Origin of the sequence: Streptomyces sp. NPDC020379 (assembly GCF_044387105.1) — a bacterium.
Taxonomy (GTDB): Bacteria; Actinomycetota; Actinomycetes; order Streptomycetales; family Streptomycetaceae; genus Streptomyces.
In genome coordinates this window covers 112,517-303,195 of sequence record NZ_JBIRVR010000002.1, presented here as the reverse complement: position 1 = coordinate 303,195, position 190,679 = coordinate 112,517, and the positions used below count along the sequence as shown (strand labels likewise).

Here is a 190,679-nt window from a genome sequence, read left to right as displayed (position 1 = left end):
CGCCGTGTCCGGTGCCGCCGTTGTTGATCCAGGCGTTGACGACGCCGTTGTCCTGGAGGACGAGGTAGTCGGCTTTGCCGTCGCCGTTGATGTCGACTCGGTAATCGCCAAGAAGAGGTTTGGACTTGATGTCCACGTGTTGCCGGACCCAGCCGTCGGCGGCCGCACGCTCGAGGCCGCCGTAGAAGGCGTCCGCCATCTTGACGTAACCGCTGTCCTTGGGATGCAGATCGTCGGAGAGGTCTCGTGTGGTGACCGCACCCATGTCCACGTATCCCACGTGGAAGCCCTTGCTCCGCCGATCTGCCACCAATTGCGGCACCACGGAGTTGAATTGCTCGATGCGTCTCTGGGTACCGGCGTCCGACGAGGGGACCAGCGAAGAGACCAGCACCGTCATGTCGGGAGCGGCCTTCGTGATCTTGTCTATGAGCTCGCCGAGCCGGTGAGGAGCCGTGTCCACCTGGTAGTTGTCGTGCATGTCGTTGGTGCCTATGTGCAGCAGCACCACATTCGGCTTCGCTGCCGACAGCCATTTGCCGATGTTGTCGGACAGCCCACCGATCTTCCAGCCCCAGTGACCTTCGTGATCGGGGTCGGGCAGCTTGCCGTTCCGTTGAGTACCCACGAAATCGAGATTGTCCGTGTGGGGGACCAACCGGTTCCATAGTTCGGCACGGTAGCCGGACCCATTCGAGCTACCGGCGCCATGGGTGATCGAGTCGCCCAGGGGCATCACCGCGAGCCGCGGCACCTTCCAGTTCTTGGCTACGACTGCCGGTGCGACCACAGGAGCCGGCTGCTGACCGCTACTCGCGGATTCCTGGTCCCCGCGGGCGGACGCGGACTGCGCGCCGTCGGAGAGGACACCGACAGCCAACATTCCGGCCGTCACGGCCAAGGTCAGTGTGCGGGTCACGAGTCCCGTCGACGTACGTGATCGCGTCGCCTGCCACAGCACGCGCCGCCTGCCGGAGCGCCATGCAGCGCTCCGGGCATGAGGACTTCTCTTCAAGACAATGGCTTTCTGTCACAGATTTTCTGAGGCAGCCCCATGGGCCACCGACGCTTCGGCATCACGGACCGGCGGGGCACGCCGCGATCCGATCGCGACGAGCCCCGCACCTTTGCTGCCGATCAGGGCTGCTTGAGGAGGTCCTTCTCGCCATGGGTACCGGCCGCGTCCACGGCGGGGTACAGGCTGAGATTGCCGTCGGACCACCGGACGAGCACGTCGTTGGGCCGAGCGTTGGCAGCGAAGGCACCGGCCGTCACCGACAGGGTGTTCTGCCAGGCGGACTTCTCACCGCGGATCTGGATCTCGTCGCGGAACGCCTTGGCCGGGTCGGAGTTGACCCCGGGGAAGACGCTGGCCGAGCCGTTGACCCAGCGGATCAGAAGATCGGCGGTCCCCTTGCCGGTGAACTCTCCGGAGCTGATCTGCTCGATGTAGGTCCCGGCCTGCATCGCCTTCTGGAGCTGCTTCTCCTGCTTGAGCCCGTTGGTGCCGAGGTCGGAGAAGAGCGAGATGGAGCCGTCGACCCAGACGACGAGCAGGTCGTCGCGCAGGGAGTTGGCGGTGTACCTGCCGACCGTGATCAGCTTGGCGTACTTCACCCAGGTGTCGTTGGCGGGCCTGAGCTGTTCTTCCTTGCTGAACCCGCTCAGGCCGACGTGGGAGAACCACGTCACCTCTCCGTTGCGCCAGCGGACGACCAGGCCGTCGGTACCACTGCCGGTGAAGTTGCCGCCCGCGATGGAGACGGCGTACTGCCAGCCGCCTCCGCCGACCTTGTACTCGGCGGAGAAGGGGTAATCCGGGTCGTTGCGGTCGGCGCCCTGGAAGATGCTGGCCGAGCCGTCCTTCCAGGTCACAAACAGATCCATGTGCCGGCTTCCGCCGGGAGAGCCGCCGGTGAAGTAGCCCGGGACGACGTGCTGTGCGTCCTTCCACGCCTTCCCGCGGAGGAGGTCGCGAGAGCTGGTCTGCTGAATCCAGCCGGCGATGTCGTCGACGCGGGTGTCGATGGCTCCGGTACGGGTTTCCTTCTCGTCGGCGCCGAAGCAACCGCCCTGCCAGGAGCGGCTGTTGATGCCGACCAGCTCAAAGCGACCGTTCATGTTCCGGAAAGCGGGGCCGCCGGTGTCGCCCTGGCAGACCGCCGCGCCGTCGGACTTGCCGACGAGACCGACCGTGGCGTCCTTCACGGCGCCCACGGTGAACTTCGCGTAGTGCAGACGGTCAGGAACCCATTCGTCCTTGGTGCGCCCGTATCCCGTGACCCACAGGTCCTCGCCGTTGACCGGGGCGTTGAAACCGAGGCTCGCGGGAGCGACACCGGCGACCGGCGCGGCCAGCTTGGCCATCACCAGGTCACGGTCGTCGCGGGGGACGAGCTCCACGACGTCCGCCACGCTGCCGGTCTCCCGGGTCAGGTCGGAGCGACCGATGGTGGCCGTGGTCTTCAGCTTGGGCGCGCCGGCCGGGACCTTGAGGCTCTGAGCGGGGTTGTCGGCGAAGCAACTCGCGGCGGTGACCAGCCACTGCGGCGCCACGAGCGCGGCCGAGCAACTGCGCTGGCCGTCGATCTGGCTGCCGATGTCGAGCTTGGCCGTGAAGGCGAACGAGTCGTTGACGCTCTGACCCACGACGGCATGCGCGGGGGCGGCCGTCAGTGTGCTCGCCGTAACGGCAGTTAAGAGCAGTCCTGTGAGCCACGCTGTGCGTGGACGTCTGCCAGACATGTGGTTATTCCTTGATGGTGAGGCATGGCTCGGCCACTGGATGGGCCGAGCGGAAGAAGTGGAAGCGGTAATTCGGATTCGGTACGGCGGCACGCGGTCATCGTGGGTTTCCACCACGCCCGATGAGGTGCCGCAGGCGGTATCCGCCCGTCATCCGGTGACGCGGAGCTCCAGCAGGACAGCCTGCTTGCGAGTGTCGCCTGCTTCGCCGAACGCCGTGTAGTCGTTCTTGGGCGCGCTGACGGTCGACTCCTTGCCGTCCAGGGTGACCTTGGCCTCGACGGGGTGGTCCTCGGTCACGATGGCGTAGGCATCGGCAAGCTCAAGGGAGAGGTAGCCCTGCTTGCCCTTGACCGCGAAGCAGAACTCCTTCTGGCCGGTGCGGGATCTGACCTTGATGTCATGGGTGGCCGCACAGTCGGTGAGTGAGATGTGCCCATCGCCCTTGAACAGCTTGATGCCTCGCTCATTGAGGATCTTCGCAGCCTCGGGGTACTCGAACTTCTCGACGCCGAACGGCATCTCATCGTCGCCGGCCGCGACGGCGACCTTTGCTGGCGCGCTCTGCGGAGCGGTCGTCTGAGCCACTGACGAGGTGGTGAACCCTGCAAGCAGAGCGATCGTCGCGACAGTGGTGGTAACTAGGGCTTTTCGGGCGCGAGGTATTGCCACGTTCGCCTTCCGGCTCAAGAGGGTGGGGCTGGCGTGACGCCCCAGGATGTCCGCCAGTAAAGCATATGTATGATGCTCGCAAACACACCCTCAGTTAGAGCCGTGTCACGGGTGGTTACGGCATTTCGGGGCGATGGGTGCAGCACGTCACGCTCTGGAATCACGCCTGCTCTCGGCACTGCCGACCGTGTGTAGTCGCACCACCTGATCCCGGAGTGCGGCTTGCCGCGGTCCGGGCCGAGTAGAGAGATGGCCTGAATGAGACGGCGATTGCGTTCCGTTGGTGGAGCGCTGCAGAACCCCAGAAGCAGACAGAGGAGAGCAGGGCGGTTATTCGGGTTGCGCGGGGTATGCGCGACGTTGCTCCCTGCGACGCTCGTTGTCGGCCTCCTTGGCGGCTCCCCGGCAGCTGCGGCCGACGGTCCGGACGACTCGCAATGGCGGAGCCAGTGGGATCGCGGGCTGGTGGTCAACCTATGGACAACCGGTGGCCCTGGCATTCAAGAGGGCGGCCGAGGAGGCGCTGCTGGGCTCGGACGAGGACATCAAGAAGTTCCTCGCCGCCAGGGACGAGATCCAGAACGACGATGACGCCATCGATGTCAGCCGCGTCTTCAACGTGGGCGGGCTGGCGGTCCGACAGGCAGCCAGAAAGGCCCTGGAAGGTACTCCGGAGGACCTTCGCACGTTCTTGAAGGATGGCTGGAAGGCTCCGCTCGAGGACGACCAGCGTGTCGAAGCCTCCCGTGTCATCTACTACGGGGGGTACGGGGTCAAAGAGGCGGGCAAGGCGGCCCTGAACGGCACCCCGGCCGATGTCGCCAAGTTCCTTGATGTCGGCCAGTACGAAGAGCGTGAGACGGACAACAACGTCCTCGCCTCGCAGATCATCAATGCGGGCGGCCCGAATGTGAAGGCAGCGGGCAAGCTCGCGCTCAAGGGCACCCCAGACGATGTGGTGGAGTTCCTTGAAGTCGGTCAGTTCACTGCCCGCAATCGCGACCAGGAACACGCCTCCATCGCGGAGCTCACCAAGCAGGCCGAGCAAGCGGGCTTGCAGGCCGAGCAGGCGACAGAAAATTCTCAGAAGGCGTCCGCTCGCGCGGTGACGGCCTCGCAACTGGCCAAGGAGTCCGCGCAGAAGGCGGCCAAGGAAACCCAGGCGGCCAAGGACGACTCCAAGAGGGCCGCTGTCAAGGCCCAGCAGGCAGCGGATGCGGCACGGTCCGCTGCCAGTGCGGCCCAAGAAGCAATCGGCGCTGCAGACGCCGCCGAGCGCTCCGCTCGCGTTGCAGCTCTCGCTGCTGCCCAGACCGCGAGCGCCGCCGATGCCGCCGCCGAGGCTGCGACTCAGGCATATAACGCCGCCATTGCCGCAGGTAAGGACGCGGGCAAGGCGGAGGACGCCAAGAACTTCGCGAAGCAGGCGCGCGAGGCGGCTGGGCTCGCGAAGAAGTCTGCAGCAGCTGCGGATCAGGCACGCAAGGCGTCATCGGCCGCTGGGGACGCAGCAAGGGCGGCGCAGAGCGCCGGCGTCAATGCCAATGCCGCAGCCGATGCTGCTGACGAGGCGAACCAGTACGCCGACGCTGCTGGTGTCCACTCGGGCGAGGCGCAGGCGGCTGCTGCGGAAACCCGTCGTCACGCACGGGAGGCCAACCGCGCTGCGGACGCTGCGGAGTCGCTGGCCCGCAAGTCGGCCGACGCCGCTGGGGAGGCCCGGGACGCGGCCAACTCGGCTGCCGACCACGCCAACAAAGCTGCAGACGCTGCCGAGGAAGCAGCCAAGCACGCGGGCGAGGCCAAGGATGCGGCCGCAGAGTCCGCCAAACAGGCCGAAGCGGCCAGGCAGGCCGCCGAAGCGGCGAGCAAGGCAGTAGCCACCGCCAAGAAGGTGTTCGCGATCGCCCGGGATGTCGAGGCGGAAGACCTCGCCACCCGTACCGCGGCCGCAATCGAACGCGCCAAATCCGCGAAGGCACGAGCGGAGAAGTTCACATCCGAGGCTGCGGCCCAAGTGGTGGAGGCCAGGAAGCTGGACGACACTTCCAAGGTTCTCACCGCGGAAGCAGCCAAGCCCGGTGTCGATGTCAAGGCGACCGCAGCCAAGGGCCGTGACCTTGCCCTGCGGGCCCTGAAAACGCGTGGCCCTTTCGGCCAAGCGGCCGCCGCCCGGGCCCTGTCCGGTGCTGACAGCGACGTCATGGAGTACCTGCGCAGCGGCTGGGAGCAGGCAAGCCAGGACGAGATCCGCCAACAGGTCGTCGACCTGTCGGTCCAGAGCCCCTACGCATCTGTCCGTACCGCAGCCCAGGAGGCGCTCAGGGGCAGTGACCAGCAGATCAGGGACTTCTACGCCACCGGCCAGTACACGGCCGGGGTTACGGACTACAGCGTCCGCGTCTCCCAGATCAACAACGCCGGCGGGCCAGGTGTGAAGACGGCGTCCAAGGCCGCTCTCGCCAGCAAGGACCCCAAAGACCTGGTCGCCTTCATCACCAACGGTCAGTACCAAGCACAGAATGACGACGAACTGGTCCTGGCCTCCAGGCTCGTCAATGACGGCGGCCCGGAAGTAAAAGCTGCTGCCAAGGTGGCCCTGTCCGGCCCTGCAGACCAGTTGCACAGCTTCATCCAGGTTGGCCAGTACATGGCTGACCGGAAGGACCAACTCGCCGCCACCCATATTGCCCAGCTCCAGCTCCTGATCGCCCAAGGCTCCCAGATCGAGGCGAAGGCACAGGAGAATCGCTGGACCGCGGCCAGGGCCGCAGCCGTCGCCCAGGGCGCCTCCGCCGAGGCCCAGAAGGCAGCAAACGAGGCCCAGAAATCAGCGGACCAGGCCAAGGGATACGCCGCCGATGCCGCCGAGTCCGCCCGCCAGGCTGAGTCTTCCGCAGCCAGGGCAGCGAAATCCGCCACCACGGCACGCAACGCCGCCGACGCAGCCGACCGTGACGCTGACGATGCCACGGCTTCTGCAGCCCAGGCGGAATTCTCCGCTACTTATGCCCGGCAATCGGCCAGTGAGGCAGCTGCGTCCGCAGACGACGCTCGCGCCTCTGCTCGGGACGCAGGTAGGAGCTCCGACGAAGCGAAATCCCTTGCATCCCAGGCATGGAAGGACGTGCTGAAGAAGCGTCAGGCCGAGCAGGCAGAAGCGCAGCGCCTGGCCGAACAGCAGCGTAAGGAGAAGGAGAGGAAGGACAAAGAGAAGAGGAAGTGCCACACGACTCCTGACCGTCCCGGGAACGAGTTGAGCGGCATGGCATGCATGCGCGGACCGGGCGAATGGACCATGGACACCGACCCGCCCGACCTTTCCGTGCTGAAGCTCGCTGCCTTCGTATGGGGAGTGGACGATGTGGCGGCGGACTGCATAAAGGATCCCTCGGCAGGCAAATGTGCCGTGTCCATCTTCCTGGCTCTGCCCACCGACAGGCTCGCGGGATGGACCGAGAAGGGAGTCGAAGGCGCGATCAGGATGTCGTGGGTAGGGAAAAGAGCCGAGAAGTGCCTTAAGTGCTTTCTCGCCGGCACCAAGGTGCTCATGGCAGACAACTCGACAAAGAATATCGAGTCCGTCAGGGTCGGCGATCTGGTGACTGCCACGGATCCCGTCAGCGGCGAGACGGGTCAGCGCAAGGTGACCGATCTCATCGTCACCGAGCATGACAAGCTCTTCAACGAGCTGACCATAGCGACTCCGCAAGGCGCGGAGAGGCTCACGGCCACTCATGAGCACCCCTTCTGGTCTCCGTCGGAGCGAGATTGGGTCGAGGCTGCCAAGCTTCGTCCCGGAATGACCCTCAGGACTGTCGACGGAAGCGCCGTCAAAATCGAAGGCAACCGACCCTTCGCGAAGACCGCCAGGACCCACAACCTGACCGTTGACGGTCTGCACACGTACTATGTGCTGGCAGGCACCACGCCGGTCTTGGTCCACAACAGTAATTGCGGGCCAGACCTCGGTGGCAACTGGACGCCTCGCACGAAGTCGGCAATTAACGGCGTCGCTGACTGTGATCAGTGTGCTCTCGATATTCAGAAAATGCTCGGGGGCGGTGACATCTACCAAGTCGCTGGTCGATTCCATGGCGCCCGACCATACGTGTACCGTGGTGTCGAGACCAACTGGCCTCAGCATTATGTTGTCATCAAGGATGGAAGGGCATTTGACGCCTGGACCGGCAGAGGCGGGGAATCAATCGAGGACTATATGAAGAACTTTGCAGACCCGAAGATTCCTGGCGACGATGCAAATGAGATCCTTAAGCTGACTCCAGGGACTCTGACGCCAAATCCAGATAGCGGTGGCCTCACCTGGAGGCCCAACTCATGACGGCCGAGATGCTGCCAGTCGAACTGCTTCTGAGAAACCTCAAGCTCAGGCCGTCGATGTTCTTTCTGGACGGCTCGTTCGCGCAATATGTTGCATTCCTTTCAGGGTGCGACGTTAACTCAGAGGTTACGGAGGGCCCTCTTCTTGACGGGTTCGCCGAGTGGATCGCAGCAGATATGAGAAGCGGCGACAACTTGACTTGGCCGGTTCTCGTTCTCCGATCCATCTGGCCGGACTGGAGTGGTTCTGTATCGGACTGGAGTGATCTGGATGCGATTTTCGAGAAGCGTGCGGTTCGAGCTCTCTTCGATCTGCTAGCCACCTTCAAGGGAGTCGACCCAGCTGTTCTCGATCCCGCGGACGATGGAGCGCCGTGACGGCCTAGTTTTTCTCGACGGTGTTATCGCTCAAACTTGTCGATAGGAGCCGTCGGCCAAACGGGATCCCAAGCCAGAAGCCCCACTGACGACCCTTCAGTGGGGCTTCGTGGAACACGCGCTGATCCGCGCTCGCGAATTCTCCGCCTGCATAGCGTGGTTGGATTTCCTCAGCATCAACGCCCCGGTGGTACGGGCATACCGCCGCCTGGGCTTCACGCTGTGCGGGCTGGGGGCGCTGTTTATGAGCTGGCGCATTTGTTGGTGAGGGCCCCGTCGCCGGGCGGGTCGAACCGAAGGTTCCAGGAGGAGCAGCAACGATGGATCGCGTGATCGACATTCCGGAACGGCGGGTCGGTGAAGGGTTGCGTTTCGTCTGGGACGACGGTTTTGAGATCGAGGTGAGGGCCGACGAGGCGGAGGTCGTCATCAAGGCCAACCAGGCCGGATTGACCTCCCTGGCACGTCACTTGGTGACTCTTGCCCAGGAAGGTGTAGGCGTGGGTTCCCATGTTCACCTGACGTCGGGCCAAGAGATCGAGTCCGACCTTGACCTTGTTCTTGAGCGGATGGGGGGAGGATCTCATCTGCGAGTCTCGGCAAGGGGCATGAACCCTACGCAATGGCCTTGACGCCAGTGAGGAAATCCGCCCACGCGGTCGGGGTGAAGGTCAGGGCCTGGCCGTGAGCGTCCTTGCTGAGCGCTCCAGCGCTGCGCCAAGCGGCTGGAGCGTCAGGCTCGCGGCCCCTTGTCCTTGGTGTGGGCTATGTACTGGCCGGTCTTGATGAACGCCGCGCGGTCCTCGGGCGTGCCCTCCAGTGCGGCAATGCCCGCAGCTCTGACGTGAGGGCCTCCCGTGTCCATGATTTGGGCGATGAGGACAGAGTTGTCGGAGTCCCGGGCTGTGTACTGGCCGGTCTTGAGGAAGGCGACGCGGTCGTCGGGCGTGCCCATCAGTGCGGCAAGACCCATCTCCCTGACCTTGCGTCCGCCTTGGTCCATGATTTGCGCGATGAGGACAGAGTTGTCGGAGTCCCGGGCTGTGTACTGGCCGGTCTTGAGGAACGTGACGCGGTCGTCGGGCGTGCCCTTCAGCGCGGCAAGACCCATCTCCCTGACCTTGCGTCCGCCCTCGTCGATGATCCGAGAGATGAGGATTTTGTTGTCCTTGTCCTGCGCTTCGTACTGCCCCTTCTCCAGGAAGGCGCGCATCGCCGCCGGGCCGCCGGCGATGGCTGCATTGCCGTCGTCGCTCACGACGGAACCCGGCTCCGCGGCACTGATGATGCGCAGGATCTCGAGGCGGTCGTTCTCGGCCTGCTGGTCCTTGTCCGCAGGCTTCTCGGTCGGACGCTGGACGGGAGAGCTGTGGGCGGACCGGGCCGGCGCGGCGGAATCCGCGAACGCCGGTGAGGCGAGCAGGACGGTCGGAGCGATAGCGGCGGCGGCGATCAGCGCGGGCATTCTGGACAGTTTCAAGGCAACAGTCACCCTTCGTGGTGCAGATGTCGTTTACGTCGGTTGACTGTATGAGTCCTACGTACCGTGATCCACGGGTTTGATCCGGACAACTGACGTGTTCTCGTGGGCCGGACCCGAGGAGGCGATGCCGAGTCGGCGATCGCTGTCAGTCCCGGGACGGGCAGCAGCCGAGTTCCCCCTCGGCCAGAGCCAATTCCTCCCGCGCCCTCTCCCGTACAGCCGCGCTCGCCGACCTCTGGTGTTCCAGAAAGGCCGCCACAAACCCCGCCCTCCGCGTCGGCGGATACTTCTTCTCCGTCAGGAACGGGAGGTCGTTCGCGACCATGCTTCGCGCCACCAGCAGGGGAGTGTCGCTGTGCAGCGGGCGGAACGCGGGATTGCGCAGGCCCGGGCCCGGGTGGCCGGGGAAGAATTCGCCCAGCATCATGCCGTCCGCGACGAACGACGGCTTGAGGCGTTCGTGGACGCGGACCACCGTGTCCGCCGGCACGCCGGGCAGTACCAGGATGATCGTCTTGTCGATGACGTGCGGGCCGCCGCGCGGTTCCATCGCCTGCCAGTGCGCCTTGAGCGCGGCCGTGGCCGCCAGCAGGGACGGTTCATCGGTCGCGGGCGGCACGGCGAGGGCGAAGCGGAGCAGGTCCAGCCGCAGAGCCAGCGGGACGAAAGGGCAGACGGCTCCGCGGCGGCCGAGGTCCGGATGCGGGCGGGCGACGTGGCCGGAGACCCAGTCGGCCACGGGCCGGAGCCGGTCGTGGGCGGCCGCCTCCCGTTGGTCGTACAGCCGTAGGAGTGCCGGAGCGACGTACGCGTATCGGTGGCTCATGATGCGGTTCCCCCGTTGTGTCGTGGTGCCTCTGAAGACAGAAACGGGCCGGAGTGGAGGCGCGGTTGAGTAGGAGGGCGAAAGTCGCACGGCCGTGCCGGTGGCGCACCCCTATTCGTGACCACGGTGGCTACGTCACCAGCGCGGACCCGAACTCGACGAGCAGTAAGGCGGAGGCCGCCAGCAGCAGTACCCCGGAGCCGCCGAGCAGCAGCCGGTAGCCGCGGGTGCCGATCCGGTGGCGGGCGCGGGCCACGATCAGGGCGAGCGCCGCCTTGCTGCCGACGAGCAGGGCGTAGAAGCCGAGGAGGAAGCCGCCCGCGCCCGGCGGGCTGTCCCGCCAGGCCGCCACCAGCAGCGGCGCCCCGGTCGTCAGCCAGAACACCCAGGGGTGCGGGCTCAGCAGATTGACCAGCACCCCCTGCCACAGCGTCCGCCGCCCCTCGGCGCGGGCCGCGGTGGCCTCGCGCGCGGCCGGGACCTCCGCGGTGCGGGACTCGCGCAGCGTCGAGGCGCCCAGCCAGGCCAGGAACAGGCCGCCGACCACGCCGCCGGCGGAGATCGCCCGCTCCGGCAGCATCGCCAGCACGGTCACCGAAAGGATGATCACCGGCAGGTCGGTGATCAGCGGCACCGCCGCCACCCGCAGGCCCACACCCAGCCCGCCGCGCAGCGTCCCGGACAGCACCAGGGCGAGCAGCGGGCCCGGGCTGATGCCCGCGCTGAAGCCCAGCGCCACCCCCAGAGCCAGCTCTTCCATGACCACGCCTTCCTTCGGCAAACGGCCGGGCAGGGCAGGAGCACGTGTGAAATCCACGCGGAGCACATGCGAAATCCGCGCATATTCACTGACATCTACGTTGTCCCTGTATCGCACAAGACGCGAGTCGTCGGCGCGGAGTTGACGGCGCGGTCACCCGTAGCGGTAAAGCGGTCACCCGCACCGGTGACGGGGGAGACCGGGTTCGGTCCATGTCAGGACAACCTGACCTCCGAACTTCCCGTCATCCGGTCCCCCGGCTACGCTCCCTTCGTGGCGACCCATCGATCCCTCCAGTTCAGCCTGGACCGCAGCAGCCCCGTACCGCTCTACTACCAGCTGTCGCAGCAGCTCGAAGCGGCCATCGAGCAGGGCGCGCTCGCCCCCGGCAGCCTCCTGGGCAACGAGATCGACCTCGCCGGCAGGCTGGGCCTCTCCCGGCCCACCGTCCGGCAGGCCATCCAGTCGCTGGTGGACAAGGGTCTGCTCGTACGGCGCAGGGGCGTCGGTACGCAGGTGCTGCACAGCCAGGTCAAGCGCCCGCTGGAGCTCAGCAGCCTCTACGACGACCTGGAGGCCGCCGGGCAGCAGCCCGCCACGCGCGTGCTGCGCCATCTGGTCGAGCCGGCCACGGCGCGGGTCGCCGCGGCCCTCGGGGTCGCGGAGGGCGCCGAGGTCGTCCTCATCGAGCGGCTGCGCCTCGCGCACGGCGAGCCCATGGCCCACCTGCGCAATCACCTGCCCGTGGGCCTGCTCGACCTCGACGGCGAGAAGCTGGCCGAAACCGGCCTCTACCGCCTGATCCGCGCGGCCGGCATCACCCTGCACAGCGCCCGGCAGACGGTCGGTGCCCGCGCGGCCACCGCCGAGGAGGGGGAGCGGCTCGCCGAGCCGGAAGGCGCGCCGCTGCTGACGATGGAACGGACGACGTACGACGACACCGGGCGCCCGGTGGAATTCGGCTCGCACATCTACCGGGCGTCGCGCTACTCCTTCGACTTCCAGCTGCTGGTTCGCCCCTGAGGGCGATGAACGGGTCAGTCCGTCAGAATGTTCGGACAAAGCATTGACGGGGTGTGGCGTCCGCCACTAGAACTCACCCACGGGCGGCAGCCCCGCACGGTCCCGCCGAAACCCCGGCGGACGGCGGTGACGGATGGTGACGGATACTTGGGCGGTTGGGCCCGCAGGACGGGGTCCGGCCGCACCGTGAAAGACAGTGAGAAGGGCATCTCCTCGTGGCAAGGGTTCGGACAGGCGTACGCGCGGTGAGCGCCGTGCTGGCAGCGGTGCTCGGCGCCACCTTGGCGGGGTGCAGCAGTACGGGTGGAAAGCGCGCCGAGGAGCGGGCCGCGAAGGCGTCCCAGGGGAAGGCCAATGTCTCCACGCCCCGCTGGACCTTCGCGATGGTCACCCACTCGGGCGATGGCGACACCTTCTGGGACATCGTCCAGAGCGGCGCCAAGCAGGCGGCCGCCAAGGACAACATCAACTTCCTCTACGCCCACGACGTCGAGGGGAACAAGCAGGCCCAGGACGTGCAGGCCATGATCGACCAGAAGGTCGACGGCCTGATCGTCACCCTCGCCAAGCCCGATGCCATGAAGGACGTCGTCGCCAAGGCGGTGAAGGCCGGCATCCCGGTGATCACCGTGAACTCGGGCTCCGAGCAGTCCAAGGACTTCGGCGCGCTCACGCACGTGGGCCAGGACGAGACCATCGCGGGCGAGGCCGTCGGTGACGAGCTCAACAAACGCGGCAAGAAGAAGGCGGTCTGCGTCCTGCACGAGCAGGGCAACGTCGGCCACGAGCAGCGCTGCGCGGGTGTGAAGAAGTCCTTCAAGGGCGAGGTGCAGAACCTCTACGTCGAGGGCACGAACATGCCCAACGTGCAGTCCTCGATCGAGGCCAAGCTCCAGTCCGACAAGGACATCGACACCGTCGTCACGCTCGGCGCGCCCTTCGCCCCCACCGCGGTCAAGGCCGCCCAGCAGGCCGGCAGCAAGGCCGAGGTCGACACCTTCGACCTCAACCCCCAGGTCGCCAAGGACCTGCAGAGCGGCGCGCTCGGCTTCGCCGTCGACCAGGACCCGTACCTCCAGGGCTACGAGGCCGTGGACCTGCTCTGGCTCTACAAGTACAACCGCGACATGCTCGGCGGCGGCCGCCCCGTCCTCACCGGCCCGCAGATCATCACCAAGGACGACGCCAAGGCCCTGGCCGAGTTCGCGAAGCGGGGCACCCGATGAGTACAGCCACCACCGAGCGGGCCGACGAACGGCTGGTGCGCCAGAGCTACCTGCGCCGCATGATGGGACGCCCCGAGCTCGGCTCGGTCGTCGGCGCGGCCGCCGTCTTCCTCTTCTTCTCGTTCGTCGCGGACAGCTTCCTCCAGCCGTCCAGCCTCTCCACCGTGCTCTACGCGTCCTCGACGATCGGGATCATGGCGGTGCCGGTGGCGCTGCTGATGATCGGCGGCGAGTTCGACCTGTCGACCGGTGTGATGGTGACCAGCTCCGCGCTGATCTCCTCGATGTTCAGCTATCAGATGACGGCCAACGTCTGGGTCGGCGTCGGGGTGTCCCTGCTGGCCACCCTGGCCATCGGCTTCTTCAACGGCTTCATGCTGACCCGCACCAAGCTGCCCAGCTTCATCATCACGCTCGGCACCTTCCTGATGCTCACGGGCCTCAATCTGGGCTTCACCAAGCTCATCAGCGGCACCGTCTCCACCAAGACCATCGGTGACATGGAGGGCTTCGAGTCCGCCCGCGAGGTCTTCGCCTCCCACCTGACGATCGGTGGCGTCGACCTCCAGGTCACCATCCTGTGGTGGCTCGGCCTGGTGGCCCTGGCCACCTGGGTGCTGCTGCGCACCCGCGTCGGCAACTGGATCTTCGCGGTCGGCGGCGGCTCCGACGCGGCCCGCGCGGTCGGCGTCCCCGTCAACAAGACCAAGATCGGCCTGTATATGGGCGTCGCCTTCTGCGCCTGGATCTCCGGCCAGCACCTGCTGATGTCGTACGACGTGGTGCAGTCCGGCGAGGGCGTCGGCAACGAGTTCCTGTACATCATCGCGGCCGTCATCGGCGGCTGCCTGATGACCGGCGGCTACGGCTCGGCCATCGGGTCCGCGGTCGGCGCGTTCATCTTCGGCATGACCAGCAAGGGCATCGTCTACGCCCAGTGGAACCCGGACTGGTTCAAGTTCTTCCTGGGCGCCATGCTGCTGCTGGCGACGCTGCTGAACGCGTGGGTCCGTAAGCGTGCGGAGGCGAAATAAGTGACCGCTCTGGTCGAGCTGACGGACGTCAGCAAGTTCTACGGGAACATCCGCGCCCTCGAAGGGGTCTCCCTGGAGGTCCACGCGGGCGAGATCACCTGTGTCCTCGGTGACAACGGCGCGGGCAAGTCCACCCTCATCAAGATCATCGCCGGGCTGCACCAGCACGACGCGGGCACCTTCGCCATCGACGGCGAGGAGACCCGCCTGGGCTCGCCCCGCGAGGCCCTGGACCGCGGCATCGCGACGGTCTACCAGGACCTCGCCGTCGTCCCGCTGATGCCGGTCTGGCGGAACTTCTTCCTCGGCTCCGAGCCGACGAAGGGCGTCGGCCCCCTCAAGCGGCTCGATGTCGCGAAGATGCGCGAGACCACCCGGGCGGAGCTGCTGCGCATGGGCATCGACCTGCGCGATGTCGACCAGCCCATCGGCACGCTCTCCGGCGGCGAGCGGCAGTGCGTCGCCATCGCGCGGGCGGTCTACTTCGGGGCGAAGGTCCTGGTCCTGGACGAGCCGACCGCCGCGCTCGGCGTCAAGCAGTCGGGCGTCGTGCTGAAGTACGTGGCCGCGGCCCGTGACGCCGGTCTCGGCGTGGTGCTCATCACGCACAACCCGCACCACGCGTATCTGGTCGGTGACCGGTTCGTCCTGCTCAAGCGCGGGGCGATGGCCGGCAGCCACGCGAAGTCGGAGATCGCCCTGGACGAGCTGACCCGCCAGATGGCGGGCGGCAGCGAGCTCGACGAGCTCAGCCACGAGCTGGAGAGGGCCGCCTCGGGAGAGAAGTGAGCCCGGGCCGCCGCCGTCGCGAGGCAGCGGCGGGGGCGGGGCCGGGGGAGCACCCCACGATGCGGTGCCGGGCCGCTCCGTGAGGCACAATCGCACCGACCGTATCCGTGAGGCCCCGCCTCCAGACCAGCGCAGGGACATCGACTCGTGCGAGCACGCCCCCGTACCGCCAGGCCCCACGCAGTGGAGGCACGATGAGCATGTACCGCGAGCTCCACAGAGGTGCGGCCAGAGCGACCGTGCTCCGCACGGTGGGCACCCGCGAGCGCCGTTCGCACCTGACCGCCCCGCGCGTCCCCACCGTCGGCATCGACATCGGCGGCACCAAGGTGATGGCGGGCGTCGTCGACGCCGACGGCACCATCCTGGAGAAGATCCGCACCGAGACGCCGGACAAGTCCAAGAGCCCCAAGGTCGTCGAGGACACCATCACCGAGCTGGTCCTGGACCTCTCCGACCGGCACGACGTGCACGCGGTGGGCATCGGCGCGGCCGGCTGGGTCGACGCCGACCGCAACCGCGTGCTCTTCGCCCCGCACCTGTCCTGGCGCAACGAGCCGCTGCGCGACCGCCTCGCCGGCCGCCTCGCCGTCCCCGTCATGGTCGACAACGACGCCAACACCGCCGCCTGGGCGGAGTGGCGCTTCGGCGCGGGCCGGGGCGAGGACCACCTGGTGATGATCACCCTCGGTACCGGCATCGGCGGCGCCATCCTGGAGGACGGCCAGGTCAAGCGCGGCAAGTACGGGGTCGCCGGCGAGTTCGGGCACATGCAGGTCGTGCCCGGCGGCCACCGCTGCCCGTGCGGCAACCGCGGCTGCTGGGAGCAGTACAGCTCCGGCAACGCCCTCGTCCGCGAGGCCCGTGAGCTGGCGGCCGCCGAGTCCCCGGTCGCGTACGGCATCATCGACCGCGTCGGCGGCAACATCCACGAGATCACCGGACCGCTCATCACCGAGCTGGCCCGCTCCGGCGACGCCATGTGCGTCGAGCTGCTCCAGGACATCGGCCAGTGGCTGGGCGTGGGCATCGCCAACCTCGCCGCCGCCCTCGACCCGTCCTGCTTCGTCATCGGCGGTGGCGTCAGCGCCGCCGACGACCTGCTCATCGGCCCCGCCCGGGACGCTTTCCGCCGCCACCTGACCGGCCGCGGCTACCGCCCCGAGGCGCGCATCGTCAAGGCGCAGCTGGGCCCCGAGGCCGGCATGGTCGGCGCCGCGGACCTGGCCCGGCTCGTCGCCCGCCGCTTCCGCCGCGCCAACCGGCGCCGCGTCGAGCGCTACGAGCGCTACGCGCAGGCGGGCCGCGGGTGACGGCCACCATGGAACTCCCCGAGCGCACCGCGCAGCAGCCGGAGCCGGGCGGCGGCCGCCCCCGGCGCCGCTGGCTCAAGGCCGTGATCGTCTTCCTGCTGATCACGATCCCCGCGGGCTACCTCTACATCTCCGCGATGCAGAGCCGCGGCGGCAGCGACTCGAAGAAGGAACAGGCCGCGGCGACCGGCCTGGAGGAGGGCTGGCCGTCCCAGCTCCAGCGCCGCATCTACGAGGTGACGGTGCCGTCGTACGCCGAGAACGTGGCCAGCTACGAGACCAACTCGTGGAAGTCCAGCTCGCTGTTCCTCCAGTTCACCACCACCCGCGCGAAGTTCGCGAAGTGGCTGACGGACGTCGGCACGAGCGCCTCCGCGCTCAAGGACGGCGACGTCACCATCGACGACGACCAGGCGGCGCAGGTCGGCTGGAAGTTCGGCTCGGGCCACCGCTGGGCGGGCACGGTCCGGGAACAGGACAAGCCCAAGCCGACGCTCGCCATCACGGCGAACCTGGACAACCCGGACTACCCGCAGGTCTTCGTCATCTCGACGACCACCCCTTGATCCCCGTGTGACGGCTCGTGAGGCGACGGCCCCCGCCGGAAGACGATCGCGGCCCGGCGACCTTAAAGAGTGGATTGTTCCCAGGTAATATCCAGCCCATGCGCACGCTGGGGGATGACGTGCCGAGCACCCGACGGGAAGACGGGGCCGGTCCGCCGTACGGCATGTGTGTCTGAAGGCGTCAATGGGGTGGGGCGGAAGATGGTCACGGGGGACGCCGGGCTGCGGTTCGCGCTGCTCGGCCGGCTGCGCGCGTGGCGCGGTGACAGGGAGCTGGAGCTCGGCTCCCCGCAGCAGCAGGCGTTCCTCGCGGTGCTGTTGCTCCGCCAGGAGCGGGCCGCCTCGGTGGCCGACGTCGTGGAGGCCCTGTGGGGCGGGAACCCGCCGCCCCGCGCCGTGGGGACCTTGCGGACGTACGCCTCGCGGCTGCGCAAGCTGCTGGAGCCGGAGCGGGCCGCGGGCGGGTCCCCCCGGGTCCTGGTGTCCGTCCCCGACGGCTACGCGCTGCACGTGCCGCGCGAGGCCGTGGACCTCGCCCGGTTCGAGGACCTCATCGCGTCGGCGGGCCGGGCCCGGGCGGCCGGACAGCTCGCGGAGGCCCGCGCCCGGCTGCGCCTCGCGCTGGAGCCCTGGCAGGACGACCCTCTGCGGGGCGTCCCCGGCGCGGCCATGGACGCGCACCGGGCCCGGCTCGCCGACCAGCGCCTGACGGCCCTCGAAGCCCGTCTGGAGCTCGACCTGGAGCTGGACGGCCCGCAGCCGGTCCTCGCGGAGCTCGCCGGCCTGGCCGCACGCCATCCCCTGCGCGAACGGCTGCGCGCCCTCCAGATGCGGGCGCTGCACTGTGCCGGCCGGTCCGCCGAGGCGCTCGCCGTCTACGACGACGCCCGCCTGCTGCTGAGCGAGGAGCTCGGGCTCGAACCCGGTCGTGACCTCGCCGAGGCACGGGACCGGCTCACGGCGCCGGACGCCACCGGGCTCCCGGACCCGGCCACGCCACCGCTGCCCGCCCAGCTCCCGGGCGACCTCGCGGACTTCACCGGCCGCGCCACGCTCGTGACGGACCTGTGCGCGCTGCTGACGTCCGACCGCCCCGGGGCCGCCGCCGTGGTGGCGGTCTCCGGAGCCGGCGGGGTGGGCAAGAGCGCCCTCGCCGTGCACGTCGCGCACCGGGTGCGGGAGTCCTACCCGCACGGACAGCTCTACACGGACCTCCAGGGCGTCGGCGGCCACCCGGCCGACCCGGCCACCGTACTGGGCTCGTTCCTGCGGGCGCTGGGCGTGGACGACGCCGCGATACCCGAGGGCCTGGCGGAACGCTCCGCGCTCTTCCGCGCCCGGCTGGACGGGCGCCGCGTGCTCATCCTCCTCGACAACGCGCACGGCCCCGAGCAGGTGCGGGCCTTTCTGCCCGGGCCGCCCTCGTGCGCCGTCCTGGTCACCAGCCGTGCCAAGCCCGCGGGACCGGCGTCCGCGCGCCTGGTCGACCTCGACGTCATGACCCCGGGCGAGGCACTCGAACTCCTGGGCAAGGTCATGGGCCGGGACCGCGTCGCCGCCGAGGCGGACGCCGCCGCCCGGCTGGTGTCGGCCTGCGGCCACCTGCCGCTGGCCGTACGGATCGTGGCCGCCCGGCTGGCCACGCGCCCCGCGTGGCCGCTCGGCGCCCTGCACGGCCGGCTCGCCGACGAGCGGCACCGCCTGGCGGAACTGCGCGTCGCCGACCTGACCGTCGAGGCCGCCTTCGCGCTCGGCCACGACCAGCTCCTGCCGGCCCAGCAGCGTGCCTTCCGGCTGCTCGCCCTGCCCGACGGCCCGCACGTCTCGTCCGCCGCCGCGGCCGCTGTCCTCGGCCTGCCGGAGCCGGAGGCCGAGGCGCTGTGCGAGTCCCTGGTCGACGTCAGCCTGCTGGAGTCCCCCACCCCCGGCCGCTACCGCTACCACGACCTGCTGCGCCTCTACGCGCGTGGACGCGCGAGCGCGGAGGAGTCCCCGGAGGGACGGGCCGCCGCCCTGCGCCGCCTGCTGGAGTTCCTGGTGTCCACGGTGCGGGCCTCGTACCCCGGCGCCCTCGAAAGGGCCGAACGCCTGGGGATGACCGCGACGGTGCCCGGACTGTCGTTCGCCACGGCCGAGGACGCCGGCGCCTGGCTGGCCGAGGAGGCGCCATGCCTGTTCGCGGCGGTGCGCCAGGCGGCCAAGGCCCCCGACGGCGCCCTCGGCCCGGCGGCCGACCTGCTGCTCATGACGGAGGAGCTGCTGGAACGCGGGCGCCCCGGGCCGGAGTTCGAGCAGGCGGCCGAGGAAGTGGTCGCCGCGGCGCTCCGCCTGGGTGACCGGCGCAGCGCGGGCCGCGCCTACCTGGCCCTCGGCCACGGCCACTACTACGCGGCCCGCCTCCGCGAACTGGTCGTGGTCTACCGCCAGGCGGTGGCGGCGAGCCGCGCGGCCGGCGACGCGCTCGTCATGGCCGACGCCCTGGTACTGCTGGCCCGCTGCTTGTACCACCTGCGCCACCACGACGGGACCCACGCCCTCCTCACCGAGGCATTGGCGGTCTTCCGGGCGCACGCCGACCGGCTCGGCGAGGCGAACGCCCTCGGCGCGCGCTGCCGGGTGCGCCAGGCGGCGGGCGAGACGGCCCCGGCGGTCGCGGACGCGGAAGAGGCCCTGGTGCTCCATCAAGGTCTGGGCAACGGCCGCCGGGTGGGGTTCGCCCTGTACGAACTGGGCGTCGTCCTCGGCGCCGCCGGACGGACCGCCGAGTCCGCCGCACGCCTCACCGAGGCGCTGGCCTTCTTCGGCGACCGCCGCAACCGGCTGTGGGAAGGGCTCACGCTCTCCCGGCTCGCGGAGAACCGGCTCGCCACCGGCCGCGCCGAGGAGGCCGTCCAGCTGGCCCGGACCGCGGCCGCGACGCTGGAGGAGGTCAGGAACGACCGCGGCCGCGCCCACGCCCTGGCCGTGCTCGGCTCCGCGCTCGGCCGTATCGGGGACCACGACGGCGCCCGCGCGCACCGGCGCGCCGCGCACGAGATCTGCGCCCGCCTGGGCATGCCGGAGGCCGACGACCTCCTCGCCCTGCTCGGCGACGGGCCCGGGCGCCGGGACGGGTGCGAACCGGCACCGGTCCCCTGACGAGAGCGGCCTGCTCTCCTCACCTGCTGAACTCATCACGGCGGAACCGGTGTCACGGCCGATCCGCCCTTCTGTGACCTCTCGTCAAAAGGCCCTCACGCCAAGCGGTCCTCACGTCATTCGGAGACCTCCCATGCCCCCCGCTGTCTCTCCCGGCCACTCCTCCGGCGGTGAATCCGGGCGAACCGCCGCCTGCCGGTTCACCGTTCTCGGTCCCCTCCGCGTGCACGACGGGTCGGCCGAGGTGCCCGTCGGCGCGCCCCGGCTCCAGGCGATGCTCGCGGTCCTGCTGCTGCGGGCGCGCACCCCCGTCTCCGCCCGGGAACTGATCGCCGCGGTCTGGGGCGACGAGGCCCCGCCCGGAGCGCTGGGGTCGTTGCGCACCCACGTGTTCACCCTGCGCCGGCTGCTGGAGCCCGGCCGCGTACCCCGCGCCACCGCGCGCACGCTGCTGACGACGGGCGACGGCTACACCCTGCGCGTCGCCCCGGAGGACGTCGACCTGACGGTCTTCGAGCTCCGTACGGCCGAGGCGGGGCGGGCCCGGGCCGCCGGCCGGCCCGAACGGGCACGGTCGCTGCTCGTCTCCGCGCTGGACCTGTGGCGCGGCAGGCCGCTCGCCGGTGTGCCCGGCCCGTACGCCGAGGCCCAGCGCGCCCGGCTGGAGGAGCTGCGCCTGTCGGCCGTCGAAGCCCGCTGGGAGGCCGAGATCGCGCTGGGCGGGCACGACAACGCGCTCGGTCCGCTGCGCGCGCTGGCCGCCGAACACCCGTGGCGCGAGCGGATCCACGAGCTGCTGATGACAGCGCTGCACCACGCCGGACGGCAGGCGGACGCACTCGACGTCCACGCGCACATCCGCCGCGCGCTCGCCGAGGAGCTGGGCGCCCGCCCGGGACCCGGCCTGGACCGGCTCCAGCAGAAGATCCTCACCGCCGGACCCGGGCGGCAGACGGGCGACGCGACCGGGCTCCGGGCTCCGGACCGATCCGGCGGACCGGCCCAACTGCCCCAGGACACCGCCGACTTCACGGGCCGGAACGACGAGGCCGACCGGCTGTGCACCGCGCTGGAGAGCGGCAGGATCGTCGCCCTCAGCGCCATCAGCGGGATGGGCGGCATCGGCAAGACCGCCCTCGCCATCCACGTGGCCCACCGGATGCGCCACCGCTTCCCGGACGGGCAGCTCTACGCGGACCTGAGGGGAACCGACCCCCGGCCCGCGGAGCCCATGGAGGTGCTGGGCCGCTTCCTGCGCGTCCTCGGCGTCCGCGCCGGTCACCTTCCGGTACTGCCCGGGGAGCGGGCCGCTCTCTACCGCTCCCTGCTCGCCACCCGGCAGGTGCTCGTGCTGCTGGACAACGCCCGCGACCTGGCCCAGGTGCGCGACCTGCTGCCCGGCGCGCCCGGCAGCGCGGTGCTGCTCACCAGCCGTTCCCGGCTCGCCGGCCTCACCGGGGCCACTCTGGTGGACCTGCGGCCCATGGCACCCGCGGAGGCCCTGGAGCTGCTGACCCGGATCGTCGGCGGACGGCGCGTGTCCGCTGAGCCGGAGGCCGCCGCCGAGGTGCTCGACGCCTGCGGCCACCTGCCGCTCGCCCTCCGCATCGTGGCCTCCCGGCTGGTCGCCCGGCCGGACCACACGCTCGCGGAGACCGCCGCGCTGCTGGCGGACGAGCGGCGCCGCCTCGGCGCGTTCAGGGCGGAGGACGCCGCCGTGGAGACGACCTTCCGGCTCGGCATGGAACTGCTGGACGCCGAGCACGTGCGCGCCTTCCGGCTGCTGGCCCTGCCCGAGGTGCCCGAACTGGGCGTGTCCGCCGCCGCGGCGCTGCTCGCCCGACCGGAGCGGGAGGCGGAGGAGCTGTGCGAGTCGCTGGTCGACCTCAGCCTGCTGGAGTCGGTCGCCCCCGGCCGCTACCGCTACCACGACCTGCTCCGGCTCTTCGCCCGTCAGACCGCGGTCGCCGAAGTGCCCGACCACGAGCGGACCGCCGCGCTCACCCGCCTGCTGGAGTTCTGCCTCGCCACCGCCCTCGACGCCCACCGGGCCTGGCTCCCCGACGACGTGTTCCCCGGGAACGCGGCCCCGCCGCGCTCAGAGGCCCCGGTCTTCGCCGGCCCGCAGGAGGCCGCCGCCTGGCTGCGCGACGAGCAGACGTCGCTCCTGGGACTCATCGAGCAGGCGGCGGGCGACCCCTCTCTGTCGCTGACCGTCTGCGCGGACCTGCTGCTCGCCGCGGACCCGCTCGGCCGCCTCGGCGAGCAGCCCTACGGCATCGAGCGCGCCGCCCGGATCCTGACCGGGGCCGCGCGCGCCGCCGGCCACCGCACCGCGGAAGCACGCGCCCTGTACATGCTGGGCAGTTCCGTGCAGCACCGCTTCGCCATGCGGCTCGGCGCCCCCGCCCTGGACCGTGCCGTCGAGCTGTGCCGGGCGGCCGGGGACCGGACGCTGCTCGCCCACGTCCTGATCACACGGGGCGGAGGCGCGCTGGCCCTGCGCGACTTCACCGCCGCGCACGCCATGCTGACCGAGGCGCTGACCCACGGCAGGGCCCTGGCCAGCCGCGGCATCGAGGCGTACGCGCTCGGCTTCCTCGGCCTGGCCCTGCTGGCCACCGGCCGGGCCGAGGAGGGGCTGGCGCACTGCCGCGAGGCCGTCGCCGTCACCCGGGCGACCGGGGACGTCGCGGGCCGGGCCAACGCGCTGCACAATCTCGCCCAGGTCTGCCTGCGGACCGGGCGGACGTCCGAGACCTTCGACAGCCTGCACGAGAGCCTGCGCCTGTGGCGTGAGACGGGCTCCCGCTACCGCGAGGGCCTCCTGCTCGGCGCGCTCGCCGAGGCCCACAACCTCTCGGGACGGCCCGTGGAGGCCGCCGAACACGCCGCGCGGGCACGGGACATCGCCGAGGCACGCGGCGACGCGGGCATCCTCGCCCGCGCCCTCGCGCAGCTCGGCCACGCCCACCGGGCCCAGGGCGACGCCGACCGGGCCCGGGACCACTACCGCCGTGCGGAGAGCGTCTTCCGCGAGCTCGGCCTGCCGGACGCGGACGACATCGCGCGCCACCTCCGAGAGCTCTGACCCGCGGCGGCCGACGAAAAGGGCCGTGTCCCCCGGCTGGGGGAACCGGGGGACACGGCGCCCCGGCGGGACGGGGGAAGTCATCCCGCCGAGGGGCTTCAGCGCTTGGGGATCTCGTCCCACAGCTGCTGAGCGGTCCTGCCCGTGCGGGCGCGCCACCACTGGTCGTCGCCGTCGTACGAGCCGTCGTGCCCGGCCACGTTCAGCTTGCGGACGATGTCGCCGTCGTAGTGCGTGGCCACGTGGTCGAGGAAGTACGCCGTCGTCTTGTAGGCGTCGGTGTACTTGTCGGAGGACCGGACGAAGGGGAGCCCGCCGTTCTCGAAGTGGTAGTTGCGCACCCAGTCGGCCACGCCCTCCACGAAGTGCCCGGGCACGATGCGGTTCTGCTGGATGATGTGAACCTGCTCATGGATGAGGAAGCCCGCGTCACCGGGGTTGCGGCGCACGTAGTCGGGGTTGACGCTCACCATGCCGCCAAAGGCGTAGGCGACGCCGGTGTTGGACCGGTCGAGCACGATCCGGTACTCGGCGGGCGCCGCGTAGGCGTCGCCTATGATCAGCGCGACCGTCTTGGGGAACCAGGTCTCCAGCACCGGCTTCTGCGCCTCGAGCCAGCCGGCCAGGTCGGGGGCCTGCCCGGCGTCCAGCGTGATCCGCACGCCCTGGCCGCCCGGCTGCTGCGGCTGCGGCCGGGAGCCGACGGGCAGCAGCTCCCACCGCTGGCCGGGGTCGCCCCAGCTCGGGCTCCGCAGCGCCAGCGCGACGCCCTCGCCGACGGCCGTCAGATAGCGGTCGCCCTCGTTCCCGCGCACCGTCTTGATCCGGTACCAGCCGCTGCCCGCGTCCTCGAACAGCCAGCGCTGGTTGGCGTCACCGTGCTCGGTGAACAGGTGGGTGACCCCGGCGCTGAAGTTGTAGTCGAGGACCATGGCCTGGCCGGGGCCGTGGGTGCCGTGGGTCAGCCCCGTCTCCAGCAGCCACGAGCCGTTGTCCTTGGCCCAGAAGACCCAGCTCTGGGCCTGCGATCCGTTGGGCTTCCAGCCCTGGATCCGGTTGCCCGCCGTCGTCCGGCTGGAATTGACGTCGACGGTCAGGCCGTTGGCGGACCGGAGGGTGAACGACTGGCCGTTCTGCGGGGCGACAGACATGCTGCGGCACCTTTCGTAGCGGTGGGGAAGAGACAGGGGGTTCAGCCGGCGACGCGGAAGCCGTGCTCCGCGCCCAGCTTTTCGAGGCTGGTGCGGCCCGGGACGCCGTCGGCGTCGTCGCCCTCGTAGCCGCAGTGGCTCTGCCACTCGGCATAGGCGTCCTGGGTCCTGGTGCCGAAGGAGCCGTCGACCCAGTCGGCGGACAGCAGGCCCTCGGCCTGGAGGGCCCGCTCCACGACGAGCACATCGTCGCGGTGGGTGGTCGCGCCCTGCGGAGCGTCCGGGTCGCTCCCGGCCGCGGCCACGACGTTCGCCAGGCTGATCTCGGTGGCTCCGGTCGCGGACGAGGTACGGGGCTCGTCGTCCGCGGCGGACGGGGCGTCGCCCGAGCCCGCGGCGAGAATCGCCGAGCGGTCGACGGCACCCGGGTCCCAGTGGTCGTTGCCGGGGACGTTGGCGTGCCCGTAGTGGCCGCCCTCGGAGTGCCAGGTGTCGCTGTCCCGGCTGGTGGAGTCGGAGCCGTCGGCGGCGAGGTCGCCCGCCGGCCAGGCGTCCGGGACGCCCCAGGAGCGGGCGGCGCCGAGCAGCGCGGCGAAGTTCGGCCCCGGCTGCCAGTAGTCGGTGAAGGGCTCGCTCGCCCGGGCCAGCACCTCGACCTGGATGCAGACCCTGCCGGTGCGATTGGTGCGGTCGTCGCCGTCGTTGCGCAGAGCGCGGGCGCTCTCGTCCAGCGGACCGAACTGGCCGATGCGGTCGGTCGTGGGGTCGTAGAGCACGTGCGGCTCGGCGCCGATCTCGATCAGGTAGTCGCCGGTGGAGTCGAACTCCGCGTCACCGGCGCCGCTCTCGGTGGTGTGCCAGACGATGCGGGGCGGCTCGTCGGGGGTGTCCATGTCGCCGCCGATGTCGCCGCTGCCCAGGCGTTCGGCACCGGGTATCCAGGTGATGCCCATGGGGGATGTCCTCTCGGGTGTCCGTCTCGGTGCCGTCAGTTCGCGAAGGTCTGCGTCCAGCGGCCGCCGCTGCCGGGGGCGAAGGCCGCCCCGAAGCGCCGGAAGTCACGCCCGAGGATGTTGTTGCGGTGCCCCTCGCTGCGCATCCACATGTCCATGGTTCCGCGCACGTCGGAGCCGGTGGCGGCGTTCTCGGCCCCGGACGAGCTCTGGACGCCCGCGTCCCTGAAACGCCGCGAGAAGTCGCTTCCGTCCGAACCGACGTGGCCCAGGAAGTTGTTGCGTGCCATGTCGTCGGACTGGCGCTGGGCCGCCGCGCACAGCGCGCCGTCGAGGACCAGGCCCGGCAGACCGGCCTTCGCCCGCTCCTGGTTGACCAGGTTCAGCATCTGCTCGACGGCGGAGCCGCCACCGCCGGGCTGGGGCTGGGGCTGCGGCTGGGGCTGCCGGCCGGGCTGCCCGCCCTGGCCGGAGGAGGAGACGCCCTCCAGCCGCCACCGCTGGGCGTCGCTGCCCGGGGCGGACCTCCACACGCCCAGGAAGCTGCCACCGCCGTCGGCGGTCAGATAGGCGTCGCCGCCTTCCGTGCGCAGGCTCTTGAGGCGCACGTAGCCGTCACCGGCGTCCTCCAGCCGCCACAGCTGGTTGGCCTGCCCGTGCTCATGGACCAGGTGGGCCCGGAAGTTGGTGAAGTCGTAGTCGAGGACCATGGCCTGGCCGGGGCCGTGGGTGCCGTGGGTCAGCCCCGTCTCCAGCAGCCACGAGCCGTTGTCCTTGGCCCAGAAGACCCAACTCTGCGCCTTGGAGCCGTTGGGCGACCAGCCCTGGATCTTCGTGCCCGGTGCCGTGTTGCTGTGGTCGACGTCGGCGACCACACCGGTCGCCGAGCGAAGGACGTACATCTGGCCGTTCTGCGGGGACATTTCTCTCTGCCAACCGTTCTGGAGCGCTGCGCATTCTTCGGCGCAGCGTTATGTGAATTGCTCTGGGAGCAGCCGAACATTTTCGACGTCCACCATGCTGGCGCGTTTTGATACAGGGTGGGTCAACGCGAGATCAATGCGCATCAACGCGCTGATCAACGCCTCCCGGAAAGGAGTTCAACGGGAGTCCGGCAGAGCATGTCCGGTCTTGATGTGGCATGGTGATCGACAGCTCGCGTCCCACGTCGGAGGCGGTGCACGCCCATGTCGTGCCCTCTGTGCGCTATCGCGCGAGTTTCCATTCCACTGCGGTCACCGTCGCCGCGGGAATGTTCATGCTCGAAATTCAGGAGGAGTAAACATGTCCGGAGCCAGGGAATTCATCAGCGTCGCCCGGGAGGAGATCGGATACCGGGAGGGCTTTTCCGACGGGCACTGGGACAACGACAACAAGTTCGGCCGCTGGTACGGCATGAACGAAGAGGCGTGGTGCGGCATGTTCGTGAGCTGGGCCGCGGACCGCAGCGGGAACGGCGACATCGTGCCGCGCTACGCGTGGTGCCCGGCGGGCGTGGAGTGGTTCCAGGACCGCGGCCGCTGGAGCGCCTACCCGGCCGTCGGCAGCGTGGTCTTCTTCGGCCCCGGCGGCGGCTCGCACACGGGCATCTGCATCGCGTACACGGACGACGAGATCACCACCATCGAGGGCAACACCAACGACTCGGGTTCGGCCGAGGGCGACGGCGTCTACCTCAAGACCCGGCCGCGCAAGTCCTCCTACGTCTACGGGTACGGCATCCCGGACTTCCCGGAGGGCGCCGTCGTGGCCGACCCCGACTGGCGGGGGCGCCCCGGCGTCGTCCACTTCGGCGAGCAGGCCGACGAGTCCGACATCCCGGCCGGCGGCGACACCTCCTCCCGGCCCGCCGACCGGGAGGAGGACAAGGAGGAAGGCCGTGACGGAGGGACGCCGGAGCGCGGTGACTCCTCCCGCCAGGTCGTGATCGACGGTCTGGCGTACGGCCCCGGGAGCAGTGGCGAGCACATCACCCGCCTGGGAGAGGCGCTGGTACGGGCCGGCTGCGGCGCCTACAAGGAGGGTCCCGGCCCCGAATGGACGGAGGCCGACACCGAGTCGATGCGCCGGTACCAGGAGAAGATCGGCGACACGGGCGCCGACGCGGACGGCATCCCGGGCCCCCGGCAACTGGCGCGGCTGACGGCGGAGTACGGCCGGGCCCGCACCGTCACGGTGCGGGAAGGCGACACGCTCTCGTCCATCGCGGCGGCGAACGACGTCCCGCTGTCCGAACTGACGGCGGCGAACACGCAGATCGCGGACCCCGACACGATCACCCCGGGAGAAGCGGTCACGCTTCCGTAGCCGTCGGCCGCCCGGGGGCGGAGCGGTGCCCCCGGGCGATCCCGCCGGGCCGGGTTCCCGGCCAGGGCCCCATCGGCGCGGCGGCGGCCGCGAGGATGCGATCGGGCCGGACCGGCAGGTCCCGGTGACGCATGCCGGTCGCGTGCCGGACGGCGCCCGGCGCCCGCTGTCGCGGACCCCACCGCGCCGATCTCGCCGATGCCCCTTGATGCCGACCTGGTCGCTCGGGTCCACGTCGTCCAGCCAGTCCACCTCGATGGCGGGCACGTCCGCGTGGGTGGCGTGGGCGGCGATGCGGTAGCCCGCGCAGTTGGCGTTGCCACGAGCCGCCGACGCCGAACCGTCCTGGCCGCGGTACCCGGCCGTCACTACCGTGTCCGCCCGTCACAGGGGCAGCCGTGAGAGGACGAACGGGACCCGCCGGCCGACTGGGGGGGCGTCGTAGCGGCTTACGCCACCGGGTCGATTCGCTCGACACACGCGGCCGCGCAAGCAGATGTCCAGGACACAAGCAAGGCGCAGGCAGGTGTCCGCAACACGAGATCCATCGCCAGGGCAAACGCAGCTTGAACCGGAGTCCCGGCCGCCGAGGTGACCGGAGATCATCCGGTCACCTCCCGCGAGGACCGAACGGTTCGGGTCACTGGGTGGTGCTGCTGTCCCAGTTCGCCCGCGGGGTGGCGAAGTCCGTGCCACGGCCGGTGAAGGACCACAGCGCGGTGCGGTTGCGGCCGTTGGCCGCGTTCCCGTAGTCGTACATCACCGCGAGGTCGGCCCTGCCGTCCCCGTTGAAATCCCCGGCCACCGGCTCGCTCACGGTCCAGTTCCAGCTTTTCACCGGGTCGGTGGAGCTGTCCCATGCCAGGCGGGGCGTCCCGAATCCGGTGCCGGTGCTGGTGAAGGTCCAGAGCCCGGTGCGGTTGCCGGAGCCGGTCCTGCCGTAGTCGTACAGGACCGCGATGTCGGTCCTGCCGTCGCCGTCGAAGTCCCCGGCGACCGGCTTGGCGGCGGACCAGCTCCAACGCTCCGATCCGCTGTCCCATGCCTGCTTGGGACTGGCGAACCCGGTGCCGGTGCTGATGAAGGTCCATAGAGCGGTGCGGTTGCCGTAGTCGTAGAGGACGCCGATATCAGCCTTGCCGTCGCCGTTGAAGTCACCTGCGACGGGCTTGCCGGCGTTCCAGTTCCAGCTTTTCATCGGGTCGGTGGAGCTGTCCCATGCCAGGCGGGGCGTCCCGAATCCGGTGCCGGTGCTGGTGAAGGTCCAGAGCCCGGTGCGGTTGCCGGAGCCGGTCCTGCCGTAGTCGTACAGGACGCCGATGTCCGCTCTGCCGTCGCCGTTGAAGTCGCCCGCGACGAGCTTGCTCGTGGACCAGTTCCAGCTGGGAACGGACGTGTCGTCGCGGCTGTCCCACACCTTGCGGGGTGCCTCGAAGCCGTTCGGTGTCCCTTTGAAGGTCCACAGCGCGGTGCGGTTGCGGTCGCCGTCCTTGCCGTAGTTGTAGAGGACGCCGAGGTCGGTCCTGCCGTCGCCGTCGAAGTCCCCGGAGGTCAGCGCGCTCGCGGACCAGTTCCAGCTGTCGGCACCGCTGTCCCAGACCTCGCGCGGCGCGCCGAATCCGGCCTCCGCTCCGGTACCGGAACCGTTGGAGATCCACAGGCTGGAGCGGTTGTGACCGTCCGAGGTCTTCCCCTGCCCGTAGAGCACCGCGAGGTCGGCCTTGCCGTCGCCGTCGAAGTCCCCGGACGTGCTCAGGTGCCGCGGCGGCTTGAGGTAGCCGATGATCGGCGCATGGTCCGAATACCCGTTGGGGGGACCGCTGTCGGGCGCGTTCTCGGTGGTGTCCATCCGGGTCCGGTCGACTTCGCAGGATGTGAACTGGCTCGCCGACTCTCCCCACGAGGCGAAGATGTGGTCACGCTTGCGCCATACGTGTCCGCCCTTTTCGTCCCAGGAGTGATGGGTGGGCTCGTTGACCGTGTCACCGGCGCCGTAGGAGCGGCGGTCGCACTCGTCGAATTCGTCCGAGATCGGCTTGAGCTCGGCGGTGTCCGGGAACATGTTGAAGTCGCCACCGAGCACCAGCTGATAGCGGTCCGGCCAGATCTCGTTCTTCACGTTCCGGATCTGCCCCGGCCTGCGCGGGTCGGCAGGGTCGGACAGGATGTGGGTGGTGCAGATCCTGGTCGACCGGCCCTCGACACGTACACAGAGGATGGGCAGGGTCTGCTGGTCGCCGCCCCCGGGCACGGTGTTCGTCGCGGTGGTCTCGGTGATGCGCCCCTTCACCGCGATCCCCACGCCCAACGTGCCGCTGAGCCCGCCCCGGCAGTTCGTGGTCCCGTCCGGTCGGGCTCCCGGGGCGTGCGCGATCGACCAACCGCTGCCCAGGGCCGTGCGCAGCCGCTCCATATGGCTGCCGGGCGCCTCGCCGCACACCTCCTGGAGCATGACGGCATTGGCATCGCGCTCCGCGGCCACCTGCGCGATCTGGTCGACCTTTGCCTGGGGATCGTTGCGGTAGGGGCAGTAGCCGTCCTGACCGCGCAGCCCGCCGGCCTCCCCGCAGATGTTCCAGGAGACGACACGCAGTTCCGGCTCGGCGAGCAGCGCCGGCGGACTTTGATCCCGTACGGCGGCTGCGGACTCCGCAGAACGCCCCTGCCCCGGCCCGGCCGCCTGCGCCGCCGAATGCACCGGAACGATCAGGGCGCACACGCCTGTTATGGAAGTGAGCAGCGTTCTCAGTCGGTATTTCATCCTTCCTCTTCTCTTCTGTACGACATGAATGGCTCAGCCGACCTTGTTCATGCTCCAGTTCCAGCTCTTGACGGGGTCGGTCCGGCTGTCCCACGCGAGCTTGGGGCCGGTGAATCCGTTGCCGGCGCTGGTGAAGGTCCACAGTCCGGTGCGGTTGCCGGAGTCGGTCTGGCCGTAGTCGTAGAGGACGCCGATGTCCGTTTTGCCGTCGCCGTTGAAGTCCCCGGCGACCGGTTTGCTGGCGGTCCAGTTCCAGCTTTTCACCGCGCTGTCGTCCTGGCTGTCCCACATCTTTGTCGGTGCCTTGAGGCCGGCGCCGTTGCCCGCGAACGTGAACAGTTCGGTGCGGTTGTGGTCGCCGTTCCTGCCGAGGTCGTACAGCACCCCGATGTCGGCTTTGCCGTCGCCGTTGAAGTCGCCGCCGACCACCTTGGCAGCCGACCATCTCCAGCTCTCCGACCGGCTGTCCCAGGTCTGGTCGGGGCTGTTGAATCCGCTGCCTGTACTGGTGAAGGTCCATAGGGCGGTGCGGTTGCCGGAGGTGGTTTTGCCGTTGTCGTAGAGGACGCCGATGTCCGTTTTGCCGTCGCCGTTGAAGTCCCCGGAGACGGGCTTGCCGGCGGTCCAGTTCCAGCTTTTCACCGGGTCGGTGGAGCTGTCCCATGCAAGGCGGGGCTTACCGAATCCGTTGCCGGTGCTGGTGAAGGTCCACAGTCCGGTGCGGTTGCCGGAGTCGGTCTTGCCGTAGTCGTAGAGGACACCGATGTCGGTCTTGCCGTCGCCGTTGAAGTCCCCGGCGACCGGTTTGCTGGCGGTCCAGTTCCAGCTTTTCACCGGGTCGGTGGAGCTGTCCCACACCTGTTTCGGGCTGTTGAATCCGTTGCCGGTGCTGGTGAAGGTCCACAGTCCGGTGCGGTTGCCGGAGCCGGTCTGGCCGTAGTCGTACAGGACGCCGACGTCCGTTTTGCCGTCGCCGTTGAAGTCGCCGCCCACTACCTTGCCGACGTCCCAGTTCCAGCTCTTCACGGGGTCGTCGTTGCTGTCCCACACCTTGACCGGGTTGTCGAACCCGTTCGTGGCGCCGGTGAAGGTGAACAGTTTGGTGCGGTTGCGGCCGTCCTCGGTCGCGCCCATGTTGTAAAGGACGCCGATGTCGGCCTTCCCGTCGCCGTTGAAGTCGCCGGAGACGGGTTTGCTGGCGGCCCAACTCCAGCTGCCCGAGACCGTGCTGCTGTCCCACACCAGCTTGGGGCTGGTGAAGGCGGCGCCGGTGCTGGTGAAGGTCCACAGGCCGGTACGGTTGCGGTCGCCGTCCCTGCCGTAGTCGTACAACACCCCGATGTCGGTCTTGCCGTCGCCGTCGAAGTCGCCGGAGACGGGCTTGCTGGCGTTCCAGTTCCAGCTTTTGACGGGGTCGTCGTTGCTGTCCCAGACCTTGACCGGGGCGGCGAATCCGCTGCCGGTGCTGGTGAACACGTACAGCTTGGTGCGGTTTCGGCCGTCCTCGGTCGCGCCCATGTCGTAAAGGACGGCCAGGTCGGCCCTGCCGTCGCCATTGAAATCGCCGGCCGTCAGCTTGGCTGCTGACCAACTCCAGCTGTCCGCCGCCGCGGTGCTGTCCCAGACCTTCTTCGGGCTGCCGAAGCCGCCACCGGTCCCGGCGAACGTCCACAGCGCGGACCGGCTGACGCCGCCCTCCATGCCGTAGTCGTACAGCACGGCCACGTCGTCCCGGCCGTCACCGTCGAAGTCGCCCTTGATGCGCGGTGAACCGTCTTCTCCGCCGGGTGTGGGCAGGGTCGAGGCCGGGGCGACATCGACGTAGTCGCGGTCGATGGCGAGGGTGACACCGCCGTAGGTGTCGTTCACCTGGCCGCGGTACTGGTGGATGCGCCGCCCATTGGGCCAGTAGCCGGGGCCCGGAAGCCCCATCGACGCGTCCGACACATCGGCCTTCAGGTTCCAGTTCGCCGACCACAGCACGTCGGGCGACGCGTGGTCGGCGTCGTTGGCCACCGAGGCGAGGTCCGGGACGCCGCTCTTTTCACCCGCGTACACACCGGAGCGGTAGCCACGTTCGTGGAGGCGGCTGGTCCACCCCGACACGTAGTCGATGACCCGGGCCCGGTACGAACGGTTGTCGTAGTGTTCCATGTCGCTGTAGATGACCGTCCCGGGGCCCAGGCCCAGGTCCGCCGCCTTGGCCACGGCGGCGTCCGCGGACTCGCGGCCCTGCGCGTCCGCGGTGGCCGGAGAGATGTCGCCGGCCTGGAGGTCCACGAAGAGAGGCAGCAAGTGCCAGCCGTCGACGGTCTGCTGACGCACCCAGTCGCTGGTGAGCTGCGGTTGCGGACAGCCCCGCTTGCGACCGCCGATGTAGATGCCGACGGCCCCGTAGGGCGACGAGGCCTTCCATGCCTTCATCGCGGCGGACGAAGGGGCGGTGCAGGACTCGAAGCCCAGCCCTGTGTACCCCTTGTCGGCCGTGACGGCGGCAACCGGTGGAGACACGAGGCCCCTGCCCGCCTTGCCGGGCAGGGGGGTCGGCTTGGCTGTCGCGTCCAGGCGGGCCGAGCCGAGGACGGCGGCGACCGTCGTACTGGATGTGCCGTAGGAGGCCGTGACCATGACTCCGGCGCCTTCGACGGCGACCTTCGTCTCATGGTCGTACGTCGCCGGCAGTTCGTGCGGCGTCGGGGCCCCGGTAGGGATGCGCAGTGCATGGGAGACGTCCTGGCCGCCTGCTCCGGTGATCGGCTCCAATATCAGGGCGTCCGTCTTGTCCGCGACCAAATGGGAGGGGCAGGACTGTTCGGTGCCGGGGTGGCCCAAGTACACCGTGTGACGGTCGAGCCGCACGCACGTGTCCGGGCCTTTTTCCAGGTCCACGACCGGCCACCCGGAGGGTACGTCGAGGGTGAGGCCACGGTAGGTGATCGGAGTGGTGCCGAGCTGTCCGGCGCCCGAGGGCGCGGCCTGGACCGCGGCTGTGCCGGAGGCGGCGAGGGCCATCAGGGCGGCAGCGGCAGCGAAGGCCACGCCGTTCGTTCTTCGCATTCGTATGGTTCGCATGTGCGGTGGCTCTCCCGAACAGTGAGGTGAGGAGGGGCGAAGCCGGTCAGCCGAGCTTGCTCGCGCTCCAGTTCCAGCTCTTGACAGGGTCCGTACTGCTGTCCCAGGCGAGCTGGAGGCTTTCGCTGCCGTTGCCGTTGGTGGTGAAGGTCCACAGTCCGGTGCGGTTGCCAGAGTCGGTCTTGCCGTAGTCGTAGAGGACGCCGACGTCGGTCTTGCCATCGCCGTTGAAGTCACCTGCGACGGGCTTGCTGGCGGACGCGTTCCAGCTCTTCACAGGGTCGTCGTTGCTGTCCCACACCTTGACCGGGCTGTTGAACCCGTTCGTGGTGCCGGTGAAGGTGAACAGTTTGGTGCGGTTGCGGCCGTCCTCGGTGCGGCCCATGTCGTAGAGGACGCCGATGTCGGTCTTGCCGTCGCCGTTGAAGTCGCCGGAGACGGGCTTGCCGGCGTCCCAGTTCCAGCTCTTCACTGGATCGTTGTTGCTGTCCCACACCTGCTTGGGGTTGTTGAACCCGTTGCCATTGCCGTTGAACGTCCAGAGTCCGGTGCGGTTGCCGGAGTCGGTCTTGCCGTAGTCGTACAGCACCCCGATGTCGGTCTTGCCGTCGCCGTTGAAGTCGCCGGAGACGGGCTTGCTGGCGTCCCAGTTCCAGCTCTTCACTGGATCGTTGTTGCTGTCCCACACTTGCTTGGGGCTGTTGAATCCACTGCCGGTGCTGGTGAACGTCCAGAGCCCCGTCCGGTTGTGGTCGTCGTCCTTGCCGTAGTCGTACAGCACCCCGATGTCGGCCTTGCCGTCCCCGTTGAAGTCGCCGACTGTCAATTTGCTGGCGTTCCAGTTCCAGCTTTTGACGGGGTCGTCGTTGCTGTCCCAGACCTTGACCGGGGCGGCGAATCCGCTGCCGGTGCTGGTGAATACGTACAGCTTGGTGCGGTTGCGGCCGTCCTCGGTCGCGCCCATGTTGTAGAGGACGCCGATGTCGGCTTTGCCGTCGCCGTTGAAGTCGCCGACCGTCAACTTGCTGGAGGCCCAGTTCCAGCTCTCCGCCGTCCCGCTGTCCCACACCTGCTTGGGGCTGTTGAAACCGCTGCCGTTGCTGTTGAACGTCCACAGGGCTGAGCGACTGCGGTCGTCCTTCTTGCCGTAGTCGTAGAGCACCGCCAAGTCGTCGCGGCCGTCGCCGTCGAAGTCGCCCTTGACCCGGGCGTTGTCCTCGGCGGGCCCTGCGGCCGGGTCGTCGTCCACGATTGTGTTGAGGCGGATCGGGCGGTACTGCTCGGACTTGGAGAAGTAGGCGTACGGGATCACACGGTGGTGCAGACCGCTGAAGCTGAACTCGTAACCCCAGTAGGAGGACTGGGAGGAATCGGCCCACTTTTCGAACAGGACGACGTGCCCGTCGTTGCCGGGAGACTTGTTGTTGAGCGCGTCGCCGGGCTTCAGCTCGTCCTTGGAGATTTCGTGGGCGATGCCCCCGGGAATGAACGAATCGGTGGTCTCGCCCGGGCCGGGCAGCCCCCAGGCCATGGAGACGAAACCGGAGCAGTCCGTGCGCCAGCCCTGATAGCTGCCGCTCCCGCTGTAGTGGAGGCCCTTGCCGAACCAGCTGGCGGCGCGTCTGAGGGTCTCGCTGCGGGTGATGGGTTTGGCCGCGAGGCTCGACGGGATCAGGCCCTGGCGCTGGAGCTCCGAGGTGGGAGTGCCCTGTCCCGGACTCGGGCGGTCGTCCTGTGTACCGGAAGCGGCGGCCGCGCGGGAGTCGGCGACGGCCGTCGGAATATTGGTGCCGACTACCGTGAGTGCAAGTGCAGTTGTCATCAGAGCAGCGACGGATGACGCACGGCCTATTCGAGAGATCTTCATGTGTGCTTTCTTCGGCCTTCTGTTTTCGGGCAGCCTTCGGCGTAGCGAGGTGCGTGGGTGGTGTACGCGGCGTCGCAGGGCGTCGTCAGTCGACCGCTCGAATGCGGGGGCCGCGTGGGAGGTGTGGCAAGAGGTGTTCGTGAACGGTGGGACGGACGGCTAGATCAGCGGCGGAAGGCTGATTCCTGTCGACGTGGTCCTCCACTCCAGGGTCCGCACATGCGTAGCCATCCCATGGCCTCCTTCGGCATCGTCGGGCAACGGCTTCAACTGCCGTCACTGCCCTGACGCTTCATATGCCGAAGATGTGACGGGTTTGCGGAAAAACTTTTCGGTGAAGAGAAGGTGGACGCTGCCCCCGCCGGCACGCCAATCGCGCCGTAGTCCAAGCACGCCGAGCAAGGCACCCGCGCCGGGAACGGTGCGGATGCCTTGCTGATGATGCAGGCGAGGAGGAGTGAGTGTCCGGGCCCGCGCTTCGACGGTGGTTCACAGCAGTTCGGGCTCCGGACCCGTTTCGTCCAGCTGGTGTCCTCCCGTTTCACTACGGCCCGCACTCCGGTGCGGGCCCAGGTGAAGCCGGTCGGCAGGGTCGGGGAGAACCCGGACTCGTCGAGGCAGTAGAGGTCTTCCGGGCCTGCTTCGGCTCTCAGCCGCAGTGCCCCAGGCTCTCCAGCGGTTCCCGCACGGCGGACTGGAGGCCGGGTCGGCCTTGTGCCGGAGGCTGTCGAGGGTGCCCTACCGAGCCGCTTGCAGCCAGGAGGAGACGGGTGATTCCGCCCGGCCGATCGCGCAGGGGCGGCACACCGCGTATTCGACCTCGAACGCGACTTCGTTCCCCGCGTAGGCGACTCGGATACGTCGGCCTGTCCGTTCGTACGCCCCGGCAGGCCGGTCCAGCCCGGGCCTCCGTGGGGTGGCGGTTGGAACGAAGCGATAGATCTCGGGATATTCCCATCGGCGGAGTCGGTCGCGCCATGTCGGTTTCTCGGGCCAGGCGTGGACCCCATGGACGTGGTCGGCGAGTTCTGTCACAGTGCGGATCGCGGCTTCTGGTCCCGCTTCGGTCATAGCTGTTCCAGGCCGAGCCGGTCGAGACGGGAGCGTACTGCGGTGGGCTGTCGTCCGAATTCGGTGGCCGGCACGTCGTAGTCGCGCTGCCCTGCTCGGTACACGGAGCGGAGTCCCTCGATGCGGCTCCAGGCTTTGGCGAAGTGCGAGTAGCAGGCGCGGAGTTGATCCGGATTCTGGCGCCGGATGGTGCTGGGGACGTGGGCGACCTCGATGGATTTGACGTGCCCATGGGGAAGCGTACGCGCTCCGTGTCGCCGAGCCACAGGACCAAGTGGTCGTTATCGAATGTGATCCGGTCGGCTGGGACGGTCGTTGCGCGGCGTCGGCGGTCATCGTCGTCCGGGTCGGATATGAACTCGGTGAAGCTGATGCGGAGCGTCACGCGACTGGCAGGTTCCTCCATGGCTTCGGCCCGCCGCAATGGTCCCCTCGGGAACAGCCTGGTGCTTCGCTGCGATCGGCCCCGTGCCGGGGGCCAGGAGCTGCGAGGTGGCGTTGGGGTGTCAGGTCTCCCGGTGCTCGCTCAGAACAGTGCCAGGCCCTCGCCGCTGGTGTCCGCGATGACGGGCCGGGACTGGGCAGGGAGGCCGTCCAAGCGGTCAGGACCGGCCGCAGCGGCCACGGCAGGGGCCGTCTCGGACAACCAGACGCGAAACCGCTCGGCGGCTTCGCGGTAGGGGACTTGTGCCAGGACACGGTGCTCGCCGGAGGGACAGAAGTCGACGGCGACCGTGAGTAGGCAGGAACGGGGCGCCTGTTGACTGCCTGTCCAGGACACGCGCAGGACACCGCAGGGTTTGCGCCCGCGGGAGGCCGGGTGGGTCGGGCGCAGCGACCGGCAGGCTATGTGGGCGGTCCATGCGGCGAGGTGGGGCAGGGGCAGGGTGGTGCGTGCGCGGCAGCCGGGGCAGCGGTGCCAGTGGCGGAGCCAGTCGTCGGTGTCGGTGTCGAAGAGGCGTGTGTAGCGGTTCGCCACGCGGATGTCGTTGCTGTACAGGTGGTCGGGGCGCTCTTGTGTGTTGCAGGACTGGCAGACGGGGGCGCGGGCGTAGTCGTGTTCGTGGCAGTGGTCGAGGACGGTGGCGGGCGCGGTGCGGCAGACGGCGCATGCCCACCCGGCCACTCTGCGGGAGGTGCCGGGCTTCCTGCTGAGCACCGAGTACAGCTGGCCTTCCAGCTCTTTGTCGTACGGGCGCAGTGAGGTGGTGGTGCCCTCGGGTCTCGTCGCCTGCCGGGGGTGGGAGGGCGGCTCGGTGACGGCTGCGCTTGCGTGGCGGGTCCGCGCGGCTTGTACCCACTGCGTTTCGGTGTGCTCGGCCGCGTCCAGCAGCCTGACCACGGCGCGCGGCAGCCACCACGTGCGCTGCGTCGCGTCGCGGGTCTGCTCCACGAGCATCTGTCGCCAGTCGATCCCCGCCAGGTGGTACGGCCGGCTGTCTTCGCGTTGTTCCGCCTGCTCGGGGCCGCCCGGCTTCTGCAGTTCCCGCGTGATGCGCCGGCGCCAGCGCAGTGGCGTTTCGTCGTGGCCCTCCTGCCTCGGCGCCCCACGAAACGGACCGATGCGGACCAGGTCCTGCCGGTCCATCACCACTGCGTTCAGCTCCGCGGCCGCCCGGCGCACCTCAACCTCGCGAACAAGCCACTGACCGCCACTCGCCCTCACCGTCGCCACCACGCGGCCGCCGAGCAGGACGTGCCCCGCCCGGGCGTGGGCAGGAGAGCAGGTGAATGCCCCAGAAGCCGTCGGCACAGCACTGTCGGCCGTCAGACCGACCCACAGAGCGTCCGCGGCACCCAGGGTGATCAGGCCGTCCGTGCGACCGGGCATGACATGCTCTGGCATACCGACAGGCTAGCGGCCTGCAACAGGGCAATGGGTCTCCAAGTACCCTCGGTCAGCCGGGCCGCTGCCCTTGCCACATCCGCCGCCCCCGGACGCATCCACGTTCAGATCCCCGAAATGCCTCTGTGGACAGCTCTACTTGTGGACCGTCCGGGCCGCCACCTGCCACCGCGCCGGCTGGGGCGAGCCCGGCAAGACCTCCGCCATCGGCCATTGCCTGCTGCGAGGTCGGCCACGCCCACCGGCTCTGCTGCTCCGATGGCCTCGGCCGCGGCCTTGACCGCGGCCGCCACCCCCAAATGCCCGCCCCGCGTACGAGACCACCTCACCGGTCGCTGTGCCGAGCTTGCCGAAGACATCTGGGTCGTCCCGTGTCCGGTCTACGCCGACCATCTCTTCGTGATCGCACCCGCCGACGCCCCGTCGCCGGCAGTGGCCATCACCGCGCTTGGGGGCGACTGTCCGGTGGGCGCCAGCGAGGACCTCCCACTGAGTGACACGGCCACTGGATACGCGCAGGCGTTCCATGCCCTTGCCGCGGCCCGCGATCAGCCCGGTCGGCACGCATGGTTCGCATCCCGGCCGTGCCTGGCGCCGGCCATCGGGCCGGAGGCGGCAGCGTGGGCCAGGACCGTGCCGGCACCCCTGCGCGTCTACTCGGCCAGACGCTCCCAGGGTCCCGACGGCGGAGAATTCGTGGCCACCGCGGCGGCGCACTCACTCGACGAGTCCCTGACACGCCCGGCCGTGGTGGCATGGGCCCGACGGCGGCTCCAACCGGTCCTGGCGGGCGCTCCTCGAACGACCTCGGCCGGACGCTGACCGCCCATCTGCGCGGTGACGCCCCGCCGGGCCCGACCGCCGTCGCGCTCTCGCTGTCCGTCAGCGCCATCCGCAAGCGACCGGCGCGCATCGAGGTACCGCTGGACGCTCGCTGACGCGCCCTCCCGGCGTGCGCCATGACCTGTGGCCGGCGCCGCGCGCCCTGAAACGCGGGGAAGCGCGGCCCGGAATTTCTCCGGACCGCGTTACCGCGATGCGCTTTTGATGGGGAGTCATATGTTGTGCGCCACGCGAACCCGAGGGGCCGGAAGAGAGCGAGGGGACGCACTCTCTTCCGGCAAAAGGCGCTCGCGTCCGGAACAGCCGGATCTCAGCTGAAGATCCAATTGATCACCTGGGTGAAGGCGTTCACCGCGAAGTCGAACAGATCCATCCGTATTCACCCCCTTTCTCCATCGACGGAACTTTTTCCCGCTAAGACGGGATATTCGGGCTCTTCGGGGCAGACAGTGCAATCGCCCCGAAGGGCCATGGCGTCCTAACCCTGGAACCACTGGAGGGCGTAGCTGATCAGGTTGGTCGCGATGTCGAAGAACGTGGAGAGCATCTCGGAACTCCTGCTTTCTCGTGATCACCGGGTGTCCGGTGGGTGATTCGGTCGAGATGATCGTCCCTGGCCCGCCCGATGTGGGACATCCGCATAAGTCCGCAAGATTTCTGCGGGTCAGCCGCAGGATATTGAAGTTTTGACCTTCTGTGCGGGAATTCCGTCGGTTGACAAGAATGGCCACTACACCGGAAGGTGAATGCATTCACTGGGGGGCGGCAAAGCAGTCGTGTTTTCCGCGTGCCCGAAAGGCCGTGCAGAAGGTGGGGGTCCCGTGCGAGTGGTCCTGGCTGAGGATCATCCGACCGTACGAGCTGGAACCCGGGCGTTCCTGGAGCCCGAGGGCTTCGTCGTGGTCGGGGAGGCCGCCTGCGAACGCGAGGCGCTGGAGATCGTTTCCGAGCGGCAGCCCGATGTGCTGATGCTGGACATGAAGCTGGAGTCGGGGCTGGCGCTCAAGGCAATTCCCCAACTCCTCGCGGCGGCACCGGGAATGGGAATTCTCGTGCAGAGCTGCTACGAGGACCGCGCCATTATCTGCGGGGCGCTGGCCGCGGGTGCCGCGGGCTATCTGCTGAAGAGCAGTCCCGTGTCCGAGCTGGTCCTGGCGGTACGGACAGTGGCGACCGGAGGGCGGTACGTCCAGCCCTCGCTCGGTGCCGGGCTGGCTCGTGCCCAGGGCCGGGAGCCGGAACTGCCTCTGCGGGAGCGGCAGGTCCTGGGCCTGCTGGCCGAGGGGTACACCAACCGTGAGGTGGCCGCACGGCTGACGGTCAGCATCCGCACGGTGGAGAGCGTCAGGGCCGCACTGCGCGCCCGGCTGGGCCTGGCCACCAGGGCCGACCTCGTCGCGTACGCCCGGCAGCACAGCTCCGCCGATGCGTAGCGGAAGAGCCCGGCCGGCCGCGGCACACCAACCGCTCGCCCTGGGTGTTCTCGGCGGTATCTGTGTGTCCGTGACCCTGTTCGGTGTCGTGGTGTACACGGCCAACCTCATCACCCACGACCGGCTGCCGCCCCGGACTCTCTCGACCGCGGCCGTCGCCCTGGCCACCGGCGTCCTCGCGCTGCTGGCCTGCGGGATGCGGCGCGCCCGCCGGGTGCTGATCCTGCTCTGCTGCGGATTCACGGTCCTGAGCGTGGACCGGGTGGCGCATTCCACGCCGGCGGACTACGCGGCCATGGCGTTCCTGCTGGCGGCGGCGGCGTGCGCCGTCCCGGCCTGGCCCGAGATGAAGGTGATCCTCAGCCGGGGAAGCGCCAGGACGACGGCGGAGCGGAACGAACACCACGCGGGCCTGCTCGCGGGCGAGCTGCACGACGAAGTCCTCCAACTGCTGGCGCTGACCCGGCGGCGGCTCGACGCGGCCCAGGCGCTGGAGGACCCCCGCGCGCTGCGCGCGGCCATGGAGGACGCTTCCCGCACTCTCGACGAGCAGGGTCGCACACTGCGCCGCATCATCGCCGCCGTGAGCCCGGCGGCCGTCCGGGGGGTGGGGCTCGCCGAATCGGTGGCCGCCCTCGCCGAACAGGTCGCCGCCGAGAACGGGCTCGTGGTGGACATGGACCTCCAGGGCGACCGGCCCCACGCGCCTGCCAGGGAGAATGGCGTGAACCTGGCCGTCTACCGGATCGCTCAGGAAGCACTCGCCAACGTGGTCAAACATGCCGATGCCCGTCATATCGGCATCACCCTCATATGCCGCAACGACGGCATCAGCCTCACGGTCACCGACGACGGACGCGGCCTCGGACCGAACGCACCGAGACCCACCGAGGGGTACGGCATGCAGGGCATGCGCTGGCGCTGCGAGGCTTACGGCGGCACTTTCAGCGTCAGAACCGTCGGCGCCGGCGGCACGGTCGTCCGGGCCGTGTTCCCCCTGCGCCACTGCGGGAGAACCCGGGCGTTCTGACCGGCCGCGCCGACCCGGGCCCGCCCCGGCCCGCACGGGCCGGGGCGGGTTCCGTCAGGCCGAGCGGCGTCGGCGGCGCAGGTGGAGGACCGCCGCGCCCGACACCGCCAGGGCTGCCGCGCCGGAGGCGGCCGGGACCCAGGACCGGGAAGGGGCGGGGGCGGCCTGCGCCTCGGCGGCGGTGGCCTTGTCCTCGGCTCCCGCGGCCTGGTCCTTGCCCGGGTCCTCGGGGAGGGTGTAGCCGCCCGCGAGGCCCTTGCGGTCGTAGTCCGAGCCGGGCAGCTTGTCGCCGTAGCGCTTGGCGACGAGTTGCTGGTATGCCGCGAGCGAGATGCCGGGCTTGCCCTGGAGAGCCGTCCGGGCTTCCTTGTTGAGCGGCTCGACGGAGCCGTCGCCGGTCAGCCGGTACCAGGCGTGGAGCTGCGGTTCCATGAAGGTCTGCGCCCGGTCCGTGCCGCGTTCGGCGACGCTGATGTCCGTGTCGCCGTCGCGGATGCCGGCCAGTTCCCAGTCACCGCCGCCCTGCCCCGGGGCGAGCAGGACCGCGGCCTGGCGGCCGTTGGCGGCCGAGACGCGGGAGGCGAGGTAGGACAGCCGCAGGGCCCCGCCGGCGGTGGCCTTCGTCCTGCCGGTGACGAACTCGGGTGAGAGCTCGTAGAAGGGGACCGGCTTCTTGAGGTCGAAGCCGGACGCGTCGGCAGGTGCCTGCGCGGGGTTGCGCGCGGCGCCGGCCAGGCCGCCGTCCGCGCCGTCGTCCTGGGCGCCGCGCTCGGCGGCGGCCGTCAGGAAGCGGGCGACGGTGTCGTGGACGCGGCTGGAGCGCAGTACCTTCTGCGCGGCGGCGACGTCGGTCTCGGCAGGGGCGGCGGGTCCGTCGGCGGCCTGCGCGGGAACGATTCCGCAGAGGGCGGCGACGGCGGTGGCCGCACACAGGGTGGCGGTGCATCTGGTCGTACGGTGCATGGTGGTCGTCTCCTCTAGCCCTGTATGCCGATGCGCGTGTGGGTCCACCGGAAGGAGTTGTTGTTGGAGTAGGTGGAGTAGTTCCACCATGTGTAGGTCTTCGTGGTGGGCCAGGGGTCGCCGACCGCGATCATGTTGGTGTTGCTGTCGTAGCCGTAGACGACGTTCATGTGGCCGCCGCCGGAGTTCCAGCCGAAGCGGACGGCGAACGGGCGCCCGTTCGCGATCTCGTTCCGGCTCTCGCCGAAGGAAGCGTTGCGGTACAGGTCGCTGCCGCTGCTGCGGAAGCCCATGTTGCGCAGGGCGTTGGCCATGTCGCCGAGGGTGGCGGGCTGGTTGTTGCAGCTCAGCCGGTTGTTCTGGGCGGCCAGGCGGCAGAAGTCGGCCTGGCTGTAGCGGTTGTAGCCCCAATAGTTGGCTATGGTCAGGCCGCTGGCGTCCCAGCACCACTGGGACTGGACCTGCTTCTGCATGGAGATGTCGAGGGCCTTGCGGCCGGCGGTGTTGCCGTTGGGATTGCCGGTGGGCTTGTCCGTGGGCCTGTCGGTGGGCGGGGTGGAGCCGCACACCGGCAGCCTCCCGGTGTTCTCCCGGATGAACGCGTCGGCGAGGTAGTACTTGCCGGACCAGATCCAGCGGGAGTTGTTCTCGACGACGTCGCCGGTGGTACGGCAGGTCATCGTGATCCGGTCGCCGGTCCACGACTTCCCGGTGATGCTCGCCGAAAGCGACGGCTGGGACCGCTGGTTGACGGTGCTGAAGTTGCCCCGCCCGCCGTAGACCGTGCCGGTGACGCTGGCCTGGGCCTGGGGGGAGAGGGTCAGCAGGAGTCCGCCGGACACGGCGGCGACGGCCGTCGTGGCGAGAAGTGCCTTTTTACGCCTCGGCGAAGGGGCGGCGTGGGTGTGTGTCGATGTACGGGTTGCTCTACGGAATATGTGCATGAAGGGCCTATTTTGCTGATCAGTACTGGATGGTGTGGTGGTAGAGGATGTTGCGGGCCTTCGCTCCGCTGTCCAGGCCGTACGCGGGCCGGTCGGTGAGGAAGTACTCACGGAAGGTGGACTGGCGCTCGCGGGACATCATGGTGTTGCTCTTCGTCCAGCCGCCGTCGACCTGGGACCACAGGTCGACCAGCGCGGTGGCGACCCGGGCCTCGGTGGTGTCGCCCCGGTCCATGCCGCGTGTGGTGCGGTCGTTGGCGAGGTTCATGGAGCTGCCGTTGCCCCACGTCATGGTGGTGTCCTTGAAGGTGTGGAACGCCACGGCGTCGGCGTAGCCCTCGGTCCAGCCGCAGGTGGCGGAGGAGGTGCGGTTGACGTAGTGGGGCGAGCAGTTGGTGACGTTCGGCCACCATCCGTTGTAGAGCTTGCCCATGAGGGAGTGGCCGGCCTCGTGGACGGTGGTGTGGCCGGAGTCGGGGTCGCTGTCCGCGAGGTGGACCTTGTCGTCGCGGTTCGTCCAGTACGTACCGTCCTGGGAGCCCGGGTACCACTGGACGGTGATCGGGGAGCAGCGGCCGTCCCGCTGGTTGCTCGTCCAGCACGTGGTGGTCGAACCCCGGTCCCACCAGAGCTTGTTGAGGGTGTCGAAGGCGTGCCAGGCGCGGCTCTGGCCGCTGTTGGCGTAGACGGTGCCCAGGCTCTTGTCGCCCGATACGTTGCTCAGGGCGTTCGAGGTGGTCGAGTAGCGGCGGTTGTATCCGTCGACGACCGACCACATGCCGCCGGCCTGGGTCTGGAACTCCGCCCAGACCTGGGAGGTGACGGAGGTGCTCGGTGTGTAGCAGAGCTTGAACGTGCCGTCTCCGTTGCCGGTCAGGCCCGTGGCGAGCTTCTGTGCGCCGCCGCCCGCGATGGTCCTGCCCCAGAGGGTGACATTGGCGTTGCTGACGGGCAGGTCCCGGTCGGCCTTGCGGTTCCAGCTGCCGCCCTCGGAGGACTGGAAGCGGTTGCGCAGAGTGCCGCTGACGCAGACCGGGGCGTAGGGCTTACCGGGGGCGGCGGCCTGTGGGGGAGTGCTCGGCGCGGCCGGGGCGGCGGCGCCCGGGCGTGCCGGGCGGTCGTGCGCTGTGGGTCCGTCGGCCGGGGTCGCGTCGGCCTCGGTGACGGACATGCCCTTGGCGGTGGAGCCCTTGGCCTTGCCGATGGTCAGTTCCACCGAGGCGTGACCGGCGCGGCGTGGGTCGGGGCGGTCGATGTCGCTGATGTCCGCCTGGATCTGGGCGGGGCCCGTGGCGACGGCCTTTACCTCGAGCTTGAGGGTGCGGGTACCCGGGGTGAGGGTCAGGGTCCGGCTGGTGTGCTGGCCGAAGAGGTCCGTCGTGGGAGTGGCGAGGTCGGGATTCTGTCCGACGAGCCGGAGGGCGGGTGGTAGCTGGAGGGAGAGGCCGGCCCGCCTGACGCCGGTCTGCGCCGTGACAGCCACAGTGAGGGTGGTCCGCTCGCCGACGGCGGGGAGGCGTTCGAGGGAGGCGGTGACGCCGAGACAGCTCAGCGGCGCTTCGGAATTCTTGTCCGCAGGGCGGACGGTGCAGTTTTCTGCCGGGGTGGGGGCGACCGCGTAGGCCGACGGTACGGCGACGGTGGCGATACAGGCGACCGTGCCGCCCGCCGCGACCAGCGCCGCGGGTCTGGGTATTCGTATTCGGAACATGGGCATGCCTTTCTGCGGCGTGCGCGACGGGTTCCGGTGCACGCCGATATGAACCGTGTGGGGAGCGTTGCCGCGATCGTCAATCACTGGTGAACGGCAGTGACTTGACCGGCAACTTGCCGAGACTTTACGTCATATGGGTTGCGCATGTCATGTTCGGTGTTGCGGGAAACCCGCAATGAATAAAGGGTGTTGGGGTGCACCGGACACCCACCCGGCAACGGGGTCCCGTCTCCTCGGCGTTGCCGGGTGGGCTGGGCGTCGGTGTGTCAGTGACGCCGGGGCTTGCTGCCGCCGGACTGGTCCTTGTCGCCCGGTTTCGCGTCGCCCGGTTTCGCGTCGTCCTGCGGAGTGCGCGGCTGGGGGATCTGTATGGCTCCCTTGCCGTGCGCGAGTTGCACCTCGCGCTGCACCTTGGGCATCGGCAGGCGCATCGCGAGTGCCTGTACGCCGCCGATGTTCAGATACGGCATGACCCACCCCTCCAGGTCGACTCCCGCGAACAGCTTCCAGTCGGCGTCGGCCGCGGCCCTGCCCTCGGTCGACCCGCGGACTCCGCCCTTGACCTCGGTGCGTACGTACGGCGCGGCGACGTCGCCCTTGACGCCCACGCTGCCGTAGAGGCCGAGGTTCGCCTCGGTGCCGAACCGGACCTTCGCGCCGACCGCGGCCGAGGCGCTCGCCTTCAGCGTCGCGGGGGTGAAGTTCGCCTTGGCCTCCGGCTGCCAGCCCTCCTTGAGGCTGAACGCGGATCCGAGGGCGAAGTCGCCCTTCACCGGGTCCTGCTGGATGTCCAGGCTCGCCTTGCCGTCGGCGTCGATCAGGACGTAGCAGGTGAGGTCGATATTGACGGTGACCGGAAGTTCACCGATGTAGAAGGTCGGGTTGGCGTGCAGGACGACGAACGGCACCCGCACCGGCTTGCCGTTGGCCGTGGGGGCCGTCCGCCCCTTGAACTGGAATCCCGAGGACCAGTCGCCGCTCAGCCGCAGGCCGGCCCCCGACGGGCCGTCACCGGAACCACGGCCGTAGTACTTGAAATCGACCTCGGGAGCGAGCTGGACGAAGCCCTTGAAGTTCGCCTTGGTGGGGCTTTCCACCCCTTGCCCCTTGGCGTCCTTCTCCGTGTCGAGGGTGGTGTCGACGTCGACGCGCAGACTGCCGAAGGGCAGTTTGAGGCCGTCAGGTCCGGCGTGGACGCTGCCGCGCTTGGAATAGGAGAACTTCACTCCCGGGACGAGTGAATCGGCCCTGAAGGCGGACGGGTCGACGGGCAGCTTGTTCTCGACCTTGGAGTCGCCCAGCACCGTGGAGAGATCGACCGGGGCGGTACGGACCTCGGTGCCCTTCGGGGTGTTCCCCTCCACCTTCGTGACCTTGGCCAGAACGCCCTGGGGCGCGCCGGGCACGGGCTTGCTGGCGACGATGTCGCCCACGGCGACGGGCTTCTTCGCGGCGGGCGTCGCCGACGGGTCCGGCTTGCCGGACGACGTGCTCGGGGAGGGCTGCGCGACGGTCTGGGAGATGACGGCGCGCCCGCTCTTCGGGTCGATGGAGTCGACCTTCACCGCGGCCTTCTGCTCCTTGATGCCGCCGCCCGCCGGAATGGTCACCGCGCTGGGATCGGTGCCCCCGGGAGTGTGTTCCCGGAGGCTGTAGGGGGTGCCGCTCTCGCTGCCGCTCTCCGCCTCGCCCAAGGTCTTGGCGGAGTCGACCCCGTAGGGCGTGCAGCCGACGAGGGCGAGTGAGAGGGAGGTGAGCAGCACTGGTGCCAGTACCGCTGTTCTGCGGAGGTTGCGCATGGTGGATCCTTGTGAAGTGGTGTGAAGGGGCTGTTTTCCCGCAAGGGATGGCGGGGGCATGTCACCTTCAGGGCATGGGTGGAACCTCCCGTTCGGCAGGAGCCGCGGGCCGGGGGCGGTCACTTCGCCCCCGCCGTCAGGGCTTCGAGGCGCACGGCCGCGGCCGTGGCGCCTCCCGCGGCGCGGAACGACGCGCGCACCCTCCCGGCCGCCTCGCGGCGGCCGGGATCGCGGAGGACGGTGTCCAGCGCCGTGCCCAGCACGTCGGCGGTCGCCCGGTTGAACCGGACCCGTACGCCCGCCCCGGCGTCCGTCACCTGGGCGGCGACGGCGGGCTGGTCGTCCCGGATGGGTGCGACGACCAGGAGGAGTCCGTGCCACAGAGCCTCGCACACGGTGTTGTGACCGCCGTGGCAGATCACCGCGTCGCACCGCTCCAGCAGGGCGAGTTGGGGAACGTGCGGCCGGCCCTGGTCATGGGCCCCTGGGCGATGGGCAGTACGGTGCCCATCGCCCGGCTCATCGGGGAGCCGCGGAGCAGCGTGTGCGCGACGGCGTCGTCGCGCACGGCTTCCCGGACGGCGGCGGTGACGCCGCGGACGGCCGTGCCCACGTCGCCCCAGTGCCGCGCGAACGAGGAGGCCAGAAAGCCGTCCTGGCCCACGGGGAGCAGCCGGGTCCGCGGATCCTCCGCGCCCGGCAGCCGGGCGACCTCGCCGGGCTCGCCCGGCAGGGGCGGCGCGTCCGGTCCCCGGCGGCGCAGCACTCGGTGACCGGCGGCCACCACGGTCTCCGAGCCGTCCATGGTCCGGACGGCGGCCGCCATCTCCTCCGGGACACCGGATTCGTCGAGCAGCGCCGGCTGGGTGTCCAGGACGACCCCTGCGGCACCGCCGACGACGGCGGCCGCGGCGGTGTGCGGCCCGATGCCTCCGCAGGCCCAGACCGGCAGGCCGAGCTCCGGGTCCGCCACCAGCTGCTGGAGGAGGACGAAGGTGCTCAGCTCGCCGACCCGTCCGCCGACCTCGTTGCCCCGGGCGACGAGACCGTGCGCCCCGGCGCGCGCGGCCGCCAGGGCCTCCTCGTAGTCGGTGACCTCGACCAGGACGCGGGGGCCGCTGAAGCCGGCGGGAGTCAACTCGGCGTCCACGCAGAGCAGTACGGTGTGCACGCCCCCGTCGGCCGCCAAGTCGTCCGGCCCGAGCGCGCATCCCGCCCCGACGCGTACCCCGAAGGGGCCCGGTACCCATTGCCGCACCAGTCGGAGGGCCTCACGGGCCGCGCGGCGCCGGCCCCTTCCGGGATCGAGCACGCCCAGACCGCCCGCCCGGCAGACCGCCGCCACCAGACGCGAGTCGGGTTCACCGAAAGGGCTGATGCCGAGGACTGTTTCTGTGGACACGGGAACTCCGGGAGGCAAGAAGGTCGTTCGGAAGCACCGGCGGACGCCGCGACCGGTGCGGGAGAGATGAGAGACGTGCGACGAGCGAAGGCCGTCGCGGAAGGTCGTCGAAAAGGTGGCCCGACTTTCCCGGTGGGCCTGGCTGGATCATTGCACGGCGGGGCGCGAAGGGAATACCCCGTTCAGCATTGCCGCGGGAATGGTGTGCGTCACACAGGTACCGGTTTCGGGTAGCCCGCAAGGGAATTGCGGTAAACCCGCAACGGGTGTGGAATTACCGCAGAAATAGTCCGTACCAATTGCGATGACGGGCTCAACTCCGCTGTGAAACCGTATAGTTGACGGTTAGTGAGGCCGGGGTCGAATTGTGCCGGGAAATTTTTCCCCGCTCCGGGGTTGCCATTTCGATTCCGTGTGCAAGGATTCCTGCTGCCCGGTTCGAAAAGGGCCGGACGGAGAATGGAGTCCCGTGAAATCAATGACACTCGGAGCAGCCGCCGGGGTGGTCGCCTCGCTGGCGGTGTCGGCCGCGCTGGTGCCGGCGTCCCCCGCGGGGGCGGAGGCCCGGCCCGGGAGTGCGGACAGGGCGACGGCCGAATCCTTCAGCCGTATCGCAGGTGTCGTGCTCACCGACCGGACGGCGGCGATCGTCGACGGCAAGGTGCGGGGTCACACCACCCCGCCGCCCGCGAAGGAGGCGCATCTTTCGTCCGCGACGGCGCGTTCGGAGAAGTCCGTCACGGCCTCGCTGCGCGAGCGCAAGAGCAAGCTCAAGGCCCTGGGCGAGGCGTACTCCGCCGGTGACACCCGGGTCGCGGTGGACCGGGCCGGCGTCGACGGCAAGAAGGCCACGATGCGGGTGACCGAGACCACGCGGCTGACCTACAAGAAGATCCGCGGTGACGAGCCGAAGGACACCGGTTTCCAGGCTCACCACGAGCTGAGCTTCACCGCCGGGAAGGGCGGGGCGTGGGAGCTGACCGGCATCAAGCCTCTGGACGAGATGCCGCAGATCAACGCACCCGCGCCGAGCGCCGCTCCCCAGCCGAAGGCGGGTGCGCCCGAGGCGCCGGGCGTGAACGACATGCCGAACGCGCCCGAGGCGAGTCTCTGGCTGTTCCCCAAACGGCTGCCGAAGGACACGAGCACCGGCCTCGACTACAAGGCGATGGCCGACTACGCCGAGAAGTACTGGAAGAACTACAACCCGGCCTACCGTTCGCACCCGCTGGGGACCGGCGGCGACTGCACGAACTTCGTCAGCCAGGCGCTGAAGGCGGGCGGCTGGAAGAACGCCCCCGGAAAGGCCGGTGACTACACGAAGTGGTGGTACGGGTCCGGCACGGAATCGGATTCCTGGACCGGCGTCAACGAGTGGTCCTGGTTCGCGCAGAACTCGAAGCGGGTGAAGCCGCTGAAGTACGCCTACCAGATGGAGGTCGGGGACGTCCTCCAGGCGGACTTCGACCGTGACGGGTCCAAGGACCACACCATGCTGGTGACCTACCGCGACAAGCTCGGCACTCCCTATCTGACGTACCACTCCTTCGACACCTATCGGCGGTCGTTGCTGAGCCTCCAGGTGATGCTGCCGTTCACTAAGTGGTACGCCTACCGCACCTGATGCGTACGGCACGCCGCGCGGTGGTCCTGGTGACCGGGACCGCTCTCACGCTCGGGCTGCTGTCGGGCTGCGGAGCCGGTGGGGACGGGGCCGGGAGGAGGGCCGCTTCCTCTCCCTCCTCCCGCCCCTCGTCCGCCTCGCCGGCCCCCACCCCGTCCGCTTCGGAGTCGGTGAAGCCGGCGGAGAAGTGGGACGGAAAGGTACGGGTCCTGGGCGACGGTTCGACGTCCTCCACCGGCCCGCAGCCGCACCAGCCCAAGCCGGAGAAGCTCAAACCGGGTGAGAGGCCGCCGCAGTTCGTGGTGTTCTCCTGGGACGGCGCACTCCAGGGCGACGACGAGCAGTTCTCGCACTTCCGCGAGGTCGCCAGGGAGAACAACGCGCAGATGACGTTCTTCCTCACCGGAACCTATCTGCTGCCCAAGTCCAAGGCGTCGAAATACCGGCCGCCGCAGCACAAACGCGGTGAGATGGCCATCTCGTACGCCACCGACCAGCACATCAGGGACACCCTGGAACAGCTGCGCGCCGCCTGGCTGGAGGGCAACGAGATAGGCACGCACTTCAACGGGCACTTCTGCGGTGCCAAGGGCGGCGGCGACTGGAGCGTCGCCGAGTGGAAGAGCGAGATCGAGCAGTCCTATTCCTTCGTCGAGAACTGGAAGACCAACACCGGCTACACAGACCTGCCCCCACTGCCCTTCGACTACCGCAACACTCTGGCCGGCGGCCGGGCCCCCTGCCTGGAGGGCCAGGAGAACCTGCTCAAGGCCGCCAAGTCGTTCGGCTGGCGCTACGACGCCAGCTCCCCCGGCGACTTCCAGCTCTGGCCGTCGAAAAATGACGGCATCTGGAACTTCCCGCTGCAGCTCGTTCCCTATCCCGGGACCGAGCGGCAAGTCCTCTCCATGGACTTCAACTTCCTCTACAACCAGTCCGGTGACAACACCAAGGGCGATCCGGCGAAGTACGCGGAGTGGCGCAAGCTGACGCGTGACGGCTATCTGAACGGCTTCGAGCGGGTCTACAACGGCAGCCGGGCGCCGATGTTCATAGGCAACCACTTCGAGGACTGGAACGGCGGCATCTATATGAAGGCCGTCGAGGACGTCGTGAAGTCGGTCTGCAAGCGCGACGGCGTGCGCTGCGTGACCTTCAAACAGCTCGCCGACTGGCTGGACGCACAGGACCCCGAAGTCCTGGCGAAAATGCGCCAGTTGGACCCGGCGCAGTCCCCGGACTGGAAGTCCCTGGTCAAGTAACTCCCCCTTTCCTGCCCACCCCGCCCTGTGAGGTGTCTCCCCATGTCCCCGCGCAAGAGATCCGTCCCCGCCTCCGCCCTCGCCTGCGTCGCCTCGACGCTGGCCCTGGCCGTCACGGCGGTCGCCGCCTCCCCCTCCGCCTCCGCCGCCCCGGCCGACGCGAAGACCGCGACGGCCGGCAAGGCCGTCACCAGCGGCTGGAACAACTGGTCCTGCAAGCCGTCCGCCGCCCACCCCAACCCGGTCGTCCTCCTCCACGGCACCTGGGCCAACCAGCTGGACACCTGGTTCCTCACGGCCCCGTCGCTGGTCAAGGAGGGCTACTGTGTGTACTCACTCGACTACGGTAAGTTGCCCTATGTGCCGACGCTCAACGGTCAGGGGCCGCTCGTCAAGTCGGCCGGGGAAGTGTCCGCCTTCGTGGACAAGGTCCTCAAGTCCACGGGGACGAGGAAGGTGGACATCGTCGGTCACTCCCAGGGCGGCGGCCCCCTGCCCCGTTACTACATGGAGTTCATGAACGGCGCCTCCAAGGTCGACAAGCTCATCGGCATCGCCCCCGACAACCACGGCGCGACCGCCTCCGGCCTGGGCACGCTCGCGCGCAAGGTCCCCGGCGTGAGCAAGGTGCTGGACCTCACCGTCCCCGGCCTGCAGGACCAGATCGTCGGCTCCGAGTTCATGAAGAAGCTGAACTCCAAACCGGACACCGTGCCGGGCGTGAAGTACACGGTCATCTCGACCAAGTACGACGAGATCGCCACGCCCTACAAGTCGCAGCAGCTCTCGGGCCCGAACGTGCGCAACGTCGTGGTCCAGGACCTGTGCAGGCTCGACTTCTCCGAGCACATCGCGCTGGGCCTCATCGACCGCATCGCCTTCCACGAGGTGAAGAACGCGCTCGATCCCGCGCACGCGACCCCCACCACCTGCAAGTCCGCCATCAGCTGACCCTTCGTCGGCACAAGCCCGTTGCCCCACCTCCCCCACTTGCGAGGTAGCTCCATGTCCGTACGTAACAGATCGCTCCGCATGCTCGCCGGGACCGTTTCGGCGCTGGCGCTGGTCCTGTCCTTCGGCTCCACCTCCGCCTCCGCGGCCCCGGCCGACGGCGTGGCGGGGAAGACCGTCACCAGCGGCTGGAACGACTGGTCCTGCAAGCCGTCCGCCGAACACCCGCGTCCCGTGGTTCTCGTACACGGCACCACCGAGAACTCCTGGGACAACTGGTTCGTGCTCGCCCCCTACCTGGTCAAGCGGGGCTACTGCGTCTACTCCCTCGACTACGGCCAGCTGCCCGGCGTGCCGTTCTTCAACGGCCTGGGGCCGATCGAGAAGTCGGCCGAGCAACTGTCCGCCTTCGTGGACAAGGTCCAGCAGTCGGCCGGGGCGCGGAAGGTCGATCTCGTCGGTCACTCGCAGGGCGGAGGCGCCCTGCCGCGTTACTACCTCCAGTTCCTGGGCGGTGCGGCCAAGGTCGACCAGCTCGTGGGCATCGCCCCCTCCCAGCACGGGACGACGGCCTCCGGGCTGAACCGTCTCGTCGACGGCGTCCCCGGTCTGCGCAAGCTCGTCGGCAAGGCGGTTCCCGCGGCGGAACAGCAGCTGGCCGGGTCCGAGTTCATGAAGAAGCTCAACGCCAACGGCGACACCGTGCCCGGTGTGAAGTACACGGGCATCGTGACCAAGTACGACGAGGTGGTCACGCCGTACAAGACCCAGTTCTTCTCGGGCCCGAACACCCGCAATGTGGTGGTCCAGGACCTCTGCAAGCTGGACGTCTCCATGCACCTCGGCGTCGGCACGATCGACAAGATCGCCTTCCATGAGGTGGCCAACGCGCTCGACCCGGCGCACGCGACCCCCACCACCTGCGCCTCCGCCCTCAGCTGATACCCCCCGTACCGGCCCGGCCGTCTCCCCTTGGGCGGCCGGGCCCCTTCCCCTGTTGCCGGACGGAACAGTGATCACTCGCAAACAGCTCGCGACCGCACTGCGGCGGTTCCGCCCCGTCTATCCCCGCCCGGGCCGGACCGGGTTCAGGCACTGGGTACCGTCGTGGCGCCAGACGCTGGGGCTGTTCGGCCTCGTCGCCACCGTCGTGGCCGGAGTGCTGACGATCATGTTCATGCGCACCGCGATACCCGCCGGCCTCAACGCCTTCGCCACCCAGCAGGACAACGTCTACTACTGGGCCGACGGCAGCGAGATGGCCCGCACCGGCGAGGTCGACCGGCAGGACACACCGCTGGCCAAGGTTCCCGAGAAGGTCCGCTGGGCGGCGCTGGCCGCGGAGAACGAGACGTTCTACTCCGACAGCGGGGTCTCGGTCAGCGGCATGGTCCGCGCGGTCTCCAGGATGGTCGCCGGGGCCGACACCCAGGGCGGCTCGACCATCACCCAGCAGTACGTGAAGAACGCCTACCTCAACCAGCGGCAGACCTTCTCCCGCAAGCTCACCGAGATGTTCATCGCGATCAAGCTCGACAACAGGATGAGCAAGGACGAGATCCTTGAGCAGTACCTCAACACCAGCTGGTACGGCCGCGGCGCCTACGGTATCCAGCGGGCCGCCCACGCCTACTACGGCAAGGACGTCTCGCAGCTGAACGCGAGCGAGGGCGCCTTCCTGGCATCCCTGCTCAAGGGGGCCGCGCTCTACGACCCGGCCTCTGGCGCCGGGAACCACAAGCGCGCGGTGGAGCGCTGGAGCTGGGTCCTGGACCGGATGGTGGCCACCGGAAAACTCTCCCAGCAGGAGCGCGCGCAGTACACACGCTTCCCCGAGCCGATCGCCCCGCCCAAGGTCACCGGTCTGGCCGGCCAGACCGGCTACCTCGTCGAGACCGCCCGTGCCTATCTGCTGGCCCACTCCCACGTCTCCGAGCGGGAATTCGCGCTCGGCGGCTACCAGATCCGCACCACATTCGAGAAGAAGCGCATGGCAGCGCTCACCCGGGCGGTCGAGCGGGCACGGGACGGTCTGGCCCCGGACCGGCGCGCGGCCGACCGCGACGTACGCGTCGGGGCCGCTTCGGTGGCCACCGACGGGCGCGTCGTCGCCCTGTACGGCGGGTCGGACTACCTCGAGCAGGGGTTCAACGACGCCAATTCGTCCGTCGTGCCGGCGGGCAGCGCCTTCACCCCCTTCGTCTACGCGGCGGCCTTGCGTGACGGGGTGCAGCGCGAGCGCGGCAAGCCCCGCACAGGCGTGACTCCGGCCACGCTGTACGACGGCGACGACAAAGTGTCCCTCCAGACTCCGGAGGGCCCCTACTGGGACCGGTCGGGGAAGATCGTCAGGGCGGTCAACGACGGCGAGAGGTCCTGGGGGAAGATCTCGCTCAAGGACGCGGTCGCACAGTCGGTCAACACCCCGATGATGCAGCTGGGCATGGACGTGGGGCTGGACCGCGTCGGCGAGGTGGGCGTCCAGGCGGGTCTGCTGGAGAGCAGCCTCGGGGGGAAACCGCCGTCGTTCCCGCTCGGCACCGCCACGCCCAGCGCCATCCGCATGGCCGACGCCTACGCCACGTTCGCCGCCAAGGGCCGGCACGCTGAGCCGTACTCGGTCGCCGGGCTCCGGCGCAACGGCGACGACGTGCCCGTGGCGAGGCCGGAGTCCGAACAGGCCCTGCCGCCGCACGTGGCGGGCGCCGTGGACGACGCGCTGCGCGAAGCGGTCCGCGACGGCACGGCGAAGCCGGCGCAGGCCGCCGGGCCCGGCACGGCCGGCAAGACCGGCACCGCGCAGGACAACAAGTCCGCCTGGTATGTCGGTTACCGTGGTTCCCTGTCGACCGCGGTCTCGCTCGCCCGCATCGACCCCAGGACCCAGGAACTGCTCCCGCTGGACGGAATCGGCGGAACACCCGAGGGCACGGTGGGCAGCTCGCTGCCGATCAAGCTGTGGACGCGCTACATGACCGCCATGCAGGAGCCCTGACGGCAGTGGGTCGCTCCCCGCACAGCACGCCGGTATCCAGGTTGGCTGCGGTGAGGAAGTCCTGCGTCCGGGCGAGCGCCCGCGCGACCTGTTCCTGGCCCATCCAGCCGGTCGCCTGGGCTGGTGGCACGTTCACCCCCCTACGTCCCGTTGGCCCACTGTGCTGCGGCAGCCCGGCGTCACCTGGTAGAAGACCGCGTCATTCGGCACGAGGATGCCGCTGTCCTTAACCTCCCCCATTGCTTTTCGGGCCACGGCCTCGTAGGTCCGCATGCTGGGCGTTCCGGTGTTCGTCCCCACCTGCCAGCAGGGGGAGAGATCGTCCGGTCCACCATCGTTCTTTCCACCCTTCCCACCCTGGGCGCCGGGAATTATGTGACCGAAGTGCCTTGGTCTCACAGTGTCGGCTGTTGGCCGGGGATGGTGTGTTGTCGGTACCGGGCTGGCGGGGTGTGTCCCGATAGGCGAACTCTTCCGTACCTGCGCACGGTTCGCCGGCGTGAGTGGTCACGGGGAGGGCGGCGAGGAATCGGTGCCGCAGGCCACTCGGATCACGCTGGGCCTGCCGGCCCAGCGGATCGACCAGCTCTCGTGTTCACCCGACTGCGGGTCGACCCGCGCACCCAGGATGACTACGAGGCCGGATCAAGGAGGGCAAGGCCCGTCGCAAAATCGTCCGTTGCCTCGGGCGCTATGTGGCCCTGGAGGTCTTCCACCTGGTCAGACAGCTATAGTCAGGGCCCCGCTCATAGGGGCTGTCGTGACAGATGAGAGGGTCTGGCGGGTGAGTGAGACACCGGTGAACACCCTGCAATACCGCTCTGACGGGCCAGAAGACGCTCCGGTCCTGGTCCTGGGGCCCGCGCTGGGTACCACATGGCACATGTGGGACCGGCAGATACCGGAGCTGACCCGCCACTGGCGGGTCCTCCGCTTCGACCTGCCGGGTCACGGCGGTGCGCCCGCCGAGCCCGCGCCGGTCGTCGGCGACCTCACCGACCGGCTTCTCGCCACGCTCGACGGCCTCGGCGTCGACCGCTTCGGTTACGCGGGCTGCTCCATCGGCGGCGCGACGGGCGCCGATCTCGCCCTGCGGCACCCGCACCGGCTCGCCGCGCTGGCCCTGATCGCCACCTCCGCCCGCTCGGGCACCGCCGACTCCTGGCGGCAGCGCGGCGACACCGTGCGCAACAGCGGCATGGACCCCATCGCCCGGTCGGCCCCGGAGAGCTGGTTCACCCCGAGCTTCGCGGCCGCCCAGCCCGCCATCGTGGACTGGGCCGTGCAGATGGTCAGCACCACCGACCCCCGCTGCTACGTCGCCGCGTGCGACGCGCTGGCCGCCTTCGACGTCCGCGCCGAGCTCGGCCGGATCGGCGTGCCCGCGCTGGTGCTCGTCGGCGCGGAGGACCAGGTGACGCCGCCCGCCGACGCCCGGGTGCTCGTCGCGGGCATCCACGACGCGCGGCTCGCGGTCGTGCCCGGCGCCTCGCACCTCGCGCCGGTGGAGCAGCCCGCGGCCGTCACGGATCTGCTGGTCCGGCACTTCACCACGGCCTGGCAGCTGTCCACCCAGCAGAACCTGTCGCCGGTCGCCGCACCGATGCCGCAGGCGGCGGCTCCGGCCCCCGCTCCGGGCCCGGCGTTCGGCCACGCTCCGGGCCGGACGGCCGGCCAGGACCACGCGCCGTTCCCGGCCGCGGGCCCCGCCCCGGCGCAGAGTGAGACGCCCGGCCAGGCTCCGGCCCAGGGCCTGAACCCGGACACGGTCCGCGTCCCCGGCAAGGCCCCGGCTCACGACCTGAACCCGGACACCGTACGGATCGCCCCCCAGGCTCCCGCCCCGGCCCAGGACCTCAACCCCGACACCGTGCGGATCGCCCCCCAGCCACCCGCGCCCGCCCCGGCCCCCGCGCCGAATCAGGCGGCCCCGGCGCACGGTCCGGCCGGCGCTCCCGGGCAGCTGCCGGGGCCTGCCTCCGGATACGGGTTCCCGCCCGCCGCGCCGGGCGGGATGTTCCCGTCCCCGGCCCAGCAGCCCCCCGCTCCTCAGCAGCCCTTCGCCCAGCAGACCGCGCCCGCCGGTTTCGGACCGCCGCCCACCCTGGACGCGGAACCGGCGCCGGCCGCCCCGGACCCGTACGAGCGCGGCGCGCTCATCCGGCGGGAGGTCCTCGGCGACGCCCACGCGGACGCCGCCGAAGCGGCCGGGGACGAGCTCACCGGTGACTACGAGGACTTCGTCACCCGCTACGCCTGGGGCGGGGTCTGGGACCGCCCGGGGCTCGACCGCCGGTCCCGGGCCCTGATCACCCTGACCGCCCTCACCGCGGGCGGCCACCTCGACGACCTCGCCCTGCACACGCGCGCCGCGCTGCGCTGCGGCCTCACCCCGGACGAGATCAAGGAAACGCTTCTGCACACCGCCGTCTACTGCGGCCTGCCCGCCGCCCACGCCGCCTTCCAGGTCGCCCGGCGCGTCGTCGCGGAGGGGTCGGCCCCGCAGGCGTAGCCCCGCGTAGCACTATGGGGATCATGAAGCTGACCAAGAAGAGCCACGCGTGCGTCCGTCTGGAGAAGGACGGCCGCACGCTCGTCATCGATCCCGGCGCCTTCAGCGAGGAGGACGCGGCCGTCGGCGCGGACGCGATCCTCGTCACCCACGAGCACATCGACCACTTCAACGAGGACCGGCTGCGGGCCGCCCTGGACGCCAACCCGGCCGCCGAGCTGTGGACCCTCCGCAGCGTCGCCGAACAGGTCTCGGCGGCCTTCCCCGGCCGGGTGCACACCGTCGGCGAGGGGGACACCTTCACCGCGGCCGGGTTCGAGGTGGAGGTGCACGGGCAGCTGCACGCGGTGATCCACCCGGACATTCCCCGGATCACCAACGTCGGCTATCTCGTGGACGGTTCGGTCTTCCACCCCGGGGACGCGCTGACCGTGCCCGGCCGGCCCGTCGACACCCTGATGGTCCCGGTCATGGCCCCGTGGAACAAGGTCTCCGAGGTCATCGACTACCTCCGGGAGGTCAGCCCGCGACGCGCCGTCGACATCCACGACGCGCTGCTCACCGACCTGGCCCGGCCCGTCTACGACCGGATGCTGGGCCCGGACGGGCCGGGCGGCGCGAACCACACCCGCCTGGCGCCCGGCGAGGCCCTCACCCTCTGACGCTCTCCGGTGTTGTCACACCCGGCGGTTAGGGTTGTCCCATGCGCATCGCCACCTGGAACGTGAACTCGATCACCGCCCGTCTCCCGAGGCTGCTGGCCTGGCTGGAGAGCAGCGGCACGGACGTGCTGTGCATACAGGAGACGAAGTGCGGGGAGGACGCCTTCCCGTTCGACGCGCTCCGCGAGCTGGGATACGAGGCGGCGGTCAACGCCACCGGCCGGTGGAACGGCGTCGCCCTGCTCTCCCGGGTGGGCCTGGAGGACGTGGTCCCCGGCCTGCCGGGCGGCCCCGACTACGACGGCGCGCAGGAGCCCCGGGCGATCTCCGCGACCTGCGGGGGCGCCCGCCTCTGGTCGGTCTACGTGCCCAACGGCCGCGAGGTCGGCCACGACCACTACGCCTACAAGCTGCGCTGGCTGGAGGCCCTGCGCGACGCCGTCGCCGCGGACGCCGAGGGGGAGCGGCCGTTCGCGGTGCTCGGCGACTTCAACATCGCGCCGACCGACGAGGACGTCTTCGACCCCGCGGTCTTCGAGGGCGCCACGCACGTCACGCCCGCCGAGCGCGCCGCCCTCGGCGCCCTGCGCGACCTCGGCCTGTCCGACGTCGTGCCCCGCCCCCTGAAGTACGACCGCCCGTACACCTACTGGGACTACCGCCAGCTCTGCTTCCCCAAGAACAAGGGCATGCGCATCGACCTGGTCTACGGCAACGCCTCCTTCGCCCAGGCCGCGAAGGACGCCTATGTCGACCGGGAGGAGCGCAAGGGCAAGGGAGCCTCGGACCACGCCCCGGTCGTCGTCGACCTGGACGTCTGAGGTCCGGGCGCCCCGCCCCGCGCCGTCAGATCAGCTTGCGCAGGTCGACCGAGTCGGTGAAGGCCCGCATCCCGGCGTCGTTGGGGTGCAGGTGGTCACCGCCGTCGAAGGCCGGCAGCATCCGGTCGGGCCGGCGGGGGTCGCGGATGGCGGCGTCGAAGTCGAGCACCGCGTCGTACGCGCCGCCGTTCGCCCGGATGTGCCGGTTGATGGCGGTGCGCTCCGCCTCGGCGGCCGGCGTGCAGTCGTGGAAGCCGCCGCAGGGCGCGATGGTCGCGGCGACGAACCGCATGCCGCGCTCGTGCGCCCGCGCCGCCATCTCCCGCAGCGCCGGGATCACCCGGGCGGCCGTGGTGCCCGCCCGGATGTCGTTGACGCCCTCGAAGACGATGACCGTACGGGCCGAGGTCTGCGCCAGCACGTCGCGCTCCAGCCGGTGGCCCGCGCTGACCCCGCTGAGGATCGTGCTGGTGTTGTCGCCCGGATAGCGGTCGTTGACCACCTGGTTGCCGGAGATCCCCTCATTGAGCACCCCGAACTTCGGCACGGAGTGCTGTCCGCGCAGCCGTCGGCCCAGCAGGTCCGGCCAGCGTCCGTTGGCGCCCGGCGTCGACCGCTCGCCGTCGGTGATCGAGTCCCCGAGGGTCACCACGGACCCGGCGCCGTCCCCGACGTCCACGCCCGTCAGCAGCGGCCAGGAGTCGAGCTTCGCGGAGTACGCGTCCGCGCCGCGGTCGCCCGTGCGGTCACCGGCGTTGTCGGCCGTCAGATAGGACACCGAATCGATGTAGCTGTGCACGGGCAGCGCCCGGACCGTGCCCGGCAGGTGGATGCTCACCAGGAGGTCGGCGCCCTCGGGCACGCGGAATCCCAGCGGGTCGCTGAACTGCTGTGCGCCCGCAGGCAGTTCGGCCCCGGCGCGGCCGCCGAAGGTCAGCGCCCGGGGCGGGCCGGCCGCCGCCGCGCCGCGCTCCTGGAGCGCCACGCTCGCGTGCCCGATGCGCACCGGGCGCGGCGCGAAGGTGTTCTCCAGCCGGATCCTGGTGCGCGGCCCGCCCGCGCTGCCGTGCACGACCAGCCGCAGCGTCCGGTCGGTCCACGGCCCCACCTTGGCGTAACCCGAAGGTGAAGCCGCCCAGCTGCCGGTCCACCCGTTCGTGGGACCTCGCAACGCCATCGAGAACACATGCAGGGCGGTGTCCGGCTCCGCCTCGTCCGGCAGCACGACCGAGTCGACGTCCCGGTCGCGCGCGACCGGGACCGTCACCGCGTACAGCCGTGTGGTCTCCGCCCGTTGGCCGCCGGGCGCCGCGAGGTGGGGGAGCCCGACGGCTTTCGTCGTGAGGGGGCCGCGCCGCCAGTCGGGCGCGGTCAGCCGGTAGGTGCTGCGGGAGCCGTCGCGGTAGCGGACGGTGCCCGTGCCGGTGATGTCCTGGCCCGGCGCGCCCTTGGTGGTCCCCGCGACGAGGAAGGAGAGCGCCTCCCCGCTGCCGCGGAGCCGGACGGTCTGCCCCGCGGCCCGCACATTGTCCGGCTGACCTGCGGTGGAGCGCGGCCAGCGGAGCGGGGAGCGGTCGATGGCCAGGGCGCGGCCCGGGCTCCACCCCGCGGCGTCGAGGTCCTCGGCCGGCAGCGCGTTGCCCGCGCCGTCGAAATCCGCATCACCCGGGCGGGTGTCCCCGCGGACCGCCGTGTTGTCGAAGAGCCGCTCCAAGGGGAGCGGCTCTCTCGCACGTTGCGCGGTGCCGGCGAGCGCCGGGGTGTTCGCTGCGGCAACGGCGCAGACGGCGCCCGCCGCGACGACCCCCGTCGCCGCCCACCGTCTGTGCCGTACCCCGCCGAGCCTCGATGTCCGGAGCATGTGCGTCATGCCTCCCAGCGTTCCCCGCTCTGAATGTGGCGGCATGAAGCTAAGGAGACGCCTGGGGAACGTCAAGGAGGCCAACCGGCCACGTCGGGCGCCGCGCGCCTGTGGTGAGGCCATCCGTGCGAGTGCGATCCTGTCCGGTATGAACATTCCCTTCTTGGACAGTTGGCGCAAGCGGCACGCCCCGGACCACGGGGTGGCGCTGGCGGACGCGGTCGACCGGGACCCGGAGGGCCTGGCCGAGCTGTTGTCGGAATGCGAACTGCTGCGCGCGCACGCGGAGTCGGCGGGGGCCGTCCTCGACGACTCGCCGATGTCCCTGGGGGCTCTGGACCAGCTCCAGCCGCGCTGGCGCGAGGACCCCGAGCTGCTGCCGTGGCTGGGCAACGACGCGGGGCTGTATCTGGGCACGGTCGTCGTGCGCACGGTCGAGGGCGCCGGCTGGTGGATCCGCTCGGACGGGCAGCCGGTGGTCCGGCTCGCCAACGGCCGGGAGATCGACGTGGTCGAGGCGGGCCAGAGCTGGGCGGCCGATGGCGCGCCGGAGTTGTCGCAGATCTATGGGGAGCTCGCGGAGAACTGATCCGCCGCGCCGCGCGGCGCGCTTGCCGGGCGCGGGCCGTCCCGCTGCCCGCCGGGACGGGCGCCCCCGATCTCCAGCCGCGCTGGGGGACGCTCCCGAGGGGCTTGACCCGTTGCGGGCCGACGACGACCTGCGGCCCATCCGGGCCCATCCGGGCCCGTCCGGCGCTTGTGGACACCGGCGCGGCGCGAGGGACACGCCCGCGGAGTCCACTCGCGGAGTCCGCCCCGCGAGGTCAGCTGATGAAGGGGATGTCGTACTCCAGCCGCCAGCGGTCGGCGCGGACCACGATGTCGGAGGTCTCCACCGCCCGGCCGTCCCCGTCGAAGTGGGTGCGCTCGACGACCGTGACGCACTGCCCGGCCGCGCAGCCGAGCGCCTCCGCCTCCGGTGTCGTCGCCGGGCGCGAGCCCACCAGCTCCTGCGCCCGTACGACCCGGATGCCGATCGCCGCCAGCCTGCCGCGCACGCCGCGCCGGGCGTAGGGCCCGCGCTCGGGGAGCACCACGTCGGTGCCCTCGGTGATGGCGAGCGGTTCCCAGCTGGTGGCGAGCTGCACCGGGTGCCGGTTGGCGAGGTACTCGTACTGCGTGCAGAGCACCCGCTCGCCCGCTCCGATCCGCAGCCGCTCGGCGACCCGGTCCGAGGCGGGCGCCTCGCTGGAGGACGCCTCCCAGGTCAGGGCCGTGTCCCTGGCCGTCATCCGGGCGGCGAAGGGGGAGTCGACAGCGCCCGTCGAGCGCAGCAGACTGCCCAGCGGCACCCGGTCGGTGACGAAGACGCCCCGCCCGAACTGGCCCTCCGCGTATCCCGCCGCCTTCAGGACGCGCACCGCGCGGTCCACGGTCTGGTCGCTGGCCGCGTACGCGCGCTTGAGCTCCGACCGCGAGGGGATGCGGTCCCCCACGGCGAGCCCTCCCTCGTCGATGCGGCGGCGCAGATCGTCCGCGATGCGCAGGTAGACGGGCCTGCTGTCGCCCACCCCCGGCTCCTTCCCCCGAGTCTCCCCCAGTTCGACGCTACACAGGCTAGGTACCCAGGCCGGTCTGTGTACCTAGGGCAAATGGCGGGCGTAGCGCGCCGAATCCGTATATATGAGCGTGTCAGCGATGAAGTCCGGTACGGCGCCGGTAGTTTGCGCCGATAGCGTGTGTCGACCGCGGGACAGCTGAGAGTGGGTAGGGCTGGGTATGGCCGTCGATCCTCTGATCGAACTGCGGAATGTCAATAAGCACTACGGAAAGCTGCACGTCCTCAAGGACATCGACCTGACGGTCGGCCGGGGCGAGGTGGTCGTGGTCATCGGTCCCTCCGGCTCCGGGAAGTCCACCCTCTGCCGGACCATCAACCGCCTGGAGCCCGTGGAGTCCGGCACCATCACCCTCGACGGCCACCCGCTGCCCGACGAGGGCCGGGAGCTGGCCCGGCTGCGCACCGAGGTCGGCATGGTCTTCCAGTCCTTCAACCTCTTCGCCCACAAGACCGTGCTCGCCAATGTCTCCCTGGCTCAGATCAAGGTCCGGGGGCGCGGCAAGGAGGAGGCGGACAGGCGCTCCCGCGAACTGCTGGAGCGCGTCGGCCTGCTCGCCCACGCCGAGAAGTACCCCGCCCAGCTCTCCGGCGGCCAGCAGCAGCGCGTGGCCATCGCCCGCGCCCTCGCGATGGACCCCAAGGCGCTCCTCTTCGACGAGCCGACGTCGGCGCTCGACCCGGAGATGATCAATGAGGTGCTGGAGGTCATGCAGCAGCTCGCGCGGGACGGCATGACGATGGTCGTCGTCACCCACGAGATGGGCTTCGCGCGCTCCGCCGCCAACCGCGTCGTCTTCATGGCGGACGGCCGCATCGTCGAGGACCGCACTCCGGAGGAGTTCTTCACGGCCCCCGAGAGCGACCGGGCCAAGGACTTCCTCTCCAAGATCCTCAAGCACTGAGGGGCGGGCGAAGACGCTGATGACGAACCGTACGCGCCGCACGACCGCGGCCCTGGTCCTCGCTGCCCTCGCCCTGCTCGCCGCCGCCTGTGGCAAGGAGGGCAGCCCGCCTGTCAAGGGGCCCAAGCCCGAACAGCTGCCCGTCTACCACGTGGACACCGGCTTCCAACTGACCGACTCCGCCACCTGGCGGGCCGCGAAGAGCCGAGGCCACCTCGTCGTCGGCGCCAAGGAGGACCAGCCCTACCTCGGCGAGAAGGACCCCGCGACCGGCGTCTACTCCGGCTTCGACATCGAGATCGCCAAGATGATGTCGGCTTCCCTGGGCTTCGACCCCAAGACGGTTCGCTTCCGCACCATCGCCTCCGCCAACCGCGAGACGGCCCTCCAGAACGGTCAGATCGACTACTACGTCGGCACCTACACCATCAATGACCTGCGCAAACGACAGGTCGGCTTCGCCGGGCCCTACTACATCGCCGGGCAGTCGCTGCTGGTGCGCAAGGACGAGAAGGGCATCGAGGGGCCGCAGGACCTGGCCGGCAAGAAGGTCTGCTCCGCGGCCGGTTCCACACCGCTGCAGCGCATCCAGCGCGACTACCCCAAGGTCATCGCCGTCGCCTACGACACCTACTCGATCTGCGTGGACAACCTCCTCAGCCTCCAGGTGGACGCCGTCACCACTGACGACACCATCCTCATGGGCTTCGCCGCCAAGGCGCCCGACGAGCTGAGGATCGCCGGAAAGCCCTTCTCCAAGGAGCCCTACGGCATCGGCGTGCCCCGCGGCGACACCGCCCTGCGCTTCGCCCTCGACGACGCCATCGAGGCGCACGAGAAGAACGGCGACTGGAAGAAGGCGTACGACGCGACCCTCGGCCTGTCCGGGGTGCCGGCCCCCAAGCCCCCGGCCGTCGACCGCTACGGGAGCCCGTCATGAACGTCCTGACCGACAACTGGTCCCTCTACGGCAAGGGGCTGCTCGGCACCGTCGAACTCACCGTCTACGCCTCCCTGCTCGCTCTCGTCCTCGGCTTTGTGATGGCCTCTTTCCGCGTCGCCCCCGTCGGCTCGCTGCGCGTCCTCGGCACGGTGTGGGTGGCGGTGCTGCGCAACACCCCGCTCACCCTGCTGTTCTTCGCGGTGCTGCTCGGCCTGCCGCGGTTCGGCGTCGTCCTGCCCTTCCAGCTCTTCGCGGTCCTCGCCCTCGGCTGCTACACCTCGGCCTTCATCTGCGAGGCCGTGCGCTCCGGCATCAACACCGTGCCGACCGGGCAGGGCGAGGCCGCCCGCAGCCTCGGGATGACCTTCACCCAGACCCTCGCCGCGATCGTGCTGCCGCAGGCGTTCCGCTCCGTCATCCCGCCGGTCGGCTCGACGCTCATCGCGCTCGCCAAGAACTCCGCGATCGCCGGGTCGTTCAGCGTCACCGAGCTGCTCGGGACCTACAAGACCCTCAACGAGCTGGGCTACAGCATCATCTGGTCCTTCGTCTGGATCGCCGTCGGCTATCTGATCGTGACCCTGACCATCAGCGCGGTCTTCAACGTGCTGGAGAAGCGCTGGGGAGTCGCCCGATGACCACGACCGCGCTCTACGACATCCCCGGGCCGCAGGCCCGGCGGCGGCACCTGGTCTACGGCGTCGTGGCGGCCGCCGCGATCCTCGGCCTCCTCGCCTGGTTCGTGTATCTCCTCTTCGACACCCACCAGTTCACTGCCCAGAAGTGGGACCCCTTCACCTACAAGGGCATCCAGGAACTGCTGCTGCGCGGGCTCGGCAACACCCTGAAGGCATTCGCCTACGCCGCCGTGCTCTCCCTGGCGCTGGGCGGGGTGCTCGCCACGGCCCGGCTCTCCGAGCACCGGCCCGTGCGCTGGATCGCCACCCTGGTCGTGGAGTTCTTCCGCGCGATGCCGGTGCTGGTCATGATCTTCTTCGTCTTCGTCGCCCTCAAGGTGCAGCCCCTGCCCGCCCTCGTGACCGGACTGACCCTCTACAACGGCTCGGTGCTGGCGGAGGTCTTCCGCACCGGCGTCAACTCCGTCGAGCGCGGCCAGCGGGAGGCGGCGTACTCCCTGGGCATGCACAAGACCCAGGTGATGACCTTCGTGCTGGTCCCGCAGGCCCTCCGGGCGATGCTGCCGACGATCATCAGCCAGCTGGTCGTGGCCCTGAAGGACACCTCGCTGGGCTTCCTCATCACCTACGAGGAGTTTCTGCACGCGGGCAAGCTGATCGCCAGCAATCTCGACTACGGGCTCCCGTTCATCCCCGTCGTCATGATCATCTCGCCGATCTACATCGGGATGTGCATGATCCTCTCCTGGCTCGCCCACTGGGCCGCCAGGCGGCAGCGCCGCAGCCCCAAGACCGAGGCCGTCGAGGTCGCCGAAGCCGAGCCGGGGACGCTGCTGCCGGGCGCCGGAGCGCACCATCCGTGAATTCCCGTTCCCGCTGGACGGGGTCAACTCCGTTGCTAATGTGGGCCCATGGATTTCCGTCACCTGGGACGCAGCGGATTGATAGTCAGCCGGGTCGCTTATGGCAACTGGCTCACCCGGAGTTCTTCGAGAAGTGAGGAGACGGAACTCGCCTGTGTGCGGGCCGCGCTCGACGCCGGAATCACCACATTCGACACCGCGGACGTCTATGCGGACACGCTCGCCGAGGAATCCCTCGGCCGGGCGCTGAAAGGCGAGCGGCGGGAAGGGCTGGAGATCCTCACCAAGGTCTTCGCGCCCACCGGCCCCGGCCGCAACGACCTCGGCCTCTCCCGCAAGCACATCTTCGAGTCCATCGACAACTCCCTGCGCCGGCTGGGCACGGACCACGTCGACGTCTATCAGGCCCACCGCTTCGACCCCTCCACCCCGCTGGAGGAGACCATGGAGGCGCTCGCCGACGTGGTGCACGCCGGCAAGGCGCACTACATCGGGGTCTCCGAATGGACCGCCGACCAGATCCGGCGCGGGCACGCACTGGCCCGGGAGCTGCGGATCTCGCTGATCTCCAACCAGCCGCAGTACTCCGCCCTGTGGCGGGTGCCCGAGGGGGAGGTGATGCCCGCCTGCGAGGAGCTCGGCGTCGGGCAGATCGTCTGGTCGCCCCTGGCCCAGGGCGTTCTGACCGGTAAATACCTGCCAGGCCAGCGGTGGCCGGAGCAGTCCCGGGCCCTGGACTCCAACGACGGCTCGCCGGTGCTGGCGGGCTGGCTCAAGGACGACGTCCTCTCCCGCGTGCAGCAGCTGCGGCCCCTCGCCGCCGACCTCGGCCTGACGGTGGCTCAACTCTCCCTCGCCTGGGTGCTCCAGCACCCGAACGTCGCCTCCGCCGTGCTCGGCGCATCCCGCCCCGAGCAGATCACCGACAACGCCAAGGCGGCCGAGGTCCGGCTGGAGGCCGACGTCATGGCGGCGATCGACGCGGCCCTCGACCCGGTGGTGAGCCGCGACCCCGGCGCGACCCGGGACAGCAGCCCCATGGCCCCCGACTGGCGTCTGGCCTGAGGCACTTGGCGAAGGGGCCTCCTCGCGTCCGCGAGGAGGCCCCCCTTTTTTCTCTTTACCGACGGGTCACCAGACGACCGGCAGCTCCAGCAGGCTGCGCACCTGCATGCCGTCCTTCCATTCCAGCGATTCCACGGGAACAGCGCACCGCAGCTCCGGCAGCCGCGTCAGCAGCGAATCCAACGCCACCTGCATTTCCAGCCGGGCCAGCGGGGCGCCGAGGCAGCGGTGGATTCCGTAACCGAATCCCAGATGCGGATTGTGCTCGCGCGTGAGGTCGAACAGATCGGCGTTCTCGAAGACCGATTCATCGCGGTTCGCGGACGGAATGGCGGGCAGCACGGATTCACCCGCGCGCACGAGCGTCCCGCTCAGTTCCACGTCCTCCGTCGCGTAACGCGCGAAGGTGACATGAGAGATGAGCGGTACGTAGCGCATCAGCTCCTCGACCGCGCCCGGCATGAGCTCGGGCTTGCCGCGCAGCATCTCCAGCTGTTCCGGGTGCGTGAACAGCACGTGCAGGGAGTCGATCAGCTGCGAGGAGACCGTCTCGTGACCGGCTATCAGCAGCACGCTGGCCAGCTCGACGAGCTCCTTCTCGGAGAGCTTCTCCTCCTCGTCGCTGGCCTTGACCATGGCGCTGATGAGGTCGTCCTGCGGATGTGCGCGCCGGCGCACCATCAACTGCCCGATATAGCCGTGCAGCCGCTGGGTGTCGGCCTCGATCTCCTCCTCCGTCATCACGGTGGTGGCGGAGAAGGCGTCCAGCCAGCCGCGGAACTGCTCCCGGTCCTCGAAGGGCACGCCGAGCAGATCGCACACCACGGTGCCCGCGAAGGGCACCGCGAAGCCCTCCATCAGGTCACCCGGTGGACCCGCCGCGACCAGCTCGTCGATCAGCCGGTTCGCCTCCTCCTCGACGCGCGGGCGCAGCAGCTCGACCCGGCGCATCGTGAAGACCTTGGCGAGCAGCCGGCGCAGCCGGGTGTGGTCGGGGGAGTCCATGCCCAGGATGCTGGTGTGGATGGGCAGCGGGGTCATCCGGGACTCGTCGTGCTCGGCGGCCAGTGCCCGGCTGAACCGGGGGTCCCCGAGGATCGTCTTCATGTCCGCGTGCTTGGTGACCAGCCAGGCGTCTTCGCCGAAAGGGCAGCTGACCCGTACGACGGGTTCCTCGGCGCGCAGCTTCGCGTAGAGCGGGTCGACGTCCAGGGCGACCGCTTCGTTGAACGGGTAGCTGAGGGGCGCGCGTTCGTCGTTGCTCATGCGGACCGCACCTCCGAGAGCCGCGACTGGCGCTCGACGAGGCTCTTGGGGCGCATGTCGGTCCAGTTCTCCTCGATGTAGGCGAGGCACTCGTCGCGGGTGGCGGGGCCGCGGACGGCGGTCCACCCGGCGGGGACGGTGGTGAAGGACGGCCACAGGGAGTGCTGTCCCTCGTCGTTGACCAGGACGAGGAAGGTGCCCTCGGTGTCGTCCCAGGGATTGCTCACGATGCGTACCTTTCCGTGGAGGGCGTGCCGGGGCCTGGCCCCGGCACGGTGACGGTGCCGCTCAGCGCGTGGCGGTCGGCGGGAAGAAGCCGGACGAGACGAAGAAGTCGGCGTAACGGCGGATCAGTTCGCCGTCGAGCGGCGGGAACTCATGGCCCGAACCGGCCAGCCCCGCCAGGGTGTTGGTGCGGTCCAGGCGGATCCGGCCCACGCGGGCGAGCGCCGGGAGGGTGTCCGTGAGCAGCACGGCCGCGTCCAGCAGCCCCTCGCCCGCGGCAGGCCCGCCGTCCGCCGCGGTGTCGGCGCGCTCCCTCAGGAGGCGGGTCCAGTCGTCGAGATCCAGACTGTCCAGGCGGTAGCCGTACTCCCGCAGATGGCCGAGGACGGTCTCGAAGGGGACGGGCGACGGGCAGGTGAGGTGGTGCGCGAGGCCCTCGGCGCCCGGGGTGCGCGAGAGGTGGACGATGGCGGCCGCCGTCCAGTCGGCGGGGATCAGGTCGACCACCGGCTCCGTGCCGTCGGCCGCCGGGCGGGGCGCGGAGCCGAGGACGAGCATGGCGCGTACGAGCTGCCAGAACACGTCCCGGCTCGAACCGGCGCCGCTGACGGTGTGTCCGCTGATGCGCCCGCACCGGTGGACGGTCACCGGCAGCCCGCGCTCGCCCGCCTGCCGGACGAGCTGCTCGGCCACCCACTTGCTCTCGGTGTAGCCCCCGGGCAGGACGGCTTCCGGCGGCACGCGGTGCGACTCGGGCACCGGGCCGGGGAGTTCGTCGGTACCCACCGACACGGCGGCGGTGGAGACGTAGTGCACGGGGGTGGCGAACCGGGCGGCCAGCCGCAGCACTTCCTGGGTACCCGCGACGTTCGCCGCGCGCAGCCGTTCGTACGGGTCGACCGCGCTGACCCGCGCGCCGTTGTGGTAGACCGCGTCGACCAGGCCCGCCAGCGCCTCGAAGCGCTCGGGGGTCAGGCCGAGCAACGGCTTCTCCAGGTCGCCGGGGACGGCCACGATCCGGCTGCGGGAGAACTCGTTCCACAGCCCGTACTCCGCCATGTTCCGCCGGATCCGGCGGTCCGCCCGCGCGGCGTCGTCGGCGCGCACCAGGCAGTGGATGTCCGCGCTCGTCCGGTCCAGGAGCGCACGCAGCAGGAACGCCCCGAGGAAGCCGGTGGCGCCGGTCAGCAGGATCGTCTCCCGGCCGTCCGCCCGCCCGCGCCCCGCCGGCCGGCCCACGGTGATCGCCGGGTCCAGGACGGCCTCCGCGGCGAGGTCCACCCGCGTCCGCGCGGGCGCTTCGCCGGCCGTGGCCGGGGCGTCGACGGCCTCCAGCAGCGTGGCCACCGTCTGCCGCTCGAAGAGGGTGCGGACGGGCAGTTCGACGCCGAGGCGGCGGCGCACCCCGCTGATCACCCGGGTCACCAGCAGCGAGTGCCCGCCCAGGTCGAAGAAGCTGTCGTCGATGGTCACCCGGGGCACGCCCAGCACCTCGGCGAACAGCTCGCACAGGATCTGCTCGCGCGGGTTGCGGGGCTCCCGGCCCGTGGACAGCGCCCCGAAGTCGGGCTCGGGCAGCGCGGCGCGGTCCACCTTGCCCGTGGCCGTCACCGGCAGGGAGTCGAGGACCACGACCGCGGACGGCACCATATAGCCGGGCAGCAGACCGGCCAGACGGTCGCGCAGCCCGGCCCCGTCCAGCAGGCCCGCCGCGTCGCCGGAGGGCACCGCGTACGCCGCCAGATACGTGCCGCCGCGGGCGTCCCGGCGCGGGACGACAGCCGCCTGGGCCACGCCCGGCTGGCCGCCCAGCACGGCCTCGACCTCGCCGGGCTCGATGCGGAAGCCGCGGATCTTGATCTGGCCGTCGGTCCTGCCGATGAACTCCAGCTCGCCGTCGGCGTTCCAGCGCACCGTGTCGCCGGTGCGGTACATCCGCTGGCCCGGCGCCCCGAACGGGTCGGCCACGAACCGCTCCGCGGTCAGCGCCGAGCGGTGCAGATAGCCGCGGGCCAGCCCGGCGCCCGACACATGGAGCTCCCCGGGCACCCCCGGCGGCACCAGGCACAGGTCGCGGTCCAGGACATAGGCGCGGGCGCCCACGGTGGGCCGCCCGATCGGGGGCGTCCCGCCGCCGGACAGCGGGGCGCTGAGCGTCGCGCACACCGTGGTCTCCGTCGGGCCGTAGCCGTTGAGGAACCTCCGCCCCGCCGACCAGCGCCGCACCGTCTCCGCGGACGGCGCCTCGCCCGAGGTGATCAGCCAGCGCAGCGACGGCAGATCGTCGGGTTCCATCACCGACAGCGCGGCCGGGGGCAGCGTCGCGTGCGTGACCCGGTGCCGCTCGACCAGCGCGGCCAGCTCCGGGCCGGGCGCGGTGAGCTCCGCGGGCGCCATCACCAGGGTGGCGCCGGTCAGCAGCCCGCCGCACAGCTCCCACACCGCGCCGTCGAAGCTGTGCGAGGCGAACTGCAGGATCCGGCTCGCCGCCGTCACCCCGAACCGCCGCACCTGCGCCTCGACCACGCCGGTGACTCCCGCGTGGGTGACCACGACGCCCTTGGGGCGGCCGGTCGAACCGGAGGTGTAGATGACATAGGCGGGTGACGCGCAGGCCAGCGGCCCGAGCCGCTCGCTGTCGGCGACATCGGCCTCCCAGCACAGGCCGACGGCCCGCCGGGTCTCGTCCCGGTCCAGCACGATCGTCCGCGGCCCGGCGCCGTCCGGCAGCGGCAGGGATGTGCCGGAGTCGGTCAGCAGGATCGCGGGCCGGGCGTCCTCGGTCATACAGGCGAGCCGGGCCGCCGGATAGCCCGCGTCCAGCGGCAGATAGGCGGCTCCCGCCTTCAGCACCGCGAGCGTCGCGACGACGGACTCGGCCGTACGCGGCAGGGCGATCGCCACGAACCGCTCAGGCCCGGCGCCGCACCCGATCAGATACCGGGCGAGCTGGTTGGCCCGCGCGTTCAGCTCACGGAACGTCAGCGTCTCCACGGCGCCGGTGCCGTCGTCGTGGACCAGCGCGGTCGCGTCCGGCGTCCGCCGCACCTGCGCCTCGAACAGCTCCGGCAGATGCCCGGGCGGCGACATGGGGACGTCGTCACCGCTCTGCGCCAGCAGCCGCTCACGCTCGTCGGGCAGCAGCACGTCGAGCGAGCCGAGCCGGCGGCCGGGGTCGGCGGTGACCGCGTCGAGGAGCCGCAGGAAGCGGTGGACGAGGCGCTCGACGGTGGACCGGTCGAACAGATCGGTGCTGTACTCCGCGACCCCGTCGACGCCCAGCGGCCGCTGGTCCGCGCCGTGCCGCTCGCGCAGGCTCAGTGACAGGTCGAACCGGCACGCCCCGGTGCCGACCGCCCGTTCCGCCACGGTCAGGCCCGGCAGCTCCGCCGCGCCCCGCGGGGCGTTCTGCATCGCCAGCAGCACCTGGAACAGGGGGTGGTGGGCGAGGCCGCGCGCCGGGGCGAGGGCGTCGACCAGCCGCTCGAAGGGCACGTCCTGATGGGCGTACGCGGCCAGGTCCGTCTCCCGGACCCGGGCCAGCAGATCGCGGAACGCGGGGTTCCCGGAGGTGTCCGTGCGCAGCACCAGGGTGTTGACGAAGAACCCGACGAGGCCGTCGAGCGCATGGTCGGTGCGGCCCGCGACCGGGGTGCCGACCGCGATGTCGGGGCCCGCGCCCAGCTTCGTCAGCAGCGTCACCAGCGCGGCGTGCACGACCATGAAGGGGCTGGCCCCGCAGCCCGCGGCCAGTTCCGTGATCCGCCGGTGCAGATCGGCGTCGACCGTGAAGTGCAGGGTGTCGCCCCGGTGCGAGGCCACCTGCGGACGGGGCCGGTCCACGGAGAGCTCGGCGCACTCGGGAAGGCCGGTCAATGCCTCGGTCCAGTAGGCGATCTGACGGGCTGCCAGGCTGTCGGCGTCGTCCTCGTCGCCCAGCAGTCCGCGCTGCCACAGGGTGTAGTCGGCGTACTGCACCGGCAGCGGCTCGGTGTCGGGCGCGCTCCCGGCCCGGCGGGCGGCGTAGGCGGTGGCGAGGTCGCGCCACAGCGGCGCCAGCGACCAGCCGTCGCACGCGATGTGATGGACGACCAGCGCCAGGACGTGCCGGGTGGGGCCGGTGGTGAACAGCCGTGCCCGGACCGGGACCTCGGACGCCAGGTCGAAGGGGTGCCGGACCGCGGCGGCCACCGCCGCGTCCAGCTCCTCCGGCGCCACCGCGCTCACCTCCAGCCGCGGGCGCACGGCGGCCGGGTCCAGGACCAGCTGCCGGGGCACCCCGGCGGTCTCCGGGAAGACCGTCCGCAGGCTCTCGTGCCGGGCCAGCACATCGCCGAGCGCCGCTTCGAGCGCCGCGCGGTCGAGCTCGCCGTCCAGATCGAGCACGAGCGGGACGTTGTAGGCGGCGCCCGGACCCTGGAGGTGATCGAGGAACCACAGCCTGCGCTGGGCGAACGACAGCGGCACCTCCTCCGGGCGCGCCGCGGGCGCGAGCGGCGGGCGGTCCCCGGCCGACGCCTGGCGCACGGCCTCGGCCAGCCCGGCGACCGTCGGCGTCTCGAAGACGGCGCGCACCGGCAGTTCCAGGCCGAGGGCGGACCGCAGCCGGGCGCTCAGCCGGGTCGCGGACAGCGAGTGCCCGCCCAGGGTGAAGAAGCTGTCGTCGATCGTGACGCCGGAGACCCCCAGGATGTCGGCGAACAGCCCGCACAGCAGCTCTTCGAGCGGATTGCGGGGCGCCCGGCCGCCCTCGGCGGACCCGGTGCCGGGCTCCGGCAGGCGGCGCCGGTCGACCTTGCCGTTCGGCGTCAGCGGCAGGGCCTCCAGCACCACCGTCGCGGCCGGGACCAGATAGTCGGGCAGCCGCTCGCGCAGATACGCCCGGACCGAGGAGACCAGCGCGCCGGTGTCCCGCGCGGACGCGGGGGCGTTGACCAGCGAGGACAGCGGCACGCCCGCGGAGCTCCGCCGCCCGCCCACCGAGCCCGGACGGCGCGGCGTCAGGAGCACGTCCAGGGTGCCGTCGTCGGCGGCTGACCAGGTGGCCGAGGCCCGCAGGCCCAGCCCGTCGGCCAGTTCGTGGAGGCGCTCCAGGGTGTCGGTGTCGGTGTCGTCACGCGCGCTCAGGGCGCGGACCCGGCCCGTACCGCCCGCCAGGGCCCGCAGCGCGTCGGCCACCGGCGCGAGCCGGCCGTCCGACACGCCCGTCAGCAGGATGTCTCCGGCCGGCGGCTCCGCGCGCAGGACGGCCGCGAGGTCGTCGAGCGTGCAGACGTCCTCGCCCCACGGCAGCTTCCGTAACGGAGAGGGGTCCTGCTCCTCCGCGGACAGCTTGCGCAGGACGGCGTCGTAGCGGTAGCGCGTCAGCTCGTTGACCGCCCGCCCGCGCTTCACCCGTACCTCGCTGCCCACCCGGTCCGGCAGGCCGGCCGCCAGCTCGGTGAAGAACGCCGGGTCGACCAGCAGTTCCTTCTCCCGCACCATGGCGTGCTCGACGGCCGCGTGGACGGCGCCGGGGTCGGCGGGCAACTCGGACTGGCGCAGCCGGACATCGGTGTGGAAGGCGCGCAGCAGCCGCAGATTGCGGACGTCGCCGACGAACACCGAGCCGCCGGGCACCAGCAGGCCCACGGCCTTGGCCAGGACGTCCGCGAGGTAGTGGGCGTCGGGGAAATACTGCGTCACGGAGTTGATGATCACGGTGTCGAAGAAGCCGGCCGGCAGGTCCGCCGTGTCGTCGGCGGCACCGGCCCGCAGCTCGACCCGGTCCGCCAGCTCGGCGTCCTGCCGCACCAACTGCCGCAGCGCCTCGATGACCTGGCCGGAGAGGTCCGTGCCCCAGTAGGCGTCGCAGTGCGGCGCCAGCCGGGACATCAGCAGCCCGGTGCCGACGCCGATCTCCAGCACCCGGCGCGGCCGCAGCTCACGGATCCGGGCCACGGTGGCGTCACGCCACTCGCGCATCTGCGCCGGGGGGATCGGCTCGCCGTCGTAGCTGCTGTTCCAGCCGGAGAAGTCCTCGCCGAAGCGCGCCCGCGCGACATCGCTGTACAGCGAGTCGTAGATCTCCTGCCACTCGCCGACCCGGTCCGCGCCGTCCGCGGGCCCCTCGGCGGCGCTCTCCTCCGCGGGTACGACGTAGCCGACGAGGCGCTTCTGCCCGGGCCGGTCCTCCCGGACGACGACGGCGGCCTGGGCGACCCCGGGGTGCCCGGCGAGCACGGCCTCGACCTCGCCCGGCTCGACCCGGAAGCCGCGTATCTTCACCTGGTCGTCGCTGCGGCCGACGAACTCCAGCAGCCCCTTGGGGCCGCGCCGCACCAGGTCACCGGTGCGGAACAGCCGCGCACCGGGCTCGCCCAGCGGGTCGGCCACGAATCGCTCCGCGGTGAGGCCGGGGCGGTTCCAGTAGCCGCGGGCCAGCCCCGAGCCGCCGACGTAGAGCTCGCCGACCTCGCCGGGCGGCACCGGCGCCAGCTCGCGGTCGAGCACCTCCGCGCGCATCCCGGCCATCGGCGCGCCGATGGGCACGACCGTGCCCAGACCGCCGGGGTCGGCCACCCGGTGGCAGGTGGCGAAGGTGGTCGTCTCCGTGGGGCCGTAGCCGTTGACGACCGCCGTCTCAGGGCACGCCAGCAGCACCCGCCGGACGGCCGCGGGGGAGACCGCGTCCCCGCCGGTCCACACCTCCCGCACCCCGAGGAAGCACCGGGGAGCCTCCTCGGCCAGCACCGAGAACAGGCCCGCGGTCACCCACAGCCCGGTGATCCCGAAGTCCGTGACGGCGGCGGCGACGCTCCGCGCGTCCAGGTCACCGGGCGGCGCGACGACCACCGCGCCACCGCACAGCAGCGGGACCCACAGCTCGTAGGTGGAGGCGTCGAAGGCGTGCGGCGAGTGCAGCAGGACCCGGCCGTGCGCACCGCCGCGCCACGCCTGGTCCCGGGCGAGGCCCACCACGTTCTCATGGGTCACGGCGACGCCCTTGGGCGTGCCGGTGGACCCGGAGGTGAACATCACGTACGCCAGTTGGTGCGGGAGCGCGCACGGCGCCTCGCCGCCCGCCGGCCGGTCGGCGTCCCGCGCGTCCACGGCCACGGGCAGCACCCTGCGCCCCGCGGTGAGCCGCGCGTCCGGTGCCTGACCCGCCGTCAATACGAGATCCGCGCCGGTCTGGTCCAGGATCCACCGTAATCGGGATACCGGCTGCCGCGGGTCCAACGGGACGTAGCAGCCGCCGGACTTGACGACCGCGAGCAGGGAGATCACGAGCTCGGCCGAGCGGTCCATCAGCACCGCCGCGGTGCCGCCCGGCGCCATGCCCTCCGCCGTCAGCCGCCGTGCCAGCCGGTCCGCGAGCGCGTCGAGCTGACGGTAGGTCAAGGAGGTGTCCGCACCGCTCACCAGCGCGGTCGCGTCGGGGGTGAGAGCCACTTGCCGGGCGAATGCCTCCGGGAGCGTCGCGGGCAGTGCCTCGTCGGAGGGTGCGGTGGGATCGGTGGGGGGCAAGGGACGCGGAGCACCGGCGGTGGGCCGGGGTCGGGCGGAGTGGTGCTGTGCGGACACGCGTCAACAACTCCTCTGCACAGGCTTCCCGGAGCACGGCGGCGCCGACAGTCTCCGGTTGGCCGCATGTGGACAGGGCACACCCATTCGCGGGCGGCACGCACCAGCGAACGATGTGTGGCGATCGTGTCCCAGAACGTCGTGAAGCGAACCACCGCCGTGCATGATCCAGCCGTTCTTGTGAACCCTTGCCCCAAGCCTGGCCGTAACCGCCGGTAAGGCGCAGGTGTGGGTGGGCGAACCGGACGTTCCGCCGTCGCGGCCCGGGCGGCCCCCCGGCCGGGGCCCGGCGTGAGCTGGAGCGGATCGTGCATACACACGAAGGGCGGCAGATTGGCCGGAACATAGACCCGATAACGGGCCCCCGGGCAATTGTCGGGCAAAGCTCTGACAGGCCCCGCCGCGCGGTGGGAAGATCACGCTCGTTTTTGCCGTCACGACGCACAGGGAGACACGATGGAGTCCGCAGGCCCCGGTCCCCAACCGCCCCGCCGGTCAGGTGCTTTCACCCCGGACACGGGAGTCATAGCCGAGATGGTCGGCCGCCCGCTGCGCTTCGACTCCGACCGCTACCCGCCCGCCACCCGCTACGCCGAGGTCGCCTGCGACAAGGTGTGGCGGGCCCGCGAGAGCCTCGGCATCGACGCGGGGAGCAGGGAGTCGCTCCTCGCGTTCCTGCGGGAACTGACCGGCCCCTGGGGCGAGCTCCCCGTCGGCACACCGCCCGAGGACGCCTGCTGGGTCTCCATCGACGGCATGCCCATCGAGACCTCGATCGCCTGGGCCGGGCGCGCGGCCGGGGTCCGGCTCTCCCTGGAGTCCCCCAGGGGCCCGGCGAAGCGCCGGATGGAGGACGGCATGGAGCTCACCCGCCGCCTCGCCGGCCGTCCCGGTGTCTCCATCGACCCCTATCTCGCGGTCGAGGACCTCTTCACCGCCGACGACCCGCAGGGCTACTTCACCATCGCCCACGCGGTGGCCTGGGCCCCCGGCGGCCACCCCCGCTACAAGATCTTCCTCAACCCCGCCGTCGCCGGCCGGGAACAGGCCGCCGCCCGTACGGAAGAGGCCATGATCCGCCTCGGTCTGGAACGCCCCTGGCGCGCGCTGACCGAGCACCTCGGCGGCGCCTACGGCCCGGAGCACGAACCCGCCTCCGTGGCCATGGACTTCGTGCCCGGCGACGGCTTCCGCGCGCAGGTCTATCTCGCGCACTCCGGCGTGTCCGCCGACGCCGTCGACGCCAAGTCGGCCGTCGACCCCACCCACGTGCCGGGTTCGTTCGCCCGCGTGCTGCGGAGCGTCAACGGCCCGGACGACAGCCCCGAATGGAAGCGGAAGCCGCCTGTGACGGCCTTCGCCTTCCAGCCCGGCCGGGACGTGCCGGCGGGGACGCTGTACGTACCGATGATCCCCGTCCACGAGAGCGACGCGGCGGCGCGGGACCGGGTCTCGGCGTTCCTGCGGGCCGAGGGCATGGACGCCACCGGCTACGAGTCCGTGCTGAGCGCGCTGACCGAAGGCCCGCTGGAGCACTCCCGTACGCAGAACTTCATCTCGTACCGGGGCGGTGAGACGCCGAGGTTCTCGGTCTATCTGGCCCCGGGGGTCTACCGCGAGGCGTAGCCCGCCGGACGGATGTGCCGCAGGCCGGCGATGACCTGCGGCACATACCCTGGTTCCCGGAACCCCTAGTCGCGCACCGGGACCGACAGCGCCGGCGCGGTGAAGGACAGCTGGGCCCCCGCGGGGTTGTGCGAGATGTAGAGCGGGTCCACCGAGTCCACGACCAGCGCCAGCCGGTGCCCGGCCGGTACGTCGTAGGCCGTGGAGTAGAGCGACAGGTCCACCCCGAAGCCCCGCCCCGGCACCTGGTCCCGGAAGGTGTACGGCGCGTGGCTGATCAACTTGCCCACGCCCAGCGGCCCCACGTCGTAGAGGTAGGCGATCGCCGTGCCCGTCTCCTTGTCGCTCGTCATCGTCGTGTTCACCCGCACACTGCCCCGGATGTGCTGCCCGGAGCCGTACGGGCCGGTCTGCCACACGGCGGCGTACGTCCGGGGCAGCAGGGGCACGGACACCATCGGCGGGATCTTCAGGAACTGGTCGAGCGCGTTGGAGAGGATGACCGTGCCGCCGTTGGCGCCCGAGTCGACGCCGGTGCGGATCGTCTTCGCGCCGTCCATCGCCACCGTGCGCCGGTTCCGCTCGACGTCCGGCCAGTTCGCGTACGGCTCGTAGCCGCCGCCGGTGCGGGAGGATATCTGGACGGGCGCCTCGCGGTCGATGCCGTTGGCGTCGCCCTTGAGGTAGTGGTCGAACCAGCGGTGGGCGTGGGTCCAGGTGTCGTTGGGCAGCCCGAGCAGTCCGGTGGCCTCGGCGGTGGCGTGGTCGCCGGGGCGGAACTCCAGGCGCTTGGGGCCGGTCAGCCGCTCGTAGAACTTCGCGTACTGGTCGGGGGTGAAGAGCGAGTCGCCCCAGGCGTTGCCCAGCATGACGGCGGTGCCCTGGGCGTTGAGGCGGTCGGTGTACGCGGCGGGGGAGCGCCGCGCGCCCCAGGCCAGCATGTCCTTCTCCTTGGAGAGGTCGTTGCCGAGGAATTCCTTGAGGACGCGCTGGAGTTCGTCGCCCGGTCTGCCGGTGAGCCTGCCCAGGCCGCCGAGGAGCTCGGCGGCCTGCTTGTGCTGGGTGTGCTCGCCGTAGATCGATTCGATGAGGTCGGCCCAGCCGCTCAGCGCGGTGACCGCCTTGACGCGCTTGTCGAAGGCCGCGGTCATCAGGCTGATGCCCGCTCCGTAGGAGACCCCGCCCATGCCGACCTTCGCGGGGTCGGCGGGCGCGTGGGCGAGGGCCCAGTCGATGACCGAGGAGGCGTCGGCGATGTCCTGCGGGCCGGCCGTCTCGATCTTCCCGCCGGAGAGCCAGAAGCCGCGGGCGGTGTAACTGACCACGACATAGCCGGACTCGGCGAGCTGTTTGGCCTGGGCGAGGTATTCGAGCTGGGGCATGGCCCAGCTCGTGGGCAGCACGATCAGGGGGTAGCGGCGGCCGCCGGCGTCCCCGGGGGTGAAGACGTTGCCCTTCAGGGTGATGCCGCCGGAGCCGGGGAGGTCGGTGAACCGCACGGACGCGGCGGCGTGGCCCACCGCGGCCGGGCGGTCCGGGGCGGCCTGGGCCGCGGGGGCGGAGCCGAGGGCGGTGCCGGCCAGCAGCGCGGCGGAGGCGGCGCCGACGGCCGTGGCGCGCAGGGCCTTGCGAGGGTGGCGCACGGTCACACTCCTGAGGTCGGTGCCGCGCTTGAGGTGCGGGGGGTGCGGCACTCCGAAGCGAAGTGACCCGACGGTAACCTCGATCACTTACCAGGGGTAATGGTCACGTGAGTTACGCGTGGGTAACGATCCGCCCCGGGGTGCCGCCGGCCGCGATCCGCCCGGCGGTCCGTCAGGCGCCCTCGCCCAGCCACAGGTCGGGGCCGAAGACCTCGTAGTGGATGTCCGCCGCCGCCACGCCCGCCGCCAGGAGCTGGGTCCGGGCCGAGCGCAGGAAGGGCAGCGGGCCGCAGAGGTAGGCCGTGGTGCCCGCGGGGATGTCGATGAGCGAGAGGTCCGCCCGGCCCGTGCGGTCGGCGGGCCGCTCGGCCTCCGGCTCCTCGTACCAGATGTGCGCGACCGCGTCCGGGAGCTTGTCCGTCAGCTGGAGGAGGTCGGTGCGGAAGGCGTGCGTCGACTCGCTGCGGTCGGCGTGGACGGCGATCACCCGGCGGGTGGCGCCGGTGGCGGCCAGGCGGGAGAGCATCCCGATCATCGGGGTGCAGCCGATGCCCGCGGACGCGAGCAGCACGGGCGCGTCGCCCTCCTCCAGGACGACATCCCCGAACGGGGCACTGACCAGCAGCGTGTCGCCCACGCCGAGCCGGTCGTGGAGGTGGTTGGAGACCTCGCCCTCCGGGTCGTCCGTCACGCGCTTGACGGAGAACTGGAGCGCGTCGTCGGGGTGGCCGGAGAGGCTGTACTGGCGGATCTGCCGCGCGCCGTCGGGGAGTTCGACCTGGACGGAGACGTACTGCCCGGGGCGGGAGGCGGGCAGCGGGCGCCCGTCGAGCGGCCGGACGAGGAAGGTGGTGACCTCGGCGGTCTCCCGGATCCGGCCGGTGATGACGCAGGGGACGCGGGTGTCGCCGTCCGGGGTGCCGGCCTCGGCGTAGAGCCGGGCCTCGATGGCGATGAGCGCGTTGGCCATCAGCCAGTAGACCTCGTCCCAGGCACCGGCGACCTCGGGCGTGATCGCGTCGCCCAGCACCTCGACGATCGCGCCGAAGAGGTGCTTCTGCACCAGCGGGTACTGCTCCGGCGTGATGCCGAGCGAGGCGTGCTTGTGGGCTATGCGCGAGAGCATCGCGTCGGGGCGCGCCTGCGGGTGCTCGACCAGCGCGGTGGCGAAGGCGGCGACGGCGCCCGCGAGCGCCTGGCGCTGGGAGCCGTTGGCCTGGTTGCCCCGGTTGAACAGGTCGCGCAGCAGTTCCGGGTGGTCGGCGAAGAGCCTGTCGTAGAAGAGCGGGGTGATCTCGCCGATGGCGCCGCCGACGGCGGGGAGGGTGGCGCGGACGATCTCGGTCGACCTGGGGGACAGCATCGGGGCTCCTGACGCTCGACGTGAATTGGTATTCAAGAGTCGTATTTAACGGCGCGGTGCGACCGCGGAGGGAGGCGGCGGGGGTCACCCGCCGGGGCCGGTGCCCAGGCTCAGCAGGAGGGGGCCGGTCGGGGGAGCGGTCAGCTCCTCGACGGTGATCGGGTCCAGGGCGGCGAAGAACGCCTCCTGGGCCTCGCGCAGCGCGCCGCGCAGTCTGCACGCGGCGCGCAGCGGGCAGGGCGGGTCGTCCTCGCAGCCGACGACGTCGCCCGCGCCCTCCAGCTCGCGCACCAGGCGGCCGATCGAGGCCGTGCGGCCGGCGGCGGTGAGCGCGAGCCCGCCGCCCCGGCCCCTGCGGGCCTCGACGACCCCCAGGTGCTGGAGCCTGCTGACGACCTTGGCGGCGTGTGTGTACGGCACGCCGACCGCGCCGGCCACCTCGCGGGTGGTCGGCGCTTCCGCGTCGGCGGAGTCCGCCGTCACCGCGAGACGCATGGCGATGCGCAGCGCGATGTCGGTGCCCTTGGTGAGTCGCACGGCACGACTCTAACTAATTGGAATCTGAGATATGAATTCAGGGTGGCCGTATCAGCCGGTCACGGCCGCCTCGGCCGCGGCCCGCAGCTCGCCGGAGGCGATGAGCGCGGCGACCCGCTGGATGTCGCCCGCCAGCGGACGGTCGCCCTCCAGCGCCGGGGAGACCGAGCGGATCAGGTCGTACGCGGCCCGGGTCGGGCCGCTGAGCACCTCGGTGCCGCGCAGGTCGGCGGCCTGGGCCAGGGCGAGCAGGTGGATGGCCGCGACCTGGCGGACCAGCTCCACGACCGTACGGGCGTCGCGCGCGGCGATGGTCGCCATGCTGACCTTGTCCTGGTTGTGCGCCTCGGTCGAGCGGGAGAACGAGGTCGCGGGCATGGTGTTCTTCAGCGCCTCGGCGGTGAGGCCGGAGGCGGCGATCTGCATACCCTTGAAGCCGTGGTGCATGCCCGCGTCCCAGCTGTCCGCCTCGAAGGCGGGGATCAGGTTGGGCGTCAGGCCGTTGTTGAACTTCTCGTCCACGACCAGCTCCAGCTGGCGGTCGAGCAGGTCGGCGACGCTGGCGACCGCGGTCTTCAGCGAGTCCATGGCCTGGCCGACGTGGCCGCCGTAGAAGTTGCCGCCGTTGCGGACGACACCGGCGTCGATGTCGAACAGCGGGTTGTCGTTGGTGGAGTTGATCTCGATGTCCACCCAGTTCGTCGCCCAGTCCAGGGTGTCGCGCAGCACTCCGGTCACATGCGGGGCGCAGCGGATGGAGTACCGGTCCTGGATCGGCTCCTCCAGTTCGCGGAAACCGGCCTCCGGCAGCGAGGCGTCGCGCTGCGCGACGCCCGGGTCGCGGTCCTCGGGGTTGCCCAGCAGGTCGCGGATGGTGTGCGCGCTGCGGCGCGTGCCCGTGTGCGGCTTCTGGTCGAAGACGAACGGCGCGAAGTGGCCGGGGTTGCCCTGGAGCACCTGCGAGATCAGCGCGGTGGACAGGTCCGCCGCGAAGGCCAGCTCCGCGGCGTCGTGGAGGGCCAGCGCCGCGAACCCGGACATGAAGGACGTGCCGTTGACGAGCGCCAGCCCCTCCTTGGCCTCCAGCACCGCCGGGGCGAGGCCGGCCGCGGCCAGGGCGTCCGCCGAGCTCTTCTCCTCGCCCTCGTGCAGGGCCCGGCCCTGGCCGGTGACGAGCGCCGCGATGTAGCTCAGCGGGACGAGGTCGCCGCTCGCGCCGACCGAGCCCCGCTCGGGGATGGGCGCGAGGATGTCGTGGTTGAGGCACTCCAGGAGCAGCTCGACGACCTCGGGGCGGACCGCGGAGTAGCCGCGGGCCAGGCAGTTGGCGCGGATCACCATCGTGGCGCGGATGACGTCCTCGGCGGCGACCGGGTCGATGCCGCAGGACAGGAAGCGGATGAGGTTCTTCTGGAGGTCCTCCGCCTTCTTCCCGGATATCTGCCGGGTGTTGCTGTCGCCGAAGCCCGAGGTCACCCCGTAGACCGGGATGCCGGCCTCGATGACCTGCCCCTTCAGCTCGATCGACTTGAGCATGCGGCGCACCGTTTCCTCGGCGAGGGTCACGCGGGGCGCGTCGTCCTTCCCCCGTGCGGCCGCCACGACATCACTCACCGTCAGGGTGTGTCCGTCGATGGCGAGTTCGGCCTTGGAGTGGGCGTCTGCTGCCGTGGAGCCATGCATGATGTGCGTAATTCCTTCCGTGGGGGCGGGGTGGAGCGCAGCGCCGGACCGGCGATGGGCGGCGCCGGTCGTCTCGCGTGCCCGTGGGACGCTTATGGCGTGGGATCGGCTTTTTCCGGGGAATGCGGCGCGGAGAGGGTGGGATCGCGTTTCGCGGCTCGCCTCCGCGGCGTGCTGACGGCGATGCCGTCCACGCGGCTACAGAAGAGCGGAGCAGGAGCGGTGCGCGGCTCCGGCCGCCGGGACGGCGGCGTGCTGAGAAGGCATCAGTTCGTCCCCCCGGTTCGAACTCGGCTGCAATGCAGCGGTATTCGAAAACTATCAAAAGGGCCTGGAGCCACGGCTATGGCCTTGATCACAGGACGGTAATGCCCGGGGAATGGGATCCGGCCATTCCCCGGGGAACCGGCCATGCGCCGCGGCCCGCGGTGCCGCCGCTCAGCCGCCGGAGAGCAGCTCGGGCACCCGCGCCGCCAGCGTCCGCATGCGCCGCCCGAAGCCCTCGACGGGGCCGAAGTGCAGCCCCAGGTCCTCGGCGCCGGCCCGGTCCCAGTCCCGCACGCGCCGCGCCACGTCCCCGACCGGGCGCGCGTCGTCATTCCAGTGGTCCCGGACCCCCGCCGAGACGTGCTCCCCGCCGAGCTCCCGCAGCCGCGCCCGGCGCGCGGTGAACTCCTCGGGGCTCAGGCCGACGCCCTGCCACATCTCCCCGACACGCGCGGCCCGGCGCAGCGCCGCGTCCGAGTTCCCGCCGATCAGGAAGGGGACGGGCGCGGCGGGAACCGGCTGGAAGACGGCGCGTTCGTCGAAGGAGCGGACGTCGTCCGCGTACGGCCCGCCGCCCCGCGTGTGCAGCCGGCGGACGAGCCGCAGGGCCTCGGTGGTGCGGGCGCCGCGCGCGGCGAAGTCCGCCCCGGCCGCCTCGAACTCGTACGCCTCCCAGCCCGTCCCGACACCGAGCACGAACCGGCCGCCGCTCAGGTGCGCCAGCGTGGCCGCCTGCTTCGCCAGCACGAGGGGCTCCCGCAGCGGCAGCACAAGCACGGAAGTGCCCAGAGTGACACGGGTGGTGACGGCGGCGAGATGCGCGAGCGTCGTCAGCGGCTCGTACACACCGCCGTAGACAGGACCGTACTCCGCGGGCGGCAGCACATGGTCGGGAAGCCATACTCCGGCGAATCCGAGGGTTTCCGCTTCCTGGGCGAGTTCCACGAGCCGGGACGCGGGCATCGTGGCTGATTCGTCGGGAAGGATGACATGCAGTCGCACAGGGGCTCCTCGGTGAAACGACGGGACCGATGCCAGCCGCAACATCGCCAATTCACCGAAGATTCCGGGTGAACGGGCTTGAATTCGCATCACGCGGCCGCGAAATCAAGCCCGCCCGGTGGCTGCCCCGGTGCGAATTACCCGGTCAGTTCGCCGCGTACGTGAAACGCGCCGCAGCGCCCACCGCGCTCGTGCCGCCCGCCGTCTCCACGGTCACGTCGACCGTTCCCGTTCCACCCGGGGAGACCGCGCTGCAGTAGTCGGGCCCGCAGGAGGCGTGTTCGGCGGGCCGTCCCCCGAAGCGCACGGTGCCGTGGGCCAGGCCCGTGCCGAGGACCGCCACGGCCGTGCCGCCGGCCGCCGGTCCGCTCCGCGCGGACAGGTGCTGGACGACAGGCTGGGGCGGAGCCGCCGGGCCCGCGCCCGTGTAGGTGAACTGCCCGGCCTCCGCCGCCCCTCCCGGCGTGAGGACGTCGAGGGGAACCGCGCCGGTGCCGCCCGGGGCGACCGCCGTGCACGCGGTGCTCGTGCACGACGTCCGGGCGGCGTCGTCCCCGAAGAGCACCACCCCGGAGTCCAGGCCGAAGCCCGTGACGGTGACGGTGGTCCCGCCCGCCCCCGGCCCGGTGACCGTGTCGACCCCGGTCACCACCGGCTCCGGGGCGGCCGCCGGGGGCTCGGAGGGGCCGTCGAGGGTGTACGTGGAGACGTTGTTCTGCGGATTGACGTCCTCGGCGTTGGCGACGGTCGCCCTGATCACCCCGGACGGGGTGCCGGCCCCGGCGGTGACCTGCACCTTCATGAAGTGGCTCCGGCCGGGCACCATCGTGCCGACGTAGGTGGCGTCCAGGTGGCGGCCGTCCGGCGAGACCGTCTCGGTGAAGGTGTAGTCGTAGGGCGTCGAATACATCAGCGCGCCGCTCGTCCGCACGCCGGGCGGGAGGTCCACGGTGAGGTGGGTCACCCCCGTGACGTCCTGGGATCCTTCGGACTTCCAGGACACCGAGAAATTGCCGGAGTCCCCGGGTCTTGTCGGATAGTTGCCCGCCTGCCCCACGGAGACATCGGGTCCCTGGACGGGTTCGTTGGCCACCGCGGAGGGCGCCGATACCAGAGCGGTCGTGGCGAGCGCGGCCGCCACACAGGATGCTGCTATGCGAGTCATCACATGGCCCGTCATCGCCTGATTCGCCCGCCCCGTTACGGCCCCCGCGTCACGACGGCGTCATCGAGCCACATTGACAGACGGTCACCACGAGGCGAGTCTTGCGACGCATTGACGGTCGAACGGACCGTGGAACGACATCGGAGGCACTGGTGGCACAGGTACACAGACGCGGTGGGCAGTACGGAAAGGCAGTGGCGGCGTTCGGCGCGGCCGCGGCCCTCGCGGCCACGGCCGCCACCCCCGCGACGGCCGCCCAGGCCACGCCCGACCGCGGCGGCGAGCGCTACGTCGCCCTCGGTGACTCCTACACCTCCGGCCCCGGCATCCCCGAGCAGACCGGCGGCGACTGCCTCCGCTCGAGCGTCAACTACCCGGCGCTGACCGCCGCGAAGCGGCACGTCGCGACCTTCAAGGACGTCAGCTGCAGCGGGGCGAAGACCGACGACATGTGGCGCGCCCAGGGTGCCAACCCGGCGCAGCTCAACGCCCTGGACAAGCGCACCACGCTCGTCACTGTCGGTATCGGTGGCAACGACATCGGCTTCAGCGACATCATCGGCACCTGCGCCGAGCTGTCCCGGACCGACCCCACCGGCGCGCCCTGCAAGAAGCAGTTCACCGACGCCGACGGCAGCGACCAGCTCACCGCCCGGATCGCGGGCGCCTCGCGGAAGACAGCCGCCGTCCTCAAAGCCGTCCACCAGCGCGCACCGCGCGCCCGCGTCGCGCTCGTCGGCTACCCCTCGATCATGCCGGACAACGGCGTCGGCTGCTTCCCGGCGGTGCCGATCGCGGCGGGCGACGTCCCCTACCTCCGGGACACGGAGAAGGCCCTCAACGCGATGCTTCGGAAGGAGGCGGCCCGGGCGCATGTCCGGTACGCCGACACGTACGGGCCGACGGTGGGGCATGACACGTGCGCCCCCGCCGCTGACCGGTGGATCGAAGGGGTGCGGCCGGAGAGCCCGGCGGCTCCTTTCCACCCCAACGCGAGGGGTGAGTCCGCGATGGCGACGGCGGTGCAGGGAGCACTCGGGGGCTGAGGCCACGCCTCGGTCCACCGGACAGTTTCCGGTCCAGGGATCGGACATGAAGACGCGCGTGCCCTCTGAGCTGGGATGATGGGACTTTCTGGGGTTCCGTCAGGGCCTGGCCGGGGGGCGCCCGTTTGGGCGGGTGGGGAATGGCTCTCTGGGCACCGCCGGGATGACCAGGGCCCCGGCACCGGGGCCCGGTCCCGGGCGGCCCGGCGTGTTCCTCCCGAACGGTGCCGCTCCGAGCACCGTCCTCAACCGCCTCGTCCCCGCGGCGGGTTGGGGACCGTACCTGGGAATCCTGGCGCAGAAGGCTGAGAGTGCCGCTCGCCGCGTGATCCCGGTGGATGTCCACGAAGCCTCCCGCACATGCCCCGGCCGCGGGCATGTCGACAGAATCGGAGTGCGTCCGACCTGCATCCGGGCGGGGTCGGGACAGATGCCCACGACGCGTTCGTGATCGCCGAGCACGCCCGGTCCAGGCCGTACACCCGCGCGCGGTGGACCGCGAAGACGAGGCACCGGCCGGGCTGACGATGCCCGCCGGCCACGACAACGACCTCGGCGGCCCTCGGCGGTCAGCGGCGGCATCACACGGGCGCGGGCGATGCCCTTCACGGCACGGGCGGTCCGCCAGGCTTTACTTGTCCTGCACACCGATCTACTGGAGATGAGTAAATGACGCGCATGGCAAGAGAGTTCGACGGAGGGCTCGACGCGGGGCTGCTGTCGCCGGTGCGGGTGGGTGCCCCCGTCGAGGAAGCCGTCGCCGAGGCGGCGTGGTTGCAGGCCATGCTCGACGCGGAGGCGGCGCTCGCCAGGGCGCAGGCGACGCTGGGCACGGTACCGGCGGCGGCCGCCGAGGCCATCACGCGTGCCGCCCGGGCCGAGCGGCTCGATCTGCGGTCCCTGGCCCTGGCCGCGCGGGAGACGGCGAACCCGGTCGTGGGTCTCGTGCGCGCGCTGACGGAGGTGGTGGCGGCCGAGGCGCCGGAGGCCGCCGAATATGTGCACCGCGGCTCGACGAGCCAGGACATACTGGACACCGGCATGATGCTGGTGTGCCGCGAGGCGATGGGCTTGATCGGCGCCGATCTTATGCGGACCGCCGAAGCGCTGGCCGTGCTCGCCGAGCGGCACCGGACGACGGTCATGGCGGGCCGTACGCTCGCCCTCCACGCGGTTCCCACCACGTTCGGCCTGAAGGCCGCGGGCTGGCGGCAGCTGGTGCTGGACGCCGAGGCGCGGATCTCCGCCGTGCGGCGATCGCTGCCGGTCTCGCTCGGCGGGGCCGCCGGTACCCTCGCCGGCTATCTGGAGTACGCGCGGCTCGAGGCCGGTGTCACGGATCCCGGCGACTACCAGGACCGGCTCGTAGGGGCGTTCGTGGCCGAGACCGGGCTCGCCCGCCCGGTCCTGCCGTGGCACGCGCTGCGTACGCCGATCGCGGATGCCGCGGCGGCGCTCGCCTTCACCTCGGGCGCGCTCGGCAAGTTCGCGGCCGATGTCCAGGTGCTGGCCCGGACGGAGATCGGTGAGGTCGCCGAGCCGGACGTGGCGGGCCGTGGCGGATCGTCCGCGATGCCCCACAAGCGCAACCCGGTGCTCTCCACGCTGATCCGCAGCGCGGCCGTCCAAGTACCGCCCCTGGCGACCGGCTTGACGCAGTGCCTGGTCGCCGAGGACGAACGGTCGGCGGGCGCCTGGCACGCCGAGTGGCTGCTGCTGCGCGAATGTCTGCGCCTCGCCGGCGGTGCCGCGTGGACAGCCGCCGAACTCGCCGGAGGGCTGACGCCCCGGCCCGGGCGGATGACGGAGAACCTCGCCCTCACCGGCAGCCAGCTGGTGACCGAGCGGCTGGCCGCCGTCCTCGCCCCGAGCCTCGGCAAGGTCCGCGCCAAGGGGCTGGTGACCTGGGCGTCGCTCACCGCCGAGCGGGGCGGCCTCCCGCTGGGGCAGGTGCTGCTCGACCTGCCGGAGGTGGCCGCGCACTTCACCAAGGAGGCACTGGACGAGCTGCTCGACCCCACCGCCTACACCGGCGTCGCGCACTCGCTGGTCTCCCGCGCGCTCACCGCGGCGCCCGTCGACAGCCCGGAGGCACGGTGATGTCCCGGCCGTCCGTGGCCGGTCGGGTGCCGGGCCGGACGGGCTGACGGCCCGGCCGGCGTGCGGATTTCGGGCCGGGCTCCGCCTGTCGCGCCGGGGGGGGCGTCGCACCCCCGCCCGGAACGAGGCCGGACCGGGAAATGGTCTGCCGCACTCCGCTTCCGGTTCCCTCGGGCGCCGAGGGTACGGACGGGCGGCCGCCGGATGTCCGGGCCGACGGCGACATTATTTATGGAACAACTTGCCCCAGAGTCTGGCTCGGCGGATACTTCGGACCGAGGCCGCTCGCCGCGCGCCCTGTCCGAGCGCGTCGGCCATGCCACTTGGGTGTTCGACCGTGAGGAGTTGACCCATGACTGCCAGTCCGGCCCAGCGCGGTCGAGCTGTGGCGACCCTGTACGCGATCCACGACGCCTTCCGGCGCGACGCGGCACGGCTGATGACGGCGGCGAGCGACGAACACGCCTCGCGGAACCCCGCGGTCAGGGCCGGATGGGAGACGCTGAAGGGGTATCTGTCGATCCAGCACGGCGCCGAGGAGCTCGCGCTGTGGCCCGCCGTGCGCACCGGACTGACGGCCGCCGGCCTGCCGCCGGCCCCCCTGGCCACGCTCAAGGGCGAGCGCGCCCGGCTGGACGACCTGGCCGAGGAGATCGACCGCACGCTTTCCGGTTCGCTCCGGTCGCCCCTGCGTCCGCACCTGGAGGACTTCTGCATCGCGCTGCTGGCCCATCTCGGCCACGAGGAAGCGGAATTGCTCCCTCCCGCCCTGGCCGTGCTCGATCAGCGTGATTGGCTGGCCTATGACAGGGAACGCCGCCGCCAAGTGGGCCGCGAGGGACTGGCGTCGTTCTATCCGTGGCTGCTGGACGGTGCGCCCGAGCCCACCCAACGGCAGATGCTGCGATTACTGTCGCCGCCCCAGCGATTCGCCTACCATTTCACCTGGCGGCCGCGGTACGAACGCACAGCCCCGTGGCAGTACTCCTCGATGCCGTGACCGGGTCCGAAATCCGTACGGCCCTTACCCGGAACGGCGTTCACCGGTTGGCCGGAGCGCGCCGGAGATCATTGAAATGTCGTGGTAACTGGCTTACAGTCCTGCGGAGCCCGCCGGTTCTTTCCTGCCCGTTCATGGCTTCGAGAGCAAAGCTTTTCGGCCCGCTCGCCTTGAAAGGTGTGCGAAGACATCGTGGAATTTTCCATTCTAGGCCCATTGCGCGTGAGCGAGCAGGGGCGTGACTGCACCCCGACCGCGCCTAAACAGCGGCAGCTCCTGGCCCTCTTGCTCCTGAGCGCCAACCAAGTGGTCACGACGAGCACGTGCATTGACGAACTCTGGGATAACTCCCCGCCGAACTCCGCGCTCTCCACCGTCCAGTCGTACATCCTCCAACTGCGCAGGGCACTGGGCGCGATTCCGCGCATCGGGAGCCCGCAGGCGGCACGACGCGTGCTGGCGACCCGGGACGGCGGCTACATCCTGATCGCCAGGAATGACGAACTCGACATCAACAACTTCACGGCGCTCGTGCGCGAGGGCCGGGCCCGACTGCGCAGGGACGACGCGCAGGCGTCGGCGCTGCTCGGCCGCGCGCTGTGCATGTGGCAGGGCTCGGCGCTCTCCGACGTCCAGGCGGGACCGGTGCTCCGGGCCCACCTCATCGGGCTGGAAGAGGAGCGCATCAGCGTACGGGAGCAGCGCGTCGACGCCGAGCTGCGCCTGGGCCGCCACCGCGAACTGGTCGGTGAACTGAGCTCACTCGCCGCGCAGTACCCCACGCACGAGTACCTGCACGCGCAGCTGATGCTGGCCCTGTACCGGTCGGGGCGCCGCACCCAGGCGCTGAGGGTCGCGCAGAGTCTGCGGCAGGTGATGCACGACGAGCTCGGGCTCGAGCCGTCCCCCGGCATCCACGGGCTCCACCGGGCCATGCTGGTCTGCGACCCGCTGATCGACACGCACGCGGGCACCGATTCGGTCTTCGACTTCACCGGCGCGGCGTCACCGGGGGTGGTGCCGCCGCCCGACAGCGTGCCGGACACCGCTCTGGCGAATTGCGCGCGTACGGACTACTGCGCGGAGTCCTGACCGCGTTCCGTCCGGTGGTCCGCCGCCCCGCCGGCGGCACCGCCTCGGCGGGACCCGGACGACGCCCTTGCGCGGGGCACAAGGGCGATGCCGTGGTCACGGGGACGGTCACAGGGACTCGATGTTCTCCCCCGGCGGGACGCGGCGACGGCAGTCGAACACATATCGTGCCGCGGAGGCGACGGCCGCGTAGTCGACGGCATCGTGGTCGGTGGTGATGAGGACCGCGTGCGCCTCCCTGAGCTCCTCCTCGGTCAGTTCGACCCGGGTGAGCCCCGGTATGCCGACGCTCTCGGTGACGTGCGGATCGGCCACCCGGACCGAGGCGCCCGCCTCGACGAGCATCCGGGCGATGGGCAGCGCCGGGGACTCCCGTACGTCTCCGGTGTTCGCCTTGTAGGCGAGCCCGAGCATCAGGATGCGCGAGCCGGTGACGGTCTGCCGCCGCCGGTCGAGCCCGCGCGTGAGCCTGCTGACCACGTACTCCGGCATCTGGCTGTTGAGTTCATGAGCCAGCTCGACCAGCCGGAACCGCTTGCTGAGGGTCCGCTCGACCCGCCAGGACAGATACAGCGGGTCGACCGGCAGGCAGTGGCCGCCGACGCCCGGACCGGGTGTGAAGCGCATGAAGCCGAACGGCTTGGTCGAGGCGATGTCCAGGGCCTCCCAGACGTTGACGCCGATGCCGGCGGCGTGCGTGGCGAGCTCGTTCACCAGGGCGATGTTCACGTGCCGGAAGGTGTTCTCCAGCACCTTCGCGAGCTCCGCGACCCGCGTGGACGGCGCGAGCACGGTCTCGCGGACGATGGTGGCGTAGAAGGCGGCCACCTCCCGCAGCGACTCCGCGTCCACGCCGGAGACCACCTTGGGCGTGGTCTCGAAGGTCCACTCGGGGTTGCCCGGGTCGATGCGCTCGGGGCTGTAGCCCAGGTGGAAGTCGAGCCCGGGGCTCAGCCCCGAGCCCTTCTGCAGGATGGGCGCGAGGACTTCCTCGGTGGTGCCCGGATAGCTGGTGGACTCCAGGATCACGGTGGAGCCGGGCGTCAGCCGCGACGCCAGCGCCTCGCCCGCCGCCTCGACGAAGGAGAGGTCGGGCACCCCCTCCAGCAGCGGGGTGGGCACGGTGATGACGGCGACGTCGAAGCCGTCCAGGTCGTCCGGGTCGATGCTCGGCCGGTACGTGCCCTGGTCGAGCACGGCGCCGAGCCGGTCCGCGCGCACGTCCCCCACGTACGACTCACCGGCGGCCAGCCGCCTCACCCGGGTCTCGTCGGTGTCGTACCCGACGACGTGGTAACCGTGCTCGGCCGCCGCGACGGACAGGGGCAGACCGACGTACCCCTGCCCCATGACAACCAGTTTGGTGGTCATCCAAAACTCCTCAGTCACTCGGAAGGCGCGTGCGCCGGGGCCGCGCCGTGGGCGGAGAACCCGCTCGGAACGCCCCGTTCAGTCGAAGGCGGCACTCGGTCGAAGGCCGCACCTGGGCGGACGTGCCGAAGTCCGGTGGGCGCGGCCGCGCCCCGGAAGGGCGCGGGGAACCGCGCGCCCGGCCGCGAACGGCCCGCGGCCGGAGTGCCGGACTTCCGGCGGAGCGCTCAGGCGTAGAACTCGCAGATCGAGTCGGCTACGTACTCCACCTGCGCGTCGGTGAGATGGGGCCAGATCGGGATGGCCAGGTTGTGGTCGCTCGCGTACCGGGCTCCCGGCCACTCCCGGCCCTCGGGGGCGTACCGCGCGAAGGCGGGCTGGCCGGGCAGCGGCACCGGGTAGTAGACGTGCGTGCCGATCTCCTGCTCCGTGAGCCAGGCGCGCAGGTCGCCGCGGCGCCGCGCCAGCAGGGAGTACACGTAGTAGCAGCGGCCGTCGCGCCCGGCGGGCGGCGCCAGGAGCCCGCGCTCGGCCAGCGGCGCGAAGCGCTCCGTGTAGTAGTCGGCGATCCGGGCGCGGCGTTCGAGGCGGTCCTCGAAGCCGGCGTGGCGGTGCAGCTGGAAGGCCGCGAGGATCTCGTCGAAGCGGCTGTTCTGGCCGATGTGGTGGTGCACGAAGCGGTGGACGCCGTCCTGGCCGTGGTTGCGCAGCATCCGCACGCGCTCGGCCAGTCCGGGGTCGTCGGTCAGCACGACGCCGCCTTCCCCGGCGGTGCCGAACGCCTTCACCTGGAAGAACGAGAAGACGCCGAGGTCACCCCAGCGGCCGGACGGGACGCCGTCGAGCACCGCGCCCTCGGCCACCGCCGCGTCCTCGATGACCTTCACCCCGTGCCCCCGGGCGATCTTGGTGAGGCGCGGCATGTCCGCCATGATCGAGAACACATGGGCCGGCATGATCGCGCGCGTCCGCTCCGAGATCAGCCTCTCCACGTCGTCCGGGTCGATGACCATGGTGTGCGGATCGACGTCGGCGAAGACCGGCGTCGCCCCGAGGTTGGCCACCGAACTGGCCACCGGCTGGCAGCAGAACGCCGGGACGATCACCTCGTCACCGGGGCCGATCCCGAGGGCCTGGACCGCGAGGTTGAGCCCGCCGGTGCCGCTGGAGCACGCGATGACGTGTCCCGCCCCGGTGGTGAGGCGCAGTTCCGCTTCGAGCGCGGCGGTGCGCCGCCCGAGGATGAAGCGCTGCTCCGGGTCGGTGCCCACCTCGTACAGCAGGTCCTTGAAGGTCTGCCGGTCCTGCTCGAAGAGATCCGGGGGAAAGAAGGGGATCGTCATGTCACCGCCTCCCGGCGTAGAAGTCGGAGATCGTGGCGCAGACCGTCTCGAGCCGCTCCTCGGTCAGGTCCGGATACAGGGGGAGCGCCAGGGTCCGTTCACTGGCCGCCTCGGCGTGGGGGAAGCGTCCCGGCCGGTTGCGCCCCTCGTCCGCGTAGCAGGGCTGCAGCGGGAGCGGCCGCGGGTAGTACGTCTCGGTGCCGATGCCGCGCGCCGCCAGATGGGCCGCCAGCTCGTCCCGCCGCTCGACCTCGAGGAGGTAGACGTAGAAGACCGGGTCGGCGCGCACCGGGCGGGGGACGGTCCGGGGCAGGGCCAGCACCCCGTCGGTGCCGCGCAGCCGTGCCGTGTAGGCGTCGGCCAGCTCGCGGCGGCGTGCGATGTCCCGGTCGAGGCGGGAGAGTTTGGCCAGCAGCACGGCCGCCTGGACGTCGTCCATCTTGCTGTTGGTGCCGGAGACCCCGGAGAGGTTGGAGATGCCGGCGATGTGGTCGATCGTCCTGCCCATCCGGCCGTGGTGGCGCAGCACCCCGGCCTTCTCGGCGACCTCGTCGTCGTTCGTGAGCACCATCCCCGCGTCCCCCAGCGCGCCGAGGGTCTTGGTCGGGAAGAACGACAGCACGCCGCCGGTGCCGAGCAGTCCCGCGTGGGTGCCGTCCCACCGCATTCCGATGGCTTCGGCGCTGTCCTCGAGCACCATCAGGCCGTGGCGCCGCGCCAGTTCCGTCAGGGCCGTCATGTCCGCGAGCTGGCTGAAGAGGTGCACGGGCAGCACGGCGCGGGTGCGCTCGCCGATCACGGCCTCCACGGAAGCGGCGTCGAGGCCGTAGTCGCCGTCCGTGGTGATGTCGGCGAAGACCGGCGTGGCCCCGGTCATGCTGACCGAGGACGCCGACGCGAAGAAGGAGAAGGCGGGAACGACGACTTCGTCGCCCGGACCGATGCCTGCCGCGCGCAGCAGAATGACCAGTGCGTCGGTGCCGCTGTTCACCGCCACCGCGTGTTTGGCACCGGTGTATTCGGCGAGGGCCCGCTCCAGTTCGGCCACTTTCCTGCCGTGGGAGAACTTCCCCCGGTCGAAGACGTCGTCGGTGTGCCGGGCGATGAGGGGCCAGAGGGAGGCGAAGGACTCCGTCTGGTCGAAGAACGGAACAGGCGGATCCTGGCGTTGAATTGAGGGGATCGGCATGGGAATGACGCTACGAAGAGGAGAAGTCCTCGCGCTACGGGCAAGAAATTGCCGCCACCGCGGGCGGGTTAGCAGGACCGCCGGACTTCCCTGTCATCCGCTCGGGCATGCCGGAGCCCCCGCACGACCGTTCTGTCGTGTCGGGGGCCCCGGCGGGCGGAACGGCATTTTGCTCAGACGGCGATGACCTGGGGTCCGCCCGGGGGCGCTCCCTCGTCCTCCATGCGCTCGGCGAGCTTGAACGCCTCCTCGATGAGGGTCTCCACGATCCTCGATTCCGGCACGGTCTTGATGACCTCGCCCTTCACGAAGATCTGGCCCTTGCCATTGCCCGAGGCCACCCCCAGATCCGCCTCGCGCGCCTCGCCGGGACCGTTGACCACACAGCCCATCACCGCGACCCGCAACGGCACTTCCATGCCCTCCAGGCCGGCCGTCACCTGGTCCGCGAGCTTGTAGACGTCCACCTGTGCCCGCCCGCAGGACGGGCACGAGACGATCTCCAGCCGGCGCTGCCGCAGGTTCAGCGACTCCAGGATCTGGATGCCGACCTTGACCTCCTCCGCGGGCGGCGCCGACAGCGAGACCCGGATGGTGTCGCCGATGCCCTCGGAGAGCAGCGCGCCGAAGGCCACCGCCGACTTGATGGTGCCCTGGAACGCCGGGCCCGCCTCCGTCACCCCCAGGTGCAGCGGGTAGTCGCAGCGGGCGGCCAGCTGCCGGTAGGCGTTGACCATCACCACCGGGTCGTTGTGCTTGACCGAGATCTTGATGTCCCGGAAACCGTGCTCCTCGAAGAGGGACGCCTCCCACAGGGCCGACTCGACCAGCGCCTCCGGTGTGGCCTTGCCGTACTTCTCCAGCAGCCGCTTGTCCAGCGATCCGGCGTTGACGCCGATGCGGATCGGGGTGCCCGTGGCGGCGGCCGCCTTCGCGATCTCCTTGACCTTGTCGTCGAACTGCCGGATGTTGCCCGGGTTCACCCGCACCGCCGCACAGCCCGCGTCGATCGCCGCGAACACGTACTTGGGCTGGAAGTGGATGTCCGCGATCACCGGGATCTTGGACTGCCGGGCGATGCGCGGCAGCGCGTCCGCGTCGTCCTGGGACGGGCAGGCGACCCGCACGAGCTGGCAGCCGGCCGCGGTCAGTTCGGCGATCTGCCGCAAGGTCGCGTTCACGTCCGAGGTGAGGGTGGTCGTCATCGACTGCACCGCCACCGGGGCGTCCCCGCCCACGGGCACCGAACCGACCTGGATGCGCCGGCTGGGCCTGCGGACGGCGAGTCCGGACCGCACCGAGGGGGTGCCGAGCGGGACCGCGGTCATGAGACCCCCTCAAGGCGCGGCACGCCGGCCGGGGCCAGAAAGGAGGTGATGTCCCCGACGATGTGGTCGGCGGTCAGGCCGGCCTCGGCCAGCACCTCGTCGCGGCCGCCGTGCTCGTAGAACCGCTGCTCCAGGCCGAACACCCGGACCGGGGCCGGCAGCCCCGCGTCGCTGACCGCCTGGGCGACGGCCGTGCCGATCCCGCCGGCCCGTCCGCCGTCCTCCACCGTGGCCACGAGGCGGTGTTCCGCGGCGAGCCGGACCAGGGCGGGGTTGACGGGCGCCACCCAGCCCGGGTCCAGCACGGTCACCCCGAGCCCCCGCCCGGACAACTGCTCGGCGGCCGCGAGGCAGACGGGCGCCATCGCGCCCACCGAGACGAGCAGGACGTCCGCCGCGCCGCGCGGGCGGGCCAGTACGTCCATCCCGGCGAGCACGTCGACCGGCTCCACTTCGGCGGCGGGGACCGGCCCCTTCGGGTAGCGGACCGCGGTGGGGGCGCCCTCGACCTCCAGCGCCTCGCGGAGCTGCCTGCGCAGCCGGGTGGCGTCGCGGGGCGCCGCGATCCGTATTCCGGGGACGATCCGGAGGAGGGACATGTCCCACATGCCGTTGTGGCTGGGCCCGTCGTTCCCCGTGACGCCCGCGCGGTCGAGTACGAAGGTGACCCCGCACCGGTGCAGTGCCACGTCCATGAGCACCTGGTCGAAGGCCCGGTTGAGGAAGGTGGCGTACAGGGCGATCACCGGGTGCAGACCGCCGAGGGCCAGGCCGGCGGCGGCGGTGACCGTGTGCTGTTCGGCGATGCCGGTGTCGAGGACCCGCTCCGGATACGCCGTGGCGAACGCGTCGAGCCCGACCGGCTGGAGCATCGCCGCCGTGAGCGCGACGATGTCCTCCCGTTCCGCCCCGGCCTTGAGGATCTCCTCGGAGAACACGGACGTCCAGGTGGGCCCGGACGCCTTGGCCCCGGCCGTCGGGAGCGCGCCTATGGCGTGGAAGCGGTCCCCCTCGTGCTGTTCGGCGGGCGCGTGGCCCTTGCCCTTGCTCGTGATGCAGTGCACGACGGCCGGCCCGCCGAACCTCTTGGCGTGGCTCAGCGCGGTCTCCAGCGCCGCGATGTCGTGCCCGTCCACCGGGCCGATGTACTTCAGCCCGAGGTCCTCGAAGAGCCCTTGCGGGGCGACGAGGTCCTTCAGCCCCTTCTTGGCGCCGTGCAGGCCCTCGTAGAGGGGCCCGCCGACGACAGGGGTCTGCAGCAGCGCGTCCTTGCCCCAGCGCAGGAACCGCTCGTAGCCCTGGGAGGTGCGCAGGGCGGTGAGGTGCTCGGCGAGGCCGCCCTTGGTGGGCGCGTAGGAGCGGCCGTTGTCGTTGACGACGATGACCAGCGGCAGATCCTTGCTCACCGCGATGTTGTTCAGTGCTTCCCAGGCCATGCCGCCGGTCAGGGCGCCGTCGCCGATGACGGCGACGACATGGCTCTCGCGCAGGCCGCGCAGCCGGTGCGCGCGGGCGAGTCCGTCCGCGTAGGAGAGCGCGGTGGAGGCGTGGGAGTTCTCGATGACGTCGTGTTCCGACTCCTGCCGGGAGGGATAGCCGGACAGGCCGCCGCGTTCGCGCAGCCGGGAGAAGTCCTGGCGCCCGGTGAGCAGCTTGTGGACGTACGCCTGGTGTCCGGTGTCCCACAGCAGGCGGTCGCGCGGGGAGTCGAAGACGCGGTGCAGGGCTATGGTCAGCTCGACGACGCCGAGGTTGGGCCCGAGGTGGCCGCCGGTGCGGGACACCGCCGTGACGAGGAAGTCGCGGATCTCCCGGGCCAGTTCCGCCAGCCGGTCCGGGGCGAGCGCACGCAGGCTCGCCGGGCCCGTGACGGTGTGGAGCAGGGTGGTCTCCCGCGGGGCTCCCGAGGGGGCGATCGGGTCAAGAACCGGAGTCAAAGCGCACCTCCATGCCGGGCCGGAGCCCGAGTTCCGGGCCGGTGGTCGTCGTGTCGACGGCGATCAGCACGTTGTAGTGGTTGGGGAAGTGGCAGGCGTCGAAGCCCAGTACGGTGCCCACCCGGCGGCCGTCGATCCGCACCTCGTCACCGCGGTCGAGCACGCCGCCGGTGCCGACCTCGACGAAGCCGAGGAAGCCGACGCGGTCGACGACCGCGCCGGGCGTCGTGTCGTGCTGGTCCGTGGTCACCAGTTCGTGGATCTCGCCGCGCCGGACGCAGCGGCCGGCGAATTCCTCGAGTCTCATGCCGCGGTCGTCGCGGCGGTGGGTGAGGATCTTCACCAGGCTGCCGCCGACCGGGCGTTTGGCCCCGTCCTCGGCCGGGTTCACCGGCGGCCTCCCGCCAGGGCCGCGCCCGCTGTCGCCGACTCGCGGCGGTAGACCTCGGCGACCAGCTCCAGTGCGGCGAGGCCGCCCTCGCCGCGGTCCTCGCCCGCGCGCACCGCGGCGGCGAAGTCCCGCAGGACTCCCGCGTATTCGTGCCACAGGGACTGCTTGAAGCCGGGGTGGCCGGCCAGCATGTCGGCGGTGTGGACGGTGCCGTCGGCGAGGCGGACCTCGATGTCCTTGCGCTCCCCGGGGTACGCCCAGTCGAGCACCACGCGCGCGGTGGCGCCGGCCGTGGAGCGCAGCAGGACGGTCGCCTGCCGGTCGGTGCCTCCGGCGTCCCGGACGACCACGGCATCGGTGACCTCGGCCGGGCCGATGAACTGCCGCACGGTGTCGAACGCGTTGGGTCCGTTGTCGGCCACGCAGCCACCGCCGCACCGCCGGGGGTCGAGATACCAGCGGTCCGTGCCCGCGTGTTCCTCGATCCGCTCCAGATAGCGCACGGTGAGCGAGGCCACGGGTGCCGCGCTGCCGGCGATCCGTCGCAGCAGGTCCAGCGCGTTGTCGTTGTAGCGCCGGTGGAAGGAGGTGAACAGCACCGTGCCGCGCTCCCGGGCCGTACGGACCAGGTCGCGCCCGTCCTCGACGCGGGTCGCGAGGGGCTTCTCCACACAGACCGCGAGACCGGCCGCGAGCAGATCCGCGCAGACACCGGCGTGGGCGTCGTTGGGCACGTTGACGACGACGGCGTCGAGGCCGGCCTCGGCGATCATCGTGCGGTGGTCGGTGTAGCACAGGGCGCGGCCCTCGAAGGGGGCCAGCGCCTCGGGGCGCAGGTCGCAGACGGCGGCCAGCCGCAGGTCCGGCAGTTCGTCGAACGCCGCGACGTAGAAGCGCGAGATGACGCCGAGGCCGACGATGCCGACGCGCAGCTGGGCCGGATCGTCCTTCATCACGGTCATGAGGGTTCTCCTTCCGGGGCGTCGATGCCCAGGGCGGCGGCGACGGAGTGGATTTCGGCATACAGCTCGGGGGCGATCGCGACGCCGTGGGCGAGCGCACCGGCGCTCAGTTCCGCCTCGCGCGCGCCGGGGTAGCTGACGGGGGCGTTCGTGTCGAGCGGCGGGCAGTCCACCAGGGCCTGGAAGAGGCCGGCGGCGTCCCGGAGGAAGCCGTCCACCGGGCGGAGCACGCCGGGTGCCACGGCCAGGGCGAGGAAGCCGATGTCGTCGTCGCGCCCGGTGGGTCCGCCGTGGCCGGTGTGGGCCTCCTCGGCGGGTCCGAGCCCGGCGCCGGGTACGAGCGCGGCGAGCACCTCCACGAGCAGGGCCAGCCCGTATCCCTTGTACGCCCCGGTCTCGGGGCGGCCGCCGAGCCACAGCGGGAAGCCCTCGCCCCGGTCGAGGGCGCCCGGGTCGGTGACCGGCCGTCCCCGCTCGTCCTGGAGCCAGCCCTCGGGGATGGGCCGGCCGGCTCGCGCGGCTTCGCGGACCTTGCCGGTGGGCACGGCGGTGGTGCTCATGTCCAGGACGAACGGCGGCAGTCCGGGGCCCGCCGGCGCGGCGGCGCTCATCGGGTTGGTGCCGAGCATCGCGGCTCGCCCGCCCGGCGGCCGGGCGATCCGCTGGCGTCCGCAGTTGGAGGCGAGGATGCCGATCAGACCGCGTTCGGCCAGCCGCCGGGTGTGGTGGCCCGCGCAGCCGAAGTGGGTGGCGTCGCGGACGGAGACGAGCCCTATTCCGTAGTCGGCGGCCCGTTCGGCGGCCAGGTCGAGGGCCTCGCTCGCGGCCCACAGGCCCAGCGCCTTGTGGGCGTCGAGGAGCAGTGCGGCCCCCCGGTCGGCGAGCACTTCGGGTTCGGCGTCCGGCAGCGCCCTGCCGTCGTCGAGGAGCGGGAGGTAGAGGCGGGTGAGGTTGGCGAGTCCGTGGGAGCGCATGCCGCTGAGGTCGCCGTAGACCAGGGCCTCGCCCGCGGTACGGGCCCGCCGGGGCGGCACGCCGCGGCGCTCGAACACCTCGGCCGCGAAGGCGACCAGGGACGCGTGGGGGACGCGCACCGCCCCGTCCGGGCTGCCTCGGCCACCGGCCGTACGTTCCGTGGGGGCCGTGCGTTCCGCGGGGGCCATGGCGGACGTGGGTGTCATGACGGTTCCTCCGTTGCCTGGGCGAACTGCTTCAGGAGTGAGGTGATGCCGGTGGCGAACACTTCGAGGCTGTGGGCCTCGGCGAACTCCCCGGCCGCATGGGCGTGGTTGGCGTCGAGGTCGCCGGGGCCGTAGACGGCGGTGTACGCGTCGGGGACGCCCTGCATCCAGATGGCGTCGCAGGTGCAGGCCGGCCAGTCCTGGGGGGCGTACGGGATGCCCGCTTCCCGCCCGAGCAGGTGTTCGGCCCAGGAGGAGCGGGGGGAGTCGCCGTCCAGCGCGGGGAGCCCGCGCTTGAGCCAGCGCAGGGTGGTGACGGTGTGGGCGTCGGCGGCGGTGCGGGCGAAGTCCGGTTGCCGGCCGAAGCGCTGGGCGAAGGCGTCGAGCGCTTCGGGCAGTTCCCTCTCCAGCGCCTCCGTGAGGATGCGGCCCGCCGCCGTGGTGGCGTAGGCGAGGTTCAGCAGGAGCTGCCCGGTGCCGTACACCTTGTTGTGCATCCGGCCGGTGTGCAGCCCGGCCACGCACACCCGGCCGCCCTCGGCACTGCCGGGCAGCCGCTCGGCGAGGTGCTGGGCCAGGAAGCCCAGCAGGACGCTGGCGTTGTGGCCGCCTTCCGGGCGGTCGTCGATGGAGTCCTGTCCGGTGATCTCGACGAGCGCGGTCGCGGCGGCGGTGGACCGGGGCACCAGGTGGGACCGGGTGGGCTCGCAGAAGATGTTGAGTCTGCCGGTGTAGCCGCTCTCGACCAGCGGGCGGGTGCCGAAGACGCCCATGGCGCCGCCCTCCTCGCCCGCGACGAGCTGGACGAGGACGCCGGTGTCCCGCCCCAGCCCGGGTACGGTCTCCACCGCTCGGCGCAGGCCGGCGAGCAGGGCGACGGCCGGGCCCTTGGCGTCGATGGCGCCGCGGCCGTGGAAGCGGCCGTCCTCGTACCGAGGGGGTTCCCAGCCGGCCACCGTGTCCAGGTGCGCGTTGAACATCACGGTGCGCTCGGGCGGCAGGGGCGGGCCCAGGCGCAGCACCATGCTCGGCTGGCAGCGCAGGAAGTCCGGCATCAGCGCGGCGGCTTCGCGCACCGTGGCCGGGACACCGTCCCGGTCCAGCACCGCGGGCGCGGGGGCCTCGTGGTGGACGACGGTGAGGCCCAGGGCGGCCGCCGCGTCGGCGTAGGCGCGCTGGGCCTCCCACAGCAGCGGGCGCGGCCCCTCCTCGCCGGTCTCCAGTGGCCCGGCGGTGGGGAGTTCGATCAGCCGCAGCAGCAGTTCACGCTCGGCCGGGAGCAGTTCGACGCGGGTCACGCGGCACCTCGTCCCAGGCCGCCGGCCAGTCGCTCCAGCTCCCGGCCGTAGGCGACGAACGCCTCCACGCCGGAGCGGCCCGTGGTGGTGAGGGCCTCGTGCGGACGGACGTTGATGTGCGGCTCGATGGACCAGACGCCGGTGTAGCCGTGGTCGAGCAGCAGGCGCAGCGCGTCGCGGACCCGGCAGCGGCCCCGGCCGGGGAGGGTGTAGCGGGTGTCGTCCGGGGTGCCGAGGGCGTCCTTGACGTGCACGTGGGCGACGTAGGGCGCGATCTCGGGCAGCAGGTCGTACGCCTCGTAGTCGTAGGCGACGCCGTTGCCGGTGTCGAAGAGCAGCCGGAGCGCGGGGCTGTCGACGTGCTCGAGCAGGGTGCGCATGCGGTCCGCGCGGGTCGCCGCCCAGCCGGCGCAGTTCTCGTGCAGCAGCACGAGTCCGGCGTCCTCGGCGCGCGCGGTGAGCTCCCTCATGCGGCGGAGCACCTCGCCGCGCCAGGCGTCCTCGTCCAGCCCGTCGTTGGGGTAGGACATGACGCGGACGAAGCGGGTGCCGAGCCGGGCGCAGCGCTCGCCGAGGATGTCGAGTTCCCGCAGGTCCGCGGCGAAGTCCGTGGTGATGGGCCGGGCCCAGTCGGCGATGCGGGAGTCCACGCAGACGGCCCCCAGACCGGCGTCGGCGAGGCGTGCGAGGAGGCGCTCGAAGCCGTTCTCGTCGAGGTCGGCGACGGCGGTGCCGTCCACGGTGCGCAGCTCGATGGCTCCCCATCCCAGGGCGGAGAGCGCGGCGATCTGTTCGTCGAGTGAGGTGCCCGCCTCGTCACCGATGCCGGACAGCTCGATTCCGGGCGGGAGCACGGGGGAGGGACGGGTCTCAGCCGACACGGAGCCCTCGCTCCCCGGTGTGCGTGGTGTCGCCCGCGTCCGTCGCGACGTGGTTCTTCGCCTGGTCCAGGGCCTCGACGACCTCGGCCTGGAGGGCGAAGTCCGCCACGAAGTCGGCACCTTCGGCGAAGCCCCGGTAGGTCTGGAGGAGGCAGGCGTCCAGGGCCTCGTCCGGGAAGATCTCGTACTGCTCGGGCAGTCCGATGGGCGTCACCCGCAGGTGGGCGTACGCGTCCTCACCGCTGACCGGATAGTGGCCGACCGCCGTGCCCGCGTCGAAGCCGAGCACGATGCGGCGCTCCCGCAGGGGCGACGCCAGGTCGGTGGCGATCCGGCTGACCACGCCGCCGGTGTGTTCCAGGGTCAGCCCGGCCGTGCCCATCCTCGGCACCACGGCGCCGCCCACTCTCGCGTCGGTGCAGGACGCCGTCGTCACACGGCCGGCACCGGCGAGGCGCAGCACCACGCCGACGGAGTGCGGGAGTTCGACGTCGAAGGCCGTCGGATGGCTCGGGGTGCTGAGCGATCTGCGCAGCCTCGGCTTGTGCTGGTGCACGGTGATATGGCGGAGCCGGCCCAGGCTGCCCGAGCGGACGAGCCGCTCCAGCCGTTCGGTGAGCGTGCTGTGCAGCCAGGGCGCGACCACCGCGAGCCGCAGGCCGTACTCGTGCCGCAGCAGGCGCAGGGCGTCGACGACGGCGCTGTCGGTGCCGATCGGCTTCTCCACCAGGAAGGAGCGGAAGCCGAGCCGGGCCAGTTCCCGCAGCACCTCGACGCGCTCCGTCGGCGGACTGCAGAGGTGGACGACGGTGACGGCGGGGTCCAGCCGTGCGCGGGCCTGGGCGAGCGAGGGCACGGTCAGCAGTCCGGGGACGGGTGCCGTCGGCAGGATGTCGTAGCCCAGGGGGTCGTCCGGCGCGAAGAGGCTCCGCGCGCCCGTCGCGGCGGCCTCCTCGCGCAGCCTGCGCAACACGGGCAGGTGGAGTTCTCGTCCCGATCGTCCGAGCCCGACAAGCAGTGTGTGCAACACCGGGAGCTCCTCCCGTAATTCACTGGTTTTGGAGGGCTCACGCTAGGCCGCGCGGGGCCTGCCGGTCCTTAGCAGATAACTGTCTGTTCCTCTGCCTCCGGCGCACTCAATTGCCATAGCCGGTGGGCCTGTCCGCTTCCTAGCGTGGGAGCGCGATTTCCCGGTGGCGAGATTCTCGAGGGAGAGGTTTCCATGACAGCTGACGCGATTCCGGCCGGTGACGTCAAGGAGTACGTTTTCGATCCGGCGTGGGAGCGGGAGACGGAGCGGCTGCGTACCAACGAGTCGCTGTGGGACCCGGGTACGGTCGAGCGCCTGGAACGGCTGGGCGTCGCCGAGGGCTGGTCGGTGCTCGAGGTGGGCGCGGGGTCGGGGTCCATCGCCCACTGGCTCGGACAGCGTGTCGGTCCGTCCGGCCGGGTGGTCGCGGCCGACCTGGCGACCGACCGGCTGGGCTGGATCGAGGCGCCCCACGTCGAGGTCGTCAGGACCGACATCCGCAGGGACGAGCTCCCCGCCGCCTCCTTCGACCTGGTCCACTCCCGGATGGTCGTCCAGCACCTCGAGGACCGGCCCGCGGCGGTCGCCGCCCTGGTCCGCGCGCTGAAGCCGGGCGGAACGCTCTTCCTGGAGGACACCGACTCCCTGACGCTGTTCCGCAGTTCGGTCTCCGAGGACTTCCTGCAGGACATCCGCGTGGCCGGTTACGGGCTGATGCGCCGCTCGGGCCACGAGCCGAGGGGCGGCCACTTCGATCTCGAGGCCGCGTTGGAGGCGGGGCTCGAGGACGTCTCGGCGGAGGGCCGCGCGGTGCTGGTCTACGGCGGTTCGGAGCAGGCCAGGCACTACCAGCTGTGGCTGGAGTTCATGCGTCCGCGCCTCGTCGCCGAGGGCCTCGTGGACGGTGCCCGTATCGACGAGGCGCTGCGCGAGATGGCCGATCCGGCGCACCGCTGGCTGTCGCAGGTGCTCATCTCCACCTACGGGCGCAGGCCGCTCTGAGCCGCCCGTCCTCCTCCACGACGAAAGGCGGCCGATCGATGTCCGCGGTCAGCACGGTGTCACCGTCAGGCGTCACGGGGCGTCTGAGGGTCTACGCGAAACTGGGAAAACTCTCCTTCTACGACTACTACTTGGCCGCCTTCGTCGTCTGGACGGCGTTGCCCGGTCCGCTCCTGTGGGGCGGCCGCACCTGGTCGGTCCTGCTGCTCCACACGGTCGGCTATGTCGGCGTGGTGGCCGCCACGGTCGCCCTCGACGACGTGACCGGCATCCGGGACGGCAGTGACGCGCGCAACTACTCTCCCGAGGACGGGACGCTGCGGGACCGTTCGCGCAAGCCGCTGCTGAGCGGTGCGCTGACGGTGCGCCAGGCCGAGCTGTTCGGCTGGGGCGCGGCCGTGTGGGGCGCGGTCTTCTGGGGGATCGCCCTGGCCGTGGCGCCGGAGCGGTCGCTGTGGGCGTGCGTGACGCTGGCGGCGGTGCTCGCCAGCAATGTGCAGTACTCCTACGGGCTCAAGATCAGCTATCGCGGCGGGCAGGAGCTGATCCTGCTCACTCCGGGCCTCGCCGTGCTCGTCCCCTATGTGCTGCTGACCGGCGAGGTGACCGGCCTGGTCGTCCTGGAGACGTGCCTCGTCGGGCTGTGGAGCCTGCTCGTGTCGCTCTATTCCAACATGAACGACGTCGAGGGGGACCGGCTCGCCGGCCGCCGGAACCTGGCCACGCTCAGCTCGGCCGCCGGTTACCGGCGGACGGTCGCGGCGATCCATCTGCTGGAGCCCGCCGTGCTCGTGGCCGCCATCGCCCTGGATGCCGTACCGGTGTGGTTCGCGGCGCTCGTGCTGCCGCTCTGGGCCGTGCGGGCGCGTCAGGCGCGCGCGGGGCTCGTGCGCGGCGACGTCCTGGTCGCCCGTGTGCTCGGTATGAAGCTGCACCGCTGGGGCGTGCCCGTCCTGGTGGCCGCCAACGTGCTGGCCCTGCACACAGGATGACCGCCGCGTCTATGAAACACCTTGCACCGCAACCAGCTTCGGTGCAGACTGTCCCACAACTCTGAAACACCCTGTTTCATAAAATGTGAGCGCGCATCACCCCTGACGGCGCGCCGCCTGACAGGAGATTACCGACATGCTCGACAGGCTAGCGAGGCTGATCCTTCCCCGGCCAAAGAAGATCTTGTTGGCCGTGCTGGTCATCGTCCTTTGCGTGGGCGGCGGTTCCATGGGGCTCAACGGCCGTCTGACCATGGGTGGTTACGAGAACAACGACACCGAGTCCGCCAAGACCCAGTCCGCCCTGGAGAAGGACTTCAAGCGGGGCCGGACCAATCTGACCATCCTGGTCAAGGCCGACCGCGGCGTCGACGACCCCGCCGTCACCGAGGCCGGGCTGAAGCTGACACGGCGGCTCCAGGAGAACAAGGACCTCAGCAATGTGGCCTCGTACTGGTCGACCGGCAAGTCGCCCTCGCTGCGCGGCGCGTCGGGGAACCAGGCGCTGGTCAGCGGCACCATCCTCGGCGACTTCGACACGGTCAACGACCGCGTCAAGGACCTGAAGGACGAGTACACCGGCACGGTCGACGGCCTGGACGTCAAGCTCGGCGGCCTGGCCCTGATGAACTACGAGAACACCCAGCAGGCCGCCAAGGACGCCGGACGCGCCGAGGGCATGGTCTTCCCGCTGGTGCTCGTCGTCCTCGTGATCATCTTCGGCTCGCTGGTGGCGGCGTTCCTCCCGCTCGCGGTCGCCCTCGGCACGCTGATGCTGGTCTTCGGGCTGCTGTTCGCGCTGACCTTCGTGTTCGACGCGAACAACCTGCTCATGAACATCACCACCTTCCTCGGCCTCGGCCTCGCGATCGACTACAGCCTGCTGTTCATCACCCGCTACCGCGAGGAACTGGGGAAGAACGGCGGGCAGACCTCGGAGGCCATCCGGGCCACCATGCGCACCGTCGGCCGCACCGTGACGTTCTCCGCGGTCACCCTGGCCATCGCGTTCCTGTCCCTGATGGTCATTCCGTTCGGCATGTTCCAGTCGATCGCCGTGGGCGGCACGCTGACCACCCTGGTCGCCGCGGTCGCCACGCTGGTCATCGTGCCCGCGCTGCTGGCCTGGACCGGCCCCCGGATCGACAAGCTGCGCCTGATCCGGCGCAAGCCGCGCCCGGCCGCCGAGGAAGGCCAGGGCTTCTGGCACCGGCTGGCGGTCGTCGTCATGCGGCGCCCCGTGCCGCTCGCCATCGGGGTCCTCGCGGTCATGGCGTTCCTGGCCTCACCGGCCGTCGACCTCAACATGCGGCTGCCGGACGAGCAGATCCTGCCGAAGAGCGCCCAGTCGGCCCAGGTGGCCAAGTCCGTGCAGCAGGACTTCAACAGCCGTGAGGCCCAGGCGATCCAGGTCGTCGGCCGCGGCATCGGCTCGCCCGCGGGACGCGCCGGCGACATCGCCGCCTACGCCACGAAACTCTCGGGCCTGCCCGACGTCGCCCGGGTCGACGCGCTGACCGGCTCGTACGCCGACGGCAAGCGGGTCGCCCCCGCCACCGACGCCTCCCGGCGCTTCGCGAGCGACGGTTCCACCTACCTGTCGGTGATCCCGGCGGTGGACGGGCTGTCGACCGCCGGCAAGGACATCGTCACCCACGTCCGCGACGCCGGCTCGCCCTTCCCGGTCACCGTCGGCGGCCAGCCCGCCATCTCCGTCGACACCTTCGACATCCTCAAGGACAAGCTCCCCTACGCCCTGGGCATCGTCGGACTCGGCACATACATCCTGCTGTTCCTGCTCACCGGAAGCCTCCTGCTGCCGCTCCTGGCGATGCTGCTGAGCGCGCTGAGCCTCAGCGCCACCTTCGGTTCGCTGGTCTACGTCTTCCAGGACGGCCATCTGCGCGGCCTGGTCGGCGACTTCATCAACACCGGCGCCATCACCTGGACCACCCCCATCCTCGTCGCCGCGATCGGGTTCGGCCTGTCGATGGACTACGCGGTGTTCATCCTGTCCCGGGTCAAGGAGGAGTACGACCGCACCGGGGACAACCAACTGGCCGTGGCGACGGGCCTGGAGCGCGTCGGCAAGGTGGTCACCTACGCGGCCGTCCTGCTGTCCCTGGTCTTCATCGTGATGATCACCTCCGGGATCAGCTACCTGAAGGCGCTCGGTCTGGGCCTGCCCCTGGCCATCCTGCTGGACGCCACGCTCATCCGGGGCATCCTGCTCCCGGCCGCCATGCGGCTGCTGGGCGACCGCGGCTGGTGGGCACCCGGCCCGCTGCGCCGCTTCCACGCCCGCTACGGCATCAGCGAGGAGGGCACGGCGCCGACCCCCGCCCCCGTCGCCGCGGCGCGGGTGGACACCGCCACCACCAGCCGGCTGTGAGTTCCCCCGGCTCACAGCGGCAGGGGGCCCGTACACCGTCCGGTGTACGGGCCCCCTGTGTGTGGCGTCAGTTGCCGGCGAGCCAGGCGTGCACGCGCTCCACCGCGAGGGCGGAGGAGGCGACCGCCGCCTCGCTGCTCGGCCGCAGATACAACCAGTCCCCGGCGTACTCGACGGGCCGGGCGGCCCTGGAGACGAACGCCTTGCGCAGTGCCAGCGCGGCGGGCGGCGCCTCCGGCAGGCCGTGCCGCCAGCGGATCACCCGGTGGCCCACATACGCTGCCCGCAGTCCGTCGATGAAGCGCTCGCTCTCGTCGAGCGCCCGTTCCAGGACCTGCTCGTCGGGCAGGTCGTAGACCTCGCGGGCCCTGTGCGGCGAGATGAGCAGGGTGACCAGGCCGCGCCCGGCGGGCACACGGTGCGAGCACTTGTTGTGCTCGACCGTGCCACCGGACAGCAGCGAGTCCTCGCCCGCCGCCATCACGAACGCGTACAGGTGCGGCCGCGATCCACTGCGCCGGGGCTCCAGCGGCCGGTCCAGCATGACGGCCACCCGGATCATGGAGGTGAACGTCGAAGCCTCCAGGAAGGCCCGCTCCTCCTCCGGCAGATCCGGGCGCACCGAGGCCACCTCCGGCGACGGCAGCGTGAGCACGGCCGCGCGGGCGGTCAGTTCGGTGCCGTCCGCGAACGCCAGCCGCGCGCCCCTGCCGTCGCGCTCCACCCGGGTCACGGGCCTGGACAGGTGCACCTTCAGCCGCTCGGCGAGGGCACGGGCCATGGTGTCCTGGCCGTCCCGGTAGGTCTGCCAGTGGTAGATGCCCCTGGTGCCCTGCATGATGGCCAGCAGCGGGGCCACGGCACTGCGCTCGGGCCGCCAGCCGAAGGCCGCCGACGCGACCGGGCCCAGGCACCGGTCGACCAGTTCCCCGCCGTGACGGGCACCGTACCCGGCGAGCGTCAGCTCACCGTGGGGGGAGTCCTCCGGCCGTTCGGGGTCGACCCGGCCCGAACGGCGGCCGCCCGCCGCCATCATCCGCACCAGCTGGAGCCGCCCCCGCCAGGACATCCCGGCCCCGCTCAGCAGCGACTTGGGATGCCCCACCCAGGGGTGGGTGCGGCCCTCGCGCCACAGGCCCACGGGGTGCTGGATGCGGTGCAGCGCACCGTCCCGCTCCAGGCCCAGCTCCCGGATGAACTCCCAGGTGGCCGGGTAGCCGTTCGGGGCGATCGTCTCGGCCCCGCAGTCGATCGTGTAGCCGTCGACGCGGGCGGAGCGCATGCGCCCGCCGGGCTCGTCCGCGGCCTCGAACACCTCGACCCGGTGGCCCTCCCGGGCCAGCCGGTAGGCGGTGGTCAGCCCGGCGATGCCGGCGCCGATCACGGCGATGTCGATGTCGGTCACTGCTGTACCTCCCGGAGAACGGCCGCGCTCCCGGAGCCGCGCGGGCTCCGGGAGCGCGGGGAGACGGTCAGGTCCAACGGCCGGTGCCGATGGACTCCTTGGTGCCGAGCACCTGCTCGCGCAGGTCGTGGCGGCGCACCTTCCAGGTGGCCGTGCGGGGCACGTCCTCGAACGCGACGAGCCGCGGCTCACCGAGCGGTGGCAGCCCCTCGCACGCGGCACGCCAGTCGTCCGGGTCCAGCCGTCCGTCGGTCGTGCACAGGACGGGCACGGGCAGTTCGCCGGGCACGCCGAGGACGGTCACGTCGGACACCCGGGGCAGCCGGTCCAGCAGGACGCTCTCCAGCTCGATGCCGCTCGTGCCGGGGATGGTGTCCACTTCGCGGTCGACCAGCCGCAGCCGCCCGAACCGCCCGGCCTCGCCGATGTCGCCGGTGTTCCACCAGGTGCCACGGGCCTTGTCCCGCCAGCGGTCGGACTCCCCGAGGTAGTCCAGGCAGCGCGCCTTGGTGGCGACCATCATGATGCCGGGCCTGTTCCGGGGCACCGGGCGGCCGGTCTCCACGTCGACGACGCGCACCTTGTTGAAGCCGGGGGACGGCCAGCCGATGTCGCTGGTCACGGCGGTCCCGGCGGGCCGGCCGCGCATCCTGCCGCGGGTGAACAGCGTGAAGCACACCGGCCCCACCTCGCTCTGGCCCCAGCCCTGGAGCCACACCGGGAAACGCCTGCCGGACGCCTTGAGGAACGTGCGGACCGTACGCGGGTGCACCGCGTCGAAGGTGCCCACGTACAGCCGGACCCGGCGGAACAGCTCCGGCCTGGCCAGGGCCAGTTCCTCCCACTTCTGGAAGATGTTGGGGCAGGCCTCCAGCGTGGTCGGCCGGTGCTCGTCGAGCATCCGCTCGGCGACATCGGTCCCGTGCCTCGAAATGATCACGATCTTCTCGGGGGCCAGCACGAACTGCCCCAGCACCCAGGAGACGATCCTGCCGTGGGCGAAGGAGACCGACGTGGCGGCCACGTCCCGGTGCCTGCTCGCCAGCACGGGGAAGCGGATCCGCTCCATCCGGGCGATGCCGCCGAGCATCGTCCCGGCGGAGTGGACGACCAGCTTCGGCACCCCCGTCGTCCCCGAGCTGTGCATGATGAGCATCGGGTCGTCCCGGCCGGCCAGGCGCACGGACGGCGCCTGCGCCCCGTCCAGATCGGCCAGGGTCAGCGCACCGGGCGGCGCGCCCTCGCCGAGCTCGCCCAGCACCACCACCCGTGTGCCGGGGCCCGCCAGTTCGACCCCGGCGGCGGCGGCGCGGGCGAGCGGCCCCGGTGAGACGACCAGGACCGTCGGGGCGAGCCGGGCGATCATCACCCGGTGCGCCTCGGGCGTGTTGACGGCGGAGATCGTCGCGGGAACCGCGCCGAACCGGGCCGCCGCCGCGGCGGCCAGCGTCATGTCCAGATGGTTGTCCTTCACGATGGCCACCCTGTCCCCGCGCCGTGCCCCGGCCGCGTACAGCCGGGCGGAGAAGTCCCGCACGATGCCGGCGAGCTGCCCGGCTGACAGGCATGTCCCCCGGTCCGGGGCGATGTCGAAGGGCCGGTCGAGGCAGGCGACGGTCTGGCGATCCGCCTCCGCGTGCCAGTCGAACAGCACTCCCAGGTTTGTCGGATGTTTACGGAACCGCATTTTCAGCACTCCCCATCAGGAATGACTTTCGTGAGCCGGCAATGGCTCGGAATGCCATGGGGGCTCACCGCTGAAAGAGTTCACCAAATTAGGGAACGAACCGGGCGCGCGGCCATGGCAAGCCACCTGACAAGTCCGCCCGGACGGCTAGCAATAATCAGCCGCTTATGCGCCCTCGCCCGGACCGGCAGAATCCCACCTGATCCCGGTCCTGATGACACCTGATCCCAGCGATAAGTGGTACGGGGAATGGAGACCTGACATGAGCGGCACACGCCTCGACCTGTGCCTCATCGGGGCGGGCCCCCGCGGCCTCTCCGTCCTGGAGCGCGTCTGCGCCAACGCCCGGCTCCCGGCGGCGCCCCGCCCTCTCGCCGTGCACGTCGTCGACCCGTACGCGCCCGGCCCCGGCCGCGTCTGGCGGACCGGTCAGCCCCGCGATCTGCTGATGAACACCGTGGCCTGCCAGGTCACCGTCTTCACCGACGAGAGCGTCGAGATGGCGGGCCCCCGGGAGAGCGGCCCGAGCCTGTACGCGTGGGCGCGGCGCCTGTCGCGGTACGGAGACGAACAGGCCGGGCCGCACGATGCGCCCGTCCTCGCGGAGGCCCGGTCGCTGGGCCCCGACTCCTACCCCACCCGCGCCCTGTACGGCGCCTATCTGGACTGGGTGTTCCACCGTGTGTCGGCCCACGCCCCGGCGGGCGTCACCGTCCACGTGCACCGGCGAACGGCCGTGGCACTCGACGACGGCCCCGCGGGCACCCAGACCGTCACCCTGGACGACGGCACCCGGATCACCGGACTGCACGCGGTCGTCCTGGCCCAGGGCCACCTGCCGCTCCAGCCCTCAAAGACGGAGACCGCGTTCGGCGGGTTCGCCGCCGGGCACGGCCTCACCTACCTGCCGCCCGCCAACCCCGCCGACGTCGACCTCACCGCCGTCGCCCCCGGCGAGCCGGTGCTGCTGCGCGGCCTCGGACTCAATTTCTTCGATCACATGGCCCTGCTGACCAGCGGCCGCGGCGGCCGCTTCGTACGGAGAGCGGGGCGGCTGGTCTATCTGCCCTCCGGCCGGGAGCCCCGGCTGCTGGCCGGCTCACGGCGCGGGGTGCCTTACCACGCGCGCGGCGAGAACGAGAAGGGCGCCTCGGGCCGTTGCACCCCCCGACTGCTCACCGCCGAACTGATCGCCAAGCTGCGGGCCCAGACGGCGGGCGGCACAGGGCTGGACTTCCGCACGGACCTGTGGCCGCTCGTCGCCAGGGAAGTCGAGACGGTCTACTACACGACGCTGCTGTCCGCCCGCGGACAGGCCGCGGACGCCGGTGAGTTCCGCGAGCTCTATCTCGCCTCCGAGGACGCGGACGGACAGCGGGAGCACCTGCTGAGCCGCTTCGGCCTCCTCCCGCACGACCACTGGGACTGGCACGCCCTCGAACATCCCTACCGGGAGGTGGAGTTCAGCGGCCCGGAGCACTTCCACGGCTGGCTGGCGGACCATCTGCGCGCGGACATCGCCGCGGCACGGGCCGGAAACGTCACCGATCCGCTCAAGGCGGCCCTGGATCTGCTGCGCGACCTGCGCAACGAGATACGCCTTGCCGTCGATCACGGCGGCCTGGACGGGGATTCCCACCGCCGCGACCTCGACGGCTGGTACACCCCCCTCAACGCCTATCTGTCCATCGGCCCGCCCGCCCGGCGCGCCGAGGAGCTGCTCGCCCTGGTCGAGGCGGGCCTCGTCCGGATCGTCGGTCCCCGCATGCGGGTGTGGCCCGACCGGTCCTCGGGCCTCTTCGCCGCCGAGTCGCCGGCCGTCCCGTCGTCCCGCGTCCACGCCCGCGCGCTCATCGAGGCCAGGCTGCCGGAGACGGACCTGCGCCGCACGGCGGATCCGCTGCTGCGCCATCTGCTCGCCACCGGCCAATGCCGTCCGTACCGCATCCCGTCCGCGCGCGGCGACGACTACGAGACCGGCGGCCTGGCCGTCACCGGGCGCCCCTACCGGGTGGTGGACGCCTCCGGCCGCGCGCACCCCCGGCGGTTCGCCTTCGGTGTGCCCACCGAGGCCGTGCACTGGGTGACCGCCGCGGGCATCCGGCCCGGCGTCGACTCGGTCACCCTGGCCGACTCCGACGCCCTGGCGCGCGCCGTCCTCGCCCTGGACGCCCCGCCCCGCACCGACGCGGCGGCACCGCCGACGGGCCGCGCCCGCGGCCGTTCCCACAGCCGTCCTCGCCACCTTGTCCGTAACCGCACGAACCCCGGGAGTGGCCAGTGAACGCCATCAGTACCCCCGCACCCACCCGCAAACGGATCGTCCTGGCCGAGCCCCGGGGATTCTGCGCGGGCGTGCGGCGCGCCATCGGCATGGTCGAGCGGGCGCTCGAGATCCACGGTGCCCCGGTCTACGTCCGCAAGCAGATCATCCACAACCAGTACGTGGTGAACGGGCTGGCACGGCGCGGAGCGGTGTTCGTGGACTCCGAGGAGGACGTCCCCGAGGGCGCGGTCTGCGTCTTCTCCGCGCACGGCGTGTCCCCCGAGGTACGGGCGAAGTCCGCCGCCCGGCGGCTGGACGTCATCGACGCCACCTGTCCCCTGGTGTCCAAGGTGCACCAGGAGGCGAAGCGCTTCGCGGCCACGGGCCACACCATCCTGCTCATCGGCCACGCGCGGCACGAGGAGGTGGAGGGCACGGTCGGCGAGGCCCCGGAGCGCATCATCGTGGTGGAGACCGTCGACGACGCCAGGGCCCTGGAGCTCGAGGACGGCGCCTCGGTCAGCTATCTGACGCAGACCACGCTGTCGCTCGACGAGACCCGCGAGATCACCGAGGAGCTCGTCCGCCGCTTCCCCCGGATCACCGGGCCGGGCACGGACGACATCTGCTATGCGAGCCAGAACCGGCAGAACGCGGTCAAGGCGCTGGCGGCCCGGTCCCAGCTCGTCCTGGTCGTCGGCTCGGACAACTCCAGCAACTCGGTCCGGATGGTGGAGGTGGCGATCCGGCACGGCGCGCGGTCCCATCTGGTCGACGACGTGTCCAAGCTCGACGAGTCATGGCTGTCCGACGTGGACTCGGTCGGCGTCACCGCGGGTGCCAGCGCCCCGGAGATCCTCGTCGAGGAACTGGTCGCGCGCCTGGGCGAGCTGGGGTACGGGCGGATCGACACCCTCACGACCGTCACCGAGGACATCGTCTTCACCCTGCCGGGCAGCCTGTCGGCGCCCTGACCGGGCCGGACCCCGGGTGGCCGGCCGGGGAACCGTGGGATCGGGTCGCCCCGGACCCAGCCGTCGTTCCCCGGCTCCGTCAGCCCGCCCGCTGCCGCATGACGCGGGCCACATGCACCCGGGACGGGCACTCCAGCTTGTTCATGACCTGCCGCAGATGGTTGACCACCGTCCACTCGGACAGTTCGAGCGTGCGGGCGATCTGACGGTTCGTCATACCTTCGGCCACCAGCTCGGCGATCTGGTACTGGCGCGGAGTGAGCCCGGCCGGGCGGACGGCGTCCGCCTCGGACTCGTCGGCGGCCTCGGGCGCGGACGGCACGGACAGGGCGAGCGTGAGCGCGGCCTCCAGCGAGAGGCAGTCGGCCGGCGGTTCCCCTTCGGACACCGGCAGCGGGTCGCCGCCCGGCGGCACACCGTGCCGCTCGCGCAACGTGCGGGCCACTCCGAGCACCTGCCGGACGAGCTGCCGTTCGGCGTCGCTCCGGTCGGGCGCCGCCCGGGCCGTGGTCTCCAGTGCCAGGACCACGTCCGCGGGGCCTCCGCTGTGCAGCAGAAGCAGTTCCATCGCCTCGCGGACCGCGCCGTGCGCCGCCGCGCCCCGGCCCCGCAGCAGCCTGACCCTGGCCAGGTCGACCAGCGCGAGGGCGCGGGCGTACGGATCGTCGAGGGAGCACAGATCGTCGAGGGCCCGGAGCAGTGGCTCCTCCGCCCCGGCGTCGCCCAGGCCGGCCAGGGCCAGCGCGAGCAGCCGCCGGGCGGCGGCGGCGCCTCTGACCTCCCGCCGTGCGTCGAGTGTCGCCACGGCGCCCTCCGCCAGGGCCACCGCCCCGCGCAGGTCGCCCGCCCGCCGCGCCAACTCGCCCAGGAACACGGCGGTCTTGGCGCTGCCGCCGGGGACCCCGGCGCGTTCGTACAGCTCGCCGGCGCGGGTGAGCAGCTCGCCGGCGCGCTCCCGGTCCCCGGCCACCATCGCCCAGCGGCCGGCCGTCCTGAGCGCGTCGGCCAGGAGCGGGGTGAGCCCGTCGTCCCTCGGGCCGGCCGCTTGGAGCGCGGCGAGTGAACGCTCCAGCACCACGGCCGCCTCGGGCAGCAGGTGGTGGACGGTCAGGGCGTCGTCGAGCGCGAGCAGGAGGCGCACCACTTCGGCATGGGCGCCCCTGGCCTGCAGTCCGTGCACGGCCGTGCGGATGTCCGGCAGCCGGGTCAGTACGAGGTCCAGCCAGCGCGACCGCCGCTCGGCCGCGCGCAGCCCGCTCTTCGCGACGGCGGCGAACCGCATGTAGTGGTCCATGTGCCGGGCGCGGGCCTCGGCCGACTCCTCGGGGCACCGGGCGAGCTGCTTGCGGTAGTGGCTGCGCACCACGGCGAGCATCCGGAACTCCGGCTCGCCGCCCGCGCGTTTCGCGCTCACCAGCAGGCTCTTGTGCACGAGCGAGTCCAGCCGCCCCGCGGCCTGCATCCGGCTGAGGCCCCCCAGGCACTGCACCGTCAGCAGATCGACCGAGGACTCGCAGACCGCCAGCCGCCGCATCAGGGAACGCTCGTCCGGCGTCAGCGCCCGGTCCCCCCAGGAGAGTGCCCCCGGGACCGACTGATGGCGGGTGGGCACATCGAGTAACTGGCTGCGGTAGGGGAACTCCCCGCTCCGCAGCGCCTGGAGCAGCTCCGCCGTGCCCATGGTGCCGACGGCCCGCGCCGTCACCTCGATGGCGAGCGGCAGGCCGTCCAGCGCCTCACAGATCTCGCTGATGTTCCGCAGGTCGCCGCCTTGGAGGACGTCCCTGCGGTAGTGCGCCCCGACCCGGTCCAGGAACAGCCGCGCCGCGACGGAGATGCCCGTTCCCCGCCCGCGCGGCCGCACCGGCAACGGCGCGACGGGGAAGAGGTGTTCCGCGTAGACGTTGAGGGAGGAGCGGCTGGTGAGCAGGACGCGCAGCCGGGGGCAGCGGCCCAGTAGGGCGCCGATGCCGGGGGCGAGCAGGGGTGCCACCAAGTCGCCGTTGTCCAGGGCGAGGAACACCCTGCGGTCCCCGATCCACGCCCCGATCCGGTCCGGGGACGGTACGGCCGCGCCGGACATCCCGAGCCCCGAGGCGACCTTGCGCCAGGCGGCCAGCGGATCGCCGGTCGACGCGAGGTCCACCCCGACGACCGCGTCGGCGGCGGACGGCACGACGGTGGCCAGCACCGCCGTCGCCAGCGCGCTCTTCCCCACCCCCGCCGGCCCGGTGACGGTCAGCAGCCGGACTTCCGGCAGGTGCAGCAGCCGGGAGAGCTCCGCGAATTCCCCCTCCCTGCCGTACAGCCGTGCCCCATGGTGCACACGCACTTCTCCACGAACACCGCAGTCCATGAGCTGGCTCACGATTTACTCCCATCAGCAAGCATTTTTGCCTAAAGCGGGTAATAACGTGCAGCTGACAGCCCGACGGAGGCGTCCCCCACCCCCGGGCATCACGAAGAAACACCTGCGCCCCCCACTTCGTGGCACAAGATGTTCCATAGATGATGCCCGAGGATTCGCGGGGCACTTCGTGCCCCGCAGGTGTTCCACTGGAGAACCAATCAAGATCACGGAACGGCGCCTTCAGGTTCCGGCGCCCGCCCTCAGCCCGCCGATCCGTGCGCCTTCAGGAAATCGTCGACCAGCTCGGGGACATAGCCCTCGCCGAACGTGCCGCCCTCGACCAGCCTCCGGAAGACCAGCGGCCCGATGAGCCGGTCGACCGCCACATCGGTGTCCAGCTTCCCGACGATCTCCCCCCTGGACTTGGCCTCGTCGATGATCTCGCGCAGCATCCCCGTCCCCTTGCGGCTGCAGGACTCCAGGACCGCCGCGTACCGGGGATCGAGGGGCGCCTGGTCGATGATGACCCGGAGCACCCGCTCCCCCTTCGGGTTGCACAACACGTCCAGGAACGCGTTCAGTTCTCCGATCAGGTCGCGGCGCAGATCGGCGGTGCGCGCGCCGTGCTCCACCTGGAACAGGTCGGCCAGGAGCTCCTGGATGAGCAGCGCCGGCTCCGGCCAGTGCCGGTACAGCGTCGTCCGTCCGACACCACTTCGCGCGGCGACGGACACATGCGTCACCTCGGCCCAGCCGCCCTCGATCAGCAGGTCACCCGCGGCGGCGAGCGCCGCCGCCCTGTTGCGTTCCGCCCGCGGGTCGGGCCCCCGGCCCACCCTGCCCTTCTCCGTGCTGCTCCCGGTCATGGGTCACGCCTCCGTTCACCGACTACTTCTATGGAACAGCTTGCACCACAAATGGTCTGAGCGAAACGACCTTGGGGGCCGGGCTCCACGGGGCCCGGCCCCGGTGGTGGTGCGCCGCCCCCCGCCGGGAGGGGGCCGGACACGAGGCATGGCCCTCACCCTGGGCCGCTCCTCGCGCGAGCGGCGACGGCGACCTCCGGACGCGCGGGTCCGCGCGACGGTGCCGGGGGCTGGTGACGGGCATACGCGGCGTCGCCGGAGGACGAGCCCTTCGACGAGGACGACCTGGCCCTAGGTGTATTGCCCTGTGAGGTTGGGGACGCGGGTGGCGAGTGGCTGGGCGCCTGCGGCGCTTTGTTCCCCAGCCCCGCCCCTTCCCGAAACTGGGGGCAAGTCCCCAGACCCCCAGCAACACGCTTCGCGCGTTGTCCTCAAACGCCGGACGGGCTGAAAAGAACGGCGCACCCGCGCTGAAAGGAAAGACCGGCGCGCCCAGGCAGCAACGAGCACCCTCCGGCGGGCTGAAAGAAACGACCGGCGCACCCCACCACCCCGCACTTGCCCTCCGGCGGGAGGGGGTGGGGCTGGAGGGTGGGGTTCTGGAACGCGGTGCGAATTCGGGGCACTCAATACAAAGCACGGCACCCGCACCGCGTTCCAGGTCCCCAGCCCGGAAGACCCACCCCCGGCACCCACCACAAACCAAGCCCGGCCGGCGCTTGAGGCCACCCGAACCGCAACCACAACGCACCCGCACAAGGCAACGGCAGACGCCGTCCCACGACAGGCCCATACCCGTGGCGCGCCCAGCGAGCCACGGGTAGGCTCCGGGCCCCGTTCGTCCGCAAGGAGGCAGGGATGGCCCGCGCGAGAACGACCACTCATCGGCATCGGCTCAGGCATCGGCTCCGGCATCCGCGCCTGCCCGCGCTCACCGCCGCAGCCGCAGCCACCGTCGGCTTGATCACCAGCGCCGGCATCGCCCCCACCGCCGCGCACGCGAATCCGCACGCGAACCCGCACGCACAACCCCCCACCGCCGCGCACGCGAACCCGCACGCGAACCCGTACGCACAACCCCCCACCGCCGCGCACGCGGACCCGCACGCGAATCCCCCCATCAAAACCCCCGTCGCCACCGGCTACGGCGGCGCCGTAGCCAGCGTCGACGCCGACGCCTCGGCCGCCGGGATCGAGGTGTTGCGCAAGGGCGGCAACGCCGTGGACGCCGCGGTGGCGACCGCCGCCGCGCTGGGCGTCACCGAGCCGTACTCCGCGGGGATAGGCGGGGGCGGCTACTTCGTCTATTACGACGCGAAGAGCCACCGCGTCTCCACCATCGACGGCCGCGAGCGCGCCCCGCTCAGCGCGGGCAAGGACCTCTTCCTGGAGAAGGGGAAGCCGATCCCGTTCGCCGACGCCGTCACCAGCGGCCTGAGCGTCGGCACCCCCGGCACGCCCGCCACCTGGGACACCGCGCTGCGCTCGTGGGGCAGCCTGTCACTCGGTCAGGTGCTGCGGCCCGCCGAACGCATCGCGCGCACCGGCTTCACCGTCGACGCCACCTTCCGTCAGCAGACCGCGGACAACCAGTCGCGGTTCAAGGACTTCCCGGCCACGGCGGCGCTCTACCTCCCCGACGGCCGCCCCCCGGCCGTCGGCAGCACACTGCGCAACCCGGATCTGGCGCGTACGTACGAGCAGTTGGGACGCCAGGGCACCGGGGCCCTCTACCGCGGCGACCTGGGCCGTGACCTCGTGCGGACCGTACGCAAACCCCCCGTCGGCCCGAACTCCCGGCGCGTGGCGCGCCCCGGCGGCCTGACCGAGCGGGACCTGCGCGCGTACGCGGCGAAGGAGCAGGCTCCGACCCGCACGAGCTACCGCGGCCTGGACGTGTACGGCATCGCCCCGTCCTCCTCCGGCGGCACCACCGTCGCGGAGGCCCTCAACATCCTGGAGCACGGCGACCTCTCCAAGCCGAGCGAGAAGACCTATCTGCACCGCTACATCGAGGCCAGCCGGATCGCCTTCGCCGACCGCAACCGCTGGGTCGGTGATCCCGCCCAGGAGAAGGTGCCGACGCGGGCGCTCACCTCGAAGGCGTTCGGGGCCTCCCGCGCCTGCCTGATCTCGGACGACCACGTCCTGACCAGCCCGCTCGCACCCGGTGACCCGCACCGGCCCGTGCCCTGCGGTACGCGCGGCAGAGCGGAGGCCACCGCGTACGAGGGCGACGACACCAGCCACCTGACCGTCGCCGACAAGTGGGGCAACGTCGTCGCGTACACCCTCACCCTCGAACAGACCGGGGGCAGCGGCATCACCGTCCCCGGCCGTGGGTTCCTGCTCAACAACGAACTGACCGACTTCTCCTTCGTGCCCGTCACCCCGGGCGTCCACGACCCGAACCTGCCGGGGCCGGGCAAGCGGCCGCGTTCCTCCATCTCGCCGACGATCGTCCTCGACCACGGCCGGCCCGCGTTCGCGCTCGGCTCGCCCGGCGGCGCGACGATCATCACGACCGTCCTCCAGACCCTGCTCAACCACGTCGACCGCGGCATGCCCCTGGTCGACGCGATCGCCGCGCCCCGCGCCAGCCAGCGCAACGCCACGACGACCGAGCTCGAACCGGCGCTGTGGGACAGCCCGTTGCGCGGCAGACTCGAAGCCCTCGGCCACGCGTTCACGCGGAACCCGGAGATCGGCGCGGCCACCGGTGTGCAGCGCCTGCCCGACGGCCGCTGGGTGGCCGCCGCGGAGAAGGTGCGGCGCGGCGGTGGCTCGGCGATGGTGGTGCGACCCGCCGGACAGCCCCCGGCGCACTGAGCCGCGTGGCAGGGTGGGGCCATGGACCCTTTGGCGGAGTTCCACCGTGAGGCGCGGGCGTTCGAGGCCGTGGTACGGCGGGCGGCCGGGGCGGCCGCGGCGCCGGTGCCGACGTGCCCCGCGTGGTCGGTGGCCGACCTGACCCTGCATCTGGGAGCAGTGCATCGCTTTGTGACGGGTGTGGTCAGGGAGGGGGTCGGCGCGCCGCCGGCCGGCGTCGCCCTCTCCCTGGACCACCCGTTCCTGTGCCTCCCGGCGGACCGGACGGGCTGGCCCGAACCGGAGCGGGCGCCGAACCTCGGGCCGGTGCCGGAGGCGATGGCCGACTGGTTCGCGGCCGGGGCCCGGGCCCTGGAGGAGGCGCTCCGGGAGGCCGGTCCCGCGAAGAGCGTGTGGTCGTGGGCGCCCGACCGGAGCGTGGCCTTCTGGACCCGGGTCCAGGCCGTCGAGGCGGCCGTGCACCGCTGGGACGCGGAGCACGCGACGGGCACGGCCCGGCCGGTGGACGGGGAACTCGCGGCCGACGCGGTGGCCCAGATGTTCGAGGTGATGGCACCGGCACGGCGGACCTGGACACCGGCCCCGGCGGGAGCGGGCGAACGCTTCCGGTTCCGGCGGACCGACGGCCCGGGGGAGTGGACCGCCCGCTTCGACGGCGACGACGTCCGGCTCACCGCGGGCCCCGGCCCCGGCGCGGACGTCGAGCTGGCCGGCACGGCCTCGGACCTGATGCTGTTCCTCTGGGACCGGATCCCCGTGGACCGGCTCGACGTGACGGGCGACCGGGCCGTACTCGCCCGCTACCGCGACCTCGTACCCCCAGGCTGACATCGAGGCAGGCTGACGTAGCGTCTGGAGGCGTTCGAAGCACTCCAGGAGGCAGGCATGTTCGAGGCAGACACGATCCAGCGGTTCACGCAGAACGCGCGGCTGGCCATCATCCGCGCGCAGGAAGCGGCCCGCGATCTCGGCCACCGGTGGATCGGCAGGGAACACCTCCTCCTCGGCGTCATCCTCCAGGACGGCACGCCCGCCACTCTGGCGCGCTTCGGCATCACGGCCGAGTCGTGCCGGGCCGCGATCGTCACGGTGGTGGGCGACGGCGAGGGACTCTCCGCGGAGGACGCGAAGTCCCTGCGCGGGCAGGGCGTTTACGTGCCGGGGCCGCCCGCGCCCGCGGAGGAACCGCGGCGCGGGCTGCGGTTCTTCGGCCGCCGTAAGAAGAGCGAGCCGCAGCCCGGGCCGAGTGCGGAGCCGCAGCAATTCCTGCCGTTCACTCCGAGCGGCGGGCACGCGCTGCACGAGGCGGGCAACGTCCGGGTTCCCGGCCAGCGTGACAGCCGGGTCACTCCGCACCACTTGCTGGCCGGCGTTCTGGATCCGGAGGATGAGGTGATGACGCGGATCTTCCGCGAGCTGGGTGCGGATGTGGCGGCGGTCCGGTCGGAGACGCTGGGGGAGTTGTCCGGCTGAGACGAGCCTCCGGGGGCCTGCGGGGGTGGGGGGGGGGGGGGGGGGGGGGCCCCCCCCCCCCCCACCCCCGCAACACGCTTCGCGCGTTGTTCTCAATCGCCGGACGGGCTGGATTGTGCGGACCGAGGCCAGCACATTCAGCCCGTCCGGCGATGGAGGACGCGGCCGCGGGCCGCTCCCGCCGCAGGCGGCAGACGGACCAGCAGCCGGGGGCCTGGGGCGCGCGTCCCGGTTTCGGGAAGGGGCGGAGCTGGGGAAAAGCCCGCCGCGGGCGCCACCCACCCGCACCCGAACAACCGCTAAGCCCCCCGCAGACCCCGCCAGACCGCCCGAGCCGCATGATGCCCGCACATACCATGCACACCCGGCCCCGGCGGCGTGGACGAAGAGCAGATGAAGACATTCGGCCGCGCCGTCGCATACGGCACCCGCGAGAGCTTCGGCCGGATCACCAGCCGCAACCCCGCCACCGACCCGGCGGCAATGTCACCGCCGACATAATTCGCGTTGCGAGCGGCAAGCTCCGGCGGGCCCGCCGTCGCGCGGGCGAGGACGAGGTCGCGGAAGCCCGGTGCGAAGCGTTCGAGCTGACGCTCGATCACCTCGGTCGCGTCGCCCTGCCAGCCGTTCGGCACGTGTCCGTACACCCAGAAGGTGTGCTTGCCCTCCGGGGCCCGGGTGGGGTCGACGATGCTGGGCTGCGACGTGATGAGGAAGGGTACCGAGGGGTCGGCGCCGTGGAGGGCGGCGCCGAGAGCTGCGTCGACCTCCTCGTACGTCGGGCCGATATGGACCGTGCCCGCGCGGCGCGCGGCCTCCGACGCCCACGGCACGGGGCCGCTCAGCGCGTAGTCGATCTTGAACACGCCGGGGCCGTAGCGGAAGTTCCGGTAGGCGTCGCCGAGCCCGGCGATGCGGGCGAGGGCGGTGGGCGAGGTGTCGAAGACGTACGCGCGGGCGGGCGGGAGGTCGTCGAGGCGCCTGACCTCGAAGCCGGTGTGGAGGACGCCGCCCTGTTCGCGTACGTACGAGCCGAGGGCGTCGGCGATCGACTGCGAGCCGCCGCGCGGCACCGGCCAGCCGCCCGCGTGCGCGGCGAGCGCGAAGATCAGGGCCATGCCGCCGGTGCCGAAGCCGCCGAGCGGCGCGATGCCGTGCGCCGCGAGCCCGGCGAACATCGCGCGGGCCTTCGCGTCGTGGAAGCGGCGCGTGAGCAGGGCCGCGGGCTGCGCGGCGAGCAGGGCGAAGCGCGCGTAGCGCAGGGGGTCGCGCGGCAGGCCCTGCCAGGCGGTGCGCAGGAAGTCCGCGGCCACCGCGTCCCAGTGCCCCCGGAAGGGCGTGACCAGCCGGCGGTACGTGCCGGCGTCGCGCGGCCCCAGCGAGTGCGCCGTCTCCCCGACGCTGTGGGAGAGGACGGCGGCGCTGCCGTCGGGGAAGGGGTGCGCCATGGGGACCTCGGGATGGATCCACTCCAGCCCGTGCCGGTGCAGCGGCATCCTGGTGAAGGCGGGCGAGCCCGCCGCCAGCGGGTGCACGGCCGAGCAGGGGTCGTGGCGGAAGCCGGGAAGCGTGAGCTCCTCCGTGCGCGCGCCGCCGCCGATCGCCTCCGCGGCCTCGAACACCTCCACGGCCAGGCCCCGGCGGGCCAGTTCGGCAGCCGCCGTGAGCCCATTGGGCCCGGCACCTACGACGACCGCGTCGAGCATGGTGGGCACCGGACGCAACTCCCCTCGTCCCCGTGGATCAGCCGGCGGACGCCAGCAGGCCCAGGATATGCCGGAGCGTCACCTCGTCCCGCGCGGCGGCGAACGGCAGGGCGTTGCCCCCGGCTATCCGGAACGGCTCGCCCGCGACCGTGCCGCTCGCCCCGCCCGCCTCGGCGACCAGCAGCAGTCCGGCGGCGTGGTCCCAAGCGTTCTCCCAGGAGAAGGCTTCCAGGAAGCTATTACGTGACTTATGATGCGTCAGACGACGAGTGAGGCGCAAGCCCTGACCCCTGGGGGGATCGTGGACACCCGGCCGCTTGCTGGCTACTGCCGCATGTCTGATGCCGATCTGGCAGAGATCAAGCACCTCGTACGCATAGGCATGCTGACGGAGGAGCAGGCCAAGGAGCGTGAACGTAAAGGCGTCCTCAAGCAGCGCGAGGATCTGACTGAACTCGCTGAGCGCTTGGACCGGACGGTAATCTTCTACGAGGACAACAACCTTTCCGCCTTCAAGCGCAGCGTGAAGCGGAAGGACTTCGAGAGGATGGTTCGCGATCTGGACGGCGGGTCCCTTGGTGGGGTCCTTGCGATCGATATCGACCGAGTCTTCCGTCAGCCTAAGGATCTCGAACGCGTAATCGACTGTTACGACAAGAAGGACGCTAACCTTGTCTTTCAGACCCTGTCAGGTCAGAACTTTGACCTAAGCACGGCTGACGGGCGCTTCACTGCCCGCATCATGGTGAACGTGGCTAATAAGTCCTCTGAGGACATGTCTCGGCGTTTGAAGCGCGAGATGCAGCGTAAGGCGTTCGCTGGCGAGGCGTCGGGAGGGCACCGAGCCTTCGGTTGGGAAGAGGACCGTAAGACCCTCCGACCTTCGGAAGTGAGGTACCTCGACGGCGGCGCCGAGAAGATCCTTGACGGAGACTCGATCCAGACCGTAACTGACTGGTGGCGTGATGAAGGGGTCGTCGGCCGTACCGGCAAACCGTTCGTGCGCAGCTCCGTTGAACGCATCCTCGTCAACCCTCGAAACGCTGGCATACGCGTTTACCAGGGCGAGCCCTTGAGGGACAAGGACGGCCACTACATCCTGATCGAGGACCCTGATTTCCAGGCTCCATGGAAGATCGAGAAGTGGGAAGCCGTCTGCGCGAAGATTGCGTCCCGGAAGAAGAAGCTCCCCAAGGCCGAGACTCGCGTCCGAAGCCTGCTGTCTGGCATCCTCCGATGCGGTGCATGCGGAGCGCGGATGACCGCAGCTATGACGAGCTCGCCCTACCCCAAGTACCGCTGCTCACGGGACGCTGGCGGGTGCGGCAACGTCTCGATCTCTCGCCCGCACACGGAGAAGGCCGTCAGAGACCTGGTGACTACCGTTCTCGCTGAACTAACGGCACGGCGAGAGACGGAGGCAGTACAGCCAATCTGGGAGAAGTCAACAGAACTGGCCGCGACGGAAAAAGAGTTCGAGGAGCTTAACGCCCTGTGGAAGGCTGGCAAGATCAAAGCCACTACGTATGCGATCACACGCGAGCCGCTTGAAGAGCGCCTGAACCAGCTTCGAGGAGAGCGGGCGGTTGCCCTTGCTCGACCAATGGCCGTCCCGAGCTTGGACTTGTTGAAGGACGGCTGGGAAAAGATGTCCGTCGAACGAGGACGAGACGTGATCAAGAGCGTCCTTACTTCCGTCCTCGTCGCGAAGCACGAGAGGCGCATCACTGGCAAGGGCATTGACCACAAGCGCCTAACTCCTGTTTTCCGGGACTTGTGATCTCGTAACGCCAGAAGGCCCCTCCTGGCAGGAGGGGCCTTCACTACTTCACGCGTGCTCTAACACCGAACTGAGCCAGCAATTGGTTAAGAACCTCGTCGGGAAGGATAGGGGCTTGTCGCACCCAGTATCCCAACCACTCTTCCTTAGTCACGATTTGTAGCCCTCGTCAAGACAGATTGTCTCACTCATCGACATCAACCTCCCCCTCTGTGATCACATCGGTGGTTGGCTGCATCTCCTTCGTCCAGTAGTCCGTTGCCATCTCTTGGGCCAGGTCGTGAGGTACACCGGAGGTTACGGCCACGGTGTACACGGCGCCGGTGAGACGGGCCGCAGTGAAGGCCATGGCAGCTCGCTCCTCCAAAATCCGCTGGTTCAGGTCGCGTTCGAGGCGCGACACCATTTCTTCGAATTCAGAGTTGTCACTCATCGATCTCCCCCAGGTCGTCAAGCAGCTCGTAGCAGACAGCGCACAATGGTGTTTCGCGACCGGTCCATGCCGCTCGTCCGATCGCCACACGGGTAAAACAGCTTCCGCAGTTTTCCGGTTCGGTCACTCGCGTCCCCTTCTCTCTGGGCTCGGTGGGGCGCCTCACGGGGCGCCCCACCGGCGTCAGCGCTGCTGCTTACCGGGCGACGAAACGGCCGGACTGCTTGTCCTTCCAGGCCGGCTGGCACTGCTTGAGGGGGCAGAACATCGCTTCCCAGGGCCCGTTGGCATTGGTGCCGGCTCGGTGCTCACGCGCCCCGTGCACGCAGGTGACGTCGCCCTGGTGCTCCGAGGAGCCCGCGGTTGGCGCGGTGGGGGTTACGCGGCCGTTCTCGAACCGCGGAGCCGCTGCGGCGGGTGCGGCCGGGGTGGTACCGCCCAGGTGCGCGTCACGTGTCGCCTGCGCTGCCTGGGCGACGGTGGCAATGACGCCGTGCTCGTGGAGGGCCCGCAGCAGTGCTGCGGCGCCCTGAGCGGCAGCCTCCGGGGTCGTCGCCGTGACCGACGGCGTAATCCACTCGCCGTCACGGTCGGCGGCCTTGAGGGTTGCCCCCACCCTGTACTCCGCAGGAAGTGCGGAGGGGGCCGGAGCGGGAACAGCTGCCGGGGCGAAATTGGTGGCGGGTACGGGCTGCTGCGCCTGGTGGTGTGCGGGCTGGGGGGCCGGGGCGTTGGTGTCCCAGGGGGCGGAGGCGGCGAACGGGTCGTTCATCAAATTGGGTTCCTTTGATTAGTTAGACGATGGTCTTGTGTGCGTCGGTGAGCATGTTGATGAGGGCGGACAGTTCGAGAGGTCCAAGTAGGACTCTGGATGTATCGCCGTACTTGTTCCAGAAGTCGAGCTGTATCGGCGAGTTGGGTTCTGTGCCGTAGGTGACCTTGATTTGTGCACTGCTTGCGTCATCAGGTCGGTAGACCTTCGTCGTGTCGATCACGCAGCCGCCTTTGTTCGTAGGGTGCGGTTCATCTGCTGTGCGAGGGCAACAACGGCCCGTGAGAGGGCCTGGCGTTCGGTCTCCCCTTGCACGGGGAGCCCGTAGACATAGCGGCGCATCAAAAGCTCCCGGTGACGGGGGTTGAGTTTCTTGAGGGAGGCGCCGGCATCGATACGGGCAGATACAAGGTTGTCTGTCACACGTGAGGAAAGGAGGTCATCACGCTTGCCGACCATCGCCCCGAGTTCCTCGTCGGTGTAGATGAACGTCCGCAGTGCGGTTTTCGCCTCCTCAGGGGTGTAGTGGTACTGACTGTCGTTCAGGTCGACGTAGTTGCGTTCCCTTGAGGCGTACTGAGTTCCGGCCTTGTGGAAGATCTTCCATAGGAAGTCTTCTTGGTGGTAGTGGGCTTCAATGGTGGGCCGGTGTTGGATGGCGTGGGCCAGGATCTCCTGTTTGACGTCATCTTTTTCCACGATGGACCATCGTTGGGCGATTGTGTAGGCGATCTTGTCGGCAAGGTTGGCGAGATATCCCCAGTCGAGTTCGATGTTTTCAGGCGGCGACACCGTAGAGCTCTCCATTGACTACGAACTTTCCATTATTGATCAGCACGAGTTCAGGGAAGGCAAGGTTGCCCACGACTCTTACGATGCCGAATGCCTGCTGCCAATTGGCGGCGCCGTACTTCAGGTAGCTTGCCTGGCGCATGTCCATAAGGTTGCCGATTTCAAGCCCCATGAGGGTCTTGGTCTTTCCGCTGTAACCGTTGGTGTCGGGGACCAGGCCGGCGCGGTGGGTGTGCCCGCACACGACGGACTTACCAACCCTCTTAGCTATCCCAACCGCGGTCCCTCCCCCGTAGCGGCTCAGGCTGAAACCAAGATGCCCGTGGGTCGCTGTCCACCCTGGGGCGAAGTCGTAAAAGTCGGGGTGGAAATCAATGCCATAGTCGGAGAGGTGTAGGAGGCGGTCTTCGGTGTAGGGGTTGGGGTGCTCGTTGTCGAGAAGCGCCGGGTTATTTCTGGCGAAGTAGAGGCTTGGCCGGTCGCCATGGTTGGAGCCGATGAGGCTTGACGGCCCGTCGTAGACGGCGCGGAGTTCGGTGCAGTAGTAACGGCGGGTGTAGGCGGCGTCCTTGAGGGCGCCGCCCTCAAACTCCAGCTTGGTGCCCTTGGTCCACCGGGACGGTTGGGGGTAGTCCGTGACGTCCCCGATGTTCACGACCTCGTCGGGCTGCGTGTCCTTGATGAAGTCCAGGACTGCCCGCCACGCCTTCCGGTCGTGAAAGGGCATTTGGAGATCGCTGATAAAAACAATGGTCTTCAACTGCAATCCGCCTCAGCCCCTTCCAGGGGCGCTAGTTCATCGTCGGCGAAGTTGAACATGCCGCCGCACGCAAACTCGACATCGTACGGAAGTGGTTCCTGTTCGAAGATTCTTCGGATGGTTCCGATGTCGTTGCTGAAGAGCCATGCGCGCTCTACGGATACGACCTTGACCTTGTCGCCTATATGGTGTCGGGCTGTCAGAGTCCTAGCCTTTCTCGGTATGCCTCATGGCCATGGGTTTTGGTGAAGCGGTTGACGTCGTAGCCGTCGCCCAAGTCGATCGGGATCGCGTTGGAAAGACGCTCGCAGGTCTTCACGTTGAACTGCCGCCCTGCCTTGTCCCCGTCCCCGAGAGAGAACACGGTTGTGAAGCCGGCGAAGGGCGGGGCGAAATGGGGCTGCCAGCTCGACACGCCAGGGACAGAGGTCGCGGGAACGTCTGCGGCCACTGACGCCATAGCGTCGAACTCGCCCTCTGCCAGGACAACATGGGGGCTCGGTTCGACGAGCGCCCACGTGTTGTAGATGCGTGGTGGGTGTCCGGGGAGTCCGAGGTATTTGGGGTGCCCGTCGTGGGTTTCCTCGTGGGGCTCCAGGTAGGTGCCGTCCGGGGTTTTTACGCAGCGGTCGGATATGCAGCGGAACCGGATTGTGGTGACACTGTTAATGCCCCCGGCTGGACGGAGGTAGGGGATGGCTAGGCGCCCCCGGTACTGCTCATGCCCGGTTACCGGATCCGAAGCGAAGCCGATTTTGAACCTGTCGGCGACCTCCCCCAGGCCGCGATGAACCATGTACCCCTCGGAGGGACTTCCCGGGTAGCTGCGGCTGTAGCTCTTCGCCGCGGTGACCAAATCGCTCTTCTGCGACTCGCTTAGCCTCCACAAACTTGACCCCCTCCTCTCTTTCAATCACCTCGTACGAGTCCAAGGACAGGTCGCAGGCGAAACAACGGATCCGGTTTTTCTGGTAGTTGATGGAGGCGGAGGCCCTGCGTTCCTCATGGAAAGGGCAGAGGCACTTGGTCCAGGCCCCGCGTTCACCGGGCTCGTCCCAAGCGGGAAAATATGCTTTGAGAACAAGGGCGATGGGTGGTTTGTCTTCGCTCATGGCGTGTCGTCTCCTCGGTAGTAGCGGGGCCCCAAATGGCGTTGGGCCGGGGGGTCTTCGAGGTATTCGGCTGCGGCCCGCAGGGTCTCGGGCCGGTCGCGTGCGGCTGTCAGGAGCCGTCCGTTGCACATGCGGCAGAGCAGACCCCGGACGAGCCCGGTTTTGTGGTCGTGGTCGACGCTGAGCCGTTGCCGCCTGGTGCCGCCGCACACGGCACACCTGCCGCCCTGGAGCTCAAAGAGACGGTCGTAGTCGCCGGCCTGGAGGCCGTAGGTCGCCTGCACCCGTGCTTCGTGTGTGGCTTTGCTCCGGCCGCGCTTTTTGCAGGAGGCGCAGATGCGGCCGCGGGTGCCGTGAAAGAACTTGTCGGCGCGGCGGCGTTCACAGCGGGTGCAGGTGCGGAATCCCTTCAAGCCTTGGCCCGCTTGCGCTCCTGAAGGTCGCGGGCAAGCCCACCCATGACCTGGGCGGCCATCGCGATCTCGTGGGCGTCTACGAGCTCAACCCAGCGGAGGCCGCCCCGGCGGGGGTAGACGTAGACAGCACGGCCGTGATGGCGCTTGAGATCTCGGGCCAGCCGGCCGAAGTCGAAGCGGCGGCCGGGGGTGAATTCCACGATGGGAGTGGCTCCCTGGCCCAGGTGCTCGACGGCGCGGTTGTCGAGCTCGGGAAACTGGTCGTGGAGAAGCTCGGTGATCTCGATGGTGATGCTGTAGCCGGGGCGAGCCATGTGCGGTTCCTTCTTCCGTGAGCGGGCGCCGGTCAGAGGTCTTCGAGGCGGATGTTGACGGTGTTGAAGTGGAGTTGGGCGAAGGTCTCGCCGCTGGCGTCGGCGAAGCCATCACGGTTTTTCACCGGGCTGACATTGAGGGTCTTGGAGTAGAGGCCCTCTGTGGCCTTGTGGATGGTCAGGATGAGCGAGGGGACGCGGGAGACCTTGCCTTTGATGCCGCTCTGTGGGATGGGCTTGAGCCCATCGGCATACTCGCCGATGACGTGGTGTGTGGTGGTCACGTGGGCCCCGATTTCCCGGGCCATTTCGTTGAGGTAGTCGCAGAGTTCTTCGAGGGCTTGCGTGTATTCAGAGGCGGTCCCGGAGCCTCCGGTGTCGAGGTTGGAAATGTTGTCGATCACCGTTAGGTGAACGTCGGTTCCGAACACCTCCTCGTAGGCCATGAGGTGGAGTTCGATCTCTTCCGGGGTGGGTCTGGCGGAGTAGTTGAAGCGGATCCACCACCGTTCGGCTAGGGCGTTCTCGTACTCGGCGAAGTCCCCTTGCCGGAGGCGGGACTTGATGACTTTCGAGTCTTCGCCGGTGATGATCGCGGTTGCTCGCATGAGCTGGGTTGCCGCGGTCGAGTCAGCCGAGAAGTACAGGCAGGGGATGTTGGCTTGGATGGCGAGGTTGAGGGCGAGGACTGATTTTCCGGTGCCGCTGGCTGCGGCGAGTACAGACAGTTCGCCTCGACGGAATTCAATGTCAAGGTCACTGAGTCCTTTGAAGGGGTTGGGGATGGGGTCGCCTACGGCCCCTGCTATCTGGATGCTTTGACTGAGCGAGTACATGTTACTCAGATCAACTTTCTGGGCCGGAAAGAAGCCCCCAAGGGGGCCGCATGGAGAACTTAGATCACCGAGGTTACTCAGATCAACTTTCTATTTAAAAAAACATGCGTGGCTCACGTCACAAAACCGGCACGAGTAGCCGGGGTTGGCGGGGAAGTCACCGCGCTTGACTCCGGCGTCCATGGCCGCGAACCGCTCGGCAACCATCTCCTCCGTGGACTCGTCCAGCCTGACCGGGCGTGACGACCTGCCCTCTTTGGCGAGGTACCAGTCAGCCCGGTCGACCTCGACGTTGTAGAGCTTGCGGACGGCGACGCCGTACGTCTGGAGCTGGAACCGGCTTTTCATGCTGCCGGTCTTCCAGTCCCGCACGCGCACGGACCCGCCCTCATCGATGAGGAGGTGGTCTATGTAGCCGCGCACGACGACACCACCCATCTCCACCTCGAAGTGGAGCTCAACTCCGATCTCCTCGGAGGGTGTCACCCAGGTCGTTGCCGGGTTCTCCGCCGCCCACTTCACGTAGTGAGCGGCCTGGGCCTGGCCCAGAAAATACCGGCGCTCGATGTCCTCTCCGCCGGTGTAGCCGGCCGCGAGCCACCGATCCGTATCCGGCTCCTGATCCAATGCCTCGTTGGTGAGAACGCTGTACCTGTCGGCGAAGAGCTCGACCACCTCACCTTCGCTCATGGCTCTGCCGGACTTCTCGTATGCCTCGACCGCGGAGTGAAAAGCCGTGCCGTGGTGGGACCAGGCAGCCGGCCTTGGTGTCACCCGCTGGATGCGCTGGAGGTTGTACCGCCAAGCACACTGCTCGTCGTACTGCAAGAGCTGGGACACCGAGCGGGGTTGGGTTTGGATGCTCACGCGGCGGCCTCCGGGTGAATGATCAGGTAACGGATGGAAGCGCTTCCGGGGAAGTGAGGGTGGGGACGGTCGGCATGGTCGAGGTCAACGACGGCATGCCGCCACCTCGGTAGGCCCTGGGCTGTGAGCACGTTGTGCAACTCCTTGGCGCAGTCGTCAGTAGCTAGATCGGTGAGTACAACGTCGTAGTAGTGGCCTGCGGCTGCCTCGACCTTGAAGAGGGCGGCGCCCGTGGTCATGAGAAGGCATACAGGCTCGTCGGTGAACGAGCTTTCAAATATTGCCGCGGCAAGCTCCTGGCGCCTGGCGTGACGTGACAGGGAGAAGGCCAACGGGCAAGACTTCCAAGCATCTTCACCGCTCCACTCCACAACGGCAGTGAAGTGAACCACAGTCAAGCTCCCCCCGCGTTACTCATATCAACCCCCCGGCATCCATTGATAACACCGAACCTCACGCATAGGCAACGTTAAGGCCACGCCATGTGACGGTAATGCCGATTTTGGTGCCCCCCACTGACACCGACCGGCCATCAAGTGACCGTCTCCACCGCGCGATGCACCCACTGTGTACCGTTTTGCTTCCTTATGACCGCCCATTTTAAGCCGCCAGCTTGACTGAATCTTGACCTACTTGGCGCTAGGTTTTCCCCGGGGGAAATTTACCCGGGGAAAATCGTTCCCCTGCAAAAGGCCACCGGCCTACGTACGGTCAGAGAGGAAACAACGAGATGGACAGAGAGGCGCTGGCGGCGATGCTCAAAGAGGCGCGGGCAGGTATCAGCCCCGAATCACGGGGCATACCCAAACGGCTCGAACGCCGGGGCGGCAAGGCGCCCGGCCTGTCCCACTCGAACATGGATTACCTCTTGAAACGCGGCGAGTACGGGAAGTTCGAGCGCGGCCAGCGCGCGAGCCTTGACTACATGCGTGACGTGGCCATCATCCTCGACTTCACCGAGCAGGAATGGGTGAGGTTCTTCGGCCTTGCACGAGGAGAACACCCGCCCTGCGACCTCCGGCCCAACTCCACTGTCCTGCTGCCTCAAGTATTGAAAGACATGGTCGAGGCCACGACGCGGGTTGCCTACCTCTGCGACCACGCGGGCAACGTCATCGCCTACAACCGGCACGCTGCCGCGCTCTACTCTGCCGACGGGCGCATGCCATGCAACACCCTCTACCACTTGCTCTTTAACCCGGAGGCCCGCGCCAAGACGCTGCCTCACTGGCGCACTGTGTGGGCGCCCACGCTTGTCGCCATGCTGCGATCGCTCTCCAGCCGGCACAAGCACGACGCCACCCTCCAGGCCCTCGAAAGGCTTTGCCTGGCCGACCCGATCACCCGGGACCTGTATGAAGAGCACCGGTCCATCCCCGCGGGACTGTCCCACCCCGACGGTGACATCAAACCCTGGTGCCATCCGGAGTTCGGGCCCGGCTGGATCAGGATCAGTGTCTCGACGCCGCTCGACCTGCCCGCGAGCATGTTTTTTCTTGTCGACTTCCACCCGGGGCAGGAACCGCCGGCTCGTCGTGAGCCCCAGCGGATCACCACGACCGACTTCACGGACTCTTTTCCGCCTCTGCCCCACCAGGCCGTTCACCGGCAGCAGCACGCATCCACCCACCCGGGAGTACCTGTGACCCTCCAGACCGTCACCGCCGAGACCGTCATTCAGCCGTGCGATCACCCCGTCACTCCGCCTGGATGGCCCCAGAGCACGTGCTCAAACTGCGTCCCCGCGGGGGAGGGTTTGGCCAAGGTCACTTACCTCAGGCTCCAGGACCAGAGCCCCGAGGCTCAGGCCGTAGGCGTCCGGTACGACCTGGACAAGCTCCGTGAGCGCGCCGAGCGGCTCGCCCAGGACCCGCAGGATGCGACGGCACAGGACGAGGCCGCCGTTCTGGCGGGGGAAATCGACATTCTTGACGAGAAGCTCCGGGGCCTCCTGGCGGAGCTGCCGGCCTTCGAGGGCTACCCACAGACGGAAACCTGTCGCTGGTGCCACGGGAGCATCACGGTCGATATGCCGGGGCAGCGCTGGTATGCGGGTGAATCTGCCGCGCCGTCACTGCTGTGCTCGCAGCCCCCCGGGAACCGGCGGGTGACGCACAAGCCCGGAGAGCGCTGGAGCCCCGAGGATGCCGCACTGATAGACCAGCTCAAGCAGCGTTGGGGCGGCTGGGCTTAGTACCGATGCCGATATTGAAGCGGCCTCAGGCGGTGTCACCGCCTGAGGCCGCTGTCTATTCCTGGGGAGCCTTGCTGTCCACAGGGGGGAGTCTCATGGCCTCCACGATGTCCGCACCGGGCAGAGGAACGCCCTCAGGCCACCGGACCAAGAGATCTTCATCCCGTGCCTCCCTGGGAACGTAGAAGAACCCCGCTTCTGTGTCGCGTCGGTATTCGATAACGAATCGACCAGAGCTCACATTTTCCAAGAACTGGCCAATTTGCTTGAGCTGCGTTGGCGATAGCGTCTCATCACCAAGCCGTTGCCTCATATAGTATTTGAGGGCTTGCAAAGGCCGCTTGTTGTGGTGTGACTGGCGTCCGGGTACGGAGGTGGACTTAACATCCCAAGCCTCCTTGAGTGCCGCATGAACGCGAGTGGCTATCGGCTTCTTAAGCATGCCCAGCCCGCTGCGGCGCTTCCACACGGCTTGCGGGGTCACGCCGTAGCTGCGCGCCAACTCATCATCTGTTGCCCCGAGTTGCATCAACTTTCTCAGCACAGCATCTGGCGGCAACTTCGTCATTGCAAGTCCGGCTTCCTAGCGCGTCAGGGTGTCCGAGGCCGCTCGAATGCTAGCCCCGCCCGCGACTCAGATCAACTTCCGACGTCACACTGATGTCTCGCCTGCCCGGATCCGGTCCGAGTAAGCCTTCCGCCTGGGCCAGAGGATGTGACCTGCGTCTCACTTTGGACCGGGACCGTCACAGAAGCTCCGACTCCCCCCTACATACTTAGTGAGACCGAGTGAAACGAGGTCGAACGAACAGAAAGATCTTTTAAAAATTGTTCTTTAACTCTACTCTCTCCCCTTGAGGGGAGAGAGAGTATAAGAGTTCAGATTTCTCTCTTGTCAGATCTCCTAGAAGAACTCATTAGATCTATAGCTCTCTGGTAGTTCTCTGGTCGAAATCCAGGAGAGATTGGCCTAGGCCGCCAGATCAGTACCCGGCCTAGGCCCCTTTTTCGAACCGTCCCGGCTGATCCCCGGGACGGCCCAAGGCGGGGTCGCTCCTCGCTGGAGTCGCAGTGTGGAGTGCACGCAGCCCCCAACGCCCCGGCTCGGGGCGGGCCGGGCGGCAGAGCGGGTTCGAATCCCGCCGACTCACCACGCACGGAGGGAGACCACGATGCCCCGAGCGAAATCGATTTGCATGACAGTGGGCTGCACTTCCGTGACGGTCCGCTCGGGCCGCTGCGAAACGCACGCCCCGCCCAAACGGGGCTGGCAGACGTCGGCCCGGAACTCATCGCGCCCAGGCGACGCTAATCGCCGCCGGGCCCTGGTCCTGGCCCGTGACCGGTTCACGTGCCAGCGCTGCGGCTCACGCAGCGAATTGGAAGTCGATCACCTGATCCCGGTCGCCCGCGGGGGTACCTGGGCGCTCGAAAATCTCTGGGTGCTGTGCCGTGACTGCCACCGTCGCAAGACCTATGTCGAGGACCGGCCATAGAGCGAGGCCCCGGCCGGAGCCGGGGCCTCAGTGGCCCGGCATGATTCCCTCGATCGCCCCGGCCTTGACCTGTCGTCACCCCATGTCGGACAGGTCCGCTGACCCTACCGCAGGAGGTGCAGAGCTCATGCCGTCTCGTCGTGGGCCTGCACCCGACCCGAACGCCCGCCGCAGGAACGTCAACCACGCCCTGGGTGAGCACCAGCTCACCCCGCAAGCCGGCGAAGGCCGGGCGCTGCCCGAGGCTCTCGGCATAGCGACGGACGGCGCCCGGCGATTCTGGGCAACGTGGGCCGCGGCTCCGCAGACTCAGCACTGGCTATCCACGGACTGGGTGGAGCTGGAGATCACCACGAAACTGGTGGACGAGCTCTACGCGGGGAACGTCAGGCTGGCTGGTGAGATTCGTCAGCGCGTCGGGAAATGGGGGGCGACCACGGAGGACCGGGCCCGGCTGCGCATGGATTTCGGCAAGCAGGTCGAGGAAGAGGCCGCCAAGGCTGCGCAAGAGGTCAAGGTGGCTGATCTGGACGCAGAGTTGTTCAAGATGTTGTCGGAGAACTGACCTAGGGGGGTGAGGGTTTGCCCCTGACGGGAAACGTGCCGTCTGGTGTCCCTCACCCCTCTCGGAGTCTCGGGTACGGCATTATTCGCTGGGCTCAGACGTACATCGTTCAGCCGGATGGCGAGAACGCCGGCCAGCCCTGGCGATTCAGTCCGGAGCAACTGCGCTTCGTCCTCTGGATGTACAGCATTGACGAGCGCGGGAGGTGGTTGTACCGGTCTGCCGCGCTGCGTCGCGCGAAGGGCTGGGGTTTAGCAAGACACCTCTCTTGGCTGCCCTGGCGATTGTCGAGTTCATCGGGCCCGCGCGCTTCAGCCACTTCGATGGGAACGGGATGCCCGTAGGCAAGCGCGTTCCCCTGCCGTTGGTGCAGATCGCGGCAACGTCCCTGGACCAGACGGCTAACACCCGGGACATGATCCGCGGCATGCTCGCCGAGTCTCCCGCCGAGCGGGAGTTCAACCTGGACATCGGCAAAGGGCTGATCCAGTTCAAGGACGGCAAACCGGGGCGGATCGAGCCTGTCACCTCCTCTTCTCGTGGGCTTGAGGGGGCGAGGCCGACCTTTGCCCGGCCCCCGGCAGGCACTACCCTGCCGGGGGCCGGTGGGTCGCTTCGTTGTGTGCGACGAGGTCCATCACTGGGTGGACAGCAATCAAGGCACGTACGTCTGGGAGACCCTGGACCGAAATGTTCAGAAGACCTCGGGCGCCGGCTCGCGTCTGATCGAGACGACCAATGCGTTCAATCCTTCCGAGGCGAGCATTGCCCAGCGGACCTACGAGGCCGCAATGGAACTGGGGGCTCCTGGCATCCTCTACGACTGCCGTGAAGCGGTGCGGGACATCGACCTCAAGGACGAGGCCGCGGTTCGTGCAGGCGTCGTTGAAGCCTACGGGGATTCACATTGGGTCGACGTTGACGGCATCGTCGCGGCGGTCATGGACCCGCGTACGAGTGCAGCGGTCGCGTACAGGTTCTATCTCAACAACATTCAGGAAAACGCCGACGGCTGGCTGACGAAAGCCGAGTGGGATGCTTGCTTTGACGATGGGGATGATCCGATACAGCCCGGCGATCAGATCGCTATCGGCTTCGACGGGAGCCTCCGAGGGGACTCAACAGGGCTCGTGGGCGCTCGTCTTCGAGACGGCAAGTTGTTCCTTCTCGGCTTGTGGGAGAACCCTCGTGACCCGAAGCAGCCGGATTGGGAAGTTGACGTCCTCGCTGTCGAGGCCGCGGTGAAGAAGGCGTTCGAGAGCTACCGGGTCGAATGGTTCTACGGCGATCCCCCCTACTGGCAGGAAGCACTTGGCCGTTGGGCAATCAAGTACGGGGATGACCGGGTATACGAGTTCTGGACCAACAAGCCTACCCGTATGGTGCAGGCCACTGAACGCCTTCATTCGGCGGTTGCTGTCGGCGACGTCAAGCATGACGGGAACCTCGACCTCACACGTCATGTGCTCAATGCTGTCACACGTGAGGTTCCACAGGGCATCTTGATCACTAAAGAATCTCCGCGGTCTCGAAAGGTCATTGACCTGGCTGTGTGTGCCATTCTCGCTATCGAGGCGAGGGCCGACGCTATTGCCGATGGGCGCATGCAGCTCAAGCGCCGTCGCGTCGTCGGCTTTTAGGAGAAACGATTTGGCTTGAGCAGGCCGGCCCCGTTGGGTCCGGGCTGCTCTTGTGCTGGCCCGTGCTGCCGTGCACCTGGCGGTTACTGGGTGATCGTCGGGCCGACGTGTGGCCAGCGTGTGAGGGGGCTGCACCGCCCACGAGTAACCGGCCCCCGCTTCATACGGGGGTGAGCCGAAAGGGGTCGTAAGCCCGTGTAGTTCCCTCACATTGCCCGTCTGGCCCCATCGGAGGAGGCAGGGCGGCACCGCCGTCCAGGTTTCCGGTTCGAGTCCGGGGGCGGGCACCCACGCACATGAAGAGAAGTCAGGCTGTCGGGTCGAGCAAGGCCCTACGTAGTTAGGGGGATTGTCTGAACCTGGCCGCAAACAAGTACGCCGTCCCTATCGGCGAGATAGGGGCCCCGCCGTCCAGTCCGGAACAGTGGCTCGACTACCTGAAAGGCAAGCTCTCCGCCCAGCAGGCCAGGGCTCGTATCTTCGGGGACTACTACGATGGTCATCACCAGCGCATGCTGTTCGCTCAGTCGAAGTATCAGAGTGAGTTCGCGGAGGTCTTCGACCGGTGGAGCGATAATTTCTGCGGGCTGGTCATCGATTCGGTGAATGAGCGTATGGCCGTTGATGGTTTCCGGATGACGGATGAGCCGGAGGCGGACAAGGCGGCCCGTCGGATCTGGCAGCGCAATTTCATGGATGCCGAGTCTGCCTCGGGTCATCTGGATGCCATGATCCAGGGAGCGGCCTATGTCGTTGTCTGGGCGGACGAGGACGGCGAGCCGACCATCACGGTCGAGTCTGCCGAGACGACCGTCATTCAGCTCAAGGCCGGGTCCCGCCGCGAGGTCGAGGCCGCAGCCAAGTTCTTCGTGGACGACTGGGGTCGTGAGCACTGCACGCTGTGGCTCCGGGATGCGGTGTGCACCGGAGGGCCCACGCTCGCTGGCTACCGCGTCGAAACCACGAAGCCCAACCCGCTGGGCGTCGTTCCCGTCGTCCCTTTGCACAATCGTTCCCGGCTGGTCGGGGAACCGCTCTCCGACCTCTCGCCGATCATTCCCATTCAAAATGCGGTCAATAAGGTGACGGCGGATTCTCTCGTTGCTTCCGAGTATGCGGCTTGGCCGCAAAGGTACGTGACAGGTTTGGAGATCCAGGAGGACGAGAACGGTCGCCCGAAGGAACCTTTTCGCGTCGCTGTGGACAAGCTTCTTCAAGCCGAGGATCCGGCCGCCACCTTTGGTCAATTCGCCGCCGCCGACTTGAGTAACTATGTCGCCCTGGTGGACATGCTGACTGTGCACCTGGCCTCAATCGCGAGGGTCCCGTTTCATTACATGATGAAGGGCGGGCAGGTCCCGTCGGGCGATTCCATCACCTCTGCGGAAGCCGGGTTGATCGCTAAGGTGCGTGAACGGATGTTGCACTTCGGGGAAAGCTGGGAACGCACGCTACGGCTTGCGTTCCTGGTCAAGCACGACCGTAAGCGGGCGGAGGCATTCGAAGCTGAAGTCATGTGGCGTGACCCCGAGAAGCGCACCGAGGCACAGCACGTGGACGCCCTCCTGAAGCTCCAGATGCTCAACGTTCCGAAACAGCAACTTTGGCTTGACGCGGGGTACACCCCGCAGCTGATCGAGCGGTTCCAGCGCCTGTTGGAGCAGGAAGCGAAGGCCGCTATGGAGATGGCAGACAGGTACATGTCGCAAGCGGATAAGGCATCTATGGCTCAGTCCGTACCCGCTGCGGACGCTGCGGAGAAGGCAGCGCGGAAGCCCCCGCGAGGCAACTCCGATAATGCTGCCCGTGAGATGGGCGAGTAAGCCCCCAGACTCGAATTGGATGTGCATATTGGACGAGAACACCCCGGCCACGCCGGATGCTTCCGCTGTTGCGGCACTGCGGGCTGAGGTCGACAGGTGGAGGTCGCTGGCGGGTCAGCATGAGGCGAGCTACACGGAGGCCCGTGACGAGCTGGAGGCCCTCCGGAACGCAGCAACCGGTCATGACCAGGCGCTAGAGGCCGCTCGCGTCGAGACCCGACAGGCTTTCGCCGCCGAGTTCGCCCCGCGTCTGGCGGGCGCCGAGCTTCGCGCCCAGGCCGCGGCGGCGGGCGTCACTCTCCCCGCCCTCGACTACCTGAATGTCGGGCGGTTCGTCGGTGACGACGGCACGGTGAACGCTGATGAGATCACCGCATTCGTGTCTTCCCTGCCGGGCAGCAGCCCGCGGCAGGAGTACGCCCAGGGCCTCGGGCTCGGACGCCAGGGCGGGGCGGGCGTCCCTCAGCTCACGCGCGAGGACATGGCCCGGATGACGCCGGCTCAGATCGTCGCCGCGAATCGCGAGGGCCAGTTTGATGCCCTCCAGCGCGGCGAACTCTAGACCCCGCCTTACCCCCTGAACTGTTGATGCCGCCTGCGGGCGGCTTTTTCTTTGGAGCTGCCTTTGACTTCTGCCCCTGTTTTTGCTGGTGGATTCAACACAACCCGGGGTGATGGCTACCAGGCCAACTCTGGCAATGTCTTCATCCCCGAACTGTATTCGGCTCAGCTGCTCATGGACCTTGAGGAGAACCTTGTTCTCGGGTCACCGCTGATCTGCAACCGAAATTTTGAGGGTGAGTTTCAGCGTGAGGGCGATGTGCTTCACGTACCTCACTTCGTGGACGACACCGTTCACGACAAGGGCACCGTGGCGGCGTACGATTCGATCGCCGATGCCGACCACGCCAGCCTTGAATACATGGACGTCCGGGTTCGCAAGGGCTCCAGCTTCAACATTGAGATCGATGACGTGCACCAGTGGCAGACCAAGAGCGGCCTCGACCTCTTCGGGAACCTGGTGTCGCAGAGGGCCCGCAGGACGGCGATCACGATCGACTCTCTGATCGCCAAGACGATTGCGCACGCGATCGAGGGCCGTGACTACAACGGCGTTCCGGCAGGCGGTACCCCGGCGTCTGATTCCCTGCACGGGAAGATCAAGAAGTTTGAGGGCACTGAGAATTCCGCAGGCGATCGGCTTACCGATGATGTGTACGACATTCTTGTTGACATGCTTCAGGAGCTTGATGTCAACCTGGCTCCCGAGTCGCGTTACCTGGTGATCTCGCCGAAGATCCGTTCTGCGCTGCTGCGGAATAAAGAGTTCAAGGACGCGTCGCACTGGGGTGGTGGAGCCGTGATGCCCACGGGGCAGATCGGGCAGATCCTAGGTATCCCGGTGCTGATCTCCACGACGCTGGGCAATCACACGCGCAGTACCCAGAAGTTCGTCAGGAACGCGCACACTGATGCCTCGGGCATTGACATGATCCTGGGGGCGACGGCCGCCGTATCGCTGGTGGTGCCGTTTGCTGAGATGAAGGCGTACGAGCCGGAGAAGAAGTTCACCCAGGCCGTGAAGTCTCGTCTGTTCTACGACGCGAAGGTGATCCGGCCTGAACAGCTCGTGGTGTTCGGTGTGAAGCCGAAGCCCGGGGGCAAGTAGGCCGATGCCCGTCACCGTCACCGACATTGAGGTACGGATGGGCCGGGCCTTCGAAGACGCCGAGAAGCCGCGTGTGGAGGCGTTCATCACGGATGCCGCGGCGCTCATCGCTGACTACTGCGGCAGCCGCTACAACCCTGACCTCCCCGCGATCCGCGCCGTGCTGTGTGCCGAGGTGATCCGGTGGCTCGCGATGTCCCCCGGCATCGTCTCCGAAAGGGTCGGTGAGGTCGAGGTGCAGTTCGGGTCGGCGGCAGTTTCTCAGCAACTGTCGCCGGCCGCCAGGGCGGCGCTGAAGCGCTACCGCCCCAATCTGTCGACTATCCGGCTTACCCGGGACGGCGATGCTGTTCGCTGACCCTGTTGAGGTCCACCGGGCCCCGCTCACCGAAGGCACTTATACGCGGCAACGCGACTGGGGGCATGCGGTGTTGGTGTGGTCGGGGCTGGGGAGCGTCCAGCCTGACCGGGGCTTTGAGGCGCGGAGTCCGGAGCGTGAGACCGCACAGGAACGGCTCCTGGTCTACCTCCCGTGGGGGGTGCCCGTTGATTCCGCCGACCGCATCCGGCACGACGGTATTTGGTATGAGGTCGATGGCGAGCCGAAGCGCTGGGGGCAGGGCAATTTGAGGCATGTCACCGTGCGAGTGTGGAGGGTCCAGCATTGAGCAAACCCAAGCTGGTGTTGCGTATTGCTTGGGAGCGTGAGCTGTTTCGTACGCCTGGCGTGCAGGGGCTTGTCTTCCGTGAGGCGGAGAAGATCGCCGCTACGGCTATCAAGGACGCTCCCCGGCAGCGTGCCCCGAAGAAGGGGATTGCCAAGCAGAATTGGAACCGGATCAAGCTTCACATTCATGCCCGGGTGGCCAAGGATTTTGAGGGCTGGTACGGCCTGGTGGTCACGGAAGAGGACTACAAGGTTCGGCATGCGATGCTCCAGGAGCGCGGTTTCCATGACCGTAAGGGCGGCGAGCACGGAGGCCATGAGTACCTCCTGAAGGCGCTGTTGAAGGCGGAGATCGAATAATGGTCGATCCGGTTGCTTTCACAGTCGACTTTCTGAGGCGGGGCCTGCCGCTGCCACCGGGGGCGGTCACTGGGGATCTGGTGGGGCGCGAGCCCGGACAGGTCACGGTGTATCTGGTGCACCACGGCGGCCGGCGTGTCGTCCGGCACCGCGCCGACCGTGTCGCCATCGAGTACCTGATTCTCCACCCCGACCGTGAGCGGGCGGCCGGCCTGGCCTACCTGGTCCGCGAGTTGCTGTTGGAGGGCATGCCCGGCCGTTCGGTGCCCGGCGCCCTGGTCCTGGACGTCGCCGACGTCGACACCCCCAAATACCTGCCTGATCTCATCTCGCGTGAGCACTGCTACCGCGCGGAGGTGGCCATCACCTACATCGAGGAGCAGCCCACTGCCTAGCGCCATGAAATTTGATTTCCAGAACATTGCCGGGGTGCCCGGTACCGAGATCGTTCTAGAGATCACGCATTTAAATGCTCACCCCGAGACGTCCTCGGAACAGCGGGTTCGCGTCATTGCCACGGGCCAGGACTGGCCCGCAACTGCATTCACCCTGACGGAAGAGCTGTACGGTCGCCCCTTCGAGGAGGGTGACGTTTTCGAAGTCCGGGCGAAACTCACGAAGTTGATGGGCGGGGAGTCGGAGTGGAGCCCCCCGGTGCGGACCCCTCCCGTTCCTCATGTGCCGCCGAAGCCGCCGGTCATTGACTCGATTACTTGGACCACTGACTAACTTTCGTATCTCACTCGGGCCCCCGCTGGGGGCTTTTTTCATGCTCAAATACAGGAGGCTGTGTGACGATTGCCCAGACGGGTAATGCCCAGAAGATCAGGTTCGCTCCGAGCGGCGCCCTCTATATGGCGCCTGCGCCGCGGGCGAGTGACGCACCGGGCACCGGCACGGTACTGCCGACCACACTCGACGCACTTGGCCCGCCGTACCGAAATTTCGGATACGTGGACGAGGGTGGGGTGACCATCACCCCGGAGATTTCCGTCGATCCGCAGAAGGCATGGCAGAGCGCCACGCCGATCCTGTACAACGTGAAGGAGGCCAGTTTCAAGATCAAGGCGACCCTTCTTGAAACGTCTCGTCTGACCACCGAGCTCTTCTTTGGTGCAGAGTGGTCGGAGTCCAAGGACACACCTGGCCTTTACCGGCTCGATCTCAAGTCCACCCCCGAACTCAAGGAAATAAGCCTCGTCGTGGACTGGGGCCAGGGCAAGACGCAGTACCGGTGCGTGATTGGCCGGGCCATGATCGCGGACCGCGGCGCCATCCAGCTCCAGCGCGCCGAAGCGGGAAAGTTCGAACTGACGATTGACGCCATGGATTACAACGGCGGTCTCGGCTACCTGCTGACGAATGACGACATGCACGACTCAGGGAATACTACTCAGGAGCCTGCGGCAGCGCGCCTGTCCGGCAACACCGTCACCCAGGGCGGCAGCGTGGTGCTGACGGGCGAGAATTTCGCCCCGTCCAAGCCGATCACGATCACGATCACGGGCCCGTCTCAGGGCAAGGTCACAGCAGCCCAGACGTCCACGGACACCCGCGGAAACGTTTCCTCCACGGTGTCTGTCGCTGAGGATGCGACGCCCGGCGTGTACGTCGTGAAGGCGGCCGTGGCCGGGGTCGAGGCGCAGGCCGGTTCCCTGACCGTGGCGGCCAAGAGCTAACCCCCTTCCCCTCTCCTTCCTAGCCCCCATCGGTGGGGCTTTTTTCATGCCCTTAATCCCCCTTGGAGACTTATGACTTCCCCCAAGTCCCACACTCGCCCTCGCAGCAAGGCGCCCGCGAACAAGCCGAATACGCGTAAGCCGAGTGCTGCTCAGGAGTCGGAGGCCACCGAGCAGCCGACCACCTTCGAGCACGACGGGATCACGTACACGGTTCCAGCCCCTATGGACATGCCTGTGGGGCTTCTGGACGCAGAGGATGAGATCGAGGCAATCAAGCTGATGCTTGGTGACCAGTGGGGCCGCTACAAGTCAACTGGGGCCACGATCAGGGATTTTCAGGCATTCGCGGAGAAGGTGTCGCAGGCCGCCGGCTTCGGTGACGCGGGAAACTGATCGGCGCCGTCTGCGCCATCCGGGACCACGGGGACGCCCTGGAAGCGGACCTCCTGGAGCATTTCGGGGTTGATCTCCTGGACCTGTGGCGCGGGCGGCTCTCCCTCCGCCGGGTCCACGTCCTGATTCAGTCGCTCCTGCGCAAGCCTGGCCGATCCGTATTCCTCGCCGAGGTCGACCAGAGCGCGCAGTGGTCGGTCACCGACCACCTGATAGCCCGCATCAGCGATACGGCTGAAATCTCCAACTACCTGTTCATCAAGGCTAATTCGGATTCGGCGGGTGACCTGCCGTTGCCTGACCCCGTTCCGCGGCCCGGCTTCGAGCCGGACCCACCACAGCCCGAATTCGCTTCGGGTGCCGACCTGTCGGCCTTCCTCACGCAAATGAACCACCTCTAGGAGGTCGCATGGCGGGCCCCCGTGGCTCCATCAAAATCGGCACGGGCTACATCCTGATTGAGCCCAGCATCGATCAGGAAGCCCTGGGGCGCCTGCGAGCGAAATTCACCGAGAGCATGGCCAAGGCTGGTGTCCAGGCTGGCCGTCTCATGGGTGCCGGGATCATGCAGGGGCTCGCCGGCCTCCAGCGTGAAATCTCCGCCGAGGCTGCCAAGGTCCAGCAGACCCTGACGGCAGCGTCCGCGAGGGGCTCGCGGGAGCGTCAGAAGGTCCAGGAGAACGAGCAGCAGCGGCTTGCGCGTGTGGAGCAGGAGATCACGCGTACGCATGGCGCCCAGGTCGCGAAGCGCTCCCGTGACGCCTTGGAGGCGTCCGAGGCTCAGACCCGCGGCCTGTCACGTGACGCCAAGCTCGCCCTCCGCGCTCATCAGGAGTCGCTGGAGGGCATGGCTCGCGCGGATCGGGAGCTCGCCGCCCAGCAGGACCGGACGGCGCAGCGTCGGGCGAAGGCCCTGCTCAGGTCGTACCACGAGGATCTAGCGGAGTATCGCCGGGCGGAAGCGGAGAAGGTCAAGGCCGCCGAAGGCTCCGCGGAGACTCAGGTACAGGCCACGCGGCGCGCCGAAGCTGAGAAGCGGCGTCTTCTTGAGGACTCGGCTCGGATGGATCGGGAGATCCATCGTGAGCAGGACCGTCAGCAGCGCGAGCGTGAGGCGTACGAGCGCGACTATTACGCGGCGCACCGGGAGAACGAGCGCCGCAAGCGCGCGGAGATCCTGGAGACGGCGCGCCTGGAGCGTCAGGCGCAGGCAGAGGCTCAGCGCATGGGGGCCCTCCGTGTCCAGGCTGAGCGGCTGATGGCCCGGGAAATCGCCCTCGCTGCCCAGCAGGCCCTTCGGGAGTCGATAGCCGCATTCCGTGCTGCGGCTCAGGCTCGTAAAGCGGAGCTTCGTGAGCAGCTGGCGGACGCGCAGGTGCAGCGGCGGACGCTCCAGCAGCAGATCGGCGAATACCGGCGCTCCCTCACCACCATGGACACCACAGCCGCTTCTTTCATGAAGCGTCTTAACGCGGGCTTCGATAAGGCGACGGGCAAGCTCACCACTTTTGGTACCCATGCGCAGGAGACCGGCCGGGCGGTCACCCATAGCTTGATCGCCCCGTTGGGCGTGCTGGCGGCTGCGCTCACGGCTGTGGGTGTGAAATCTGCGGACAGCATGATGCAGGCGCAGACCGGTCTGCGCGGTATGGGCATGGAGGTCCAGGACGTCACCGGCATGCTCAAGGAAATGCAGAAGTACGCCATTGCGACTCCGTATTCTCTGCAAGATATGCAGAAGTACGGCACTCGTTTTGCGCGTGCTATCGGCTCCCATGACGGGGATTTCCGGTCGAATGACCCTGAGCGCCGGAAGAAGGGGTCTGCGAGGGTCTCCAAGAAGTCCGGCGATGTCGTCAAGATGATCGGTGACAGTGCCGCTTACGGTGGCATTATGGACCCGAATTTGGTGTCCCAGGGCATGTATGCCATGGAGGTCATGATGGACATGGGCCGTGTGCCCATGCGCAATATGAAGCAGTTCGAGCGGGCTATTGGCATGCCTGCTGAGGATCTTGCTTTGATGCTTGGCTTCCATGACGGTACAGGCGAAAAGGGCGAGCGTAAAGACGCCTCCGCGTTCATGTATGAATTCATGCAGAACGCAAAAGAAACTGGGGGTGTTCAGGGTACGGTTCTTGTTGACGCGCTGCTGAAGCGGTGGGGCGACAAGAGCAATGGTATTCAGGGGTCTGCTGCCCGAATGTCCGGGGCTACGATCTCGGGCCGTATCGGGCAGATGAAAGAGTCTGCCCAGGTCGGCCTCCAGTCTCTTTTTATGAAGGAGGGCAAGGACGGCCGGTTTGAGTACACCGGTCTCGGCACGAAAATCATGGGGCGTAAGGTCGCCGCGCGGGATGACAACGGCAAAGTGGTTAAGGACCACAATGGCGATGTCGTTTACGACTATCAGGGCGGCCTGCTCAACGACGTCAAGGGCATAGGCAAGAAGAAAATACTCCCCTTGGCGGAGGAGCTCCTTTCAGAATTCCTAGACGTCCTCAAAGAGCTCACGAGCTGGGGTAAGGGAGCTGTCAGCTTCCTGAACGCCCATCCGGGCTGGCGAGACGCTTTTCTGAAACTCGCAAAATTCGCCGCCCTCGCCGCACCCTTCCTGATCGGGTTCGGGCTGCTGGCCAAACTCACGGGCAAGCTGCTCAAGCTGATGAGCCCTGCCCTCACAGTTGGGCGTGGCATAGTCGCCGCAGGTACGGGGGCTAACCGGATCCGCCAGCAGGTTAAGGCTGGCCGGGAGGCTAGAGCTTCCGGGGGAAGCTACAGGGAGGCTTATCGGGCGCAGCGTGCGGAGCTCCGTGGCGGGGACGATCGGAGCGTTGGCCGGCGGGCCTGGGACAAGATTCGGGGTACGGATAGCCGCGAGAATGCTGTGCGCGTCAACACGTCGCAAGCTGAGCAGGCCCTTCGGGAACTGGACCAGAAAATCCAGGATCTTCAGCGGCAGCTTCGCGAGGTCAACAATATTTCGCTCCACCCGACAGCCGACGGCCTGAGCGGTCCGGCTGGTACTGGTCAGAACGTTGCGGCTGCGGCACAGGACGCGAAGCAGAAGATCGAAGCCGTCTCCAACGCCGTGCGGGACCTCAATGCCAAGTCGAGCACTGGCACGGTACGTCAGGAATTCACGTTCCTGTCGCAGAGGGCGGAGACATCAGAGGCCCGGGTCAAGGGCGTCGGCTCCGCCATGGACACCCTGAACGGGAAGCCACTCAAGGCTCTCCGGCAGGAATTCGAGGAGACTGTCCCGAAAGTCAACGGGCTCCGTTCGGCTGTTCAGGAAGTCATCGAACGCCTCCGGGTACTCAACCAGCAATCACTGAAAACCCTGCGGAACAATCTCAAGGGTGGGGGTAACTCCCTTTATTCCGCTACAGCAGCCGTTGCGGACAAGCTGAGCACGATCAATTCGAAGATCGATTCTCTTGCTAAAAAGCGTGTTTCGGGGACGACGTCATCGGTCAACTCTCTCAGGACCGCGTTGAAGAATGCGGCTGATGAGGGTGAGCGGCTCAATACGCATGTCGGTAACGTCAACCGCATCACGGGTGGCGGTGGCGACGATGACGAGAAGAAGGGAAAGGGGGGCCGGGGACGAACGAAGAAGGCGCTTGGCGGTGTCATCCCCGGCTATGCGCCGGGCGTCGATGATGTTCCGGCCCTGCTCTCCCGGGGCGAAGCGATCTTGCGCCCCGAGGTCACAGCTCATCTCGGTGTCGGCACCATCAATGCATGGAATGCTGCGGCAGCCCGCGGCCACCTGAGCAGGTTTGCCCGTGGCGGCATTGCGGGCCGTCGTGGCAGCGGCGGTAGAGACTGGCCCTTCTCAATCCTGGATGAACTCCAAAACGGCATCGACTTCTCACCTGTTCTCAACACCTTCACCTCCGGCATCGGAATGTCCCGCGCTGGTGACCGTATCGGCGGTGAGACCGGAACCAATGTGCGGCACTGGGGTGCCCGTGTCGGCGGTGACGCCTCTGGGCGTGCAGCGAACAACCGTGTAGAGAATCTGCGCGGATTTATGTTCAACCGGCTCCCGGAATTCTTGCGCGTCACACCGACAGGTGTCGGTCAGCTCCTGGGAATCGCGGCCGGCGCGGTCGCACCGACCGCCGGGCAGCTTTTCTGGGATGACGTCTGGCAAGGCGAAGGAAACATTCTCCAGCGCGGGACCAAGTTCACGAAGGATCTGCTGAGTCCGAGCAAGCTCTTCGAGATGATTAAGGATCTGTTCGGCGGAATCGCCAACATGGTCAAGGGCCTCGGGACGCTCGCTAAGGACCTGATCACCGACCCGAAGAAGGTTCTGGACGAGTCGATAGCGACCCTGAAGGATCTTTTCGAGGGTGAGATCGAAACGGTGAAGGGCGTGTTCGATGCCTACAAGCAGATCACGGGGAATCCCGGTGAATACGCCCGTGAGGTCTGGGACGCATTTTACGCGCGCGCCCGAGAATCGATGCCTAACACCGAGGGCCTTTTCAAATTTGCGCAAGGTGGCGTTGTTCCGGGCTACTCGCCCGGCAATGACCGCGTGCCGTCATTGCTGGCCCCCGGCGAAGGTGTGCTGACCCCTGCGGCGCTCCGGGCTCTTGGGCACAGTGCCCTCATCGGCCTCAACCGGGCCGCCGACTCCGGGATACTCCCGCCCCGTAGCCGCGGGCAGGGTTCGCAGCAGGTACATGTCGTCACGTCTCTGCCCGATGCCGCGGCCGTCGAGGATGCTGCGGGCCGGATCACATCGGCTCTTGAAGAGATGACGGCGGCCGTACAGGCTCACCAGGCCGCATCTGCGGCGGCGTGGACCGCCATCGGCTCACTGGTCCGTGACACCGTCGACGGACAGATCATCCCCGCCCAGGGGCGGTGGGCTCAGTATCTGGCGGGCCCTCTCGCCGGAGCCGAGCGCACGCTTGCCAGCACGCACCAGGGCGTGTGGCGTGGGGTGCAGGACCAGGTTTCGGCATCGACAACCGCCAATCTCGCTGAGTTCGGGAGACTGGCGGCCGGCCTGGACGGCCTGCGCCGATTCTTCGAGGTGACGGCCGCCAGCATCCAGAGTGTGTGGCGTACGGCCATGGGCTACGTGGACGACTCCACCAGGAGCACGATCGCCGGGCCGTACAACGCGGGCTCGGTGCCGATGCTCGCGGAGATGGCAAAACTTGCCGGGGCGGAGGCCCCTCTTCACCCCGTCCGTTTCAGCACGGGTGGCGTGGTCCCCGGGTATGCGCCGGGCGTCGATGATGTTCCGGCCCTGCTCACCCGGGGTGAGGGCATTGTGCGCCCCGAGGTCGTTCGCTGGCTCGGTGAGGACACCATCTACCGGTGGAACGACCTAGCCCGTAAGGGCGGCAATCTCTATGCCCGCGGCGGCATCGTCGGCGACGGCGGGGCCTGGGTGCGCCAGCACCAGGACGACGACTACAAGGGCTACGAGGAGGCGATCGGCAAGGGTTGGGCAGCGGTCATTGCCCCCAGCCTGAAGAACATTGCCGCCGACTTCGGCGTAGCCGGGGGTATCAACGCCAGTGCCTTCGAGAAGGCACGCCCCTGGGTAACCGCCTGGGGTAAGTGGGTGGACGAGCACACCGGCGGCGGTGGCGGAGCGGTCTCCCAACTCGCCCTTCAGGAAGCCAAGTCGGGCGATCTGTCAGGCGCGAAGTACATCGGCTCAGCCGAGTACGAAGCATGGTGCGCTGATTTCGTCAGCTGGATTGTCGACCACGCTCAGTCGACCGCTTCCTACGGCGGTTCGCCTACCGGCACGCCCGGGAATCGCTGGCCGGCCGTGGCTACGTGGGTCGAGCACATGGGCATGGTGCCCACCTCGCAGGCCCGGCCCGGTGACCTCATGGTGTACCGGGGCTATGGCCCCGGCGACTGGGGTCACATCAACATCGTCACCGGCCGCCAGGGCGACCAGTTGGAGACCGTGGGCGGCAACGAAAGCCGCTCCCTGCGTCGCCAGCTCGGATACGGGAACAGGGCTGATGGCGCACTTCGGCCGCGTGGTGCAGCTCCCGGTACTGGTGGGCCGATCCTCAACCCGTGGCCGGGCTCCCTGGCCCGGCTCTCTGAGGGCGTCGGCGAGTACGCGGCGGGGCAGGGCGGGCCGGTGGCCCGCTGGCGACAGCTGGTCGAGCAGGTGATCCGGGAGCTCGGCGGCCGCGGAGGAATCTCCCTCTCGGATGTCGGTCTGGTGCTTCACCGGATCGATGTGGAGTCCGGCGGCAACCCGCAGGCGGTCAACAACTGGGACTCCAACGCCGCGGCCGGAGATCCGTCCAAGGGTTTGATGCAGGTGATCGGCTCAACGTTCGCCGCCTACGCAGGGCCATACCGCTCGCGGGGCCAGTACGACCCGTACGCCTCCGTCTACGCCGGGCTCTCGTACGCGATCGACCGGTACGGCTCCGGCTGGCGCCGCGCACTCGGCGGCACCTCCGGCTACTGGACCGGAACGAAATCCGCGACAGCGGGTCTGGCCATGGTGGGCGAGCACGGTCCTGAGTTGGTGAATTTCCGGGGTGGTGAGCGGGTCTACAACGACCGCGACACAGAGCGCCTCATGTCTGGTCGGCGCTATGAGATTCACGTTCATGAGGCGAAAGCGGAGAACACGAGTGATGCCGTGCTGCGGGCTCTGCGCACTGCGGAGGTCATGGCAGGCTACTAGAAGGGATATGCATGGGGACATTGGAGCGCGACCAGATCGCGGAGCGGCACACGGAAGCTCACCTACTGCTTGGGGAGCTACGGATTGCCTCTAGGCGGGTGTCTGCCTACCTCGGTGACTACGAGCTGGGGGCGGCAATCGGAGACCTCCTCACCTACATCGCGAACGTCTCCGAGGGCACGAAGGACAGGGAGGGGCGGATGCCGGAAAGTCGTTCTCTGACACTGGCATTGGTCCTTGCGCGTGCCATCAATCAGTGACCAGCCGGTGAGCAGAGAGGGGGTGATGCCGGATTCCGATACCAGCAACAGAACAACAGGTGCTGGAACGCCCGGTTCAACCCCGGCCGCAACCACCGCTCCCGGTGGAGTGGGGCCACACCTACGTGTCCATTCGCGGGAACGACGGCCAGGGGGAGGAGATTCCCCTCACTGGCTCTCAAGGCCAGGACTGGCCGGGGATCACGATGCAGTCCGGCGCTCAGGGCCTGGACATGCCCCCGGTCGAGCTACACGCCGACGCGTCCCCCAACCTCGACGGGGCGATATTTAGATCGGCCCGGGTGGCTCAGCGCGAGGTCATGATTCCGGTCTTCCTCTACGGCATCGACCGGCGGACTCTCCTGGGGCTGAAGCGGAAGCTGGTGAGTGCACTCAACCCGAAGAACGGGTATTGCGTGCTGACTTTCATCGAGGCGGACTCTCGTCCTCGCTACCTGTACTGCCGCTATAAGGGCGGGTTCGAAGGTGACGAGGGCGAGGATCGGGCGGGCTTCCGGTGGGCCCGCTACGGGCTTCAATTCACGGCCCACGATCCGTGGTTCTACTCGGACCGGGTCCAGGTCGCGGAGTGGAAATTCGGTGCCGGGCAACCCTTCCTGTCGGCTGGTGGCAGCTTCCTGCCGCTGCATCTGGAGCGCGGGCTTGTCTCCACGACCGACCTCTCGGTAACCAACCCTGGCGACGTCGACGCCTGGCCCATCTGGGAGTTGCGCGGTCCGGTCCGAGGTTTTCGTTTCGCCCGGGCCGGCTCGTCCTTCGAGATCCTGGCATCGGGATCTGATGTGGTCCCGGCGGGCCGAACGCTCACGGTCGATACTCGGCCCGGCTACAAGTCCCTCAAGGATGACCAGGGCGTGAACTACTGGCCCTTGATCGGACCGAATCCGGCTCTTTGGCCGATCCCCGCAGGCCAATCAAAGATATCCGTCGAGATGATTCCCGGCGGCGGTGATGCTTCGCTGCGGCTGACCTTCCAGCCGCGCTACGAGACTTACTAGGAGGCGTCTTGGGATACCGAGTCCTCGTCCGGGATACTCCGCAGGGCGGTGAGCGTCGGATCATCGGCGAGATCGACACGTGGATCAAACTTGATCTGGTGCTCCGCTTCAATCAGCCGGGCACCTGGCAGTTGCTCGTGAAGTCCGGCACAGCACAAGCGGAGTTGCTGCAAAAGGGGCGGGGCATTGCGGTTTACCAAGACGGTGTTCCCGAACCGGTTTTTACCGGTGGGATTGATGCGTTCGAACGGTATTGGACCAATGACCAACACACCGCGGAAGGCTCTGTATTCGTCAGTGGGAAGTCAGACGACGACCTCTTGTATGGCTTTCTCGCGTTCCCGGCTGTCTCCGCGGCCGGCAGCCCCCTGCCAGTCGAAAAGCTCTACAGCGGAACGGACAGTCGACCCGTTGCCGGGCCTGTGGGACAGGTCATCTGGTCTGAGGTCGACAGGGCGTTGGGGGGCCGTGCTCTTCCTGATCGCCGCGTCGACGGCCTGAGCACCGGCCCCGGGTCGATGGTCGGGCCAGAGGTCAAAGACACGCTCCGTTTCGACAGCTTGGGCACCAAGACTGAGGAGTGGTTGAAGGATAAGCGGGTTGGCTATCGGTTCGCATGGAGCCCCGTTTCCCGTCAGATCGAGTTTCAGGTGTACGAGTGCCGCGACCTATCGAAACAGGTGCGGTTTTCGACCGATCTCGGGAACTTGAAGCAATTCACTTGGCAGCTTAAGGCGCCAACCGTGACGCGGGCGATCGTCGCTTGCCAGGGTGAGGGCTCCGACCGTTACCTACTCCAACGTATCGACATAGAGGGCGAAGCAGAGTGGGGCGTCATGCGTGAATTCCTCGTAGACCGGCGGGATATCCCGCTGAAGACGGGCAAGGACGGTCGACCTGAGCTTGTGGTGAAGAAGGGGTCGGACGGGACTGAGGACGTCGGTATGGGCCCTGATGGGAAGGACTGGACGGAGGAGCTAGGGAAGGCCAAGGCGGCTGTCACTGCCGCGTCTCAGCGCGTTGCCGACGCAGAAAAGAAGCTCGAAGAGGCCAAGACCGACGACGAGAAGAAGGCGGCACAGACGGTACTGACTGCGGCGAAGGCCGCCGAAGAAGCAGCGAAGAAAGCTCTGCCCGGTGCTGTTGAAAGGGCTAAGCCGGTCGCTCTGTCTCACTTCCTTCAAGCTGCGGAAGACGCGGCTAAGAAGGCACTCAAGGATGGTGAGAAGAACGGGCACTTCCAGATCTACCCCATCGACACTGAACAGGTCCGATATGGCCGCGACTATCGGGTTGGTGATGTCGTGACTGTGACTGCGGATGGTGAGGAGTACGTGGACGTGGTGCGCGAAGTGACCATATCCGTTGATGACGGAGGGCGTTCGGACGTGGCACCGAAGGTCGGCGAGCAAGGGACGGGTGAGCCTCTGAATTTGTACAGGCAGGTGTCGGAGATGCGGGAGAAGCTGCGCAAGCTGGAAGCGAGGATGTGATGCCCGAAAGAAGCTACCCATTCGGGCAGTCGAACAGCTCGGGTGGTCAGGCTGCGGTCTCTCAACTCGACTGGCAAGACATGGCCAAAATGTGGGGTGGAGATCGCGTTGACTTCAAGCTAACTAATTACTCCTACCAGAGTGGTGCCTTGCCGTTCGCCGCGAACGTGGTCAACGGCAGGACGGTCGAGCTCAAGCCAGGTGCCGCGTGGGTGGGCGGTTTCTATTACCGCCTCGACTCCACGCTAACGGTGAACATCGAGTCGAACCCCACCGAGAACCCGCGGCGGGACACCGTGGTCGTGCGTGTCGACCTGACGAAGGGGTCGGCGAATATTGCGGTGGTGAAGGGGCAGCCGGCCAAGGCTCCTGTGTCGCCCCGCCCGCGGCGAACTCCGGGGCAGGTATGGGAAATGGTGCTCCACGAAGTGCTGGTGCCCGCAAAAGACGGGGCCCTGGTGGTGGATGCTGTAGCCCCGTACGACCTGCCGCAGCCGATCACATCACCGTGGAATACGCGGCAGACCGCCGACTATCACCCTATGGGCACCCTGGTCTACGACCTGGACAACAACGGCAACGACACCCAGTACGAAGGATTTGTCGGCCGGGACGGGTACACGGTCACCCGCCACTTGGGCAAGCCGCGGACGTACGAACCGAGGTTGGTCAACACAGGCAAGCTTCCTAGCGGGATTCAGTACCGGGGTATCTGGCGGTGGATTGCCCCCAATACGGTGTCCTTTGCTGTCGACATCAACAACCAGTCGGACAGTGACATCAAGGGTACTGGGGAGGGCCCGATTTCCTTTACGCTTCCCGTGAATCCGGCTCCTGCTGTCGGTCAAGCCTTCCAGGGCTACATGATCAATGGCGGCTACGACGCTGGGCTACCCAACTTCGTTGCACTGACCGGGATGTCATGGATGGGGAACCGCACGAACGTCGTGAAGATCCTTTATCCGAGCGCGAACAAGCTTCGCGAGGGTCTCGACTACCTACTCGTCGTCCCACGTCGGAGCTCAGTCGTTTTCAGTGGCACGTACGAGGCCGACACACTCTAGAAGGGGGCTGAATGGCAGACCGAAATCTCTTCGGTGGCACGCCGGCTGACGTCGCCGAAAACGAGGCGGGCGTTCGGGTCCCGGCCGCGGTAGGAACGGCCTGGACGAGCAAGGAGCAGTCAGCCACCCAGGTCACAGACCTCGTGGACATCAATGGGACGCCGATTACGCAGCTTGTTGCCGATGAGCGAGGCGTCATCCCGCTTTTCTGGGGACCCGCGAACGGGGCCGAATCCCTGTGGATTGATTTCGGTGTCGGCCGCTTGAAGCTCGTTTCGAACTCGGTCGGCGAACGGTTCAAGGCCCATCTTGAGGCCCTGGACCCGCATAACAGTCGCCTGTACACGGATGAGCAGCTCACGAACTACATGCCCCGGCGCGGCGCTCAAGTGGCTTCGGAGAGGGGGCGGACGTGGCTTGAGGTTCGGGTGCCGGACTCGAATGACGGTGTCGCGGACACTGTCGGCAACATGGTCCGTATCACCACGAACACGAAGTCCCCTGCTGGATATGACGAGTTCACTCGAATCAAAAACTCCGGTGCAGTCGTCGTTGAGCCCGCCGGGCCCCATGTCCCACTGTCGGTTGGGCAGTACGAGACGATGCCCGCGGAAGGTACGGCGCTGTTGGTGTCCCGTGGGCGGGCGGGCTCTGAGCCCGCAGTGCTCCGTGTACGGGCTGACGGCCGCGTCGAAGCAGCCGGGGCAATCTCGGCACCGAACATTGGCAACGCTCGCGTGTTCTCGGGCCCAACCGCCCCTTCCAATCCCCGTGTTGGGGATGTGTGGGTGAGCTATGGCACGTGACGTCTCTGCGATGGTGTGGGACGGCTCCCGTTGGGTCGCAGGCACACAGCGGGTGTGGGACGGGACGCAGTGGACCCCGGCCACGGTGCGATTTTTCGATGGCGGTGGGTGGCAGACCCGCCGGCCAGCCCCCATTCCCTACCCCCAGCACGTAGGAGCCACCACGGGCATCTACGGCGGGCAGGACTACGTGAGCCTGCCCGTCCCGACTGCCGCACGGGTCGGCGACTTCGTCGTGTCGGTGGCTGCGGCCGATCAGAGGCCCCAGCTCGTCACTCCCGCCGGGTACACGGCTCAGTCTCACCAGCTCACGGCAGGGGCCTGGATCTCGGTGGTGGTGTGGCCGTGGGACGGCCGACCGGAGAGGGCGGTGTGGCAGACGGCCGGGTCCAGGAGCTCCACCGCGATGAACCTGCTCTATCGCGGTGGCGACGCGTCGGCGCTGACATCAACACCGGTCACGGCAATCAGGGAGTACGACGGTGTGAACCACGTGCCGCTCACCCCGCCCGCGGGCGCTACCTCCCTGTTCATCGTCCTCGCGGAGTCGGATGTACTCACCGGCTACCAGTGGCCTGACGGAGTGATCCCGAGGGCGGATCAGATCGGCTGGTTCGGCTCCCACGCCATCAGTCTCCTCGCGGCTGATACGCCGGGCGGCGGTGGCCCGGCCGGGGAACTTCTCCTCGATGCCACGGTGGAGAGCGCCGCATGCCTGACGATCCAGATCCCGGGCGCCCCGGGCGACGGCAGGCCGACATGGATCCTCGGCGACGACAACGCGTCGGTTCTCGGCACGACCACGATTCTCGGGTAGGTGATCACGTAGTAGACGTCAGAACGTGGAGAGACGGCGAGCGCCTGCGCGCGGCCGACCTCCAGCGGTACGTGTCCGATGTTCTTCGGGGCTTCCTGTCGCCCCCGGCCTGCCGCCGCACTGCGGCGGCTCAGGGCACGGAACAGAAAGCAGCGGACACATGGCGGGCAGTGCGGTGGGACACACCAGGGATGGGGGCCGGTGCCGCGCTCTCGTACGACATAACGGGCGGGGCCATGTCCCGAGACCCCTACAGGATCACCGTGCCGGTTGCAGGGCTGTATGAGGTGACGTGTGGGGTGGTGGTCCGGTCGCCGACTGGCGCCTTGCCGTTTGCGGTGGCCGCAGTGAACCGCAACCGGGAGGGAGGCGACAACATCTCGTCGTTGGCGTTCTTGCGCTTCGGGTGTGGTCGGTCGGAGTCCCGCGAAAAGGTGGGGGCAGGGTCGGCAACGGTTGCGCTCGACGCTGGTGACTACGTGTCCCTTGCGGTGAACGCAAGCGATGTGTACGTGTTCGGTGACGGCGACGCCGCCCAGGCGCTGACTCATCTGGAAGTGCGCTGGGTGGGGGTGAGGCCCTGATGGTCACACCGACTGTTCATGACTGGCGTTCGCGGGAGATCGTCACAGCCGACACGCTTAACGCCTACGTACGAGACGTACACGGTTTCTTGTACCGGCCGCCGGCCGCCAAGCTCGCGCTTCGGCAGCGCGGTACCTACTCGGGCGCCAACCCGGCCGATGCTGTCGACCGCGGGCGGTGGCTCCCCTTCAACACATGGGCGACCATCCCGCTCTACCAGGCGGGGAAGGGCACTCGACCGGCTGATGAGTACGACCCGAGCGGCATGGCCAAGACCGGACCTGATGGCACGGTGTGGGGTCTCGCGGTGCCGGAGAGCGGGTTGTATGCGGTGACGTTTGGCGGGGTCATCGACACCAACGGCGAGGCGAGCAACGTGCATTTCCGTGTGGGCAAGGGTCAGTGGGGGACGAGTGCCGTCCCGTTCGCTTCGCACTGCCCCGGGCGTTACAGCACGGCCAGCGACGGGACGTCGCGCTACCTGGGATCGATCTCCACCACGATCGCCCTGTCGAAGGGCGAGGTCGTATCCGTGATGGGGATCGCTGACAAGGATTTCGTGTTGGCCCGCTCCACGCTGGCCGGCCGCTCGTTCCTGGAACTGCGATGGGTGGGGAGGATTCCATGACCATTCCTGTTGTCGAGTCGTGGGCTCCGCGGGAGCTGGAAGACGCGGCCAAGCTCACCAGGCGAATCAATGCGGTTCATCAGTTCCTAGCGAACCCGCCCGCGGCCCGCATCACGGGCATGCGGAGGAAAAAGCTCCCACAGGGTGCGTTCTCGGTGTTGCCGTTCTACCCGCCCGGTACGGAACCGGGCCCGGTCACCTCGTACCAGACGTGGCCCGGCATGGTCCCGGTCTCCAAAGCGGACTGGACGATGGGCAGCGACACGGCATGGCAGCTCGTTGCACCCGTTGACGGCCGGTACCGGATCACGATCGGTGGCGCCTTCACTGCTGATGCCGGGGCGGATGATCTGCGGCATCAGCTCTGGGTGGAGATCGGCGTCAACATGACCACAGGTTCGGGGGACGCGGTCGCCGCAGCAAGCGTCGATTCGTTTTCTCCCGCCCAGGCGACCCGGTTCACGATGGTGGGCGGTCACTCGACCGTGCAGCGGCTCACCACCGGATCGAAAATCCAGTTCGCGGCCAAATGCCTCTCGTCTCCCAGCTACGGGTGGGCTGATGACGAGGTGTCGGCCCAGTACCGGACAGGGTCGTTCGCTGAACTCCGCTGGGTGGGATCTATCTAAGAAATAAGGAGGGTGTGCCTGTCGACGTTTTGAACCTGGTGCTCGGCGCCGGTGGCGCGGCCTCACTGGCAGGGTTCCTGAAACTCTGGTTCGAGCGGCATGATGCCTTTGATCGCGCCCGGCGTGAGCACATGGAAGACCTTGCCCAGTGGCGTCGTGAACTACAGGACACCGTCCATGAGTTGCAGGAGTGGGCGGAGTTCTATCGGCAGATGAGTGCCGATTATGCGTGGCAGCTTCGCCAGAGCGGTATCGAGCCGCATACGACAGCGGTGGAGCCTGACAACTCGGACTAGCTAACTAATCATCAGCCCCCCTTGGTGGGGGCTTTTTTCATGCCCAAAAGAGAGGAACATGTATGGCTTGGTATCCGGGAGCTCAGAAGTTGGAGTTGCAGCCGGAATCGGACGACCAGCCCGCTATCCAGCCGACCCAGCTAATTTTTCACTCGATCGCTGCGGCATGGACACCGCAGCGTACTTACGAATTCTGGCGCGACTCCACGAACCTGGAGTCGCATTTCGGGGTCGGTTACGACGGTTCCATTGCGCAGTACATCGGAACCGAAACCAGAGCGGATGCTAATTTCCGGGCGAACCGTCGGTGGGATGGCACCGGAGCCGTTTCCGTTGAGACTGCCAGCAATGATGACGCATCGGACGAGTGGACTCCCGCCCAGGTTGAGACGCTTATTCGCCTCGGGGTGTGGATGCATGAAAAGCATGATGTCCCGCTGCGTAAGTGCCGATCAGCCTCGGACCCCGGGTTCGGTTATCACCGCATGTATTCGGATTGGTCGGATGGTGGCACGGACTGCCCCGGTGATGCTCGTGTCGACCAGTTCCACGACGAGATTTTTCCCGGGATTGTGGCCCGTGCCACCGGCCAGACCCCCAACCCCACAACAACAAAGGAGACTGACATTCCGTACACGCTCGGCGAATTCAGTGACCAGAAGCTCGATTTGAAGCCTGACACCTGGACCACGCTGGACATCGGCCGTACCGATCTTATTTCTGACGCGCAGTCGTACACGGCCACGGTGTTTCTGACCCTGTCGGCTCCGGCCGGCTCCACCGTGCAGGGCCGTTTTTTCCATCAGCTCAAGGACGGTTCCCGCTGGAACGGCCCGATCATTGAGCGGCTCACCACCGCGGGTTCGTCTTTCGTGGACTTCACGCATGTGGGGTCGATTTCTGCGGGTGAGACGCTGCGGTTCGAGGTGACCTATGCGCCGGTTGATTCTGCGGACACCAAGCCTGCGTCTCTTACTGCCCGTCGCGCCCGCGGCCTGTACTGGAAGTAGGCGCTATGGAATTCATCAAGGCCCATTCAGCCCGGATTCTGGCTGTCGTATCGGCGGCCCTGGCCCTCGTCGTTTACTACGTTCCCGACCTGCCCGACGCTCTGATCTACGCGTTCGCGGTTGCGCTCCTGGGTGGCGGTGAGGTCACACAGCGAGTGGTAGTTCCGGCCCGCCGCAACATACCCCCGCTCGACTTCTAACCCCCTGGCTGTCTAACAAATAAAAGCCCCCTACCCATTTCGGGTAGGGGGCTCTTTTTGCGTTCTACTCCATGGCCCGCTTCCGGGCGTCATCCTTTTTATTCTCCGCCATGATGGAGAGAATGATTGCGATGATGGTTGCGGGGATCCATCCCCATTCGAAAATGAACCCCACGACTACCCCGAGTATGGGTATGCCGTCTGTGGCGATTCCCAGAATGAGCATCAGCACCCCGGTGAAGAACCAGGCACCCCAGATGATTTTGTGTGTGTCATCGGTGGCGGCTTTTACGTCTCTGTAGCCGTTTCCCATGAGGTTTCCCCCCTCTTGGTCGAGTTCCGTCGCATCCTATCAGCAGTGATCACGAAGAAGCCCCCTACCCAATCCGGGTAGGGGGCCTTTTGTTGATGCTAGAGCAGGGCCCGGAATGCGTCTATGAGTGCGCCCGCAGCCGGTGCGTTCTGTGCCGTCACCGGGATTTTGGTGGGCCTGGCCTCAGGCCGGCTGGCCCCCTGGGGTGCGGTCGTGCGCTTTTTCGGCGTGGCCTTCGGTTTCGGCCTGGGTGCTGGCTGAGGTTCGGGCGTCGGCTCGGGTGCCGGAGCCGACGCGGGCGTCGACATCTCAGCGGGCACAATCTTGGGCAGGATCCTCCACCCTTCCCACAACTCCGGCTCCGGCGTGCCTTCGAGCCAGAAGCGGAAGCTGGCCCGGCCGCCGCCCGGCCCCTTTTCACGCCTCCACAGCAGGCCCGGCATGTTCTTTGCCTCAGCCTCGGAGATCTTGAGGTACGGAAGGAGCTGTGACGACTTGACGCTACCGCCGTGGATCAGGATCCGCTCGCGTGCCCTCTCCAGCAGGCTCCTCGGCTGGCGGACGGCTTTCGGGGCGTCCATGTCCGCAAGGGTCTCCTCAACGAATTCCATGGAGTACCGGACCAGCGCGGCCGCAGCTTCGAGATCATCCCGTGTGATCTCGGTGCGCCGGTCGAACAGCGCGAACAGCGCGGCGACACGGCGGGCCTGTTCGTTGCATCGGGAAGCGAATGCTTTCAAGTCGTCCGATTCCCGCGCCTTGGCCAGCAGATCCTGACGGACGATGTCCGCCGTCTCAAAGGCGTCGTCGGCAAGCGTGACCAGCGTGGTCCGCTGGCCATGGCGCACCGCACGCGCCATGGCTTCTCCCGCGTCCGGAATCAGGTGCGCGGGCATCTGATCCCGCTCGCTGATCCACCGGACCTGTTTCACGGGCAGGATGAGGAGCCGGTTGTATGAGCCGCTGTCCCGCTCAGTCCTGCTCATGCTCGCCCGGAACTCGGCGGGGGTGATGTGCCCCATGATGGCCACGCGCGGGTGGTCGACCTCGATTGGCTCCTTCGCCCTGGAGGTGGCGACCGTGGCACCGTCCCACAGATCGCGGAGCACCTGGGACAGGTTGGCCTGCCTGCGCCCGGCGCGCATCACACGGGCGTATTCGGTATCGACCACGAGGGCGTGACCGCCACGGTCGGCTATGGCCTGGATCAGCCCTGCACCACCGACCACACCATTGATGATATGGCCGTTCATGAACAATGCGTTCGCGTCTTTGGCTATCGCAGTCGTGAGGTTCCACGCCTGGCCCTTGCCTTCGCCGGTCTCGCCGCACATCAGCATGTGCAGCATGAGCGCCATAGAGCCTGAGCCGCGCTGGACACGGGTTTCCGGGAGCATCGCGGAGAAGGCTGTCAGCAGCCCGACCAGCAGCCCGAGCGGGGAGTATTCGACGTGGGGTGCGAGGGAGGCGACCACCGCCCGAAGGCGGCCGGTGCTCATGGTCTGAAAATCGGGGGTGTTCACGCTGCGATCCCTTCGCTCTGGTGTGCCAGCGTCCATGCCACGCGGACGGGGTCAGGGAGCCGCCCCCGGTCCGACACCGGGTAGCCCTGCTGTTTCGCCCACGCCCGGATCTTTTGGGTGCGCTCACGGTCGCTCGGGCGCCTCCGGTCCTGCTTGATCGGTGTGGGGAGCGGGTCGCCACCCACGAACTCCCCGGCGCACACGGCCGCCGTGAAGCGGCCGGGGTCGCGTACGTCCATGCAGGGGATACGGCGTTCGGCCGCGTCCTGGAGCTTGGTCGTGTTGCGTTCTCCGCCCTTACCGAGGATCAGGAGAACGGTCGACTCGTCGGCCCGTCCCACGACCCGGTAGCCAGCGTTGCGTAGGGCCTGCCGGGCGTCATCCCACGAGTAGCCGGGGACTTCACCCGTGAGCATCACGGACGGGCCATCGGCGTCGTCGTCCCCTGTGTCGACCGGGCGGAAAATCTGTGGGTTCCAGCCGGCTTGAGGGCTGGGGTTCTCCTGCGGCTGTCCCGACTCCTTGTTGTCGGCCGCCGCGGCCTCTGTCGCGTCTGGCTCCTGGTGCTCGTGCTCGTGCTCGTCAGCGGGCGTCGATCCGGCGGGCGGGTCACCCATCAGATCCACCAGGAGCCCGCCGAACTGTGCCGCGTGTTCGGCGCACAGGGCCCACACCCGGCCAGCGAGGGTGAGTTGCTCGGTGGCCTCGACCTCCATGGCCGGGCGCTTCTCTGTGGGGACTTGGTGTGCGGCACACCACACCGGATCCGCAGGCTCCTCGATCACGCTCGGAGTCACCTCGTTGGAAAGGTCCGGGGTCGAGCTGGGGGAGACGAAGGGCACGATGTTGGGGTGCTTGATCTGCTCTGCGAGGCGTTCGAGCATCCGGGCGGCCGCGTCCGGCGCCGACTGTGTCGTCTGGTGAGTCATGTCCCGCCGCCCCTGCTCCTGTGTGTGCTCGTGCTTCAAGTTCGACGCTGCCTGTTGCTCGTTCTCGTTGGCGGCCGACTTCTCAAGCCCCTGCCCCTCCGCGTCACACTTGATGGCGTGGTTGCAGGGCTCGCCGTCCTCCCCGCACAGCGGGTCAGGGTTGCTCTCGCTCACGACATCCGGGACCGATTCAGGCTGCTCCCATGTACGCGCGGGCGTGATGCCCAGCTCTGAGAGCAGGGCGTTATACGAGCCGCTGTCCCTGACGAACTCCCAGTCCCGCCCCTGCTCTCCGGGATCAGCCGTCCAGCACAGCATGTGCTTCCGTCCCCCTGAGCGGTCGTCTGAGCAGATCCTCACGGCCTCAGCCCGGGTCACTCGCCACAGAACACGGAGGCGCGGCGGCGCGGTGTTCTTGCTGGCGATGAACACGACCACCGGGCCAGTCATGTCATCAGGGGCGGGCTCTGCGCCCTGGTCCGCGTCCCCATTGGCGGGCGTCCAATCCTGACCCCTCCAGCCGGCTGGACCCTCGACCCCGTTTTCCGCCCGGTCGGCGGGCGCCACGACCCCGGCCGCTCCTCCTAGGGTGCGTTGCTGCGCCGCGCTGTTCGGGTCAATGACAACGGGGATCGGCTTCCTGTCGTGCCGCCACTCCACCGGAGCCCGCTTCGTCACCTCGTCCAAAACCACGAACCGCCCGACACGGTCATAGCTCTCACGGTCGGCCAAGGCGTCCGCGCTCCGGGTGTCGACGTCGTCTATCCCCAAAGGGTTGCGCTGTGTTCCGGTGCTCATGGCGGGGGCATTGAGTTGGAAGTTGCCCAGCTTGGTTCCGCCGCAGTCACATGCCAGGTAGTGCCGCAGCATCCGAGCCACACCCTCAGCCGCCACGTACAACCACTTGGTCCGGCCGTCGCACCCTTCCCTGTGATACGGCAGCGCCTTGCCTGCCGCGTCTTCGCCCGTGCCCTCAGCCGTCGATTTTTCGGCCCCACCTTCAACCGGCTTTCGGGGCTCCGTTCCCCGGCGCTCGTTCTCGTCGGCAGGTTCGGACTGGGGGCCGCCCGCGGGGGCGGTGATCGGTGCGTCCTTGTCCTCAGCACCGTGGACGTTCGGATAGTGCAGGGCGAGGTAGTTCCGCAGCATCTCAAGCCACGGCACCCCCAGCAGAGTGCCCCACACAGCCGCGGACACCAGGGGCGAGAAGATGTCTCCGAGCTGCTGGCACTGCGACGTGCGCGAGCCGGTCACCGGGTGGTTGTCCGGCAGGCCGACCAGCTTGCACACCTCGGGAATGGTGAATCGTCGGCCTGTGGCTTCGTCGTACCAGCCGCGGATTTTGCTGGTCACGCCCGGAATGGTCCGGCCCATGACGAACGCGTTGCCGCCTTGCGTCTTCCGCACACCGCGCGTGTTGATCCGGGTCTCGGGAGCCCATCCGATGGCGTCGGAGGCCATGGTGACGATGCCCGGAGCCTCCACCGCCTCCAGGACGTTGTCACGGTGGCCCATCATGACCGCACGCCGCCGGTTCGACGGCGCACCGAACTCGCCTGCGTTCAGCACGTCCCAGCGCACGCCATCCCATCCGGCCACGATGTACTCAATGCCGATGGCGCCCCGCACCGATTCAGGCAGGGAGTGAGACTGTTCAATGAGTATTGTCTCCAGCGGCGCGCCTGCCGCGATCAGCCCCATGCCGATCAGTACCGGTGCCAGCATGAGCCCGGCCGTCTTTGCAGTCATGTCGTCGATCCACGACCACATTTCCTCTACCGGGAAGTCGGCAACGTCTCTGTAGACAGCCGTGGAGGCGTCCCCATACGCGCCGCCCGTCACCCATACGTTGCCGTACGCTTCCGCCACATCGGCGATCGCGTTGCACAGGATTTCCACGTTCTCCGGCGCGCGCCCGGCGCCTTTGCCCGCCATGGTCCAGTCCGGGCACGGCATCGTGAACGCGGCCCGCCTGGTCCAGCGCAACGCCGGGTGGCACGGGTCGAGTTCCCGTATGTCCATCTGGATGACCGTGCACCCGGCCGCCTCGGCGGTCGCGCAGGCGTCCTTGGAGGTGTCGATGCAGATCATGTCCAGGTCGACGCCGAGAATCTGCCGGTAGCCGACACAGCCACCCCCGCAGCCGCCGCACACGTTGATGCAGCGCTCCGGCTGCCCCTCCTGCCACGGGTAGAGCCAGCGTACGGGCAGCTTTCCGGCTATCTCCTGCCGCTGCTCCCCGGTAAGGGAGTCAAGCCACTCCGTCAGCTCCTGCCCGTCGAGCTCCAACCCCTTCGGCTCAGGCTCCGGCGCGTACGGGTCATCGCACGCACACGGGGATTCCTCGCAGTCCTCACATACCTGTGGCCCCTCGTCGTCCTCATCGAGGATCTCCGCGTCCACGATGTCCGTGCCCGGCTCGGGCGTCGGCTCCGGAGCCTGCGTCTCCTGGCCCCGCTCCATGACCACCGTGGGCACGTGCACGAGCGTGCTGGAGTCCTGCTCATACGAGACCGACGTCTGCCCGTCCCAGCGCACCCCGACGATCTGCTCACCGCCATGCTCCCGCACGGACACGACCACCCCCGTGCGGCTGGTGCACTCGTCCAGATGGGCGCGAGGGTGACCGGAGCGGACCACATCACCGATCGCGAATCGCTGCCCCGGACGCTCCCACCCGTACTCACTGGACGGCTGCTGCACGGTGGTGTCCAACCCTGCCGATGGGGAGGCGGGGTTGGGCTTCGGAGCCACAACAGCCACTACGGCACTGCCCCGCTCCGACTCCTGCCCACGCGCAACGGCGTCCGCGAGAATCGCCCGCTTCATGGCCGGGCGACCCTTCACGTAGTGACACACCTCATCCCCACTGCCGATGTGGTGCACCAGGTACTCACCGGCCAGCTCCTCGACCTCATAGCACTGGTCAAGCAGAACGGCCTTCTCATCTCCCTTGGCGCCGGTGAAATGGATGTCTCCGACCTTCGGCGCCTTGCCCTTGGCCACCGGCTTTTCTCCACTCCTGACGGATTGCATGGGCGTCGTCCTCTCCGCCTGCGGCCCGGCCGCCATGTAGGCGCGCTCTTCCTCAGTCATGGGAGGCAGAGGTGTTCCCTCGCCCTGCAAGTCCAGCCACCAAGCGACGTTTGGCGCCGGAACGCCGGGATGTGCTGCGTACCAATAGATGGAGGGTCCGTTGCTGGGACATCCGAAGCCCCGGCCCACCATCTCGCCCGACTCGTCGACAGTCAGATTGCAAAGCGTCGCCAGCCGCCCCCGGACGAGCGAGTCAGGCAAGTTCGCCGAGAGGAAAACCTGCCCGTCGTAAGTGACACGCCACCATCCATCGGCCATCCGCTCACACTCGACCGGCGGCATGTCGGCGAGCAACGTGACGTCCTCGGTAGCAAACGTCCGCTGTTCGCCGTTCCCATCGCGGGCGAAAACTAGAACCCGGTCCGGGCCCAGCCGCTTAGAAACGGTGTGAGCGGCCCCGTCGGCGATGACCGTGTCGTACGGCACGTACAGGCGGGGAATCTCATCGACCCGTTCCAGGTCGGCGACGGAAAATTCGATGGCGTCCCTTGGCATGGCACTGCTGACAAGGACCTGTGCCATCTGCCCGTCGACGTCCATGACCCGCCCCAGGACGCCGTTGGGCAGCCGCACCGTGCAAAGCGGCTCCAACTCCCCAACCCGCTTCTCTGTGGCGCCCTGCGGAGCCTCCGGGCGGTCGTCCGCCGCCTCTTCCGGGCGTTCCTCCGGCTTCACGTTCTTCAGCAGCGGATACGCCCGACGCTGAGCAGCCGTGACACCAAACGCGTTGTCCTTCTCCGCAGGCTCCACCAAATCCAGACGACGGGCCCGGTCCCACAGCTCCCACGCGGCCTTGCCCTTGTCGGAGAGGGCGAGAGACCGGCGGTGCCCCTCATCGACGCTGCGAGCGTCGAGAAACCCCGCAGCCCAGAGGGTGAGCACACGGTTCACGGCGAATTTCTTCGGCTTCCAGGACTCCCGCTGTTCAGGGACATAGAACCCGGTCGCGTCCTCCGTGAGCCAACCCTGATCCGCGTAGCTCAGAACATCCAACTGGGCGTCAGAGAAGGCCAGCTGGGTAGCCGCCTCGATCTCCTCCTCCATCAGCGGCTTCCGCACAACCGGATGATCGTAGGCATGCAACAGCGCGTGCCCCTCAGCGTCCTCCCGATCCCGGTACTCACCCGGCACCAGGTACGCCGTACCCCCGTGCCGGTCACACTCCACACCCCACCTGTGCCCGTACAGATCAAGCCGCACCGCCCGGACGAAAGACGGGAGCGCGAACGGATTCGAGCGATCCTCTGACATCTCCTCCGGCGTAGTCTCCTCGGGCTGCTCCTGGTCCTGCGGCTCAGAGACGACCGGAGCAGGAATGGTCGACCGGTCACCCCATACCGGCGAGCACTCCCCAGCGTGCGTTTTGGGACGGGCGCAGTCATACACACGCCCCGGCTCCCCGTGCTCCCCATCGTGATCCAGGAAGAACCCGTTGCAGTCCTCTACCGGGGTCTGCTCCGGCGCCGCGCTGCTCTCGTTCTCCTGCGCTTCTCCGCTGTCCGGCCGGAACTCCTCCGGTGCACTAGCCGTGACGATGGTCCCCGGATTCGCGCTCTGGCCGATCGTGGTCAACACCACCGAGAGTGGAACCACGGAATCCAGGCGAGCGCCGCTCTTGTATCCGACCGAACGGGTCTGATCAAACATGCCGTTCGTCCAGACTGCATCCACCTCCACGCCTACCGGCTTCCGAGGGCTCAGACCAGCCATACGCACGATCACAGTCCCGGACCGGTGCCGTTCCATGGCAACAGTCCAGCCGTTCGCCGCGGCAGTCTCAGCCACATAGACAGCAGCACGCGGCAACCACACCCCAGGCGCAACCTCAACCTCAGCGCACACACCATCGGCATCCAGAGCGGCGAGCGCATCCCCGCTCAACGGCCTGCCCTCCGCGGGAATCTTCGGAGCACTCCAAGGCTTGACCAGTGGCTGAGCAGAGCGGACAACAGCGCGCTTGAAGGCATCTCCCGGACCGCGCCCGTGCTTAACCTTGGTCGGCACGTCCGAGGGCTTCAGGACCCGTCCAGCATCCTTCGCAGCAATCGCCCCCGCCAGCACATCCGCGAAACGCTTGTCGACATCCGACACAGCGTCCTCAGGCAGCGCAAGAGCAATGACCGTACGGCCGTCCTCCGACACCCAACGCTTGCGGCCGTCACCCTCCTCAGAGAACAGCCTTGCTGCCCGTCCCCGATTCGCCTTGAAGTCGGCGGCCTGACGCTCCGCGCGCACGTCCCAACCCGCGTCGGCAGCCTCGTAGAAGATCACGCCCGCATTCCGAGGCGTGCCCGCAAGCAAGGCGGCGGACGCCCCCGCCTCAGCGGACTCCGGGGCAGGTTCCGGGGCGGGCTCGAACTCCGTCTCCCGGTCCGTTTCCTCCTCCCGCTGCTCCGGCTGCTCCGTGACAGGCTCGGACTCCTGGGCGGGCGTCTTGACCACCACATTGGCAGTCTCCGGAACCTCCATCGATACCGCACCGAACTCCCGGGCGTGCGAAGCATCCAGGGCATAGCTCACAGTGTGCGAGCCCCGACCATCCCGCACGATCGCCCAACCGATACGGGCCACGTGGCTTACGTCGACTGTCGCACCGCATGTGCAGTCGAAGCCGACCATGGCGCGCATGCTCATTCCGAGAGCTCCGCGACAGGTGCCCTTCCGGCGCCCGAACTGTGTGGCCTGGAAAGGCCCGTTGTGCCGAACAGGCTCCAAAATCACCAGACCATCCGGGCGCACGTCGGCAATGTTCTTCCGCGCGTACGTCTTCACCGGCCCCCGCGACTTGTAACCCTCCTTACCCGGAATGATCCAACGGCCGTCCAGTGTCACCAGGCTGTACCGCTCCGTCGCCGGGCAGAACACGGAGTAGGCAACCGCCATGCCGTGATCGTCCTGAATCAGCCCAGCATCCGTGAGCCCGTGCCCCGCCATGGCATTCCGGGCCGGAGTCGTAACCATGACCCTCACAGCTATTCCCTCCCCACTCTCAAGAAAGGCGTGGCCCCGCCCCACAAACGGGGCCACGCAAACCAATCGACTACTCGGCACCTTTCGCGTACTCGCCCCGAGGCTCAAACTCCCCGCAAATACTTCCGAATCCGTCCTGAATATCCCCACCACCATCACGACGTGGATTCCACGGAGCGGGCTTACAAGCCCCCTCATCGAAACCCTTCTGGTAGCCGGTCACTGTCGCATGCTCCACCGCTCCAGACCTCTCCCATTCCCCACCCAGGAAGCCAGCCAGAACAGCCATCACAACCAACACCAGAACCGCCACCGGCTTCCAAAACCTCATGCCCATTTCCCCGCCCCATTCATTAGCTAGAACGCCATTCCAGTTCGACCAGCACCCACCCATTGGGCACCCATCCACCCCGCACAGCGGGACAAGACCCATTCCAAGGCACCAGGACCCAAAAAAACCCGATCTAATCAATGTGACCCACACCCCAAAAAGCACTCCCCAACCCCTCACACCCCACCCCATTCTTTTACATCTCCGCAGGTCAGAGCCCTAAAAGCACCCGGGGGTAATACATAGAAAGGCGGCCGCAGGACCCACCGGGGGTGCCTCTTTCCGACCGTGTACGGGTATCAAATTTTCAGCAGCCGGCCCGCAGAACGCCGGGAGGACGCAAAAATGGGCGTTGATGCCTCTACTGGCCTGCGCATGCCTGTCGGGTCGGAAAATATCCCGTCGAGTCCATTTTTTGGGGTGCTCTGTGAGGTCTGGCGAGTTTCAGGGGCTAACTAATGAATCATCAACAGGCCCTGCGGAAGGGAGTGGCCAATAGCGCCTACATGGGGCGCCGTTGTGTGCTCTTACTCGACGGCAGGAGCTGATCGAAGGGGGGTGGCCGGCTGGGGTGCTTTCACCGAGAAGCCAGACACCCCTTGCGTATCGTTCGATACATGTGCAATGCTGTAGATGTATCGAACGATACATCGAGGGAGGGTTCATGGATCTGCCGTTGATCAACACCCGTAGCGACGAGCGACCCGACACCGGCGCGCACTTCTGGCATAACGGATGGCTGCCGGAGTTCCACGTGGCGCACCCGAAAGAGCGGTACACCGCATTCGTCATGAGCGGCGTGGTGGTTCACCTCTGGGACGAAGGCCCCGTCGGCATGGCGTGGGCAGAGTGCGCGTGGGAGGACGCTGCTGCGACCGCGGCCTGCCTCGCCGACCAGTTCCGCCCGTGGGCGGCCAGCGCGAGCGCGATCACGCAGGAGCGGTCTCTTGCGTCCCGCATAGACCGGCTACAGGAGCGCTTTTTCACGGGGTATCACGAGCGGCGGATCCGGGAGGAGGAAGTGCGCGGCATCCTCCCGGATGAGGTCATCGACGCCCACAAGGCCGCGGCTACCGAGCGCCGTAGCCCAGATGCCCCTCTCGTTCCTTCTTATCGGGTCGATTACCGTGGTCCGCTCCAGGGTGAAATTCGCCGCCTGGAAGCGTGCTTGGCGGAGGGGCGGCACCGGGCTGACGCAGCACTCCCGGACATGTCTGCGCTGCCGCCCGAGCCCGGGGCCTGGTGGCTGGGCTGGGAGGCTCGTTCCCAGAGCGACCGAACCAACTGGGGGGATGTCTTCGCCCGTCGAGTGCCTGAGGCGTGGACCCGGGTCAGTAGAAGCAGGGACCAGTTGTTCCGGTGGTGTCTGGCTACTGGAATGGCGCGCATGGAGCTGCACCGGATCACGGGAGCCTCCCGCGCCACTATCGACCGCATTATGTCGCCGAAGTAGCCGGCCAAGGTTCAACGGCAATGAGACGAGCCCCCGCCCGGGTGACTGGGTGGGGGCTCGCTCTGCTGTGGGGACGTGGCTCGTGCGTCTACGTGGGTCGTCGCCACGCTGCTCGAAGCCGTGAACTCAGGCGTAGGCGCGCAAGAGGTCGCGGACGCCCGCATGATCCTTGTACGGCTCGAAGCGGCCGAGCGTACCGCTGACCCACTCGTTCAAGCGGGGCGATGCCGTGTGGAAACTCAGGTTGGCTGCCCGGGTCGCGGCGTTGGCCGCCTCATCAAGAGCCCCAGCATCGAGGTAGGAGCCTGCCAACCAGCAGGCATACAGGCCGACCTCACGTGCATGTGTGTCGTCGTACGGAGCCGTCAGATTTTCCAAGATCGGCACGGCCTTCTTCGGCTCGTGCAACTCTGCCCAGCACCGGCCAGCCATGATCTCCGACTCGTCCCGGTTGATCCAGTAGACAGTATCCGGCTCCTCCACCCGCGACGTATCGCGCTGATCGTGTGCCTGCTCAGAGAGACCGATTGCCCGGCCAACACCAGTTGCATCACCAGTCCTGGCGCAGGCCCAAGCGAGCCGATCCGCCAGGACCACACGCACGGCAGGAAGGACGTCCTTGGGCGCATTCGCCAGGGACGCTTCCGCCATGGCCACGCCCTCACGGGGGTTGCTGGTGGATGCAGTGAGGTAAGACAGCTCGGATAGGGCGGTTGAGCCCAGAGTGTCATTGCCAGCTTGGTTGGCGGTGCTCGCTGCGGCCTGAGCGAGCTTCCGGGCATGGGGGATTCGGCCCGCGTCGAAGGCGGTCCAAGAGGCGAACTGGTACAGCTCGGCTAGCCCGGACAGCAGTTTGCGCCCGACAGCCTCAGAGTATGTGCCGTGCGCGGCTTGCCCGGCAAGCGTGTCGATCTCCGTGAGTACCTTCGGGTAGACGCTGACTCCACCAGAGTAGTCGTCCAACCGGCGTAGTGCTGCCAGTCGTTGACCTGCGCGGACAACGTCAGCCTGGCCGATGCGACGGCCCTGCGCCATAGCTGGTGAAGCAGACAGCGCAATGCCGGCTACGGCCCCGGCCCCAAGAAACGCCCGACGATCCACAGGAGGTACCAGCCCTTCAACGTCAAGACCATCCGCATCAGGTGCGGGAGTTTCACCGTAACCGGCGAGGTCAACCCCTAGCACCTCTTCCAGGTACGGCAGCCACAAACGCGGCAGCCTGGCGCCTTTCTCCCACCGGTACACGTAGTGCCCCGTGACACTGCCTGTCCGCTTCCCCTCGTCTCCCCACCTGGCGACGTTGAGCCGCCGGGCCAGTTCGGATTGCGAGATCCGTAGTTCCTTCACGCGCAGTTCACGGATCTTGTCGCCGACGGTCATGGCCTCCCCTTCGGTCCCCTGGCATATAAGAGGCATACAAGTGGCCTACACCCTGGCATCTATTCACTTGCCCTCACCAGGCGTTGACTGAACATCACCCTTCGGATCTTGAGGAAGGATGGGGCCCGGCGATGACGTACCGCACTGGGGCGTTAGTGATGGACACCGGTAAGGAGGAGATCGGAGAGGTCATGCAGGAGTGTGGGGTAGAGGTGTGGCTCCGTCCGCCTGGCGGTGGCCGTGAGTGGCTGTGTCGCCCTGAAGATCTGCGGTTGGCCACCCGTGACGAGAAGCGCAACGCCGATCGGGGGCGGAGAGTATGAGCGATCGGCAGGATCGTGACGGATCAAGCGGTCGAAGGGCCGGCCTCGCCACGGGGCCCGTCGCCGCCTCGCCCCCGAGGCGGGAGGCTGAGGAAGCGGGCAGTCAGGAGCGGTCTGGTACCCGTCGCGTTTTCCAATGCGGCCCGTACGGCGTACAGGTGAAGGGCAGTAGGCCGTCATGCTGATGCCCCGTCCGATCAGCCCCGCCTACGGATCCCCGCCGGTCGTGTCCATGCCGCACTCGTCGGCCATCGGCTCCATCCACTACGTGGATTGCCGGATCTGCGTGAAGCTCATCAAAGCGCGGGATGCCTGCCTGGAGCGTGGCGACAATCCCAATGCGCAGAAGTTCGCTGACGCCCTGACGGACCACAGGGCCAAGCGCCACACGGCGGGGGTGACGCAGTGACTCGCGCTGTTTTCCCACACCTGCCCCACGCGATTACGGTGCACCCTGACCTGATCACGTACGGCGCCGCCTGTCGGCGCTGCCCCTGGAAAATCACGGACGAATCCGGGCCGGGCCCCGTGCAGATGGCTTGCCTTGAACACGCTGGGCGGTCGGGACACGGAGGTTTCCGTCTAATCCAAGAGATGGAAGCGTTCGTTGTCCGGGAGGGCGGCCAGTGACCCGACGGCGGCACCGCCGCTGGGTGGACTGGGCAGGCCACGCTGAGGGGCTGCTCTTGGCCGGCTTCCTGGTTCTCGCCCTCTGCGTCATCGTCTGGCTCGCTGTCCAAGGTGCGCCGCACCGCCGTTAGACCCCTGCCCCTCTGCACGGCCCGCGGTGGTAATCCCCCGACACCGTAGGGCCCCTCCCTAGAAGGCGGAGGGGCAGGCTCAGCCGTCCGGCTGTACGGGGGACAGCCGGACGGCCACAAGACTCCGCGCCCTGCCGGGTGTCCCTGAGGCCGCGGCGGGGAGCGGGCACCACGCCCTTCCGGCCGTCTGGTCGCGAGCGGCCGGAAGGGTGCACCAAGAACGCACAAGGCAGGCCGACGAAAGGGGGAGAGTATGAGCACCATTCAGGAGACGGGTAGAAATGTCCGGGAGCTGCTGAGCGTCGAGGCGTTTAGCAACGTGACAGCTACCGTTCTGGACAACAATCCCGATATGGAAAGGGAGATCGCTGAGCGGATAGTCGCCGAGGCTATCAAATTCGTGGTGGCCTGCGCGGCATTCCCAGGTGAGAGTTTTCGACCCTCGCGAATTGTGGATGAGGGCTGGCATGCCCTGATCCTCAACTCGCACATTTATACCCGCTTCTGCAACAAATTAGCGGGCCGGTACGTTCATCATGTGCCGCAGCGACCCGACCCGTCCCGGCATGACCCCGGGGAACTGGAACGCACACAGGCCGCGATCACCCGAGCCGGGTACACGCCGGACCGAACGCTCTGGCTGGCACCCGACGATCCGAGCATCACGGTACAGGTCCGCGCTACGTGCGAGCACTCACCGCCGCCGCCGAATGGGACGTGCACAGGCGACTGCTCGAACACCGGACCGAACTGAATGTTCGGCCCCTGTCGACTACCTCACGGCCGGCAGGGGCTGAACGTTCGAAGCCAAGACTTGGCGCGCCGTCGTCAGTACGCTCGGGGTGTCAAGAAGAGCCGCCATGGGATCGGCAAAGATCGTGGCCACGAACGCTGTTCAGGTTTCGGGGCCTCGCGGGCCGCAATTCCCCGGAGGCCCATCCGTCGGTCTGAGCAGAGAGGTCGGATCGATGACCGAACATCCAGAAGACGCGTTCGAGAGTGAGGGGGAGCGTCGCCGCTTGGTCAACTGGACAGACCCTCACCGGGCACACATCGTGGAGCACTTTAGCCGCGAGGTGGAGACAACGGTCAGCACAGGTCGGCGCGGGTGCCGCAACTGCCGCGGCCTAGGGGTGATCATTATGGTGGTCGCGGGGCATCCGCGGAGCTACTCGTGTACGTGCCCCAGGTAGCGTCCGCAAGAGGGCCCACAGGGCGGGACCTCTTCGTCTGGACGGGGCTTGCCACCGAGAAGGATGAAAAAAGCCCCCAGGGTGACCTGGGGGCTTTGCACACCTCCGCCTGCGCGGAGCTAGGGCGGCCTCTGGCCTGGGTATCCCCGCAGCACTCGGCTCACCTCCGCTTGCGCGGAGCAGTGTCGGAACCCGCTTGCGCGCGTGCCAACAACGAGCACACTAGCGCATCTGTGGTTGTCCATGGGTGAGTTCGATGGATACCGCGCCAGTGCTGCACAGTAGGGTGCGCGGATGGCAATGAACCTCCCAGATGAGCAATGCCCCGGCGAGGAGCGCGAGTTCCGTGTCGTCATGTCGCGTGAGCGATCAGACCGGGTGGTGGCCGTACTACGAGAGCACCTCTACCGGGAGGCGGAGCAGCGAGTGCCCGGTCCCCGTGGGCCGATCAGCGCGAAGATCGAAGCGGAAGGTTTTCTAGCGCAGTTCTCTTGGGAGAACGGCCGGCTGGGGGATGATCGGCTCCCCAGGAGTTAGGCGACTGCTTGCAGTCCTGGCGGGTCAGGTTCTAGAGTCTCCTGTGCAGGCAGGGCAGTTGGGCCCGTAGTCCCCGCACGTGCGGGGGTGTTCCCGTTCACTGCGTGACGTTGTCCCCGCACATGCGGGGGTGTTCCCGTTCACTGCGTGACGTTGTCCCCGCACATGCGGGGGTGTTCCCGTTGACTGCTTGACGTTGTCCCCGCACATGCGGGGTTTAAGGGCTTCACCTCATCAGGTGAGGCCCTTTCCTTGTTGTTGAAGCCCCACCCAGCCGGGTGGGGCTTTGTGCTGCCTCGGGAAATTACTCGCCCTGGGCTTCGCCGGCTTGCTTCACGAACGTGCCCTTCCCCCACTCAGTCTCCACAAGACCCCTTTCCCGGAGCTCTCGTATCGCCCGCCGCGCGGTTCCACGCGCGACCCCGAACCGCGCGCACAGATCAGCCTCTGACGGAATGAGAGCACCTGGTTCGTATTTACCCGCCCCAATCTCATCGGTGAGCGCTTCCAGCACTCGCATGTACGGGGCGCGCACGGCGCGGGGGTCGGACGGGCTCTCAGGCATAGGGAGAGCGTAGACAAACCAGCCATTGGGAGCGACTTGAACGAGTGGACGTGTTGAACATGTGGACATGTTGAACGAGTGAGGTCTAGCGTCGCTGCTGAAACGAAAAGCGCCCCGGAAGACCGGTGCAACGGCCAATCCGGGGCTCGCCGAACACAGCTTCTGAGGAGCTGAACGACGTATGCGCGATGCTATCGCCCGCTTCTTAACCTGGGGGCTGCGGCTCTTGCTGCCTGCCCGCGGTCGCCACGGCTACACCCAGCCCAACCTAGTTCCGGCATCCGAGCCGGCCGTTCTCGGGCAGCAGCCCGAGCCCCCCGTAGAAGCCCCTGACACCGCAGGGGCAGACGACATCTTCTGGTGCGACGAACCCTTGGTCCGGAGCTTCGTCCTGGCCCAGGAGGAGCGCCGGGCGGCTGAGCGCCGGAAGCGGGAAGAGGAGCGGCTCCGCAGGGTGCACGGGAACGCGGCCGACGATGGCCGCGACTACCCGGACATGCTTTACCTCCGCCCGGACACGCAGATCACCGTTGCCAGGGCGTGGACGGAGTCGCGGCCGGGGGTGCGCCAGTGTCCCCACTGCTGCGTGGAACTGGACCGCTACATTGAGACCGGGAGCGGCTGCGGCGTGGCCTTCCGCATCGACCATGAGTGTCGGCGAGAGCCGCGCTAAGCACTGACCCTTGTTCTTCCGCCCCCTCCGGATCACCGGAGGGGGCTTCTTCATGCTTCCCCTCGCCCTCCGTAGCGGAGGTTACGCACGGCCTGGAGGGCCATCGGAGACAAGGCGACCACGGCACCGTGATCGTTGACGAGGACCCAGCCCTTCTGGCTGAGTGAGTGGACCTTGGGCTGTGCGTCGTGTCCGACCGCTGTCGTGAGCTCATCGACTGTCGGCACGTTCCCGGCGTCCAAGTGATCCGCGATCATGAAGAGGAGGCGCTCTTCCTCTGGAGTGATGTTGAAGTCCACGGTTCGACGGTACGTGGGTCTGTGCTTCTACGCTGGTCGATGGCTCGCAGACGTGAAGAGACCCCCGCGTGGTCGCTGCGGGGGTCTCTTCACGTCTGCGAGCTACGGCTTCCGGCCAGCTCGTTTGCCAGTTGCTCCGGTGCCTGTGATCGTGTGGATTGCGCGGTTCAGGTCTTCCTCTGGGAGCTTCGGAGCTCGCTTGGCCCATTGCTTGATCCACTCGTCGCGAGACATAAGTACAGGTCACACCCCTTCTGGCTTGATGCTTCCTGGATGCGTTCTCCCAGGAGAAGGCGAGGCCGTCGATGTGACCCCGCGCGACGTTGAGGTATTCGAGCCCGGCCGAGCCACAGGGGCGCGGCGCGACGCCGTCCGTGCGCAGGGCGGCCAGGACGCGCTTCTGCTCGTCGTCGGTGAAGTCGTAGTGCGAGGTCGCCACTTCGAGGACCTTGCCCGGCTCGGGCGAGCCGGAGCTCAGGCGGGCGCCGTTGAGCTCCGCGCCGCCGCCGCGGCGGGCGGTCGCCATCAGCTCCAGGGCGGGCGCGTACGTCCAGGAGGCGAGCAGCTCGCCGTGGTGGGCCAGGCAGACGAGCGTGGTGAAGCCGGGGTCGCCGTGGACGAACTGCCGGGTGCCGTCGACCGGGTCCACGATCCACACCGGGTCGCTGCCGCGCAGGGCGGTGAGGATGCCGGGGTCGGCGTGCACGGCCTCCTCCCCGACGACGACGGAGCCGGGCAGCAGGGCGGTGAGTGAGGCGGTCAGGTGCTCCTCGGCGAGCCGGTCGGCGACCGTCACCAGGTCGTGGGGGCCGTTCTTCTCGACGATCTCGTCCGCGGCGAGCTGCCGGAAACGCGGCATGATCTCGGCGGCGGCCGCCTTGCGGACCGCCTCCTCGACGTGGTTCAGATCACCTGCGAGAAATTCATCGATCATGCGTCCATCGAACCACGCCCCACCGACATCCGGGGGCGTGGTCATGGCCACAGGATGGCTTCCACGTGAACGGACCCCGGGTCAGCGGCCCACCGCGTAGCCCTGCATGCCCCGCGGGTTGGCGGCCGCCGACAGCACGCCCGTCTCCGGGTCGCGCGCCACCGCGCTCAGCCGTCCCTGCGACCAGGGCCCGGCGACGGTCACGTCGTGGCCCCGGCGCCGCAGCTCCCCGATGACCCGCTCCCCGATCCGGGCCTCCACCGTGACCGAGCCGGGCCGCCTCTCGCGCGGGTGGAAGGAGCTGGGGAAGGAGTCCTGGTGCCAGTTGGGCGCGTCGATCGCGCCCTGGAGATCGAGCCCGCCGCGCACGGCGGGGCGCAGGGTGACCGCGAGGAAGAAGTGCAGCTGCCACTGGTCCTGCTGGTCGCCGCCGGGTGTGCCGAAGGCCAGCACCGGCTCGCCGCCGCGCAGCGCGAGGGAGGGCGTCAGGGTCGTGCGCGGCCGCCGCCCGGGGGTGAGGGAATTGGGCAGCCCGGCCTCCAGCCAGGTCATCTGCAGCCGCGAGCCGAGGGGGAACCCGAGCTCGGGGACGACGGGGTTCGACTGGAGCCAGCCGCCGCTGGGCGTCGCGGAGATCATGTTGCCCCAGCGGTCGACGATGTCGAGGTGGCAGGTGTCGCCGCGCGTCACCCCGTCGGGTCCGACGGCCGGGTCGGTGCCGTACGCGAGGGTCGGCTCGCCCCCGCCCGGCAGCAGCGGCACCTCCGTCGTGCCGGTGGGGATGAGCGCGTGCCGGGGCAGGCGCGGGGTGCGGCCCCCGGGGCTGCCGGGACGCAGGTCGTACGACGCCAAGTCGCCGATCAAGGCCCGGCGGGCGGAGTTGTAGCCGTCCGAGAGGAGTTCGCGCAGCGGCACGTCACCGGTGGCGTCGCCGTACCACGCCTCGCGGTCGGCCATGGCGAGCTTGCCGCCCTCGACGAGCGTGTGGACGTAGTCCCCGGTGCCGTATGCGGGCAGCTCGCCCAGCAGGGCGAGCTGCTGGAGCAGGACCGGTCCCTGCGACCAGGGGCCGGCCTTGCACACGGTCCAGCCGTTCCAGTCGTACGTGACGGGGTCCTCGTAGCCCGCACGGAAGCCCGCGAGGTCGTCACCGGTGAGCGGGGCCGCGTGCCGTTCGCCGGAGGAGTCCAGGGTGGGGCGGGCGGCGGCCCGTACGAGCGCCTCGGCGACGAAGCCCTCGCGCCAGACGCGGCGGGCGGCATCGATGCGGCGCTCCCGGCCGCCGCCCGCCGCGTCGGACTCGGCGAGGAGGCGGCGCCAGGTGGCGGCGAGCGCCGGGTTCCGGAAGAGCCGGCCGGGGGCGGGCGGACGCCCGCCCGGCAGATAGAGCGCGGCGGAGTCCGGCCACTCACGGGTGAACAGCTCCCGCACCGCCTCTACGGTCCGGCCGACCCCCTCGACCGGGGCGTGCCCGGACTCGGCGTACCCGATGGCGTACGACAGGACGTCGGCGAGCGGCTTGGTGCCGTGGTCGCGCAACAGCAGCAGCCACGCGTCGAACGCGCCCGGCACCGCGGCCGCGAGGGGCCCGGTGCCGGGCACGAGCGTCAGCCCCAGCGAGGTGTAGTGCGCGATGCTCGCCCCCGCGGGCGCCGGCCCCTGACCGCAGAGCACCCGTACGGCGCCGCCCGCCGGGGCGATGACGGCGGGCATCTCACCGGCCGGGCCGTTCAGGTGCGGCTCGACCACGTGCAGGACAAAGCCCGCCGCCACCGCGGCGTCGAAGGCGTTGCCCCCGCCCTCCAGCACGGCCATCGCGGACTGCGAGGCGAGCCAGTGCGTGGAGGAGACCATGCCGAAGGTGCCCTGCAAGGTGGGCCGCGTCGTGAACATGACCTCTAGGAGATCCCGCGGAGGCGGTTCCTTCAACCACGCGGGCGCGTTTTCCCGGATCTGTCAGGAGGGCAGATCCTTCAACCACCGCGCGACACCGCCGTGGTGGGAACATGTGCCCCTGCGGTGCGCGGAGTAGGAGGACGAGCCGTCGATGCAGACCGCGGACGCGCCCGCGTGGTCGCCGGAGGCGGACGAACCGCCGGTCGACGTGGTGCCGCCGGATCCACCGGTGGTGGAACGGCTGCCTTCGCCCCCTGCCGAACCGGCCGTACCGCCGCCGGACGGCGCCTCCTCCTTGGGCGTCGGCGCGGGCGTCGGGGACCCGCCGCCCGAGGCGGACGCGGGCGCGGACGACGGCGGGGCCGAGGCCGGCGCGGTCGTCGGTTCCTGGGACGGCGTGACCGGCGCGGAGGTGGCGGCGGTCGGCCTGGTGTCCGCGGACTTGTCGGAGTCGTCGCAGGCGACCGCGCCGATCCCCAGCGTCAGCGCGACGGCGAGAGCCGCTCCGGTCCGTCTCGCCCTGCGCGACAGAAAGGTGTTCACGTTCGGGTTCCCCCCTCGAACGGGCTGCTGCGTCGGAACGTTTCCGCGCATGGCCCCGCACCCGGTCGCGAGCCGACGCCCGGCAGACCGGGGGAGCGGGTGGGGGGAGGTGAAGAGACGGAGCGAAGAAGGACGGAGCGTGGAAAGCGGTGTTATGTGTGGGGTGCACGTAGTGTAGGTGCTTCACCCACGAGAGTGACAGTAGATGGCGGAGTTACGGTTGATTCCGCTGATGGTCGGAGGACCGGCCGGAGAGAACAAGCGGGAGGACGCGGCCGTGCACGGCGAATACAAGGTTCCGGGCGGGAAGCTCGTCGTCGTGGACCTGGAGGTCGAGGACGGAGCCCTGCGCGACGTCCGGGTGGCCGGTGACTTCTTCCTCGAACCGGACGAGGCGCTCCTCGACATCAACCGCGCCCTGGAGGGCGCGCCCGCGGATACCCTCGCCCCGCAGCTCGCCGCGCGCGTCGACGCGGCCCTGCCCGAGGGCACGGTGATGTTCGGCTTCACCGCGGAGTCCGTGGGCGTCGCGGTCCGCCGCGCCCTGGCCCAGGCCACCGACTGGACCGACTACGACTGGCAGCTCATCCACGACGGCCCGCAGGACCCGGCGCTGCACATGGCGCTGGACGAGGTGCTCACGGCCGAGGTCGCGGCCGGGCGGCGGCCGCCGACGCTGCGGGTGTGGGAGTGGGGCTCGCCCGCCGTCGTCATCGGCAGCTTCCAGTCCCTGCGCAACGAGGTCGACCCCGAGGGCGCGGCCCGCCACGGCATGACCGTGGTCCGCCGGATCTCGGGCGGCGGCGCGATGTTCATCGAGCCCGGCAACACCATCACCTACTCCCTGTGCGTGCCCGACGCCCTGGTGCAGGGCCTGTCCTTCGCCGACAGCTACGCCTATCTGGACGACTGGGTGCTGGGCGCGCTGGAGGGCATGGGCGTCAAGGCGTGGTACCAGCCGCTCAACGACATCGCCACCGACTCCGGGAAGATCGCGGGCGCGGCCCAGAAGCGGCTGGTCGGGGCGGAGGGCGCGGTGCTCCACCACGTGACCATGGCCTACGACATCGACGCCGACAAGATGCTCGACGTGCTGCGGATCGGCAGGGAGAAGCTGTCCGACAAGGGGACGAAGAGCGCGAAGAAGCGCGTGGACCCGCTGCGCCGCCAGACCGGCCTGCCGCGGGCGGCCGTCATCGAGCGCATGGTCGCCTCCTTCCGCGACCGCTACGGCCTGACGGAGGGCGCGGTCACGCCCGAGGAGATGGCCCGTGCCCGCGCACTGGCGGAGACGAAGTTCAGCTCGGAGGAGTGGACGGCGCGCGTCCCGTAAGTCCTGTGAAGGGCGGGCTAGGCCGACATGAGCGGGCGCGACCGCTCCGGCCTGGGGCCCGCCGCCACCCGCTGTTCGAGCCGCTGCCGCACGTGGGGCCACTCCTCGTCGAGGATCGAGTAGAACGCCGTGCCCCGCACCATGCCGTCCAGGCCGCGGGTGTGGGCCCGGCGGACGCCTTCGAGGGCCGCGCCGAGACGTTCGATCGCCGCACGTGAGCGCAGGTTGCGGGCATCGGCGCGCAGGGACACCCGCCGGACGCCCCACGTCTCGAAGGCGTGGCGCAGCAGGAGCAGCTTGGCCTCGGCGTTGATCCCGGTGCCCTGGGCGCGCGGGGAGAGCCAGGTGCCGCCGATCTCCGTCGCGTCGGGTATCGCGGTGAGCGGGTCGCCCAGGGGCTCGCGCGGACCGGGCGGCCAGGGCACCGGGCCCTGCCAGTAGTCCAGCTCGCAGAACCGGGTCGAGCCCACCACCAGGCCGTCCGCGGCCCGGACCACGGCGAAGGGCAGCGCCCGCCCCGCGATCCGCGCCGCCACCGCCTCGGCGACATAGCGCTTCGTGGCCTCCACCCCATGGGGCACGGGCGTGAAGGCATAGCTCCCGCGGTCCTCGGCCGCCGCCGCGGCCAGCGCCTCGACGTGCCGCTCGCCGAGCGGCTCCAGCCGCACACCGGGGCCGTGGAGGAAGACGGGTACGGGCATGGGGCCTTGCCTCCTTCAGCGGGGGAACGGGGGCCCGGCGGCGGGCGTCGCGTGCGCCGCGAGGCGTGTGCGCCGGGTGTGGTCAGTGTGCGCCCGGGAAGCCGCCGGATGGGCGTCGGCGGTGCGAAGGTCAGGAGACAGGCAGGTGAAGGCGAGGTGCGAGGGCCTCGTGGTCTTGTGGCATCGCGCATGCGAATGCCCGTAGCTCGTACGGGAAGCCGCCGACCGCCGGACCGGAGGAGGCCCGGTACGGCGGTCGAGGGCGAACCCCCTAGGAGCCGGTCAGCGCGGGAATGACGTCCCGGCCGTAGGCGTCGATCGTCGACTCCTTCGCGTCGTGCATCGCGTAGAGGGCGAACTGGTCCACCCCCAGCGCCCGCAGCTCCGCCAGCCGCTCGCGGTGCGCCTCGACGGGGCCGAGGAGGCAGAACCGGTCCACGATCGAGTCGGGCACGAAGTCGGTGGAGGGATTCCCCGCGCGGCCGTGGTGGCTGTAGTCGTAGCCGTGGCGCTGCTTGATGTATTCGGTGAGGGCCTCCGGCACCAGACCGGAGTGCTCGCCGTACCGCTCGACCAGGTCGGCGACGTGGTTGCCGACCATGCCGCCGAACCAGCGGCACTGCTCGCGCGCGTGGTCCAGGTCGTCGCCCACATAGGCGGGCGCGGCGACGCAGACGGTGACGGAGTCAGGATCGCGCCCGGCGTCGGAGGCCGCGGTCCGCACGGCCTTGACCATCCACTCCGTGAGGAAGGGGTCGGCGAGCTGGAGGATGAAGCCGTCGGCCTCCCGCCCGGCGAGGGCGAGCGCCTTGGGGCCGTACGCCCCCATCCATACCGGCAGGCTGCCGTCCCGCACCCAGGGCAGGCGCATCGGCGTGCCGCCCACATCCGCCTCGCGCCCCTCGGCGAGATCGCGGATGACGCGCATCGCCTCGCTCAGGGTGGCGAGGGTGTTCGGCTTGCGGCCGGCCACCCGCATCGCGGAGTCGCCCCGGCCGATGCCGCACACGGTGCGGTTGCCGTACATGTCGTTGAGCGTGGCGAAGGTGGAGGCCGTGACCTCGGGGGTGCGGGTGGAGGGATTGGTGACCATGGGCCCGACGATCAGCCGCTCGGTGTGGTCGAGGACGCGGCTGAGGATGACGAACGGCTCCTGCCACAGCACGGCGGAGTCGAAGGTCCAGCCGTAGTGGAAGCCCGCGCCCTCGGCGCGGCGCATCAGGTCCACCACGGCGGAGGCGGGCGGGTCGGTCTGGAGGACGATTCCGAAGTCCACGGCGGTGCTCCTTACGCGAGGTACTGACAAGTGGTGCGCGGTACGTAACGGCCGTGCCCGGCACGCCCCGTGAACTGCCGCTCTTCGATGACGGTCTCGCCGCGCGACAGGACGGTCTCGACCTGCCCGGTGATCTGCTTGCCCTCGTAGGCGGAATAGTCGACGTTCATGTGGTGGGTCGCGGCGGAGAGGGTCTGCCGCGCGTGCGGGTCGTAGATGACGATGTCGGCGTCACCGCCGGGCGTGATCGTGCCCTTGTGCGGGGCGAGGCCGAACATCCGCGCGGGGGCGGCGCAGGCGATCTCGATCCACCGGCGGCGCGTGATGCGGCCCTCGACGACGGCCTGGTGGAGGAGATCCATGCGGTTCTCCACGCCGGGCAGGCCGTTGGGGATCTTCGAGAAGTCCCCGCGGCCCAGCTCCTTCTGGCCGGCGAAGCAGAACGGGCAGTGGTCGGTGGAGACCACCTGGAGGTCGTCCGTGCGCAGCCCGCGCCAGAGCGCCTCCTGGTGCTCGCGCGGCCGCAGGGGCGTCGAGCAGACGTATTTGGCGCCCTCGAAGCCCGGTTCGGCGAGATTGTCCGTCGAGAGGAAGAGGTATTGCGGGCAGGTCTCGCCGAAGACCGGCAGGCCCTTGTCCCGCGCCTGCGCCAGCTCCGCGAGTGCCTCCTCCGCCGAGACGTGCACGACATAGAGAGGGCTGCCGGCCACCCGGGCGAGCTGGATGGCGCGGTGGGTGGCCTCGGCCTCCAGCAGCGCCCGGCGGACCTCGCCGTGGTAGCGCGGATCCGTGCGGCCCGCGGCGAGGGCCTGCTCCACCAGGACGTCGATGGCGATGCCGTTCTCGGCGTGCATCATGATCAGCCCGCCGTTGCCCGCGGCGCGCTGCATGGCCCGCAGGATCTGCCCGTCGTCGCTGTAGAACACCCCCGGATAGGCCATGAAGAGCTTGTACGACGTGACGCCCTCGCCCACCAGGAGATCCATCTCCTTCAGCGAGCTCTCGTGCACATCGGAGAGGATCATGTGGAAGGCGTAGTCGATCGCGCAGACGCCCTCGGCCTTGGCGTGCCAGGCGTCGAGCCCCTCGCGCAGCGCCCCGCCGCGCGGCTGGACGGCGAAGTCGACGACGGTCGTGGTGCCGCCCCACGCGGCGGCGCGGGTGCCCGTCCCGAAGGTGTCGGAGGAGGCGGTGCCGCCGAAGGGGAGCTCGAAGTGGGTGTGGGCGTCGACCCCGCCGGGGATGACGTACTTCCCCGTGGCGTCCAGGGTGCGGTCCGCCGTCCAGCCCTGGGCGGCGGCGCTGTCCGGCGTGGCCAGGGCGGCGATCCTGCCGTCCTCGATCAGGACGTCCGCCGTCGTCTCCTCGGCGGCGGTGATGACGAGCCCGCCGCGAATGGCCGTTCTGGTCATGGCCGTTCCCCCTCCTGTGCGTGCTGCACCTGGTGCAGGGTCTGCTCGAGGAGCGCGGCGCCTTGCTCGGCCTCGGCGACAGTGAGGGTGAGGGGCGGGGCGATGCGCAGCACATTCCCGTCGTGGCCGCCCTTGCCGATCAGCAGGCCGCGCTCGCGGGCGTGCTCCAGGGCGAGGGAGGCGGCTTCCGGCGCGGGCGATCCGTCGGGCCGTACGAGCTCGACACCGGCCATCAGGCCGCGGCCGCGCACCTCCCGGACGACGGGGAGCCCGGCGGCGACGGCGCGCAGCCGCTCCATGAGGAGACCGCCGACGCGGCGGGCGTTGCCCTGGAGGTCGTGCTCCAGCAGATAGGTCAGGTTGGCCAGGCCGGCGGCCATGGTGACGGGGCTGCCGCCGAAGGTCGAGATGGAGTTGGCGGCGAGGCAGTTCATGACCTCGGCGCGGGCGACGACCCCGCCGACGGACATGCCGTTGCCGATGCCCTTGGCGAAGGTGAGGATGTCGGGCGGACCGCTCGCCGCGTGCGCCTGCCAGCCCCAGAAGTGGTCGCCGGTGCGGCCCCAGCCGGTCTGCACCTCGTCGGAGATCCACAGGATGCCGTGGCGCGCGAGGACTTCGCGGAACGCGGCGTACAGCCCGTCGGGCGGCGCGGTGAACCCACCGACGCCCTGGACCGGTTCGGCGATCAGCGCGGCGACGTTGCCGTGCGCCTGGCCGAGCATGTCCTCCAGATCCGCGACGCAGGCCGCGGTGAACTCCGCGTCGGACAGCTCCGCGAACGGCCCGCGCGTGCGCACGCCGCCGTGCAGATAGAGGGTCTGGAGGGGGGAGAGGCTGGTGGGTGACCAGGAGGTGTTGCCGGTGATGCCGACGGTGGAGAAGGACCGGCCGTGGTAGCTGTTCCGCATCGCCAGGATCTGGTTGGACCCGCGGTGGGTGGTGGCGAGCAGCAGGGCCGCGTCATTGGCCTCGGTGCCGGAGGTGGTGAAGAAGACCCGCGCGTCGGGGATCCCGGAGAGCGAGGCGATCCGCTCGGCCAACTCGACCATGTGGCGGTCGAGATAGAGCGTGGAGGTGTGCAGGATGCGCCCCGCCTGCTCGGCGACCGCCTTGGTGACCTCGGGCAGGGCATGGGCCGTCATGGTGGTGAGGATGCCGCCGAAGAAGTCGAGATAGCGGCGGCCCTCGGCGTCCCACACATGGCGGCCCTCGCCGTGGGTGAGCTCCAGCGGCTCGCGGTAGTAGAGCGTGAGCCACTCGGGCATCACGGCCCGGTGCCGGATGTGCAGACGGGCGGCGGGGGCGTCGCCGGAGGGGCCGGGAGGAGGCACCTCCGGGGGTGCGGCACTCACGGCCGGACCAGCCCGTCGTAGGCGTCGGGCCTGCGGTCGCGGTAGAAGGCCCACTGCTGGCGGACCTCGTCGATGAGGCCGAAGTCCAGGTCGCGGACGACCAGCTCCTCCTTGGTGTCGCTGGCGACGTCACCGACGAACTGCCCGCGCGGGTCCACGAAATACGAGGTGCCGTAGAAGTCGTTGTCGCCGTACTCCTCGCGGCCCACGCGGTTGATCGCGGCCACGAAGTATTCATTGGCGACGGCCGCCGCGGGCTGCTCCAACTGCCAGAGATGGGCGGAGAGTCCACGCGAGGTGGCGGAGGGGTTGTACACCAGCTGGGCCCCGGCCAGGCCGAGCGAGCGCCAGCCCTCGGGGAAGTGGCGGTCGTAGCAGATATAGACGCCGACCTTGCCGACGGCCGTGTCGAAGACGGGCCAGCCGAGATTGCCGGGTTTGAAGTAATACTTCTCCCAGAAGCCCTTCACCTGGGGGATGTGGTGCTTGCGGTACTTCCCCAGATAGCGGCCGTCGGCGTCGATCACGGCCGCCGTGTTGTAGTAGAAACCGGACTGCTCGATCTCGAAGACGGGCACGACGATCACCATGCCGGTCTCCCGCGCGAGCTCCCGCATCCGCTGGACGGTGGGCCCGTCGGGCACCTCCTCGGCCCAGCGGTAGTGCTCGCTCTCCTGCACTTGGCAGAAATACGGGGCGTTGAAGACCTCTTGGAAGCCGATCACCTGCGCGCCTTGCGCGGCGGCGGCGCGGGCGTGCTCCTCGTGCTTGGCGATCATCGATTCGGTGTCGCCGGTCCAGGTCGCCTGAACCAGAGCGGCGCGCACAACATTGGCCATGAGCTGCTCCTTTGCCGGGGCGTCAGCCAGGCTGACACGCGTAGATCCACGTGTGCTGCGACCGTATGACCCGTCACGCTCGGTGGCAAGACCAGCGCGCGGCCTGTGGATAACTCGACAGGAGAACTTGCAAGTTTATCTGTCGTTCTTTACGGTGGTGCCATGCCTGACAAGGAACAGGAACGCGCTGCCGCCGATCTGGCCGCCACCGTCTCCCAGCTCATGCGGCGCCTGCGCACGGCCTCGCCCCAAGGCGCCCTCACCCCCTCCCAGCGCGCCGTGCTCAGCCGGCTCGGCACCGACGGCCCCGCCACGACCGCCGCCCTGGCCCGCGCGGAGCTCGTGCGCCCGCAGTCCATGCGCGTGATCCTCGGCGTGCTGGAGGAGGCGGAGATGGTCACCCGCTCCCCGCACCCCACGGACGGCAGGCAGGTCGTCTTCTCCCTCACCGCGGAGGGCGAGGAGGCGCTCGCGTCCGTACGCGACTCCAAGAACAGCTGGCTCGCGGCCGCCATCGAGCGCCGCCTGCGCCCCGATGAACAGCGCGCCCTGATCGAGGCGACCCGGCTGCTCAAACGCCTGGTCGAGGAATGAGCCGAGGAAGGAAAGGCCCCGGACGCGCACCTCGGACCCCGCCACCGGGGCGGCGCGCGACAACGGCGGGACGGGCGCGCCGCCTCCGGCGGACCGCGACTCCGGTCCGGCCCTCGGCGGCCGCTTCATGGCACCGCTCCTCCTCGGCGCGGCCCTCAGCCCCGTCGACACCACCGCGATCGACACCGGCCACGACTTCACCACCGGCCTCGTCATGCTCCCCATGGCCGGTGCGGTGGCGGCCTGTTCACTGCTCGGCGCCCGCACGAAGGGCCTCCGCGCGCACCCCTCACCACGGTGGCCGCCCTGCTCGCCCTCGGCAGCGGAGGTCTGCTCCTCGCGCACGGCGGCACGCCGCTCGCCGCGCTGCTGAGCCTGTCCCTCGTCGTCCTGACCGTCACCGACCGCGCCCTGCGCGCCCGCACCTGAGGAGCTGCCCCATGCCCGCCACCACCCTCGACCCCAGGACCGCGCTGGTCCTCGTCGACCTCCAGAAGGGCATCCTCGCCCTCCCCACCGCGCACCCCTCCGCCGAGATCCTCGCCCGTGGCGCCCGGCTGGCCGCGGCCTTCCGCGAGCGCGGCCTGCCGGTCGTGCTCGTACGCGTCGTCGGCGCGGCGCCCGGCCGCTCCGACGCCCCGCCGCGCGGCGGACAGCCCCCGGCCGACTTCGCCGACCTGGCCCCCGAACTCGACCGCCAGAACAGCGACATCGTGATCACCAAGCACACCTGGGGCGCCTTCCACGCCACCGACCTCGACCTCCAGCTGCGCCGCCGGGGCGTCACCCAGATCGTCCTCGGCGGCATCGCGACGGGCGCGGGCGTCGAGTCCACCGCCCGCGCGGCCCACGAACACGGCTACCACGTGACGATCGCCACCGACGCCGTCACCGACCCCGATCCGGAGATCCACCGGGTCACCGTGGAGCGGACCCTCCCGCGCCTGGCCGAGACGGACACGACGGAGAACATCCTGAAGCTGCTCACCTCTTAGACGCCGATTCCTTTGGCACCTGCCGGGCGGCGGGCAGGTGCCGCAGGGCGCCGGCCGGGATCACACGAGGCACAGCAGCGATTGAGGGCCGCACTCCGCGCGGGGGTGCGGCCCTCGGTGTATGGGGTTACGAGGTCCAGCCGCCGTACGGCACGGTGATGAGTTCCATGGCGTGGCCCGCCGGGTCCATGAAGTACACGCCGCGGCCGCCATCGTTATGGTTGATCGTGCCGGGCTGGTTCTGGTGGGGATCGGCGTAGTGCTCGATTCCGCGCTGCCTGATCTGCGCGTACGCCGCGTCGAACTCCTCCTCGGAGACCAAGAAGGCATAGTGCTGGGGGGTGATGCTGTCCGCAGGGATCGTGGCGAAATCCAGTGTGACGCCGTTGCTCAGGTCGACCGCGATGAATGGGCCCCACTCGGCGGTGATCTCAAGGCTGAGCAGGTTCGCGAAGAATTGTGCGGACTCCCGGTTGTCCCGGGCGTGGACGATCGTGTGGTTCAACTCGACTGACAAGGAATGCCTCCGAAGGCATGTCCCGACACCTCCATGCCTCACCCAGCCGGTGACCGGCACGCGATGTCGCCGTAGATCCTAGTCGCTGTCGTCTGCGTAGTGAGTCGGCGGTAGTTGATGAGGGCTGCGGCTATCCGGTGAAGGCAAGGAAGTGCTCGGCCTTGTTCGTCGAGGATGACCCGATGGAGTCGAGCCCAGACCCTCTCCCGGCTCCACTGGGCGAAGCGTCGGTGGACCGTGGGCCAGGCCGGCCCGAACACCGGCGGCGACTGCCGCCAGGTGCAGCCCGAGGTGGCCACGAAGACGATGGCCGCCGGCGTCTCGCGATCACCGGCCCGCCGTCGGCCACCACCCTGCGGGCGATTCACCTCCGTGGGGGGCGCCACCCGCTGGAACAACATCCGGTACCAACCGCTCAACCAGATCGGTCATGCGCGGTTCAGCGAATGATCACGCTATGAGAAGCGGTGCTGTAGGCCGGTGAGGGCGCGCCTTCCTTCGAGGGCGCACCCATTTCCGCCCCTCCCGCCCCTCAAACGTCCATGTCGGATTTCCGCGAGCCAAAGCCGTCGCCGCGGACGATCCTTGAAGCATGTACACCGACTTCGACCGCTGTGTCCGGGCCGTCCGCTCCAAGGACGCCCGCTTCGACGGGTGGTTCTACACCGCCGTGCGCACCACTGGCATCTACTGCCGTCCGAGCTGCCCGGCCGTGCCGCCGAAGGACCGGAACATGACCTTCTACCCCAGCGCGGCCGCCGCCCAGCAGGCCGGTTTCCGGGCCTGCAAGCGCTGTCGGCCCGACGCCAGCCCCGGCTCGCCGCAGTGGAACGAGCGGGCCGACCTCGTCGCCCGGGCCATGCGGCTCATCGGCGACGGCACGGTCGACCGCGAGGGCGTCCCCGGGCTCGCCGCCCGCCTCGGCTACAGCACCCGGCAGATCGAGCGCCAGCTGCTCGCCGAGCTGGGCGCGGGCCCGCTCGCCCTGGCCCGCGCCCAGCGTGCCCAGACCGCCCGCATCCTCATCGAGACCAGCGAACTGCCCATGACGGACGCCGCGTTCGCCTCCGGCTTCTCCTCCGTCCGCGCCTTCAACGAGACCGTACGCGAGGTCTTCGCGCTCTCTCCCACCGAGCTCCGCGCCCGCGCGGCCCACGGCCGGAAACCCGCCACGCCCGGCGTGCTGGCGCTCCGGCTGCCCTTCCGGGCGCCCCTGTGCCCCGACAACCTCTTCGGCCACCTCGTGGCGACCGCCGTGCCCGGCGTGGAGGAGTGGCGCGACGGCGCGTACCGCCGCACCCTGCGCCTGCCGTACGGCCACGGCACCGTCGCCCTCGCCCCGCGCCCCGACCACATCGACTGCCGGCTCGCCCTCTCCGACCTGCGCGACCTGGCCGGAGCCATCAGCCGCTGCCGGAGCCTCCTCGACCTCGACGCGGACCCCGAGGCGGTGGACGAACTGCTCGCCGCCGACGAGCGGTTGGCCCCGCTCGTCGCCAAGGCCCCCGGCCGCCGGGTGCCGCGCACCGTGGACCCGGAGGAGTTCGCCGTACGGGCCGTGCTCGGCCAGCAGGTGTCGACCGCGGCGGCCCGCACGCTCGCCGCCCGCCTCGTCACCGCCCACGGCGAGCCCGTCGACGACCCGGCCGGGGGCGGCCTCACCCACCTCTTCCCGTCGGCCGAGGCGCTGTCCGGCCTCGACCCCGCGGCGCTCGCCATGCCCGGCGGCCGCCGCACCACCGTCGTGACACTGGTCCGGGCCCTCGCGTCCGGCGAACTCCCCCTCGGCGTCGGCAGCGACCGCGCACAGGCGTACGCACAGCTCGCCGAGCTCCCCGGCATGGGCCCGTGGACCACCGGGATCATCGGGATGCGGGCGCTCGGCGACCCCGACGCCTTCGTGCCGACGGACCTCGGCGTCCGGCACGGCGCCGCCGCCCGCGGCCTGCCCGCGACCCCCGGAGCGCTGACCCGGCACGCCGCCGCGTGGCGGCCGTGGCGGGCGTACGCCGTCCAGCACCTGTGGGCGGCCCACGACCATCCCATCAACGACATGCCCAAGGACTGAGCACCATGCAGCGCGTACACACCGTCACCGACAGCCCCGTCGGCCCCCTGACCCTCGTCGCCACCGACGGCACCCTCTCCGGTCTCTACATGACCGACCA

The 190,679-nt window shown here is 69.3% G+C and carries 153 protein-coding genes and 6 pseudogenes (1 of these 159 cut by a window edge); 80 read left to right on the top strand and 79 right to left on the bottom strand.

What is annotated here, in order from left to right:
• The 3 genes from ACH427_RS03800 to ACH427_RS03790 form a co-directional block, all read right to left on the bottom strand.
• Positions 1 to 919 (bottom strand): SGNH/GDSL hydrolase family protein (locus tag ACH427_RS03800; RefSeq protein WP_398867738.1); only part of this gene is annotated, 919 nt, incomplete at its 3' end.
• Between the two features lie 218 nt (positions 920 to 1,137).
• Complete coding sequence (locus ACH427_RS03795) at positions 1,138 to 2,649, bottom strand: S1 family peptidase (protein ID WP_398867737.1); 1,512 nt, start codon at positions 2,647 to 2,649, stop codon at positions 1,138 to 1,140.
• Between the two features lie 246 nt (positions 2,650 to 2,895).
• On the bottom strand, positions 2,896 to 3,333 hold the full coding sequence (locus ACH427_RS03790; RefSeq protein WP_398867736.1) for a hypothetical protein: 438 nt from the start codon (positions 3,331 to 3,333) through the stop codon (positions 2,896 to 2,898).
• 571 nt (positions 3,334 to 3,904) lie between these two features.
• Between ACH427_RS03790 and ACH427_RS03785 the strand changes: the two genes are divergently transcribed.
• From ACH427_RS03785 to ACH427_RS03770, 4 genes are all read left to right on the top strand, one after another.
• The gene (locus ACH427_RS03785; protein WP_398867735.1) at positions 3,905 to 7,759 is read left to right on the top strand and encodes a polymorphic toxin-type HINT domain-containing protein; all 3,855 of its coding nucleotides are present in this window, start codon (positions 3,905 to 3,907) and stop codon (positions 7,757 to 7,759) included.
• Entirely contained in the window at positions 7,756 to 8,136 is a 381-nt protein-coding gene (locus ACH427_RS03780) for a hypothetical protein (protein WP_398867734.1), read from the top strand. Before ACH427_RS03785 ends, ACH427_RS03780 begins: the two co-directional genes overlap by 4 nt.
• A 109-nt stretch (positions 8,137 to 8,245) precedes the next feature.
• Positions 8,246 to 8,404, top strand: coding sequence for a hypothetical protein (locus ACH427_RS03775; RefSeq protein ID WP_398867733.1), 159 nt, complete (start codon positions 8,246 to 8,248; stop codon positions 8,402 to 8,404).
• Between the two features lie 52 nt (positions 8,405 to 8,456).
• On the top strand, positions 8,457 to 8,768 hold the full coding sequence (locus tag ACH427_RS03770; RefSeq protein WP_398867732.1) for a hypothetical protein: 312 nt from the start codon (positions 8,457 to 8,459) through the stop codon (positions 8,766 to 8,768).
• Here the strand turns inward: ACH427_RS03770 and ACH427_RS03765 are convergent.
• The 4 genes from ACH427_RS03765 to ACH427_RS03750 form a co-directional block, all read right to left on the bottom strand.
• A complete protein-coding gene (locus tag ACH427_RS03765; protein ID WP_398867957.1) occupies positions 8,752 to 8,811 on the bottom strand; it encodes a DUF397 domain-containing protein in 60 nt (19 codons plus the stop codon). The two genes, ACH427_RS03770 and ACH427_RS03765, sit on opposite strands and share 17 nt — an antisense overlap.
• 58 nt (positions 8,812 to 8,869) lie before the next feature.
• Positions 8,870 to 9,601, bottom strand: coding sequence for an ALF repeat-containing protein (locus tag ACH427_RS03760; protein ID WP_398867731.1), 732 nt, complete (start codon positions 9,599 to 9,601; stop codon positions 8,870 to 8,872).
• A gap of 163 nt (positions 9,602 to 9,764) precedes the next feature.
• On the bottom strand, positions 9,765 to 10,445 hold the full coding sequence (locus tag ACH427_RS03755; protein WP_398867730.1) for a DUF6875 domain-containing protein: 681 nt from the start codon (positions 10,443 to 10,445) through the stop codon (positions 9,765 to 9,767).
• Positions 10,446 to 10,575: 130 nt separating this feature from the next.
• Entirely contained in the window at positions 10,576 to 11,205 is a 630-nt protein-coding gene (locus ACH427_RS03750; RefSeq protein ID WP_398867729.1) for a LysE family translocator, read from the bottom strand.
• 303 nt (positions 11,206 to 11,508) lie between these two features.
• Between ACH427_RS03750 and ACH427_RS03745 the strand changes: the two genes are divergently transcribed.
• The 8 genes from ACH427_RS03745 to ACH427_RS03710 all read left to right on the top strand — a co-directional run bounded on the left by ACH427_RS03745 (position 11,509) and on the right by ACH427_RS03710 (position 23,385).
• On the top strand, positions 11,509 to 12,228 hold the full coding sequence (locus ACH427_RS03745) for a GntR family transcriptional regulator (protein WP_398867956.1): 720 nt from the start codon (positions 11,509 to 11,511) through the stop codon (positions 12,226 to 12,228).
• A 245-nt stretch (positions 12,229 to 12,473) separates the two neighbouring features.
• Positions 12,474 to 13,454 carry a sugar ABC transporter substrate-binding protein gene (locus ACH427_RS03740; RefSeq protein ID WP_398867728.1) on the top strand — a complete coding sequence of 327 codons (981 nt, stop codon included), beginning with the start codon at positions 12,474 to 12,476 and terminating at the stop codon, positions 13,452 to 13,454.
• Positions 13,451 to 14,488: an ABC transporter permease gene (locus tag ACH427_RS03735; protein WP_398867727.1), complete on the top strand. Its 1,038-nt coding sequence runs from the start codon at positions 13,451 to 13,453 to the stop codon at positions 14,486 to 14,488. The genes ACH427_RS03740 and ACH427_RS03735 overlap by 4 nt, the downstream gene beginning before the upstream one ends.
• A complete protein-coding gene (locus ACH427_RS03730) occupies positions 14,489 to 15,277 on the top strand; it encodes an ATP-binding cassette domain-containing protein (protein WP_398867726.1) in 789 nt (262 codons plus the stop codon).
• A 194-nt stretch (positions 15,278 to 15,471) separates the two neighbouring features.
• Complete coding sequence (locus tag ACH427_RS03725) at positions 15,472 to 16,590, top strand: ROK family glucokinase (protein WP_366007605.1); 1,119 nt, start codon at positions 15,472 to 15,474, stop codon at positions 16,588 to 16,590.
• On the top strand, positions 16,587 to 17,156 hold the full coding sequence (locus ACH427_RS03720) for a hypothetical protein (RefSeq protein ID WP_398867725.1): 570 nt from the start codon (positions 16,587 to 16,589) through the stop codon (positions 17,154 to 17,156). The genes ACH427_RS03725 and ACH427_RS03720 overlap by 4 nt, the downstream gene beginning before the upstream one ends.
• A gap of 201 nt (positions 17,157 to 17,357) precedes the next feature.
• The gene (locus tag ACH427_RS03715) at positions 17,358 to 20,294 is read left to right on the top strand and encodes a BTAD domain-containing putative transcriptional regulator (RefSeq protein WP_398867724.1); all 2,937 of its coding nucleotides are present in this window, start codon (positions 17,358 to 17,360) and stop codon (positions 20,292 to 20,294) included.
• 133 nt (positions 20,295 to 20,427) lie between these two features.
• Entirely contained in the window at positions 20,428 to 23,385 is a 2,958-nt protein-coding gene (locus ACH427_RS03710; protein WP_398867723.1) for a BTAD domain-containing putative transcriptional regulator, read from the top strand.
• Positions 23,386 to 23,483: 98 nt separating this feature from the next.
• Here the strand turns inward: ACH427_RS03710 and ACH427_RS03705 are convergent, their stop codons facing one another.
• The 3 genes from ACH427_RS03705 to ACH427_RS03695 are packed head-to-tail and all read right to left on the bottom strand — an operon-like array spanning position 23,484 to position 26,412.
• Positions 23,484 to 24,536, bottom strand: a complete 1,053-nt coding sequence (locus ACH427_RS03705; protein ID WP_398867722.1) for a basic secretory protein-like protein — start codon at positions 24,534 to 24,536, stop codon at positions 23,484 to 23,486.
• A 41-nt stretch (positions 24,537 to 24,577) separates the two neighbouring features.
• The gene (locus ACH427_RS03700; RefSeq protein WP_398867721.1) at positions 24,578 to 25,489 is read right to left on the bottom strand and encodes a peptidoglycan-binding domain-containing protein; all 912 of its coding nucleotides are present in this window, start codon (positions 25,487 to 25,489) and stop codon (positions 24,578 to 24,580) included.
• A 35-nt stretch (positions 25,490 to 25,524) separates the two neighbouring features.
• On the bottom strand, positions 25,525 to 26,412 hold the full coding sequence (locus ACH427_RS03695) for a CAP domain-containing protein (RefSeq protein ID WP_398867720.1): 888 nt from the start codon (positions 26,410 to 26,412) through the stop codon (positions 25,525 to 25,527).
• A gap of 361 nt (positions 26,413 to 26,773) precedes the next feature.
• On the opposite strand from ACH427_RS03695, the gene ACH427_RS03690 reads away from it, so the two are divergent.
• Positions 26,774 to 27,796 (top strand): peptidoglycan-binding protein, encoded by a 1,023-nt coding sequence (locus ACH427_RS03690; protein ID WP_398867719.1) that lies wholly within the window; start codon positions 26,774 to 26,776, stop codon positions 27,794 to 27,796.
• Here the strand turns inward: ACH427_RS03690 and ACH427_RS03685 are convergent.
• The 5 genes and pseudogenes from ACH427_RS03685 to ACH427_RS03665 all read right to left on the bottom strand — a co-directional run.
• A pseudogene (locus ACH427_RS03685) lies at positions 27,783 to 28,102 on the bottom strand (hypothetical protein); the annotation flags it as partial. The gene ACH427_RS03690 and the pseudogene ACH427_RS03685 sit on opposite strands and share 14 nt — an antisense overlap.
• Before the next feature lie 334 nt (positions 28,103 to 28,436).
• Positions 28,437 to 30,515, bottom strand: coding sequence for an FG-GAP-like repeat-containing protein (locus ACH427_RS03680; protein WP_398867718.1), 2,079 nt, complete (start codon positions 30,513 to 30,515; stop codon positions 28,437 to 28,439).
• Positions 30,516 to 30,590: 75 nt separating this feature from the next.
• Positions 30,591 to 33,596, bottom strand: a complete 3,006-nt coding sequence (locus ACH427_RS03675; RefSeq protein WP_398867717.1) for a glycoside hydrolase domain-containing protein — start codon at positions 33,594 to 33,596, stop codon at positions 30,591 to 30,593.
• 79 nt (positions 33,597 to 33,675) lie between these two features.
• Positions 33,676 to 35,451 carry an FG-GAP-like repeat-containing protein gene (locus tag ACH427_RS03670; RefSeq protein WP_398867716.1) on the bottom strand — a complete coding sequence of 592 codons (1,776 nt, stop codon included), beginning with the start codon at positions 35,449 to 35,451 and terminating at the stop codon, positions 33,676 to 33,678.
• A 1,642-nt stretch (positions 35,452 to 37,093) separates the two neighbouring features.
• Positions 37,094 to 38,413, bottom strand: coding sequence for an endonuclease domain-containing protein (locus ACH427_RS03665; protein ID WP_398867715.1), 1,320 nt, complete (start codon positions 38,411 to 38,413; stop codon positions 37,094 to 37,096).
• Positions 38,414 to 38,494: 81 nt separating this feature from the next.
• On the opposite strand from ACH427_RS03665, the pseudogene ACH427_RS03660 reads away from it, so the two are divergent.
• The 4 genes and pseudogenes from ACH427_RS03660 to ACH427_RS03645 form a co-directional block, all read left to right on the top strand.
• A pseudogene (locus ACH427_RS03660) lies at positions 38,495 to 38,679 on the top strand (short-chain fatty acyl-CoA regulator family protein); the annotation flags it as partial.
• A 489-nt stretch (positions 38,680 to 39,168) separates the two neighbouring features.
• The gene (locus ACH427_RS03655; protein ID WP_398867714.1) at positions 39,169 to 39,351 is read left to right on the top strand and encodes a hypothetical protein; all 183 of its coding nucleotides are present in this window, start codon (positions 39,169 to 39,171) and stop codon (positions 39,349 to 39,351) included.
• Between the two features lie 726 nt (positions 39,352 to 40,077).
• Positions 40,078 to 40,689, top strand: coding sequence for a response regulator (locus ACH427_RS03650; RefSeq protein ID WP_398867713.1), 612 nt, complete (start codon positions 40,078 to 40,080; stop codon positions 40,687 to 40,689).
• Positions 40,690 to 40,753: 64 nt separating this feature from the next.
• Positions 40,754 to 41,719: a sensor histidine kinase gene (locus ACH427_RS03645; protein ID WP_398867712.1), complete on the top strand. Its 966-nt coding sequence runs from the start codon at positions 40,754 to 40,756 to the stop codon at positions 41,717 to 41,719.
• Between the two features lie 54 nt (positions 41,720 to 41,773).
• Here the strand turns inward: ACH427_RS03645 and ACH427_RS03640 are convergent, their stop codons facing one another.
• The 6 genes from ACH427_RS03640 to ACH427_RS03615 all read right to left on the bottom strand — a co-directional run bounded on the left by ACH427_RS03640 (position 41,774) and on the right by ACH427_RS03615 (position 48,541).
• Positions 41,774 to 42,682, bottom strand: coding sequence for a hypothetical protein (locus ACH427_RS03640; RefSeq protein ID WP_398867711.1), 909 nt, complete (start codon positions 42,680 to 42,682; stop codon positions 41,774 to 41,776).
• A gap of 14 nt (positions 42,683 to 42,696) precedes the next feature.
• Complete coding sequence (locus ACH427_RS03635) at positions 42,697 to 43,524, bottom strand: papain-like cysteine protease family protein (RefSeq protein WP_398867710.1); 828 nt, start codon at positions 43,522 to 43,524, stop codon at positions 42,697 to 42,699.
• Positions 43,525 to 43,645: 121 nt separating this feature from the next.
• Positions 43,646 to 45,337 carry a mycolysin gene (locus ACH427_RS03630; protein ID WP_398867709.1) on the bottom strand — a complete coding sequence of 564 codons (1,692 nt, stop codon included), beginning with the start codon at positions 45,335 to 45,337 and terminating at the stop codon, positions 43,646 to 43,648.
• Between the two features lie 269 nt (positions 45,338 to 45,606).
• On the bottom strand, positions 45,607 to 47,139 hold the full coding sequence (locus ACH427_RS03625) for a hypothetical protein (RefSeq protein WP_398867708.1): 1,533 nt from the start codon (positions 47,137 to 47,139) through the stop codon (positions 45,607 to 45,609).
• Positions 47,140 to 47,258: 119 nt separating this feature from the next.
• Positions 47,259 to 47,561, bottom strand: coding sequence for a glycosyltransferase (locus tag ACH427_RS03620; protein WP_398867707.1), 303 nt, complete (start codon positions 47,559 to 47,561; stop codon positions 47,259 to 47,261).
• Positions 47,558 to 48,541, bottom strand: coding sequence for a nitronate monooxygenase (locus tag ACH427_RS03615; RefSeq protein WP_398867706.1), 984 nt, complete (start codon positions 48,539 to 48,541; stop codon positions 47,558 to 47,560). Before ACH427_RS03615 ends, ACH427_RS03620 begins: the two co-directional genes overlap by 4 nt.
• Positions 48,542 to 49,019: 478 nt before the next feature.
• On the opposite strand from ACH427_RS03615, the gene ACH427_RS03610 reads away from it, so the two are divergent.
• From ACH427_RS03610 to ACH427_RS03570, 9 genes and pseudogenes are all read left to right on the top strand, one after another.
• Positions 49,020 to 50,165, top strand: coding sequence for an amidase domain-containing protein (locus ACH427_RS03610; RefSeq protein ID WP_398867705.1), 1,146 nt, complete (start codon positions 49,020 to 49,022; stop codon positions 50,163 to 50,165).
• Positions 50,166 to 50,194: 29 nt separating this feature from the next.
• Positions 50,195 to 51,427, top strand: a complete 1,233-nt coding sequence (locus ACH427_RS03605) for a hypothetical protein (RefSeq protein WP_398867704.1) — start codon at positions 50,195 to 50,197, stop codon at positions 51,425 to 51,427.
• Between the two features lie 42 nt (positions 51,428 to 51,469).
• Positions 51,470 to 52,378, top strand: a complete 909-nt coding sequence (locus tag ACH427_RS03600; protein ID WP_398867703.1) for an esterase/lipase family protein — start codon at positions 51,470 to 51,472, stop codon at positions 52,376 to 52,378.
• A 54-nt stretch (positions 52,379 to 52,432) separates the two neighbouring features.
• A complete protein-coding gene (locus ACH427_RS03595) occupies positions 52,433 to 53,320 on the top strand; it encodes an alpha/beta fold hydrolase (protein WP_398867702.1) in 888 nt (295 codons plus the stop codon).
• Positions 53,253 to 55,373, top strand: coding sequence for a transglycosylase domain-containing protein (locus ACH427_RS03590; protein ID WP_398867701.1), 2,121 nt, complete (start codon positions 53,253 to 53,255; stop codon positions 55,371 to 55,373). Before ACH427_RS03595 ends, ACH427_RS03590 begins: the two co-directional genes overlap by 68 nt.
• 784 nt (positions 55,374 to 56,157) lie before the next feature.
• Positions 56,158 to 57,016 (top strand): annotated as a pseudogene (locus ACH427_RS03585) (alpha/beta fold hydrolase); the annotation flags it as partial.
• 371 nt (positions 57,017 to 57,387) lie between these two features.
• Complete coding sequence (locus ACH427_RS03580; RefSeq protein ID WP_398867955.1) at positions 57,388 to 57,885, top strand: carboxymuconolactone decarboxylase family protein; 498 nt, start codon at positions 57,388 to 57,390, stop codon at positions 57,883 to 57,885.
• A 23-nt stretch (positions 57,886 to 57,908) separates the two neighbouring features.
• Positions 57,909 to 58,547, top strand: coding sequence for an MBL fold metallo-hydrolase (locus ACH427_RS03575; RefSeq protein ID WP_398867700.1), 639 nt, complete (start codon positions 57,909 to 57,911; stop codon positions 58,545 to 58,547).
• Between the two features lie 41 nt (positions 58,548 to 58,588).
• The gene (locus tag ACH427_RS03570; RefSeq protein ID WP_398867699.1) at positions 58,589 to 59,368 is read left to right on the top strand and encodes an exodeoxyribonuclease III; all 780 of its coding nucleotides are present in this window, start codon (positions 58,589 to 58,591) and stop codon (positions 59,366 to 59,368) included.
• Positions 59,369 to 59,393: 25 nt separating this feature from the next.
• On the opposite strand, the gene ACH427_RS03565 is transcribed toward ACH427_RS03570, so the two are convergent.
• The gene (locus ACH427_RS03565) at positions 59,394 to 61,229 is read right to left on the bottom strand and encodes an SGNH/GDSL hydrolase family protein (RefSeq protein ID WP_398867954.1); all 1,836 of its coding nucleotides are present in this window, start codon (positions 61,227 to 61,229) and stop codon (positions 59,394 to 59,396) included.
• 148 nt (positions 61,230 to 61,377) lie between these two features.
• Between ACH427_RS03565 and ACH427_RS03560 the strand changes: the two genes are divergently transcribed.
• Positions 61,378 to 61,818 (top strand): DUF6278 family protein, encoded by a 441-nt coding sequence (locus ACH427_RS03560; protein ID WP_398867698.1) that lies wholly within the window; start codon positions 61,378 to 61,380, stop codon positions 61,816 to 61,818.
• 235 nt (positions 61,819 to 62,053) lie between these two features.
• Here ACH427_RS03560 and ACH427_RS03555 read toward each other — a convergent pair whose 3' ends face one another.
• Complete coding sequence (locus ACH427_RS03555; RefSeq protein ID WP_398867697.1) at positions 62,054 to 62,800, bottom strand: GntR family transcriptional regulator; 747 nt, start codon at positions 62,798 to 62,800, stop codon at positions 62,054 to 62,056.
• Between the two features lie 208 nt (positions 62,801 to 63,008).
• Between ACH427_RS03555 and ACH427_RS03550 the strand changes: the two genes are divergently transcribed.
• The 5 genes from ACH427_RS03550 to ACH427_RS03530 are packed head-to-tail and all read left to right on the top strand — an operon-like array spanning position 63,009 to position 67,261.
• Complete coding sequence (locus tag ACH427_RS03550; RefSeq protein WP_398867696.1) at positions 63,009 to 63,752, top strand: amino acid ABC transporter ATP-binding protein; 744 nt, start codon at positions 63,009 to 63,011, stop codon at positions 63,750 to 63,752.
• A 19-nt stretch (positions 63,753 to 63,771) separates the two neighbouring features.
• A complete protein-coding gene (locus ACH427_RS03545) occupies positions 63,772 to 64,692 on the top strand; it encodes a glutamate ABC transporter substrate-binding protein (RefSeq protein ID WP_398867695.1) in 921 nt (306 codons plus the stop codon).
• Positions 64,689 to 65,333, top strand: coding sequence for an amino acid ABC transporter permease (locus ACH427_RS03540; RefSeq protein ID WP_398867694.1), 645 nt, complete (start codon positions 64,689 to 64,691; stop codon positions 65,331 to 65,333). Before ACH427_RS03545 ends, ACH427_RS03540 begins: the two co-directional genes overlap by 4 nt.
• The gene (locus ACH427_RS03535) at positions 65,330 to 66,196 is read left to right on the top strand and encodes an amino acid ABC transporter permease (protein ID WP_398867693.1); all 867 of its coding nucleotides are present in this window, start codon (positions 65,330 to 65,332) and stop codon (positions 66,194 to 66,196) included. The genes ACH427_RS03540 and ACH427_RS03535 overlap by 4 nt, the downstream gene beginning before the upstream one ends.
• Positions 66,197 to 66,244: 48 nt before the next feature.
• The gene (locus ACH427_RS03530) at positions 66,245 to 67,261 is read left to right on the top strand and encodes an aldo/keto reductase family protein (protein ID WP_398867692.1); all 1,017 of its coding nucleotides are present in this window, start codon (positions 66,245 to 66,247) and stop codon (positions 67,259 to 67,261) included.
• Between the two features lie 66 nt (positions 67,262 to 67,327).
• Here the strand turns inward: ACH427_RS03530 and ACH427_RS03525 are convergent, their stop codons facing one another.
• The 3 genes from ACH427_RS03525 to ACH427_RS03515 all read right to left on the bottom strand — a co-directional run bounded on the left by ACH427_RS03525 (position 67,328) and on the right by ACH427_RS03515 (position 76,261).
• Entirely contained in the window at positions 67,328 to 68,527 is a 1,200-nt protein-coding gene (locus ACH427_RS03525) for a cytochrome P450 (protein WP_398867691.1), read from the bottom strand.
• Entirely contained in the window at positions 68,524 to 68,754 is a 231-nt protein-coding gene (locus ACH427_RS03520) for an MbtH family protein (protein ID WP_398867690.1), read from the bottom strand. Before ACH427_RS03520 ends, ACH427_RS03525 begins: the two co-directional genes overlap by 4 nt.
• A 61-nt stretch (positions 68,755 to 68,815) precedes the next feature.
• Complete coding sequence (locus ACH427_RS03515) at positions 68,816 to 76,261, bottom strand: amino acid adenylation domain-containing protein (RefSeq protein WP_398867689.1); 7,446 nt, start codon at positions 76,259 to 76,261, stop codon at positions 68,816 to 68,818.
• A gap of 513 nt (positions 76,262 to 76,774) precedes the next feature.
• Here ACH427_RS03515 and ACH427_RS03510 point away from each other — a divergent pair.
• Complete coding sequence (locus ACH427_RS03510; protein WP_398867688.1) at positions 76,775 to 77,944, top strand: tryptophan dimethylallyltransferase family protein; 1,170 nt, start codon at positions 76,775 to 76,777, stop codon at positions 77,942 to 77,944.
• A gap of 65 nt (positions 77,945 to 78,009) precedes the next feature.
• On the opposite strand, the gene ACH427_RS03505 is transcribed toward ACH427_RS03510, so the two are convergent.
• From ACH427_RS03505 to ACH427_RS03480, 6 genes are all read right to left on the bottom strand, one after another.
• A complete protein-coding gene (locus ACH427_RS03505; RefSeq protein ID WP_398867687.1) occupies positions 78,010 to 79,587 on the bottom strand; it encodes a CocE/NonD family hydrolase in 1,578 nt (525 codons plus the stop codon).
• 172 nt (positions 79,588 to 79,759) lie between these two features.
• On the bottom strand, positions 79,760 to 80,950 hold the full coding sequence (locus ACH427_RS03500) for a globin domain-containing protein (protein WP_398867686.1): 1,191 nt from the start codon (positions 80,948 to 80,950) through the stop codon (positions 79,760 to 79,762).
• Between the two features lie 84 nt (positions 80,951 to 81,034).
• The gene (locus ACH427_RS03495; RefSeq protein WP_398867685.1) at positions 81,035 to 81,487 is read right to left on the bottom strand and encodes an RrF2 family transcriptional regulator; all 453 of its coding nucleotides are present in this window, start codon (positions 81,485 to 81,487) and stop codon (positions 81,035 to 81,037) included.
• Between the two features lie 51 nt (positions 81,488 to 81,538).
• Entirely contained in the window at positions 81,539 to 83,170 is a 1,632-nt protein-coding gene (locus ACH427_RS03490) for an aromatic amino acid lyase (RefSeq protein ID WP_398867684.1), read from the bottom strand.
• Positions 83,171 to 83,608: 438 nt separating this feature from the next.
• Positions 83,609 to 84,439, bottom strand: a complete 831-nt coding sequence (locus ACH427_RS03485) for a TIGR03619 family F420-dependent LLM class oxidoreductase (protein ID WP_398867683.1) — start codon at positions 84,437 to 84,439, stop codon at positions 83,609 to 83,611.
• Between the two features lie 145 nt (positions 84,440 to 84,584).
• Positions 84,585 to 85,604: an IPT/TIG domain-containing protein gene (locus tag ACH427_RS03480; protein ID WP_398867682.1), complete on the bottom strand. Its 1,020-nt coding sequence runs from the start codon at positions 85,602 to 85,604 to the stop codon at positions 84,585 to 84,587.
• A gap of 152 nt (positions 85,605 to 85,756) precedes the next feature.
• Between ACH427_RS03480 and ACH427_RS03475 the strand changes: the two genes are divergently transcribed.
• The 4 genes from ACH427_RS03475 (at position 85,757) to ACH427_RS03460 (ending at position 90,842) form a co-directional block, all read left to right on the top strand.
• Complete coding sequence (locus ACH427_RS03475) at positions 85,757 to 86,650, top strand: SGNH/GDSL hydrolase family protein (RefSeq protein ID WP_398867681.1); 894 nt, start codon at positions 85,757 to 85,759, stop codon at positions 86,648 to 86,650.
• Between the two features lie 678 nt (positions 86,651 to 87,328).
• Positions 87,329 to 88,750: a 3-carboxy-cis,cis-muconate cycloisomerase gene (gene pcaB / locus ACH427_RS03470; protein ID WP_398867680.1), complete on the top strand. Its 1,422-nt coding sequence runs from the start codon at positions 87,329 to 87,331 to the stop codon at positions 88,748 to 88,750.
• Between the two features lie 352 nt (positions 88,751 to 89,102).
• Positions 89,103 to 89,750 (top strand): hemerythrin domain-containing protein, encoded by a 648-nt coding sequence (locus tag ACH427_RS03465; RefSeq protein WP_398867679.1) that lies wholly within the window; start codon positions 89,103 to 89,105, stop codon positions 89,748 to 89,750.
• Between the two features lie 222 nt (positions 89,751 to 89,972).
• Entirely contained in the window at positions 89,973 to 90,842 is an 870-nt protein-coding gene (locus ACH427_RS03460; protein ID WP_398867678.1) for a BTAD domain-containing putative transcriptional regulator, read from the top strand.
• 108 nt (positions 90,843 to 90,950) lie between these two features.
• On the opposite strand, the gene ACH427_RS03455 is transcribed toward ACH427_RS03460, so the two are convergent.
• The 11 genes from ACH427_RS03455 to ACH427_RS03405 form a co-directional block, all read right to left on the bottom strand.
• Entirely contained in the window at positions 90,951 to 92,213 is a 1,263-nt protein-coding gene (locus ACH427_RS03455) for a nucleotide sugar dehydrogenase (RefSeq protein ID WP_398867677.1), read from the bottom strand.
• A gap of 227 nt (positions 92,214 to 92,440) precedes the next feature.
• The gene (locus ACH427_RS03450; RefSeq protein ID WP_398867676.1) at positions 92,441 to 93,556 is read right to left on the bottom strand and encodes a DegT/DnrJ/EryC1/StrS family aminotransferase; all 1,116 of its coding nucleotides are present in this window, start codon (positions 93,554 to 93,556) and stop codon (positions 92,441 to 92,443) included.
• Between the two features lies 1 nt (position 93,557).
• Entirely contained in the window at positions 93,558 to 94,745 is a 1,188-nt protein-coding gene (locus ACH427_RS03445; RefSeq protein ID WP_398867675.1) for a DegT/DnrJ/EryC1/StrS family aminotransferase, read from the bottom strand.
• A 173-nt stretch (positions 94,746 to 94,918) separates the two neighbouring features.
• Positions 94,919 to 96,073 (bottom strand): flavodoxin-dependent (E)-4-hydroxy-3-methylbut-2-enyl-diphosphate synthase, encoded by a 1,155-nt coding sequence (ispG, locus tag ACH427_RS03440; RefSeq protein ID WP_398867674.1) that lies wholly within the window; start codon positions 96,071 to 96,073, stop codon positions 94,919 to 94,921.
• On the bottom strand, positions 96,070 to 98,010 hold the full coding sequence (gene dxs, locus ACH427_RS03435) for a 1-deoxy-D-xylulose-5-phosphate synthase (protein WP_398867673.1): 1,941 nt from the start codon (positions 98,008 to 98,010) through the stop codon (positions 96,070 to 96,072). The genes ispG and dxs overlap by 4 nt, the downstream gene beginning before the upstream one ends.
• Positions 97,994 to 98,401, bottom strand: a complete 408-nt coding sequence (locus tag ACH427_RS03430; protein WP_398867672.1) for a DUF6917 domain-containing protein — start codon at positions 98,399 to 98,401, stop codon at positions 97,994 to 97,996. Before ACH427_RS03430 ends, dxs begins: the two co-directional genes overlap by 17 nt.
• Positions 98,398 to 99,363, bottom strand: a complete 966-nt coding sequence (locus ACH427_RS03425) for a Gfo/Idh/MocA family protein (RefSeq protein ID WP_398867671.1) — start codon at positions 99,361 to 99,363, stop codon at positions 98,398 to 98,400. The genes ACH427_RS03430 and ACH427_RS03425 overlap by 4 nt, the downstream gene beginning before the upstream one ends.
• Positions 99,360 to 100,544, bottom strand: a complete 1,185-nt coding sequence (locus ACH427_RS03420; RefSeq protein ID WP_398867670.1) for an Ldh family oxidoreductase — start codon at positions 100,542 to 100,544, stop codon at positions 99,360 to 99,362. Before ACH427_RS03420 ends, ACH427_RS03425 begins: the two co-directional genes overlap by 4 nt.
• Positions 100,541 to 101,842, bottom strand: coding sequence for a M20/M25/M40 family metallo-hydrolase (locus ACH427_RS03415; RefSeq protein WP_398867669.1), 1,302 nt, complete (start codon positions 101,840 to 101,842; stop codon positions 100,541 to 100,543). The genes ACH427_RS03420 and ACH427_RS03415 overlap by 4 nt, the downstream gene beginning before the upstream one ends.
• Positions 101,839 to 102,723 (bottom strand): sugar phosphate isomerase/epimerase family protein, encoded by an 885-nt coding sequence (locus ACH427_RS03410; protein WP_398867668.1) that lies wholly within the window; start codon positions 102,721 to 102,723, stop codon positions 101,839 to 101,841. Before ACH427_RS03410 ends, ACH427_RS03415 begins: the two co-directional genes overlap by 4 nt.
• Entirely contained in the window at positions 102,713 to 103,753 is a 1,041-nt protein-coding gene (locus ACH427_RS03405; protein ID WP_398867667.1) for a Gfo/Idh/MocA family protein, read from the bottom strand. Before ACH427_RS03405 ends, ACH427_RS03410 begins: the two co-directional genes overlap by 11 nt.
• Positions 103,754 to 103,945: 192 nt before the next feature.
• On the opposite strand from ACH427_RS03405, the gene ACH427_RS03400 reads away from it, so the two are divergent.
• The 3 genes from ACH427_RS03400 to ACH427_RS03390 all read left to right on the top strand — a co-directional run bounded on the left by ACH427_RS03400 (position 103,946) and on the right by ACH427_RS03390 (position 108,139).
• Positions 103,946 to 104,755: a methyltransferase domain-containing protein gene (locus ACH427_RS03400; RefSeq protein ID WP_398867666.1), complete on the top strand. Its 810-nt coding sequence runs from the start codon at positions 103,946 to 103,948 to the stop codon at positions 104,753 to 104,755.
• 38 nt (positions 104,756 to 104,793) lie between these two features.
• Positions 104,794 to 105,747, top strand: a complete 954-nt coding sequence (locus ACH427_RS03395) for a UbiA family prenyltransferase (protein ID WP_398867665.1) — start codon at positions 104,794 to 104,796, stop codon at positions 105,745 to 105,747.
• Positions 105,748 to 105,883: 136 nt separating this feature from the next.
• Entirely contained in the window at positions 105,884 to 108,139 is a 2,256-nt protein-coding gene (locus ACH427_RS03390; protein ID WP_398867664.1) for an MMPL family transporter, read from the top strand.
• A 67-nt stretch (positions 108,140 to 108,206) separates the two neighbouring features.
• Here the strand turns inward: ACH427_RS03390 and ACH427_RS03385 are convergent, their stop codons facing one another.
• Both ACH427_RS03385 and ACH427_RS03380 read right to left on the bottom strand, forming a co-directional pair.
• Positions 108,207 to 109,544 carry a protoporphyrinogen/coproporphyrinogen oxidase gene (locus tag ACH427_RS03385; RefSeq protein ID WP_398867663.1) on the bottom strand — a complete coding sequence of 446 codons (1,338 nt, stop codon included), beginning with the start codon at positions 109,542 to 109,544 and terminating at the stop codon, positions 108,207 to 108,209.
• Positions 109,545 to 109,611: 67 nt separating this feature from the next.
• Positions 109,612 to 111,198, bottom strand: a complete 1,587-nt coding sequence (locus ACH427_RS03380) for an AMP-binding protein (RefSeq protein WP_398867662.1) — start codon at positions 111,196 to 111,198, stop codon at positions 109,612 to 109,614.
• A 295-nt stretch (positions 111,199 to 111,493) separates the two neighbouring features.
• Between ACH427_RS03380 and ACH427_RS03375 the strand changes: the two genes are divergently transcribed.
• A complete protein-coding gene (locus ACH427_RS03375; RefSeq protein WP_398867661.1) occupies positions 111,494 to 113,515 on the top strand; it encodes an FAD/NAD(P)-binding protein in 2,022 nt (673 codons plus the stop codon).
• On the top strand, positions 113,512 to 114,471 hold the full coding sequence (locus tag ACH427_RS03370; protein ID WP_398867660.1) for a 4-hydroxy-3-methylbut-2-enyl diphosphate reductase: 960 nt from the start codon (positions 113,512 to 113,514) through the stop codon (positions 114,469 to 114,471). Before ACH427_RS03375 ends, ACH427_RS03370 begins: the two co-directional genes overlap by 4 nt.
• A 79-nt stretch (positions 114,472 to 114,550) precedes the next feature.
• Here ACH427_RS03370 and ACH427_RS03365 read toward each other — a convergent pair whose 3' ends face one another.
• Together ACH427_RS03365 and ACH427_RS03360 are read right to left on the bottom strand one after the other, a co-directional pair.
• Entirely contained in the window at positions 114,551 to 116,839 is a 2,289-nt protein-coding gene (locus tag ACH427_RS03365; protein WP_398867659.1) for a LuxR C-terminal-related transcriptional regulator, read from the bottom strand.
• A gap of 242 nt (positions 116,840 to 117,081) precedes the next feature.
• Positions 117,082 to 117,687: a TetR-like C-terminal domain-containing protein gene (locus tag ACH427_RS03360; RefSeq protein WP_398867658.1), complete on the bottom strand. Its 606-nt coding sequence runs from the start codon at positions 117,685 to 117,687 to the stop codon at positions 117,082 to 117,084.
• Between the two features lie 960 nt (positions 117,688 to 118,647).
• On the opposite strand from ACH427_RS03360, the gene ggt reads away from it, so the two are divergent.
• From ggt to ACH427_RS03345, 3 genes are read left to right on the top strand one after another with little or no spacing between them, the layout of a single operon-like run.
• Positions 118,648 to 120,516: a gamma-glutamyltransferase gene (gene ggt / locus ACH427_RS03355; RefSeq protein WP_398867657.1), complete on the top strand. Its 1,869-nt coding sequence runs from the start codon at positions 118,648 to 118,650 to the stop codon at positions 120,514 to 120,516.
• Between the two features lie 21 nt (positions 120,517 to 120,537).
• Complete coding sequence (locus tag ACH427_RS03350; RefSeq protein ID WP_398867656.1) at positions 120,538 to 121,344, top strand: maleylpyruvate isomerase family mycothiol-dependent enzyme; 807 nt, start codon at positions 120,538 to 120,540, stop codon at positions 121,342 to 121,344.
• A 57-nt stretch (positions 121,345 to 121,401) separates the two neighbouring features.
• Positions 121,402 to 121,989, top strand: coding sequence for a Clp protease N-terminal domain-containing protein (locus tag ACH427_RS03345; protein WP_398867655.1), 588 nt, complete (start codon positions 121,402 to 121,404; stop codon positions 121,987 to 121,989).
• Positions 121,990 to 122,288: 299 nt separating this feature from the next.
• Here ACH427_RS03345 and ACH427_RS03340 read toward each other — a convergent pair whose 3' ends face one another.
• Together ACH427_RS03340 and ACH427_RS03335 are read right to left on the bottom strand one after the other, a co-directional pair.
• A complete protein-coding gene (locus ACH427_RS03340) occupies positions 122,289 to 123,704 on the bottom strand; it encodes a phytoene desaturase family protein (RefSeq protein ID WP_398867654.1) in 1,416 nt (471 codons plus the stop codon).
• Positions 123,705 to 123,732: 28 nt separating this feature from the next.
• Positions 123,733 to 123,921: pseudogene (locus tag ACH427_RS03335) on the bottom strand (inositol monophosphatase); the annotation flags it as partial.
• Positions 123,922 to 124,029: 108 nt separating this feature from the next.
• Between ACH427_RS03335 and ACH427_RS03330 the strand changes: the two are divergent.
• On the top strand, positions 124,030 to 125,475 hold the full coding sequence (locus ACH427_RS03330; RefSeq protein WP_398867652.1) for a recombinase family protein: 1,446 nt from the start codon (positions 124,030 to 124,032) through the stop codon (positions 125,473 to 125,475).
• Between the two features lie 184 nt (positions 125,476 to 125,659).
• Here the strand turns inward: ACH427_RS03330 and ACH427_RS03325 are convergent, their stop codons facing one another.
• The 12 genes and pseudogenes from ACH427_RS03325 to ACH427_RS03270 form a co-directional block, all read right to left on the bottom strand.
• A complete protein-coding gene (locus tag ACH427_RS03325; RefSeq protein WP_398867651.1) occupies positions 125,660 to 125,908 on the bottom strand; it encodes a hypothetical protein in 249 nt (82 codons plus the stop codon).
• 196 nt (positions 125,909 to 126,104) lie between these two features.
• The gene (locus ACH427_RS03320; RefSeq protein WP_398867650.1) at positions 126,105 to 126,680 is read right to left on the bottom strand and encodes a hypothetical protein; all 576 of its coding nucleotides are present in this window, start codon (positions 126,678 to 126,680) and stop codon (positions 126,105 to 126,107) included.
• Positions 126,681 to 126,702: 22 nt separating this feature from the next.
• Complete coding sequence (locus ACH427_RS03315; RefSeq protein WP_398867649.1) at positions 126,703 to 126,903, bottom strand: hypothetical protein; 201 nt, start codon at positions 126,901 to 126,903, stop codon at positions 126,703 to 126,705.
• The gene (locus ACH427_RS03310; RefSeq protein ID WP_398867648.1) at positions 126,900 to 127,472 is read right to left on the bottom strand and encodes a hypothetical protein; all 573 of its coding nucleotides are present in this window, start codon (positions 127,470 to 127,472) and stop codon (positions 126,900 to 126,902) included. Before ACH427_RS03310 ends, ACH427_RS03315 begins: the two co-directional genes overlap by 4 nt.
• The gene (locus tag ACH427_RS03305; RefSeq protein ID WP_398867647.1) at positions 127,459 to 128,238 is read right to left on the bottom strand and encodes a hypothetical protein; all 780 of its coding nucleotides are present in this window, start codon (positions 128,236 to 128,238) and stop codon (positions 127,459 to 127,461) included. The genes ACH427_RS03310 and ACH427_RS03305 overlap by 14 nt, the downstream gene beginning before the upstream one ends.
• A gap of 193 nt (positions 128,239 to 128,431) precedes the next feature.
• On the bottom strand, positions 128,432 to 129,121 hold the full coding sequence (locus ACH427_RS03300; protein WP_398867966.1) for a toprim domain-containing protein: 690 nt from the start codon (positions 129,119 to 129,121) through the stop codon (positions 128,432 to 128,434).
• Between the two features lie 22 nt (positions 129,122 to 129,143).
• A pseudogene (locus ACH427_RS03295) lies at positions 129,144 to 129,344 on the bottom strand (CHC2 zinc finger domain-containing protein); the annotation flags it as partial.
• The gene (locus tag ACH427_RS03290; RefSeq protein ID WP_398867646.1) at positions 129,341 to 129,628 is read right to left on the bottom strand and encodes an endonuclease VII domain-containing protein; all 288 of its coding nucleotides are present in this window, start codon (positions 129,626 to 129,628) and stop codon (positions 129,341 to 129,343) included. The gene ACH427_RS03290 and the pseudogene ACH427_RS03295, both read right to left, overlap by 4 nt.
• A gap of 125 nt (positions 129,629 to 129,753) precedes the next feature.
• Positions 129,754 to 130,074, bottom strand: a complete 321-nt coding sequence (locus ACH427_RS03285) for a hypothetical protein (RefSeq protein WP_398867645.1) — start codon at positions 130,072 to 130,074, stop codon at positions 129,754 to 129,756.
• Between the two features lie 32 nt (positions 130,075 to 130,106).
• A complete protein-coding gene (locus ACH427_RS03280; RefSeq protein WP_398867644.1) occupies positions 130,107 to 130,910 on the bottom strand; it encodes an AAA family ATPase in 804 nt (267 codons plus the stop codon).
• 90 nt (positions 130,911 to 131,000) lie between these two features.
• Entirely contained in the window at positions 131,001 to 131,750 is a 750-nt protein-coding gene (locus ACH427_RS03275) for a RecB family exonuclease (RefSeq protein WP_398867643.1), read from the bottom strand.
• Positions 131,751 to 131,773: 23 nt separating this feature from the next.
• Complete coding sequence (locus tag ACH427_RS03270; protein ID WP_398867642.1) at positions 131,774 to 132,169, bottom strand: hypothetical protein; 396 nt, start codon at positions 132,167 to 132,169, stop codon at positions 131,774 to 131,776.
• 338 nt (positions 132,170 to 132,507) lie between these two features.
• Here ACH427_RS03270 and ACH427_RS03265 point away from each other — a divergent pair, with 338 nt between their 5' ends.
• Positions 132,508 to 133,971, top strand: a complete 1,464-nt coding sequence (locus tag ACH427_RS03265; RefSeq protein ID WP_398867641.1) for a hypothetical protein — start codon at positions 132,508 to 132,510, stop codon at positions 133,969 to 133,971.
• Between the two features lie 55 nt (positions 133,972 to 134,026).
• Here the strand turns inward: ACH427_RS03265 and ACH427_RS03260 are convergent, their stop codons facing one another.
• Entirely contained in the window at positions 134,027 to 134,539 is a 513-nt protein-coding gene (locus ACH427_RS03260; protein WP_398867640.1) for a hypothetical protein, read from the bottom strand.
• 604 nt (positions 134,540 to 135,143) lie between these two features.
• Here ACH427_RS03260 and ACH427_RS03255 point away from each other — a divergent pair.
• The 11 genes from ACH427_RS03255 (at position 135,144) to ACH427_RS03205 (ending at position 143,870) form a co-directional block, all read left to right on the top strand.
• Positions 135,144 to 135,467 carry an HNH endonuclease gene (locus ACH427_RS03255; RefSeq protein WP_398867639.1) on the top strand — a complete coding sequence of 108 codons (324 nt, stop codon included), beginning with the start codon at positions 135,144 to 135,146 and terminating at the stop codon, positions 135,465 to 135,467.
• Between the two features lie 127 nt (positions 135,468 to 135,594).
• Entirely contained in the window at positions 135,595 to 136,032 is a 438-nt protein-coding gene (locus ACH427_RS03250; RefSeq protein WP_398867638.1) for a hypothetical protein, read from the top strand.
• Positions 136,033 to 136,676: 644 nt separating this feature from the next.
• Positions 136,677 to 137,672: a hypothetical protein gene (locus ACH427_RS03245; RefSeq protein ID WP_398867637.1), complete on the top strand. Its 996-nt coding sequence runs from the start codon at positions 136,677 to 136,679 to the stop codon at positions 137,670 to 137,672.
• 386 nt (positions 137,673 to 138,058) lie between these two features.
• On the top strand, positions 138,059 to 139,495 hold the full coding sequence (locus ACH427_RS03240) for a phage portal protein (RefSeq protein WP_398867953.1): 1,437 nt from the start codon (positions 138,059 to 138,061) through the stop codon (positions 139,493 to 139,495).
• 28 nt (positions 139,496 to 139,523) lie between these two features.
• Entirely contained in the window at positions 139,524 to 140,057 is a 534-nt protein-coding gene (locus ACH427_RS03235; RefSeq protein ID WP_398867636.1) for a hypothetical protein, read from the top strand.
• Positions 140,058 to 140,120: 63 nt separating this feature from the next.
• Entirely contained in the window at positions 140,121 to 141,164 is a 1,044-nt protein-coding gene (locus ACH427_RS03230; protein WP_398867635.1) for a hypothetical protein, read from the top strand.
• Positions 141,165 to 141,168: 4 nt separating this feature from the next.
• Positions 141,169 to 141,522 (top strand): hypothetical protein, encoded by a 354-nt coding sequence (locus tag ACH427_RS03225; protein WP_398867634.1) that lies wholly within the window; start codon positions 141,169 to 141,171, stop codon positions 141,520 to 141,522.
• A 306-nt stretch (positions 141,523 to 141,828) separates the two neighbouring features.
• Positions 141,829 to 142,191 (top strand): hypothetical protein, encoded by a 363-nt coding sequence (locus tag ACH427_RS03220; RefSeq protein WP_398867633.1) that lies wholly within the window; start codon positions 141,829 to 141,831, stop codon positions 142,189 to 142,191.
• 80 nt (positions 142,192 to 142,271) lie between these two features.
• A complete protein-coding gene (locus tag ACH427_RS03215) occupies positions 142,272 to 142,586 on the top strand; it encodes a hypothetical protein (RefSeq protein ID WP_398867632.1) in 315 nt (104 codons plus the stop codon).
• A gap of 4 nt (positions 142,587 to 142,590) precedes the next feature.
• Positions 142,591 to 142,920, top strand: coding sequence for a hypothetical protein (locus ACH427_RS03210; protein ID WP_398867630.1), 330 nt, complete (start codon positions 142,591 to 142,593; stop codon positions 142,918 to 142,920).
• 62 nt (positions 142,921 to 142,982) lie between these two features.
• Complete coding sequence (locus ACH427_RS03205) at positions 142,983 to 143,870, top strand: hypothetical protein (RefSeq protein ID WP_398867629.1); 888 nt, start codon at positions 142,983 to 142,985, stop codon at positions 143,868 to 143,870.
• Between the two features lie 338 nt (positions 143,871 to 144,208).
• On the opposite strand, the gene ACH427_RS03200 is transcribed toward ACH427_RS03205, so the two are convergent.
• Positions 144,209 to 144,652, bottom strand: coding sequence for a hypothetical protein (locus tag ACH427_RS03200; RefSeq protein ID WP_398867628.1), 444 nt, complete (start codon positions 144,650 to 144,652; stop codon positions 144,209 to 144,211).
• A gap of 23 nt (positions 144,653 to 144,675) precedes the next feature.
• On the opposite strand from ACH427_RS03200, the gene ACH427_RS03195 reads away from it, so the two are divergent.
• From ACH427_RS03195 to ACH427_RS03185, 3 genes are all read left to right on the top strand, one after another.
• Positions 144,676 to 150,963: a CHAP domain-containing protein gene (locus tag ACH427_RS03195; protein WP_398867627.1), complete on the top strand. Its 6,288-nt coding sequence runs from the start codon at positions 144,676 to 144,678 to the stop codon at positions 150,961 to 150,963.
• A 364-nt stretch (positions 150,964 to 151,327) separates the two neighbouring features.
• The gene (locus tag ACH427_RS03190; RefSeq protein ID WP_398867952.1) at positions 151,328 to 152,242 is read left to right on the top strand and encodes a phage tail domain-containing protein; all 915 of its coding nucleotides are present in this window, start codon (positions 151,328 to 151,330) and stop codon (positions 152,240 to 152,242) included.
• Between the two features lie 8 nt (positions 152,243 to 152,250).
• Positions 152,251 to 153,735 carry a hypothetical protein gene (locus ACH427_RS03185; RefSeq protein ID WP_398867626.1) on the top strand — a complete coding sequence of 495 codons (1,485 nt, stop codon included), beginning with the start codon at positions 152,251 to 152,253 and terminating at the stop codon, positions 153,733 to 153,735.
• A 226-nt stretch (positions 153,736 to 153,961) separates the two neighbouring features.
• Here ACH427_RS03185 and ACH427_RS03180 read toward each other — a convergent pair whose 3' ends face one another.
• On the bottom strand, positions 153,962 to 154,237 hold the full coding sequence (locus tag ACH427_RS03180; RefSeq protein WP_398867625.1) for a hypothetical protein: 276 nt from the start codon (positions 154,235 to 154,237) through the stop codon (positions 153,962 to 153,964).
• A 40-nt stretch (positions 154,238 to 154,277) separates the two neighbouring features.
• On the opposite strand from ACH427_RS03180, the gene ACH427_RS03175 reads away from it, so the two are divergent.
• The 9 genes from ACH427_RS03175 (at position 154,278) to ACH427_RS03135 (ending at position 159,770) form a co-directional block, all read left to right on the top strand.
• On the top strand, positions 154,278 to 154,799 hold the full coding sequence (locus ACH427_RS03175; RefSeq protein WP_398867624.1) for a hypothetical protein: 522 nt from the start codon (positions 154,278 to 154,280) through the stop codon (positions 154,797 to 154,799).
• A gap of 11 nt (positions 154,800 to 154,810) precedes the next feature.
• The gene (locus tag ACH427_RS03170; protein ID WP_398867623.1) at positions 154,811 to 155,605 is read left to right on the top strand and encodes a hypothetical protein; all 795 of its coding nucleotides are present in this window, start codon (positions 154,811 to 154,813) and stop codon (positions 155,603 to 155,605) included.
• Between the two features lie 406 nt (positions 155,606 to 156,011).
• Positions 156,012 to 156,422, top strand: a complete 411-nt coding sequence (locus ACH427_RS03165) for a hypothetical protein (protein WP_398867622.1) — start codon at positions 156,012 to 156,014, stop codon at positions 156,420 to 156,422.
• 191 nt (positions 156,423 to 156,613) lie between these two features.
• A complete protein-coding gene (locus tag ACH427_RS03160) occupies positions 156,614 to 157,006 on the top strand; it encodes a hypothetical protein (protein ID WP_398867621.1) in 393 nt (130 codons plus the stop codon).
• Complete coding sequence (locus tag ACH427_RS03155) at positions 157,006 to 157,635, top strand: hypothetical protein (protein WP_398867620.1); 630 nt, start codon at positions 157,006 to 157,008, stop codon at positions 157,633 to 157,635. The genes ACH427_RS03160 and ACH427_RS03155 overlap by 1 nt, the downstream gene beginning before the upstream one ends.
• On the top strand, positions 157,632 to 158,264 hold the full coding sequence (locus tag ACH427_RS03150) for a hypothetical protein (RefSeq protein WP_398867619.1): 633 nt from the start codon (positions 157,632 to 157,634) through the stop codon (positions 158,262 to 158,264). Before ACH427_RS03155 ends, ACH427_RS03150 begins: the two co-directional genes overlap by 4 nt.
• Before the next feature lie 14 nt (positions 158,265 to 158,278).
• The gene (locus tag ACH427_RS03145; RefSeq protein ID WP_398867618.1) at positions 158,279 to 158,560 is read left to right on the top strand and encodes a hypothetical protein; all 282 of its coding nucleotides are present in this window, start codon (positions 158,279 to 158,281) and stop codon (positions 158,558 to 158,560) included.
• 62 nt (positions 158,561 to 158,622) lie between these two features.
• Positions 158,623 to 159,570 (top strand): N-acetylmuramoyl-L-alanine amidase, encoded by a 948-nt coding sequence (locus ACH427_RS03140; RefSeq protein WP_398867617.1) that lies wholly within the window; start codon positions 158,623 to 158,625, stop codon positions 159,568 to 159,570.
• Positions 159,571 to 159,575: 5 nt separating this feature from the next.
• Positions 159,576 to 159,770, top strand: a complete 195-nt coding sequence (locus ACH427_RS03135) for a hypothetical protein (protein ID WP_398867616.1) — start codon at positions 159,576 to 159,578, stop codon at positions 159,768 to 159,770.
• A gap of 64 nt (positions 159,771 to 159,834) precedes the next feature.
• On the opposite strand, the gene ACH427_RS03130 is transcribed toward ACH427_RS03135, so the two are convergent.
• From ACH427_RS03130 to ACH427_RS03120, 3 genes are all read right to left on the bottom strand, one after another.
• Positions 159,835 to 160,083: a hypothetical protein gene (locus tag ACH427_RS03130; RefSeq protein ID WP_398867615.1), complete on the bottom strand. Its 249-nt coding sequence runs from the start codon at positions 160,081 to 160,083 to the stop codon at positions 159,835 to 159,837.
• 98 nt (positions 160,084 to 160,181) lie between these two features.
• Complete coding sequence (locus ACH427_RS03125) at positions 160,182 to 161,606, bottom strand: DUF3987 domain-containing protein (protein ID WP_398867614.1); 1,425 nt, start codon at positions 161,604 to 161,606, stop codon at positions 160,182 to 160,184.
• Complete coding sequence (locus ACH427_RS03120) at positions 161,603 to 168,514, bottom strand: histone-like nucleoid-structuring protein Lsr2 (RefSeq protein WP_398867613.1); 6,912 nt, start codon at positions 168,512 to 168,514, stop codon at positions 161,603 to 161,605. The genes ACH427_RS03125 and ACH427_RS03120 overlap by 4 nt, the downstream gene beginning before the upstream one ends.
• A gap of 1,082 nt (positions 168,515 to 169,596) precedes the next feature.
• On the opposite strand from ACH427_RS03120, the gene ACH427_RS03115 reads away from it, so the two are divergent.
• A complete protein-coding gene (locus ACH427_RS03115; RefSeq protein ID WP_398867612.1) occupies positions 169,597 to 170,385 on the top strand; it encodes a hypothetical protein in 789 nt (262 codons plus the stop codon).
• Between the two features lie 126 nt (positions 170,386 to 170,511).
• On the opposite strand, the gene ACH427_RS03110 is transcribed toward ACH427_RS03115, so the two are convergent.
• The gene (locus ACH427_RS03110; protein ID WP_398867611.1) at positions 170,512 to 171,765 is read right to left on the bottom strand and encodes a helix-turn-helix transcriptional regulator; all 1,254 of its coding nucleotides are present in this window, start codon (positions 171,763 to 171,765) and stop codon (positions 170,512 to 170,514) included.
• Positions 171,766 to 172,266: 501 nt separating this feature from the next.
• Between ACH427_RS03110 and ACH427_RS03105 the strand changes: the two genes are divergently transcribed.
• Both ACH427_RS03105 and ACH427_RS03100 read left to right on the top strand, forming a co-directional pair.
• On the top strand, positions 172,267 to 172,497 hold the full coding sequence (locus ACH427_RS03105; RefSeq protein ID WP_398867610.1) for a hypothetical protein: 231 nt from the start codon (positions 172,267 to 172,269) through the stop codon (positions 172,495 to 172,497).
• Between the two features lie 605 nt (positions 172,498 to 173,102).
• Positions 173,103 to 173,603 (top strand): glycine-rich domain-containing protein, encoded by a 501-nt coding sequence (locus ACH427_RS03100; RefSeq protein WP_398867609.1) that lies wholly within the window; start codon positions 173,103 to 173,105, stop codon positions 173,601 to 173,603.
• 1,280 nt (positions 173,604 to 174,883) lie between these two features.
• On the opposite strand, the gene ACH427_RS03095 is transcribed toward ACH427_RS03100, so the two are convergent.
• Positions 174,884 to 175,099, bottom strand: coding sequence for a GntR family transcriptional regulator (locus tag ACH427_RS03095; RefSeq protein ID WP_398867951.1), 216 nt, complete (start codon positions 175,097 to 175,099; stop codon positions 174,884 to 174,886).
• 226 nt (positions 175,100 to 175,325) lie between these two features.
• Between ACH427_RS03095 and ACH427_RS03090 the strand changes: the two genes are divergently transcribed.
• Entirely contained in the window at positions 175,326 to 175,817 is a 492-nt protein-coding gene (locus tag ACH427_RS03090; RefSeq protein ID WP_398867608.1) for a hypothetical protein, read from the top strand.
• Positions 175,818 to 176,390: 573 nt separating this feature from the next.
• Here the strand turns inward: ACH427_RS03090 and ACH427_RS03085 are convergent.
• From ACH427_RS03085 to ACH427_RS03075, 3 genes and pseudogenes are all read right to left on the bottom strand, one after another.
• Positions 176,391 to 177,050 (bottom strand): annotated as a pseudogene (locus tag ACH427_RS03085) (inositol monophosphatase family protein); the annotation flags it as partial.
• A gap of 81 nt (positions 177,051 to 177,131) precedes the next feature.
• Positions 177,132 to 178,943: a gamma-glutamyltransferase family protein gene (locus tag ACH427_RS03080; RefSeq protein ID WP_398867606.1), complete on the bottom strand. Its 1,812-nt coding sequence runs from the start codon at positions 178,941 to 178,943 to the stop codon at positions 177,132 to 177,134.
• 63 nt (positions 178,944 to 179,006) lie between these two features.
• Positions 179,007 to 179,489, bottom strand: coding sequence for a DUF3761 domain-containing protein (locus tag ACH427_RS03075; RefSeq protein ID WP_398867605.1), 483 nt, complete (start codon positions 179,487 to 179,489; stop codon positions 179,007 to 179,009).
• A gap of 277 nt (positions 179,490 to 179,766) precedes the next feature.
• Between ACH427_RS03075 and ACH427_RS03070 the strand changes: the two genes are divergently transcribed.
• Positions 179,767 to 180,822 carry a biotin/lipoate A/B protein ligase family protein gene (locus ACH427_RS03070; protein ID WP_398867950.1) on the top strand — a complete coding sequence of 352 codons (1,056 nt, stop codon included), beginning with the start codon at positions 179,767 to 179,769 and terminating at the stop codon, positions 180,820 to 180,822.
• Between the two features lie 17 nt (positions 180,823 to 180,839).
• Here ACH427_RS03070 and ACH427_RS03065 read toward each other — a convergent pair whose 3' ends face one another.
• The 5 genes from ACH427_RS03065 to ACH427_RS03045 all read right to left on the bottom strand — a co-directional run bounded on the left by ACH427_RS03065 (position 180,840) and on the right by ACH427_RS03045 (position 186,405).
• On the bottom strand, positions 180,840 to 181,523 hold the full coding sequence (locus tag ACH427_RS03065; protein WP_398867604.1) for a GNAT family N-acetyltransferase: 684 nt from the start codon (positions 181,521 to 181,523) through the stop codon (positions 180,840 to 180,842).
• A gap of 271 nt (positions 181,524 to 181,794) precedes the next feature.
• Positions 181,795 to 182,799 carry a TIGR03842 family LLM class F420-dependent oxidoreductase gene (locus tag ACH427_RS03060; RefSeq protein WP_398867603.1) on the bottom strand — a complete coding sequence of 335 codons (1,005 nt, stop codon included), beginning with the start codon at positions 182,797 to 182,799 and terminating at the stop codon, positions 181,795 to 181,797.
• Positions 182,800 to 182,810: 11 nt separating this feature from the next.
• Complete coding sequence (hydA, locus tag ACH427_RS03055) at positions 182,811 to 184,211, bottom strand: dihydropyrimidinase (RefSeq protein WP_398867602.1); 1,401 nt, start codon at positions 184,209 to 184,211, stop codon at positions 182,811 to 182,813.
• Entirely contained in the window at positions 184,208 to 185,479 is a 1,272-nt protein-coding gene (locus ACH427_RS03050) for an aspartate aminotransferase family protein (RefSeq protein ID WP_398867949.1), read from the bottom strand. The genes hydA and ACH427_RS03050 overlap by 4 nt, the downstream gene beginning before the upstream one ends.
• A gap of 83 nt (positions 185,480 to 185,562) precedes the next feature.
• Entirely contained in the window at positions 185,563 to 186,405 is an 843-nt protein-coding gene (locus tag ACH427_RS03045; RefSeq protein ID WP_366003584.1) for a nitrilase-related carbon-nitrogen hydrolase, read from the bottom strand.
• A 162-nt stretch (positions 186,406 to 186,567) separates the two neighbouring features.
• On the opposite strand from ACH427_RS03045, the gene ACH427_RS03040 reads away from it, so the two are divergent.
• The 3 genes from ACH427_RS03040 (at position 186,568) to ACH427_RS03030 (ending at position 187,994) form a co-directional block, all read left to right on the top strand.
• The gene (locus tag ACH427_RS03040) at positions 186,568 to 186,999 is read left to right on the top strand and encodes a MarR family winged helix-turn-helix transcriptional regulator (RefSeq protein WP_398867601.1); all 432 of its coding nucleotides are present in this window, start codon (positions 186,568 to 186,570) and stop codon (positions 186,997 to 186,999) included.
• A 297-nt stretch (positions 187,000 to 187,296) separates the two neighbouring features.
• Entirely contained in the window at positions 187,297 to 187,428 is a 132-nt protein-coding gene (locus ACH427_RS03035; protein WP_398867600.1) for a hypothetical protein, read from the top strand.
• 11 nt (positions 187,429 to 187,439) lie between these two features.
• A complete protein-coding gene (locus ACH427_RS03030; RefSeq protein ID WP_398867599.1) occupies positions 187,440 to 187,994 on the top strand; it encodes an isochorismatase family protein in 555 nt (184 codons plus the stop codon).
• Positions 187,995 to 188,121: 127 nt separating this feature from the next.
• Here ACH427_RS03030 and ACH427_RS03025 read toward each other — a convergent pair whose 3' ends face one another.
• The gene (locus ACH427_RS03025) at positions 188,122 to 188,511 is read right to left on the bottom strand and encodes a VOC family protein (RefSeq protein ID WP_398867598.1); all 390 of its coding nucleotides are present in this window, start codon (positions 188,509 to 188,511) and stop codon (positions 188,122 to 188,124) included.
• Between the two features lie 38 nt (positions 188,512 to 188,549).
• The gene (locus ACH427_RS03020; RefSeq protein WP_398867948.1) at positions 188,550 to 188,912 is read right to left on the bottom strand and encodes a transposase; all 363 of its coding nucleotides are present in this window, start codon (positions 188,910 to 188,912) and stop codon (positions 188,550 to 188,552) included.
• Positions 188,913 to 189,103: 191 nt separating this feature from the next.
• On the opposite strand from ACH427_RS03020, the gene ACH427_RS03015 reads away from it, so the two are divergent.
• Together ACH427_RS03015 and ACH427_RS03010 are read left to right on the top strand one after the other, a co-directional pair.
• Positions 189,104 to 190,579: an AlkA N-terminal domain-containing protein gene (locus ACH427_RS03015; protein ID WP_398867597.1), complete on the top strand. Its 1,476-nt coding sequence runs from the start codon at positions 189,104 to 189,106 to the stop codon at positions 190,577 to 190,579.
• Between the two features lie 5 nt (positions 190,580 to 190,584).
• Positions 190,585 to 190,679: the 5' end (the start) of a methylated-DNA--[protein]-cysteine S-methyltransferase gene (locus ACH427_RS03010; RefSeq protein WP_398867596.1), read on the top strand. The gene runs 415 nt beyond the window's last position; 95 of the gene's 510 nt are visible here — the first part of the coding sequence; it begins with the start codon at positions 190,585 to 190,587; its stop codon lies beyond the right edge, outside the window.

Coding starts and splice junctions, on each gene's coding strand:
- ACH427_RS03780 (WP_398867734.1), top strand. CDS start 7,756: ATGACGGCCGAGATGCTGCCAGTCGAACTGCTTCTGAGAAACCTCAAG.
- ACH427_RS03770 (WP_398867732.1), top strand. CDS start 8,457: ATGGATCGCGTGATCGACATTCCGGAACGGCGGGTCGGTGAAGGGTTG.
- ACH427_RS03760 (WP_398867731.1), bottom strand. CDS start 9,601: ATGCCCGCGCTGATCGCCGCCGCCGCTATCGCTCCGACCGTCCTGCTC.
- ACH427_RS03755 (WP_398867730.1), bottom strand. CDS start 10,445: ATGAGCCACCGATACGCGTACGTCGCTCCGGCACTCCTACGGCTGTAC.
- ACH427_RS03750 (WP_398867729.1), bottom strand. CDS start 11,205: ATGGAAGAGCTGGCTCTGGGGGTGGCGCTGGGCTTCAGCGCGGGCATC.
- ACH427_RS03735 (WP_398867727.1), top strand. CDS start 13,451: ATGAGTACAGCCACCACCGAGCGGGCCGACGAACGGCTGGTGCGCCAG.
- ACH427_RS03725 (WP_366007605.1), top strand. CDS start 15,472: ATGAGCATGTACCGCGAGCTCCACAGAGGTGCGGCCAGAGCGACCGTG.
- ACH427_RS03715 (WP_398867724.1), top strand. CDS start 17,358: ATGGTCACGGGGGACGCCGGGCTGCGGTTCGCGCTGCTCGGCCGGCTG.
- ACH427_RS03710 (WP_398867723.1), top strand. CDS start 20,428: ATGCCCCCCGCTGTCTCTCCCGGCCACTCCTCCGGCGGTGAATCCGGG.
- ACH427_RS03705 (WP_398867722.1), bottom strand. CDS start 24,536: ATGTCTGTCGCCCCGCAGAACGGCCAGTCGTTCACCCTCCGGTCCGCC.
- ACH427_RS03700 (WP_398867721.1), bottom strand. CDS start 25,489: ATGGGCATCACCTGGATACCCGGTGCCGAACGCCTGGGCAGCGGCGAC.
- ACH427_RS03695 (WP_398867720.1), bottom strand. CDS start 26,412: ATGTCCCCGCAGAACGGCCAGATGTACGTCCTTCGCTCGGCGACCGGT.
- ACH427_RS03690 (WP_398867719.1), top strand. CDS start 26,774: ATGTCCGGAGCCAGGGAATTCATCAGCGTCGCCCGGGAGGAGATCGGA.
- ACH427_RS03670 (WP_398867716.1), bottom strand. CDS start 35,451: ATGACAACTGCACTTGCACTCACGGTAGTCGGCACCAATATTCCGACG.
- ACH427_RS03665 (WP_398867715.1), bottom strand. CDS start 38,413: ATGCCAGAGCATGTCATGCCCGGTCGCACGGACGGCCTGATCACCCTG.
- ACH427_RS03655 (WP_398867714.1), top strand. CDS start 39,169: ATGGGCCCGACGGCGGCTCCAACCGGTCCTGGCGGGCGCTCCTCGAAC.
- ACH427_RS03640 (WP_398867711.1), bottom strand. CDS start 42,682: ATGCACCGTACGACCAGATGCACCGCCACCCTGTGTGCGGCCACCGCC.
- ACH427_RS03630 (WP_398867709.1), bottom strand. CDS start 45,337: ATGTTCCGAATACGAATACCCAGACCCGCGGCGCTGGTCGCGGCGGGC.
- ACH427_RS03625 (WP_398867708.1), bottom strand. CDS start 47,139: ATGCGCAACCTCCGCAGAACAGCGGTACTGGCACCAGTGCTGCTCACC.
- ACH427_RS03610 (WP_398867705.1), top strand. CDS start 49,020: ATGACACTCGGAGCAGCCGCCGGGGTGGTCGCCTCGCTGGCGGTGTCG.
- ACH427_RS03600 (WP_398867703.1), top strand. CDS start 51,470: ATGTCCCCGCGCAAGAGATCCGTCCCCGCCTCCGCCCTCGCCTGCGTC.
- ACH427_RS03595 (WP_398867702.1), top strand. CDS start 52,433: ATGTCCGTACGTAACAGATCGCTCCGCATGCTCGCCGGGACCGTTTCG.
- ACH427_RS03590 (WP_398867701.1), top strand. CDS start 53,253: ATGAGGTGGCCAACGCGCTCGACCCGGCGCACGCGACCCCCACCACCT.
- ACH427_RS03580 (WP_398867955.1), top strand. CDS start 57,388: ATGTTCCCGTCCCCGGCCCAGCAGCCCCCCGCTCCTCAGCAGCCCTTC.
- ACH427_RS03575 (WP_398867700.1), top strand. CDS start 57,909: ATGAAGCTGACCAAGAAGAGCCACGCGTGCGTCCGTCTGGAGAAGGAC.
- ACH427_RS03570 (WP_398867699.1), top strand. CDS start 58,589: ATGCGCATCGCCACCTGGAACGTGAACTCGATCACCGCCCGTCTCCCG.
- ACH427_RS03565 (WP_398867954.1), bottom strand. CDS start 61,229: ATGCTCCGGACATCGAGGCTCGGCGGGGTACGGCACAGACGGTGGGCG.
- ACH427_RS03560 (WP_398867698.1), top strand. CDS start 61,378: ATGAACATTCCCTTCTTGGACAGTTGGCGCAAGCGGCACGCCCCGGAC.
- ACH427_RS03550 (WP_398867696.1), top strand. CDS start 63,009: ATGGCCGTCGATCCTCTGATCGAACTGCGGAATGTCAATAAGCACTAC.
- ACH427_RS03545 (WP_398867695.1), top strand. CDS start 63,772: ATGACGAACCGTACGCGCCGCACGACCGCGGCCCTGGTCCTCGCTGCC.
- ACH427_RS03540 (WP_398867694.1), top strand. CDS start 64,689: ATGAACGTCCTGACCGACAACTGGTCCCTCTACGGCAAGGGGCTGCTC.
- ACH427_RS03535 (WP_398867693.1), top strand. CDS start 65,330: ATGACCACGACCGCGCTCTACGACATCCCCGGGCCGCAGGCCCGGCGG.
- ACH427_RS03530 (WP_398867692.1), top strand. CDS start 66,245: ATGGATTTCCGTCACCTGGGACGCAGCGGATTGATAGTCAGCCGGGTC.
- ACH427_RS03525 (WP_398867691.1), bottom strand. CDS start 68,527: ATGAGCAACGACGAACGCGCGCCCCTCAGCTACCCGTTCAACGAAGCG.
- ACH427_RS03510 (WP_398867688.1), top strand. CDS start 76,775: ATGGAGTCCGCAGGCCCCGGTCCCCAACCGCCCCGCCGGTCAGGTGCT.
- ACH427_RS03500 (WP_398867686.1), bottom strand. CDS start 80,950: ATGCTGTCCCCCAGGTCGACCGAGATCGTCCGCGCCACCCTCCCCGCC.
- ACH427_RS03490 (WP_398867684.1), bottom strand. CDS start 83,170: ATGCATGGCTCCACGGCAGCAGACGCCCACTCCAAGGCCGAACTCGCC.
- ACH427_RS03480 (WP_398867682.1), bottom strand. CDS start 85,604: ATGACTCGCATAGCAGCATCCTGTGTGGCGGCCGCGCTCGCCACGACC.
- pcaB (WP_398867680.1), top strand. CDS start 87,329: ATGGCAAGAGAGTTCGACGGAGGGCTCGACGCGGGGCTGCTGTCGCCG.
- ACH427_RS03465 (WP_398867679.1), top strand. CDS start 89,103: ATGACTGCCAGTCCGGCCCAGCGCGGTCGAGCTGTGGCGACCCTGTAC.
- ACH427_RS03455 (WP_398867677.1), bottom strand. CDS start 92,213: ATGACCACCAAACTGGTTGTCATGGGGCAGGGGTACGTCGGTCTGCCC.
- ACH427_RS03450 (WP_398867676.1), bottom strand. CDS start 93,556: ATGACGATCCCCTTCTTTCCCCCGGATCTCTTCGAGCAGGACCGGCAG.
- ACH427_RS03445 (WP_398867675.1), bottom strand. CDS start 94,745: ATGCCGATCCCCTCAATTCAACGCCAGGATCCGCCTGTTCCGTTCTTC.
- ispG (WP_398867674.1), bottom strand. CDS start 96,073: ATGACCGCGGTCCCGCTCGGCACCCCCTCGGTGCGGTCCGGACTCGCC.
- ACH427_RS03425 (WP_398867671.1), bottom strand. CDS start 99,363: ATGACCGTGATGAAGGACGATCCGGCCCAGCTGCGCGTCGGCATCGTC.
- ACH427_RS03420 (WP_398867670.1), bottom strand. CDS start 100,544: ATGACACCCACGTCCGCCATGGCCCCCGCGGAACGCACGGCCCCCACG.
- ACH427_RS03400 (WP_398867666.1), top strand. CDS start 103,946: ATGACAGCTGACGCGATTCCGGCCGGTGACGTCAAGGAGTACGTTTTC.
- ACH427_RS03395 (WP_398867665.1), top strand. CDS start 104,794: ATGTCCGCGGTCAGCACGGTGTCACCGTCAGGCGTCACGGGGCGTCTG.
- ACH427_RS03390 (WP_398867664.1), top strand. CDS start 105,884: ATGCTCGACAGGCTAGCGAGGCTGATCCTTCCCCGGCCAAAGAAGATC.
- ACH427_RS03375 (WP_398867661.1), top strand. CDS start 111,494: ATGAGCGGCACACGCCTCGACCTGTGCCTCATCGGGGCGGGCCCCCGC.
- ACH427_RS03360 (WP_398867658.1), bottom strand. CDS start 117,687: ATGACCGGGAGCAGCACGGAGAAGGGCAGGGTGGGCCGGGGGCCCGAC.
- ACH427_RS03350 (WP_398867656.1), top strand. CDS start 120,538: ATGGACCCTTTGGCGGAGTTCCACCGTGAGGCGCGGGCGTTCGAGGCC.
- ACH427_RS03345 (WP_398867655.1), top strand. CDS start 121,402: ATGTTCGAGGCAGACACGATCCAGCGGTTCACGCAGAACGCGCGGCTG.
- ACH427_RS03330 (WP_398867652.1), top strand. CDS start 124,030: ATGTCTGATGCCGATCTGGCAGAGATCAAGCACCTCGTACGCATAGGC.
- ACH427_RS03325 (WP_398867651.1), bottom strand. CDS start 125,908: ATGAGTGACAACTCTGAATTCGAAGAAATGGTGTCGCGCCTCGAACGC.
- ACH427_RS03320 (WP_398867650.1), bottom strand. CDS start 126,680: ATGAACGACCCGTTCGCCGCCTCCGCCCCCTGGGACACCAACGCCCCG.
- ACH427_RS03285 (WP_398867645.1), bottom strand. CDS start 130,074: ATGGCTCGCCCCGGCTACAGCATCACCATCGAGATCACCGAGCTTCTC.
- ACH427_RS03280 (WP_398867644.1), bottom strand. CDS start 130,910: ATGTACTCGCTCAGTCAAAGCATCCAGATAGCAGGGGCCGTAGGCGAC.
- ACH427_RS03265 (WP_398867641.1), top strand. CDS start 132,508: ATGGACAGAGAGGCGCTGGCGGCGATGCTCAAAGAGGCGCGGGCAGGT.
- ACH427_RS03260 (WP_398867640.1), bottom strand. CDS start 134,539: ATGACGAAGTTGCCGCCAGATGCTGTGCTGAGAAAGTTGATGCAACTC.
- ACH427_RS03255 (WP_398867639.1), top strand. CDS start 135,144: ATGCCCCGAGCGAAATCGATTTGCATGACAGTGGGCTGCACTTCCGTG.
- ACH427_RS03250 (WP_398867638.1), top strand. CDS start 135,595: ATGCCGTCTCGTCGTGGGCCTGCACCCGACCCGAACGCCCGCCGCAGG.
- ACH427_RS03225 (WP_398867634.1), top strand. CDS start 141,169: ATGCCCGTCACCGTCACCGACATTGAGGTACGGATGGGCCGGGCCTTC.
- ACH427_RS03210 (WP_398867630.1), top strand. CDS start 142,591: ATGAAATTTGATTTCCAGAACATTGCCGGGGTGCCCGGTACCGAGATC.
- ACH427_RS03195 (WP_398867627.1), top strand. CDS start 144,676: ATGGCGGGCCCCCGTGGCTCCATCAAAATCGGCACGGGCTACATCCTG.
- ACH427_RS03175 (WP_398867624.1), top strand. CDS start 154,278: ATGGGCACCCTGGTCTACGACCTGGACAACAACGGCAACGACACCCAG.
- ACH427_RS03170 (WP_398867623.1), top strand. CDS start 154,811: ATGGCAGACCGAAATCTCTTCGGTGGCACGCCGGCTGACGTCGCCGAA.
- ACH427_RS03165 (WP_398867622.1), top strand. CDS start 156,012: ATGAACCTGCTCTATCGCGGTGGCGACGCGTCGGCGCTGACATCAACA.
- ACH427_RS03160 (WP_398867621.1), top strand. CDS start 156,614: ATGGGGGCCGGTGCCGCGCTCTCGTACGACATAACGGGCGGGGCCATG.
- ACH427_RS03155 (WP_398867620.1), top strand. CDS start 157,006: ATGGTCACACCGACTGTTCATGACTGGCGTTCGCGGGAGATCGTCACA.
- ACH427_RS03150 (WP_398867619.1), top strand. CDS start 157,632: ATGACCATTCCTGTTGTCGAGTCGTGGGCTCCGCGGGAGCTGGAAGAC.
- ACH427_RS03140 (WP_398867617.1), top strand. CDS start 158,623: ATGGCTTGGTATCCGGGAGCTCAGAAGTTGGAGTTGCAGCCGGAATCG.
- ACH427_RS03135 (WP_398867616.1), top strand. CDS start 159,576: ATGGAATTCATCAAGGCCCATTCAGCCCGGATTCTGGCTGTCGTATCG.
- ACH427_RS03130 (WP_398867615.1), bottom strand. CDS start 160,083: ATGGGAAACGGCTACAGAGACGTAAAAGCCGCCACCGATGACACACAC.
- ACH427_RS03120 (WP_398867613.1), bottom strand. CDS start 168,514: ATGGCGGTTGCCTACTCCGTGTTCTGCCCGGCGACGGAGCGGTACAGC.
- ACH427_RS03115 (WP_398867612.1), top strand. CDS start 169,597: ATGGATCTGCCGTTGATCAACACCCGTAGCGACGAGCGACCCGACACC.
- ACH427_RS03110 (WP_398867611.1), bottom strand. CDS start 171,765: ATGACCGTCGGCGACAAGATCCGTGAACTGCGCGTGAAGGAACTACGG.
- ACH427_RS03105 (WP_398867610.1), top strand. CDS start 172,267: ATGCTGATGCCCCGTCCGATCAGCCCCGCCTACGGATCCCCGCCGGTC.
- ACH427_RS03100 (WP_398867609.1), top strand. CDS start 173,103: ATGAGCACCATTCAGGAGACGGGTAGAAATGTCCGGGAGCTGCTGAGC.
- ACH427_RS03095 (WP_398867951.1), bottom strand. CDS start 175,099: ATGCGAGTGCTGGAAGCGCTCACCGATGAGATTGGGGCGGGTAAATAC.
- ACH427_RS03090 (WP_398867608.1), top strand. CDS start 175,326: ATGCGCGATGCTATCGCCCGCTTCTTAACCTGGGGGCTGCGGCTCTTG.
- ACH427_RS03080 (WP_398867606.1), bottom strand. CDS start 178,943: ATGTTCACGACGCGGCCCACCTTGCAGGGCACCTTCGGCATGGTCTCC.
- ACH427_RS03065 (WP_398867604.1), bottom strand. CDS start 181,523: ATGCCCGTACCCGTCTTCCTCCACGGCCCCGGTGTGCGGCTGGAGCCG.
- hydA (WP_398867602.1), bottom strand. CDS start 184,211: ATGACCAGAACGGCCATTCGCGGCGGGCTCGTCATCACCGCCGCCGAG.
- ACH427_RS03050 (WP_398867949.1), bottom strand. CDS start 185,479: ATGCCCGAGTGGCTCACGCTCTACTACCGCGAGCCGCTGGAGCTCACC.
- ACH427_RS03045 (WP_366003584.1), bottom strand. CDS start 186,405: ATGGCCAATGTTGTGCGCGCCGCTCTGGTTCAGGCGACCTGGACCGGC.
- ACH427_RS03040 (WP_398867601.1), top strand. CDS start 186,568: ATGCCTGACAAGGAACAGGAACGCGCTGCCGCCGATCTGGCCGCCACC.
- ACH427_RS03030 (WP_398867599.1), top strand. CDS start 187,440: ATGCCCGCCACCACCCTCGACCCCAGGACCGCGCTGGTCCTCGTCGAC.
- ACH427_RS03020 (WP_398867948.1), bottom strand. CDS start 188,912: ATGTTGTTCCAGCGGGTGGCGCCCCCCACGGAGGTGAATCGCCCGCAG.
- ACH427_RS03015 (WP_398867597.1), top strand. CDS start 189,104: ATGTACACCGACTTCGACCGCTGTGTCCGGGCCGTCCGCTCCAAGGAC.